Consider the following 230,686-nt stretch of genomic DNA (forward strand, 5'->3'; position numbering starts at 1 on the left):
CCGGATTTTGGTATGGCCTGCTGGGCGGCCTGTTAGCCTGGGTAACGGTCGCACTGCTACTCTGGTGGATGGGCGACAGCATTAGCAAGGTAACACAGCTTTACCAAACCCAGTTCAAGGTAGACGGCCTGCACGGTCAGGCTCTGCTGTTAATGTTGGGATTATCCATTCTATTAGGACTAGCGGGTTCACTGCTGTCTGTGCATAAGCATATTCGGGCTATCGAACCCAAATAAGTATGCAGTTGAGTGGCTCTCAACTGCATACCAACCTAAGACAAATTACTCTCTGAACGCTTCTGGGGATAAATGATGTTTATCCAACAGCTTATAAAACTCAGTGCGGTTGCGACCGGCAATGCGTGCCGCCTGAGTGACATTACCCGTGGTTGCTTTAAGTAAATCAGCCAAATAACGGCGTTCAAACTCATCCCTGGCCCGGGCAAAGGACGGCAGCGTGCTGGGTTTGTCGCGCAGCGCTTTTTGCACCAGCTCAGCGGGTATCAACGGCCCGTTGCACAGAGCCACTGTCTGTTCTACTACGTTTTGTAATTGTCTGACGTTACCTGGCCAGGGGGCGGCGATAAGAAGCTCCATGGCCTCGTCAGAATAGCCTGTTACCTGCTTACGGCTACGTGATAATACCTGGCCGAGAAAGTGATTCACCAACAACGGAATATCGTCACGTCGTTCGGACAGCGGCGGCAATTGCAATTCCACCACATTCAGTCGGTAATAAAGGTCTTCACGGAAATCACCAGCTTGAATAGCCTGTTCAAGATCTCTGTGTGTTGCGCTGATGATCCGCACATCAATGCTGATTGGCTGGGTTGCCCCCACCGGACGCACTTCACGCTCCTGCAGAGCACGCAACAATTTCACCTGAAAATTAAGCGGCATATCGCCAATTTCATCCAGAAACAGCGTTCCACCGTTGGCAGACTGAAACAAACCTACGTGCTCGCGATTTGCGCCGGTAAAGGCCCCCTTGGTATGACCAAACAATTCTGATTCAAAAAGGGACTCAGGAATAGCCGCGCAGTTTACCGCAACAAAAGGGGCATTCGCGCGTTCACTGACCAAATGTATTGCTTTAGCCAGCAACTCTTTACCCGTTCCGCTCTGACTGTTAATAAAAATACTAACGTCACTGTCGGCCACTTGCCTTGCCTGCTGCAACAATTCTTCCATCTTAGCGCTGCGGCTGATAATAGCACTACGCCAGTTAGCATCATCTGACTGCTGGTTCTCATCTGACACCATAGGATGCAACCTTATTGCATCAGCCGCCGCCGTCAGCAATTGCTGACTATCAAAGGGCTTAGTCAGGTAAGAAAAAACCCCTTTTTTAGTGGCTTCGATGGCATCAGGAATCGTGCCGTGTGCCGTCAGTATGATAACCGGCAGACCGGGATACCTTTCTCGCACAGCACCAAACAATGCCATCCCATCCATGCCTTCCATGCGCAAGTCGCTGATAACCAGGTTAGGATTGAAAGTCTCCATAATCCCCAGAGCCTGCTTGCCGCTATCAGCTTGCTCAACTTGGTAACCTGCGCCCTGTAAACGCATACTGATGAGTTTTAACAGCGATGGATCATCATCCACCACCAACACCCGTTTATCTGCTACCTCATTTGCCATTGCTTTCTGCTTCCCTCTTCAGAATATTTCTCTCAATCGCTTTAAGCTGCTGCAATTGTTGTTCCAAAGATTGCTTTTGTTGTTGCAGCCATATCCTATCTTGTTGTTCTTTCTTCAATTCTGTTTGTAAACGCCTGTGCTTGTCGTCTAAATCGTTATACTTGTGCTGCCATTGGATCCGCTGCTCCAGTTGGTGCGATAACAGCTTCAGCAGTCCTTTATCTTCATTTGAGGCCCCTGCCATTGCCTTATCCAGTGATACTTTCGCCAACTCAACATTGCTCGCCGAGGTATTAGGGATACTGAGTAATAAGATAAGGTGCAATGCCGCTTTATGGTCACCTTGCTCGACAGACTGTTGCTGTCGGGCGACTTCAGTATCCATCCCGTCACTATCCAGGCCACTAATGTACAGATAGTAGTCACCAAGATTGTCTACATTAACCACCGGGGTCGACTCTTGGGACGATTGCTGTGACAAACTCTGGCAACCGGACAACATCGTCATCCCCAGTATTAGCCAAAGCGACGGCATACGGCATAAGTTAAACATGAATGATTTTCTCCACCCCGTTTAAGGGCAAACTGATTTCAAAATGGCAGCCTCTGCGGCTGTCTTTTAATAGAATGTGGCCATTGTACTTGCGCACGAGCTCCCGAGTGATGGTCAACCCCAACCCACTCCCCTTTATCTTGGCATCGGCCCGAACGCTTCCTTGATAGAAAGGTTCAAAAACTAATTCGTGCTGCTCAGAGGGAATACCAGGTCCCTCATCTATCACATCAAGCACCAGAATTTGCTCATGCAATGCCGCGCAGACGGTAATCTTGCCTTCAACCGGAGAGAATTTCACTGCGTTTGACAGCAGATTATCCAGAATTACTCGTAAATGTTCCGGGTGCATGGGAATTCGGTAATCCTCAGGTGGCAAACTGAGCAACAATACCTTGCCTTGAATTTCCAATGCCCTGTCCGCCAACACCCTTTCCAGGCTATGAGATAGGTAGCAACTTTGCGGTTTCAATGTTGAGCTGTTGTCCAACACCATATTAAAGTTGAGCAAATCCTCAATTAACTGCTGTAAGCGGCTGACGCTGCTGCGGATAATCCCAGATACTTCCTGCTGTGATGGATTCAGTGAGCCTGCCGTCCCATCATAAAGCAACTCAGCCCCTTCACGAATAGCCGCTAGCGGTGTTTTCAGTTCATGGGAAATATGCCGGATGAAATGACTTTTCTGTTCTTCCAACTCCAACAGTTGAACCCGCATGGCTTCCAATATTTGCGCAACTTCCTGAATCTCCTGCACTCCCGCCACTGACACCTTTTTCTCAAAGTTGCCTTCCTGCAGACGGCTGATTTGCGGTTTAAGTTCATTAATCGGCCGCATTAATAATCTGACAAATAACAACGCAATTAATAATGAGGCAGGAATAACCAAAGCCGACTGTAAAACCGTGGTTCGCAGCTGATCGGCACTTTGCTCAATGGCATGTACCTTAGTGTCTATCGCCTTGCGGCTTAAGCGATAAAGATCATTACCTTGCTCGTTCAGGCTGTCATATTTTTCTTGCAGCAGTGCAATATCAAAGTCGGCTAACTGTTCACTTAAGGCGGCATGTAACAGTGCTTCCTGCCGCAACAATTCAGCGACGCCACTTTGCAATTCAGCCTGGCTTTCCAACTCTTGGGTTAGCACCAACAATTCATGGCGGAGCTCCAGATAGCCACGCCAGATCGCCTGATCTTTCAGCACCAGATATTGGCTGGCACTGCGCTCCATATTGCTGAGCAACTGCCCGACCTGACGCGTGCCATACACTAGACCTGAGACTTCCTGAATAGCCAGGGTGCCCTGATTAGACAACTTATCAATCCTGACTAGCGCCATGGCCAGAGCCAGGATCAAAGGTAAGCTAACCAAGGCAAAGCCAAGCAAAGTCAGAGATTTGAGAGAAGATGGCATGTATTTAGCCAATGACACTGTCCTCAACAAAAAGATGAATGAATTCCCGCGTATTGTGCCTGAAAAGTGCAGGGAAACTAAGCCTACAACACGACAGCATTGCCCTGCGACGACACTGTCTCAAATCGGAGACGATCAAAAAACAATCACAAATAAAACCTAAGCAAATGTTTTTTAAAACCTTTTTCAACATAGGAATAAATTTAACTGTTGCCCCATTCAAAAAACATTGCCACTACGTCACCAATTGGAGACAAAATATCCTCTGGACTGATAAATCATATTTCTAACTCTTTAAAAGCTAGGGATATTTTTTATTGGCACGGTTCTGGCTTAGTAAGATGAAAATAACTATATGTTTGTACAATGCCTCTATTTCAATATCATTCTTTCAGACTTTATCCGGACGTTACCCCTTTAAATCTTTTGGTAGCATCAAAATCAATGATTTATCTAGTTTTCATGCTCTCTTCATTGAATTATTTTCCCGAGAATAGGTCTGGAATGCTATTGTCAAAAAAGACTCACGGCACCTGGTAAGGCCCGCGCCTCGCACAGGTGCCACACATTCCGGACAGGCGAGTCCAGAATACTTGCAGCCATCAAACCTATAGGTGAGAATGGGTTGGCAAGACGCAAGGACAGTCGTCAGTTGCTGGTAGCCACTGAAGTTTTTTACGAAAAATTCAGGAAAGTCGATGTATTCCCCCGGCCGGAGGCCGATAACCCGGTTATGAGTCTGGACTTTTCATTCAGGAAGGAATGAAAAACCTCCAAATGCAGTTACTCCTAACGTTCGTCATTTACAACCTGAAAAAATTTACCCAGGGCTTGGGCCCATATGCTTTTCACAGGGGGAAAAGATGGAAAATAGCGCAAATCGCTATGTAAAAGTTGGGAACTGGATTTTCGAAGTCAAAATGGTCAGGGCCATTCGTGTAGAGGAATACGGCAAACCCTACGATGCAGTTGCACACATGACGTTCAACGGTGATGAAGTCTATGTTGACAGTCAACTGAGTAGTTCAGAACAAACCCTGGATCGCACGGATATGGATGCTTTTCTGGATTTTGCACAAATGATGGAAGTGGATAATTTCCGTTATGACAGATTCCAGAATGGCGAGCGACGTTCCAGAAATATACGCCTAGTTGAAAAGCAGGAAGTGCAGCCCAATATCAGGCTGGTTAAGTAACGGAACTAGGCGCAAAAGTTGTTGTCCATATTGAGCCCGTTATCCAAGATAGACGGGCTGGTGATCACCTAAACTGGGTGCTACACTGGCTCAACTCAATATTCGTGAGGTAAACGATGAGCACAAATATGCGTTCTATGGCGTTAAGCGTACCTCAGACAGGCAGTCTGGAAGCCTATATGCAGGCAGTGAGCTCTATTAATATGCTCACCGCTGAAGAAGAAAAGGCATTAGCTGAACGTCTTCACCATGAAGGGGATCTTGAAGCAGCTCGTAAGCTGATCATGTCGCACCTTCGCTTTGTTGTGCATATTGCCAAGTCTTATTCAGGCTACGGTCTGCCACAAGCCGATTTAATTCAGGAAGGCAATATTGGTCTGATGAAAGCGGTTAAACGCTTTGACCCGAGCGTAGGTGTACGTTTGGTGTCTTTCGCCGTGCATTGGATTAAAGCCGAAATCCACGAGTTCGTACTGCGTAACTGGCGGATCGTCAAAGTCGCTACCACTAAAGCACAGCGCAAGCTGTTCTTTAATCTGCGTAAGGCGAAAAAGCGCTTGGGTTGGTTCACGCACGAAGAAGTTCAAAAGGTAGCAGATGAACTTGGCGTGAGTACCAAGGAAGTGCTGCAGATGGAAGCTCGCATGAGCAGCCAGGACCAGGCCTTTGATTTATCTAACGATGATGATGAAACCGGGAGCTTTGCCCCCGTACAGTATCTGGAAGATAAAAGTGCCGATGTCGAATCAACAGTGTTGAATGCCGATTGGGATGAATCTTCAACCCAGCGTTTGTATTCCGCCATTAAGACATTGGATGAGCGCAGCCAGCACATTATCCAGTGCCGCTGGTTAACTGATGATAAGACCACGTTGCAAGATCTGGCAGATAAATATCAGGTTTCTGCTGAGCGTGTTCGTCAAATTGAGAAAAATGCGTTGAAAAAATTGCAAGCCGCCATGGTTTGATGTTCTGAAATAAAAAATAAAGGCGCCTGTAGGCGCCTTTATTGTTTCTCTTCACTTGGTGGTAATATCCAGTAAACACCATGAAATTCTGCCACGGCACTATGACCGTCATGAATTTCAACCACTAGCTTAAACGGCGACTTACGTCCCTTGGCCAATAAATCACTCTTACCGCTGACAGACTCAATGTTACACAAAGCCCGCGGCTGCATACTGATTGGCTTATGATAATGAATATCTGCATCTCCCAGCACAATTTCACCTTCCAGGCCTTTTTCCTTCAGTTGCAAGTGCAACATCCCCCAGCCCGTCAGTGTGGCCAGAGAGAAAATACTGCCGGCGAACATAGTTCCGTGCAGATTAATATTCTTATTTAACGATGCCCGGACCTCCAACGTGCGGCCGGTATACTGGTAGAGCTTAATACCCATTTGTTCGCTAATGGGGATAGTTTCATACCAAATATCTTGTAACTCTTTGCACCATTTAGGGTGCAACATCACCGCATTAAGCTCGGTTAACTTTTTAACCATTTGCTCACGCTTTAACTGGCCAAGTTCGGTTGTAGCCTCACCAACCACTTCAAAACCACAGCTTTTAAAGAAGGGGGTGGAGATCTCGCGACTGTTCGTCACGATACGTTCAATTCCCTGCCCACGCGCCACGCCTTCTAAGGCCGATACCACCAGTTTACCAAGGCCCTTACCATGATAGTCCGGATGCACAGCGATATGTCGAATCTGTGCCTCTTCGGGCGTATTAAAATGCAACCGGCCAATGGCAATCACTTCCCCTTCAGCATTGGTAACCATGCGGTGGATGCCAACTTGCTCATATTCATCTTTTTCCGAACCTTCAGGATAATTCCAGGGCTTGCGCAACATTATCCAGCGAAAGTGAAAGTACTTGGCAAACTCATCTTCCGTGTTCGGTGTATCAACTTTGTACATTTATCTCACCCAGAATTAATCTTACCGACGACTTAACAAGCACTGGTTAGCACCCTATAGTGAAGATCCCCAATACACAGGTTCAGGGTATCCCGCTGTTTGAACTGAATAAGGAACTCCGGCATGGCGAACTACTTTACTGGCACGAACCAGATGTATTCGTCTACCAAAATCAGGCTTATCGTTGGCTATGTCTGGGTGACACAGTACAGACTGTGATGGATTTGAGCAATCCCCAACACTTGGTATTACCCCATCAGCACGCCATGGCATTATCCCTGTTTTTTTGCCCTCAGCCTCGCCAAGTGCTTGAATTGGGGCTGGGCGGCGGCGCGATGCAACGTTATTTTAGCCAACAATATCCACAAGCAAACATGCATAGCATTGAGCATAGCCTTGCTGTGATTCAATCAGCCCTTGCTTATTTCCACCTCAATGCCAATCAGGTTACGCAGGCCGATGCTGGCCACAGTATCAAGCAGCACAAGCACATAGACTTGCTGCTTGTTGACCTCTTCTCCAGTCAAACGCATCCCGCTTGCTTGTGGCAACCCGCTTTCCATCAAGCCTGTCTGAACACGCTATCCAGCCAGGGGATACTGGTATACAACCTCTTGCCCGAATCACCACAGCAACTAGCTGAGTGGTTTGATTTTTTACAGCAACAGACAGGAAACACGCCACTTTGTATTGATGTACCTCATTACCAGAATAAAGTACTGATCTGCGCTTCTTTCCCACTAGCCATACCCGAAATGGCAAGATTAGCTGTATTCGCCAATGACCATGACATCAACCTTAACTATCTGGCACTACCCACGTCATTTTCAGGGGCTGAACACATAGCGCCAGCTAGGCAATCCGCAACTGGAAAGTCACCGGGCCGTCGTTAACCAGGCCGACCTGCATATCCGCACCAAATTGCCCGGTCTGACACTCAACACCTTTTTCACGAACTAAGCCGATAAAGTATTCATACAGCGTTTTACTCATCTGCGGATCTCCCGCTCTGGAGAAGCTGGGTCTGTTGCCTTTGTCGGTATCAGCCACTAAGGTAAATTGTGATACCACCAGCAACTGCCCCTCCACTTGAGTCAGGTTGAGGTTCATTTTGCCCTGCTCGTCGGTGAAAATGCGATAATTGAGTACCCGCTCACACAGACGTTTTGCCTTGGCTTCATCGTCACCTTGCTCCACACCCAGCAATAGCATAATACCCTTACCAATCTCCCCGACTCTTTCACCCTCCACATCCACGTGTGCCGATGTCACTCTTTGTATTAATGCTATCATCTCAATTCCCCGCTTATGCAAACCGCAGATTGTGGCAAAGTTTGCCTACCGTGCACAATTGAATTAACTTAACCTTAATTAGCTACACCTCAATGGAGATATTCATGGCAGGACAAGGGTCCGGCGGTAATGTGATAGCCGCAATTTGTAATGTGTTTTTTCCTGGCCTTGGTCAGTTAGTACAGGGCAGAATCCTGGCGGCATTGATCTTCGCGATTATTGCGTTCGGTGGATACGCCTTATGGTTTTTAGTGGTCCCGGCAATCATAGGGGGTATTGCCCACCTATGGTCCATTATTGACGCCGCCAAATTTAAGGCCAACGACTGATGTTACGCTGGGCATCACTACTGAGCCTTTGGTTGCTGCTATCCGGTTGCCAATCGGCCTACTATTCAGCAATGGAAAAAGTCGGCTTTGAAAAACGCGATATTCTGGTAGACAGAGTAGAAGACGCCAAAGACGCTCAAGAAGATGCCCAACAGCAATTCAGTTCGGCGCTGGAGCGCTTCAGTACCCTGCTGCAATTCGATGGTGGTGAATTACAAAGCGTCTACGAAGATCTAAAGGATCAATATGAGGCCAGTGAAGCATCCGCCAGCAAGGTATCTAATCGTATAGATAAAGTAGAAGACGTTGCCGAGGCTTTATTTGACGAATGGCAGGATGAGCTCGAGCAATATGAAAGCGAGAAGTTCAGACGCGACAGCACCGTAAAACTTAAGGAAACCCGGCGTCGTTATCAACAATTGATTACTTCTATGCGTCGGGCCGAAAGCAAAATGTCGCCCGTATTAAGCGCTCTGAAAGACAACGTTTTGTATCTGAAACATAATCTTAACGCCAGTGCTATCGGCTCATTACAAGGCGAGTTTGGCAGTATCAAACGTGATATCGACCAGTTGATCAGGGAAATGAACCGCGCTATTTCCCAGTCCAACGATTTTATTCAGAGCATGCAGCAATAAGCACTATTCATCGACTACAACTCTGAGGCCGTTCTTATCAGCCACAATCAAATAAGAGCGGCCATAGTCCTGCTGGCACAAATCGATGGGGTGGTTTGCCAGCGACAGCGAGCCACTGCAATGCTCAAGACTAATGTGGTTTGAGACTACACCAGATTTGGCTCGACTAACTACAATACCATTCAGCGCAATATCCATATCAACACTAGCCAGCACTCTTAAGGTTATCCTGTTGTTCTGGTTACGCGGTGACTTATCAAATACAGAAAGCTCATACTCGGAACCTCTCATCCATGCCACCACCCAGGTGCGCCCCCCATCCTTTACACGCGCATCCAGTTTCCGTTTCTTGGTATTACTATTGTTATCCCGCACCCCAAAGGTCGTATTATCATGATCGTCATTCCACCCGTAACGGTAGTGACTGTAATCATTTTTAAGCAATTCCGTAGCTTGATACTTATCCTGAAAAACATCGCCAATCATAACCTGGGGCTGTAGGTAAAATCTGACATCGTCGTCCAACACATTCACAAAGGTAAGGGCGGTGTATCTGTTCTTCGGCCTGTCCTCAATGGATTTATCTATTTTATCGCTGCATGCCACCATTCCCATAACACCCAGTAGCAACAGCACACTCTGTTTCACACCCATTCTGATCACTCCCTTTCAGCTAATAAACAACGTCTTAGTATCTGCCTGAAGAAGATACCAAGTTGATATTCGCTTAACTGTTAGGAAGTGTGGGGAACTGTAGTGAGCTGTAAGAATTTTTCTTAAACTTGTTCATCCTCAGCGGATTGCTGAGCCAGGTTTTCAACCTGAACGGTAAATTCCGCCCCCAGTAATACCACCATCCAGGACAGGTAAATCCAGACAAACAGAATGGGTACCGCAGCCAGCGCACCGTAGATCATCTGGTAAGACGGAAAGCTGGCCACATACAGGGCAAAGCCCTTCTTTGACAATTCAAACAAACAAGTTGCCAGAAAGGCGCCGGCAAAAGCATGGCGGGTACGTACGGCGCGATTGGGCACCACCATATACAAAATAAAGAATGCGCCCAAGGATGTGATAAAGGGCACCATTTTCAACAATACAGTGGTTATTCCCGGCGTATAGTCTTCGGCAAAAGCCGCCAGCCCGACCAGATAAGAGCTAATGGCCAGACCTGACCCTATCAGTAATGGCCCCAGGGTCAGTACCATCCAATAAATCGCGAAGGTAAAAATCGCCCGCCTGTCACTGCTAGTGCGAAAAATATGGTTGATGGTCTTATCTACGTTGGATATCAGCATCAGCGCCACAACCACCAAAAAGATGATGCTAACCGCCCCCATCTGGGATGCATTACCGACAAACTCAGCCACATACTTCTGCACGACTCCGCCCGCATGAGGAACAAAGTTGCTAAAGATAAAGGCTTCCAGATCGCCACGGGCCGAGCCAAATGCGGGAAACGCCGACAAAATGGTGAAAAACACCATAATAAAAGGGACCAGGGATAACAAAGACACATAGGCAAGATGCCCCGCAGTGACAGTGATCCGGTCTTGCTGGCAGCGAGCGACCATGGATAAGGCGAAATACTTCACCTGACTTGCTGACAGCTGTGTTAAACGAGTGAACTTATCCATGCCCTGACTCCGGCGCTAATACAAGCACAAGTGTAACGCGGCGCACAAAAAAGGGCATCCCCTGATGCCCTTCTCTATGGAATCTGCGTGTTAGTCGGCACGCAATCCCAACATATGGCATATGGCGTAGCTGAGTTCACAACGGTTTAGCGTATAGAAATGAAAATTACGCACACCTTCTTTGGCCAGGATACGGGTGGTATCCATGGCGATGCTGGCACCAAGCAGATTGCGGGTGGTTTGATCATTGTCATCCAGCCCTTCGTACATCTTATGTAACCAGCCCGGCACATGCACATTGGTCATACCGGCAAAACGCACGAGCGTGTTGTAGTTTGTGACCGGCAAAATGCCTGGGATAATTTCCAGATCGATACCTGCCGCCGCGGCTCTGTCTCTAAAGCGCAAGAAGACCTCAGCATCAAAGAAAAATTGGGTGATGGCCGAGGTGGCTCCCGCTTCCGCCTTCCGCTTAAGATTCAACAGATCAAACTGGCCATTGGGTGCTTCAGGGTGAATCTCTGGATACGCTGCCACGGCGATATCAAAGTCTGCCACCTCTTTTAACAACGCCACCAGATCCGCCGCATAAAGCTCGGTTTTATTTACGCCTTTTGGCAGATCGCCACGCAACGCCACAATTTTGCGAATACCAGCCTGCCAATAATCTTTAGCAATCTGCCTGAGTTCTTCACGGCTGGCATCAACACAGGTCAGGTGAGGCGCAGCCGCCACGCCCGTTTCTGTCTGGATGCGCTTAACCACATCATGAGTGCGATCACGCTCACCGCTGTTAGCACCATAAGTCACCGACATATAAGCTGGCTTCAAAGGCGCAAGACGCTGCACCGAATGCCACAGGGTCTGCTCCATCTGCTCGGTCTTGGGCGGAAAAAATTCAAAGGACACATTGATATTACGCAGCTCTGACAACGAATTGTTCAACGCATCAATGCCCTGGGCATAGGAAACCATAGTGACTCCTGAAAATCGGCTCATATATCTAGACGTTTAGACGGCTAAATCTACTTGGATTCCACTCAGACATCAAGATGTTTGGACTTCTAGATTGACTGAATTTTGCCAGCGGTTAGAATTTTGCCATCTAACATAAAATAAAACAGGCAGAAACATGGCTAAATGGAATGGCGAATATATTCATCCCTACGCCGAGCACGGAAAGAAAAGCGAGCAGGTCAAAAAGATTACGGTGTCCATTCCATTGAACGTGCTGAAAGTGCTGACCGATGAGCGGACCCGTCGTCAGGTAAACAACCTGCGACACGCCACCAACTCAGAGTTACTCTGTGAAGCATTCCTGCATGCCTTCACCGGGCAACCCCTTCCCAACGATGCGGACTTACAAAAAGACAATCCACATCGCATTCCTGCTGAAGCGCGCACCATTATGGAAAAAATGGGTATAGATGTGCAGGCAGTGGAGGCGCAGGAAGACTAATTATCAAATTAAGCGCGCCTGGCCGCAGGTTGGGCCGCTTGCAACTCCTCCGCCCTGCCCTGAAGACTGTAAAACTCAGGGTCTTCCGCGCTAATGCGAAAACCAGCACTTACATAAAACTGCAAAGCCTGCTGATTACAGCGAAATACCCTTAGCTCAAGCTGCCGCGCTTGATAGGCTTGTAGTAGCGACAACAGCACTTTGCGGCCAATGCCTTTATTGCGCCATTGGGGAGCAATGATCAGCATAGTGACATACAGCCCCCGCTCCGAATCGCGGCTTACCTGTGCATAGCCTAGGTTCAAACGCCCGGATACCAACAATAAGTTGTCGTTATTCTGCCAGCGTTTGGCGAAATCCTGACGTTGCCAACTGTCATCCCATCCCCACTGGGTCTCAATATGGCCGCGCATCGCCTGCTGATAGAGCCGCCAGAAATAGCCCTTTTCCTCGTTACCGGCCGGGGCTAAACGAATATGTTTCACGATGCATCCTGTGCAGGCATAACATCCAAGCGCCCAACACTCGCCTTAACGACCTGTACTTGCTGGCCGGCCGCTAGCTGTTGCTGACTGTATACCTGCCACGTGATGCCTGAATAGCGATACACAATACTTTGGCCCGGCGACAATGCCTCGGGCAAGCTGAACTGGTGGCCTATCAGGTCGCTTTGTACCTGCTTGGGTTTATCTTTGCTTTGCAGATTCTTAAGTGGCTTCCACAACAGCAAAGCCAACGCAGCACTGATTATTGCCACGCTGGCCAGGGCGCTGTACATATCCTGATCCAGCACCCCCATATACATCATCAATCCTGTGGCCAAAGCAGCAAGTCCAACGAAAAACAGCACAAAGGTAGCAAAACCCAGTATCAGCACTTCAATCGCCAGTAGTGCCAACCCCAGCACCATCAAACTTTCCGCCATATGTTCGGTGAACACTGTCATCAGGCCCCCTTATTACCTTTGATTCCGGTAATAATGGTCATTGCCTGAGCCACCATAGAGGCGGCATCGGTACCACTATCTGGCAACAACACCACTGAGGACTCTTTGGCAATGGCTTGTTTGGCTGCAATGGCCTTGGTTGCCAGATCCAATTGGATGGCTTTTTGTCCTTGCTCGGTATTGGCGGCCTCACCCACTAGACGCAACGCTTCGGCCTGTGCCTCAGCTACCGCCAAAATGGCTTTAGCTTCACCTTCGGCGCGCAGTACCTGCTCAGATTTCTCAGCCTCGGCGGCTAACACCACAGATGCCTTTTCACCCTCGGCACGGTTAATGGCTGCCTGACGGTCACCTTCTGATTCTAGAATTTGCGCCCGCTTGACACGTTCGGCCTTCATTTGCGCCTCCATGGCTTCCATCACAGAATGGGGTGGCACAATGTCTTTGATTTCGTAACGCATGACCTGGATTCCCCAGGGACCAGACGCTTCGTTGATGGCAGACACAATATTGGTATTCAGTTGGTCACGCTCTTCGAAGGTTTTGTCTAACTCCATCTTACCTAGTTCGGAACGCATGGTGGTTTGGGCAAGCTGCGTCACGGCAAAAATATAGTCATCTACGCCGTATGTTGCCTTGTATGGATCCAGCACACGGAAGTACAGCACCCCATCCACCTTCAGGGAGATATTATCTTTGGTGATAGCACTCTGTTCAGGGACATCCACCGCCTGCTCTTTCAACGAGCGGTCGGCAGCAATTCGGTCGATAAAAGGCACAATAAAGTTCAGCCCTGCCTCGCGGGTAGACTGGTATTTTCCAAAGCGCTCAATCAAATAGGCACGATTCTGCGGCACAAAGATGATGGAGGACTTAAGCACCACCACCACAAAAATGAGCAAAAAGGTTTCGATACGTAGTACGTATTCGAATAACAGTTCCATGGCTCTCTCCCAAAACGCCCGAGTATTCGGCCTACGATAAGTCAGTGATGGGCAACTGACAATATTTAAGCCTTTAATTATGCAGGGAAAAGGAAGTTAGTTGCCGGCAAGCGTGAAGAAAACCTGCCGACATACTGCGATTGACCTATCCCCCGAATTCAACTCCATCGCCAGCGACTAACCCTGACTGACAGCCCTTTGGGGTCGGCGTTGCAGGTGGGGGCTTGCCATACCCAACAAAAATATTGTTCCAATCAGATACCAGGCGCGGTAATCAGGTTCGATAGTTGAGGCTTTTTGTACTTCCTCAAGTTGTTGTCCTTGCACCTGCTGGGCGGCGTTAGCTGGACTGGCTGTTGCAGGCGAACTGACCGGCGGTGCCAGACCGAAACCGAGCGACTGCTGACTAACAAAGTCCTTAAATTTCTGATTGTCGGTAAACAGATCATGGCGACTGGCCAGATCCTGGTATTCCTCCAACATCCTTTTTAAGGTTTGCTCATCTGTTTGCCAGTAGCCTTTACGCACGGCTTCCAGCATCCGTTCCAATATCTGCGCCATGGCATCTGCATTATGTGTTTCGAAAAAGGTCTTCATATCGAGTTGATACTTGTCCTCCACATAGACATCAAAAAATTCCTGCCATTGATCGTCTCTTATTGCCTCTGGCGTCATCACCTCCCATCCCCACATATTGTTCATCCGGTCCAGGATAGCCGTCGCACCGGCATAACCAGCCTCTTGCATGGCACCTATCCAGCGTGGATGAAAGTAGCGACTACGCATTTCTTGATTAAGAAAGTCCGCCATAGTCTGACTTTTCACATCGTCGGCACGGCGTAGGTTAGACACATACATTTCTGGCGTTTGACCATCCAGGTGGCGCACAGCCAGCCCCACACCGCCAAAATACTGGAAGGGGTCATCGTTGGTCATTAACGCATAGAGGTTAGTGGAACGGGAGAAAATGACGCCCTCGGTGCCTGACAAGGCTTTGCCGTACAAACCAAAGTCAGCCACATTTTCACTCCAGCGCGCTTCATCTTTGCCGAAAGCAAATCCCATACGGCGTAAGTATGTTTGTGCCATATCAGAGTCATCTTCCCAGGTATCAGACGCCAGCGCTTTACCCGCCAGCCCCGTGCCGTAGGCACCCGATTCATTGGAGAAAATTCTCACCGAAGACAGGTAGTCGGCATCTTCATCCGTTTTACCGCTTTCCAGCAGCTGATTTTTCAGCACACTGGCATGCCTGAATACAAAGTTGTTTTCCTCTTTCAGCCTGGCGACTTTATCTATGGCGTCGGCCAGCCACAGAATCACATTAGGGAACGCATCCCTGTATAATCCCGTTGCCGACACCACCACATCAATACGGGGCCGCTTTAGCTCGCTGTATGGAATAATCTCAGTATCGGTAATCTGCCCTTGCGCATTCCATACCGGCTTCACGCCAAGGGCATAGAGGATCTGCGCTTCCAAGGCCCCCTGATGGCGCATGGTTTCCAGTGACCACAAGGAAAATGCCAGCTTTTGCGGATAACGGCCATGCTTCGCTACGTAATCCGCAATAGTTTGCTCCATTACGGCGACCCCGGCCTGATACGCTTCAGGCGATGGTACTTTAGAGGGATTAAAACCAATCAAATTACGACCAGTGGGCGCAGCTTGCGGATTACGGATGGGATCGCCCCCATAAGAAACCGGAATGTAGCGGCCGTTTAATGCAGCCAACAGGTTTTCTACCTCCGCAATTTTCTGAAAATTATCCCAGTGTTGACGCCCTTCGTTAAGCTTGGTTTGCAGTGACGCTGACAGGTTAGGCAGGGGTTGTCCTAAGAGGTAATTACGTAACAACTGAAAGCCATCAATGGCTTCCAAGGCAAGCACCCCATTTTTATCCTGTCGCAAGCCAGCCTGCAGCGTTAATTCTTGTTGCTGCTCATATTGCGCAGCCTCTTGCATAAAGGGCTCACCAAGAATCTGCAGTATAGTACTGTACAAATGTGCATCCTGAGGCAGTAGCCCAAAGGTATGCACGCCCAGCGGCTGACTTTGTTCACTAAGCGCATTGAGATGGTCCTGTATTTTACTGAGTTGCTCTGCAAAATTGTCCACCAACTGCTGTTTGGTGAGCGCCAGGTCAGCGAGAATATTCAGCTCATCGGCCAGCTCTATGATCTTGTTCCGGGTATTGTCCCGCGTTTGTCCCTGCTCCAACATCAGGTGGTTGTTGATAAGCTCATTGAGTTTCGCCACATCGGCATACAAACCGGCTTTGGCAAACCCTGGAGTTAGGTGACTTAGCATGGTCGCCCGCCCCCGCCGTTTGGCCTGCATTGCTTCCCCAACGTTATCGATAATGTAAGGGTAAAACACTGGCAGATTACCTATGGCCAGATTTGGCGCGTCAAACACAGATAAGCCTCGCTCTTTGCCCATCAGCCATTCTTGCGAGCCATGCGTACCTAGGTGAATCAGCGCGTTGGCACCAAAGACCTCGCGGGTATACAGGTAAATCGCCAGATAGCTGTGATTAATGGGTGTCTTGGTACTATGGTAAGAAGCCGCATGCTCTTTTGCCGTCTCTCCCCTAACACCCTGTGGCAATACAATCAGATTGCCCAATTGCATACGCGGGATAACAAACTGCTGCTGTCCATTATGTTCGGTCAGCATATTACTTTCGGTTGCCTCACCCCAGCGCTCAATAATAGGGGTACGAACAGACTCCGGCAGACGATTGAACCAGTCCTGATAAGTCTGTAGCGGCAAATAATCCGCCAAGCCTTTGTCTATCAAGCTGGCACTGTTCTCGTTACGGTAATAAGGGCGCAGTAGCTGGCCAGCTGCCTCAATTAAATGCTGCGCATCAGGGCTATCAACCTGGTATCCCTGCTCACGCATGGCCCTGGCTATTTCTGCGATAGAAGCGGGTACATCCAAGAAGGCTGCACCAATGTTCTTTTCACCAGGGGGGTAGTTCCAAATGAAAGTAGCTATCTTTTTATCTGCATTGCCGATATGTCTTAGGTTGGCGTGGTTGAAAGCACGCTCTACCAGCGCATCCATCTGTTCCTGCATAACCACCTTACGGCCACCTTTGTTAGCCGCGATAATCTGCGGGTCGGTGCTGCCGGTATCTTCCGGCATCACCAGGAAGAAGGGGGTCAAGCCAGGAGAAATACCGGCATGATCGGCAGCAAAGGCTTCCTCATCACCCTCGGTATAATTCAGCGCATGTAAAACCGGTACGGCGAGCCGCTCAAATTCCTTACGACGCTTTTCCACATAGTGCAACGAGCGATAGTTAATCAACAAATCCGGACGGGTAGCCCCTTGTGCGTCTTGCAGCAACTCGGTGTAATTCAGCGCTTGGTCTTCCCCTTCAAAGAAAAAGCCAAAGGCCTTACCGCCCCTACGCTCAATTCCCCTTATCATGGCATCAACAATTTGCTGCTGCTCGTAATCCACCACAGAGCGATGTATGGCAATACCGACCAGGGGCTGGTTGTTTTTTACTTGCAGTGAGGCAAAAAAGCGCCCTTCATCGTCGGTCACCTGATTGGGGAAGTCTGGGTGATAAAGTCCAACATCAGGTATTAGAACCGGCGGTTCAGGTTGCTTTTCTGTCAACGCAAAAACCTGCGAACTCAGGTACAACATCAGGTTGCGATAATTGTTGCGCCCGGCATTGCTGAAATACTTCGTCACCAAGCTATGTTGTTGGGTAGGCAATCCCTGGTTCATCGTCTGGTTTTGCGGATCGCCAAGACTGACCACCGGCACGGCAGGAAACTGGCTCAGCAAGGGCTGATATTTGCCAAACATAAATCCAGAAAGTGCCGGGTTAATACCATCAAGCAGAATTAGATCGGCATTTCCCCATTCCTCTGCGACTTGCGCTTCGCTTTTGCCTTTGGCACTAAAACGCTCGAGCTTAAAAGGTTGATCCGCCGCCAAGGATTCAAGCAAGTCCCCCTTAGCTTTAGCGGCATGGCCAGACATCATCAGCAACACCGTTTTTGACGCTTCTGTCTTGTCGGCGGTGACCGAGAAACTGAGTAAACTTAACAGAAGAATAAACCACCGATTCATGGTTTAACCTCCGAAGAAGAAGCGGAGGTTTCCTGCCCCTCGGGCACATAGACAAAACTGCCATCGGCCATTCTGTAGGCAACGCCGGCTCGCATCCCTTCGCCTGCGCCTATTTCACCACTGGCTTTGTATTGCTTAATTTCCTTACCTTGCTTAACAATCATTTGCATATCTTCCTGGCCGGGATTTTTGATCACCGTCACATCCTCGGTTGAAAATACGCTAAGGGGATTTTGCGCAATGGAGATAAGCAAAGCCGCAATGATCACCAAAAAGACATCCACCAGGTTGACCGCACTAATGATGGGGTTCAGTTCTTCATCTTCGTTAAGAAACTTCATCAGCTTTCCGCCTTGAGCTTGCGGATATTAATCAGCTCCGACGCAAACCAACGCTTTTTCACCGATGCCGGCCAAAAGGTCAAAGTGGCAATTACAAGCCCCCAAATAACCGCGGCAAAGGCAATGATAAGGTTCTCACTGATCCCTTGAATATTGCCATCAGCCAGGGATTGCAGCGCAGGTCCCATAGGAATCATGGTGGCTATAAGACCGAGCATGGGCGAAACGCGAGTAACGATGCGCAAATTTTCCAGCCTCTTTAACGCATAGACTTCCAGTTCATCTTCAGAGGCGCTGGGATTGGCCGCAAAGTAATTATGAATTGGATAGCCTGACAGCCAGCCAAGCTGCTTGTTTTCGATTTGTCGCAGGTATTGAATAGCGTTTTTCTTACGCACCGAATAAAGCGAGACAAAACGGCCCAAAGCAAATATTGCGTAAACAAACAACGCAATGATCACCAGCAATACGGGGGTCATCAGCATGGCAGAGATATCCGCCATCATGGTCTCAATATGTTGAATATTCATAAAGTTACTGTTGATTCCAAAGGGACAAAATGCATACGACCGGATTCTAGCAAAGTTAACCACCACAGACAATACGAATACAACTGAGAATAATTCTCAACCGTATTGACATCATTTTGTTTGCTCCTTAACATGCCCCGCATCCCCTCCCAGTCATTAAGTAAGGAACCTTATGTTCAAGCCAGCCATGCTTGCCATGTCAATCAGCAGCGCGTTGTTTGTCTCCATCCACATCCACGCCGATGAACAAGTCGGTGAGTCCGCCAATGAACATGAAGTGATAGTCATCAGCGGAAACCGGATTGCCAAGCCGTTGAAAGACGTGGCAGGCACCATCAATGTCGTCACCGCTGAGGATATAGAGAATTTGAGCATCAACGACATGAACCAGTTGTTTAACTACGAACCCGGCGTTTCTGTCACCGGTCGGTCAGGTGGCGCACAAAATGTCATTGTGCGCGGCATGGGAGGCGATCGGGTACTGATGATCAAAGACGGCATGCGTATGAATGAAGGATATGGTGCCAACGGTTTGAACGACATTGTAGGCCGCGGTTTTATCGACACCGACACCTTAAAACAGGTAGAAGTCGCCAAAGGTGCAGCTTCTTCCCTTTATGGTTCAGACGCGCTGGGCGGCATTGTGGTCTTTACCACCAAGGATGCCAGTGACTACCTTGAAGACGGTGAACATGTAGCTGGACGTACTAAGCTCAGTTACAGCGACCTTACCAATCAGTTCGGTCAGGCGGGCACCCTGGCGCTACGCTATGGGGATACCGAACACTTACTCAATGCCAGCTTTCGTCAGGGTGAGGAAGAGCAAAATTATCATGGTAGTGCGACGCCGTTTGATATCGACAGCCGCAGTTTGTTGTACAAGGGAAAGCTCCACTTAACCGAGACCGACAGCCTGACCTTGCTGGCAGATTTCTGGCAACAGGATACCCTGGGTGACAGTGCTGATGGTCTGCTAGCCTATTTCCGGGGTTTGGATAAGTATGGCTATCAGATAGTAAGGGAGAATAACGAGGGAGAAAAAGAAACCCAGTCATTTAAGCTTAACTATCACTCCGATGCCCAGCGTGTATGGCATGATTATCTGGATATCAATCTCTACAGGAATAAGAGCAGCCAGGCAGATACCGAGTACGGCAAACTGGATATTGATGCTCCCATGTTTGGAGTGAAAGAAGTCAGAGACATGTGGCAAACGGCGCTGTTCGAACAAGACACCTGGGGCCTGCTATCAAATGCCAGCAAAAAGCTTAATCACAACCACACCCTGGGTTTCGGGCTTGATATCGAACATACCGAGAGCCTGCGTTCAGTGCACGAATTGCGTATCGCCGACGGTAATACCACCCGGGATCTCAGCACCAGTAAGTTCCCCACCAATGATACCAGGCGCTATGGCCTGTTTATTAACGACGAAATACGCCTGCTTGATGAGCGACTAACGGTGACACCGGGTGTACGCTTTGACAGCTATAAAATGGATCCCAATGGGGCCAAGAAGCTGGATGGCAGTGAGTTTGCGGTTATTGATGAACAGCATTTTTCATTAAACCTAGGCGCACTGTACAGCCTCAATCCTATGCTTAACTTGTATGCCCAGTACGGCCAGGGTTTCAAGGTTCCCGCCTACGATCTGGCCTATATTGAACATGCCTTGCAGCCCACTTCTACCTATGCGTATGAAATAGTACCCAGTGATAAAGACTTGGCACCAGAGCAAAGCGATACCTATGAGTTTGGCCTGCGTGGTCATATTGGTGACGTCACCATTAATGGCGCACTATTTTACAGCAAGTACGACAACTTTTTGTCTACCGTGCTGCTAAGCAGTGAAACCATACTGGACAACAATGGCGACTTCTCCCACCTGTTTGAAAAGTATCAGTATCAAAATCTTGAATCTGTGACCATAAAAGGCGCAGAACTGAGCCTGAACTGGTATATCAATGATGCGTGGTCTGTACAGGCAAATGCAGCCTATCAGGACGGTAAAAACGACGAAAGCGATGAATACCTGCATTCCATTAATCCGCTGTCAGGATTGCTGGGCTTAAGTTATCAGGATGAGGACCTCAGTTCCCATTTAGTACTCAACTGGGCTAAGGCTATGAGCAAAGTTAATCAAGGCGAAACCCGCTCAAGTGGCTATGGTGCACTGGACTGGCTGCTCAGCTACCAGATAACTGACAGTCTGCGCGTAAATCTGGCGGCCAATAACCTGCTCGACAAAGAATACCTTCGCTATAGCAGTATTGCCGGTCGCGCCGAAGGTAGCGATCTGAGTTCACTGGCCGAAACAGGCAGAAATTACACCGCCAGCGTGCAGGTTAGTTTCTGACCTGCTTGTTTCCCCAGGCCCGGGACTGCCGGGCCTTTCGCGACTCTGCGCGTCTTCACACCAGAGGAATGCTTACCTTAACGGTAACTCCATCTCCCTTCTGATTGTCGGTTAATGCTATGCTGCCATGATGGAACTCGGTGATCAGTCTGGCGATATACAAGCCTAATCCCAGGTGCGGCTGCCCAGGCTGCCCGGTTCTGACCGACACCATGGAATCAAATAAGCGGCCACGCATTTCGGTGGGTAACAACGGGCCGGTATTACTGATATGCAGAACCGCCTTACGCCCCTGACGCTGCAAACTGATGTCCACCGGCGTACCAGGCGCAGCAAACTCCACCGCATTAGCCACCAGCTTATCCAGCAACTGCGCAAATAGCTCAGGAGCACCGTCCACCTTAAGCTTGTTATCAAGGATATCAAGCTGCAACAACGTGTCGGAATAAGCCAGTTGATAGCCTTGCACACAACCAGCCAGAACGTCGTCCAGTAAATACTCGTGCCGCTCTACCGTTTGCAAACTTTGCTCTAAACGGGTGGCTTCGCTCATATTGGTCAGTATTAAAGACAACCGGTTTAACCCTTCCTGAGCGCGCTGCAGGTAAACGGAGTCGGCCAGTTTTTCCTCTTCCATCTGCAAAGTTTCCAGAGAGGAACGCACAACAGCAACAGGGGTACGCAGCTCGTGGGATAAACGCGACGACATACTTTCCAGGTAATGGTGATACTGACCTAAGCGCTGCACCATATCAGCCACGGTACGCGACAAATCGCCGATTTCATCCTGAACGTCGGAGGCTTTTAGCTGGCTACGAATACGTCCTTGCTCATCAATGGCCTGATCGGCCTGATCACGTAAACGGCGGATCCGACTGGAAATTCTGGACGCCAGTAAAAACAAGCCCAGGGTACCAAGCAACATCACCGCGAGCATCAGAGTGAATAGTTTCTCCAACGCCAGATTACGTAGGCTGCGTATACCGTTAGTCGTTTCTTCGGCAATCACCGCCCCCATGACCTTTTCATCAATATACACAGGGTACGCCGCCGCCAGAACCACGGCCTTGCTGTCCGGGGTTAAACGCCAACTGGAGCCCGGCTGGCCCGCCAGCGCCTGTTCAATATGGCTGCCCTGCAGATTTGCCACATCATAAAGTTCATCAATAAAATCACTGGGGGGACGGGTCAGAAATTTATAATACAGCGGATACAACCAGCGCTGGGCTACTTGCCCCCACCAGCTGTCATCTTTGCTGGTCGCCGGGCGGCTCCAGATGCCGTCGGAATTTTTAATATCACCAGATTTGGCCAATACCCGTTGATGCTGATCCACCACCCAGATGCGTGAATTGGTATGTCCAAGCCCTTTGATAATCTGTTCAATCTCAGGAGAAGGCACCAACACAGTCCCCAGCTTGTCCTCTTCCCACACACTGGACGTACCAATAGTTGCTACCGGCTGTCCGCCCGGCTTGTCCACATCGGTAATGGCAAAACTCAGCTTGCTACCTAGCAGCTCAAGAGGAATACGCAGTTCAATGTTGTAGCCCTGCTCGGTTTCCAGCCAGGCCCCCTGAATTCGGCTCTCCGGTCTCAGCGCTTTATTGGTTTGCCCGGCGTCTACGCTCATTTCATAGGGCGTCAGCCAACCGGGTTTGTTGGTGGCAATCAGGTAACGACGAAAATCCCCCGCCGGGGTGGTGAAGGCAATCTGCAGGTAGTCATTGTTATCCACGCTCAGACTGTTGGCCGAGCGATAAATCACAACATCATCAGACACCTCAAAATAGGCGTATAAATACTGTCGATACTTGCCAATCATATGCTTAAAACTCAGCGAGGTTGGCTGATAGGCATTACTCTGAAAAATGACATAATCCTGACCGTATTGCAGCGCGTGCTGCTGCTGGCGCCAGTCAGACAAATCCCCGTCAAGACGGATGGGATCAACAATAGGATAGGCATAGAGATCGCGGCCTTTTTCGACGCTTAGGTAACTGGCCTGAGCATCAAACAGCTTAGGCCGTTCGTGCAAAGCGGTCGCTACCGCCCTGACGGTACCCAGTAAGGTTCGCTCCTGACCGGCACGCAGGTACTTCTCCATTTCCCAGACATATTCATAGCCCAACCAGGGAATACTGAACAGGAAGCCGGACAATAGCAGCAGCTTAAAACGCAGGCCAAAGAAATGAAACTTACGCGACACCCGCATTAATCCTTATCGCAGGTCCAGCGATACCCCATGCCATACACGGTATCAATGCAGTCAAACGCTTCATCCATATGCACAAACTTCTTACGGATGCGCTTGATATGTGAAGTGATGGTGCTGTCGTCCACCACCACACGGGCATCCTGCATCAAGTGCTGACGGCTCTTAACATGGCCGGCAAAGCGTGCCAATGCATGCACCATCCAAAACTCTGTCACGGTCAGGTCAACCGGGGTGTCTTTCCAACGTGCCTGCATACGATTGAGATCTAAACTCAAACTACCGCATTGCACCTGCTGTTGTTTGTCATCCGGCTGGCTCAAGGCTTCCATGCGGCGAAACAACGCAGAAATACGGGCCGTCATATGTGGCATACTGATGTCTTTGGTCAGATAATCATCGGCCCCCATACGCAGGCCGGATACCGTATCCAGATCCGAATCCCGGGCGGTCAGAAAAATAATCGGCAAGGTGGGCGACATGCCACGCAATGACTGGCACAACAAAAATCCGCCATCAATCTCATCTTCCAGGCCAATATCAATAATGGCCAAATCCGGCAAACGCTGCTCAAAACCGCCCATTGCCTCACGGCGATTGGAATAGGTGGCAACCTGGTAGCCCTGGCGTCGCAATACCGCCGCATAGTTCTCACGGATAGCAACTTCATCTTCAACAATGGCGATTCTTCTACTCATAGCAATCACGACAATCCTCTTGTATGTGCCGGACTATACCTTAACTGCTCTGGGAAACTAGACGAGCCGGGCAAATGCCATGATTTCGCCACAATTCATCGGTGCATTGCCCTTTTTGCTCCCCTTTTGTGCCAACTGGCCTGTGTTTAATGGAATGGTCGAAACACACATACCCTCGTTAAGGAGAGCAAAGATGAAAAAGTTAGCAATAGTATCTGGATTGATGATGGCCTTATCTGCACCGGCAGCCATGGCCGCGAGCGAGAACATGAAAAAAGCGGAAAATATCGGTTTCGGTTCAGGTCTGGTGGTCGGAGCCATAGCTGGTGGGCCGCTGGGCGCCATTATCGGCGGTATCTCAGGCATCTTTGTCGGCCACTCGGTTGCAGCGGACAAAGAGATCGAAAACATGGAAACCGCGCTGGCACAAAATGAAGATGAAATTAATCAGTTGCTGGCATCTAACCAGCAACTGCTGGGCCGTCTGCGTAGCAGTGAAGAACAGCAGCGCCTGCAACTGGTATCTCTGACCGAGCGTGAAAATGCCGCCATGGATACCAACCTGACCATGCATGTGCAATTCCGTACCGGCTCGAGCAAACTGGAATCCATTTATAGTCAGCAGTTGGCTGAATTAGCCGATGCCATGCAGCAAAACAAACAACTGAAAATTGAATTATCCGGCTTCGCCGACCGTCGTGGCGACGAGAAATACAACCAAAGCCTGTCTGCAGAGCGAGTAGAGTCGGTCAAACAACTCTTGGTTAGCCAGGGCGTCTCAGCAGCAAGAATCACATCCCTGGCCCTGGGTGAAGCCATGCCGCTGGACACAACCCCAAGCCTGGATGGTGACAGCTTTGATCGTCGCGTCAGCCTGCGCTTAAGCGCTGATAGCCTGCAAACTGTCGCGAACCACTAAGGCGCTTTTTAACTGCAACATTCTCCTGTTCCTCAACCCCTTTGGCGCCTGGCAACAGGCGCCTTTTTTATACTCCGCCTATGGCCCCCAGGTAATCCTTTTTACCTATATCTACCCCTATATGACGCAAAATGCCGTAGGCGGTACTGATGTGGAAGTAGAAGTTTGGCAGCACAAACTGCTGAAGATAATCCTGACCCTTGAAGTTCAGCGTGATACCAGGGAAATTCAACTGAATCGCTTTATCTTCGCTGCCAACAAACTGTTCAGGGCTGAGCTGGCTAAGAAATCCCAGGGTTTTCTCTACCCTGTGTTGCAGCTCCTGCAGGGTCTTTTCCTCATCGGCAACGCTGGGATTTTCTACCCCGGCTAACCTGGCACCGCAACCTTTGGCCGTATCACAGGCAATTTGTACCTGCCGGCTTAACGGCACCATATCAATGGCCAGACGACTGGCCGCCATCACATCAGAGGCAACTTTTTTGTTGTCAGCGAACTCAACGGCTTTAGTCAGAATAGTCTGCAGATTTTGTAAACCCTGACGTAATACCGGAACTGATGCACCGTACATTGAAAGAGACATTTTAACCTCCGTAGCTAGTTTAAAGCTTGCAGTTGTTCAACTAACCATTGCTGAAACTGCAGCTTAGGTAAGGCACCGGATAAGCGGGTCACTTCCTTACCTTGGTGAAACAAAATTAAGGTCGGTATGGAGCGAATACCAAAGGCAGCGCCACTTTGGGGATGTGCCTGGGTGTCCAATTTTAGAAAACGCAGTTGTGTCTGCGCCGACTCAGCGACCTCCGCGTAGACAGGGGCAAATCCCACACATGGGCCGCACCAGGGAGCCCAAAAGTCCACCAATACAGGCATGCCACTATGCTGAATATGCCGCTGGAGGCTGTCATCTGAGCATTCTATTGGGTTGGACAGAATGAGGGGGGCCCGACACTTTCCACACAAGGGGTGGTGTGCCACTTTCTCAGCAGGGATACGATTTATCGCACTACATGAAGGGCAAACCAGTTGCACAGCGCCTGACATAAAATACCTCGAAGTAAAACACTAACCTCTGATATTGGCCTGTTTGCGCTACATTCAATATGAGCCTTTAATATTTTTCGCCCCTATAAATTGTACTTGCGACTATTCTTGGAGCTTGATACACAGACAATTGCACCGACATTTTGCTAAGCACAGACAGGGATAAGTAACCTTGACGTCATCACTCATCCAAACAGCCAGCCGCCTTCCACTTGCCCGCCATCTGATGCGTCCCGGCACTGCCCTGATAGTGCTAATATTTGCTTTGTTGCTGGGACTGGCCAGCTATGCCGATCATCTAAATAATCAACGTTTTCAGGAAAACAGCCGGCGTATTGTCAATGATGAGCTAAGCGTACTGCGGGCGCGCCTTGAAGGCACCATCATCAGTAACATTCAAGTCGTTCAGGGGTTAGTCGCGGTGATTCAGAATGACCCTGATATCGACCAATCTCGCTTTTCCGATATCGCCAGATACCTTATCGGCTCGCATACCGAACTACGCAATATTGGCGCCGCCCCCGATATGGTTATCCGCATGATATATCCGCTAGCAGAGAATGAGAGTGCTATCGGCCTGAATTACCTGACCCGCCCAGATCAAATGCGCAGTGCTGAATTAGCCATGACCAGCGGTAAAATGGTTCTCTCCGGCCCCGTTGATTTGGTGCAAGGCGGCCAAGCCTTTATCAGCCGTATTCCCGTGCAGGTAGATACACCAGATGGACAATCTCATTTCTGGGGATTGGTCTCTGCGGTCATAGATATGGAACGGGTATACCGCAGTAGCGGTCTTTTGAATCCTGACCTTGGTTTACAAGTCATTATTCTTCAAGGCGGCAAATCCCAACTTCAGGATTCGGTCTTTTTCGGCTCCCCGGCCGTATTAGATCAACATCCGGTGCAAATGTCGGTGACACTGCCCGAGAGCAGTTGGCAAATTGCTGCCATTCCCCTGAATGGTTGGCCCAAAGTGGCAGAGAACGCCACGGCCTTTCGCATCATTCTGTTGGTCATTGGCTCAGTCCTCTTCGCATCTTTGTGTCTGTTGCTGAATCTTTTCAATAAACGACGGGATCAGGAAAAACGCCTTAAAGGCTTGTTTCGCATGTCTCCTCTTGGTATCAGCCTGAATGAATTTGGCTCAGGTAAATTCCTGGACGCTAACCAGGCCCTGCTGGATATTACCGGCTATAGCAAGGAGGAACTTCAGGCCCTGGACTACTGGCAGATCACCCCTAAATCCTATGAAGAACAAGAACAACAGCAGATCCAACAATTAAAAACCACAGGGCAGTATGGCCCTTACGAAAAAGAGTATATCCACAAACGCGGTCACCGCTTCCCCGTGATGTTGAACGGCATGTTGATTCAGGACAGCCAGGGTCGGCAAATGATTTGGTCTATCGTAGAGGATATCTCGCTGCAGAAGCAGACCAAGAGATTGCTGGAAGAACAACGGGAACAATTGGAGCTGGTGCTGGAAAGCACGGCTGTTGGTATCTGGGACTGGTATATCCCCAGCGGCAAAACCCAATTTAATGAGCGCTGGGCCGAGATGGTCGGCTATACGCTAGAAGAGCTGCAACCCGTCTCTATCAGCACCTGGCTAACCTTGGTTCATCCTGATGATTTAGCCAACTCAGAGACCCAGCTCGATCGTCACTGGCAAGGCCAAAGCAGCCGCTATATTAGTGAAAGCCGCATGCGGCACAAAAACGGCAATTGGATATGGGTGCTGGATACCGGCAAGGTGGTGGAGTGGGATACGCAAGGCAATCCAGTACGTATGGTGGGCACCCATATTGATATCACGGCACAAAAGCTGGCCAGTATGGAACTGGAGCGCTCACAAAAAGAGCTGCAAAGTTTCTTTGATGTGTCCCGCAACCTGCTATGTATTGCCAATCAAAACGGTTATTTTGACCGGGTAAACCGTGCCTTCGAAACCATTTTGGGCTATAGCGAAGCAGAACTGCTGCTCACCCCTTATTTGGAATTTGTTCACCCCGATGACACCCGGGCCACCTTGGAAGAGCTGCAAAGCTTGAACGAAGGTAAGCCAACGACTTCCTTTATCAATAGATTTCGATGTAAAGATGGCCGTTTTGTTTACTTAAGGTGGAATACCACGCCAAACCTGTCAACCGGCAAACTTTATGCGTCTGCCACCGATGTCACACAGGAGAAAGACAGCGAGTTGAAGCTGGCGCGCCAGCGTGAAATGCTGGAGTCGATGAGCCAGCAAGGCCGCATTGGTGCCTGGGAAATAGACCTATGCAGCTCCGTGGTTATCTGGTCCAGTATGATCAAAAACATTCTGGAGTTGGAGCAAGATTTCACCCCGAAACTATCCTCCGCAGCGGATTTCACTAAAGCCGGCGTACATCGTAAACGTCTTGAGCAAGCCATACAGAACGCTATCGAGGAAGGCACCGACTGGGAATTAGAACTCTTGGTGGTCAGCGCCAAAGGTAATGAAATATGGGTATCAGTAACTGGGCGCGCAGAATATAGCCAAGGGCAATGTGTCCGACTGTTTGGTTCATTTCAGGATATAGACTCACGCAAACGTGCCCAAAAGGTCGATGAGGAAATAGCAAGGCATAATGAAATTCTGGCGCGCCTGACCGTCCACCCTGCTATTTTGCAAGGTGAGCTGAAGCTGGCTAAACATACCTTGGTTGAGCAACTCAGTCTGGGCATAAAGGCCGAACACACCAGTTTATGGCTATTTAGTGAAGATCACCGCAGTTTGACCTGCTTGGTTGCGTACCAACACAGTACCGGCAATTTCAGCCAAGGCGATGAACTGCAACAGCAAGATTTCCCCCGCTACTTCTCGGCCTTGTATCTAGACTCCCATATCGCTGCCGCAGATGCCCAGCACGATCCCCGCACATCAGAATTTACTCAGGATTACCTCGCCCCCAATGATGTGAAAGCCCTGCTGTGCACAGTGATCAATGGTGGCGGTGGCATTGTCGGCGTACTTTGCGCACAACACACCGCGAGTAAACGCAGTTGGAGCAAGGCCGAAGAAGCCTTTATTGGCTCCCTGGCCACCCTGACCGGCACCTTGCATGCGGCAGATCAGCGAAAACGCGCTGAGAAAGCACTGCTTAGCGCCAAAGAGAGTGCAGAAAAGGCCGCCAAGGCCAAAAGCGAATTTTTAGCCGTGATGAGCCATGAAATCCGCACCCCTATGAATGGCATTTTGGGCATGCTGGATCTGATGCAAGCCGGCAAGCTGAGTGATGAACAACACCATCGTGCCGGTATTGTCAGAGGCAGCGCCGAGTCCTTACTTAGCTTGCTGAATGACATCTTAGACTTCTCCAAGGTGGATGCTGGAAAACTAGAATTGGACGCGGTGCGTTTCGAGTTAAAACCTTTGCTGGTGGATATCATGCATGCTGTCGCCTATAAGGCACAAAGCAAGGGCCTTGAGCTACTGATTGATATGCGGGAGATTGAGCACCACTGGGTAATTGGCGACCCGGGCAGGCTCAGGCAGGTACTGTTGAATCTGCTGGGTAACGCAATCAAGTTCACACAAAAAGGCCATGTACTCTTGCGCTGTGATACCCAGTTTCTGGATAACACCCTGTTTTTCCATGCCCATGTTATAGATACCGGGATTGGCATTCCCGAACACCGACAGACAGAGCTGTTTACCCCATTTACTCAGGTTGATGCCTCAACAACACGACACTACGGAGGTACTGGGCTGGGACTGGCTATTTGCCGACAGTTATGTGAACTGATGGGCGGGGAAATTACCTTACAAAGTCAGGTCGGCAAAGGCAGCTGCTTTAGTATTGCGGTAAAAATAAAACCATCGGCAGGCCTGGATGCTGTTCATCCGCAATTACGCAAACACAAAGTACTGGTCGCCGCGCCCTATGCCATGACCAGGGAGATATACGCCCAACAGTTAGCCTCTTGGGGAGCCATCGTACAGCAAGCTGCTACTCCGCAGGAGTTGCTCCAACAGATACAGGACGGAAAAACCCATCGTCAACCATGGGATTTGCTGTTACTGGATACAGACATACTTACTCTGCCTGAAGCAGAGAAACTGTTGGTGTTTTTAAGGTCAACCAAACTCCCCTTATTCGCTGTACATCAAGTACAAAACAGCAGTCAGGCTCTGCTTAACCCAATAAGCTTTGCCAATCTGTACAAACCCTTATCACCTATGGAGCTAGCCGCTCACCTGTTGGTTTGGCAAAAAGGTGTATGCGAGCTTCCTGAGCAGAATAACGCTCTACCTGTGCCCCAACTCGCGCAGCAACATGCACCTGTCCTGCTGGTAGAAGACAATGCCATTAATCAGGAAGTGGCCAAGTCCATGCTGGAACGATTGGGCATGCGCGTAGAGTTAGCCAACAACGGTAGTGAGGCACTACAGAAACTGACCGGCTCAACGACCTATCAGCTAGTACTAATGGATTGTCAGATGCCCATTATGGATGGCTATGAGGCGACCCGCCGCATTCGCAAGGGGGAATGCGGCAGGCATAACAGCAATATTCCCATCATCGCCATGACCGCTAATGCCATGCAGGGTGATGAAGAAACCTGCCTGGCTGCAGGTATGGATGTGTATTTAAGCAAACCAATAAATCTGAGCCGCCTGTATCAGGCAATCACTAACTTGTTGCCTACGGTAGAGCTTTCTCAACCCTCAACGGATAAGCAACAAGTGTAAAGCCCAGGCATGTTGTGCTTTTTGGTGCGGCCAGGTTAGTCTGAAAACTGCGTAAACTCGCTAATCAGCGCTGTTGCCGCTTTCTGAATAATGCGCTCGCCATCTTCTACGTTGGCCTGACTCGGATCGGAGCCGATACGGCCATCCGGGAAGCTTTGCCGATAGGCATAGGCATGGCTAATCTCACCCATAGGTGCAATTTTCGGTGTCATTTCCACCTGTTTCTGCGCCTCGGGGTAAGCCGCATAGGTGACCGCCACTTCAGAGGCTGTCGCATGAGCACCATGTCCTACAGGGTAGATTTCATTGCATAACTCGGTGACCCCAGGTAACTGCCACCAATTTTGTAGCTTAAGCTGCAAAGCCTGCTCGGGCGGCGTCTTGGCAAAGCTAAGCTCGGCATACACCTCGGCAAAAGCGGCATTAATTGTCGCAATATTGCCACCATGACCATTGAGCCAGTAGATACGTTCAAAGCCATGTCGACGCAATGACGCTATCCAATCCTGCATGGCGGCAATCATAGTCGAGGGCCTTAAGGTAATAGTCCCAGCAAAGTCCAGATGGTGTTGGGCACAGCCAACATTGAAGGTTGGCCCCACCAAAAGGTTTGCTTGTGCTGCGGCGCGGTGGGCAATGATTTCCGGACACAAGGCATCGGTTCCCAGCAATCCATTGGGCCCATGCTGCTCAACCGAGCCAATGGGGATCACTATTGCCTTGGAAGTTTGCAGATATTCTTCAACTTCCACCCAGCTTGCTTTCATTAATTGCATAACCACATCCAATATAAAACCCGTAAGTCTGAGTATATGATGTCGCCCAGACACTGCCTATTGCCCCAGCCTTATCACAGCGCACGTTCACCGCAGATAAAGCGCAGGCAATGTCAGCAAGATCATCGTAAAGCCCTGTAATTTCCCCTCAATTCCTCTATAATTCGCGCCCTTTTTAATCAAATTGAGTGAGCGGCATGTCGGAAAAGAAATTCATCACCTCACAGGAATTACTGCAGGACGCCTTTCGTTTAGCCTCTATCGTCTATGAAGACGGTTTCAGGCCAGACTATATAGTCGGTATTTGGCGTGGTGGTGCACCCATAGGGATTGCCGTTCAGGAGTTCTTTGATTACAAACATGTAAAAACAGATCATATTGCGGTTCGCACTTCGTCTTACTACGGCATCGGCAAGCAATCTAAAGAAATTAAGGTGCACGGTCTGCACTATCTGATTGAGAACGCCAATGCCGACGATAAATTACTGATCGTGGACGACGTATTTGATTCGGGTCGCAGCATTGAAGCCCTGTTAACCCAGATTCGTAAGCTGTCCCGCCTAAACACGCCGCACGACATACGTGTTGCCTGTCCCTGGTATAAGCCGAAGAACAGCAAGGTCGATATCGTTCCGGACTATTACGTCAACAAAAGCGAAGAGTGGCTGGTGTTCCCTCACGAGCTATCCGGTCTGACGCCTGAAGAGATTGCCCAAGGCAAAACCGAACTGGCGGATATTCTGGATATCCTGACCAAGTAAAATAAAAAAGGGAGCGCTTGCTCCCTTTTTTCTGCTCTGACCTAGTGGTCAAAGAACGCAATTTTCAGTACAAACAACGTCGTTAACACCCATACGCTCATACTGACTTCACGCCACTTACCACATACCGCTTTAGCGAAGGCGTAAGTAATAAACGCCAAGGTAATACCGTGAGCGATAGAAAAGGTCAGCGGGGTAAACAAAAGTACCACAGTCACTGGCGCCGCTTCGGTAATATCTTCCCAGTCAATCTCACGCAGATTAAACAACATCAAAATGGCAACATAAAAAATAGCCCCCGCTGTTGCATAGACAGGGATCATCGCGGCCAATGGCGCGAAGAAGATACTCAGCAAGAACAGGATCCCAACCACCACGGCAGTGAGTCCGGTGCGCCCCCCGGCGGCCACGCCGGCAGCACTTTCTACATAACTGGTGGTCGTGGATGTACCCAATGAGGCACCGGCAATAGTCGCTGCACTGTCACTCATCAGCGCCTTGCCAAGCCCCGGAACGCGGCCGTCTTTATCCGCCAACCCGGCTTTTTGGGTAACTGCAATTAAGGTGCCTGAGGTATCAAACAGATCCACAAACAAAAAGCCGAACACCACACTCAACATGGAAATTTCCAGCGCGGCCTGAATATCCATCTGCATAAAGGTAGGCGCTAAGGAAGGTGGTGCAGAAACAACACCGTTGTATTGCACATCGCCACTCACCAAGCCAATCACTGTCATGGCTAAAATAGCTATCAGCACCGCCCCCGGCAGGTTACGAGCCGTAAAGGCGGCAATCAAAAAGAAGCCCAGAATACTCATCAGCGGCACAAACTGGGTCAAGTCACCTAAGGTCACCAGGGTCACCGGATGCGCAACAATAATCCCCGCGTTCTTTAAGGCGATCATCGCCAGAAAAGCCCCAATGCCCGTGGCAATCCCCAACTTTAAGGTTCGTGGAATGGCGTTAATAATCCATTCCCGCACCTTAAAGGCACTAAGGGCAAAGAACAGAATACCGGATAAAAACACCGCGCCCAACGCCGTTTGCCAGCTGTGCCCCATGGATTGGACCACCCCATAGGTAAAGAACGCATTCAGTCCCATACCCGGCGCCAAAGCCAAAGGGAAATTAGCCACCAGCCCCATAATCAAACAGCCGATAGCGGCCGCCAGACAGGTCGCTACAAACACCGCTCCCCTGTCCATCCCGGCATCGGCCAAAATAGAGGGGTTTACAAAGATGATATAGGCCATCGTCAGAAAGATAGTGAGCCCGGCAAATACTTCGGTTTTTACATCACTGCCTCTGGCAGACAACTTGAAGAGTTTCTCCAGCATTACTTACTGCACCGCATTGAAAAAAGGCGGCGATTCTAAGCTATACAGGCGAAAATTTCAGCTTTTTATCCCACAAGCACAGATAAAAACAAGGCCACAATAAGTGGCCTGATAACGCTCAAAGCTGGTAATGAACTGAGAAATTCAAACTTCTCGGGGCACCATATTGAAACTGGCTGAACTGCCCTAACTGAGCGTAGTAACGCTTATCCAGCAGGTTGTTGACCGTCAGGCGCAACCCCAGCGCTTCTGTCACCTGATAACCCGCCATTAGATTTACAAGGCTGTAGCCACCTTGGCTGACTTCCACTTCACCAGCAGGCCCGGTGGTATTTCTATATGCCTCCCCTTGATAGGTCAGCCCACCACCGAGCTGCCAGGCACCGGCAAAATGATAGCTGCTGAAAAGCTGCAATTGTTTCCCGGGCGTCGCAGTATTAATTGACTGCCCCTTAGTATCCTTGGCCGAGAAATCACTGTAACCAAAGGACAGCCGCCAGTTTTCAGTCAGGGCGCCATTAAGTTCAATTTCGTATCCCTTCGTTTTTGTACCATCCACAGCACGGTAAACCTGTACGTTACCCGGCAGGGTTTGTCCGACTACTATCTCCGCCACATTGTCTTGCTGTATTTCAAATATGGCCACCGACACATCCAGTAAGTCATCAAACAGACTGGCTTTTGCCCCTAACTCATAGTTTTGCCCCACCACAGGGTCCAGGCTCCTCCCCGACGCATCCAGATAATTCTGGGGGGCAAAAATATCAGTGAAACTCGCATAAACAGACAGGCTCTCCAGCAAGTCATAGGTGATACCAGCGTAATGGGTCAGCTGAGATTCGCTGTAATCTTGTATTCTGCCAAAGTTGTCCTGATCCGTTTGCCATTTGTTATGGCGTAAGCCGGCAATCATAGCCAGGTTGTCAGTTATCACTAACCTAGTTAGGGCGTAGCTAGCTTGCTGTTTTGTATTGCCATAAGAACCGTATGCCGGCGTTTGTTGCCAATCTGGCTTGGCATAAGTCCAGCCAGGTGCGGTAAAATCTCCCAATAAAGGGACATTGTCGGCAGGCAGGTAGTACGGATTGCTAAAGGTTTGATCCCGGCTGTTCCAACCAAGGACAAACTGATGCTCTGCACCCAACCAGTCATAGTCACCGCTTAGCCTCAAGCTATAGCTATCTTGTTTGCGCTTACCGTCAATGAAGGCAATCGAACCTGCACGCATGCCTTGATTATCGGTTTTGTCCGGGAATCCAGTTGCCCACAACACATCAAACTCAAGCCGATTATCACCCTGACCATAGTCGGCTTGTAGTTTCCAATTATTAGCGAACAAATGCTCAAGGCTTGCAAAGAAGCTGGCTGAACTGGTCTTTGCCGAGCCCCAGTCGGGAGCTGTGGATGCAGAGATGTCATAGTTAGTGCGACTACCATCACTATAAAACAGCGGCAGGCCGCCAGACATTGTGCCTTGCGGCTTGGTACGCTGGTAATCACCTCCCAGCGTCAAGAGTGTATTTACGCCAAGATCATACTCAGCAATAGCGTAAATCATACGCTTCTGCTGACTGTATCTATCCTGATGAGACTCACGGTCAGAGTAACTCATCACCGCCCGTCCCCGCAGGCTTTGCTGTTGATTCAAGCCACCCGATACATCCAACATGGTTCTATGGCTATGCCAACTACCTATACTCAATTGTCCCTGGGCCTGAAATGCCGCGGTTGGTCGCTTGCGAATAAGGTTTATCGCCGCAGAGGGATCACCCGCCCCTGTCATCAAACCTGTGGCGCCACGTACGACTTCAATACGTTGATAGAGCGCGGTGTCAATCTGGTTATCACCGTAGTTGAATCGCGTGTCATAACTCACCGGCACACCATCGTATAGCATGCCCCGCACAGGCATTCCCCTGGCGGTAATGCTGAATCTGTCATTATCCATAGGACGGCTATACAAACCGGTAACCTGGTTAATGACATCTATCACGCTAGTCAGATCCTGCTCCTGCATACGTGTTGAGGTTACCACCGCTATTGACTGGGGCGTATCTTTTGGCGCCAGCGCCAAGCCAGTGGCCGTTGTGGCGCGTGACACCTTATAACTTTCGGCATCTTCTCTGCTGCCAGTAATGACGAGTTTTTCTACCAACTGTTCGGCATCACGATCCGATTGGGGTTGCGCCTGCGCTTTGCCTGCAAACAGTAGGCAGACACTGAGACAACTAAGAATAAAAGGGGGATGAGACAAAGACATCGAGAGTTCCTGATTGAACACCCAACCAGAAAATCACAACAGAGTGATTTCCCAACGGGCATTGACTTTCCAAACATTAAAACGAGAATGAGAATCTATCTCACTAACTACCGGTCTAAAATTACTTCCGGTTGCACTCTGCTAACATTCGGGTTTGAATATTATGTCGTCAGGTCGTCCTGCCACTCATTGCAAAAAGCATCTTCTGTTAAAGGGATTACAGCTATTTAACCAGCAGGGGTACCACAACACCCGTCTTCAACAACTGCTGCAATGCTGTGGTGTGCCCAAAGGCACCTTTTACAACTTTTTCTCCAGCAAGGATGGTTTTGTATTAGCCATTATCGAAAACTACTTTCAATTAGAAGCCGAGCGTCTATCGATAACCGCGGAACTCCCGCAGGCGAGTCACTTTCAGAAGATTTACAAGTACTGGGAAATTCAGATTGAAACCTATGGTACTGAAACGGATAGAATTGCCACGTTAATTGCCAACTTATCTGCTGAGATGCCGCTGGGCAGCACAAAACTGCGCCTGGCAATACTCAAAACACGCGCAGACATCATTCAGGTCATCACCGAGGACATGCAGATTTGCCAACAGGAAGGGAGTATCCGCAGTGATGTCACTCCCAGAGCTTTAGCTGAATTTATCTGGTGCGGTTGGCAGGGGGCGCTCTTAAGTGTGCGGCTTTGCAAAAACACCGCACCACTACAGGAATTTCTTAAAACCCTACGCTTGCTCGAGCAGGCGCCAGGGAGTTAACCAACGGGGTTTCGGTGCCATCATGATATAGCCCCACCTCCATGTTGTGCCTAGGCAATTTGGGGTCTTTAATTGCTTTCACACTGGAAATGTATCTGATGTGTGCTGCAGGTAGGCTGTTCTCCCTGGCACCGGTCAGCACATGTCTTTTATACCAAGTAAAAGGTTTGAGATCGGTCTGCACTTGTGTGGCTAAATAGGTTTGTACTTCCAGCCGAATATCATCCAAATACACAGCGACAGTGCGTCTGATGTAGCCATCGCCTTCAATGCGATCAAGTAGAGGGAGTGCCGCACTATCTATCTGATATACCACTCCCCAGACACTATCGATGGGATTGCCCGTGCGCAGCAAGTTGCCTTTTGCCGAACCATCCATACCAGGTTTATTGAAGGCCAGCACAAAACCCATCAGCTCCGCTGCAATAAGTTTGCTAGCAGAGGGAATACGGGCTGCCAACCTGGCTTGCGACATATTTGAACCGTATGCAAAGTACAAAGTATGGCCTGACATGGGTAATTCCCTCCCGTAAGTTTACGCTAGCCGATACTCCTTTTGATGCGGATACAACCCGGCGCTCTAAGTGTTAGTCTACTCCATTGACAGATTTGTTCAAAAAACCGTCTTCACTGCCATCCTTACTGGTATTCATAACACAATCTTGCTGCCTTGAACCCACACCTGTTCAAACGGTTTGAAATGGGATAGCGTGACGGGCTACTGTCCTGGAGAACCTTATGAAAACAACAAGATTGGCAATAAGCCTACTCGCACTGGCATTCAGTCAGTCGTTAGTCGCAGACACTGTCACCGAATCATTCAAACAGTTATTAGATAAGCACTGGCAAGCGGCCAATAAGGAACAAATATTCTTCCGTAAAGATCCTGATACTTTCCGCATGAATGGCAAGTTACCGGATATGTCCGAACAAGGCCGCAAAAGGCGCGCTGAATTTAATCAAAACATGCTCAGACAATTGGACAAAATTAACTGGCAGCAACTTTCCGCCGCAGACCAACTGACCTATCGGCTGTTCAAATACGAAAGGCAAAGTGAAGCAGAAAGTTACCAGCAACTTGATCACTTGTACCCTTTTACCATTTATGCGGGTTACCACACCTACTTTGCCGCCGCCCCTGACAATATGTCGTTTCTGGACCGACAAGATTATGAAAACTACCTGATAAGCCTGGCCGACTTTCCCCGCTACAATCAGGATTATCTGACCAATCTGCAGGAAGCCGTTAGCAAAGGGCACACACAATACTGTCAAAGCTTTGCTGGTTATGAGCAAACCATCAGCAAACATCTGGTTAAAGATGTTGAAGAATCAGTGTTCTTTGCACCATTTAAGAATATGCCGGCACGCATTCCTGTCGAACAGCAGCAAGCGCTAACGCATAAAGGGAAACAGCTTATCGCGCAAAGCGTGCTCCCAGAGTACAAAAAGCTGTTCGACTTTTTTACCGGCCAATATATGCCGAATTGTCGCCAAGAGGTGGGCATTAGCGCCTTGCCGGGTGGGAAAGACTATTACCAGTATCTTATCCAATTTTACACCACCACCAATATGCCGGCCGAGCAAATCCACCAGTTGGGTTTAAGTGAAGTGCAGCGTATCCGCAGCGAGATGCAGGCAATTATTGATAAGCTTGGCTTTAAGGGCAGCTTTAAAGAATTTATCCAGCACTTGCGTACCGACCCCAAGTTTTACGCCACCTCAGAGTTACAGCTGTTAGAGAAAGCCGCCTACATCACTCGTAAAATGGCGGGACAGTTGCCGAAGTGGTTTATCACCTTACCCCGTAATACCTTTGATATTAAGGCTAGTCCGGGCGGCGGCGCCTACTATGTGGCTTCAGATGGCAGTGGTACAACCTCAGGCACGTATTTTCTGGGCACAAAAAACCTTAAAGCCGAGCCGCTTTACAACCTGGAAGCACTGACCTTCCACGAAGCCGAACCCGGACACCATTTCCAATCCGCCATTGCTGGTGAAATGGATATGCCGGAATTTCGTAAAACCTTATATCACTCCGCCTATGGCGAAGGATGGGGGCTTTATTCCGAACGTCTGGGTAAAGAAATGGGTTTTTATCAGGATCCATACAGTGACTTTGGTCGGTTAACTTATGAGGCCTGGCGTGCCAGTCGTCTGGTGGTGGATACCGGTATGCATGCCTTGGGTTGGTCCAGACAGCAGGCTATTGATTATCTGGCCGACAATACAGCGCTGTCGATGCCGGACGTGGTTAATCAGATAGATCGCTACGTTAGTTGGCCGGCCCAGGCCCTGTCCTACAAAATCGGGGAGCTGAAAATTCTCGAATTGCGCCAGCGCGCCCAGCAGCAGCTTGGCGACAAGTTTGATATCCGCGCCTTCCACGAGCAAATCCTGCGTACCGGCAGTCTGCCATTGGATTTACTCGAAGAGCTCACCAATGAATGGATAGCAGAGCAAGGCTAACTGGTGCGCCAGCTCCTGCTATCGCTAGGAGCTGGCTACCCTTTATTGATACGCTTTTGCAGGCGTTGACGATAGCTCTGATTGCTAACTTGTTCCAAAAGTAAGGGAACATCATCAAGCTGGCCCGCCGTTAGTTCAGACAAATACCCGCCAATTGCCCTGTCTTTCACATCGCCCGGCGGCAAAGACATGACCCAGCCTCTGGCCGCAGGTAAATCCCTCTCAGCCCATAGCCCGGCAATACGAGAAACAAGCCGTGCATCTGGCTTTTCAAATTGTGTCACATATTCGGCCGCTTGAGCCGGATTACGGTACGCAAACTTATTGAGCAAGTTCGCTTTTCTTTCCTGCGCTTGTTCCACTGGGATGCGGGCCTGTAACCAGGTGCTTGCCTGCTCAAACCCCATTTCCAATTTTGTTTCGGCAATATGCTCGATAAGACTGTCACGAACCTGCTGACTACCACTTTGTTCAAGCATTGCTTCTGCCTGTGGCAGTGACACGCTCACCAACTGTTGCGCCAGGTTCTGCATAATAGACGGCGGTAGCTGTTGCTCTTCGGCCCACTGTAACGCCTCAGCAGGCTGCTGCTGTGCATACCACATCATCATGGTGGACATATGCTTCCTATTTATCCAGCCGCCTTCTTGCTCAACGTAGGCAAGCGCACCACTGACATCGTGCATAGCCCAACTGCCTAAAAGCTCCTGCACTGATGACGAGGGTAGCCTGTCTTTATAAGACAGATACTGCTGCATGGCTGCTCTGCCATCTTGTTCAGCCATACTTCCTAGCACGGCAGAGATAAGCACCCCGTTACCCCGCTCAAGCGTTACCGCACGTTGCAGTGCCTCCATTGGAGACTGAAAGGCCCATTCCCTTAGTATCAGACTCAGGAACTTTCTATGTTGAGCTTGCGGCAAGCTGGTTAGCACTTTGTCCACAGCGGCATTAGGGTCGCTCTCACTCCATTGGTAAAGTGCCGTCATCAGCCCTGCCTCTCGCTCATTGACGGTGAAGTCCCCGGTTAAAAAGCGTTCGAAGGTTTGGGCTGGCTCGTCATCCTGTGACACTCTAAGTTCCATGGCCCGGCGATATTGCAAAGGCAGCCTGGCCAGGATCTGCTGTGAATCAAGCAATGCTTCTGTAGCAGGATCCTCCAAAATGGAAATCAGCAGACGGTTTTGCAACGGTTTATCGGTAATATCATCAATACGCGCAAGTAATGCCTGAGGTGCTTGTAACATCCACTCATGTGCCACGCTGGCGAGAATTGGATGCGCCGTTCGTTGTTTACCATAGAGTTGCAGTGCCAGCTCAAAGGCGCCTGCAGCATTAAAACTGGCCAGACGGCTGAAATAGACTTTGGACAAGCCGTCCCGATAATGTCGTTCAGGATGAAAAGACAACTCCGAGAGCTTAGCCTGTAGTGCATCCGCAGACATGGATGCAGCTTCCTGATAGGCCTGCCAATAAATGTCGAACTGACTTTGAGGTTCAAGCGACCTTGTGCCAGGTTCAGCTAAAACCCGATTAGCGTCAGGGCGCAGAACGGCATTAGCAACCGGGCCTGGCACTTGAGGCTCGGTCATGATGTTTACGGGTGACGCCACTTGCGGTCCGGTTCCCCAATACACGCCCGTCGCAAATGCCAGTATGCTAATCACGCCCCAGACTAAATGACTAAATCGCATCCTTACTCCTGTTTTGTTTATGTCCTGCTTGGCAAATAATCATGTAATTGCTGGCGCTGAGCAGATGAAAAATACAGCCCCAGCTTGGTACGACGCCATAAAATATCCTCTGTGCTTACCGCCCATTCTTGCTCACACAGATAATCCACTTCTTTTTGATACAAACCATGGCCAAAGTGCTGACCTAAATCAGCCATACTCTGGCACCCGGCTAAAAGGGCATTAGTCAGGCTACCGTATTGTTTGGCATAGCGCTCAAGTACCTTTTTATCCAACCAGCTCCACGTGCCGGCTAACGCTTTGATAAGGCTGTCGAGATGCTCGAAATCCCCACCCGGCAACGCCGCAGTAGCCGTCCAGGGTCTGCCCATATCAGGGAAGTAAGTGGCCAGTTTATTTACCGCGGCCTGGGCTAATCGCCTATAGGTGGTGATTTTGCCACCAAATACGGTTAAAAGCGGGGCTCCACTGCTTTCAGCACTTAACTCGAAGCGGTAATCACGGGTCACTTTGCCGGCCGAATCATGATGATCTTCCAGCAACGGCCTGACCCCGGAATAACTATGTACTATCTGCCCAGCGGTCAATTTGACCTTAAAATAGCTGTTTACCACCCCCAGCAAATAATCAATTTCACCCTGACTAATCTGTACCTTTCCCGGATCCCCCTGATAGTCCACTTCGGTGGTGCCAATCAGCGAAAATTGCTGTTCATAGGGGATAACAAAAACTATCCGTCCATCGGTATGCTGCAAAATGTACGCATAAGATTGGTCGTTAACCCGTGGCACAATAATATGACTGCCCTGCACCAGCCGAATGGAGTTCTGTGTGTGCTCCTTCACCCCGTCTTGTAAAAAGCGCCCAACCCAGGGGCCAGCGGCATTCACCAGGGTTTGGGCACACACTTCTCGTATCTGCCCTGATAAATCAGTCAGCTCTGTGCGCCATACGCCATTTTGCCGTCTTGCTGCAGTGCAGCGGGTTCTAGGCAAAATCACGGCGCCACGATTACGCGCCTGTTGGGCAACTAAACTCACCAGCCTGGCGTCGTCCACCCAACCATCGGAATACTCAAAGCAGGTGTCTATATCTGGCAGCAATGGACTTTGCTCATCCATTTTAACTCTGGCAGAGGCCGGCAGACTCACCCTGCTGGCCAGATGGTCATATAAAAACAAGCCGGTGCGAATCATCCAGGCCGGACGTAAATGAGGCCGATGCGGCAGGCGAAAACGCAGCGGCCGGATAATATGCGGGGCATTTTTAAGCAGTACTTCGCGCTCGGCCAGGGCATGATGCACCAGGCGAAATTCGTACTGCTCAAGATAACGTAAACCACCGTGAATTAGTTTGCTGCTGGAGGACGAGGTGGCCCAACCCAGGTCCTGCTGCTCACATAACAAAACCGACAAGCCACGCCCGGCCGCATCGGCAGCAATGCCAACGCCATTAATACCGCCGCCTACCACTAACAGGTCATATTTATCCACCGGCCATTCCTTTTACATTAAGCCCGGTACAGACCCTCAATGTATCCAGATCAATACTCAGTGACAATCCATCAGGGTGCAATTCGCGCCCTACTCGCATATGGTTATGACAACCAGATTGACAGGAAACACAATGAGCCGCTATTTGCTTGCCGTTGATCAAGGCACCACCAGTTCCAGGGCTGTATTGGTAGACACTCAAGGATGCATCAAGGATATGGTGCAAAGGGATTTTACCCAGCATTATCCAAAGCCAAGCTGGGTAGAACATAACCCCAGAGACTTATGGCATACAGTTTTGGACTGTTGCCGCCAGTTGCTAAAGGAAAACCAACTGAAAGCCACGGACATTATTGGCCTGGCTATCACCAATCAGCGGGAAACCACGCTGATTTGGGATAAACAAAGCGGCGAGCCCATCTACCCGGCTATTGTCTGGCAAGACAGACGCACCGCCGACTACTGCCAGAAATTGGCCGAATCCGATCCAACACTGGAAGAAAAACTACAGAAGAAAACCGGACTGCTGCTGGACCCTTATTTTTGCGCCAGTAAAATACGCTGGATCCTCGATAATGTGCCAGACGCCAAACAAAAAGCCGAACAAGGCCAGCTACTGTTTGGCACCGTGGACTGTTACCTGCTTTGGAAGTTAACCGATGGCAAGGTACATGCCACCGATGCCACCAACGCATCCCGTACCTTGTTATTCGAGATCCACCAGCAAAAATGGGACCCGGAGTTACTAGAACTCTTTGATATTCCCACCAGCCTGCTGCCGCAAGTACAGGACTCGGCATACCATTATGGCGAAGTAGACCCACAATGGTTTGGTGGTGCAATTCCTATCCTGGCTATAGCAGGGGACCAGCAAGCCGCATTAGTAGGACAATGCTGTTTTCAAACCGGCATGGCCAAAAGCACCTATGGCACCGGCTGCTTTTTAATGCTCAACACGGGCGAAAAAGCGCTGCATTCAAAGAATCGCCTGCTCACCACCCTAGCCTACCGACTTAACGGCAAACCCACTTATGCCCTTGAAGGCAGTATTTTTATGGCCGGCGCCACCATCCAATGGCTACGGGATGGCTTACATCTGATTGAACAAGCCGGCGAGTCAGAACAACTGGCCCGCGAGGTGGATATTAATCATGGGGTCTTATTAGTGCCGGCCTTTACCGGCCTGGGCGCACCTTATTGGGATCCCGATGCCAGAGGCGCCATTTTGGGCCTGACCCGGGATACCGGCATTAAAGAGATTGTCAGTGCCGGTTTGCAGTCGGTGTGTTATCAAACCAAAGATCTGCAAAAAGCCATGGAGGCAGACGGTGTGCGCCCGGTCAGCCTCAAGGTGGACGGCGGCATGGTAAAAAACGATTGGCTGATGCAGTTTCTAGCCGACATGTTGGGCGGTGAAGTACAGCGCAGTAAGGTAAATGAAACCACAGTATTGGGTGTTGCCTACCTGGCCGGGTTGCAAGCCGGTATTTATGACTCGTTGGAGGATATCGCCAAACGCTGGCAACTGGATAAAGCCTTTAGCCCTAAAATGTCGAAGGATAAAAGAGACGCGCTATATAGCCAATGGCAACAAGGCGTGAAGCGCATTCAAACGCGCTGACATGAGATAAAAAAAGGCCTGTTTTACAGGCCTTTTTAATCAGAAGCGGTAACTCACTCCCACATCCATACTGTTCATTTTCAGATCATCCATAGGAATGTGTTTCAACCCTACATTCATTCCCCAACCACTGTCCCAGCGATATTGCCAGCCCGCCTCAAGGTACAGACCCACACCTGAGTCGTCTGCTAATTTGGTCTTATCACTGCTCAGTTCATAGTCAAAATACTGCAACCCCAACTTACCGTAGATGCTGTTGCGCTCACTTAGTGGGAACTTGGCCGTCCCTGCCATCACCAGGCTCGAATACTCCAGATCGTCGGCACCTATACCAAATATGGGTTTACGGTTGTTGCTGCACTCGACATTATCCCGATCAATTTTCTTGCAATCCCAGTTACTCGCCTCCGCGCCGCCAATAACGCCAGCTTCCACACCAAACTGCTCGTTCAGGTTGTAATGGTAATAAAGGTAAAAATGCCCCACCCCATTCCCATCCTCTTTCGAGCCTTTAAACTTGGCACTGCCGCCACCCAAGGTCAGGCCAATACTGTGAGGGGAGCTTTGGCTTTCCGCCAGCACTGGCGCACTCGCCAATAACATCAGTGAATATAAAACAGGTTTTAACATAGCGTGTCTCCTTATGTGTGGGAGACAGTGTGCAGCCTATTCAATAAAAGGTCTGTGAGCGGCCTGTAGCGAAGATGTCCAAGCGCGTTGGAATTTGTAAAAATCTGCGTCTGATAGTTGAACCGCTTTGTCCAGGCAAGTCACTTACAGGACTTTGCAATCCCGGCCCTTAGCCGGGTGAGAGTCTCTGGCACAGCCATAAAGAAAAAGCCCCGGTTTGTCGCGCTATTGGATGTATGCCAAACAAGGCGGAATGCTCGCCCCATCCCTGGGACTCGGCCTAACTACTGAAGGTTGATCAGATCGCAGATATTAGAGGCGGACAAGATTGCCAGGAGCAATCTTGAACATCCGCAGGATGGCCCGCAGGGCAAAGTGCAGGGAGGCACTTTGCAATCGAACCCGGCCCATAGCCGGGTGAGAGTCTTTGGCGCAGCCATAAAGAAAAAGCCCCGGTCAAAATAGTTAATTGGGCAGTTGAAGGGTTATTGAGGCGGAATGCTCGCCCCATCCCTGGGACTCGGCCTAAAGGCCCGCCCTCCGGGCGTCCAAAAATGCTCCAGGCATTTTTGTATTCCGAGCTCCCTGCTCTCCACCCTGCGGGCCATCGTCGTACCTCCGATGTTCAAACTTGTTCCCGACAAATTTGTCGAACCGCGGTGGTTCTCATCCACCTTATGGAGCGCATAAAACAAAAGGCCCCTTTATAGCTGAAGGTTGATCAGATCGCAGATGTTAGAGGCGGACAAGATTGCCAGGAGCAATCTTGGACATCCGGAGGATGGCCCGCAGGGCAAAGTGCAGGGAGGCACTTTGCAATCGAACTCGGCACTTAGCCGGGTGAGAGTCTCTGGCACAGCCATAAAGAAAAAGCCCCGGTCATAGACCGGGGCTTTTTCTTTACTAGGATGGTGCCCAGAGGCGGAATCGAACCACCGACACGGGGATTTTCAATCCCCTGCTCTACCGACTGAGCTATCTGGGCAAATTCGGTTAACTGACCGGCCTTTCTGGCCGTGCCGTTGTGGGTGCGTATTAAACGGATTCCGGCATACTAAGTCAACTCCTTTTTTGCACTTTTATTGCCTTTCTTGTTCAAATGAATAGAAATCAACCAAAGCGCTGAGTTTATGCTCGTTATCCGTTGTTTATCCTTTAACGCTGTCCCACTTTAGGCGCTGGGAGGCACGTAGCCTTCGATTTCCACGTCTTTGCCTTCAAACAGAAACTGCACCATTTGCTGTTCCAAAAAGCGACGATCATCAGCATTCATCATATTGAGCTTCTTCTCATTAATCAGCATGGTCTGTTTTTTTTGCCACAGCGCCCAGGCTTCTTTGCAAATATTGTCAAAGATGCGCTTGCCCAGTTCCCCGGGATAGAGCTGAAAATCCAGACCATCGGCATCTTTTTTCAGGTACTGACAATAAACCGTGCGACTCATACTATCCTCTCTCGCAAAGCGGCATCGGGCCGCGTGGGTGCTATTTTTGTTGCAGTGTACTAAAAAGCGCTTTGGTTGGCGCGGCCAATCCCACGTTGGCGGGATTATCCAGGTTATACCAAAGCAATGGCTGCTCTTGCACTTCTTGCGCCTGAGGTGCGTTTGTCAATTCCAGCAGCATGGGCCGTATATCCAAATGGAAATGGCTGAAGGTATGGCGAAAGCCCGGTATTTCCGTCAGGCGAAAGTCGGTCAGGCCCAGCGTTCTGGCTTTTTCAGCAATATCACTGTCCTGTTCCACCTCAAAAAATCCCCATAGTCCGCCCCATAAGCCGGCCGGCGGGCGTTTATATATCAGCACCTGTTCCTGCCATTTGGGCAGCAACATAATAGTGTTACGCACAGGGATGGCTTTTTTAGCTTTCTTACCGGGGAAATCCGTCGGTCTGCCCAGAGCGTTGGCGGCACAATCAGCCGCAACCGGGCACTCACCACATTTAGGCTTACTGCGGGTACATAAGGTAGCGCCCATATCCATCATGGCCTGGGTATAATCGCCGGTTCTGCTGACCGGGGTAAGCTGCTCAGCCAATTCCCACAGCTGATTTTCCACTTTTTTCTCCCCCGGCCAGCCGCTGATGGCGGCGTAACGGCCCAACACCCGCTTAACGTTACCGTCCAAAATGGCATGACTCTGCCCACAGGCCAGCGACAAAATAGCCGCCGCTGTGGAGCGACCAATACCCGGCAATGCCATCATGGCATCCAAAGAAGTTGGGAACTGCCCCTGATACTGGTCCCGCACCTGCTGGGCGGCTTTTTGCAGATTGCGCGCCCTGGCGTAATAGCCAAGGCCGGCCCAGTGGTGCAGTACTTCATCCTGAGGTGCATCCGCCAGACTTTGTACATCGGGGAAGCGCGCCATAAAACGCTGGTAAAAAGGGATCACTGTGGTGACCTGGGTTTGCTGCAGCATAATTTCCGACACCCATACCGAATATGGGGTCTTACTCTGCTGCCAGGGCAGATCTTTACGACCATGCACATCAAACCAGGCCAGAATTTTATCGGCAAACTGAATAGGGGTAGAAGACAAGCAAAGATCCTGATTACTGCTCAATTCGTTCAAGCTGCTATGATAGCAAGCAAATCACACCATACCTCAAGCCCATGATGCATTCTTTTCCCGTTGTCTTCTTTCCCGGTACCCAATGTGATGAAAGGTTATGGCTGCCATTATGGCGTGAAATGCATATTCACGAGCGCCGTTACGTGCCCCTGCAATGGGCCGAGACCCTGGAGCAAATGGATGGCCTGAGCCAGCATGCGGTGGGCGAGGACAAGGTGCACCTGGTGGCGTTTTCCATGGGCGGCTATCTGGCCAGTCGCTTCGCCCTGGCTCATCCCCAACAAATCGCCTCACTGACCTTAATAGGCTTTTGCTCGGCAGGGCTTGAAGAGCGCGAACTTAAACAGCGCCAACTTATTATCAACGCTCTGGAAAAAGGCCAATTCCGCCCTATGTCAAACGAACGGCTGAGTATGATGGTACATCCGCACAGCCCTAACCGTCAGATGGCCGAGCAGACCATCAGGGAGATGGAGCAAGACTTGGGCGCGTCGGTGCTGAAGTATCATTTGATGGCCGCATCAAACCGGCCGGATCTCACCCCAGCCCTGGCCAAGGCGCCTTTCCCCATTTATATCATTGCCGCCGAGCAAGACCAGGTGGCACAACTAAGTAAGATGCAGGCCATGCATCAGGGCATCCCTCAGGCCAGCCTGAAGGTATTTGCTGATGCCGGTCATATGTTGCCTTTGGAACAGCCCCAATTGCTGGCCGCAGAACTTGCTCAGCGCCTTGCCTAATACATGGATATTGCTTAACCAACAAGGCATAATACGCGCCCTTTTTTCAGCCAGGCGGCACGCCATTTACAGCAGAGATAAACAGTATGAGTGATCAGCAAAACCCACAACCCGAAAAAGAAGGGGTTTATCTTCGCCAAATTCGCAGCTTCGTTAAACGCGAGGGGCGTTTAACCAAAGGCCAGGCACGCGCTATTGAGGCAAACTGGCCAAGCATGGGGCTGAGTGTCGACAATGGCATGCTGGACTTTAGCCAAGTATTTGGCCGCCAGGCGCCGGTGGTACTGGAAATCGGTTTTGGTATGGGTAAGTCGCTGGTAGAAATGGCCGCCGCCGAGCCGGATAAAGATTTTATCGGTATCGAAGTACACCGCCCTGGCATTGGTGCCTGTCTGGCAGATGCCGAAGCTGCGGGTCTTAAGAATCTGCGCGTTTTTGAACATGACGCGGTGGAAGTACTGGCGCAGTGTATTCCAGATGCCAGCCTGGCCCGTATGCAATTGTACTTCCCGGATCCCTGGCATAAAGCCCGTCACCATAAACGCCGTATCGTACAGCCCGAATTTGCTCAGAAGGTGCGTCAGAAACTCGCCATCGGCGGGGTATGGCATATGGCTACCGATTGGGAAAACTACGCCGAGCATATGCTGGAGGTTATGAGCCAGGCCAAAGGTTATAACAACCAATCTGTCAGCCAGGATTACGTGCCAAGACCGGATTTTCGCCCCCTGACCAAGTTTGAACAACGCGGCCACCGCCTGGGGCATGGAGTGTGGGATTTGATGTTTGAGAGGATCGCCTGATGCTAAGCGCCCCCAGTCAATTATTGCTAAGAAATGCCGAGCACTTTAGTCAGGGCCGCTGGTTGCTGGTTAACCCCGAGGACGCGCAGATTTTCCGCGAACTGGGCGAGGCTGCTTTGTTCGGTTTCCATCAGTATTTCGATATTTACCAGCAGGCCTGCCAAAGTACAGGCGAGCAGCAACACCATTTTGGCCCGGATTACCCTTGTGAAGCCAAATTTGATGGCATTGTAATTTACATGCCCAAGGCCAAGGAACAAGCACAAATGCTCATCGCTAACCTGGCCCATTGCCTGGTGCCGGGCGGTCAGATGCTGCTGGTAGGTGACAACAAAGGCGGCGTTAAAAGTGCGCCCAAGCTATTAGCGGGTTACGCAGAGCATTGCAATAAGCTCGACTCAGCCCGCCACTGCGCTTTGTTTGGGGCGATTTTAGATAAACCTACCAAGGCATTCAGCCTTACGCAGTGGCTGAAAAAAACCGAGCTGAAAGTAGCAAACCAAAGTCTAACCATCAGCTTTCTGCCCGGCGTTTTCAGTCAGGGCAGCCTGGATCCTGCTACCCGTTTATTACTGGAACAGGTCACTAAAGTGCCAGGCGGTCAGGTGCTGGACTTTGGCTGCGGCGCCGGTGTTATTGGCTGTTATCTGGGTAAACTTAATCCAGATACCAAGGTGGTGATGTCTGATGTCAGCGCCCTGGCACTCTACTGCGCCAAGCTAAGTGCCGAGGACAACGGTGTTCAGGCAGACGTTATCGCCAGCCATGGCTTAAACGAACTGAAAGGACCGTTTTCCGCTGTCTACACCAACCCGCCTTTTCACACTGGCCTGCAAACCGACTACCAGGTAAGCGAAGACTTTATCCGTCAGGTTCCAGCCAAAATGAGCCCTAATGCCCGCTTATATATGGTGGCGAACAGCTTCCTGAAGTATCCGCCGCTGCTGGAGAAAAGTTTCGGTCAGGTACAATGGTTAGCCGATACACCTAAATTCAGGGTATACGGCTGCCAACGTTAAATTCACAGGCCGCACCGATTTGGTGCGGCACTGCCCTACCACCGCACAATTCACGCCTTTCACCAGATTTTCATCCGTCATTAATCAAATTGTCATAGCCCTTGGCTAGGCTGCAGGCCTTTGATTGTCTGGCCATTTGCCAAAATGCCAAGCCAGCCATACAGGCTTTGGCATTGAACTTGATTGCAGTAAAAGCGGCACGACACAGATCCTGTCGTTTCTTGGAGGAAATCCACATGTCAGATGCACTTCTTGTCCCTTTCAGGTTCGGTCAGAGCGCCACCGTTAAGGCCATTGAAAACAATATCTGCGAACTGGAGTTAAGGGTGGATCTTTGCAATGAGTTGATTCGCGAAGAACCGGAGTTTCGCTATTTTCATGAATTGGAAAGGGACGCCCTGTTGCAACAGATCAACGAGCAGCGTTTTCGGTTATCCAGACTAAGCAGACCAACGCTTCGTATATCGGCCTGACGTGACGCAGTTTCCAGGGAAGTTTAGCTCAGGGACAGAGCCATCTGCGCACCGTCGTCGGTACCTCTCCATTTCGGGCATTTCTTGCTTGAAATAATGACAGCTGCGCTTTGCCGCTTGGCGACTTTGTCTATACTCCTAATCTGAGTCTGGTCGGCTGCCATGGTGGGTTTTGTAGTTACAGGACGTTTTCTGCCACCTTGGGCTGACATGGGCAAAGTGCAGTTTTATCCAACCGGACGATGGAGATACCATGGCACGAACCCTCGCAATGATCCTCGCTGGCGGCGCCGGCACGCGTTTATTCCCCTTAACCCAGAGCCGGACTAAACCCGCGGTGCCTTTTGCAGGAGGCCTGAGGTTGGTAGATCTGGTTTTAAACAACTTTGTTAATTCTGATCTGCTGAAGATTTATCTGCTCACCCAGTTCAAATCCCAATCACTGAACATTCACTTGCGCCAGGCCTGGTATTTATCAGGCTTGACCGGCAACTTTATTGACGCCATACCGGCACAAATGCGCATGGGAAAACGCTGGTATGAGGGTACCGCTGATGCCATTTATCAGAATATTCGTCTGATTGAACAGCACGACCCGGACAATGTATGTATCTTCGGCAGTGATCACATTTACAAAATGAATGTGCGGCAGATGGTGCGCTATCACGAAAAAAGCGGCGCGGCGCTGACGGTATGCGCCACTCGCGTACCTATTAGTGAAGCGCATAGGTTCGGGGTCATAGAAGTGGATGAGAACTTCCGCATGACAGGTTTTGAGGAGAAACCCGCCACCCCCAAGCCCTTACCCGACAATCCCAATATGGCCCTGGTTTCAATGGGCAACTACGTGTTTGACGCCCAGGTGCTCTACAAAAGCCTGTATGCGGACGCCGAGGACAAGCTCTCCAGCCATGATTTTGGTCACGACATTATTCCTAAGCTTTACAAGGACAAGCAGGTTCAGGTCTATGACTTCACTCAAAATACTATACCCGGCGAAATCCATAGTCATTATTGGCGGGATGTCGGCACCCTGTATTCATTCTGGGAAGCGCATATGGACTTACTGGCCTGCGAGCCCCAATTTGAGCTGAATAACGAAAAGTGGCCGCTGCGCAGCTTCCACCCACCTGTGCCCTCGGCGCGAATATTTGCCGATGAAGGTGGACATCACGCCAGCATCCTTAACTCTATTGTCTCTTCCGGCTGTAAAATCGTCGGCGCAAGAGTTGAACGTTCGGTACTGGGTTTTAATGTGCATCTGGGGGCTGGTTCAAGACTGCATGAATGCGTTATCCTCGGCAAAGCGCATATTGGCGCCGGCAGCTACCTGAATCGCGTTATTGCCGACAAAGGAGTGAGTATTGCGCCCGGCACCGAAATTGGCGTCAATCCCCAGCAGGATAAGGCTCGAGGCCTGACCATTACCGACGAGGGATTGACCGTCATAGCCAAAGGCATGAAGGTTGGATTTGAATGAAAATACTCTTTGTCGTCTCTGAAGTGGAAGATTTGGCGAAAACCGGCGGCTTGGCCGATGTGGCAAAATCACTGCCTATTGCTTTGAAGGCCCTTGGCCATGATGTCCGGATAGTCAAACCTTACTACAAGCAATTAGCCGACAAATTCAAACTGCCCAATCTCACCAATGAGCAACAACTGCAGGCCGGCGACAAAGACTATCGTTTTAATATCAAACGGCTGGAACTGGAAACCGTGCCGGTCTACTGTGTCGACTACCCCGACTATTTCCATCGCGCCGGTCTTTACTCAGATGGCTATGAGGCCTTTGGCGACAATGCAGAACGCTTTGCATTTTTCTCCAAGGCGGCCTTGCATACCGCGCAAGCAGTGGACTTTCAGCCCGATGTAGTACACTGCAATGACTGGCACACAGCGCTTTGTCCCTATTTTATTAAGCGTGACCAAAGCGGCTTTTTTGCCCAAACCCGCACCTTACTGACCATTCACAATGGCGCCTATCAGGGCGTGCATCGCTTTGCGGATATCAGTTTTTTACGCCCTCACGGCGAGCTCGCGGCGCAAATTGACAGCCAGGGCAATCTGAACTTCCTCAAAACCGGGATTCAGTTTGCCGACAAGATTAATGCGGTAAGCCCTAACTACGCCAAAGAGCTGTTAACACCGCTCGGCTCCCACAGTCTCTACCATGAGTTTCAGCAGCGCGCCGAAGACGTCAGCGGCATACTCAATGGCTGCGATTACCAACAGTGGGATCCGGCCACCGACAAACACATTCCCGCCAACTACACCGGTGAGTCTCTGTCGGGGAAAGGCCTGTGCAAACAAGCATTACAAAAGGAAGTCGGCTTACCGGACAAGCCCGGTGTTCCCCTTATCGGTATGCTGTGTCGGCTGACCGAACAAAAGGGGTTTGGCTATTTGCTGCCGGTGCTGAATCAGTTGTTACAACACAATGTGCAAGTACTAGTAATAGGCACCGGCGACCCGGTTATCAGCGATGTGTTGCAGTTTAATGCGGCGCAATTCCCTGACAAACTGGTATTTCGCAATGACTTCAGCACTCGTATGGCCCACTTGCTGGAAGCCGGTAGTGACTTTTTCCTGATGCCGTCGTTATTTGAACCTTGCGGATTAAACCAGATGTACAGCCTGGCCTATGGCACTATTCCGATAGTCCGGGCCGTAGGTGGACTGCGCGATACAGTATTAGATCTACAAACCTTACCCGAGCAGGCGACAGGCTTTATATTTGAAGCCCCTGATAGTTCTGCCCTACTTAACTGTGTCAGGCGCGCCATGCTGTTTTATCATGAATATCCCGAGCACTTTATCCAGATGCAAAAGCGCGCGATGCGCCAGAAATTCACCTGGTATGACGCGGCCCTGAATTACCAGGCGCTGTATCAACATTGTCAGTCGTTGGGTAGGTAAACGGATGTCTCAGGTGAAAAGCCTTCTTTTACTCAGCGTGCTGCTAAGTTCTGCCGTTCATGCCTTGCCCGAACAATGTTTACAGGACCCGGCACGCACCCAGCCTTGCCCCCACCTTATTTACAAACAGGTTAGCCTTAGCGAGCCGCAGGGTAAAGCGGTCAAACAGCTGCTCTGCGTATGCTTAAGTGATTTTGCTGATTTGCAAACACCGGCCACCACGGATGCCCAGCGCATCCACCAGAAAATGCGTTTAAAAAGTCTCTCGGCACAGTTGAATATGAGTGAGCAGGATCTGCTGGAAGCGATTCGCTACTAAGTAAATATTTTCATTTTTCAAAAGATTGTATCAATATGGTGATAAGCTTGATCGAGTAACAACAACTACAAGTCAGAACTGAATCACAAGCGCATGGCTGAACAAAAACGGGTTCTATCCATAAAAAGTCTGTTCATCTGGGTAGTGATGTCAATCACTACGGCAGCATTGCTCCTGGCTTCAAGTATTTCCTTGTACGTTCAAATCAGTAACTACAAGGAAGAGATGATCAATGAAGTGGAAACCTTCGCAGAACTGATCAGCACCAACGCCGCCAGCGGCATCGTTTTTAACGACAACGTTACCGAAGAGCAAAACTTACAGGCGTTATCTGCCGCAGCCTTTATCAATAACGTACATATCTACAAGCTCAACCCGGCCAATGAACTGGAGTTTTTCGCCAGTTATAACAAAACGGGACAGGCCCCGGTGCGGGCCATGTTCGGGCAGACTGAAAAGCTGGCTACGCCGACTTTTGGTGCCGATGCTCTTGAATATATGATGCCGGTTACCCTGGAAGGCGACAGAGTCGGTTATACCTATATCCGCGCCTCTATTGACGCCCTTAACAAGCTGACGTTAAACACCATACTCATCACCTGCTCGGTATTATTACTGGCACTTATGCTCAGTTTTTTGCTGACCCTGCGTTTGCAGCGCTCAGTGACCCACCCCATCGAAGAGCTGGTCTATCTGGTCCAGCAAATTTCTCATCAGAAGGAATATTCCAGTCGTGCAAAAGCCTCCAGCCTCAAAGAGCTGGATATTTTAGGCAGCGCATTCAACGACATGCTGGCAACTATTCAACAGCATATAGAACGACAGGAGCTGGCTGAGGAGGAATATCGGCGGCTTAACCTAAGTCTGGAAGAGAAAGTCGGCCAGCGCACCACAGCGTTAAAAGAGGCCAATAAAGAGCTGATCCAAACCCTAGAGAAATTGCACCAGTTTCAGCGTCAGATTGTACAAAACGAAAAAATGGCGTCCCTGGGTGACATGGTTGCCGGTGTCGCCCACGAGGTGAATACCCCTATAGGTTTAGGAGTAACAGCCTCAACCATGATGCTGGACAGATTAACTCAACTGCAGAAAGACTTTGAGAACAAGAACCTGAAAGCCAGTGCCTTGGCCAAATTCCTCAAGGAAGGGGAAGAGAACCTGAATATTATCTACCGCAATCTGAACCGAGCGGCCGAGTTGATTTCCAGCTTTAAGCAGGTGGCCGTGGATCAAACCAGCGAGAATGCCAGGGCCTTCGCATTTAAGCAGTTGATGGACGAAATTTTGCTTTCCATGCGGCCTAAGCTGAAAAAGCTTCCTCACGATATTCAGTTGCACTGCGATCCCAATCTAACCATAGAAAGTAAAGCCGGCCCCATTAACCAGATCATGATTAACCTGATTATGAACTCGGTGATCCACGGCTTTGAATTTATGGAGAAAGGTCAAATCGACATTTGGGTCGAGATGCAAGGCAATAACAAGCTCTCCATTAGGTATGTAGATAACGGTAAAGGTATACCTGAACATCTGTGTAAACGCATTTTTGACCCCTTTGTCACCACGAAAAGGGGGCAAGGAGGTAGCGGATTAGGTATGCACTTAGTGTACAACCTGGTGACTCAGGCGCTAAATGGCTCTATCACTGTAACCAGTGAAGAAGGCCATGGCGTAGAGTTTCAGATTCTGTTTCCAGTCAGGATGCTGGAACACTCAGATATTGCTAAAAGTTCATGATACGAAAGGGATTGCAGCGCATCTTCACTATCTGTCTGGTAGCCTCGCTCTTCGTGGCAAGCCAGGGCTGGCCGCAGGGTTTTAGCTCAGAGCAGTTACGCGCGCCCTTTTTACTCCATATTGCCAACTTCACCCAGTTCACCGATGAGAGCAGTCAGCAACAGGTAAACTTTTGTTTTCTAGAAGGAAGTGGCTACGCTCATGCTAACGTATTTAAAAGCTCACCCGACCAACAGGTGAAACAAAGATCCATTAAACTTATTGAATTGCAGGACGCAGAACAGATTAGCCAGCAGCGCTGCCAAATCTTGTTTGTCAGCCAGGCGCAAGAAAGCGAAAAGCTGTTTTCCTTGCTGGCTGAGCTTAACCGCCATACCGTCTCTATCGGAGAGTCACTGAACTTCATCCGTAACGGCGGCATGATGGCGATTGTACCGTTGCAGTCCAAGATGAAAATATTCTTCAACCAAGAGGTTTATCAGCAAACTGACCTGAAATTCAGCTCTGCTTTGCTTAAACGGGTGAACTTCCGGTGAACAATTTGGTCGGATGGGCTAAATGGCTGACAGAATCAGCCAAGCGCGCGATCCTATTGGCTCAGACCACTTATGAGAATGGCCATTATCTGGTAAACTTACAAAAATCTAACAAAGCGTGGAACTTTAAAAGATGCAAACCCCAAATATTCTCATTGTCGAAGATGAGGTTGTTACCAGAACAACTCTGAAAAGCCTGTTTGAAGCAGAAGGCTATCAGGTATACGAAGCCGAAAATGGTGAAGAGATGCACAACATCTTTGCCGAGCACACCATCAATTTGGTGATCATGGATATTAACCTGCCAGGTAAAAATGGTCTGATTTTGGCGCGCGAAGTGCGTGACCGCAAAAACGTTGGATTGATTTTCCTGACAGGTCGCGACAATGATGTTGACCGCATTCTTGGCTTGGAAATTGGTGCAGACGACTATCTAACGAAGCCGTTTAACCCTCGTGAGCTAACCATTCGTGCCCGCAACTTGCTGGCCAGAACCCTGAACAGCAACGAAGACGATGATTTGCCAAGCAAAGTGTCGTTCAACGGCTGGACACTGGATGGCGACAGCCGCAGCCTGATTTCACCCAGCAGCCAGGAATTCCGTCTGCCGCGCAGTGAATTCCGTGCCTTGCACCTGTTCCTGCGTCACCCAGGCAAGATCCTGACCCGTGAGCAGCTGATTATGGAAATGACCGGTCGCGAACTGCGCCCCAACGACAGAACGGTAGACGTTACCATTCGCCGTATCCGTAAACACTTTGAGTCTGAGCCCAGTGCAGAAGAGTTGATTGTGACAGTACACGGTGAAGGCTACCGTTTCTGCGGTACGGTTGACGCCTAAATAGCGGGTAATGCGAGGAGATGCCCCTTGGGTACCTCCTCGCCATTCTCATTCTTTCTTAATCGCCAGCAACCTGCATAGGGTTTAACAACACTGAGCCGGTTTGTACCGCACCGCGTGTCTCGGTATCCGTACCAATAGCCTGAATCCCCATCAGCATCTCTTTCAGATTACCGGCAATAGTGACTTCATGTACCGGATATTGGATTTGCCCGTTTTCAACCCAGAAGCCCGCTGCACCCCGTGAATAATCGCCGTTAACAATATTCACCCCTTGCCCCATTAATTCGGTCACCAGCAGCCCTGTTCCCATCTGTGCAAGTAACTGGTCAAAATCCTGTCCCGAAGACTTCACCAACCAGTTATGTATCCCACCAGCGTGGCCATTTGACGGCATACCCAGTTTGCGGCCCGAGTAGCTGGTTAGCAGGTAGTGCTGCAATATCCCATCGGCCACAATATCCATATCAGCAGTGCGCACCCCTTCATGATCAAAGCTTGAACTAGCCAGTCCCTTAAGGATATGCGGGCGTTCTTCGATACGCACCCAGTCCGGCATAACCTGCTTACCTAAATGATCGAGCAGGAAGGAAGAGTTACGATACAAACTGCCACCACTGATGGCAGAGACCAAATGGCCAAACAAGCTGGAGGCAATTTCACGATGAAAAAGCACCGGCACCTTAGCCGTCTTAAGCTTATGAGCACCCAAACGGGCAACAGTGGCTTGAGCGGCTTCAATCCCTATTTGCTCAGGGGTATGCAGTTGTCCCGCTTCGCGATTCACGCTGTAGGCGTAGTCTCGCTGCATATCGCCATCCTTTTCCGCAATCACCACACAGCTCAGACTGTAACGACTGCTTGGATAACCAGCATTAATACCATGGGTATTGCCGTAGACTTTCACCCCCATATTGGCGTTGTAGGAGGCACCATCAGAATTTTTGATCCGCGGATCATGAGCAAAGGCCGCTTCTTCGGCCCTTATGGCCATCGCAATACCGGCCTCGGCATCCAGCTCAATGGGGTGAAACAGATCTAAATCAGGAAACTCGGTGGCAATAAGCTCAGCGTCGGCCAACCCGGCACAAGGATCCTCGCTGGTGTAGCGAGCAATCTCGATGGCTTTTTCTACCGTCAGCTTTAACGCTGCCGGGCTCAGGTCCGCAGTAGAAGCGCTGCCTTTACGCTGTCCCACGTAAACGCTAATGCCCAGTCCACCGTCATTTGTGAACTCCAGGGTTTCGACTTGCTGCATACGTGAAGAGACGGCAATGCCCTGAACTTTACTCATACTGGCTTCAGCCTGACTGGCGCCAAGTTTTTTAGCCAGGGTCAGGACTTCATCAACAACGGTCTGAATTTCAGCAAGGCTTTGTTGTGCATTCATGGGAATTAGGTTTTCCAGCGGGCAAAAGGTTACAATTGGATAGCTAGTTTATCACTAAAGACATCAAGATGACCGAATACGACGATCAGGAATTTGAAGGTAAAAGCAAAACTCAGCTTAAAAACGAGATGCAGGACCTGCAACAACTGGGTTTAAAGCTGGTTGGCCTAGGCCCGGCAGCCTTGGCAAAGATCCCACTGGATGGCGAGCTGAGCGATGCAATCAATCTGGCTAAACGCATCGACAGGAAGAAAGAAGGCTATCGCCGCCAGTTGCAGTTTATCGGCAAATTAATGCGTACCCGGGATGTTGAGCCTATTCAACAAGCCCTTGATTTGCTGGAAAACAAACACCAACAAGCCACAGCACAATTTCATAAATTAGAAAGGCTACGCGACGATATAGTCGAACAAGGTGACAGCGCCATCAACCAGGCCATCGAACTATACCCGGATCTGGAAAGGCAAAAGCTGCGTCAACTCAGTCGCCAGGCCCAAAAGGAAGCACAGCAAAATAAGCCGCCTAAATCCTCCCGAGAGATATTTCAGTATTTACGCCAGATATCTGAGCAGTAATACAGCTTTGGCGTTTAAATGCCAGACAGTAAAAAGGCGGCTAATGCCGCCTTCTTTATGCTGTACCGCCGACGGTAAGCTCATCCACTTTTAAGGTAGGCTGGCCCACACCAACGGGCACGCTTTGCCCGTCTTTGCCACATACGCCAACGCCCGAATCCAGGCTCATATCATTACCTATCATCGACACTTTCTGCATTACCTGCGGTCCATTACCAATCAAAGTGGCGCCCTTCACCGGAGCAGTGATTTTGCCATTCTCAATCAGGTAAGCTTCAGAGGTCGAGAAGACAAACTTACCTGAGGTGATATCCACCTGACCACCACCAAAATTAGGCGCATAAATGCCTTTCTTAATAGTGCTGATAATTTCTTCCGGTTCGTAGTCACCGCCCAACATATAAGTGTTGGTCATTCTCGGCATCGGCAGATGAGCATAGGACTCACGGCGACCGTTACCGGTAACCGGTACCCCCATCAAACGGGCATTTTGTTTATCCTGCATATAGCCTTTGAGGATGCCGTCTTCAATTAACACATTGTACTGACTTGGGTTGCCTTCATCGTCGATGCTCAGCGAGCCACGGCGCTCGGCCATAGTCCCGTCGTCCACCACAGTAACGCCTTTGGCAGCTACCTGCTGGCCAATACGACCACTAAAAGTGGACGAGCCCTTACGATTAAAGTCTCCTTCCAGGCCATGACCTACGGCTTCATGCAACAGCACCCCTGGCCAGCCACTGCCCAGCACTACGGGCATCAGACCAGCGGGAGCATCCACCGCCTGCATATTCACTCTGGCCATATGCAAAGCGTCATCAGCCAATTGCTGGTAACGGGGAATCCCCTGCTCCAACTCTAAGAATCTGGCATAGGCATAACGCCCGCCCATCCCGGCACTACCCCGTTCACGACGGCCATTTTTCTCGATCAGAACCGAGCAATTCAGTCGCACCAAAGGACGAATATCTGTACTCAAAGTCCCATCGGTGGCAGCCACCAACACTTCTTCATATACACCACTGATACTCACCACCACCTGGCTGATATCAGGCTCCTGCTGACGTACATAGCTATCCATACTTTTCAGCAGATTGATTTTGTCCTGATCGGACAGATCCAAAATCGGATTACGCCCTTCATACAGGGCCTTTTGGGACTTAGCAGCCGAAAAGGCTTTGACCTGATGGTTACCGCCTTGACGGGTGATACTGCGCGCCGCCTGACAAGCCTGATTCAAAGCCTGCCGGGAAATTTCGTCTGAATAGGCAAAGCCAGTTTTCTCGCCGCTAACCGCCCGTACCCCAACGCCACGCTCTATGTTGTAGCTGCCATCTTTAATAATGCCATCTTCCAACACCCAGCTCTCATGCTGGCTGGATTGAAAATACAAATCAGCAAAATCATTATCGTGCTGGTAAATCAGGCCCAGGGCCTCTTGCAGATCAGCTTGTGTCAGCTCTGATGCTGACAGCAGGTTCTGCTCAACTATTGAATTCAATCAGTTCGCTCCTGAATTGGTTGTGCTGCCCAACCGGCATATTTCGACGAATCTCGTGCATCTGGTCAAAATCAACCAGCGCTTGTACCAGCCCCGGCCCTTGGGCCAGACTGGTCAACACTTCTCCCCAGGGAGTTATAATAGTGGAATGGCCATAGGTCTCACGCCCGTTGGCATGCTGGCCGCCCTGCCCGGCTGCCACCACAAAGCACTGTTTTTCAATGGCCCTGGCCCTAAGCAGCGGCCACCAATGGGCTTCACCTGTCACCTGAGTAAAGGCCGCCGGTAACACCAAAATATCGATCTCACCCATGGCCTGGAACAGGCCAGCAAAACGAAGATCATAGCATACCGCCATGCCAATGCGGCCAATCTCGGTGTTGGCAACAACAACCTGTTCTCCAGCCTGGGTGTATTTCGACTCAAGATAGGTACGTGTCCCATCCGCCACCTGCACATCAAACAGATGAATTTTGCGATAGTGCGCCACTCTTTGCCCCGATGGTGAAAAAAGCAGGCTGGAAGCGGTAAATTTCTCCTTGTCCGGTACCCGGACTGGTATGGTACCGGCTACCATCCAGATACCATGTTCAGCCGCCAGGGCAGACAAAGCACTCTGAACAGGCCCTTCTCCCAGGGTTTCTGCCAGCTCAAGCTGAGTTTTGTCGCTGCCACCAAAGCAGGCAAAGCACTCTGGCAACACCACCAAAGAAGGCACAGATGGATCCAATCCCTTTAGCTGTGTCGCCAAGGTCTGCAAGTTTTCCTCGGGATTAGGCGTTGATAGCATTTGCACAGCAACAAGATTAACCATTGGAGGTTTCCTCAAGAGGTAATTGCGGCGGTAAAGGGGCTGGCTCTTTAGGCTTAGCCTTGGCGGGCAATTGCACCTCACGACTATCACGCCCCAACTCCTGTAAAACAGGTTCATCCAATGTGCCGGTCAGCGAATACTCAATATTGGAAATGACCTTAGCCGAGGTTAGTACCTCATCCAGGGCAAACGCCGCCAGTGCCGTGGCTGGGTTTACCATCCAGGCCAGAATAACGGGTAAACTTGAGGTTACTTTGGGGGTAAAGCCAATCTTGTAAGCCAGGCTTTTGTCATTCAAATCCGTATAACCGACCAGGGCCATCTTCCCTGCCGCCCCATCAATACTGGTATCTTCGGTGTGAACCCGGCCATCAGTCACCTGGAAGGTGCCATCCATTTTGTCGTAAAAGAAGCCCTTCGCAAACACATCCCTGAAGTCCAGGGTAAGCTTACGCACCAGCGACTCCAGGCTGAGAATAGAGAATAAGCGCGCACCTTTGTCACTCACTTCACTCAAATAACCGTCAGATAAGGCCCATTTCACATCCCCATTCAGGGTGGCGAAATTAAACTGGTAGGGCGCTTGTTGCCAGCTAAGGTCAAAGTCCATTCTGGCCCCCGAATCCCGTATCCCGGCATCAAACTTAAAATGTTTTAACAGCGCACCAAAGTCTTTGCTTTCAAGGTTACCGCTTAGCTTAGTGCTGCTGCCAGCTTCACTGATAAACCAGTTTCCCGAGGCCGCTATACGGCTGTCTGGGAGTTTCATCTCAAGACGGTCTATCTTCATACCGTGCTCGGCGCGACTTAGCTTGATACTTACCTGACCTAGCTCATAATCCAGGTAACTACAGCGCTGACACTCAAACAACAAAGGCGGGAACTGGCTGAAATCAGTCTCTTCTGATTGTTCCGACGTCTGCCAGGCTGGCAGGGCCAGATAGTCGGCTTGAATACTGATGCCTCGCTCCAACCAGTCGTGCCCAATCTCAATCTCAGCACGGCCTTGTTTCGCATTTAGCGTGGCCAACCAGGCGAGATCAGAATGTTTAAAGTTCACCTCTGTCTGATTTAGCACCAAGCCCATCAAATCCAGATTTTGGGCATTAACGAATATACGTTCCGGTATGGGAAATAATCCCTCTCCTTCAGACGGCAGTGACAACAATGCTGCAATTGCACTGTGCCATTGCTCAACGCTGATAAAAGGTAAATTAGCGGAAATACTGAAGCCATTACCCATACCAGCAAAGCTACTTTCACCCAGTGCCAGGTGTGCCCTGGAAAAGCGCATTTCCTGATGCGGCAGAAGGCCATTGAAACGAACCGCATTACCTAGCTGCAACCTAACATTGGAAACCTGTTGGTCACCGCTGACATCAAGAAGCAGTGGCAACTCAGTACCAGCGCCTTTGGCAAAGGGCGCTGGCAAATCGGATACGACGTTAAGCATGTCCGACTGCAAATTAAATTCGTATTGATAACCTTGCTCAGGAAGCGTCAGGGTTAGATCCGCCTGCCAGGGCGATACGCCGGCCACAAAAGGCTCCAATCCCGGGTGCTGAGCCAGCAAGAACTGATGCCAGTTCCACTGACCATTGAGTTGGATCTTGGTTTGATAACCTTCAGTTCGCTGCTGGCCCTGCAACGAAATAGTGGTGGGCTGACCAAGCACCTCGGCCTGTAAACCTTTGGCATTGATCTTGTCATTCACAAAGGTCAGTTCGCCGTGGGTTTTCAACATATCCAGTTGAAGGCTTCGCACACCAACCTTATTACCATTGAAGCCCACCTTCCCACGCGCAACCACATCCCGACCACTAAGGGGAATGGTCAGCTCTAATTCAGCCTGTAGCTCTCCTTCAATCTGCACTTCTTTGAGGGCTGCACCAACAGAATCTGCCAGCTCACTGTTAACCATCAGGTCCGTAACATCTTGGCCTTGCGCTAAATCTTTTAAACTGATGGTCAACACCGAATCATCACGCAATTCTGGGATGACAGCTTGCACATGACCAACCTTCAGATTACGTAATTTGCCTTTGCTGCTGTCCATCCACAGCCCCTGGTTCTCAAACAGCAACTGCATAGATAACTCGGTTAGTGCTGGCCAGTCATCATCAAACAAGAATTCACTGTCCTGTAGCTCGACCTGGGCCTGAAATATGCCGCTGTTATCGGTAAAGGGATAGTTGGCAGGAACGCCATGCCACAGCAGGTTTGCATGTTTGACCCGCCCTGACACTAGGGCATGATCAAGATAATGCTTGGTGTTCTGCCCCATTAATTCGCCAGGAAACAACTTTTTAGCATCGGCGACACTCAGGCCTTCTACCTGCGTCACCAGGGTCAACTCACCATCCTGGCTATTGTATCGAACCGCCTGATTGAAACTCACCACATCAGAACTGAAGGCCAGTTTGGGCACAGTCAGTATGCTGCCCTCAGCATCTTGTTGAATGTAGAGATCCGCGTCCAAACCGTCGAATGCCAAACGACTATCCAGCAAGCCATCGGTTAGCAGGTAGCCATCATGACCAGTCAACGACAGTCGCCCTTGACCATAAGCCCAATCAAAGCGCCCTTGCAGGCCACTGACACCCGGCATTTGTGACGAGGCTGCCAGTTCTAAATCACTGAAAGCCAGTGTGGCGGCCAAGCCCTTGCTATTAACCAGCAGCGCCAGCTGCGTCAGTTTGCCTTGTGGGGACATAGCGGCCAGCCAATCCGCCTGTTGCTCGCTGACAAAACCAGATAACACAGGTGATAACTCAGCCAGTTGCAGGTCGGAGCTGCGCAACAGATAGTCGCCACTGTCGCTGGCATATCCTTGCAGATCCAAGGTTAAACGCTGCTCTTCATTGCTGAGCAATTCGGCCTGCTGCAAAGCAAAGCGCCAGCCAGAGTCATCGGGTTCGGCCCGCAACGTGCCTTTGGCAATCCGCAGGCTGGCAGGCTGTTTTCCCTTAAAACTCAATTGGCTGTCGCTGAAGTTGGCCTGCACGGATACAGCGTTGGAATCCCTAATTTCTGCCCATAAAGAAAAGTTTAAACGGCCGCCGGCCAGCTCACGCTGACTGGGATTGAATTGTGCCAACCAAGGAGAAATATCCAGCTCTTTGGCGTCAGCATGAAAAGTACCACTGAGGTTATCGCGCCCACCGCGTAAATCCAAAATAAAGCGCGCGGAATTGCGTGTAAGTTCGGCCACCCGCATCAACCCGGTTCCCTGGTGACGCTGGTCCTGGTTTAGCCAACTCAGTTGCTGGATCTGAATATGCTGCCGCTCCTTATCGGAGGCCAGAAATAAGTCGCTATTGTTTACCGAGAAGCGTTGTAGCTGCTCCAGAAACAGCGCTTGCAGTGCATCCACGACCGGGTATTCGCTGTCGCCGGATTCCAGTCGTGGAATATCCAGTGACAGGGTCAGCCCGTCCAGATTAAAACGCTGAGATTGAATATTGCCGTTTTTTACCGAGCCCCAAAAATCCAGTTCTATCTCGGTTTCCCGGATATTCAGTTGAATAGGGGAATCGTTTTGTCCGTTCAGGGCCACATCGCGCAGTACAATAGACGGACCCGCTCCCTGCCAGGCAGCACTGATACTGCCGATTTTTAAATCCGTACCGTATTGCTGGTTAATATAATCTTCTAACCAGTGTTTTTTGCTGTCCATATACGGCAGGCTGTAACGCAGCAGACTGAGCAATACCGCCAGGGTAACCAGCAGTACAGCACTGAGCGTCCACAGCTTGCGCAATATATAGGACAGGTAATAAACCGGTTTTTTCACATTCTTTCAATTCAGTTAGCAGCCACGCCCTTAGGTGCTTGCATGGCTTGTAGTCAAGATTACATCATGACTACGTCGTATTTATCCTGGTTGTACAATGGCTCAGTTTGTACCTTAATCTGCCGGGAAACGAAGACTTCCAATTCGGCCAGCATATGCGACTCTTCTCCCAGTAGCGCATCCGCTACTGCCGGCGAGGCATACACCACAAATTTGTCTGCATCATAAGCGCGGTTGACCCGGACAATTTCGCGCATAATCTCAAAACAAATGGTTTCCACGGTTTTAATTGAGCCACGTCCCTTACATACTGGACACTCACCACAGAGGATATGTTCCAAACTTTCGCGTGTTCTTTTGCGTGTCATTTCGATCAAGCCCAGGGCAGTAAAGCCGTGAATGTTGATCTTAGCCCGATCTTTGCCGGTGGCGACTTCCAAACTATGCAGCACCCGACGCTGATGATCCGGGTCCACCATATCAATAAAGTCGATAATAATGATGCCGCCCAGGTTGCGCAGCCGAAGCTGCCGGGCAATGGCCGCCGTTGCTTCAATATTGGTGTTAAAAATAGTTTCTTCGAGATTACGATGCCCCACAAAAGCGCCGGTATTAATGTCGATAGTGGTCATGGCTTCGGTTTGATCAATAATCAGATAACCGCCAGACTTCAGCTCTACCCGTCTCTCCAACGAGCGCTGCGCCTCATTTTCTACATCGTACAAATCAAAAATCGGGCGTTCGCCCTGGTAATATTCCAGCAACTGGTGCAACTCGGGGGCATATTCCCTGGTAAAGCTTTGCAACTCGCTGAATGCCAGCTTGGAATCAATACGAATACGATCGAGCTGAGTACCCACAAAGTCACGCAGTACCCGACGAGCTAAAGGCAAGTCCTCGTACAATACGTTAGATTTACGCTTCTTCATACGCTGCTGCACTTTTGCCCACAGACGCTTAAGAAACTCAGCATCCTGCTGAAGCTCGCTTTCTCCAACCCCTTCGGCCGCGGTACGCAGAATAAAACCACCATCCTCGCTGCACAGCTCCTGCACGAGCAGCTTAAGCCGTTCACGCTCGGACTCATCTTCTATACGTTGTGATACCCCTACATGGGCAACGCTGGGCATAAAGACCAAATAACGGGATGGCAAGGTAATATCCGTGGTCAAACGGGCGCCTTTAGTGCCAATAGGGTCTTTCACCACCTGCACCACAATGTCCTGCCCGTCTCTGACTAATTCACGAATATCCTGCTTGGACATATGACTCTCTGATACTTCCCCCACCAGTTCGCTATGAATAACGATATCTGAGGCATGTAAGAAAGCCGCTTTGTCCAAGCCGATATCCACAAATGCGGCCTGCATCCCAGGTAATACCCGGCTCACCTTACCGCGGTAGATATTACCCACCAGACCCTTCTTGGTATGCCGCTCGACATGAATCTCTTGCAAGATGCCGTTTTCGATCAGGGCAACCCTGGATTCCGAGGGAGTAACGTTGATCAAAAGCTCGGCACTCATAACAGATGTTGCTCCTTTAGCAATTCGGCAGTTTCATACAGCGGCAACCCAACCACGGCGCTGTAACTGCCCTGAATACGCGTGACGAAACGACCAGCCAGGCCCTGAATACCGTAACCACCGGCTTTATCTGCTGGTTCACCAGTTTGCCAGTACCAGTCCATTTCTTGCGGACTAACTACCTTGAAGCTGACATCCGTTAGTACCAACCTATGTTGCAAACCTCGGTCACTGCGCAGTGCCACGGCAGTCATAACCTGATGATGGGCGCCGGAAAGTAAAGCAAACATGCGCTTAAAATCAGCCTGATCCTGGGGTTTACCAAGAATCTTATTTTGGCACACCACGGCCGTATCTGAACCCAATACAGGATCCACGTGGCCTGCCTGCCGCCAACCAGCTTCTGCTTTAGCCCTGGCTAAGCGGACAACGTAGTCACGAGGCTCTTCGCCACTTTTAACCGACTCGTCGAGGTCGACACTGATTTGTTTAAAGGGCACCTGCAATTGCGTTAACAACTCGGCGCGACGGGGAGAGGCGGAAGCTAAAATCAGCATATCAGCTTACCTTCAGTTGTCTGCGCGCCTTGCGCAGAATCATAAAACACCAGGGCCAGAACAGCATGGTGGTCAACACCGGCCACAGGTAGTCAAACAGAAAATAGATATCGGTCAGCATATGCTGCAGCCAGAATATAACCAGGTGATAAAGCGCTGCCAGTAGGCCGATCATAAAGGCCTGTTGCCATACCGAGTAGTTACGCAGACGCTGGTAATTGGCGGCCAGGATAAATATCACCAGACTCAATGCCAGGCTGTGGATGCCCAAAGCTGTGCCCAGCAAAATATCCAATACCAGGCCATTGAGGAAAGCCACCCCCACATTCACCCGTTGAGGCAGAGCCAGGGTCCAATACCCTAAAACCAACAACACCCAATCAGGGCGATAAGGATCCACCATGATGGGCATGGGCATAATCTGCAGCATTTGCGCCACCAGCAAACTAATGGCAATGGCCCAATGTTTAAGACCCAGGTGCATTCACTGCCTCTCCTTGTTCTACCGGCCCCTGCGGCGCGTCTTGCGGCCAGAGCAGCAACAGGTATTTCAATCTGTCCAGCTGTGCCGCCGGCACCGCGCGGATAATGGCAAAGGGGCGGGTTTCGTCGCGGATCACATCAACAATACGTCCGACCGGATAGCCCTCAGGGAAAACCTGTCCCAAACCCGATGACACCAACATATCACCCGGCTCAATATCGGTACTATGGGGTACATGATTGATAACAAGTCGGTTCAACTGGCCAGAGCCGGATGCCACCAAACGCACGTTGTTGCGCAAAATTCTGACCGGCACGGCGTGCGTTACATCGGCGATCAACAACACCCGACTGGTGGTGGTGCCTACCTGCATAACCTGGCCAACCAGACCTTTGTCGTCTAATACCGGTTGTCCTTCAAAGACACCTTGCAAGGTGCCCTTATTAATTACGATTTGGTGACTGTAGGGGTTATTATCAACCGCCATCAACTCTGCCACTATCTTACGCACTTCCGGGCGCACGGGAGAACCCAGCAAAGTACGCAGCCGCTCGTTCTCCTGTTCCAGCACCACAAAACGCTGCAACTCTTCACTCATCAGAATATTCTGGCGGGTCAGTTGGGCATTGTCTTCCAGCAGTTGGCGCTGGGTCGTCAAGGCGCGGGCTGTTTGGTTTAGCACTTCGCCTGGCAGATTCGCCATGTATTGCAGGGGGCTGACCAGGGAGTTGAGATACACCCTGACTGTACTAAAAGTGTCTAATTTGCCGTCCAGGATGATAAGCAACACAGACAACACACTGGCAAGCACCAGTCTGCTGTTCAGTGACGGACCGCGGGAAAAAATAGTATCCAAGACAGACGCCTAAAAACAAGCGGGCGGCTTACGCCGCCTCAGATTAACCGATTATTCGTAGCTGAACAGGTCGCCGCCGTGCATATCGATCATCTCTAATGCTTTACCACCACCTCTGGCGACACAAGTAAGAGGATCATCAGCGATAACCACAGGAATACCGGTCTCTTCCATCAACAGACGATCCAAGTCTTTAAGCAAGGCACCACCGCCGGTCAGCACCATACCGCGTTCGGAGATGTCTGACGCCAGCTCAGGGGGCGACTGTTCTAGTGCCACCATAACGGCCGACACTATACCGGTGAGAGGCTCTTGCAGCGCTTCCAGAATCTCATTGGAATTAAGGGTAAAGCTTCTCGGCACCCCTTCTGCCAGATTACGGCCGCGCACTTCGATTTCGCGCACTTCCTCACCAGGGTAGGCCGCACCAATCTCATGCTTAATACGCTCGGCCGTAGCTTCGCCGATCAGCGAGCCGAAGTTACGACGGATGTAGTTGATAATGGCTTCATCAAACTTATCGCCACCGATACGTACCGAAGAGGAATACACCACACCGTTCAATGAAATAATGGCCACTTCCGTGGTACCACCACCGATATCCACCACCATTGAACCGGTGGCTTCAGATACCGGCAAACCTGAACCAATAGCCGCAGCCATAGGTTCATCAATCAAAAACACCTCACGCGCTCCGGCACCCAATGCGGATTCACGAATAGCGCGACGTTCCACCTGAGTGGAGCCACAAGGCACGCACACCAGTACCCGGGGACTGGGGCGCAAGAAGTTATTGTCATGCACTTGTTTAATAAAGTGCTGCAACATCTTTTCGGTAACATAGAAGTCGGCAATCACACCGTCCTTCATCGGCCGGATGGCCTTGATGTTGCCCGGGGTACGACCCAGCATGCGTTTGGCCTCACTGCCCACCGCTGCTACACTCTTTGGACCTCCGGCACGTTCCTGACGAATGGCGACCACAGAGGGTTCATTCAGCACTATGCCTTGGTTTTTCACATAAATAAGGGTGTTGGCTGTACCCAGGTCGATAGATAAGTCATTGGAAAACATTCCGCGAAGCTTTTTGAACATGTACTGACCCGGTCCTTAACTGCCGCCATTAAACGAAAATGGGGCTAAATTTAGCATTTACGACAAACTGGTTAACTTTACCAATGCCCCCGCCCCTGCACAAGTTGTGTGGGCAAGGCATTAGGTATAAAAAAGCAAGAAAAATTCCCTTTTGGGCTCAGACAGGGCCGCAATGCGGCAAATTAACGATTTTTCTGCCAACAAAAGCCGGTGGCTGGGCTTAGTGAAATACCTCGCGTTGAAAAATCAGTCGGTCATTTCCACGGAACTGGCCAAAGGTCGCTTTGGCTTTAGGGCCTTCCTGCACATTGCTGCCCTGCCAATCATACTTCAACCAGTCTGAAGGTAGCTGCCACTGTATCGTCACATCACCTCGCTGACCCGCGCTGCTTAATACAAAACCCGCACTGGGTAATACAGGTTTACCAGCTATCACTGTGCCTGCGCCCGTTTTTGAGGACACCAGCCCCAATGGGTCTTCTGCCACTAACATCAGCTCGGCAGCGCTGAAAGCCGTACAGTTATCCAACAGATTCGGTTGCCATTGAGTCGTACCTTGCTGGTAATACTCGATTTGCAATGGCAAAGGTAGAGGTTCCGTCTCAGGCCCATAGGCATTCGCCAGCACTGCCCGACCATAGCGCACCTTAGTGGGAGAACCAGCGGCAAAGGCTTGCGCCGCTAAAAAATCCGCATGCACTGTCTGCATTGGCACCGAATCACTGTCATTGACCTGGAGGCCGAGCTGCAGATTATCAAAGGGGCCATCTACAGAAGGCGGGATAACCGGCCGAACGAACGTGATATCTGTATCTAAATTGGCAACGCCCGCCCCCCAGACAAGATTATGGGAAACGGGCGACAACCTACCACTGAGATCTTCATCCTGATACGCAGCCAGCGTCAGGTTGGCTGATTTGGCAAACAACCCCTGATAATTTGCTGTTGTCTGATTATTGGTATTTTGCGCCAGAATTTGCGCTTTAACCCCAAAGGGCTGCCCCATATAGCTAAATCCGTTACACACCGCTTCAACGCTGTCATCGGTCAGGGCAAAGTGGGCCGGAATAAAACGGCCCACAGGATTACTTTCACTAAGCGGTGTTACTTTCCCCGCGCCAAGATAATCCTGGTCAACATCCGCACTAAAGCGCACAACCCCCACCTCGGAAAAACTGACATTGTGATTTTCGAACAATCCGGCAACGGAGGCATGTTTGCTAAATATAGCTTGATTAGCCAAATGCCCCGCTTGTCCCGGTAATGGAGCTAGCAATTGATGCCCCACTATCACTAGCTTTCTGGGCACTGATTCGTTACCGAAATTGTTGGTTGTACCGCCTAGCGCATTCAGGGCACGTAGTTTAACGCTGAATGCCTCTCCTGCTTTGGCAAACACACTGCCATCATGATAGGCACCGCTAAAAGCACTGCTATCCCCACTGGCATTTACCACGTCAATGGCCACAGCTGCTGGTTTTACGGTAAATGCCGATGAGCTACCAATAAGTATCTTGCTACTATTGTTACTGCTTGTCGCCGCATCTAGGCTTATTTTTCCAGCATCGTCATAGCGTACACCCAATACGGCTTGCCCATCACTGCCAAAATCTGCCTGGATATTGCCCGGCGCGTCCCCTAGTGCAACATTATTCACCGTCAACCAGTTGCCATTGCTACATAAGCCTGGATCCTGGCAGTTTAGATCAATGGCAACGGTTTGATTATTTGTCAGTGCGGCATTACAGAGCCCGGTTTCCGCATCGGTGGTAATGGCCTGTAGCTCTAATTCAAACTCCACCCCGGCCACCTGATGATTTAGCCCCGTATCATTACTGCCCTTTCGCACAAAACGCAGCACACTGTCTTTAACAGTAAATTGACAAGCTAGTCCGGATAAGCCTTTTTGACAGGTAAATGGATTGGATGGTGTGATACCGCTGATGGCACCGGTACTCAGTTCGAAGGTCGCGGGGTAGAGTGCTTGTTGACTCACAGTCAACATAACATTGGTCTGGCTACTGCTATTAAAATCTGCATTTACTGCACCTAACCTGCCATTTCTTTCAGTTATCTCTACCGTGCCCGTAATATCTGTCTGGGTCGAACAAGTGGCATCTGCACAGGCAACCACATTCACCGGGTACTGACTTTCGCAAGACGCAATCAACCCGCTATGACTAAGCAAAAAGTGATGTACCTGCGCGGCAGACGCACTGCAACTGGTAGGAGTATAACCATCGGAAGTATCGCAATAGGTTCCGCCCTCAATCGTGCCATTGTTGGTGATATGACTGGCAGTAACATCACCTGTTACCCGCCCCCCCCAGTCCACCACCGTCAGCGAATCAGCCAGAATATTGCCATCCACCAGCGCATTTGAGGACTTTAGAATCGCCTGACCTGTTTGAATATTGCCGTAAACGCTGCCATCGCTGCCGATGGTCAATGATGTAGAGGCAAAGATATCACCATATACACTGGCATTTGAGGGCTCTATTTCGACAACAGGTGCGTTCACCTCACCGGTCAGACTGCTACCACTGGCAAGGATAAAACTGGTGGTCGCATTGACGTCTCCGGTCAGATATACCGCACTGATGGTATCAATACTGTATGCATTCAGATCACCTATCACTGTAGTACCACTGCCGATTTCTAAATGATTGGTAGCAGAAACATTGCCCTCTATCCGACTACTGCTGGAACCAATGGTGATATCTGAGCCTTGAATTGGTCCAGTGATGCTATTAGCCGAGCCTGTATAAATACTTCCTCCATATAACCCACCCTCCAAGGTATTGCTGGAACCAAGTTGAATGATATTGGCGGTCAGATTACCGCTCATTTGATTGTCTGATGCGGTATTAATGGCCGTGGCATTCATATTGCCGCTAAATGTGCTATTAGAACCGGTTTCAATCGTATCGGCAGACAAGTTGCCAACTATTACATTGGCATAGCCAAGATCAACCGCCTTTTCGACAGTGAAGTTTGCATTAGCCCTAAAGTCAGACCCTGTTGATAAACTGCCAGAAATCTGAATAGATAAGCGCGAAGCACTACCACTTTGGTTTATCTTGGCATTAGATAATTTTGCATTACCGTTGATTTTTAAGGTGACGCCGGGGCCGGCGGTGCTAACGGAAATACTGTCATTCCAGCTCAAAGAGAGTCCCGAACAGGTCACTGTCGTCCCTCCTTTTTTACAGCCAGGCGGTAAAGGGCCATTTGGTAAACTATAGTCAGCCGCCCAAACGGAGCCAGCAGCAAGCAATATAATCAAGCCAAACCAGCACCTCATAGTCCCTCCCTAGCATCCACAGACAAGGTGCGACTGATCACCGAATCACCGGCCTGGCAGGCCCCTGTGACAGAGAGTTGATACAGGCGTATATCAGCCGCCGCATACGCTTGCGATTGGCAACGACGCAGATACGCACAATTTGTTAGCCCTGGCACAGCCAAGGGCTGAAAAACGCTATCAGTCTGGCATGATGAGGGGACACCGACAGAAGAGCCTATTGGAAAAATCTCGCTCAACTGAATTTCCAGACCGCTTTTGGCCGCTTGCAGGGCACGTACCCCATAGACTTCATTCACGATAGTATCGCTGGATGTAGAAAGAATGCGGCTCAAGGCAAAACCCAGTCCAGCCAGTATCACCAGAATAAACAGCGCCATCATCAACATGCTGCCTCTTTGTTTATGCATATCAGGGCACATTGGGCACCTGCACTTCATAATGATAGGAGAGGATTTCCTCGTTTAGCATAAAACGCAGCCGAATCTGTACCAGCGCATTACGGGTTAAGGTGGCCGGCAGCACTTTGAAGGGCAGCTCATCATCGGCCGCCACCAGTGAGTATGGGTGTACACTTTTGGCCATTAATGACTCAGTATCGTTCCGAATCTTAGTAATATTGGCATTACTGTTGGTCGGGCTCGATAGATAGCCATAATCTTGATAACGATACAGCCAAGTATCACTTTCGCCACCATCACGCCAGAAGCAATAAGCAACCGGCTGACCACCTATATAAAAACGAGAGGAGGGAGAGTCGGTGGTAAATAGCGCTTGGCTTACCAAATTGATGGTCATCAAATTATCAGTATCCGGGCCGCTGATATTAAGAACAGGATATTGCACTCTGGGCGACGCGGTTGAATTGTAAACCTTCGCTGAAGTAATGGGATAAACCAACAAGCGATCGTCACTTGCCGCGCTGTAGTCATCGCTTTCTGCACTCAGACTTAACACCTTAACTTCTGATGCAGCGAGTTCCGGTGCCACCGGCACATCCAGATAAAAACCGCTCCATTTAATCGGCACAAATTCAATACAATGGCTGTTATTGCTATTGGCCTGGCGGGTACGAATACTGTTGGGCACGGCATTGCGCAGCTCGCGGCTTAAACGCTCCACCACAAAACGCGCTTCACTAAGCAGTTGATCGCGCTCGGTAGCATCCACATAAATACGGGTGCCCATACCAATAAAGCTGAACACCGCTAAAGACACCACGCCTAAAATGGTGATCACCACCACCATTTCCATCAGGGTAAAGCCGCGTTTTCTGGCCAGCATATCAGTAGTTCCCCCGATAGGTGGAAAACACTATAGGCTGTCCCATAGGGGTAGTTACCGTCAGGGTAATCAGCTTTAGGTTACCTATACCAGCGTCCGCTTGACCGTCCATATTCTGGTCATAAAACACCTGTACCCCAAGCATAAAGCCCTGATAAAGCGCGATATCATCCTTGAGTAACGAGGCATCTGCGGTGGCAGCATTAAAAATGGCCGCGGCACTTAGCCCGTCCAGACACAGATAATCATCCACATCATCGTACAGGTCTTTGTTCGTCCCGCCTTCTTCGCAGCCTAAGGCCGCTGGTTGCGTGCACAATTCATCGGCTTGAATACCGTCTTCGGGCCTGTCTGCATCTTCTCCGCAGCGCAGTAACCCGCCGGCACGATCTGAATGCTCGTCAAACGCGCGTCCACTGATTTCATTTAATAATGACTGGCCAAGCTGCGCTGCTCTGGCCTGAAGAATAGGTTCTACACTGCGACTGGCCTGCGGCAAAATCAGGCTGCTAATCAAGGTCAGGGCGACGGCAAAGGCGGTAATACCTATCACCATCTCCATCAGGGTAAAGCCCCTGCTATTGGCAGGCATGGATATAGCCCTCAGCCTCAATACAAACTTCGGTGGTAATAGCACCGCTAATCTGCACCCGACAAGTCGAACCACAAACAGGTTTCGGACTTATAGGGTTGACCGGACGACCAAAACTGTCAAAGCCAATATGCTCAAGACTAGTTGCGTCATCTAAAACCGATAGTTGTATCCCTTCACTACTCAGTTCGCCACTGCTGCTGCGCAGATATTCCGGGGTCAGGGTGCCGACCAAAGTGCTGCAGGTTCTGGCCATCTGGCCGACATCACCATTTAAGGCATAAGCCAGGTCAGCTTGTGTCGCGGAAGTATGAGTAAAGTCAGGCGGACCAAAATCCGTGGCGGTAAAATTAACCTGAAAACAATAACCCGGCCGGGTATCTTGCATGGCGCGGGTTTGCATATTGCGTAGCGAGGCAATAATCCTGGCCTGCACTGTATATTCCACCACACCGTCTTTACCAGCAAAGCGGCTGACAGCAGAAACCGCCAGTACCCCCAGAACAATGATCACAATAATCAATTCCAGTAAGGTAAAACCGGCGGTTTTCATAATACATTTCCCACTCAGCCGAATAGGTAATGAACTAGCATTCGGTGTCAACGACACCAATGGAAGGTTTACTGCCTGTAGTAGTCAGCTCGTTGCTGTAATAAACGAAGCATTGGTCATTACCTGCACTGGACGTATCAGCACTAGGCGCTGTGTAACCAGCAGGATAAATAACCAAAGCACCTTCGGTAGCGCCTATATCTGCAGTCCCGGAATTATTCGTGTCTACGCCAGCGGACAAAAAAATGGTTTTGAATTCATCGATATTCAGTTCCAGTAAGTCAGCCCACTGTGCTGCCGTGCCGGTTGGATAGCCGTAGTTAAGACTAATAGTTTGGCCATTTACTGTAATAGTTGGCGCAGGTGTTGCACCTGATGCACTGCCCTGGTTACCGGCAATCAAGGATTTGCCATACACACCGGAGATGGCCGTTTCAATAGATGCCTTCACACCTTGCAGCGTAGCACCCCGAGCATCAGACTGAATATCAATAAACTTAGGTGCTGCAGTCACCGCCAGAATGCCCAAAATCACGATCACAATGATCAGCTCAATTAATGTAAAACCTCGTTGTTTCATATCACTTACCCCTTTTAAAACAATCTCTTAGTATATCTCTTAGGTTATATTGCCACTTTCTTTTACAAAAGCAGTATCTTATTCGCCGCCCTCTTAAGGGCGACTAAATACAATTACCTGACCAATGCGTGGGTCATAAACAAAGCCGTCGCCTACCGTGTTGTCTGTTGGCGCGGCCTGGCGATTCTTCACCGACTGGGTCAAATAGTAATAACACACGTCATTCCCCCCTGAACCGGCACCGTCACCTGCCCGGGTATAATAGCGATAGTTAGCAAAAGGTTTTTGATTCCAATCATCTGTAATGGTCGGGGCGCTTTGCATAATCAAATTAAAAATGCTCACACAGTCCAAATCCGTGATTGCATCATCTTCCGAGCTATTGTCATTGGCCAGTTCGCCGCTCGGGTAACCGGTATTCTTATCTATGCCAATCTGAATCCCTCCCACCGTCACAAAGGTGGCATTGGTACCACTGTTTTCAGATGGCCGACCTTCCAGCTCCCACTGTGCCCGAATCAGGCCGACGCCGGTAGCAAAGCCACCCGCTACGCCTTCAACCGTGGCATTTTGTGCATCATCTGTGACTTCCAGCATGCGTGGTAAGGCCACCGCGGCCAGCAATCCCAAAACCACCACCACAATAACCAGTTCGATTAAGGTAAAGCCCCGGTGTTGATTGTGCATTCTCATTTTGCTCCCATCCCCTTGTTGGTGGCGTTGATACCCGGTGTGGTTATTGTTTAATAACCTGGCCGGTGTAGATCCTGTATTCAAAATATGGCCCGGTCGACAATCTGAATCTACAGGTGCTATCCAGTGCCTTGCCTGTTAGTTTTACACCGTCAAAGTACTCGCCATACAACTTAAAACTTTGTACTTCCATGGGTACGTTCAGTACAGCCTGCCACAGCCCGGCGCAACCTTCGCTGGTTGGTTCAACCCTCGGCCAGCCAATATGGCTCATGGCGATAGGCCGCCGGTCTACTTCCTTGCCCTGGCTGTTATAGCGAATTTGCAATATCCGGGCTGGGCGACCTTCGGCTTCCCATTGCCATTTAGCCGCCACCACAGCTTCAGCCATCTCATCGGCCAGCATATCCAGGCTAATCTTTTTGACATCGTCTTCACTGTCATTCAGGTACCAGATGAAAAACACCATCAGCAAAGCAAAGATCACCACGATGATGATTTGAATCAGCAGACGTTGCAGATTGTTTTCACTGACAGACTGATCGCTCATCTCATCCCCCCCGGTAAGCCCTGGCCATATCCCACATGGGAGTGAAGATCCCCAGTGCCAGCACAAGTACCATGACCGCCACAATGCCAATCAAAATAGGTTCAATCTTGGCAGTCAGGCTTTTTAGATCGTATTCCACTTCACGTTCATAGAACTCTGCAACATCGGTTAGCAGCTCGTCCACCCGGCCGGTTTCTTCCCCAACGCTGATCATTTGCAATACCAAGGGAGTGAAAAGTTTGCTGCCAGCGCAGACTCGGGACAGGCTCTCACCTTTTTCTATATTGCGGCGCATATCAATGATCTGCTTCGCCATGTATTTATTATCCACCGCATCCGCCACCAGATTTAGCGCATGAGTTAGAGGCACGCCGGCACGGGTCATCATGGCGAAACTGCGGGCAAAGCGCGATAATAACGAACGGCGTAATATACTGCCGACCGCATACAATCTCAGTTTATATCTGTCCCAGTTAAAGGCGCCTTGCGTGCTTTTCAGGTAACGCCGTAACAAAAACCAACCCCCAGTCACGGCTAATAACATCCAGTGCCAGTAGTGCACGAACAAATTCGACATGCCGATAAGTATTTTGGTCATAGTGGGCAAATCTGCACCCAATTTGGCAAACATGCCGGCAAAGGTGGGGATTACCCAGATATTCATAATCACCAGGGCGAGAACAATGGCTATCAGTACAAACATGGGATAGCGGGTTGCCGCTTTGATTTGTTTGCGCGTTTCCTGTTCACGTTCCAGATATTGCGCCAGTAGGCGAAAGGCTTCATCCAAGCGACCGGTGTTTTCCCCCACATGCACCACGCTGACAAACAGACTGTTAAACACCCGGCTATGGCGATGCAAGGCATTAGACAGCGAGTGCCCCCGTTCCAGGTGCTCTACCACATCCTGCAATGCTTCCCGCATGCGTATTGAACTGCTGCTTTCTGCCAGGCCACCTATGGCGCGCAGAATGGGAATACCGGATTTGGTTAACGAATACATCTGCCGGGCAAAGATCACCAGTTCATCCAGCCCCACCCTGGGTTGAAACCAGGCTATCCGTCGCTGGCTTTTTTCCGCGCTGGCCTGAATAACAATAGGTACCAGATCCCGATTCAGCAGCACCTGAGCAGCGCTGGACTGATCCTGGGCATCCACAGTGCCGGTTTGCATAGCACCCTCTCGGGTGCGGGCCTGGTAATCAAACTGGGGCATATTAGCTAATTGCCTCCCCTTGCTGCGCCGGTGTCTGTTCGTCAACCACCATCTCGACCAGTTTCAACACTTCTTCAACTGTTGTCAGGCCTTGCCTGGCATAATCCAGCGCCGCCTTTGAGAGTGGTTGATAACCGCGACAATGTTTGGCCGCCTGGCTGAAACCGTTAGTGTCTGCGACCTTAAGGGCACTCATCATGCTTTCGGTCATTTCCAGTAATTCAAATACCCCGACACGGCCGCGGTAGCCGGTTTGATGGCATTCATCACAGCCTCTGCCACGCTTAAACGTAATACTGCCAACATCATTGGCCAGACTGCCCAGCCAGAATAATTCATCTCTATCCGGCTGGTAAGGTTCGGCGCAGTGCGGACAAACCCGCCTGACCAAACGCTGCGCCACAATAGCCCGTAGCGAACTGGCCACCAGGTAACCGGGCGCGCCCATATCCAATAAGCGCACGGCACTGCTGACGGCGTCATTGGTGTGTAAAGTGGACAACACCAAATGCCCTGTCAGTGCACCACGCAAACCAATCTCGGCGGTTTCATGGTCACGCATCTCACCCACCATGATGACATCCGGATCCTGACGCAAGGTCGTACGCAGCACATTAGAGAAAGTCAGGCCTATCTTATGGTTTATCTGCACCTGATTGATGCGTGGTAAGCGATATTCCACCGGGTCTTCCACGGTAATGATCTTCACCCCTGGCTGATTCAACTCGCTTAAGGCGCCATACAAGGTGGTGGTTTTCCCTGAGCCTGTGGGGCCGGTAACCAGCACCATACCATGTGGGCGCTTAAGCAGTTGGCGGAAACGGTGCAACATGGCTTCTGGCATACCGGTTTCTTCCAGGGCCAGTAAGCCGGCGGACTGATCCAATAAACGCATCACCACAGACTCACCATGCTGAACCGGCATAGTGGAAAGACGCACATCAATATGGTGGCCTTTTACCTTGATATGGGTGCGCCCGTCCTGAGGCAGACGTTTCTCAGAAATATCCAGGCCGGACATCAGCTTTAAGCGCAGTACCAAGGCCGAGGCAATATTGCTTTCTTTAATCAGGTTTTCCTGCAGCACCCCATCCACCCGCAAGCGAATACGCAGCATCTGTTCATCGGGCTCAATATGAATATCCGATGCCTGCATTTGTACGGCATCCTCAAAAATCGACTTGAGCAGCCTGGCCACGGCGGTATCTTCTTCCTCCGCGCCCATGTCGGCAAAATCAAACTCGGTAGCTTCCCTATGCTCGCTGGCCAATTCCTGGGCAAAAGAGGCGATGTCTTCGGTGCGTCGATAATGCCGGTCAAAGGCAGACAACAACTGCGACTCCCGCACAACGGCGACCCGGATTGGCTTTTTCAGTAAGTTAGCCAGGGTGTCCAACGCCGCCAAATCCGCCGGATCGCTCATGCCCACCAGCACGTACTCAGGATTATTATCCAGCACTAGCGCCCGATACCGGCGAGCCTGCACTTCGGGTAACAACTTGATGGCATCTGGCTGCAGTGACCTTGTACTGATATCAATAAAGGGCACATTTAACTGCTGGGATAAGAAGGTCAGCAGTTGAGTCTCGCTGACCAAGCCAAGATCGGTCAGTGTATGGCCCAACTTGCGGCCGGACTGGCGCTGGGCCGTCAGGGCTTGTTGCAGTTGTTCCTCGCTGATCACCCCTTCATGTACCAACAAATCACCTAGGCGCATTTTAAGCTTGGGCTGCATACTTAGTTTCCTCCCAAGGCATTTAGGCGCTGCACAACAAAGCTTTGCAGCGATGCATTGAGCTGAGCACTATGGCGCAGCCACTGATAATGTTCGCGGGCCAGGTCTGCTTCACCACTTTGGTCCAGGCTGACTGCCAGCCCCATACGCCATTCCACTCTTTGCGGCTGGTATTGGCTTAACAGCCTGTAATCCTCAACGGCCAAGGGTAGCTCTGCGGCTTGCTGTGCTAACTGTGCACGCAAGGCGAAATAATCTGCATCAGCCAAAATTGACGGCTGATGCTGCTTCAATAGGGCCAGCGCTTCGGTTTGGCGCTGCTCGGCAACCAACATACGCGCCAACATCAATCTAACAGAAGGGGTCTGTTCAAAGCGCGCCACGCCGTCTTGGAGTAATTGTTTCGCGCTGTCACGTTGCCCAAGCCCATACATGAGTTCCGCCAGACGTAAACGCACCGCATGCTGGTGAGGCCTTATCTGTAACATCTCGGCTAACAGCTTTTGCGCTGACTCAAACTGGTTTTGTGCCAGCGCCTGCCGAGCCCTTTCACGCAGCCCGGCCCATTGCATATCTTGTTCGGATGCAGGCTTGGAAATACTCAATTTACCCTGAGATGCAGGCCGTTCTTGCTCTGCGAATGCAGGTGCAGGTGCAGGTGCAGGTGCAGGTGCAGGCAAAGATTCAAGCGCAGGCAGTGCATTTTGGCTCACCGGCGGTGCGACAGGTTCGGATGGCGGAACAAACTCCGGCAACAACTCTGGCTTAGTTGCCTGAGGCGGTGCAACCGGCACTTCAGCTTGGTTGTTGGTGACCACTGCCGCCGGCCTCTCGACCACTGAAACAGGGGGAGCCTTCACCTCGCGATCTAACCATTGTGGAACCAGCCAATAGCCAAGCACCAACACCAGGCCTAAAGGCAGTACCCCAAACACCCACCATACACTGCGACGTGGTGCCGGGGGCTGGTATTCGGCCTGCACACCACCTGGCGCTGACTGGCGGCTTTCCAGGTCCCTGAGCATTTTATTGACAACGCTCATAGCCACCTCAGCCAAAACCAGTAACCCGCCCCTAGCAACAACACACCAGCCAGTAAAGAAAACAACAAGGGCCAGGCTAGTCTGGTGGAAGATTGAATCGCCGCCTCGGTATCTTGTACCGCCAGTTGCATATGGGTAGGTGTAACCTGCATTTTGCCCTCACCAAATGCCAGCATCAGCGCTTTGTGACAAAGCACATTCACCAGCCTGGGCGTTCCCTGGGAAGCGCGGAATAGCTTTTTGCAGCAAGCGGCACTGAATACGTCGCCGCCACGATAACCGGCAACCTGCATACGATGGCGCACATACTGGGTAAGCTGATCTAAGTCCATGACAGATAGCTGATAACTAAAGCCGATACGCTGCTTGAGTTGGCGCAGCTCCGGCAAGGCCAGTTTCGTATCCAATTCAGGTTGACCAAACAATACCACCTGCAAAAGCTTTTGGGACTCGGTTTCCAGGTTACTGAACAAGCGCAAGGCTTCAATACTCTCAACCGGCAGTGCCTGGGCTTCATCGATGATCAGTACAGCGGCCTGGCCCTGACGATGAATATCGATAAGACGCTGCTGGATACGCTGAGTAAATTCCTGTTGGTCAACAGGGCCATCAAAAATCACCCCCAGCTCCCTGGCCACCGCCAACCTTAACTCAGCAGGTGATAGGTAAGGGTTGGGAATGTAGGCCGAAACAAAGTGATCCGGTAATTCATTCAACAGCTTACGACACAGCAGAGTTTTACCTGTGCCCACTTCGCCGGTCACCTTGATAAAGCCCTCACCGGTTTTCAGTGCCAAGGTCAGTACTTCAATGGCTTGCTTATGACTGGGCAGGCCGAAGTAGTAGCTGGTATTTGGCGTTAGCGTAAAAGGCAGTTCCCGTAAGCCGAAATGGTACAAGTACATACTCAGTTCTCACTGATCCAATCACGCACCTGATCGCGGCTTTGCATCAACTGCTTACGCCAGGTATCCGGTCCGACGACCGTCGGTTTAAGTAAAATAACCAGCTCTTTTTTCTGCTCCACTTCGCGACGATTTTTGAATAGTTCGCCCAACACAGGAATGCTACCCAGCACAGGGGTTTTAGAATGATTTTCACTGATGATGGTCTGCATCAAACCGCCAATCACCACGATTTCACCGGAACGGGCATGAATAATAGTATCGGACTCACGAATATTGCTTTGTGCCAAGGGCAGGACAAAACGTTCTTCGTTTAGGGTAACCACCTTCTCCTGCTCTTCGGTTTCAATCACCGAGGGATGCACATGCAGCAGTACGCCACCTTCCTCATCAATTTGCGGTGTCACATCCAGCGCGATACCCGAGAAAAAGGGCGTGAGTTCAATATTTGGCGTCACTGCCGTGGTGGACGAGCTGATGGTGCTTTGACTGGACACATCGGTAACGAAATACTCATCGTCCCCGACTTTAATCACCGCTTTTTGATTATTGGTGGCCGTGACTCTGGGACTGGACAATACCTGCATATTGCCTTGTGAAGACAACAAACTCAGGACGCTGGAAAAGCTGTTCGTTCCAAATGCAATACTGGTAATGCCACCGAGACTGGCGGACAGGTCATTGCCCACGTCCATACCCGAAAAGCTGATTGGGCCTGTGCGTGTGCTGAAATTCAACTTACTCCAATCAATACCTTGTTGATACTCATCATTCAGCGTGACCTCAATAATCCGTGCTTCAAGCACCACCTGGCGCTGAATGGTCTGCTGGGAACGAGCCAGAAACTCTCCCACAGCGCGAAGCTCATCAGGCATAGCCCTGACAGTAACCAAACCGGCCTGGGGTGAGACGATCACGCTACGCCCCTCCTGCCCACCAACCAGAGTCATTAGGGCCTCTTTCAGATCTTTCCAGAAGTTGGTTTGCGTGCGGGTCAGTATGTTGGTGCCGTTAATGTTATTGCTGGCATTCACATTATTGCTGTATTGGTTTCCGCCGGTTTGGCTGTTGCCACCAAAATTATTCAGACCACCATTGTTTGCGCGGTTATTGTTGTTATCAAACTGAGAAACACCACCGGACATAATGCTCGACTGTGTGCTGCCATCACGGGTCATCAGCAGATAATTCACCGTGAAGGTTTCAGTACGTATACCCGATGGATAAACACGAAATACGTTACCACTGCGCTGAATATCGTAGCCGTACATTTCCTCGCTCAAGTTGAGGGCTTCTTGCAAGGTAACCTGTTTCAAATCCAGTGAAATAGCACCCTGTACCTGGGGATGAATGGCCACACTGAAGGGCGTTCCTTCTACCAGGCCACTGAAAAACACGGCGGCGGCCACCTGCTCGGCTTTCACATCAAACCGTTCTTCACTAAACAGGCTTGGCTGCTGCTCGTTAACGCCCGCACCGCCAGCCAATAACGCAGAAACAGCGTCAGGCACCTGAGTAAGAGGCGCACTAACCGAATGGCTCTGAGCGGCTTGTTCATCAACGGCATCCTGTATATGTGCAGCGGCAGTCTGGCCACCATCGTTGCTTTGACAGGCAACCAGCAAGCTCCACCCAACAAGCAGTAATAAGGGCTTAAAATTCATCTGCTTTGTCCTTTACCTTGGTATTGTTTAGCGTCAACACGCGCGTCTGACCTTGCTCGTCAAAATGTACCGCACCCGCTTCTATCGCTGTCACAACAAAATTTCCCAATTTATCCCCAACATGCACAATACGCTGATTAACAATGGCGTAACGCCGCCCTTCGGCGACAAATATGGCGCTGACCCGCAGCGACGACAAACCTGGCTCAGATAGCGAACCTTGTTCTTGCTGTAGGATCAGCGGCCTCGTCGGATCTCGCAGCACCTTATTATCTGCACTCAACAACAAGGCGATATAAGCAGAAGTCAGAATCACCATTACACTCCCACAAAAGCCTTACCCGTACTCAGGGTATAAAGTTCCAAACGCAATCTGGCCTTAGGATAGTCTGCCACTTCATAGTCAAAGCTTTGCCAGTAAAACTGCCAGGGCAATGATTGCAAATGTTGCAGGTATTCCTGAATGGCGAAGTAACGTCCTTCCACCACCAGCACCAATCCTTGTTGGTAGAGGCTCAATTCTGACGAGGCCATCTTCTGGTTCATAACACTGACTGGGGGCTGTGAGCTTAATTCGATCAACTTCAGTTCGGGATGCTTTGCCAACAATTGTTGCAGCACTTCCTTCATTCGCTTGGCGGGAATAAGCTGGCCGGTCTGCTCTGCCAAAGTCTGACGCAAGGCATCTTGCTCCATCAGCAGGGCATCAATACGCTGATTTAACGGCGCATCCGGATCGATATTGGCCGCCAGCAACTCACTCAACTGTTGCTGTAAGCCGTGACCTTGACTCACCTTGCGCCCATGCTCAGCCTGCAGTGCCTGTAACGCTGTAACGCTTGGACCGAGTAACAGATACCAACCGCCATACAAAAGCAAAAACAATCCTGCCAACATCATCCAAACCCGTTCTCGCACCGAACGAGACAAAAAGGCTTCACTGAGCTTCTGAGCGCTATTCATCTGCCACCTTTTGCTGACCTGGAAACGCGGAACTCAACACAAATTGCAGGTTATCTTGTGTATCGCGGGTCAGCGTTACATTAGAAAACTCTTTGCCTTGAAAGTAAGGAGACTGAGACAACCTGTCCAACCAGGCTGGTAAGGCTTCACTTTGTTGTACGCCACCTTGTAAATACATCTGGGTGCCTCTGACCTGAATCTGATTCAGCCAGATACCGTCCTCGTGGTACTTCGCCAGCTCCAACATAAAGGTCGCATACCCAGGCGCCCCGCTATCCTTCTGTTGCAGTAAATTCTGAATCTGCTTAAGCGTATCAACTTGTTCCTGTAATCCCACCACCCGTCTGGCGAGCTCCTCACTGGGCTCTCTTGCCAGCAACTGCTGTTGTGATGCGATCTGTGTACGCTGATGTTGTAATCGTTGTCCGGCTTGTTGTTCAACCACCTGCCAATAAGCCAGCTGTCGCTCGGCATACCCCCATCCCAGCAACAACAAGATTACGACTAACGCCCAAACCAATAGCATAAAGGGTAACGTTAACAGCACATATCGGGGGCGCATCTCCTCTGAGTAAAGGTTTACACTAAACTTCATTCGCCCGTCCCTCGCTGCTGGCGCATCGCCGCCCCAAGGCTGGTCAAACTGCCAGATGAGAAACTCAGCCCATCGGCATGGGCAAGGTTAGGCTCAATGATTTGCGTGTCCAGCAGGGTTGCTTCCTGAAGTAGTTGAGCCAACTCGGCCATAAAAGGCGTATCGATGCAGAGCAACAGCTTTCTAACCGGTGCCTGGCGTAACTGGCTGTCGAAATAATCCATAGAGCGCTGAATTTCCAGGCTCAGGCTATCTGCCACACCTTGATGGATCTGCTCCAATCCATAACTGCTAAGTTGTTCATAGCCACGTAAGCGACGGGTAAAATACAGTTTGCTGTCTTTAATGATATTAAGTGAAATGGCTTCTCCCGGCTCTTGCAACAAGGTGATTTGCGCATCCTGGTGAGGCTCAAGCAAGTCACATTGGCTAAGCTCTTCTATGCCGATTGTGGCAAGTTGCAGCCCGGCCTTGGCAATGCCCTGAACAACGTCCTCAACCAGGCTCTTGGGTACGGCGACCACGTTAATCTTGTTGGTTCCCGTTGGCTGAGCTGGCATATCAAAATAATCCACCTGCATCTCGTCCTGAGTAGCAAGCAGCTCCCGCACCGACCAGCTCAAAGCTGGCACTATCTCCAATTCAGGTACGGGTGGGCGATCAACCTGTAGTAACTGGTAACGGTTGGTAGAGAAAACCAAATGGCAGGGCGTGTTAGCGGCGCGGTGATTCTCAACCCAGAGGGTCAGGGCGGCAACCCAATCGTGAGAATCCATTTTATGTTGGTCCAGCCAATAAGGCTGACCTTCTTTTAATCCCAATAGCGACAACATGACACCATGCTGGCCAAACTCCAGACCAACCGAAAAATAGGCAGTTGATTTACGCCAACTGCTTGTTAACACATCCTTCCACCCAAGGTGCATCATGTCGCTACTGTATTATTGTAATTTCCGTTAATTAAATCAGACATTTAGCCATTTCACCAGACTTTCCGCGGGTTTGCGGCTCCCCTTTGTCACTTTCTCTGCGCCAAATCAACTTAAGAAAAAGTTTTTACTGATCCGAATCGTTTTGGCGCCTTGCTTCCTCTTTCCCCAGACATTGCACAACTAAATAATAGGAGGAAATATCCTGTTGTATGTAAAGAATGTTCCTAATGTGGAACGATTTGTTCGCATGGTAGTGGGCCTGATGATATGTACCGGTGCATTTATATGGCTGACAACACCCTGGAGCTGGGTCATTGCCTCCACGGGATTTGTGGCCATGCTCTCCGGCCTATTCGGTTTTTGTCCGGCATGCTCGCTACTAGGCAGAAAAGGACAAGGAGCAAATAAAACGAATGAATGAAGCGGATATAAAGCTACTCAATGCAGCACGTCTGGGGCAGCCACAAGCCCTAAGCGGTTTGCTGCAGCGCTATCAACCCGATGTACGTCGCTACGCCAAGCGTCACTGCCTGAGCAGCGATGTAGAGGACGCCATACAAGAGAGCCTGATTATTCTGTCGCGCAATGTCTCTGCCATCCGCATGGTAGCGGCGTTGTCGGGTTGGTTGTTTAAAGTGGTACAAAGAGAGTGCCAGCGGCTGGGACGCAAAGCGTTCCGTCTCACATCTGTAGAGGAGGAAACGCTTGAACGCATGCTCGCCAGCCGGGATGACTTAGCCTTACATCTGGAGCTTCAGCAAGCACTAGAGTCGCTGCCCAATCATTACCGGGAGATGCTATTGTTGCGTGATTTTTATGAATTCAGCCTTAGTGAAATTGCCGAACAAACCGGCTTAACTGTGGCCGCGAGCAAAAGCCGCCTGCACCGTGCACGCAGTCTGGTCCGAGAATATCTGCTTAGCGATAGTCAATAAAAAGGCCTCTGTTGAGGCCTTATTTAGAATACTAATAACCAATATTTGGCACCCCAAAAGCATCAGCTTTTTCGATAAAAAAACACAGCTCACCCAAACACTGCTTGCCACACTGACCAACGAATAGCATTGCTTTTGCAAGATGAATATCAAAAAAATAAATTCGATAGTTTTTTATTGGTGGAATGTGAAGCAATGTTTCAGCATGATGGCAGAATCATCTACTACTGATGGCGCTGTTTTCCTAATGTGTAATAGAACCACCAGTTATATTCTAAATGGGCCGGTCATGGATGGAAGTAAGTAGAAAGGATTTATGATTGCAACCGCAAGCCTAAGGGTAGATTGGCGTCGTTTCGTTGCCATTATTGGCATATTAGCCATGAGTGGCGTTTTGTTTATGATGAAGGCCAGCGCCATACTTAACCAAGTGGATGGAAACGTCTGGCTGGCAAACGATAGTCGCGCTGATCTCATAGTTAAATATCAAAGTGACAACCTGTCGAAGGTATTTAATTGGGATTTTTCAGAAAGCGATACCGATATTTTCTACACCCATCCCAACATAGAACAAGTACAAATAGTTCCTAAGCCTTCCGGTGCAGAGTACCGATTGGTGTCTGGAAGCGTGGCGGAATATGTGCATTTACTCGCTTTCGCCCCACAGCAAAATAGCCTTTCGCTTCCTTATAGTGTCAGCAAATCCGAACGGGCAGCGCTTGAAATGCATAAGACCTTTTTAGCGCCGAAGTCGTTTGTCATAGCCCATGATGCCCAAATAGGTGATGAATTTATCTTCGTTGACAACCAGGATGATAGTGTAGAAGAGGCTTGGACATTAGTTGGTGAATTCAGCACAGAAGTTACCCCTGATTGGACAGTACTTATCACTTCTCCACATTCACTAAGCTCCACCCCTGGCTACAGTTTGATTGCCATTGCACTCAAAGATGACAGTCTCCAAGAACAGACGATGGCAGAGCTAAACACCTTGTTAACTCGGTATGCTAAGCCGTTTACTGTCGTGAAACGTGCCGATTTGAGAGTCGAGGCAAGAAAGAAGGCGCTGCTTTCAAGAACAATGCAGGTCTTTGTGATTAATGCGATTGTACCTCTCGCCATCTTCAATCTCGTTACCATAGTGCTCATCATGCGGGCTAACTTATTTAGTCAGATACGGGAGTTTGGCACCTTACATGCGCTGGGCTTCACCAAGTTTGATTTAGCCAAGATTGCGATGGAGCAAGGCCTCTGGCTTGGGGCTGGGGCGATTGTACTCTCTACTGGCTTATTCTATGTTGTTGCCTTTATCTGGCAGCAATTCTTTGGCTTTTCCGTGCAATTGTCCGCCTTGATCTTCTTTGCCAGCGCTATACAGATTATGTTTCTGGCTATTCTGGGCGGAGCATTGTCAATCGGCATCCTTAAAAAGGTGGAATTGACGAGTCTGTTACGATGAATAAAAAAGCCACACTAATAGTAGAGAAGCTAAATAAATCATATATATCGAGAAATGAGCAGGTCATGGCGATGGACAATATTCACCTTGAATTGACGCCATCCAGCTTCAACATACTGACAGGCCCCTCGGGCGCAGGAAAGTCATCCTTGCTCTCCTCCTTAGGTGGTTTGCTCCCTCCGGATAGCGGCAATGTGTGTTTTGAAGGTAAGAATATTTGGGATTTGTCAGCCAAACAGCTATGCCAGCATCGCTTAAATAACTGCAGCTATATTTTTCAAGATGCCAATTTACATCCTTGTTTAACCGCAATAGAGCAAGTCATTATTTTGTTGAGAAAAAAGGGCGTCAGCAAGCAAGATGCAAAACTAATAGCAGAACAACAGTTGACTGAGATTGGTTTGGGCAACAAGCTAAACTTGCTACCTAATCAGCTTTCTGGCGGTGAAAAGCAGAGGGTGACCATTGCTCGTGCAATAGCTTCGTCGGCGAAGTTGATTTTTGCTGATGAGCCAACATCTAGTCTGGATTCTAAAAACACCGAGCATGTTGTCGAATTATTACTCAACACCGCCCTAAAACATGACGCCATTATTTTTTGTGCCACCCACGACGAAAGAGTATTAGCACACGCACATCGAATTCTTCATATGGAATCGGGAAAAATTCAGTCAGATACCAATACCCTTGAACAGGATAAGTTATGAGCATAAGCCGGCGTTCTGTAAAGCCTTTTATATTCGCTGTAGCCTTAGTGAGCGGCATGGGCACTCTAGTACCAACCACTGCAATATCGGCGCATGCAAGTACAACCGAAGAGGAGCTTAGCAAAAAACTCCTCTATACGGCTGTAGGCTCAGGGGTTATTGATGTTGAAGGAGGTATTCATAACGTGTCTGCCAACCTCTCCGGCATCACAATGGCAGTGCAGGTCAAGATTGGAGAGCGAGTTAAAAAGGGCCAAGCGCTAGCACGACAAAATGATCTGGCCGAACAGGTTACGTTAGCGAAAGAAATTAAAAAGGTGGAGCGGTTAAAACGACAAATTGCGTTAGGAAAGGTACGTATAGAAAGGGCGGAGCAGGAACTGGGACGCTTGAAACCTTTAGTCGACAATGGCGTTATGATTGCCCTGGAATATCAACGAAGTGAAGACCAATTGTTTGCGTTTAAAATCGACAATGAGAATAGGCTTTCAGAGATTGCCTCGGCTAATGATGAAATTGAGTTACTTAAGTTCAATATTGAGCAGCGTATTATCCGCTCCCCGGTTAATGGCGTTATTGCAGATATCACCGCTAAGGTGGGATATGGGTCTTCAACCGAAAATATTTCATCCTTATTCTCGATCATTCCAGATACCGAAAAAATAGTGCATGCACAGATAGATATAGGTGCGCTAAAGGATATTTATCAAGGACAAAACGCTATTGTGTCGTCCAAGCTAAATTCAAATGAATTCTATCAAGCAAAAGTTGATCGGATTGCCAGATATATAGAACTTCCAGGCAAAGAAAAAGATGAAAAGGAGCAGCCCAGCTTCAGTCAAAAAGTGAAGGTTTACTTAACTTTGGTAGATAAAGATATGCCTTTGATGATTGGGCAAAATGTGCAAATACGCTTTTTAAAAAACGCGAGTTAAAAGCGGCCATCATTTTTAATCCCAATTGCGTACTGAGCAATCCAAATAAAAAACCCTGTAAAAACAGGGTTTTTCAACAAAAATACTTTTATATTCTTATATCCATCAGAACGGAATATCGTCATCGAAGTCAAAGTCCGGCTCAGGCATAGAGCTGTTGGACTGTTGCTGAGCTGGCGGGTTTTGCGCTGATGGATTTTGCTGACCACGGCCCTGATTAGCATTTTGCTGATACTGGTTACCCTGGTATTGATTGCCTTGTTGATATTGGTTCTGCTGAGGCTGTGCAAAGCCTTGGCTTTGACCACCGGCTGAAGCCTGCTGCTGTCCCTGAGACTGGCGAGGCTGATATTGACCGCCGCCTTCCTGGCCACCTGAACGGCTGCCCAGCATTTGCATCTGATCGGCAATAATTTCCGTGGTGTAACGATCCTGGCCGCTTTGGTCCTGCCACTTACGAGTTTGCAGTTTGCCTTCCACATACACCTGGCTGCCCTTACGCAGATACTCACCGGCCACTTCGGCCAGGCGACGATACATGGTAATACGGTGCCATTCGGTACGTTCCTGGATTTGACCACTCTGATCTTTCCAGCTCTCTGATGTGGCCAGGGTCAGGTTGGCTACTGCGTTGCCGTTGGGCATGTAACGCACTTCCGGATCTTGGCCCAGATTACCCACCAGAATGACTTTGTTGACGCCTTTGCTCGCCATAATTGCTCCTCTTAATCGCTGTTCCGGCAAATTGGCCGCAGCGTCACTTTAGTATGTAGTTTAACTTATAATGCCCAACTGCTGCCGAGCTTGCTGCAGGTTGAATTCGCGGCTGTCCACTTTGAGATACAGAACCTGCTCATCCTCAACCAAGGTAATGTCTCTGACTCCTGCCATGCGGCTAACCAGCGCCAGACTATCCTGAACAGACATCGCCTCGCTGTTCAGGTTCAATGAATAACGTTTCAGATGGATACTACCACCACCTATGCCACGAATCAGCCCCAGCCAGACCAGGCATAACAAAGCCGCCAGCATATAACTGAATTGCTCGTTGGCATACTGGTTTAACAACCCCGACAAGGCCCCGCCAACAAAAGCCCCGAAGAACTGAAAACTCGCATAGGCGCCCATGGCCGAACCTTTTTTACCTGCCGGCGCCAGGCTCGATACCATAGCCGGCAAATTGGCTTCCAGGTAATTAAAGCCGGTAAAAAATAGCCAGCAAAACAACAATAAAGCCATCAGTGGCGCCTGCAACCAGGCCATGGCTGCCAGACTCAAGCCAAGTAGCACAATGCTCAGATTGATCACAGGACCTTGTTTGCCCTGTTTACCAAAGCGCATCAATACCGCCATAGCCAGCACAGACAACAGCAGTACCGGCAGATACAGCATCCAGTGGTCAGTAAGCGGCCAGTCCAGCCCCACCAGGCGTTTGGGCAGGTTGACAAACATCAGCGTCATCAGCAAGTGCAACAAAGCCACGCTGATATTCAGTCGTAGCAAGGATTTGTCGGCAAGCAAGCTCCCCACATCGGCAAGCTTAGGTAAGGTATCCCCGCTGGGAGAGAGATTCTGCGCACTTGGCACCACAAATAAGACCAGCGGAATACAGGCAATAGCGGCGACCGCGGTAAACCAGAATATCCCTTGCAGGCCAGATTGTTCAGCCAGCAGAGGCCCCAGCAGCAGCGCCAGATAAAAAGAAAAACCGATGGCAATGCCGATAATGGCCATGACTTTAGGGCGCTGATTTTCACGGCTGATATCACCGGCCAGTGCCATTACCGCACCGGCAACTGCACCCGCACCTTGCAAAATTCTACCGATCACCACCCATTGCAAGGTCTCGGCCTGTGCTGCCACCAAACTGCCTAATGCAAAACAGCTTAATCCCAGCACAATCACAGGTTTGCGCCCCAGCCTGTCAGACAGCAGGCCCATAGGTATTTGCAACAGCGCCTGGGTCAGACCATAACCACCGATAGCCAGTCCAACCAATAACGGTGAATAGTCCGGATAACTGACCGCCAATACGGCCAATACCGGCATCACCATAAACAGGCCCAGCATACGCAACACATAAACGGTGGCCAGGGAGAAGGCCCCACGCAATTCGGTATTATTCACAGCAGATCGGTGTTTTCTAACGGGTTTTCATTCCGGAACCGCCAGCGGTTCCAACTCGGCCGCGCAGTGTAGCACAGCCAGCCCTGAGGCTGAACGAAATTACTGAATTCCCCCACAGTTAGCACTGGCTCGCCGGTTTCAGCGCTTCCCAGCCAATTCAGCAATAATTTTGTTCGTTTCCGGTAGGGCTGTTATGCAATACTAGGGGTTTTCTTTTCCCTGCTCAGGTGTGGTTTTTGTGGACAAAATAGAAGTACGTGGCGCGCGCACTCATAACCTTAAGAACATCAGTGTAACCCTGCCCAGGGATAAGCTGATTGTAATCACCGGTTTGTCCGGTTCAGGCAAATCGTCATTGGCATTCGACACCTTGTATGCCGAGGGACAGCGCCGTTACGTAGAATCCCTGTCTGCCTATGCGCGCCAGTTCCTATCCATGATGGAAAAGCCCGATGTAGACCATATTGAAGGGCTGTCGCCAGCCATCTCCATAGAGCAGAAGTCCACCTCGCATAATCCGCGTTCAACCGTGGGCACTATCACCGAAATCTACGATTATCTGCGCTTGCTGTTTGCCCGGGTCGGTGAGCCGCGCTGTCCGGAGCATAATGTGCCCTTGGATGCTCAGACTATCAGCCAGATGGTAGACAAGGTGCTGGCCATGGAAGAAGGCGCCAAGCTGATGTTGCTGGCCCCTGTGGTACAAGAGCGTAAGGGTGAACATATTAAAACCCTGGAAAGTCTGGCCGCGCAGGGCTTTATTCGCGCCCGTATCGACGGTGAAATCTGTGATTTATCTGATCCCCCCGCCCTGGATCTGCATAAAAAACACACCATCGAAGTGGTGGTAGACAGATTCAAGGTGCGTGATGATTTGCAGCTTCGTCTGGCCGAGTCGTTTGAAACGGCTTTGGGTTTATCCGGTGGTACCGCCAAAATCGCCTGGATGGATGCGCCCGACAAACAAGAAATTGTTTTTTCTGCCAACTTTGCCTGCCCCCACTGCGGTTACAGCATGGCAGAGCTGGAACCGCGACTGTTTTCCTTTAACAACCCAGCCGGTGCCTGTCAGACCTGCGACGGCCTGGGTACCCGACAGTTTTTTGATGCCAGCAAGGTAATAGTTAACGAAGAGCTGAGTCTGGCCGGGGGTGCCATTCGTGGCTGGGACAAACGCAGCTACTACTATTTTCAGATGCTGCAGGCGGTCGCCGAGCACTATCAGTTCGACCTAACCAAGCCCTTTAATGAGCTGGACGCCAAGGCCCGTGATGTGGTGCTAAACGGCAGTAAGGGCACATCCATTAAATTTCGCTACATTAACGACCGCGGTGATGTAATGGAGCGTAAGCACCCTTTTGAAGGGATCTTGCCCAACATGGAGCGTCGTTATCGTGAAACCGAGTCCAATGCGGTGCGCGAAGAGCTGGCCAAATACCTCAGCCAGCAACCTTGTGGTAGCTGCGGTGGTACCCGTTTGCGATTAGAAGCGCGAAACGTCTTTATCAACGAAACCCGCCTGCCCACAGTCACCGATATGTCCATCGCCGAAGCGCTGGCGTTTTTCGAAAGTATGGCGCTGACCGGCAAGCGGGCACAGATTGCCGAAAAGATTCTGAAAGAAATCAGTGACCGCCTGAACTTCCTGGTCAATGTGGGCTTAAATTATTTGTCCATGTCACGCAGTGCCGACACCTTATCCGGCGGTGAGGCCCAGCGCATTCGTCTGGCCAGCCAGATTGGCGCTGGCTTGGTCGGCGTAATGTACGTACTGGACGAGCCCAGTATCGGCTTGCACCAACGGGATAATGAGCGTCTGCTCAGTACCCTGATCCACCTGCGCGATCTGGGTAATACCGTGATTGTGGTAGAGCACGATGAAGACGCCATCCGCGAGGCCGATTATATTCTGGATATCGGCCCAGGTGCTGGTGTACACGGCGGCGAAATAGTTGCCGAAGGCAGCCTGGAAGACATAAAACAAAGCGAGCATTCACTTACCGGAAAATACCTGTCAGGAAGGGAAAGAATTGAGGTGCCTGCCACCCGTAACCAGAACCCCGATAACCTGTGGCTTGAACTGGACGGTGCCACGGGCAATAACCTTAAAGAGGTGAACCTACGCCTGCCTATTGGCCTGATGACTTGTGTTACCGGTGTGTCTGGCTCGGGTAAATCCACTCTGATCAACGACACCTTATATGTTATCGCCCACAAAGAGCTGAATGGCGCCACAGTGGGCGAGCCTTCGCCTTACCAGGCCGTGCGCGGTATGGAACATCTGGACAAAGTCGTAGATATCGACCAAAGCCCAATAGGCCGTACACCCCGCTCTAACCCGGCCACCTATGCCGGACTTTTTACCCCTATTCGTGAGCTGTTTTCTGGCACCCAGGAAGCGCGTTCCCGTGGCTATAAACCAGGGCGTTTCAGCTTTAACGTTAAGGGCGGTCGCTGCGAAGCTTGTCAGGGCGACGGCGTAATCAAAGTGGAAATGCACTTCCTGCCGGACATTTATGTGCCTTGCGATGTATGTAAAGGCAAACGCTACAACCGTGAAACCCTGGAAGTGAGATACAAGAACAAGAATATTCAGGAAGTACTGGATATGACGGTGGAAGACGCCCGCGAGTTCTTCGATGCCATTCCGGCGCTGGCCAGAAAACTGCAAACCCTGATGGATGTGGGCTTGTCCTATATCCGCCTGGGGCAAAGTGCCACTACCCTATCCGGTGGTGAAGCACAGCGGGTTAAACTGGCCAGAGAACTGTCCAAGCGGGATACCGGCAAGACTCTGTATATATTGGATGAACCCACCACAGGTTTGCACTTCCACGATATCAAACAACTGTTGCAGGTTCTGCATCGCTTGCGCGACCATGGCAATACTGTGGTGGTTATCGAACATAATCTGGATGTGATTAAAACCGCCGACTGGATTGTGGACCTTGGCCCGGAAGGTGGCAGCGGCGGTGGGCAAATTATCGCCCAAGGCACACCAGAGCAGGTGGCAGATACAGCCGTATCCCATACCGGTCGGTTCCTTAAACCTATGCTGGGGTAGCAGTTAACCCCGGCAACGAATCTGCAGGGTCGGTTTTGACCACAAGTCACCGCCCTGCCATTGGAAGGGAAAGCAGATGTTAAGCCAGGAATTTGAAGTACGCTTTTACGAAACCGACGCTCTGCGCCATGTCAGCAATACCGTTCTGGCCGGGTGGTTTGAAGCCGCCCGCGAACCTATCTTTCGTATCTTTACCCCCAAGCTGGATTTAGCAAACTGGCCGCTGATTCTGGCCAGTTACAAAATCGATTTTCTCAAGCAGATCTTCTACGGCAAAGCCGTGACGGTAAAAACCGGTATCAGCCGCATCGGCAACAGCTCGTTTGTGGTCTACCAGGAAGTTTGGCAGGACGGTCAGCAGTGCGCCTCAGGGCAGACCACTATGGTGCATTTTGACTATGCCAGCCAAGCCTCAGCGGCTATTCCTGACGCTGTCCGAACACAACTGCAGACTCTGTTGGTAGAAGCTGCATGAGTCAGTTTATTGAAGTTATCGACCATGCGCTGCCCGCCGAGCTCTGTCAGGCACTGGTCAGACAAATAGATAGCAGTCCCCATCGCAGTGCCGGGCGCACCGGTGGCGGTGTAGATACCAGCAAGAAAGTCAGTGAAGATGTGTCTATTACCCGCCACTCTGAGTTCTCGGCCCTACTGCCACAGGTGCTTGAGGCTACCAGTAGTCATGTGATGGCTTATTTTGCCAAGTACTTCTTTGCCCTGATTGGCCCTATCGGCCTGACCGTGCGTCACCCGCAAACCGGTGAGCCGGTAACACTGACCGCCGACAATTTTGACGAGGTTGGTCGGCCTAACCTCAGCAATCTGGTGCAGTACCTGTTTCGTTTGGGTGATATCAACGCGCAAAAATACCCAGCCAGACGTGGAGGCTACCCCTACTGGCATTCCGAGGTGTATCCGCAGTCGGGAGATAACGACGCACTGCATCGCATCCTGTTGTTTATGTTTTATCTGAACGATGTGGAGGAAGGTGGCGAAACGGATTTCTATTATCAGGAAATGTCCATACGCCCCAAAGCGGGCAGAATGGTGATTGCACCGGCATATTTTACCCACACCCACCGAGGGCAAATACCACGCAGCAACGACAAATATATTCTGACGTCCTGGGTGCTGTTCAACCGCGCCGAGCTTATTTATACCGGCGGCTGAACAATCTCAACCGCCACTACAAACCAGAAGACTTACTCGTAAGCTTCGACTTTAACGCCCTGCAGGCTATAGCCGACGGTGGCAATATCACCACTCCAGCCTTTAGTGGACAAAGTACCAGTAATCCACACCGCATCGTACAAACTTTCCACTGGTGTGCCTTTTTCAAATTTCACGTACACAATCTGATTCGGCGGCGGTGGCGGTACATGGATACAGGCGCCAAAATAGGGTACCAGCAGGAACTCAGTCAGTTTGTCATCGTCCCCTTCCAGCGGTACCACAAAGCCAGGAATGCGCACCTGTTGACCATCCAGTTCCTGCACCACGGGGGCATCCAGGTTCATCTGTGCCATGCTATCACCGTCATGGCTGACATTCTGATCCGGCGCGATATAGCCCGAGGGCACCATATCTTCCCAATACAGGTCTTTGACCTCTGCCATCGCCAGCATGGGTAGCAAACCAAAGATCACTAACAGTTTTCTCATCACTTCATACCTTCTCTACAACCATGTCCGGCTGATTCGCCCAGCCAAACGGATTCTTACGCACTTCATTTCCCGGCATGGGCAGGGCCGGAATATTTAATGACAATATCAATGAGCAACAGGCAAAACCTGCGCCAACAAAAAACACCATACTGGGAGACACCAACCATACCATACCCAGTACCGCTGGGATCACCACCGCCGCAATATGATTAATGGTAAAGCTCACCCCAGATGTAGAAGCAATATCCCGCGGGTCGGCTATTTTCTGAAAATAGGTCTTCATGGCAATGGCCATGGCAAACAGCAAATGGTCAATAACATACAAGGTGGCCCCCAGCCAGGCCGTTTCCACCAAACCATAGCTGATAAACAACAAAATCAGTCCTACATACTCAACCACCAGCGCACGCCTTTCACCCACTCGCGCGATAAAGCGGCCTATGCTCGGGGCAAACAGCAAATTGAACACGTAATTGAGCATAAACAGCAGGCTGATCTCGCCGACGCTGTAGCCAAATTTTTCCACCATCATAAAAGCGGCAAAGACCACGAAAATCTGTCGTCGTGCACCACTAAAGAAGGTTAGGCAATAATACAGCCAATAACGGCGACGCATCACCAATTGCTTATGTTGGGTTGAAGGCTGGGAAAAACGCGGAAACAGTAACCACAAAGCCAATACGATCAATAAACCCGCTCCACCGGCCAACATATACATGGTGTTGTAGCTAATCCCCCACCATTCCATCAACACCCAGATGGCACCATAGGCCAAAAGCGACGCACAGCTTTTAACCGCCAACTGACGGCCCATAAACTCCGCAGTCTGTTTTTTATCCAGCCATTGCAAGGTCAGAGACTGATTGATGGTTTCAAAGTAGTGGAAGCCGATAGACATCAAAACGGTAGTGGCATACAAACCGTATTCGAATGGAAACCAACCAGTCAGCGCTATGCCGATGGACATCAACGCAAGCGAGATCAGCGCAAAGGTCTGCTCTTTGAGCACCAACAACACAAAGATAGCGGTAAAGGCCAAAAAGCCAGGAACCTCCCGCAGACTTTGTAAAATACCGATTTGCGCGCCGTTAAATTGCGCGGCGTCGATAACAAAGTTATTTAACAGCGCATTCCAGACCGAAAATGTCAGCGGCATAACAAAGGCCATAGCCAACAGCAAAAACTGCGGATTTTGGCGGATCGTTTGTAAGGATGGCATGAATGGCCCAGGGCCGTGACAACAGAAGGCAATTGTAGCCTTGGCGGCATAAAAAAGGCCAGCAAAGCCGGCCTGATTTATCTCCTGATAGCTAGCTTAGAACGCCGGCTTGTCAGGTGTTTCTTCGTAACGTTTTACACTGGCCACGATCTCGGCCTTAGCAGCTTCAGCGTTGTCCCAACCATCGATCTTCACCCATTTGTTAGGCTCCAGATCTTTGTAGTGCTCAAAGAAATGCTCAATTTGCTTACGCAGCAACTCTGGCACATCCTCAATATCCTTCACACCGCGGTAGATGGTGGACAGCTTATCTTTTGGTACTGCCAACACTTTAGCATCAGTACCTGACTCATCAGTCATTTTCAGTACACCAACAGGGCGACATGCAATCACAGCACCGGCCAACAAAGGGAAAGGCGTGATCACCAATACATCAACCGGATCACCGTCTTCGGATAGCGTGTGCGGCACATAACCGTAGTTAGTTGGGTAGTGCATGCAGGTTGCCATAAAGCGGTCAACGAAGATCGCGCCGGATTCTTTGTCCACTTCATATTTAACAGGATCTGCATGGGCAGGAATTTCGACAATTACATTCACTTCTTCTGGCAGGTTTTTTCCTGCCGGCACGGCATTCAAACTCATGGTGGGTCCTTTATTTAAATAAAACGGGGAGTGCCGCGGATTATACGTTTTTTAAGCAGCAAATAAACAGTCTGGCGCTATATTAGCCGCCTGCTGGTTAGTTGCGCATTGCCACCTTGGTCTAACAAAGCCCCATGCTCTGCCACAAGGTAAAACCCCCGTTGTTTGTTTTGGACAGATAGTCTAAGCGGGCAAAAATTATCCAATACTTGCTGACAAGCTATAGACTGAGGTCTATAGTGGTTCCGACTGATGCTAAAAAGCCAAGTAAAAACAAAGGGGTTAGCTACTTTGTTGAGGTTGTAGCCAGGCCCCGCTATTGCATAGCCGACACATTGTGCAGGCTGTGTCCTGTTTAATTTTTGGGGACCTTATGACTGAACTATTCTACCTGCCACCTGTATTGGGCCTGGTTGGCCTGTTGTTCGCTTTTATCATTTATCTGCTGATTAAACGTATTCCTGTAACCAATGAGGCTATTGCCAATATCGCCGATCAAATTCATCTGGGCGCCATGGTGTTTATGCACCGGGAATACAAAATGCTGTTTATGTTCGCCCTGGTGCTGGGCGTTGCCTTGTATCTCTCGCTAGGAGCGAATACCGCACTCGCCTTTACCGTTGGCGCAGTCTGTTCGGCGCTGGCTGGCTACATTGGTATGTTTACCGCCACTAAGGCCAACGTGCGCACCACGCAGGCTGCGCATGACCAAGGTGCCGCCTCGGCACTATCAGTGGCCTTTATGGGTGGCTCTATTATGGGCCTCTGCGTGGCGTCCATGGGGTTATTGGGTCTGGGGATGCTGTATTGGCTGTTTGGCGGCGATCCTGCCACGGCTCATGTAATCCACGGTTTTGGTATGGGCGCTTCCAGTGTTGCACTATTCTCGCGGGTTGGCGGCGGCATTTTCACTAAAAGCGCCGACGTAGGTGCCGACCTGGTGGGTAAAATTGAAGCTGGTATTCCCGAAGATGACCCACGCAACCCCGGTGTGATTGCGGACAATGTGGGAGATAACGTCGGTGATGTGGCCGGTATGGGCTCAGATATTTTTGAGTCTTACTGCGGGGCCATGATTGCCACTATCGCTATCGCCTCCACTATGGTTTTAGGCGATTTGGGCAGCCGTGAGTCGCTGATGTTCCTGCCCCTGGCCCTGGCGTCTACGGGTTTACTTTGCTCGGTACTGGGCATTTTACTGGTCAAGGCCATGTCTGCCAGCAAACCCGATGTTGCCCTGCGCGCAGGTACCATAGGAGCGGCAGTACTTTTTGTGGTCGCTGCCTATTTCGTAGTGCAGCAGGTAGGTATTAGCTACCAGGTCTGGTGCTCAGTGGTAACAGGTGCCGTGGGAGGCATCATCATTGGCCTGGTCACTGAGTATTACACTGCCGCCGCCCCTATCCGAAAAATTGCTAAATCCGGCGAGACCGGTCCGGCTACCGTTATGATTACCGGTTTATCTGTGGGCATGCAGTCTGTCGTGATACCTGTGCTGACCTTAAGTGCCATTATCTTTATCTCTACCAGCCTCTCAGGACTGTATGGCGTGGGCATTGCTGCCGTCGGTATGCTGGCCACCGTAGGTATTACTATGGCCATCGATGCCTATGGGCCGGTTGCCGATAACGCCGGTGGTATTGCAGAAATGGGTGGCCTTGGCAAAGAAACCCGTGAAATTACCGACTCACTGGATGAACTGGGTAACACCACGGCAGCCATAGGTAAGGGCTTCGCCATTGGCGCGGCGGCTTTGGCAGCGCTTGCGATAATTGCGGCTTTTGTGGAAACCATGACCCATCATTATCCTGGCTTTACCTTGCACTTAGGTAATCCCGAAGTGCTGGTCGGCATGTTTATTGGCGGTATTCTGCCTTTCCTGATTGCGTCTATCACCATGACCGCGGTGGGCGATGCAGCCTTTGAGATGATCCATGAAATTCGCCGGCAGTTTCGTGAAATCAAAGGGTTGATGGAAGGCGAAGCCAAACCAGATACCGCTCGTTGCGTAGATATCGCCACCACCGCAGCCCTGAAAAAAATGATCCTACCTGGTGTGCTGGCGGTTGCTGTGCCCCCTCTGGTGGGCTTTGGTATTGGCCCCCATGCTTTGGGCGGTATGTTAGGTGGCGCTTTGCTTGGCTGTGTGCTGTTGGCATTAATGATGGCAAATGCCGGTGGTGCCTGGGACAACGCCAAAAAATACGTGGAAAAAGGCAATCATGGCGGTAAGGGTTCACCGGTGCACGCCGCTGCGGTTGTAGGAGATACGGTAGGCGACCCCTTTAAAGATACATCCGGCCCGGCCATGAACATACTGATCAACGTCATGGCTATCGTGAGTCTGGTTATCGCACCGCTGCTGTAATTTACAACGCAAGGGCCGTTTTTACGGCCCTTGTTACTCATCCCCAACACATCAAGACTTGAGCCTGTTAACAAGGGTTGAAATTTCACCAATAAAATACTGTACATAAATACAGTTAATTGTTAGCCTTATCCCGAATCTAGTTAAAACACTTTCCCAATCAGGAGACAACGATGGCCATAATTATTCGCTACGTGGTTGAACACAAAGGGGTAGAGAAGCTGGTGACAACAGACAAGAAAGAAGCAGATCTCTATGACAAGATGCTGGATGTTGCCGACAACCTGGCCGACTACATGCAAGCCAAAGGCGTTAAGCTCGAAGAGTCGGTAATGGAAGATCTGTCCATTATGCTGTCGCAGAACAAAGATGCAGTGGCAAAACTGCTAAAGGGCAATACAGCAGCCAGTCTGTTGGAAGAAGAAAAAGCCGAGGTGGTCAGACTGGAGAAAAAACAGGCCTAACCACCGGCTTTATGCTGGAGTGGGCAATGCCCACTCAGTCTTTATAGTAGCTAACGCAGGCTTGTACTTCTTCGGCTGAACCTAGCAATACCGGAACACGCTGGTGAATATCCGTTGGCATCACTTCCAAAATACGGCCTCGACCGGTTGAAGCACCGCCACCCGCCTGCTCCATCAGGAAAGCCATGGGATTAGCTTCATACATTAAGCGCAGCTTGCCCGGTTTGTTTGGCTCGCGGTTGTCCCAGGGATAAGCAAAAATACCACCACGACACAGCACCCGGTGAATATCACCCACCATGGCCGCCACCCAGCGCATATTATAGTTTTTGCCTCTTGGGCCCTGATCACCTGCCAACAGATCTGCCACATACTCTTGCATGCAAGGCTCCCAGTGACGCTGGTTAGAGGTATTGATGGCAAATTCCTGAGTTGCTTTGGGTACCTGAACATTATCGCGGGTCAGCAGAAAACCACCGTGTGTTTTATCCAAGGTATAGAGGTGCGTACCGCGCCCCGTGGTCATGGCCAGCATAGTGGATGGACCATATAAGACATAACCCGCCGCCACTTGCTGGGTACCTGGCTGTAGGAAAGCGGAAGGATCATCGGGCTCCATCCACTGCGGTGCGTGCATCACAGAAAAAATCGTACCAATCAGGCTGTTGATATCGGTATTGGAAGAACCATCCAGGGGATCAAAGCTGATCAGGTATTTACCCTCTGGGTTGCATCCAATGACACTGTCTTCTTCTTCAGACGAAATAGCTTTCACATAACCGGATTCACTGAGAATATCCTTGAGAATCTGGTTAGAGATCACATCCAGCTTTTTCTGCCGCTCACCTTGTACGTTGTCACTGAGTGTGGAACCCAGCACCCCGGCCAGTGCACCCTGACTAACCCGGAACGAGATTTCCTTGCATGCCGCCAGCAAGGTGCGGATTAGCAGAATCAACTCGAGGGGACAACCGTCTTCCTGTAATTGCGTGTTGAGTCGTTTCATAAACTTCAGACCTTAGAGAACTATTATTGATGTAGGGACTACCCATGGAGTCAATCCGCAGGGCTTTGTTTTTATTTTTGTTCTTTTATTGTAACCAGTTTGACCACAGATGTCGCCGGGCAGGCTCACAGGTATTATTCAAAGTCGAACTTTCTGATAGGCTTGGCGCAGTTTCGAATTGACCTGTTTATTATGCATATACATATTCTCGGCATTTGCGGCACCTTTATGGGTGGTATCGCGGCCCTGGCCAAAGCATTAGGCCACCACGTAACCGGCTCAGACGCCAATGTCTATCCACCTATGAGCACCCAACTGGAACAATTGGGTATCAATCTTACCCAAGGCTATGATCCCGCTCAGCTGGAACCTGCTCCGGATTTAGTGGTCATCGGCAACGCCATGAGTCGCGGCAATCCCGCGGTGGAATATGTACTGGATCGCAACTTGCCTTATACCAGCGGGCCACAGTGGTTACTGGAAAACCTGCTCAAAGACCGTTGGGTACTGGCGGTGTCCGGTACTCATGGCAAAACCACGACATCCAGTATGCTAGCCTGGATTCTGGAATACACCGGGCTCAATCCTGGCTTTCTGATAGGCGGCGTGCCGGAGAACTTTGGCATTTCCGCCCGTTTGGGTGACTCGCCGTTTTTTGTTATTGAAGCGGACGAATATGACAGTGCTTTTTTCGATAAGCGCTCCAAGTTTGTGCATTACCGTCCCCGCACATTGATCATCAATAATCTGGAATTCGACCACGCCGATATTTTCGACAACCTGGCGACCATTCAGAAGCAGTTTCATCACTTATTGCGTATGGTGCCTGGCAATGGCCTGGTGCTCTCACCAGCCGATGACGACAATGTTGAGCAAACCCTGCAAATGGGTTGTTGGACACCGGTTCAACGCAGCGGTAAAGAATGGCAGCTTGAACAGGTCTCTGCCGACGGTAGCAGCTTCGATATCCTGCTTAGTGGTATCAAACAAGGCCGGGTGGACTGGCAATTACAGGGTGAGCACAACCGCCAAAATGCCTTGATGGCCATTGCCGCCGCCCGTCATGCTGGCGTGCAACCGGCTCTGGCCATAGAAGCGCTAAATAGCTTTAAAAATGTAAAACGCCGTATGGAAATCAAAGGCAAGGTGGCAGATATCACCTTGTACGACGATTTTGCCCACCATCCCACCGCTATCGCACTGACCATTGGCGGATTGCGCGCTAAAGTAGGTGATGGCCGCATTCTGGCGGTGCTGGAGCCTCGTTCCAACACCATGAAACAGGGCATCTTTAAGACGCAATTGGCAGATGCCTGGCACCAGGCAGATACGGCCTTTATATTTGAACCCGAAGGGTTAGGCTGGTCGTTACAGGAAAGTTGCCAATCCAGCGCGGTGCCAAGCCAGATCTACGCCGACCTGGAGCAACTGAAACAGGCCATTGTCAACGAAGCTAAACCCGGCGATAACATTTTGGTGATGAGCAATGGCGGTTTTGGCGGCTTGCACCAGAAAATACTCAAGGCATTGGAGGAACAGCATGGCCTTTAACCGACAAATCACCCTGGCCATTACCGGTGCGTCGGGCGCACCTTATGCGCTGCGCTTGTTGGAAGTGTTAGTAAAAGCGAACTGCCAAGTATTCGTACTGATTTCTTCCGCCGCCAAAGTCGTGCTGGCTACCGAAGAAAACCTGCAAATTCCGGCCAAGCCAGACGCCGCTGCAAACTGGTTTATTGAACGCTACCAAGCCCAGCCAGATCAGATCAGGGTATTCGGGAAGGATGAATGGTTCTCGCCAGTGGCCTCAGGCTCTGCCGCCCCCAAGCAAATGGTGGTATGCCCATGCTCAACCGGCACCTTATCAGCCATAGCGGTAGGCGCCAGTGACAATCTAATTGAACGGGCTGCAGATGTGGTGCTCAAAGAAAGAGGCCAATTAATTTTGGTTCCCAGAGAAATGCCGCTGTCCAGCCTGCATCTTGAAAATATGCTCAAGTTGTCCAACCTTGGGGCCACCATCATGCCGGCCAGCCCTGGGTTTTATCACCAACCACAATCCATCAATGATCTGGTGGATTTTGTGGTCGCGCGAATTCTTGATCACTTAGGTCTGGACCAGCAGTTAATGGCCCGTTGGGGTTATCAGGGCGCAACAGGCAAATAAGCCTTCAGCGCAGGCGCCCGACCTTTTCGAGTAATTTAGACTGTCCGATTGCCTGTGGCGAGGTGAAGTGATTAGGATACAAAATATCCAGGTCCCGCCCCGCCTTGGTGTATATAGCAGAGACGTACTCGGAACAAAAATAAGCACTGGCGATGTCGTGGTCTTCCCAACCTCTGTGCTTATGCAGCTTCTTAAACACCAGCTTGAAGAAGAATGGCACCAACTGCCAGAAGTTGTATTTCTTACCCAACTGCAACAAGGCAAAATCGAGCATTTTCTTGCGCGCCGGTAAATCCAGTGTGTGCTCCGGCTTGAGCCGGAAGTAATCAATATTACCGGGATAATGACAAAGGTTATCTGAAATAGGACTGGCCACCACACCAGGGCCTTTGGCTTCCAGTACCATCAATCGCTCCCCCCACCAGGCAACAATGCCGGCATGGGAATAGTCTGACTTAGACGCCCACCGGATCAGACGGGAAAACGCACTGCTACCGCCAAATAGCAAGATATCACCGTCCTGCATTTGTGCACGTATGGCGGCATACTCCAGCTGATTATTGGCCAGGCACTGTGGCTGCTCAACCGGCATAGCAATCTGTGACATCTAACCTCTCCTTGTTTGAAAGAGCGATAGTCTACTTAGCTATGCCGCCAGCGGCTAGTGTGATATGAGCTCTTTAGGCAAAGACCAAACAGCCTGATAACGCTGGCCCTGCCAGTCTTCAATCGTCAGCCAAATCTTATCACTGGGATTAAAACTGGCCTTAGCAATACCATGCACATGCTGGCCGTGACGACTCCCGTGCAAAATACCGGATTCTCCTTGTTGCAAAACGTCCATCGCCAGCGGTGCATGGCCAATGTTCAGATACGCCTGACGAACCTGCGCCACATCTCCTTTTGAAAACGTCAGCAGAAAGTCTTTCACGTATTCATCATGGTGGGCGTAAGGCGGATTATGATCGAAGGGCATGGGTGCCACCACGAAAGGACCCAGTTGCTGGCTTTCCAAGGCGGGAGGAAATACCGGATACATGCCCTGATACAAATACCAGAAAGGCAGTATCAGCAACAAACCGCTGAGTTTAAATTTGTTACGCTGCCAAAAGGTGTCTCTCACTCTTGCCATCAGGCTGTCTCTCCCTGTTCGCCTATATCCACCGCTTGTTTTACTTTGGTGGCATGTTTGAAGGTGCGGCGTCCCCACATCATAAAGCCGGTAATGGACATTCCCGTCAGCACTAGGCCAAACACAAACCAAATAGCTTTAGTCCATATACCGCCTATGGTGCCGTAATGCAGCGGGTCAGCAATGTAAGTGAGGGTTTGCAGCATGGTCATTTGTTCAGGTGAGCGACTGGAAGCTATCTCCCCCGTCCAGGGATTAATACTGGCTTGATAAGCATATTGGTCATAAAACACATGATCTCCCCCACCGCTCAGTATGTACATGTCTCGGTTATGCTCAGGCAGATGTAAATAGGAGGGACTGAAGTCAGGGTACAATTGCTGAACCTTATCCAGCGCCTGTTGAAAGCTTACCGGCGGTATTGGTATTTCTGTCTGAGGTTGAGGCAATTGTGCCGCGCTGACCAGCGGCGGATGAGGCTCAATATCAATATCGGCATGCCAGAATATAGCCTGAATCAAATACCACAGCCCCGTCAGGCTCATAACAAGCAAAAACCAGATAGACCAGACGCCAGCGAGGCGATGTAGATCGGCTAATAAGGTGCGTTGCCCTTGTCCGGTCCTGACTTTAGGTTGGGTAAAAGCACGCCAAAAGTGTTTATACACCACCAGCCCGGTAACTAACGAGCCCAGCATCAACACCGCCATGCCGCTGACCAGGTAGTAGCCAATACTGTAAGAGCCATGCCAGGGGAACATCAGCCAACCGTGCAGTGCCCGCATAAAGCCAATAAAGGTAATGCCCTGCTCAACGGATTGGATCTCACCGCTGTATTGGTTAACGTAGGCAATGGCCTGAGGTTTATCGTGATCGGTAAAAACAACCGCATTTACCAAATAAGGCTCAAACACCATCACTGTTCCCACGTCAGCTGTTGGGTGAGCCTGTTGAACCTTTTCCACTAAAAGTGATGCGGACATGGCCGGTAAGTTGTCAGGATTATTGGCCCGGGCAGCAGCATTGGTCAGCCATGTCAGTTCGTGGCTAAATACGGCGATAGTGCCGGTCAGGCAAACAAAACAAAACAGCAGCCACACAGGCAAAGACAGCCAGCCATGTAAAACAAACCAGAAGCGGTTGCTAAGCTTCAACATTCCATATTCTCGGGATTCAGTAATACCCATACAATAAAATAAACAAGAATCACTATCAATAACATTCAAATAACAGTAATTATCAAATAGAATGTGTTCGCTTTTCATAATCGGGACAACACATGAAACTGAACACACTCTCAACCGCTGTGCTATTGGCTATGCTTCCTATCTCTTTGTATGCGGCTGGAGAGCCTCAGGCGAGTCAAGAACAAGAGGTCGAAACCATCACCGTAAAAAGTAAACGCGGTTTGATCTCTTATGTGAGCGCAACGGGGGCGAAATCAGATACCCCTATTATTGAAACACCGCTGTCTGTCTCGGTATTAACGCCCGAGCGCCTGGAAGATTTGGGCGCCTTCACCATCCAAGATGCCATAGGCTATGTTGCCGGACTTTACAACGGCCCGTACGGCGTTGATACCCGCGGGGACTGGGCGCAAATTCGTGCAACAGCACCCGTGCAGTATGTTGATGGCTTACGTTCGCTATTCGGCCACTACAATAACGTCAGGCTAAATCCCTTTTCGCTCAGCCAAATTGAAATTTTAAAGGGCCCTTCTTCGGTACTCTATGGTCAAGGCTCCACCGGGGGCATCATCAACCTGGTCAGCAAGCGTCCTCAAGCCGAGACAAAAGGTGAACTCTGGGCACAAATGGGGAATTACAACCGCAAACAAGCCGCCTTGGACTTCACCGGTGCCCTGACCGATGATGAGCAGTTATCAGGCAGAATTGTCGGCCTTTGGCGTGACAGCGAAACCCAAACAGATTATGTGGATGATAACAGCCGCATCTTCGCCCCCTCTATCAGCTGGCAGGCAACCGATAACACCAAGCTAACCTTGCTCGGAAACTGGCAAAAAAACGAATCGGGCTCCAGCACCCAATTTTTCCCCCATCAGGGTACCTTGCTGGACAATGAATTTGGCCAGATCCCTAGTCACCGCTTTGTATCAGAGCCAGGGTTTGACCGTTATGACACTGAACAGCAGTCAGTTACCGCCATTATTGAACATGACTTGAATCAAGACTGGCGGTTGCGTCTGGCCTCCAGATACAGTGACAGTCACGCTGATTACCGCACAATGTATGCCTGGCCACCGGTATTTCAGGACGATAACCGCACCGTCATTCGTTCCATCTCCATGTCGGACAACAGTGCTATTTCGGTGACCAGCGATATGCAACTACACGGCTGGTTCTATACCGGCAATATTGAGCATCAGGTTGTTATGGGGCTAGATTATCAACACGCCAAAACCGATGCAGACCGATTGTACATTGCCGGAGGCGGCGGGCCACTGGACCTTTATGCGCCGGAATACGGCAAGGTAACAGACCTTCCTGGTACGGATCAGCTGATTGACAGCCCCTACAGCAAAAACTATCAGTTGGGTTTGTATGTGCAGGACAATATGAAGATCGAGGATAAGTGGCTGATATCCGCCGCTCTGCGCCGGGACAAAGCCATTACCTCACCACAGTCAGGTGACTCCGACAACCAATACGCGACCACCGGCCGATTGGGGTTGATGTACCTATTTGATAACGGTGTATCCCCTTATGTCAGCTATAGCGAGTCCTTCTCACCGCTGCTGGGCGATGACGCCTATGGCCAGGGGTTTGTGCCACTGCAAGGTACTCAGTGGGAAGCGGGGCTTAAATACCAACCGTCAGGCACAGAGCATCTGCTGACCGCGTCGGTGTATGAAATCACCGAACAAAACCGCACCACCTCACTGACAGAACAACAACGCAATGATCCCAACATCATTGATCCCAACGGACAAGTTCAGCAGGGAGAGGTGAAAGTTAAAGGTCTGGAACTAGAAGCACAGTTGGCTTGGGATGAACTGGATATTTATGCCAGCTATGCGTACACCAATGCTGAGGTATCCAAAAGCCACAGAGTAGGTGAGCTAGGGGCCACCTTGTCAGCAACACCCGATCATCAGGCATCCTTATGGGCCACATGGCGTCCCGCGCAGTGGCAAGGATTTAAACTCGGCGCAGGGGTTCGTTTTGTAGGTAATACCTCCGATGGCAGTGCCTATGTGGAACAAAACGGCGTGGTGCTTAACGATCCCTTGCTAACCCCAAGTTACACCTTGTTTGATGCCATGATTGGTTATGATTTTGAACAATACAGCCTTAGCCTTAACGCCAACAACCTGAGCGATAAAACAGTGTTAACTTCCTGCCTGTCCAGAGGGGACTGTTTTTATGGCGCGCAGCGCAGTATTACCGCCAATTTGAAGTACCGTTTCTGATTGCAACTTGACTCAGGCGGGGGGGCGGCTGCTCCCCCGCAGTGCCTAATCGCTCCGTCCTCAGTTTGTTCTTCACACGCATAAACACCGCCTCTCTTAACACCCGACATTCCGGTGCCCAATGACCCAGCAACTTGTCCTTTTTAAAGCCTGGGGCAACACTGTCTAATGCTCAGTCAATTGCGCCATTTATCAGCCTTTTGTCATTGGTATTGATGCATTTCGCTGGTAGATTGTGGTTTCTAAGTTATATGGGTAAAAACCATGAGTATTTACAATCTGGGTTCCATCAATTGGGATCACTGTTACCGGGTATCACATTTCGTTCGTCCCGGTGAAACCCTGATGTCCAGTTCTTACCAATTACATTTGGGTGGCAAAGGGGCCAACCAATCCGTGGCCGCCGCTAAAGCCGGTGCGTCCATTGTGCATATAGGCAGTGTAGCCCAGGGCGATAACGCGCCCCAAAAACTGCAAAGTCTGGGCGTGACGATCACTGGCATTCGTGAACATGCAGATGAAGCCACAGGTCACGCGCTGATTCAGATTGATGATCAAGGTGAAAACGCCATTATTTTGCATGCAGGGGCAAATCGCGCCCAGAACATGCAATGGGTGGCAGAACAGTTGTGCGAGGCAGGCTCACAAGACTGGTTGCTGATGCAAAACGAAACTAACCTCATTGTTGAAAGCGCTGAGTTAGCCAAGTCAAAAGGCATGCAAGTTGCTTTTAACCCGGCGCCCATGGACAGAGAGTTAACCCTCAGGTTGTTGGATAAGCTCGACCTGCTTATCGTTAACCAAATAGAGGCGCAAGACCTAACCGGCACCGACGATTTGGACGCAGCAATTGCACAAATGCAACATATGGCACCGAATCTGGCCTTGTTGATCACCTTAGGATCAGCCGGAGCATGCCATTGTCAGGGTTCGCAGCGTCACCAAGTTAAGGCATTTAAGGTTGACGCAGTAGACACTACCGCTGCGGGCGATACTTTTATTGGCTACTTCCTGGCCAATATCAGCGCCGGACAGCCAGTTTCCGAAGCATTACGCCAAGCCAGTGCCGCCGCCGCCATTGCAGTAACCAGAGCCGGGGCAATTCCTTCTATACCAGTGCAGCGGGAGGTTGCAGACTTCCTGGCGACACAGTCCTGAAACTGCCGCTTTGCACCCTACTGAACAAATTTAAGGAAATTCCATGAGCAGAAAGATAATCATAGATACCGATCCGGGTGTGGATGACGCCCTCGCTATTATTATGGCCGCCAATTCCCCCGAGCTGGAGGTGCTGGGCCTGACTACCGTATTCGGTAACGTGTCCGTTGAACAAGCCACCACCAACGCTTTAATCCTGAGTGACTTCGCCTCATACGACATTCCGGTTTACAAAGGCGAAGCTGTGCCAATGACACGCACGCCCGCACCTTATGCCGATTTTGTGCATGGCGATGACGGCTTTGGCAATATCAACTGGCCGGTATCCAACAAGCAAGCCCAAAACCAGTCCGCGGTAGATTTCATTATTGAGCAGGTGCGTAAGCACCCAGGTGAGATCACTTTGGTACCCTTAGGTCCGCTTACCAATATTGCCCGGGTTCTGGAAAAAGCGCCTGATATAGCCGGGTTGGTCAAAGAAGTGGTGTTAATGGGCGGCGCCGCTCGCCACTGTGGTAACGTGTCTCCGGTGGCGGAAGCCAATATCATGGGCGACCCCCATGCGGCAGATAAAGTCTTTACCGCTGATTGGCCGGTGGTGATGATTGGCCTGGATGTCACCAGTCAGGTACTGCTTAAGCAGGATGATATGCAGAAGATCGCCGATAAAAATCCACAACAAGGTGAGTTCTTGCGCCAAGCCTGCGACTTTTATATCGATTTTTATCAGCAAACCTTGGGTATTGCTGGCTGCATGGTGCATGACCCATCAACCATCGCCTACCTGCTTGACCCCACGCTTTTTGAAATCGAAGAAGGCCGGATACGAGTTGTGACAGAAGGTTTAGCGGTTGGGCAGACAACCCTGGCCCCAGGCCACAGGCATTTCCCCTATCCTGGCTGGGAAAACCTGCCACAGCAAAAAGTTTGTATGAAGGTGCGCTCACAGGCGCTACTGGATTTAGTCACCAGCAGACTCAGCGCCTGATCCTATTAAAGTAGCGGCAGCACCCGTGCCGCTACTTTTCTCGCATTATTATCTCTAAGCTTTATCACCCTTATCTGTGCAAGACAGATACGCAGTCCAGTGGCTCCCCCAGCTCAATACAGAGCAACTATCCGACTAGCCTGACCACTTAAGCAGAGCGGTTATACAAGTTAGCCGTCGCTGGTCAGCGTAGTTCAATGTGCAAGATTGCTGGCATTTTAACCAAATGGCGAGACCAGCGGCATTGACCGGGTACATTGAGTAACTCTAAAGTGATGAGCACAATCAACAGGAGAATAATAATGAAAACCGCCTTATCCGCCATTGCGCTGCTGTGCATCAGCAGTTTTGCCGCCGCCGACCAGGTCAGTAAGCAGGCTAGCAACATAGAACCCCAGGTCATTGAGTGGCGCCGCCATTTCCATCAGCATCCGGAATTGTCGAACCGGGAGTTTGAAACAGCCAAATATATTGAGAAATATTTGCGCAGTTTAGGTCTTGAGGTGCAAACAGGCGTCGCCCACACAGGTGTTGTCGCCATGCTGGATTCTGGCAAACCCGGGCCGGTTGTTGCCTTGCGTGCGGATATGGATGGCCTGCCGGTAAAAGAACAGAATGATTTACCCTTTCGTTCAAAAGCAACCAGTGAATACAACGGCAACCCGGTTTCGGTCATGCATGCCTGTGGTCATGACACGCACATGGCGATGCTAATGGGTGCGGCTAAAATACTCACCGACATGAAGTCGCAGTTATCCGGCAAGGTAAAATTTGTTTTCCAACCCGCGGAAGAAGGCGCACCAGTGGGTGAAAAAGGCGGTGCCGAGCTGATGGTGGCTGAGGGAGTGATGAAAGACGTCGATGTAGTATTCGGCCTGCACATCAGTTCCAATACCAATGTAGGCACCGTTGAGTATCGCCACGGCGGCATTATGGCTGCAGTTGATCCCTACAAGATTGTGATCAAAGGTAAGCAAGCCCATGGCGCCTACCCTTGGTTAAGTGTCGATCCGGTCGTGACAGCCGCCCAGGTTGTTATGGGTCTGCAGACCATAGTCAGTCGTGAGCTGCCCTTAATCGATGAAGCAGCCGTGATTACTGTTGGTGCTATTCATGGCGGTAACCGCAGCAATATTATTCCCAATGAAGTCGAGCTGCTTGGCACCATACGTACCCTGGATCAGGGCATGCGTGAGACCCTGCATGCCGCCGTGCATCGGAAAGCCACGCATATAGCCCAAAGCATGCGGGCTGAAGCCGAGGTAAGTTTACCCTATGGCGACAGCTACCCCATTACCTATAACGATCCGGCACTTATGGATAAAATGCTGCCTACTTTGCATCGTACAGCTGGTGAAGGAAAGGTCACGGAAGTGAAGGCCGTAACCGGCGCGGAAGATTTTTCATTCTTCCAAAAAGAAGTGCCTGGGCTGTATCTGTTTGTTGGCGGAAAGCCGTTAGATTTGCCAGAAGAACAAGCACCTGCTCACCACACGCCGGAGTTCAAAATTGATGAGTCTGGTATGAAGCTGGGGGTTGAGCTGCTGGCAAACCTCACCCTGGATTACATGCAAAAAACTAAATAGTGCAAAAAATAATAAAGCCGACATATGTCGGCTTTATTCAATATTCAGTGCCCAACCGGCTTTATACTGCAGCCACTTTTCATTGGCCAATTCAGCATCCAGTAGCGGATGTTTCTTCAACCAACCGTCAGGAAAACCAAGACGTAGCCCCTCTGTCTCAACCCCAAGTTGAATGGGCGGCAACAGATGATCTTTGCGACGAATACATAGCACATGGGCAATACGCAGTACCTTACACAAGTCCTGCAGCACCACCTTAACTTCTTGCTGGAATGCGCCAAAAGCGGATTGATCGATGTCCTGGCGATGACTGCCTACCAACGCACAAATGCATTCCTGCTGCAGCTTGGTAAACCCCGGCATACTGATATGCGACAGTATGTAGTTACCATGCTGATGGCTGTGTTTGAAGTCGATATGCAAGCCTATTTCGTGCAACTTCGCTGCGGCCACCAGCACAGCTTCTGCATCTAACTGACAATGAATGTCATTATGGGGAAGCTGTTGGTAGAGCATCAGGGCGGTCTCCACCACTCTGTGGGCCTGTGCCTCCTCAATATGAAAACGCTCAACCAGGGCATCCAGCGTGCGCTGACGAATATCATTGTGATGGATGTTTTCCAGCATGCCATACAGCAGGCCTTCACGCAGCGCGCCACCCGCGATCTGCATTTGCTGTATGCCCAACAACTCAAATAAGACTCTGAGAATCGCCAGACCACTGGCAAACACCGGTTTTCTCGCCTCAGACAAGCCTTCAATTGACAAAGCGTCCAGACTGCCGCAGTCAATACATTGCTGCATGAGCTTATCTAAATAAGACAGACGAATAGTGTCATTGATATCTTGTGCTACCAGAATTTCGGTAATGGCCTGGGGAGTGCCAGATGCCCCTAGACACTGGCGCCACTCAAAACAGGTAAATTGATCCGCCACAGGCGCTAACAGTGCTCGAGCCGCTTGCTGCGCAACAGCAAAATTCTGTTGGCTAAGTACACCGTCCGGGAAGAAACGCTCCATAAAGGTTACGCAGCCCATATTCAGGCTGACTAACTGTTTGGGGGAAAACCCGGTACCCAGGATAACTTCAGTGCTGGCTCCGCCTATATCAATGACCAGGCTGTTGCCTTGATTAGCAGAGGTATAGGCTACACCGAGATAGATCTGTTTAGCTTCTTCCTCACCACTGATCACCCGGATGGGGTGACCCAGAATCCGTTCGGCCTTTTGAATAAATTGCTCGGCATTGCGCGCCAAGCGCAAGGTGGCGGTGGCCACCACCTGAATATTAGCGGCAGGAATATCCTGCAAACGCTCGGCAAAAGCTTCCAGGCACTTCCATCCCCGCTCCATACTGAGGTCATCCAGCTGGAACTCTTCGTCCAAGCCGGCCGCTAAACGAACCTTTTGCTTCACCTTACCAACAATATGAATACAACCATGAACCACACGAACCACCATCAGGTGGAAGCTGTTAGAGCCAAGATCTACCGCAGCGTAATATTGCTGCGGTTGTGGCGTGGTCAAGGGCGCTTCTCTCATCGGTTCCTTGGGCTTCTGCTCCGGGGCTTGCCTTTGCTCAGGTTCTTACCACTTTGCATGCGCTTTTTATATTGCTGGCGGGGCGCTTTTACGTCCTCCAGCAGCGCACTGTGATCATAATCGGTCACAGGGATTATATGACGAATATACTCTTCGATGGCGGGCAAATTCAGCGCATACTTCTCACAAGCAAAGCTGATAGCATGGCCACTTTTTCCTGCCCGACCAGTACGGCCGATACGGTGCACGTAATCTTCGGCGTCATCCGGTAAGTCATAGTTGAAAACATGGGTGACCTTTTCGATGTGTAGCCCACGCGCGGCTACATCGGTCGCCACCAGTACATCCAACTGTCCCTTACTGAAACCATCCAGAATGCGTAAACGCTTATGCTGTGGTACATCACCACTTAACAAGCCAACCCGGTGACCATCGGCCTTCAACCAATCAAAGACATTTTCACAACTGTGCTTGGTATTGGCGAATACGATGGCTTTTTCCGGCCACTCTTCTTCAAGCAAGGTGAGCAACAGCAACATTTTGTCGTCATTGGATGGGTAGAATAGCTCTTCCTTCACCCGGCTGGCGGTCATTTGCTCCGGCTCAACCTGAACATGCACAGGGCTGTTCATATGCTCGTAAGCCAGTTCCTGCACCCGCATAGACAAAGTGGCAGAGAACAGCATGCTTAAACGTTCAGAAGGGGCAGGCATACGACGGAACAGATAACGGATATCTTTGATAAAGCCCAAATCGAACATACGATCCGCTTCATCCAATACCGCAACCTGAATATTCGCCAGGCTGAAAATCCCCTGCTTGTAGTAGTCAATAATCCGGCCGGTGGTGCCAATAATAATATCGACACCTTTTTCCAGTGTTTCACGTTGACTCTGGTAACCCTCGCCCCCATAAATAAGGCCTAGGCTAAGTCCGGTATGCTTACTAAGCAGCTCGGCATCCTTATGAATCTGCACCGCCAACTCGCGGGTTGGTGCCATAATAATGGCCCGAGGTTGTGCTTTTTCAGATTGAGGATGGGTCAATAGATGGTGGAAAGTTGCGGTCAGGAAGGCTATTGTCTTGCCCGTCCCTGTTTGCGCCTGACCTGCAACATCACGCCCCTCCAGCAAAGGAGGCAGGCTCAACGCCTGAATCGGTGTACAATGTTGAAAGTTAGCTGCTGACAATGCGTTCACTACGTCCGCATGCATCGGCAGGTCAGAAAAATGTGTTTCAGTTAGATGAGTTGTTTGCATAGCTTATAGCTTATCAGTGCTTGCATTAAAAAACAGTTTCTATATAAATAGCCACAATCGCCTGCCCGGTGTTTTCTGCCGAGGCAGCCAAGTTTGGAGAAATGAATGAGCGACAAAATTATCCAGTTGACTGATGACAGTTTTGAGGCTGATGTTATCAACGCCGAAGGTCCTGTACTAGTTGACTTCTGGGCGGAATGGTGTGGCCCGTGTAAAATGATCGCGCCAATTCTAGATGAAGTGGCTGGCGAATTCGAAGGCAAATTAACAGTTGCCAAGCTGAATGTCGACCACAATACTGACACTCCGCCTAAATATGGTATCCGTGGCATCCCTACTTTGCTGCTATTTAAAGGCGGTAACGTAGCAGCCACCAAGGTTGGCGCACTATCCAAGACTCAGCTGACCGAATTTTTAAAAGAAAATATCTAATTTGAAAAAGCCCGGTTCAACCGGGCTTTTTTCACATCGTCACAAAATTGCGCAAAAATTCACTGTGAATGAATAAATTAGCAGCGAAAGATTACTAGACGCTGTTGATTTTTGGTGCTAACTTAGATTTCGTTCTCAGCATCGACTCTACTCGATACGAACAAAAGGCTGTTTGGAACAGTGTTTATCGCCTGCAGCCGGCCCGCTCGACGGGTGGCGCATGGAGCGCAGAGCTTAATCCCCGCGTCACGCCGACGCAATCTGACGTTTACGACCCTTTAAAAGTCTGAACACACTTGCACAAAGAGCATATTTTCAATCATTAAGACCCACCGATATGAACCTAACGGAACTCAAAAATAAACCCGTCAGCGAACTGGTAGAACTGGCAGAAAAAATGGGCCTCGAAAACATGGCCCGCGCCCGCAAACAAGATATCATCTTCTCAATCCTCAAAGCCCATGCGAAAAGTGGTGAAGACATTTTTGGTGATGGGGTACTGGAAATATTACAGGATGGTTTTGGCTTTTTGCGGTCGGCAGATTCATCTTATTTAGCTGGCCCAGACGATATTTACGTTTCGCCAAGCCAGATTCGACGTTTTAACCTGCGCACCGGCGATTCAATTTCAGGCAAAATTCGTCCGCCTAAAGACAGCGAGCGTTACTTTGCACTGCTGAAAATCAGCGAAGTTAACTTCGACCGCCCGGAAAACTCGCGCAATAAGATTTTGTTCGAAAACCTTACGCCTCTGCATGCTAAAGAGCGTCTGCGTATGGAACGGGGTAACGGCAGTACCGAAGATATCACCGCCAGGGTGTTGGATTTAGCCTCACCTATTGGTCGCGGTCAGCGTGGTCTGATCGTAGCCCCGCCCAAAGCCGGTAAAACGTTATTACTACAGAACATTGCCCAGAGCATTGCCGCCAACCACCCCGAATGTGTGTTGATGGTACTGCTTATCGACGAGCGCCCGGAAGAAGTCACCGAAATGCAACGTCTGGTGCAAGGTGAAGTGGTAGCGTCTACCTTCGACGAACCGGCTAGCCGTCACGTACAAGTGGCTGAAATGGTGATCGAAAAAGCCAAGCGCCTGGTAGAACACAAAAAAGACGTGGTTATCCTGCTGGACTCCATTACCCGTTTAGCTCGTGCATACAACACCGTAATACCTTCATCAGGTAAAGTCCTGACCGGTGGTGTTGACGCCAACGCCCTGCATAAACCTAAGCGTTTCTTCGGTGCGGCCCGTAATGTAGAAGAAGGCGGCAGCCTGACCATCATTGCTACGGCACTGATCGATACCGGTTCGAAGATGGACGAAGTGATCTACGAAGAGTTTAAAGGCACAGGTAACATGGAATTGCACCTGAACCGTAAGATCGCGGAGAAACGTGTATTCCCGGCCATCGACTTTAACCGCTCTGGTACCCGTCGTGAGGAATTGCTCACTACTCAGGAAGAGCTGCAGAAGATGTGGATCCTGCGTAAAATCGTACATGAAATGTCCGAAATTGACGCCATGGAATTCCTTATCGACAAGCTGTCGATGACTAAGACCAATAATGAGTTCTTTGACGCTATGCGTCGTCAGAAGAGCTAGTTTTGGCAAGCCCTGTGCTCCTCCATGAACACAGGACATAACATAAAGGCGCCGCCATAGGCGCCTTTTTTATTGCTCAAAGATGGTCGTGATACAGCGTTTGAATTAGTTTATCTTCAAGCTCAAAACGCGCTTCCATAGCCTGTCCCAGATCCGATAAATGCTTATCGAAACCCTGCATGTCATGGTCATCTTCAATCTCAGCATAGCAATCGTTGAAATTCAAAGCCTGCTCTGTGGTGTCCGCAATCAGGGGATAAACCTCATCTGCCAGAGATTTCCCTTCACCATTGGCTTGGCTGCCCTCAACAATTTTATCGTAAAACTCGAAGTGGCCCGCCGACACGTAGTCCATCAGCATTTCACAGAAGGTTTCAACCACCTCTTTGCCTGGCAGTGACTGACGGTGAGTATCAAAAGGCGGCAAACCGGCTAGTCGACAGTACTCCACCAGCAATAGCTTGCGCGCATTAATCCAGTTGTCGATGGCTGAATGCGACCCACCCCATTTTTGTTCGGCTTGTTCTACTTTATTTAGCATTGTTATTCTCCCGCTCCGTCCCCATCAACGGTTCAGGTAAATCAATTGTAAATGCAGTATATCAGAATGCCCCAATAGCAAAAGCGCTATACTCTGCTTGTCGGTCCTCTCGCCAACTCGCTACGATATACGCCGAGCATAATGATATCCTCAGAAACTCTGCGGTAAAGACAAGTAGTAGCTATGAAACACCGACCCGGCAATAACGAGCAAGCCTATTGGCTTATCCTGTCTCAGGATAAGTTGGTAAAACTAGACGGCCAAAGCTGTCTGACGGAAAGGAAATGGTCAGAACTTTCCTTTATATCCACCTATGCAGATGAGGTAATTAAGGTCGGTGAATACCGCCAGCGCAATTGCTACGTCATTGATTTAGGGCAGGAAGTACTAGATCAACAAAATATAGAACTGATTAACCTGCGGGCCGCGTTAATGAGCGAAGCGCTCGACGCTTTCAATATTCTGGCCAGAGCCTGGCAAGTGGCGTTATTTTTACGTACCCACAAATTTTGCGGACAATGTGGCAGCCGCATGGAAGCCGTAAACTGGGAATTGGCCATGCATTGCCATCGCTGCCAACATCGTTGTTACCCACGAATATCGCCTTGCATTATTGTTGCCGTACGTAAAGGTGAGCAAATTCTACTTGCTCAGGGCGCCCATCATAAAGAAGGTATGTATTCCACCCTGGCCGGCTTTGTTGAAAGTGGCGAAAGCCTTGAACAGGCTGTGCACAGAGAGATTATGGAAGAAGTGGGCATTAAGGTTAAAAACCTGCGTTATTTCGCCAGCCAACCTTGGCCCTTTCCTCATTCGTTAATGATGGGTTTTCTGGCGGACTGGGACTCGGGAGAAATCCAGGTAGACGGTAAAGAAATACTCGCTGCCGAGTGGTTCGACTTTGACAAGCTGCCACTCACCCCACAACGTTTTTCCATCGCAGGCCAATTAATTGGTGCTACAACAGGCCTTTAAAGCAATTTTATAAATTGACTAAGCAGAAATAAAAAAGCCTTACCGAGAACGGCAAGGCTTAAATATTTTAGCGTGGAGGTCCCGTATCCGGGCTTCTTTTATTTAGATTTCACTAGCGCATAGGTTTTATAGCAAAGAATAACGAAGCAGTGCAAGCTTTCATGCCTCAAATAGGACGAATGGCATTTTACTTAAAGCCTCAAACGTTGATTTAACACAAGGATTGTCTGGTGTATCGATAAGGTTTTAACTGGTAGAATGCGCGGGTTTTTAAGTGCAGTAGACAGGAGCACAGCATGCAATCACTACAAAACGACAGATATTTGAGGGCCTTACTCAAACAGCCCGTGGATGTCACTCCTGTGTGGATGATGCGCCAGGCTGGCCGTTACTTGCCCGAGTACCGTGCAACACGTGCTCAGGCCGGCGATTTTATGTCGCTGTGCAAAAACCCGGAGCTGGCTTGCGAAGTGACCTTACAGCCCCTGCGTCGTTTTGATTTAGATGCCGCCATCTTGTTCTCTGATATTCTGACCATTCCTGATGCCATGGGCTTAGGTCTGTATTTTGAAACCGGAGAAGGACCAAAATTCGAGCGCCCGTTAAGAGACATGGCAGCCATTGAGGCATTACCCATCCCGGACCCCGAGCTTGAACTGGGCTATGTGATGGATGCGGTGCGTACCATACGCAAAGGCCTGAATGGTCAGGTGCCACTGATTGGATTCTCCGGCAGCCCCTGGACCCTGGCCACCTACATGGTCGAAGGCGGCTCTACAAAGAGTTTCAACATCATCAAGAAGATGGCCTTTGCTGAACCTGCCGCGCTGCATCTGCTTTTAGATAAGCTGGCCGACTCGGTGATTTTGTATCTGAATGCACAAATCGCTGCCGGCGCGCAGTCAGTGATGATTTTCGATACCTGGGGCGGCGTGCTGTCACCGCGGGATTATGAAGAGTTTTCGCTACGCTATATGCACAAAATTGTGGATAGCCTCACCCGCGAAAACGAAGGCCGCCGCGTACCTGTTACCCTGTTTACTAAAAATGGTGGTATGTGGCTTGAAGCCATCGCTGCCACAGGCTGTGATGCAGTGGGTCTGGATTGGACCATCAATATTGCCGAAGCCAAAGCCAGAATAGGCGATAAGGTGGCACTGCAGGGGAATATGGATCCATCAATGCTGTATGCGCCCCCCGCAAGAATTGAACAGGAAGTGCAATCTATCCTGGCCGGCTTTGGCACGGGTACCGGACATGTGTTTAACCTGGGACATGGTATTCACCCTGATGTGCCGCCTGAGCACGCCAAAGCCTTTGTCGACGCTGTCCACCGTAACAGCCAGCAATATCATCAAGTCTGAAAAAGCGAACGGGCCGGTGGCAATGGCTGCCGGCCCCCAGGCTTATCAGGCATCTCTGGGAAGACCTTTTTGTACACTGCGAATTAATCGCAAGGTTTGCCTGTCGGGCTGACCGGGCTTTTTCTCTGCCTGCTGAGCCAGAGCCCAATCAATGTGCTCTTTCACCATCTCAGTGCATGCCTCCCGCTGAGCCTGTAATGCCGCAACAATATCGGACGAATAGGGTGCATTTCCCAGTCCTACAGCAATATTACGCAACCAGCGTTCATGGCCGATACGCCGTATAGGTGAACCTTCGGTATTCTTCAAAAAGGTCGCTTCACTCCAGCCAAACAGCTCCAACAGGTCCTTGCCCTGCAACTGTTGACGGGGATGGAAATCGGCTTCGTCGGTAATTTGTGCGTAACGGTTCCAGGGACAAACCAACTGGCAGTCATCACAACCATAGATTCGATTGCCCAATAAGGGCCTGAATTCCTCAGGTATGGCCCCTTTTTGCTCAATAGTCAGATAAGAAATACAGCGCCTGGCGTCCACCACATAAGGTTCAACTATGGCGCCGGTCGGACAAATAGTTAAACAGGCGGTACAACTCCCACAGCCTTCCTCTACGGGTTTGTCCACCGGCAGCGGCAGGTTGATAAACAGTTCTCCCAGAAAAAACCAGGAACCAGCCTGCCGGTTGATAGTTAAGGAATGTTTGCCCGTCCAACCCAGCCCGGCCTTTTCTGCCACTGCATGCTCAAGCACCGGCGCGGAATCCACAAAGGGGCGGTAGCTCAGATCAAACTCAGTGATTCTTTGTTGAATCATCTCACCCAGTTTCTTCAGACGCTGGCGGAGCAATTTATGGTAATCACGGCCCAGGGCATAGCGGCTGATATAGGCTTGCTGGCGGTCTTTCAGATTGCGGGCAAAGCCGGCATCGGGTGGCAGGTAATCCATACGTACACTGATCACTCGGAGGGTTCCGGGTAACAGCTCATCTGGCCTGGCACGCTTCATACCATGCTCTGCCATAAACTGCATTTCACCATGCATTCCTTTGTCCAGCCAATCTTGCAGGCGTGCTTCATGGCGACTCAGATCCACATCGCAGATACCAACTTGCTGAAAGCCTAGCGCTCTTCCCCAGCTCTTGATATGTTCAGTCAGGTCCATCAAGACCTTTTCGCAGAGTTCAGCCATTGAAACCATTCATCTTTACATTGCCCGCCAGTCTAGCACACAAAGTGTTTAGCGCAGATCAGGTGCGCGATCACGAAGCCCAGGCAGCCAAACAGTCCGGACTGAGCTTATATGAATTGATGGAAAGCGCCGGAGCCGCTGGTTTTGATGCACTCAGGCTGCATTATCCGGATGCACAACGTATTTTAGTCCTATGTGGCCAGGGAAATAACGCCGGTGATGGTTTTGTTGTGGCGCGTTTGGCGAAACAAGCCGGACTGCATGTTGAACTGATACTACTAGGGGATCCTGCCCGGTTCAGTCCGGATACCAAAGAAGCCTATCACCGCTGGCAAACACAAGGCGGTAACGTTAGCCCCTGGCCACACGCCATCAATGCAATCGATGTGATTGTAGATGCGCTGCTAGGTACCGGCACCCAGGGACCTCTGCGACCACCTTATCAGCAGGTGATTGAAGCAGTGAAACTAACCCAAATTCCGGTGCTCAGCCTCGACATCCCGTCTGGGTTATACGCCGATACCGGAGCCTCAGGAGGAGAAGCCCTATCTGCTGACCTGACAGTGACCTTTGTGGGTATTAAGAGCGGCTTGGTGACGGGTCAGGGAAAACAGCAAAGCGGCAAGCTTGTTTTTGCCGATTTAGGCATCGCTGCAGCCTTTGACTCCCTAGCCATATCCAGCGCGCGCCTGCTCGACTTCAACGACTTACCCAGCCTACCACCGCGAGCCAGAAACAGTCACAAAGGCAGCTCGGGTAAAGTGCTCTGCATAGGCGGAAACCGCGGCATGCCGGGCGCAATACGCCTTACCAGCGAGGCCGCTTTGCGTGCCGGCGCAGGTCTGGTGAAAACACTTTGCCACCCCGAAAATCGCCCATTGGTTTATCAGGGGCTACCGGAATTGATGCTGGCAGACGCTGACAGCCTGCAAGTGCAGTTGAATTGGGCCAGTTGTATAGTGATAGGCCCAGGCCTCGGCCAGGATAGCTGGTCAAGCGCTCTGCTGAATCAAGTGCTGGATTATGTAACAAAACACCCTAAACCTATACTCTTGGATGCTGATGCATTGAATTTGCTGGCCACTTGCCGCACAACCTTACCCTGCCAATGCATACTCACTCCACACCCAGGCGAAGCAGCCAGATTACTGGGCTGCAAAATACAGGATGTTGAAAATAATCGTTACCAGGCCCTGAGCCAGCTTCAAAAAAAGTATCAGGCCACAGTACTACTCAAAGGTGCTGGCACCCTGATTGCAGCACAACAACAGCATTGGGTATTAACCAATGGTAATCCCGGCATGGCCAGTCCAGGTATGGGTGACCTGTTAAGCGGCACTATTATCAGTTTAGTTGCACAGGGGTTAAGTAACGATGAAGCGACAATGTATGGCGCCAGCCTGCATAGCGCTGCGGCGGACCTGGCTGCACAACAAAATGGAGAACGTGGTATGATGGCCAGTGATTTGTTGCCCTTTATCCGACAACTGGTTAATCGCTGAATGACAATGCAAATAGAAGTAAAAGATGAACAAGCCACCGACGCGTTGGCGGCAAAATTAGCCAAAGCCTGTGACAGTGCCACGGTGATTTATTTGCAAGGCGATTTAGGAGCAGGTAAAACCAGCTTTTGTCGCAGCTTCATTCAGGCTTTGGGTTATACCGGTCGTGTAAAGAGCCCAACTTACACCCTAGTGGAGCCTTATCAGGTTGGCGACTGGCGAATATTTCACTTTGACTTGTATCGTCTGAGCGATCCGGAAGAGCTGGAGTTTATTGGCATTCGTGATTATTTTGAGCGCGATTGCCTGTGTTTGATTGAGTGGCCACAAAAAGGCGGTCAACTCTTGGCCCCGGCGGATTTGCAGATTAACATAGCATTTAGTGACCCTGGCCGAACCTTCGAGCTGCTTGCCTTGTCTGAACGGGGAGAAGCATTGCTTGCAAAACTATAATAGAGCGCATGGCACATAAGAGACTTTATTCCTGGCTAACCTTGTTGCTGACCTTGTTCAGCGCCCTGGCTGTGGCCAAAAATCAGGTAGATGGTGTTCGCATCTGGCCTTCGCCGTCGAATACCCGGGTGGTATTCGATATGCAGGATGCCCCCCAATTTACCTATTTCACGCTTAAGAATCCCCACCGCTTGGTCATCGACCTCTCTGATACCGGCAAGAGTCTGGACTTTGCCAAGATTCAAAACGACAGCAAGCTGATCAAGCGCCTGCGTTACAGTAATGCCAAGGATAAGAATGCCATTCGAGTGGTGTTCGATCTGACCGAAGCAGTCGACACGCAGATATTCGCCCTTCCCCCTACCGCCCCTTATGGCAACCGTTTGGTTATTGATATCGGCGGTAAAAGCGAGAGCGTCGCGGCCACCGTCAAACGCAGTGACCAAAGTGAAAACCGGGATATTGTTATTGCCATTGATGCCGGGCATGGCGGCGAGGATCCAGGGTCCATCGGCTACGCGGGCAGTTATGAAAAAAATGTCACTCTTAGCGTCGCTAAGATGCTGGCGGATAGAATCAACCGAACCCCGGGAATGAAAGCGGCCATGATCCGTACCGGGGACTATTATATTCACCCCAACAAACGGGCCGATATGGCCAGACAACGTAAGGCCGATTTATTTCTCTCCATTCACGCCGATGCTTATACCACGCCACAGCCCAGTGGCGCCTCAGTGTGGGTACTGTCCATGCGCCGTGCTAACTCAGAGTTAGGACGCTGGCTGGAAAACAGCGAAAAACATTCAGAGCTGTTGGGCGGTGCCGCTGAGGTGATTCAGGACACTGCCAATGAGCGTTACCTGACCCAAGCCCTGCTGGATATGTCCATGGACCACTCCATTTCCACTAGCTATGAGGTTAGCCGAGAGGTGCTCAGGGAAATGAAGCAAATTACCAAATTGCATAAATCGGTACCTCAGGCGGCCAGTTTGGCGGTATTAACCTCACCGGATATACCGTCTATTCTGGTGGAAACCGGTTTTATCTCAAACCCTCGGGAAGAAAAGAATCTGAACTGGGCGAAATTCCGCGAAGACCTGGCGGATGCCATGTACAATGCGGTCCAGCGCTACTTTAAGCGTATGCCACCGGATGGCACCTTATGGGCTCAGAACAAACGCGACAATCGCACCCATAAGGTTTCTGCAGGAGAATCGCTTTCTTTGTTGGCACAACGCTACAACGTACCGGTTAGCCGACTTAAAGCCGCCAATAACCTGAACTCGGATATGGTTCGTATCGGACAAGTACTGACCATACCTAACTAGCAGTAGAACACCTTGCCAATACAGATATTGCCTGCCCGCCTCGCCAACCAAATTGCCGCAGGCGAGGTAGTAGAACGCCCAGCATCAGTGATCAAGGAACTGGTTGAGAACAGCCTGGATGCCGGTGCCGATAAAATTGACCTGGAAATTGAGCGTGGTGGGCACAAGCGCATCCTGATCCGAGACAATGGCGGCGGTATAGCGCGTGAAGAATTGGAGCTGGCTCTTAGCCGCCACGCCACAAGTAAAATAAGCTGCCTGGATGATTTGGAACAAATCATGAGCCTGGGCTTTCGTGGTGAAGCGCTGGCCAGTATCAGTTCGGTAGCGCGACTAACCCTGACCTCCAAGCCAGCCGCCCAGGCCGAAGCCTGGCAGGCAAAAGCCGAAGGGCGGGATATGGCTGTGCAACTGCAACCTACGGCACATCCTGACGGCACCAGCGTCGAGGTGCTGGATCTGTTTTTTAATACGCCGGCCAGACGTAAATTTCTACGTAGTGAGAAAACCGAATTTCAGCATATCGATGACACGCTCAAGCGCATTGCACTGTCACGCTTTGATGTCGCCTTCAGCCTCAAACACAATGGTAAATTGCTGCGTCATTACCCAAAAGCCAGTAACGACGCCGCCAAACTCAAAAGGGTCACACTGGTTTGTGGTAATGGCTTTGGGCAACATGCCCTGAATATTCAAAGCCAATACCAAGGACTGCAATTACACGGCTGGCTGGCAGAGCAAAGCAGCAATAGTCCGGATCAACAGTATTTCTACGTTAACGGCAGAATGATGCGTGATAAGCTCATTCATCATGCTATTCGTCAGGCTTTTGAAGGGCTACTGCCCCCAGACGGTCATGCCGCTTATGTTCTGTATCTGCAATTAGATGCCAAAGAAGTGGATGTCAACGTTCATCCTGCCAAGCATGAGGTACGCTTTCATCAGGCACGCCTGGTGCATGATTTTATTTTCCGGGCGCTGCAGGATGCACTGGTTAACCTACCCGAGCCAGCAGCGGGTGATGATGATTCCGCGATACCGGTTCGACATATTCCCGCCGCCGAGCCCAGTCACAACTACATTAAGCCGCTCCAAACCAAGGTAAGCGAACCGGCAACCCGGTATCAGGGACAAGGGGTTTCTAATCGCGGGGCGCAGCACTACCAACAGTTAATGCAAACTCCCGCAGCGGCCCAGCCTCCCCTCAGCACAGATAAGCCCTGGTTATTGGTAAATGAGCGCTATCTGCTGCTTAACCATCAGCAACATTGCTGCATGTTGGCGGTCAGGGAACTGTCCAAACTTAACATCAGACACAGTCTGACTTGTGCCGTTAGCCAACCCTTGCTGATGCCGGTATCTCTAAGTCTGAAAAGCTTGCCCAACCTGGATCTGGATAACAAACAAACCACCTTATCTTCGCTGGGCTTTGTGCTGACGCATGACAATAACAGACTCATGCTCAAGCAAGTGCCAGCTGGACTGCGCCAGTTTAACTGGTCCGAACTGCTACCCTTGGTATTGGAGTGTCCAGAAGGCAGCGAAATAGATTGCCTGCTGGATGCCGTGGCCGATAAACAGCAAAACTATGCCGAAGAGCAGGTAAGACAGCTATGGCAGTGGTGTGAGCAACAAGGTTTGCTTACAGACTTACTGGACGAGAAAGCGCGCCCTTTACCATTGGAACAATGGATACAAACCTATGCAGAGTAATTTGCCCCCCGCCATTTTTTTGATGGGCCCAACCGCATCAGGTAAGACAGACCTGGCCATACAGTTGGTACAAAATTACCCCTGTGAAATCATCAGCGTTGACTCGGCGATGATTTATCGTGATATGGATATCGGCACCGCCAAACCTTCCAGCGAAGAGTTACGCCAGGCACCACACCGGTTAATCGATATATTAGATGCCTCACAGGCTTATTCTGCGGCAGATTTTCGCCAGGATGCGCTGCGTGAAATGGCCGAAATTCAGGCCAAAGGAAAGATTCCCTTATTGGTCGGCGGCACCATGATGTACTTTAAGGTGCTGTTGGAAGGTATCTCCCCGCTGCCTTCGTCAGATGCCACAGTGCGCGCTGAGATTGAGCAAAGAGCCGGCACAGAGGGATGGCAGGCACTGCATGATGAGCTCAAACAGAAAGACCCGGTATCCGCGGCCCGTATTCATCCTAATGATCCGCAGCGCCTGACCCGGGCGCTGGAGGTAATTTATCTGACCGGCCGCAGTTTGACTGACTTGACTCAGGAAAAAACGCCCCCATTACCTTATCAGGTATTCCAATTTGCTATAGCGCCGGATGACCGGGACGTGTTACATAATCGGATAGCGCTGCGCTTTGATCAGATGCTGGCGCAAGGCTTTGAAGACGAAGTAAAAAAATTTTACGCAAGGGCAGATCTACATCTAAACTTGCCTTCTATGCGATGTGTTGGCTATCGTCAAATGTGGGAATATCTGGACAGCAGGTATGACCATCAAGAGATGCGTTATCGGGCTATAGTAGCAACCCGACAATTAGCCAAACGCCAGTTAACCTGGTTGCGTGGCTGGCAAGATATTCACTGGTTGGATACCTTTGCAACGGACAATTTGTCGTTGGTCGTGGAAAAGCTGTAAAGCCCCGATCCTTAACGGCCTGTAGCTATACAGGCAGGACAAAAACTGTATAATCGAAAAGCTGGCGAGGTGTCTCAATCGTAGCGGGCGAGGCACTGAGATAATAAAAATAAAAGGATAATGAAAATGGCGAAAGGCCAATCACTGCAAGATCCCTTTTTAAATGCGCTGAGAAAAGAACGAGTGCCGGTATCTATTTACCTGGTCAATGGTATCAAGTTGCAGGGACAGGTCGAATCTTTCGATCAATTTGTAATTCTGTTGAAGAATACAGTTAGCCAGATGGTATATAAACATGCCATTTCAACTGTAGTGCCAGCTCGTCCGATTCCAATGATTGCTAATCCTCAGTCAAACCAAGATAATGACGAGGACTAATCATTTCTTTTGGAGATGACGCTTGTTTGACCGTTATGAAGCAGGTGAGCAGGCTGTACTTGTACATATAGACTTCCCAGACGAAAGCAGCAGAGAAGATTTGCACGAGTTGCAAATGCTGGTTTCGTCAGCCGGTGTCAATGCTGTAGGTCTAGTGACGGGTTCCCGTACCAGCCCTAGTGCCAAATATTTTGTCGGTAGCGGCAAAGCCGAAGAGATCGCGCAACAGGTACAAATATCTGGTGCGGATGTGGTGATCTTTAATCATGCCTTGTCACCCTCACAAGAACGCAACCTGGAAAAACTGTGTAAATGCCGGGTATTAGACCGTACTGGTCTGATTCTGGATATTTTTGCCCAACGCGCACGCACCCATGAAGGTAAATTACAGGTAGAACTGGCCCAGCTCAGGCATATATCTACCCGACTAATCCGTGGTTGGACTCACCTTGAAAGACAAAAAGGTGGTATCGGTCTGCGTGGTCCAGGTGAAACTCAGTTGGAAACAGACCGTCGTTTACTGCGTGCCAGAATCGATCATATTTTACGGCGCCTGGCAAAAGTGCAGAAACAGCGGGAACAAGGACGCCGGGCCAGAAACCGAGCTGAAATTCCCACCGTGTCACTGGTTGGTTATACCAATGCGGGTAAGTCTACCTTGTTCAACACCCTGACCGCCGCCGGTGTATACGCCGCCGATCAGCTGTTTGCTACGCTAGACCCCACGCTGCGCAAGATACAGTTGCAGGATGTGGGTCCGGCAATATTGGCCGATACGGTTGGTTTTATCCGCCACCTGCCCCATGATCTGGTAGCGGCCTTTAAAGCAACCTTACAAGAGACCCAGGAAGCTGATTTACTGCTGCATGTGGTGGACTACGCAGATGAGCAATATAAAGACAATATTGATCAGGTGAATCAGGTTCTGGATGAAATCGATGCAGGTGAAGTCCCACAATTGACGATTTGTAACAAAATCGACTTGCTGGAAGGCATGACACCCCGCATAGATAGAGATGAAGACGGCCGCCCTATCAGGGTGTGGCTATCTGCCCAGCAGGGAGTGGGAACCGAGCTGTTATTCCAGGCGCTAACAGACTGCCTGGGGCGTAGCATGGTACAGTATCAGCTGCGAATTCCACCCAATGAGGGTAAATTACGTGGTGCCTTATATAACCTGCATTGCATTTCGGCAGAGTCTTATGCCGAAGATGGCGATTGGGTAGTGGATGTCAGGATGCCAGCTAAAGACTGGCACCGGTTGGAAAAGAATGTCAGCCAGGAGCTGACCAGCTTTGTCGTCCACAAACACTGAAGTCTGAATTAATTATTTATCAATACGGAGAAACACATGGCTTGGAATGAGCCTGGAGGCAACAACAACGATCCCTGGAAGAATCGCGGCAGCCGCGATCAGGGTCCTCCTGATCTGGACGAAGTTTTCAAGAAGTTCTTCGACAAACTCGGCGGTTTTGGCGGCGGTGGTAAGTCATCCGGCAAGGGCTTTGGTGGCCTTGGTCTGGGGCTGATTGTTGGTATTCTTATCGCAGTCTGGTTTATCAGCGGCTTCTATACCCTGAAAGAAGCTGAGCGCGGCGTGGTGCTGCGTTTTGGTAAGTTCCATAGCTTCCAGGAACCTGGTCTGCGTTGGAAACCAACCTTTGTCGATACGGTTTACCCGGTGAACGTGCAATCTGTACGCTCCATGCCATCCTCGGGCTTTATGCTGACCGAAGATGAGAACGTGGTACGCGTCGATATGGAAATCCAATACCGGGTTATGGATCCGTTCAAATATACATTCGCCGTAGTCGACCCTGACGAAAGCTTGCGCCATGCTTTGGACGCCGCCATTCGTTATGTAGTCGGCCATTCTAAGATGGACGAAGTACTGACTCGCGGCCGTGAAGTGGCCCGTCAGGAAGTCCGTGACGAATTGAACGGCATTATCGCTCCCTACAGCATGGGTATCGAAATTCTGGATGTGAACTTTAAAGATGCTCGTCCGCCTGAAGAAGTAAAAGCGGCATTTGATGACGCCATTGCCGCTCAGGAAGACGAACAGCGCTATATCCGTGAAGCTGAAGCGTACGCCAGAGAAATTGAACCTAGAGCCCGTGGTCAGGTAAACCGAATGGAGCAGGAAGCCACCGCGTATAAACAACGTGTCACCCTGGAAGCACGCGGTGAAGTCGCTCGCTTTGAAGAGCTGTTGCCACAATACGTAGCGGCCCCTGAAGTGACCCGTCAGCGTCTTTATCTGGAGACACTGGAAGAGGTTTACGGAAACACCAGCAAAATCATGGTGGATAACAAAGGTAGCGGTAACATGATGTACCTGCCACTGGATAAAATTCTGGAGCGCCAGAACAGTGCCACCCCAGCCCCCGTGTCTTCTAACACTCTGGAAGGCCTGCGAACCAACACGCAAAACCAGACTGCTAATGGCAGTACTAGTAGCACAGGTTCCAGATCTGACAGATTCCGCACCGGGAGGGAGTAAGGCATGAAGAATTTTAGTATTGCACTGATTATCGTGCTGGTAATCCTTGGATTCGGTTCGGTATTTGTAATTGAAGAAGGTTACCGCGGTATTGTTATTCAGTTTGGTAAGGTACGCCGTGACGTAGAAACCGGGCAAACTGTTGTGTATGAACCTGGTATTCATTTGAAGCTGCCTTTTATCGACACGGTTAAACAGCTCACCTCCAAGGTGCAAACCCTGGATGACGGCGCAAACCGTTTCGTCACAGCAGAGAAAAAAGACCTGATCGTGGATTCTTATGTGAAATGGCGCATCAAGGACTTTGCGACCTACTATCTGGCTACCGGTGGATTCAAAGACCAAGCCGAGACGCTGTTAAAGCAGAAAGTTAACAACGGTCTGCGTACCGAGTTTGGTAGCCGCACTATTTCTGAGATTGTATCGGGCGAGCGTTCAGAGCTAATGAACAAAGCCATGAAGCAATCGGCTGAAAGCGCCGTTGAACTAGGTATTGAGATAGTCGATGTGCGGGTTAAGCAAATTAACCTGCCATTGGAAATCAGTAACTCTATCTTTGAACGTATGCGTGCCGAGCGTGCTGCCGTTGCCAAGGAACACCGCTCTCAGGGTCGTGAGCAGGCGGAAATTATCCGTGCTGACATTGATGCCCGAGTAACAGTGATGCTGGCGGATGCAGAGCGTAATGCCAGAAAACTACGCGGTGAAGGTGATGCAGAAGCGGCCAAGATTTACGCCGACGCCTACACTAAAAACGCGGAGTTCTACGCCTTCCTGCGCAGCATGGATGCCTACCGTAAGAGCTTCAATAGCAAGCAGGATGTGTTGATTCTTGAGCCGGACAGCGACTTCTTCCGCTACATGAATAACACTAAAGGTAAGCAAAACTGATAAAGGGCCCCCAGGGGCCCTTTTGCTATTAGCAAGAGGCCAACCTTGTACCAACATCTGTACCGCCGCTTTCTCGATGCCAATAAAGGTAAACAGCACTTTGCCTGCCACAGCCATCACTACTGGCCGGATGTGACCCGTGATGCCATGTTGCAATATTGGGATGACACAGCGGCTCTGGTAGACGACAAATGGCAGCATTTGTTTAGCGAAAAACTACCGCAGGTACAGCAATCTATTGCCGACACCCTGAATACCGGTATGCCAGAACAACTGGCCTTTGCCCCCAATACCCATGAACTGCTATACCGTATTCTCAGTTGTCTGGACTGGCAAAAACCGCTGAAAATCCTCACCACAGACAGTGAATTTCACAGCTTCAATCGCCAGATAAGCAGGCTGGACGAACTGGATAACCTCAGTCTCTGCCGTATTGATACCCTGCCCTTTGATAGCTTTGAACAGCGCTTTGCCGAGGCAATACAAAGTGATGACTGGGATGTTATTTTCTTCAGCCAGGTGTTTTTTAATTCAGGCCTTGCGGTCAAAAACTTAAACAGCCTGGTCAATAGCGCACCTGCCAAGACTATTGTGGTGGTTGATGGTTATCATGGGTTTATGGCGATCCCTACAGATTTGTCCGCTATCGCAGAGCGGGCTTTCTATCTTGCCGGCGGGTATAAATATGCCCAGGGAGGCGAAGGCTGTTGCTTTTTGCATGTGCCGCCCAACTGTCAGTTACGTCCCGCTTACACGGGTTGGTTTGCAGAATTCGGTGAACTCGACCAGGCCAAGACCGGCCAGGTAGGCTATGCCACCAACGGTATGCGCTTTGCGGGTGCCACCATGGATTTCTCCCCCTTATACCGTTTAGCCGCGGTGCAACAGTTGTACCGTAAAGAAGGACTGGGTGTCGCCGCTATCCATGCCTATGTGCAAAATTTACAACAGGCATTCTTGCAACACCTGGACGCATTGCAGCATCCCGAACTAAACAGACAAAACCTACTGACAAACGACTTGTCCCACCACGGTCATTTCCTGACCTTTAAATTGCAAAGCGCAGAGAAGGTGCAGCAGTTGCACAAGCAACTGAACAATCATGGGGTGATTACGGATGCCAGAGGTGATCGACTGCGTTTTGGTTTTGCCCTCTACCACAATCAGGCAGATTATGACTTGAGTTGTCTGAGGGAATCCGCATGACGGACACCTTATGGATAGCGCTGGCCTTGGTGTTGATATTAGAAGGCATCGGCCCCCTGCTGTTTCCTAATCGCTGGCAGGGTTTTATGCGGCAATTGGCCAGTCAGGCCCCTCAACAGCTGAGAACCATGGGTGGTGCTATGGTAACCATCGGCCTGGTTGCGCTGTATTTTTTACTGAATTAACTGGAAATTTCCCGTGGTAGCAAGGGATTAGCGCCCCTCTGCAGGGATTTCCCGGAAAACAGATGATCTAACTGCTCGAAATTTGATAGAATCCCCGCCTAATTTTCTGACCTCTTTTTAATCCATGGCAAAAAACGTTGTAGTGCTCGGCACCCAATGGGGTGATGAGGGTAAAGGTAAGGTCGTTGATCTGTTAACAGACAAGGCCAAATTCGTTGTACGTTACCAAGGCGGCCATAATGCCGGTCATACCTTGGTCATCAACGGCGAAAAAACCGTTTTGCACCTGATCCCTTCAGGCGTACTACGTGACAACGTTACCTGTGTAATTGGTAACGGTGTTGTGCTAAGTCCTGAAGCCTTGATGAAAGAAATCAAGATGCTGGAAGAACGCGGTGTACCGGTTAAAGAACGCTTGGTCATCAGCGAAGCCTGCCCACTTATTCTGCCCTACCATATTGCTTTGGATTTGGCGCGCGAGAAAGCCCGTGGTAACAATCCTATCGGCACCACAGGCCGTGGTATTGGCCCCGCTTATGAAGATAAGATCGCTCGTCGCTGCCTGCGTGTGGGCGATCTGTTCTGTGCAGAAACATTTGCAGCACGCCTGAAAGAAATCGTTGAGTTCCATAACTTCGCGCTGACGCAATACTACAAAGTTGAGCCGGTAAGTTACGAAGACGTTTTACAGCAGACCATGGCCATTGCCGATGTCATTAAGGCGATGGTAGTTGATGTACCAGATATGCTCGACAAAGCCCGCCTTAATGGTGATGCCATTATGTTTGAAGGCGCACAAGGCACTCTGCTAGATATCGATCACGGTACCTACCCTTATGTTACCTCTTCCAACACCACCGCCGGTGGCGTTGCAACTGGTGCCGGTTTCGGTCCGTTAAACCTGGACTATGTACTGGGTATTGTTAAAGCCTACACCACTCGTGTTGGCTCAGGCCCTTTCCCAACCGAACTGGACTGTGAAACTGGCCATCACCTTGGAACTAAAGGTCATGAGTTTGGTGCCACTACCGGCCGTAAACGTCGCACCGGTTGGTTTGACGCGGTTGCCATGAAGCGCGCCGTGCAAATCAACAGTATCAGTGGCTTCTGTCTGACCAAACTAGACGTACTGGATGGTTTGGAAACGCTGAAAATCTGCGTAGGCTATAAATTCCCTGACGGTACCGTACGTGACGTACCGCCCATGGCAGCCGACGGTTACGAGAAAGTCACCCCAGTGTACGAAGAAATGCCAGGCTGGAGCGAAAACACCTTTGGTGCTACGACGTTGGAGGCGCTGCCACAAGCCGCCCGCGACTATATCAAACGCATTGAAGAGTTGACCCATGTGCCAGTAGATATCGTTTCCACTGGCCCGGATCGGATGGAGACTATCGTCCTGCGCCATCCATACAGCGCCTGATAAGAAAAAGCCGCATTGCAATGCGGCTTTTTTTGTCTCCGACGTTCAGATAGCATCAATTAATACCCAAGCACCTCGTCATTCTGTCTGGCTACTACCATTTCGGCATTCACTTTTGCCAGCGAATAAAGGGCAATCCCTGTTTCATCAAGATTCCCGTTCAATAATGCATCTCTGACATCCTGTACAGCGGGTGTACCGCTGGCAAAGAGACTGGACGTCACCTCAGGGGTGCGTTGCCACATGGCAATTAAATTACGCAACGAGCGATACAAAGTGACTTTTTTATAGGCATGCTCGTTCTGCATCGTATCCACCCTGCGGGTAAAGAGCACGCCACTAGCGTCACTACCAGGCTGCGCTAGTTTTGACTCCAGCAACATAATGGAGGTCAGTTGCTGTAATACCATCAAGCTGTCTTCACTTAATGGCTGCTGCCGATGTTGGGCCAAGAGCTGCTCCTGCATGGAGGTAACATGTTGAGTTAACAGCCAGGGCTCGGCCAGCAGTTGAAGCAAGGATTCAGCTTGTAGCGAGGTGCTTTCCTCTACCCCAGGTACACCCAGTTCCAGCATTACCGCTTTCCAGCGATGCAGCAGGCTGTTTGGCTCGCCATTCAAGCCAAACAAAGCGAGTTGCTCTGCCAGGTTAGACGCTGGCTGAATTTGAACAGCATTCGGCTCCATAGGTACTTCATTCGCCGCCAAACACTGGACACTCAAAGTAACACTTAAGGCGCCGGCACACAGACCAGACACCAATGCACGATATGCTTTCATCTTCTTTTCTCCTGATAACCTTTCCATAATGGTCATAAAATCGCCTTCACACCTTAAAGCGCTATCGGAAAGAAAATTCAGACATGCATTAACGATATTTTTTATATTTACTTAAAATTACCTGAGCAAACATAAGCATGGCTTGTTGCAAAGCTGCGTAGCTCGGTTATCGTCCTTTTAGTGGTTATAACTAAACCTGACTGGCAGAATAAGGCTTATATGAGTACCTCCGCGACTTTTACACAACAACTAGACCGCTGGCAGTCCGGCGATCCTAATGCCTTCGCTCAGGTCACCGAATTGATTTATCAGGAGCTACATCGCCTGGCATGTAAAGAAATGGCTAAAGAGCGTAAGAGCCACACCCTGCAAGCCACAGCCCTGGTCAATGAAGCCTTTTTGAGACTGGCCGATGCCAATTTGTCCTGCACCGACCGACGGCATTTCTTTTCTCTGGCCGCCCGCACGTTAAGGCGTATTCTGGTTGATCATGCCAGACAGAATGCACGTCAAAAACGTGGGCAAAATGGCCAGCGTCTGACCTTGCATGAATCTATGCTGGCCAATGCCGCATCACAGATGGACGTATTAGAACTGGATGACGCCCTCAGCCAGTTAGCTAGTCAGGATCATCGTAAGGCGGAGATCATTGAGCTGCAGTTTTTTGCTGGAATGACCAATGAAGAAATAGCCGAATTACTGGACCTGTCCAGTAAAACCATAGAGCGCGACAGTAAATTTGCCCGCGCCTGGCTACACCGATTTTTAAGTCAGTAGCATTGCTAACGAAAGCGTCAAACGCCCTTAGCATGGCCTCTATCACCGCTCATAAAAAACGCCGCGAAAGCGGCGTTTTTAAATTAACGATTTGGCTTAGAAAAGCATCACACTCTTTCGAAAACGGTAGCAATACCCTGCCCTAATCCAATACACATGGTCGCCAGGCCGACAGACTTGTCGTTGGCTTCCATCAGATTGATTAAGGTAGTAGAAATACGCGCTCCGGAGCAGCCCAGCGGGTGGCCCAGCGCAATTGCACCGCCATTGAGGTTCACTTTCTCATCGTAGCTTTCCAGCCAGCCTAATTGCTTAATACAAGACAGAGCCTGAGCTGCAAAGGCTTCGTTGAACTCGGCTATCTCAATATCATCCATGCTCATACCTGCAGCTTTTAACGCCTTCTTGGTTGCCGGTACAGGACCGTAACCCATAATAGCCGCATCACAACCCGCCACGCCCATAGAGCGAAGTTTGGCGCGAGGTGTCAGGCCCAACGCTTTGGCTTTGTCAGCAGACATCACCAGCATGGCTGAGGCACCATCAGAAATGGCAGATGCCGTGCCCGCAGTTACCGTGCCGTTTACCGGGTCAAACACCGGCCGCAGACCCGCCAGCGTCTCCACTGTGGTATCCGGACGAACCACCTCGTCATAGTCCACCAAGGTCAACGCGCCATCGGCATCATGACCTTCAATGGCGGCAATTTCTGACGCCCAGCGTCCTTCCAGCGCTGCCTGATGCGCACGTTGGTGTGAACGGGCACCAAATACATCCTGCATTTCACGGCTAATACCATTCTGACGCCCCAGCAATTCGGCGGTCATGCCCATATTGCCAGATGCCTTAGCGGTATGTTTCGCCAGTCCAGGATGAAAATCTATGTTGAAGTTCATGGGCACATGACCCATATGCTCCACACCACCTATGATATACACATCGCCTTTGCCAGCCATGATGCCACAAGCCGCATCGTGCAAAGCCTGCATGGAAGAGCCGCACAAGCGATTCACCGTTACCGCAGGCACAGAACGGGGGATCCCCGTCAGTAACTGGGCATTGCGGGCAATGTTAAAGCCCTGCTCTTTGGTTTGCTGCACACAGCCCCAAATAATGTCATCAATTTCGCTTGGGTCTAAGGCGCTGTTACGCTCAAGCAATTGGGTCATCAGGTGTGCAGACAATGTTTCGGCGCGCACATTGCGAAATACGCCGCCCTTGGAACGCCCCATAGGGGTGCGAATGCAATCGACTATTACCACGTCTTTCATGATGTTCTCCCAACCTTAAGCGAAATAGGACTTGCCGGATGCAGCCATTTCGCGCAGTCCGTCAGTGATCTGATAAATAGGGCCAAGGGCAGCGTATTTGTCAGCCAAAGCCACAAAATTCGCCAGTCCCATGCTTTCCATATAGCGGAAGATACCGCCGCGGAAAGGAGGGAAGCCAAGGCCGTACAACAGTGCCATATCCGCTTCAGCTGCGCTGGCCACAATACCTTCTTCCAGACAACGTACCGCTTCGTTTGCCATTGGAATCATCAAACGGGCCATCACTTCTTCTGCATCAAATTCACGGTGCTCAATATTAATGAGCTTGTAGGCTTCCTCAGCGGCGGTTTTGCTCGGCTTGCCGCGCTTATCGACCGCGAAGTCATAGAAGCCTTTACCGTTCTTCTGACCCAAACGCCCGGCCTGGTACAGGCTCTGAATAGGATCATTGCCGATACGCTGCATACGCTCAGGAATACCCTCGGCCATGACGCCTGCGGCATGATCTGCCGTATCCATACCTACTACGTCCAGCAGGTAAGCCGGGCCCATAGGCCAACCGAAAATTTTCTCCATCACCTTATCAACGGCAACAAAATCCGCCCCATCCAGCAGCAGTTGACTGAAACCGGCGAAGTAAGGGAACAACACACGGTTAACCAGGAATCCGGGGCAGTCATTAACCACTATGGGGGTTTTGCCCATTTTCAGGGAAAAGGCCACCACAGCAGCAATAGTCTCGTCGCTGGTTTTCTCACCACGAATGATTTCCACCAATGGCATCTTATGCACAGGGTTGAAGAAGTGCATACCACAAAAGCGCTCTGGTTTATCCAGACTGGCCGCCAGGCTGTTTATGGAAATTGTTGAGGTATTGGAACAAATAATGGCGTCTGCGCTCACGGCCTGTTCGGTTTCTTTTAGAACCGCCGCTTTCACCTTAGGATTTTCCACCACCGCTTCGATCACAATGTCAGCATCCTTAATGGCGCTGTATTCCAGGCTGGGAACAATATTATTCAGGGTAGCCGCCATGGTTTTGCCATCGACCTTACCGCGCTCCATGCCTTTACCGAGGATTTTAGCGGCTTCGTTCAGGCCAAGTTGCAGGGCATCCTGACGAATGTCTTTCATTACCGTCGGCGTGCCTTTTACAGCCGACTGATAGGCAATGCCGCCGCCCATAATACCGGCACCCAGTACGGCAGCCTGTTTAATATCCTTACTGGCAGACTTAGCTTGTTTCTTCCCTTTACTCTTCACCAGTTGATCGGCCATGAATATACCGATTTGGGCCGTAGCCGCATCGGTTTTGGCCAAGGCCACAAAGCCTTCATTTTCCAGTTTCAATGCGCCTTCACGATCCATTCCCGCGGCTTTAGCCAGGGTATCTACCACCATATGGGGCGCAGGATAATGACGCCCAGCCACTGCGGTAACCATGGCCTTGGCCGTGGCGAAACTCATCATGGATTCGTTGGCGTTGAGACTTAAGGGAGATTTTTTCTGCTGACGGCGCGTCTGCCAATCCAAACGACCTTCAATGGCCTGCTTGAGCATACTCATTGCTGCATCACGCAATTTGTCTGCACCCACTACTGCATCAATGGCACCATCGGCCAGCGCTTGTTCAGGCTTTTTATCGCGTCCACTGGTCATCCATTCCAATGCATTGTCAGCACCAATGATTCGGGGTAAACGCACCGTGCCACCAAAACCCGGCATCAGGCCTAGCTTAACTTCGGGCAAACCAATTCTGGCCGTGTTGTCTGCAACCCGAAAATCACAGGCCAGGGTCATTTCACAGCCGCCACCCAGGGCAAAGCCGTTTACCGCAGCAATGGTTGGGAAGGGCAGGTCTTCAAAACGATCAAACACCTGCGAGGTTTTGGCTACCCAGCTCAATATCTCCTGCTCAGGTAAAGCAAACAAACCATTAAACTCGGTAATATCAGCGCCAACGATAAAAGCCCCTTTATTGGAGCGCACCACGGCACCTTTAATGCCCGCATTGCTTTCTAGCGCTGCGCACAATTCGTTGAGTTCGGACACGGTTTGTTGGTCAAATTTATTCACCGAACCGGCGGCATCAAATACCACCTCGGCAATGCCATCATCCAACAAGGACGCAGACAGGCTGTTACCTTGATATATCATGTTGCTCTCCTTTGGCCATCTATGCTGATGGTGCAGCGCCCAGACAGGTCGGGGCACAAATGTAGGGTGGCTCAATTCTTGTTTATGGCGTATTAAATTTCAACCGAAATTCAAACAATTGTTTAAATAATTTTTCATCCTTGTAAAAAATCAAAGAAACTCAATTAGCTAGCGGCAAGTGCCAGCGCAAAGTACAAAAAACATACAAAACATAAACCTTTTAGTCTTTCTGCATACTTGATTCTCGGGCGACTATCATTAATCTAATGGGTCCCACGCTCGCTCAGGAGGCTGGTTATGGTGGTCGTCTCTACAATGCGAAAATTAGCAGCCATGCTGGCGCTGATTCCCCTCTCTTTACTGGCCAATGACAAGCTGGAGCAGCAGCGTGCCCAGTTTATTGATGCTGAAAAGTGGAGTTACTATCCTGACAGCCAGGCTTTTCAGGACGCGGTCAAACAGCTAGACGGCTATCCCCTGTTACCCTATCTGCAACAAACGGCCTTGTTATCTGGCCTTAACCTCAGCCGCGAGCAGCAAATAGCGTCATTTTTAACCGACTACGCCGACACGCCACTTGACCGCGAGGTACGAGAGAAGTGGCTGCATTATCTGGCTAAGCGTAATGACCAGAAGCGTTTTTTAAAGTACTACCGGGACACCGGGGATAGCACCTTAAGGTGCACTAATGCCGCTTATCGCCTGAATCAACCGGCACAGCGTCAACAGGCCTATGCCTTAGTGCCCGAGTTGTGGTTGGTAGGCAAGTCTCAGGACAAGGCCTGTGACAAAGTATTTAAACAATGGACAGAGGCAGGCTACCGCTCCGCGCCACTGGTATTGGAGCGTTTGGTTTTAGCCGCTGACGGCGGCGACCATACCCTGGTGCCTTATTTGAAATCGCTATTGCCGGCTTCTCAACAGTATCTTGGCGACCTATGGCTGAATGCCAGACGCAATCCAGCCTCTGTCAGCCGGCTGAATAAGTTTCCCAACAAAAACCCCGCCCAGGAGCGTCAGGTTGTTATCTATGCACTGAAACGCCTGATTTGGCGCGACCAGGCATTGGCCATAAAAACCTGGCAACGTGCTGCGGAAAAGTTTCAGTTTGACCCGGTAGAAGAACAGAGCGTCGCCGCAGGTTTTGCCATCGCCCTGGCAGTGGAAGATCACCCTCAGGCTGAATTTTGGCTGGAGAGAGCGAATCGCGGTGACGGCAATGAGGATATTTTCCGCTGGCACCTCACCCATGTATTACGCCATCAAGATTGGCAGCATGTGGCAGATGTAGTGAACTCAGCCCCCACGGCATTGGAAGAGGATTATTCCAGTCGTTATTGGCTGGCCCGCAGTTATGAGCATCTTAATGATCCCATTAATGCCAAGCGCCAATACGACACCTTATCTACTGTTCGCCATTACTATGGTTTTTTAGCTGCGGGTAAACTTGCCAAGTCGCCAAATCTGGCTGATACCCCGTTACAGATATCTGATGTCGAATTACAACAGGTAGAGAATCTTCCGGCAGCAAAACGTGCCAGGGAGTTTTTGGCGCTGAAACGTTACACTTCCGCGCGCCGCGAATGGTTCCAGCTGCAACGTCATCTTACCCACCAGCAGGGACTGGCAGCCGCGGTTCTGGCGGATCGTTGGGGCTGGCATGATCAGGCTATCTTTGCCTTTTCGCGCCTTGGCTACCTGGACGATGTTAAACGCCGCTTCCCGCTGGCCTTTGACCAACCGCTTATTCAAAGCGCCAGCAAACACCATGTTGATCCTGCCTGGGCCTTTGCCATTGCCAGACGAGAAAGCTCGTTTATGGTGGACGCCAATTCTGGGGTGGGTGCCAAGGGGCTGATGCAGATTATGCCACGCACGGCTCGCGACCTGGCCAAGAAGAAAATCTCTAATCAGGTACTCTTCGATCCTGAAAAGAATGTGGAGTACGGCACCCAATACTTGCGTTATCTGATGGATAAAATGCAGGACAATCCGGTGCTGGCAACCGCCGCCTACAACGCAGGTATGAGCCGGGTGAAACGCTGGCTACCGAAAGACGGTGTGCCCATGGATGTATGGGTGGAAACCATCCCTTACAAAGAAACCCGCAATTACGTAAAAGCGGTCATGGCATACAAACAGATTTACAAACAGCGTCTTGGCCAGGAACAGAACTTGTTTGAAGACCTGGCCAATATGAAAATTTCGGCCTCCATGACCGCGCAATAAAAAGACACCAGTAGCGATAATCCGGTGCTGGGTGGGTTAGTAGTTCCGTCTTGGATATGCTAGTGTACGGGCAAAAATAATCCGTCCCGGAGCACCTCAATGCAGTCATTGGCATCCCTTTATCCACAGCATATCGCCGAGCTTCAGTCACGCACGCTGGAAGCCATTCAGCGAGAAGGCATAGACGGTCTTATCATCCATTCCGGCCAGGCAAAACGTCGTTTTCTGGACGATATGGATTACCCCTTTGCCGTCAACCCGCAGTTTAAAGCCTGGTTACCCGTCTTGGATAACCCTAACTGCTGGCTGATCGTTAACGGTGTCGACAAACCCAAATTGATTTTTTATCGTCCCAAGGACTTCTGGCATAAAGTCCCGCCACCACCTAGTGATTTCTGGGCTGAGCAATTTGATATTGTATTGCTGGCACAGGCCAATCAGGTAGAGAAGCATCTGCCTTATGACAAGCGCCGCTACGCTTATATTGGTGAATATATTGAAGTGGCCAAGGCACTGGGGTTTGAATTGGTGAATCCAGACCGGGTGCTGCATTATCTGCACTTTCACCGCGCTTATAAAACCGATTATGAGCTGGCCTGCCTACGGGAAGCTAACCGTATTGCGGTGCAAGGCCACGAAGCCGCCAAGGCCGCATTTTTTGATGAGCAAAGTGAGTTTGATATTAACCAGGCCTATCTGTCTGCGGTACGTCAGGGCATTAACGAGGTGCCCTACGGTAATATCGTCGCCCTAAATGAAAATGCCGCCATCTTGCATAATATGACGGTAGAAGCACACAAACCCAGCGAGCATCGTTCATTTTTAATTGACGCCGGTGCTCAGTTTCATGGCTATGCCGCCGATATCACCCGCACCTACGCCAAACAACAAAACGAGTTTGCCGAACTAGTGGTGGCGATGGATCAGGTCACCCTGGATTTAGTGGATATGCTTAAACCTGGCATCCCCTATCCGGATCTACATCTTGCCGCACACCAGAAAATCGCCGCACTGCTTAAACATTTTGGTCTGGTCAACCTGTCTGCCGAAGATATTCTGCAGCAAGGCATTACCCGTACCTTCTTCCCCCACGGCATAGGTCATCACTTAGGTCTGCAGGTGCATGATATGGGTGGACTGATGGCCGACGACCGCGGTACTCCCGCGCCGCCGCCCGCAGAACATCCGTTTCTGCGCGCAACCCGTCTCGTTGAGGCGCGCCAGGTCTTTACTGTCGAACCCGGACTGTATTTTATAGACAGTCTGCTGGCCGACCTTAAGGGTAGCGAGCAATCCAAGTACATCAACTGGGACCGCGTCGATCTATTCAGGCCGTTTGGCGGTATCCGCATTGAGGATAACGTTATTGTGCACCGGGAAAGGAATGAAAACATGACCCGCGATCTGGGCCTGAACTAAGTTCGCTGCACTGCCACTTATAACAACAGGAATAACAACGTGAAAAGCAAAATTGCCCTGACTATTGCCGCCATTTTGGCATCCACCAGCGCCTTGGCTATTCAGCCTTCTGAACAAGCTAAGCGTCTGGCCAAAGAGACTATCCTGGTCGACGGCCATATCGACGTCCCGTACCGTATCAATGACGAGTGGGAAGATGTTACCTTCGCCACCCCAAAGGGTGATTTTGATTATCCAAGAGCCGTAGAGGGCGGCCTGAACGCGCCCTTTATGTCTATTTATATTCCTGCCAGCTATGAAGAGTCTGGTGGCAGTGTACTGCTGGCCAACCGTTTGATTGACAGCGTAGAAGCCATTGTGGGCCGTGCACCAGAAAAATTTGCCATCGCCCACTCTGTGGCAGACGTAGAAGCCGCGTTTAAAGCCGGTAAAATTGCTCTGCCTATGGGCATGGAGAACGGCACGCCTCTGGAAGGCAGCATGGAAAACCTGCAGCACTTCTATAAGCGCGGCGTGCGATACATCACCCTGGCGCACTCCCAAGCCAACCATATTTCTGACTCTTCCTACGATCTACGCCGTAAATGGCATGGCCTGAGTGATTTCGGCAAGCAGTTAGTTACCGAGATGAACAATATTGGCATGATGATCGATATCTCTCACGTCTCAGACGATGCCTTTTATCAGGTAATTGAACTGACTAAAGCGCCGGTCATTGCCTCACACTCTTCACTGCGTAAATTCACACCAGGTTTTGAGCGCAATATGGACGACAAAATGATCAAAGCCCTGGCTAAGAATGGCGGTGTGGTGATGATCAACTTCGGTTCCAGCTTCGTCTCCAATCAGGCACAAGCCTGGGGCAAGAAACGCAGCGCCGCAATGAAGGATGCACAGGCCAAAGACCGCGCCTCCTTCGACAAGCAGTATCGTCAAAATAACCCCTACCCCTTTGCCACGCTGGAAATCGTGCTGGACCATATCGACCATGTGCGTGATTTAGTGGGTATCGAGCATATTGGTATTGGTTCTGACTATGACGGTGTGGGTGACTCACTGCCGACCGATCTAAAAGATGTATCCACCTACCCCAACCTGGTGCAGGGCCTGTTGGACAGAGGATACAGCGAAGCGGATATCCGTATGATTCTGTCTGAAAACCTATTACGCGTATGGCGTCAGGTGGAAGAGTACGCCGCCAAGCACTAATCGCGCTCTTAGCGACCCCCACAAAAGGCCTTGCTTAACACAAGGCCTTTTTGTTTATTCACGCAGCCATTTCCCGCCTGGGGCTGTACATCATCTGTACGAGTGTTAGGATCGCCGCCCAGGTTGCTTCGGCAAATCTTCTAATCGGCTGAACCTTCAGCCCTGACCAAGGACTTATCATGTCTAAGACCTATAACACTTCCGAGCTGCAAGCCAGCTATGGTATCGGCCTGCAAATGGGCGAGCAGCTAGCCTCTAACCCTTTCGAGGGCCTGGATATTGACGCCGTACAAGATGGTTTGGCAACCGCATTCCATCAGCTGCCCAGCGCCGTGAGCAACGACGACCTGCGTACTGCATTTAATGCTATTCATGAGAAGATGCAGGCAGCCAAGGCAGAACAGTCCAAGGCCGTTATCGCTGAAGGCGAGAATTTCCTGGCAGACAACGCCAAACGTGACGGCGTAACCGTCACTGACTCCGGCCTGCAATATGAAGTACTGAACGAAGGTAATGGCGACAAGCCGGTTGCCTCCTCTACCGTGCGCACCCACTACCACGGTACCCTGATCGACGGTACGGTATTCGACAGCTCTTACGAGCGCGGTCAACCTGCCGAGTTCCCGGTCGGTGGCGTGATTAAAGGCTGGACCGAAGCCCTGCAACTGATGCAGGTTGGTGCCAAATGGCGTTTATATGTACCTTATCAACTTGCCTACGGCGAGCAAGGTGCAGGCGCGGCTATTAAGCCTTTCAGCACCCTGATTTTTGACGTAGAGTTGCTGGATATTCTGTAATATCCCTGGCTGGCAATGTTGCTGGCCATACATATATTTGGCGGCGCGCCATCAGGTGCGCCGCTGCAAGGATGAATAATGCGTAACCTGCTATGGATAATGGCCTGTTTAAGTTGCTTTGCCTTAGGTTACCTCGCCGCTTCTCTCTCTACTGCGCCCATAGATGTAAATACTGCTGCAATCAGCGAAACGCCGCCGCCAACCACCGCAGTGACTTCGGATGCCACGCCAGATGTAACTCACACGCCTCCCCCGGCGCCAATCTTCAGTCAGTCGGAAGAACAAGACCAGCAACCTGCCCTGAACGCTAAATTAGAAAAACAACTGCAGGACAAACAGCGCACCATCGACAAGCAGCGTACTCAACTGCGAAAAATATTAAACAGTAAAGCCTATCAAAAGGCACTGGCGGAAACTATCCAAGTGACTGACGAGGATATTGAACGGGACAAGCTACCGGAACCCTTCAGGTCATTTGTTAATGGGCTGGATGGTCATGTTGCCGAGCAGTATCTGGCGTTGATCAATGAGCCTCAGGATCAAGACGAGGCTTACAGGCTGACACAAAATATTGCAGACTTTCTGCAAATGCATGAACTGTCTCATTTGTACGAGATAGAAAATGTCCGTTGTAGCCAATCGGTCTGCGAGATCCGCGGTTTAAAAGATACAGATTCGCTGCGTATTGCGTTAGATGCGCTGAGTAAGCAGCCTTTCTGGCGACAGAACTTTAATTCCACTTCTTCGTCCAGCTCGAATAGCAAAGAACATGGTAAATACTTATACCTGCTGGCAGGTCGAAAGGTAGTCTCTATCCCCAAATAACAAAAGGCCTGAAGAATCAGGCCTTTTTTATCTGCAACCACAATCAGTTGGCGCGGCTCACCAACAGTGCGTCAACCAGATAGTTGTAAGCCCCTTCACCGATTTGTGCAGCAATAGCCTCGATATCCGGTGAGAAATAGCGGTCGTGGTCATAAAAAGCCACGCGCTCCCGCACCAGGCCATAGCCCTGCTCTACCTTAGCACTGGACAGCAACGGACGACGAAAATCCATGCCCTGAGCGGCAGCCAGTAGCTCTACCGCCAGAATACCGCGGGTATTCTCAGCCATATCCGCCAGACGACGACCGGCAAAGGTGGCCATAGACACATGATCTTCCTGATTAGCTGACGTTGGCAAACTGTCCACCGAAGCCGGATGGGCAAAGGTTTTGTTTTCCGACGCCAGCGCTGCGGCCGTAACCTGTGCCAACATAAAACCGGAGTTTACCCCGCCGTTATTGACCAAAAAGGGCGGCAGCTTAGACAGACCGCTGTCAATCAACAGCGCCATACGACGCTCAGACAAGGCACCGATTTCGGCAATGGCCAGCGCCAGGTTGTCTGCAGCCATGGCCACCGGCTCGGCATGGAAATTACCGCCGGAGATAATGTCATCACCAAATACCAGAGGATTGTCGGTGACGCCATTCGCCTCAATTAACAACACCTCAGCGGCCTGGCGCATCTGAGTTAAACACGCGCCCATCACCTGTGGCTGACAGCGCAGTGAGTAAGGATCCTGCACCTTTTCACAGTCATGATGGGACTCCCCTATGCCCGAGCTGTCGCCGAGTAAATCACGGTACGCCGCCGCCATATCAATCTGGCCGAGCTGACCACGGGCTTCATGAATACGCGCATCAAATGGCGCACGGCTACCCAGCGCCGCTTCCACGCACATAGCCCCGCCAACCGTGGCTGCCGCCAACAAGTCTTCGGCGTAGAACAAGCCTTCCAGAGCAAAAGCGGTGGAGGCTTGGGTACCGTTTAACAGCGCCAGGCCCTCTTTGGGCGCGAAGGTGACAGGTTCAAGCCCGGCGATTTTCAGGCCCTCAGCGCCAGTCAGTTTCTCGCCTTTATGGCGCACATGGCCTTCGCCCATCAACGGCATACTCATATGCGCCAATGGGGCTAAATCGCCGCTGGCCCCTACCGAGCCTTTTTTCGGTACACAGGGGTACACTTCGGCATTTAACAAGGCAATCAGGTTTTCAATCACCTGTAAGCGAATACCAGAGAAACCACGGGCCAAGCTGTTGATCTTCAGCAACATCATCAGCCTTACTGTGCTGTCATCCATCAACTGGCCGGTACCGGCCGCATGGGAAAGTACGATGCTGCGCTGCAGCAGTTCCAGCTCTTCGGGTTTGATTCTGGTGTTGGCCAGCAAGCCGAATCCGGTGTTGATTCCGTAAACCACCCGACCTTCATCGAGGATTTTTTTCACTGTGGCCGCCGAGGCATTAATCACAGGCTTAGCCTGCTCGTCCAGCTCAATGGTCATCGACTCGCGGCTGGCGGCGCGAAGCTGCGCTAAAGTTAGTTTTCCGGGTTGGAGTTTTAGCCTGGCCATTATTTGTTCTCCAGCATAGGTAGATCCAGGCCGTGCTCTTTGGCACAGCGTTTGGCAATGTCGTATCCCGCGTCGGCATGGCGCATGACGCCGGTTGCCGGGTCATTCCACAATACCCGTCCCACCCGCTTGGCAGCCGCGTCGCTGCCGTCACATAAAATCACCACACCGGCATGCTGGGAAAAGCCCATGCCCACGCCACCGCCGTGATGCAAGCTAACCCAGGTAGCGCCACCAGCGGTGGACAGCAGAGCGTTTAGCAATGGCCAGTCAGATACCGCATCCGACCCGTCCAGCATACTTTCGGTTTCACGGTTAGGGCTGGCTACCGAGCCTGAGTCCAGATGGTCACGACCAATCACCACAGGCGCTTTAAGCTCACCGTTTTTCACCATCTCATTAAAGGCCAGAGCCACACGGGCACGGTCTTTCAGGCCAATCCAGCAAATACGGGCGGGCAAACCCTGGAACTGAATGCGCTCACGGGCCATATCCAGCCAGTTATGCAAATGGGCGTTATCGGGGATCAGCTCTTTAACTTTCTGGTCGGTTTTATAGATATCTTCCGGGTCACCAGACAGCGCGGCCCAGCGGAATGGCCCGATGCCCTCACAAAACAACGGGCGGATATACGCCGGTACAAAGCCAGGGAAATCAAAGGCATTGGCCACTCCTTCCTCAAAGGCCATCTGGCGGATATTGTTGCCATAGTCCAAGGTGGCTGCGCCGCGCTCCTGCAAGGTCAGCATAGCGCGCACCTGCACGGCCATAGACTGTTTGGCCGCTTTAACTACCGCGGCTTCATCCTGCTGGCGCATGCTGGCCGCCTGTTCCATGGTCCAGCCTTGCGGCAAATAGCCATTTAACGGGTCATGGGCAGAGGTTTGGTCGGTGACCACATCCGGGGTGATATTGCGCGTAACCAATTCAGCAAACACATCGGCAGCATTGCCCAGCAAACCTACTGATACCGGACTGTCTGAGGCATTAATGATGGCCAGGGCTTCATCCAGGGTTGCGGCCTTTTTATCCAGATAACGGGTACGCAGGCGAAAATCGATACGGGTTTCATCCACATCCACTGCCAGCATTGAAAAACCAGCCATAGTGGCCGCCAGCGGCTGGGCGCCCCCCATACCACCAAGCCCGCCGGTAAGTACCCACTTGCCTTTTGCTTCGCCGTCGAAGTGCTGTCTTGCCACGGCGCCAAAGGTCTCGTAGGTGCCCTGCACAATGCCCTGACTACCGATGTAAATCCAGCTACCAGCGGTCATCTGGCCGTACATCATCAGGCCCTGCTTATCCAGCTCGTTAAAATGCTCCCAAGTGGCCCAGTGTGGCACCAGGTTGGAGTTGGCAATGAGCACTCGCGGGGCATCTTCGTGGGTTTTAAATACCCCAACAGGCTTACCTGACTGCACCAGCAAAGACTCGTCCAGTTCCAGGCGCTGCAATACTTCAACAATTTTATCGAAACACTGCCAGTCACGCGCTGCCCGGCCAATGCCGCCATACACCACCAGATCTTCCGGCCGCTCGGCCACGTCAGGGTCTAAATTGTTCATCAGCATGCGCAAGGCGGCCTCGGCCTGCCAGTGCTTGCAGCTTAGTTGGCTGCCATGGGGCGCGCGGATCACCCGCGATGGATCATGTCGGTTGCTCATGTTATCTCCTGTTGATTCGTTCGCTTGGCACAAAAGTTAAATGGCCGCCAAGCTGATATTTTTCCCCCGGATGCGTCAGCAAAGCGTGGCTGACCACACCATCGCGGCTCCAGGTGGTTCGATGTAAGCGCAGGCAAGGCATTCCAGCCTGCAAATGCAGATATTGGATAGCCAGGGGATCGGCCAGTAGCGCTTCCACCCTATGCTCGGCTTCGGTCAGCGGTGCTGCCGTGCACAGGTATTCATGGGGCGTCAGGGCGCTAAAGTCCTGCTTAAGGTAATCAGGTGCCAGGGCCGGATTAACAAAACGCTGCTCAAGCTGTAATGGCTCATCGTCCTGCCAATGGCAGATCAGGCTGCTGTATAGCTTACTGCCCACCGGCAAAGCAAAGTGGGCAGCCAGGGCGTTATCAGCCTGGATTTCTGCCAGCTCGATAACTTGTGCCCGATGGTGACGCTCGCGCTCACGGATCTCGTCGGCAATATTGCGGATTTGCAGCATAGACGACTGACTTTTAAGTGGTGCCACGCAGGTCGCAGCACCCTGGGTACGTTGCAATACCCCCTGCTCTGCCAGCTCCTGCAAAGCGCGTCTGGCGGTCATACGGCTAACGCCGAATTCACCAGCCAGCTGGTTTTCAGACGGTACGGCATCGCCTTCCTGCCAGCGTCCGGTTTCGATACGCTGCAAAATATGCGACTTAATCTGCTGATACTTGCTGTCAGCCAAACGCTATCCCCTAATATTGGTTAACTGTCGATTAACATCGTTTTATAAATTGACACAAACAACTTGTCTATACAAGATAATAGTCAAGCACAGCCCGTGAAGGAAACTTGCCATGTCGGACACCCATAACGCAGACCTGTTACTTACCAATATCAATCTGGCCACCTTTGATCCTGCTCTTGGCCCCTACGGCATTATTGAGCAAGGCGCACTACTGGTGACGGGCGGCCATATTCAATGGCTGGGCAAACAGCAAGACTTGCCCAAGCTTGGCGACGTTAGTCACGCCGTGGACGGGCAAGGGCAATGGCTGCTACCGGGTTTTATTGATTGTCATACCCATTTGGTATTTGCCGGTAACCGTGCCGATGAATTTGAGCAGCGTCTGCAAGGGGTAAGTTATACCGATATCGCCAAGCAAGGCGGTGGTATACGCCGCACTGTTACCGCCACCCGCGAGGCCAGCGAAGCCCAACTACTGACCCTGGTGCTAAAGCGCGCCGAGGTACTGCTGGCACAGGGTGTTACCTGCATAGAAGTTAAATCCGGCTATGGCCTGGATGCAGACAGCGAGCTCAAGCTACTACGGGTTGCCAGGCAGATTGAAAAACATCTGCCGCTGACCATAAAAACCACCTTCCTCGGCGCCCACGCCCTACCGGCGGAATATCAGGATGACGCTCAGGGCTATATCGACCTGGTGTGTCAGCATATGCTGCCCCAAGTGGCCGAACAGCAACTGGCCGATGCCGTGGATGTATTTTGCGAAAACATTGGTTTTACCCTGGCGCAAACCCGGCAGGTATTCGAAGCTGCCAAACAACTGGGCCTGCCGGTAAAACTGCATGCCGAGCAGCTTTCCAATATGGGTGGCAGTGCGCTGGCTGCCGATTATCAGGCCTTATCGGTTGACCATATTGAGTTTTTGGATGAAGCGGGCGTAAAGGCCATAGCCCAAAGCGGCACGGTGGCCACCCTGCTGCCCGGCGCATTTTACTATTTGAGAGAAACCCAAAAACCACCTATCGACCTGCTACGCCAGTATCAGGTGCCTATGGCCGTGGCCACTGACTTTAACCCCGGCACCTCACCTATTTTGAATCTGCCGCTGATGCTAAATATGGCCTGCACCTTGTTTGCCTTAACGCCGGAAGAAGCCCTGCGAGGGGTAACCCAACATGCCGCCAAAGCACTGGGGCTGCAAAACACACTCGGCATGCTTAAAGTAGGTATGCAGGCGGATATGCAGCTATTGGATATCAGTCACCCCAACCAGCTCGCTTATCAGATTGGCGGCCATCCTCTGACGCGCTTATGGCAGGCCGGAAAACCAGTTAAGGGCGGGCAAAAGTAGCGGGGTTTGCGGAGCTCCCATAGCGCAGAGAGAATATGAACTGACCACAAAGCACACAAAGGTCACGAAGGGCCGGCCGAAAATAAAGTTTAAAATCAGTGGGTTAAGTTCGCGGAATTTGGGCTAGCCAGTATGCTATCTTCTTCGTGCTCTTCTGAGCTTCGTGGTGAGACTGGTATTTGGGTGTTTTTAACTCTGAAAAACTTGGTAAACACAAAAGTCACGAAGGGTTGCACTGGTTTGACGACAGCAATGAAAATAATCATTTTGGCTATATGTCCAAATCTGACAAAGAAAAAGGCAAATCTGTTGGTACTCACTTGGAAGGATGGTGAATACTTATAACAAGGCGCAGCACTCACTCCCTTCGGTCGCTGGGACGTCAAACGCTAACGCGTTTTTCCGCCCGTGTGCTTTGCGTTATACGATTAAATATATGAACGAGAAGCTCCTCAAGATTATTAATGAACGTCAGTTGGTTTCTGTGATGAACAAAACCAAGTGGCGTGAAGTATGCGAGGATTTTGAAGAACTTGATTCTCCACATATCTGTATTCGATATAAGTTAATTACGTCAGATGATATTTTTGGCTTTAGCCCAGTTTGGTGGGATCAATTATTAGAGGATGCTTCAGCAATAGAATGGCTTGATTTTGAGCCAGTTGTGAGTGAGCATCGAGGTCGCCTCGTATCAAATAAAAAGACAGATAGGTCTGCTGAGATACTTAGTATTTTAAGGAGACATAGTATTAGATATTCAAATCAGGAATCATACTTTCGAGTCTGGGGTTACTTAACTCCAGGGGATTGTCCTGAGTTCGTATAACAAGGCCATTCAACATTAGCGCGCTGGGACGCCCAATACTCTGCTTCTTTTGTGTTGTCGCTGCGCTCCAAAGTAACACAAAAGAAGCTACATATTGGCCGCCGTTGATGGCGGCGTTATACATACACAAGGAATGCATAGTGAAAACCCGAATAATGTATATCGAAAATAAAAGCGGTGATGAATTAAATGGCGCAGGCCGGATAGGTCGAGTGCGCTTTTCAAAAACTGGGAAGACAATTTATTACCGTGATGCTGAGCTTCAATCTTTGAAAGGATATGGCTTTAAATCCAACTATTTTGATGTGAATACTGGGGAGCATTATTGGGTATCAGGTCCTAAGAAAAATGGACAAGATACGCTTTACCCAGATCACATTGAAATTGATGAAGATGTGCGAGAAGAATATTGGCGTGATGTTCGTGGTGTTGATTGTGATCTTTCCGTCTTTAAAAGCCAAGGCTCTACGGTTGGTTGGCGTGCAGAGCAGTACCGTAGGTAAGCGTATGTATAACAAGTTAAAGCAGCGGAAAACCACTCGCTGCGTTCCCGTTTTCCGCTGTTCAAAGCGTTAGATTTACGGAGTAACATGCTAGCTTCACTTTTTCTTTTCAGTTCCATTGCAAGTTTCTCCGCTGAGACAATATCGGGTTATTGGTTTGGAAATGATGATGAAGATAATCGTCAGTTTCTTGTATACCGAAGTGATAATGGCGAATACATATCTCTACAACAGTTCTTAGAAGACGATACTGTAGTTAAATGGAGTATTCAGTTTGGTTACTGGGAGTTGCTTGATCAAAAAATTGTTGTTAGCCATGTTGGTACATACGATAAAAATGGTGTAAAGACTACAGGGTCCTGTGAATTAGAAACTTCATCATATCAGGTTTTAGAAGGTAATCATGACACCTTAAAGTATCGTTCCTTAGATTCTAATACTGTGTATGTCACCTATCGCACTTCTCCAGATAAAATAAGTGGTAATGACTTTGTTGACTACATCGAAGTAATCATAAAGGGAATAAATATGCATCGGACTAATTGCGAGTAAACCTAACAAAAAACTATTATCACTCACTGCGCTCGTTGGGACACAAACACGTAGGCTCCCTTCGCTTCGCTCAGTATTATAGCCTACGTATTTGTGCCCCAAAGTTGGGCGTTATGCAATCAAAAGAGCACCCAGCATGAAATACTTACTTTCTCTTCTGTTCATTATCCTGCTTCCAGGCACCGTCTATGGCGAGGATCTTGGATACGCTGGCTATAACAAAGAAGGTCAGAGTGTAGGAGAAAAGTTAAGTGAGCTAAAAGGCGATAAATCTTTTAATGTCTACGAGCAGGGCGGGTGGACTATCGCTAGTTCTCAAGATGGCGTGATGTACAGTTTTACTCCAGAAAATCACCCTGCGCATCCCGCGTATGTAGAGAGGCGAGTGATTGAACGCGAAGGTGCTGTTTATATAGATATGTCGGCACGCTGTGGGGCATCAAAGGCTGCCTGTGATGATCTTGTAAGATCATTTCAAGAGTTAAATAAAAAAATCATCCAGAACATGGGCGGATAAATGCATAACAAGGCCATTAAAATCTGGCCGCAAAATGCGCGGCCTACGACGCTCCTATCGTTACGCGCTTTATGGCGGCTACATGGACTCCCCCGTTTGTCAAACAACAGCTACACTATTTGATGTGTGGTATGGGACTGCCGCTCTACATTCGGCCTGTTAATGGGCTTGCTCGTGCCCTGGCCATGATGACAAATGGGTAAGGAATCCATTTGAACGCCCAAAGGGCGGCCCGCAGGGCGAGCACAAGGATAGAGCGAGTAATTTCGCGTGTGGGATCTCATTCGTCAGAAGGCTTTTTGAAGCCCGCCGCAATTGCCGAAACAACACCCCCCTAAGCGGCCCAAGCCGCTTTAATCCCGCTTAAAATTTCCGGTCAGTTCAGGGCGCTGCTAAAAGGTGGGCAATTTACTGGGAGAAAATTGAGTGGAAGACACGTCTGGGATGGTATCGCCCGGAATTTGCGACAATTTCTTTAGGAATAAAATTGAACAGCTTTAGCTGACCTGACAGGCAACAGGCAACAGGCAGGATGCTTATTGTAAATGGGACTGGCGCACCACAGAAGGTGCGTCATATAAGTCATGGAACGCTTTCCTCAATGGTTGCCATATAAGTTTGGCAAAACCCCGGGAAAGGAGGAGTGCATATCATTCGTTAGCTTTCAGAAGAAGCATGAAGTTTTATCTCCGCTATCTTGATGATTTTAGCTCACAAGGTGCTTATACTAAAACCTTAGCAAAGTACGACTGGATAACACTACGATTTGTTATCCATCTAGCTTTTCAGCGCTTAGTTCATTTATAAACGTATTTCAGCCACCTATCGCTGACAAGCTAGATAGTTCAGGTGGTCATGGCTTGAACTTCCGCCATACAAACCAACTGCCAGTAAAGGCTTTATGTTCACAAGGATGAGTATGAGCACATTAGACTGCCCCACCTGTAAGAAAAAGGCGATGTCAAACTGGGATAAGCTCAACCTGAGCCCTCTAGCGACAAAAAAGTGCGCTAATTGCGGTGCATGTCTTTCAGTTCCTTTTTACACAGCACTTATACCTATAATACCCATAATGGCTTTGATGCTCATTATATTAAGCAAAGGTTTATCTGGTTCTTTTATAAATCAAGCATTTCCTATTTTCGGTTTAGCTATTGTATTTATCTTATTAAACTTTGTACCTTTAAAATCTAAAAAGTAATTTATACATACAAGTCAAGGCAGAGGGACTTTGCATGTTAATAGTTGGTTTTCCTCAGCGTGTAAGGTAGTTTAGTTGCAACGCTCCCTCTAAATGGGAAACGGAATTTTATTAGGGAACTTAAACTCAAGCACCTAAGGCCCATACTCAACACAGCAAAAGAGTGCAAAGAGGCTTGATTTATCCTTTTAAGCACCCTGATACGAAGATGACAACGACAAGAAAAGTTATGATGATCCTTACCGCCCGAAATATTAAATCCACATTAATAATGAGCATTACCATGGCAGTAACACTGTTCTTGATTAGGATTTTTTACCAAGACCTAGATGTTACAGCATTAAATCTCATCCCCTATTTAGGGTCGGCCTTGGCGGGAGTCATTACAGTATTTTTATATTTGTATGCTTTTCCAAGCCAAAGAAAAGATACCTTTCTTACTTTTTTTATTCCCGGCATGGTTTTAATGGCGAGCATAATTGTAAGCGGCTTGGCTGACCTCTGGTTTGTTGATGAGCTGATCTTTGCACTGGCTTTTATATTGGGCGGGAAAGAGATTTCAAAGCCCACCGAAGGCGCTTTATAACGATCACTGTCGCGGGCTAGATTGAGCAAAGCGCGACATAGCCCCAGAAGGGGCAGTCCATATCAGTCGATATGCCACTTAAAGGATTATCATGGAGTCACACATACTTGCATCTCAATTACGCCGGCCCAATGGTGAGGAGGCGTCTGAAGTTGCACAAAAGATGAATGAGGCAAACCGTGCCCTCAACCTTAAATGCATTGAACTTTTGCAGCTAAGGGCATCAGAGTCACTGTTAGAAATTGGCCCGGGTAATGGCGCATTTGTAGCCGATATTCTTAGTATGGCCAGCGACATCTCTTATATGGGGCTTGATTGGTCTCCAGACATGGTCGAAGAGGCAAAGCGTCTCAACGAGCACTTGGTAGAGCAGGGATGCGCGCAGTTTCAACAAGGCAGCTCTGAACAACTTCCCTTTGAAGCAAGCACATTCAATAAAGTGCTGACCGTTCACACCCTGTACTTTTGGAAAAACCCCGGCGATCACCTGGCAGAGATTCGGCGGGTAATGAAACCTAACAGCCTCTTTTGCATTGCATTCGGAGATCGTGCCTTTATGAAGGATCTTCCCTTTGTACCCTATGGTTTTAATCTCTATGACTGCGCAGAAGTCTGTGCACTACTACGCTCTTGCGGCTTTCAAATAGTGGATACCTATCAGCACAAGGAAAGTGGGCTGAGTAACACAGGCGAGCATGTGGATAAGGTCATTAACATTATTACAAGCAAGGTCTAAGGCTGCTGCTCCGGCGAATGCCACAAGCCTAGCCCTGTTGTAAAAGAGCCACTAAGCCGTTTTTATTTGTGCGCCACCAGCCCCAAAACCAGGACGAAATGCAGAAAATAAACCAGACCTATCTGGACGAAGATTTTTCAGGCCAGGACCTAAGCGATTGCTACTTTCAGAACTGCAAATTTTATCGCTGTAACTTCGAGCGCGCGGCTCTGCGGGATGCTCGTTTCGAAAACTGCACTTTTATTGAGCCAGGAGATCCTGAAGGGTGTCAGTTCAACTATTGTGATCTGCGCGATGCTCGCTTTACCCAGTGTCAGTTGGCCTTGGCAAACTGGAGAGGAGCAAACTGCCAAGGTGCTGAATTTAGAGATTGCGACCTGAAAGGCGCTAACTTCGCTCATGCTCAGTTCTGTAACAGGGTCAGCCATCAATTGTACTTCTGCAATGTGATTATTACCGGCTGCAATCTGAGCTATACCAACTTTGAACGGCAGTGCATTGAGAAATGTGACCTTTCTGAAAACAAGTGGTCAGGGGCTAACTTACGCGGTGCCTCATTCAAAGAGTCCGATCTAAGTCGAGGCGTATTCTCAGCCCAAAGCTGGGGAGAGTTCAGTGTAATTGGCTGCAACTTAAGCCATTCGGAATTAGACGGCCTGGATCCACGCCGGGTTGATCTAACTGGTGTCCAAATTTGTGCTTGGCAACAGGAACAGTTACTGGAACAGCTTGGTTTGATTGTCATGCCAGACTAAGGGATATTTCTGGCACCCAATATGGGAAAGCCTAAAATCCTTGCTATCTGAACAGGCAGCCACGCAAACAATAACGCGTTTTATCGTAAAGGAGCAGCCACCGCTTATGAGCCCAAAACAGCTAGTCTCTGCCTGGGTAGACGCCTTCAACCAAGGCAATGCCGATAAGATTACCGAATTCTATGCCAGTGACGCTATTAACCATCAGGTAGCCAATGCGCCGGTCGAAGGCAAAGAGGCTATCCGCGCCATGTTCAGAGCCGAATTTGCCAATGCCAAGATGGTTTGTATCGTCGAAAATATATTTGAAGATGGCGACTGGGCAATCCTGGAGTGGAAAGACCCCATCGGGCTACGAGGCTGTGGCTTTTTCAAGGTGGAAAACAGCTTAATTACTTTTCAGCGCGGGTACTGGGACAAGCTCAGTTTCTTAAAAGCGCATAACTTGCCTATTCCCCAATAAGACGCAGCAATACTCGTCCCCACAAGCTGCAATACCCTATCGGCCCCTATAGATTGAGATACAAAGGGCCTGACCTTGCCCCTTTTATTCTCAGCAGATGACCATTGCGGACAGGCAATAGTTGAGGAAACTGCTACAACTGTTGGTATCAGTTAAGGCATGGTTGGAGGAACTGATGCTGAGAATACTTAAAATCTTACTGGTTCTTTTTATTGGTCTGCACGCGCTGATATACGCAGTGCAAAATATTGCAAATCTGGGCCCGGCTCATGCCGCACTGGGTTATGTGCTATCAAATCAGGGGCATGAGGTTTACCCCGACAGTATGTTTTTCTCTGTAACCCATCCCATGCTGCATTGGTGCGCCCTGTGGCTGGTGATTCTCGGCGAGTCAGCGGTTGGCTTCTTTGGTATCAAAGGGGCGGTGAGCATGCTGGCGGCGCGAAAAGGCTCATCTGCGCAGTTTCATGCCGCTAAAACCAGCGGCGTGATCGCGGCGGCACTTGCATTACTGGTCTGGTTTGGGCTTTTTATGACCTTTGGGGCGGCATTCTTTCAAATGTGGCAAACCCAAGTCGGCACGGGTTCTATGGAGGGTGCCTTTATGTACTCGATGGCATCAGCAATTACTATGATGTTTGTCTATAGCACCGCGGATTGACCACGTCAGATCACATTGCTTTGACTAAATCTGCAGCTTTGGTGGTAAATTGGTAGGTCGATTGAGACTCCCCCAAAGCGAACGCGCGCCTTGTGGTGGTAGATAACCACCCAGAGATTAATTGAAAAATGAGGACAAGCAGTGAATAAGGAATGGAACTTAACTCTTAACGATCAGCTAATCAGGATTACCAATAGTTGGTTTCATGGCATGAAACTCTATATCAATGGCGAGTTAAAAGACCATGACCGCCGACTTTTTGCCCTTGGCAACCTGGTCACCCTATCAGCAAAGCTGGACGATGGTAGTGTTCTAGAGGTTGAACCTAAGGCCATTTTCACGGTTGAAATAAAGGTATACCTAACCAAAGACAGTGAGCGTTCTGCGGTCTTTAGTTCATCAGACAGATTACCATTGTCCCAGCAACGCACATTGCGTCAAAGCAAATAGCAATGCCCCCTAGCCGGTACATCCATTCTCTACACAACGTATTAAGGGTATTGCACTATGAAAATGAATTACTTTGTCTTTGGCACCAACGATATGGTTAAAGCCATTGGCTTTTATGATGCCTTTTTTGAAGATACCGGCGTTAACAAAGGCCAGGCAATGGGGCGCATGACGTTATGGACAAACGGCGATTTTATGTTTGCCGTCGCCGAGCCTTTTAACGCTGAACCAGCCACTAACGGCAATGGCACTATGCTGGGGCTGAATTTAGGCTCTAAGCAGGAGGTGGAGCGGTTATACCAAAAAGGTCTGGCATTGGGTGGCCAAAGTGAAGGTGAACCCGCCGTCAGGTCAGGGCGGTTTTCAGCTTATTTTCGAGATCTTGACCAGAATAAAATTTGCTTGTTTGCGTAATTAAGTCACTTAGCATACTTAGCTGACCTTTATCCGCCCAAGGGGTTTATGTTATCTAGAGAGAAGCCGCAAAGCATTGTGCAGTTTGCCCCTGGTATGGTGGTGGCTTACGGTCAGGCCATTGATGCCATCACCCACCATCACCCGTTATGGCAGCTGTGTCTGCCCAGTGAAGCCAGCTTGCTTAATGATCGGCCCTTATCGTCAGGGGCGGTTATTGCCCCCAACATCCCCCATAGGCTGGCCATGCCTAATGGCTGGGTAATTTTAGCAGAGCCACAAAGTCTGCTGGGTGAAGCTATCAGCCAGCTTCCCACCGTGCTCCCGCAGATAATTGATGCAAGCAACTGGCAAACTCTATTGCAGCAACTACAAGGTTACCCAAAGCTAACAGAGGCTTTGCAATACAATCCCTATCTTTGCCAGGATCCAAGATTACAAAAACTATTGGCCAAACTGGACGCCTGCTTTAGTGGTGATTGCTTAAAACCGGAGCAATGGCGTGCCCATCAGGTAGCCAATTGGCTGGCACTGTCTGAAAGCCGCTTTTTACACCTGGTAAAAGCCGAATTAGGCATGGCCTGGCGCCCCTACCTGCTGTGGCGACGACTGATTTGCGCCATGCAAGCGCTTCGAGGGGGAATGTCGTCTACCCAAGCAGCTCATCTGGCGGGTTTTAGCGACAGTGCCCATTTAAGTCGTACCGTTAAGGCTACTTTTGGCATGACCAGCAAGCAATTGTTGCAAAGCTTCCAACCCTAAGTTAGCCAGTTTATTCAATTTATACGCCGATTTAGGGGCTATTCTGCCTTCCATTCAATAAGGAGGCACAAATGACCACAGCCTATTTGCAGGAAACCACCCTGCTCGATTTCAGCCACAGCAGTATTCAACAACTGATATCCGACAAGCACTGGCGTGCCCTTAGCACTCAGAACGCAATCGCCGCCGTGTACAGCTTTGTGCGCGACGAGATTCTGTTTGGTTACAACGCCGATGACAGTATTCCTGCCAGCCAGGTACTGGCCGACGGTTACGGCCAGTGTAATACCAAAAGCACCTTATTTATGGCGCTCCTGCGGGCCCTTGGCATTCCCTGCCGCCTGCATGGCTTTAGTATTTACAATGCGCTGCAACGTGGGGCGATTCCGGCCTACTTAATGCCGCTGGCGCCCAAACGCATATTGCACAGCTGGGTAGAAGTGCATTTAGCCGACAAGTGGCTGGATATCGAAGGCTTTATTATCGACAGGCCATTTTTACGCCAGGTTCAGCAGGCTTTTGGCGACTGCGGCAAATTCAGCGGCTACGGCATTGCGGTGCCCTGCCTGCAAAAGCCACAAAATGACTTTAACGGCGGCAATACCTATATTCAGGCTGAAGGGATCGCCGATGACTTTGGCCTGTTCACCCAGCCCGATGATTTTTATGCCAAGCATGGCAGCAATTTACGGGGTGTTAAAAAGCTGTTGTACCGCTATGTACTCAGGCATTTAATTAACTATAACGTCAATCGCATTCGCCGCTTGGGCATCCCACCCGCTAGGAGCAAGGTTTAACATACCTGGCCGCCTAAACAGGGTATAGTGGCGCCATTCACTTGCCCAACGGCTCATCTTGCAGATATTTATGTACCAACTTCACGCATTCAATCCACAACAGTTCTTGCAGCAGAATTGGCAAAAACAGCCAACGCTGATTCGTGGCGGCTTCCCCGGCTTTGTTGATTTATTGGATGAACACGATTTGGCTGGGCTGGCTCAGGAGCCAGACATTGATGCCCGGATTGTGTCCAGGCAAGGCAATAACTGGCAGGTTGCACAAGGGCCATTTGACGACTTTACGCCCCATTGCCATGGCCAGTGGAGCTTGCTGGTGCAAGGGGTGGATCTGTATCTGGATGAAGCCACTGAATTGTTGAACGCCTTTAACTTTATTCCGCGCTGGCGCATAGACGACCTGATGGTGAGTTACTCCGTACCTGGGGCCGGGGTTGGCCCGCACTTGGACCAATATGATGTGTTTATTATTCAGGGTAAGGGCCGCCGTCATTGGCAGGTAGGTGATAAGGGCCAGTATACCGAGCATCGCCCACACCCCCTACTCGGGCAGGTAGAGGCTTTCGAACCTATTATTGATGCGGTTTTGGAGCCTGGCGATATTCTCTATATTCCTCCCGGCTTTCCCCACTGTGGCGAGGCGATAGAGCCAAGCCTGAACTATTCGGTTGGCTTTCGCGCCCCCAACCAGCAAGATTTACTCTCGTCGCTGGCTGATTTTGCCTTACAACAGGAAGGGCTGACCCAGCGTTACCAGGATCCAGACCTGAAATCCCGCGCCCTAAGCGGTGAAGTGCTTAGCTGCGAAGTGGAAAAAATTCGAGCGTTGCTGCAAGCCAGCCTGCAAGGGCCGGCCTTTACCCAATGGCTAGGCAGCTTCCTAAGCCGGGGGCCGCAAGAAGAATCTTTTGAGGACGGCGAACTGCCGCTACATGCCTTGTTTGACTACCTGCAAAGCGGCCAGCCTCTACAACGCCGACTGGATTACAAAGGCGTGTGGTTGCAAACTGACAGTCCACAAGTTCAGTTACACCTTGGTGAGCTGAATACCACCTTAGATAAACATCTACTGCCCTATCTTGAGCCTATGTTGTCCCAAGCATGCTGGGAGAAACCGGACAACCTTGCGGACGAGACACTGATGTCGCTGTGCCAGGCTATTCTGCCGCTGGTGAATGCCGGGGTTTGGGAGCCTATCGAAGACTAAGCAAAATGGCGGCCTGGTTGTTCAGGCCGCATCAAACACAGGCGGCAAGCTAATCTATCCCCAACTCCTTGAGCTTACGGGTTAAGGTATTGCGCCCCCACCCTAACTTACGCGCAGCTTCTTGTTTATGGCCATGCGTATGGTGCAAAGCCCGTTCTAGCAAAATACGTTCAAAGCTTATAGCCGCGTCATTAAGAATATTCTGCTGCCCCGCTTGCAGCTGTTTATCAGCCCAGCCTGCCAGCAGACTCTGCCAGTCACCATTGCCTCCCTGCGCCACATCCTGAACAAGTGGCTGTTGATGCAATTCCGGGGGCAAATCCGATGGGATCACTTCCTTGCCGCTGGCCATCACGGTTAGCCACCGACACAGGTTTTCCAGCTGTCGCACATTACCTGGCCAGGGTAAATTCGCCAGGATCTTAGCGGTATCTTTGCCCAGGGTTTTGGCTTCAACTTCCAATTCTTTGGCTGCCTTAAGCAAAAAATGCTCGGCCAGGGGCGCAATATCTTCTCGTCGCTCCGACAGCCTGGGAATATGAATGCGGATCACGTTCAGGCGGTGAAATAAATCTTCCCTAAACTTACCCTGAGCAACGCGCTGCTCCAGATTTTGGTGGGTGGCCGCGATAATACGCACATCTACCGAAACCGGATTATGACCGCCCACCCGGTAAAATTGCCCATCGGCCAGCACCCGCAATAAACGCGTTTGCACGTCCAGTGGCATATCACCAATTTCATCTAGAAACAGCGTACCGCCATCGGCCTGCTCAAAACGCCCTTGTCTGGCATTTTGTGCGCCGGTAAAAGCGCCTTTTTCATGGCCAAAGAGTTCAGATTCGATCAGGTCGGTGGGAATGGCGGCCATGTTCAGGGCAATAAAAGGCGCTTTGGCTCTTGGACTATGGCGATGCAAGGCCTTAGCCACCAACTCCTTGCCGGTACCTGATTCCCCGTTTATCAGCACACTGATGCTGGAGCGGGATAAGCGCCCGATGGCGCGAAAAACTTCCTGCATGGCCGGCGCCTCGCCGATAATTTCGGTTTCCAGGCGTGGCGTTTGCCGTTGTTGCAAACGCAATTGTTCGCGGGAGTGAGCCAAAGCCCGCTTCACCAGATTCACGGCTTCATCGATATCAAAGGGCTTGGGCAGATACTCAAAAGCGCCACCCTGATAGGCATTTACGGCGCTATCCAGGTCCGAATGGGCGGTCATAATAATAACCGGCAAATTCGCGAACTGACGATGTACCTCTTCAAGCAACTGCATCCCATCCATCTGCGGCATACGGATGTCTGATACTATCACTTCGGGCTGCTGCCCGGCTTCCAGTTGACGCAGCAAGTCCTGCGGATTTTCAAAGCAGTAACACTGAATATCTGCCGTTTGCAGGGCTTTTTGCAGCACCCAGCGAATAGAGCTGTCATCGTCTACAATCCAAACCGGGGCAACACTCATAGGCTTGGCTCCTTCTTATCAATAGGCAGATAAATGGTAAATTCGGTATGGCCTGGCCAGCTTTCCACCTCGATTTTGCCCCTATGATGGTCAATCAGGTTCTGGGCGATAGACAGGCCCAGCCCGGTGCCATCCTGCTTGCCAGTGACCATGGGATAAAACAAGGTATCTTTCAGCCTTTCTGGAATGCCCGGACCGTTATCGATAATCTTAATCTGAGCACATAAGGGATAACGCTTACCGTGAATGGTGACCTGTCGCTCAATACGGGTGACAAAACGGATAACTCCCTTCCCTTCCAGCACTTGCACGGCGTTGCGGGCAATATTCAGCACCGCTTGCTGGATTTTTTCTTCATCAATCCACAACTCAGGAATACTGGGGTCGTAGTCCCTCACAAGCTGTACATCGGCAATTTCGTCGAGACTTAGCAAGGTGCGAATTTTTTCCAGCACTTTGTGCAGATTATGCCACTGAAAACTGGGCGGCTTATTGGGACCAAGCAGCCTGTCGACCAAATTGCGTAGGCGGTCGGCCTGTTCAATGATCAAGCCAGTGAACTCGCGCAGCTCGGCGTCTTCAAGCTGCTTTTCTAACAATTGTGCCGCCCCACGCAACCCGCCCAGCGGATTCTTAATTTCATGAGCTAAACCACGCACCAATTCCCTGGCAGCTTGTTGCTGCGCCCACAATTGATTTTCCTGACTAATGCGACGCAGGTGATCGATCTTTTTGATTTCAAGCAGCAGCATGGGTTGCCCCTGATGCTCAATGCTGGATACCGTGATATCTGCTAACGAATGGCGCCCGTCGGCAAAGATGACCTGCACCTCGCTGTCAGAGAAGCTGTCTCTGTCACGTAATGCATTGACCAAACGCTGCGTTTCTATGCTGGACTGCAAAAACAGCTTGCGCAGTTCATGGCCCTGCAGCTGATTTAAGCTTTGTTCAAAAAAGGCTTCTGCCGCCGGATTGGCATACCTGACCTTTAGCTCGCTATCCAGCACCACTAATGCCAGCGACAATTGGCTAATCAAGCCTTGTGGAAATCCTGTTGTCACCCATACCTCGCGATTTTTCTGCCGCCGGTCTGCTATCACCGAGACGCTATGCACCAATATAGTGCAAAAGCTCAGAAGACACGCATTATTTTAATGCGCTAACAGCCGCGGTGTCGTTTGGATGCCTCAACCTGACCGGTTCAAGACAGACGCCTGGTGCAGGTAAAAGATTCTGCTTGGAGACGATGCAAGGATCTTGCCCGATTTGCCCACTAGTTGAACTTCTATTTTGTGTTCGCCTCTGGGCACACCTTGCAGGGAGAATTGCGGAGATGCCTTGGTTGACACCACCTGGCCATCTAACACCAGTTGGAACATACCTGTGCCTTTGGGGTCAATGCTGGCGCTGACATTCACTTCCCCCAAGTTATTGCGGATTGTTTCCTCATGAGCTGGAGACTGAATGCTGATGTTGTAGTGGATACCAGGTTTTGGCGGTGTAGTAGTGGGCTTAGCGTCCTGTTTTGGCGCAAGCGACTGTGAGGTATTGGCACTTGGCAGAGCAACAGGTACGGCACCGGCCACGGGCCGATCCGTGTACACAACAGTGCCATCGGCTTTAACCACTTTATACAATGTGGCGCCTTGTACCGACAGGGCAAACATGGCTAAAAGCCAGCTCAGTCTCATCTGACCCCCAAATTATTGCCTTTCAACCAGACTCTGCTCTGACAGTGTAGCCTGAGCCGGAGCAACAAAAAAGCCCGCACAATGGCGGGCTTGTTATGCAAGATGAGACTTACACGCTGTAGTACATATCGAATTCTACCGGGTGCGTGGTCATGGCCAGTTTTTCCACTTCCAGGCGCTTGATAGCGATATAAGCGTCGAGCATGTCGTCAGACATAACACCGCCTTCCTTCAGGAAGTCGCGGTCTGCATCCAACGCATCCAACGCCATTTCCAGACTGTGCGCAACAGTTGGGATGTCTTTTGCTTCTTCTGGCGGCAGATCGTACAAGTCTTTATCCATGGCATCGCCAGGGTGGATCTTGTTCTTGATACCGTCTAGGCCAGCCATCAGCATAGCGGCGAAAGACAGGTAAGGGTTAGCTGCCGGATCAGGGAAGCGGATTTCAACACGACGCCCTTTCACGCTTGGTACGTGAGGAATACGGATAGAGGCACTGCGGTTACGTGCAGAGTAAGCCAGCATAACCGGTGCTTCAAACCCAGGTACCAGACGCTTATAAGAGTTGGTGGTTGGGTTAGTAAAGGCATTCAGTGCGCGAGCGTGTTTAATGATGCCACCGATATAGAACAGTGCATCTTCTGACAGACCTGCATACTTGTCACCAGCAAAGATGTTCTTGCCATCTTTGGAGATAGACTGGTGCACGTGCATACCAGAACCGTTATCACCTACCAGCGGCTTAGGCATAAAGGTCGCCGTTTTACCGTAGGCATCAGCCACGTTGTGTACAACGTACTTATAAATTTGCACTTCGTCCGCTTTCTTAACCATAGTGTTGAAACGGCAAGCGATCTCGTTCTGACCGGCCGTTGCAACTTCGTGGTGGTGCGCTTCGATAGACAGGCCCATTTCTTCCATTACCAAGCACATAGCGGCACGGATGTCGTGTGCAGAGTCGACGGGAGGAACCGGGAAGTAACCACCTTTCACGCCAGGGCGGTGACCTTTGTTGCCACCTTCAAACTCAACACCTGAGTTCCACTTGGCTTCCATGGAGTCAATTTCATAGAAAGAACCGGCCATGTCAGTATGGAAACGAATGTCATCAAACATAAAGAACTCTGGCTCTGGCCCCATCAGAACGGTGTCACCAATACCAGTAGACTTCAGATATTCTTCTGCGCGACGGGCGATAGAACGCGGGTCACGATCATAGCCTTGCATGGTAGCTGGCTCGTAGATGTCGCAGCGAATATTGATTTGCGTTTCTTCTGCAAAAGGATCCAGTACTGCACTCTCCGCATCAGGCATCAACACCATGTCGGAATCGTTAATACCTTTCCAACCTGCGATGGAAGAACCGTCGAACATCTTACCTTCTTCGAAGAACTCTTCGTCCACCAGGGCAGCAGGAATAGTAACGTGCTGCTCTTTTCCTTTGGAATCGGTAAAACGCAAGTCAACAAACTTGGCTTCACTTTCTTTGATCAGGTCCAGTGCCTTTTCTACTGACATTATGTCCTCCAGGTTGATATTCAAAACGCAGATTTTAGTGCTCTGCGGATAAGTCGAACTTTGTTGATGCTTCAAAAGCCATTTTCATGCCAAGTTGCAGTATCCATTAGCTATGCAGCTTTTAGGGCATCAACCACTATATCGAGCCATTTTGGCGCAAGTAAAAGCACCAAAATAGTGCAGCATCGCACCAACATGGCGCACACTGTGCCAGAAAGATGCACCTAAACGTAAGCCGACTAGCGAAAAATCTCAATGTGTCGTCGCAAAATCCTTGAGAAAACTGTACAATCCGCCGCCTGAAAAAAGGCATTGGGTGAAAAAACCGACAAAACCGGCTTAAAAACCCAGCTTGTGTCGTCTGGATGCAATACACTCAGATCACAATGCCCGTAAATAGTATGACCAGATCCGCTCCACGCCACCAAGAGAGAATCAGATGAGTTCACAAAACACCTCATTAGAGAAATTGAGGAACATAGCCATAATTGCCCACGTTGACCACGGTAAAACCACATTGGTTGACAAACTATTGCAACAATCCGGTACGCTGGACAACCGCAAAGGCACAGACGAACGCGTCATGGATTCCAACGCCCTGGAAAAAGAGCGTGGCATTACTATCCTGGCCAAAAACACTGCTATTAATTGGAAGGACTATCGCATCAACATCCTGGACACACCGGGACACGCCGACTTTGGTGGTGAAGTTGAGCGCGTCCTGTCCATGGCGGATTCTGTTTTATTGCTGGTTGATGCTGTTGACGGCCCAATGCCGCAAACCCGCTTTGTAACCCAGAAGGCATTCGCCCACGGATTGAACCCCATTTTGGTTATCAACAAAATCGACCGTCCTGGTGCCCGTCCTGATTGGGTAATGGATCAGGTGTTCGATCTGTTTGATAACCTGGGCGCTACCGACGAGCAGCTAGACTTCCCTGTGGTGTATGCCTCAGCTCTGCAAGGTTGGGCCAGCCTGGATGAAAACGAACAAGCCAGCGATATGGAAGCCCTTTATCAGGCCATCGTCGATAAAGTATCGCCTCCCAAGGCAGACCCTGAAGGTTCTCTGCAAATGCAGGTATCTCAGTTGGATTACTCCAGCTACCTGGGCATTATCGGCATCGGCCGCATTAAGCGCGGTCAGGTTAAACTTAACCAGCAGGTCACTATTGTGGGTGCCGATGGCAAGAAGCGTAACGGCAAGATTGGTCAGGTATTTGGTTACCTGGGTCTGGACCGCTACGAAGCAGAAACTGCCAGTGCCGGTGACATCGTCGCCATCAGTGGTTTGGGCGAGCTGAAAATTTCCGACACTATCTGCGCCGTAGATAATGTTGAAGCCCTGCCTCCCTTGTCTGTAGATGAGCCAACGGTAACCATGACCTTCCAGGTTAACACCTCGCCGTTTGCCGGTCAGGATGGTAAATTTGTTACTTCACGTCAGATTCTGGAAAGACTGCAAACCGAACTGAAGCACAACGTAGCACTGCGTGTGGAAGAAACCGCAGACCCGGATAAATTCCGCGTCTCTGGTCGTGGTGAACTGCACTTGGGCGTTCTGATCGAAAACATGCGTCGCGAAGGCTACGAACTGGCCGTGTCCCGCCCGGAAGTTATCCTGCGCAGAGAAGGCGAGCAGTTGCTTGAGCCCTACGAAACACTGACCCTGGATATCGAGGAAGAGAACCAGGGTTCTATTATGGAACAGCTGGGTCTGCGCAAAGCAGAAATGCGCGATATGAATCCCGATGGCAAAGGCCGTGTACGTATCGACTTTGTGGTACCCAGCCGCGGTCTTATCGGCTTCCAGACCGACTTTATGACCCTGACCTCAGGTACAGGTCTGATGTATCACACCTTCCTGGAATACGGCCCGCATGCCGGGGGCCGTATCGGTCAGCGTAACAACGGTGTACTGATCTCCAATGGTAAGGGCAAAGCCCTGGCTTACGCCTTGTTCAACCTGCAAGAACGTGGCCGTTTGTTTATTGGTCACGGCGCAGAAGTGTACGAAGGCCAGATTATCGGTATTCACAGCCGAGATAACGACCTGACAGTTAATGCTCTGAAAGGTAAGCAGCTGACTAACGTTCGTGCCGCCGGTACCGACGAAGCGCTGACGCTAACGCCACCAGTGAGAATGACACTGGAAAGAGCCCTGGAGTTTATCGACGATGATGAACTGGTAGAAGTCACGCCTAACCATATCCGTCTGCGTAAAAAACTGCTGACGGAAAATGAACGTAAGCGTGCTTCCAGAAGCGCTGACTAATACCCAAACCCGCCTCGTGCGGGTTTTTTATGTCCAGGGATGGACGGGCAGAAAAATTGCTCCTGCATTTTCTGCACTTCCACCGTCCATGGTGGTCGGCCGAAAAACTGCTCCTGCGTTTTCTGCACTTCCACCATCCATGGTGGTCGGCCAAAATTATAAGCTACCTCCATGTCGCTTACCTGCTATGCAGGCCAGCTAAAGCTGCTCATAGCCTTCCTACGCTATGGTGCTCCTCGGCTTTATCTCCTGAGTCGCCCTACCTCCTCCTAACTTGGCGGTAAAAAAGACTAAATTCCTTACTGACCCGAAATTCATTTAGATTTAGATAAGATTCTTTATCATCTGTCTGCATTCACCTAAAGGACTTTCCTATGTTGCGACGCTATTTTCTGCCACTGGCCCTGGTTTTATTGAGTGCCTGTCAGGACGATACCCCCGACAATAAGCCGTTGATCCGTCCTATCGCCTGGACAGAAGTCTCAGCCTCGCCATTGGAACAAGTACGCAGATTATCCGGTACCATGGCCCCGGTTGAAGCCGCGAATTTAAGCTTTGAAGTGAATGGCAAGGTCGATGCGGTTAAAGTTAATCTGGGGGAAAGTGTTAAACAGGGCCAGGAGCTGGCCAGGTTAAATCAACGTAGCTTTAATCTCAGCCTCCAATCAGCCCAGGCCACTTTGGAACAGGCAAAAGCCAATCTGACCGAAGCTGAAAATGAATATCAACGCTACGCCGAGCTGGTTGAACAGGGCGTGGTGTCCAAGTCCGGTTTTGACAATGCCAAGGCGGCTTTCGAATCAACCCGCAGTGCCGTTGGTGTAGCCCAGGCGCAGTTAGACATTGCGCGGAAAAATCTGCATGACAGCGTATTGTTAGCGCCTTACGACGGCATTATTACCAAGCGCCTGATAGAGCCCTCCCAGCAGATTAGCGCCGGGCAGACGGTGTTTGAGATCGAAGGCGAGCATGGGCTGGAGGTTCGTCTGATGGTGCCGGAAACCATTATCCGCGAATTACATAACGGTATGCCGCTGCCGGTGCGTTTCCCGGTACTACCCAACCTGACGCTGTCTGGCCGGGTCAGCGAAATTGGCACCCGCGCGGAAGCTGCTAATGCCTTTCCCATCGTTATCTTACTCAATGACCACGACCAAAGATTACGCGCTGGCATGACGGCCGAGGTAGACATCACTTTTCAGGGTAGCGGCCGCAGTGGCTTTAGCGGGCGCAGTCTGCGCGTGCCGGTATCCGCCCTGGCTGCCGATACCGGTAAGCAACTTTATCTGTTTGTCTATGACCCAGCGGAGCAAAAAGTTTTTAAACGTCAGGTACAAACAGAAAATATCATCAATAACGAAGTGTATATCAGCCAAGGTGTTGAAGAGGGTGAAATCGTCGCCACGGCTGGCGTCGCGTTCTTGCGCGATGGCCAGCAGGTAACCTTGCTGGACAAGCAAGTTCGACAGTTCAACTGAGGTCTGCACTATGAACCTGACGTCTCTGGCCTTTACGTACCGGAAAAGCGTGCTGATGGTACTGGCACTACTGCTGGTTAACGGCTTGATGGCCTATTTCAGTCTGCCAGCCCAGGAAGACCCTACTATTACCATTCGAGAGGCTATTATCAGCACGGCCTATCCCGGCATGGCACCGGAGCGGGTTGAACAGCTCATCACCAAACGACTGGAAGAAGAAATCCGCAAAATCCCTGAAGTCAAAAAGCTCACGTCATCTTCCTCCACTGGTCTTTCGATTATTCATGTCAAAATTTATGACCGCTATTTCAACCTGGACAATATCTGGCAGGACTTGCGCAATAAGGTGCAGCAGGCCCAGCGCCACTTACCCGACGGCACTTATCCGTCCCAGGTAAATGACGAGTTCGGTGATGTGTCTGTGATAACCCTGGCCCTGACCGCCGACGGTTTCGGTATGGGTGAAATGTACGATGTAGCCAAGCATATCCGCGATACTTTGTATGGTGAGGAAGGCACCAAGAAAGTTGAAATTCTGGGGCATCAGGAAGAGCGGGTTTACTTGCAGGTCTCCAATGCCAGGCTGTCACAACTGGGCATTTCCCCCAAAGCCTTGATCGCAGAGTTACAGAATCAGAACATTATTAGTCCCGGCGGCCAGGTGGACACCGGGCGCAGCAGCTTTGTTATCGAACCCTCAGGAAATTTTCGCTCCCTGACGGATATAGCCAATACCCACCTGAGTATTCCCGGCACAGAAGACTACATAGCGCTGACCGATATTGTTGAGATTCAGCGCGGTTTTATCGACCCGCCCGACAAGCTGGCGTATTTCAACGGCACGCCGGCCATCTTCTTTGCCATTTCCATGTTGCCCGGTTACAACATTCTCGATTACGCCCCCAAGATGCTGACCCGCATTCAAGCGCTGGAAGCCAGTCTTCCCATAGGTTATCAACTGGATATTGCGACCTACCAGGCTGAACAGGTAGAGAAAACCGTCCGCGGAGTATCAGTCAACGTATTACAAACCTTGGCAATCGTACTGGTGGTAGTGGTGCTGTTTTTGGGCGTTCGCACCGGGCTTATCGTCGGCACTATTGTGCCTTTTGTGATGTTGGTCACCCTGTCGATGATGCAGTTTTCCGGTATTAAGCTGGAACGAATGAGCCTGGCGACCCTAATTATAGCCTTAGGCTTACTGGTAGATAACGGTATCGTCATTGCAGAAGACTTCAAACGCAGGTTGGAAGATGGCGTCAACCGCTTTGACGCCATGTGTCAGGGTGGCAAAGAATTGGCTCTGCCACTGCTGAGCTCATCGGCCACCACGGTGTTTTTCTTTCTGCCCTTGATGCTGGCCGAGCATGTGGCCGGAGAATACACCCGCTCCATCTCGCTGGTTATTTTGATTACGCTACTTAGTAGCTGGGTATTGGCACTGTGTGTCACGCCCACCCTTTGCTATTTCTTCGTCAAACTGCCCAGCACTGAAACCGCCACCAGTAAAAGCAAATGGATGATACGCTACGAGCACTTCCTGCATTGGGTAATGGCGCATAAACTGCTTTTTATGGGCGCTATGTTTGCCCTTCTGGTGTTATCGGTTATCAGCATGAAACTGGTACCTAAGCAATTTTTCCCCGACTCAGATCGCACTCAAATTCTGGTCAATATCGATTTACCCAAAGGCACATCATCACGGGAAACCGACCGCCAGATGCGGGACATTTTTCGTTGGTTGGAACAAGACCAATATCAGGCCGTGATTGACAGTTACTCCGGTTACGTGGGCTTCAGCGGGCCAAGATTTGTGCTTTCTTTGAATCCCGAAGATCCGGCAGAAAACAAAGGTTTTATTGTTCTCAATGTGCATGAAGGCGTGGATTTGTCGGCCCTTTCCCTTGAGCTGGATAACGCCTTGGAAATGACCTTCCCCAATGTGTCAGCCAGGGTCAAGAAAATGTTCCTAGGCCCATCAGACTCCAGCATTATTAAGATTCAGGTTAAAGGCCCGGATGAAAATATTATCTACGCCAAGGCCCAGCAAATCATGGCCTTACTGAGTGATATCCCCAACACCATAGATGTGCGCAGTAACTGGGAAAACCGCATTGTTAAAATTGAAGTGCAAGTGGACCAACATCGTGCCCGGCGGGCAGGCTTAACCTCCAGCGATATAGCCACCGCCTTACAGGGGTATTTTTCCGGTGCGGTGATCACTGAATTCCGTGAAGGTGACGACATCATTCCGGTGATGCTGCGGGCTGCCGACGCTGAGCGCAGCAACCTGGACAGACTACGCACCCTGAATGTGTATTCGGAGCAAACCGGTCTGGCCGTTCCCTTGTTTCAGGTCGCTAATTTTGCACCGGTTAATCAATACTCCATTATTCACCGTGAAGACATGTTCCGCACCGTCAGCATTGAAGCCCGCAATGTGCGTATGGCGGCAGAAGATCTCAAGCGCATCGTAGATCCGCAATTGCAGGCATTAGCCGCGGATCTGCCGATGAATCACTATATTGAGTATGACGGCGTAATTACCGAATCGGCTGCCGCGCAAAAGGCCCTGAGCGCCAGCATGCCTATGGTACTGGGCCTAATCCTGATCTTACTGGTTGCTCAGTTTAATTCTTTCCGCCGTCCCTTGGTCATTGTGCTGACCATTCCGCTGGCCTTTATAGGTGCTGTGATAGGTTTGTTTGTCACTCAGGCGCCTTTTGGCTTTATGGTTTCTTTGGGGCTTTACAGCCTGGCGGGCATTATTATCAACAATGCTATTGTACTGATTGATCGAATAGAGATTGAAAAAGCCGAGGGGAAAACCCCTTACCAGGCCATTGTCGATGCCAGCCTGACCCGTCTGCGTCCCATTGCCATGACCACAATAACCACCATAATGGGCTTGTTGCCGCTGATCATCGGCAAGGATCCGTTGTTCCACGGTATGGCCAGTGTAATTGCATTTGGGTTGGGGATTGGCACCATTTTAACCTTGGGGGTGGTGCCAGTGTTGTATGCCGCCTTTTTCAAGGTGCGCCAGCCAGATGCGGCTTAAGCGCGATACCTGGCCTTGATAAACGCACTCACGAGTTCGCTTAGTGCCTGACCAACCACCCGGTTACCAGCCTCTAAGCCTGCTGGGTGGCGCACTGGCGCCCCTTCGGCCAAATGCAGGTACTGCACGCGGGGTAATAACGCCAGTCGGTGAACATAATACAGCGCATCATCCAACGACATGCCAGCAAAGGTTACCGCACTGGTTGGCAATTCACTGACCGCGTCCAGATCCAACTCTAAACCCAGAGGCTGCCCGGACGCTTGCAAGTAGTCACCCGCTCTGGACAGGGCCTGCTCAATACTCAACTCCCGTCGCCAGCGTAATTGCTGAATGCTGAACCAGGGGAATCCGGCCTGCTCCAATGCCTCCAGGGCATCATGGGAGTTTTTCTGTTCATGCAGACCAAGCACGGTGTAATGGGACAGATAGCCTTGTTGATATGCATATCTAAAGGGATTGCCACTGTGCCGGCCTTCCATACTGCGAAAATCACTGTGAGGGTCAAGATTGGCCACCGCCAGAGGCTCGCCACGACATTCGCTGCACGCCCGAATCAGACCGTAAGCGTTATTGTGACCACCACCGATCAGAATAGGAATTAGGCCGGCGGCAAAAATTGGCTTAAGGGCATTCACCAGACGCTGATCCAGTGCTTCACACTGCGCTCTTAATGTTGACAGCTCAGTGCCTGCAGATAAATCGTCACAGTTCAGCTCGCCAACCAACAGGATGTCATCCCCAGGCAGGAAGCTATTGGCCTGGAGATTCAGGAATATGGGTAAAAACGCCTGCCAACCTTGATGGGCACCGCCTTTACCACAATTGGCCAGTGGCCCGACTTGCTCAGGCACGCCCATCACAGCAAAACGACAGCCTGCGGCTTTGGCCTGTGCATAGTCGCTAAACCCATCCATGCTGAGCACCACTTGGCCGAGCTTGGTTTCTGCCGGCCGGGTATTTGTCAGCTGATGCAACTGGGCAGCATTAAGGAAGCGAACCGCATCCATAACGGATTATTCTATGTCCAGCGGCTCGGGAGAAAGGATAATACCGGTGCTATCAGCATAGAGGTGATCTTCGGGTAAGAAAGTCACGCCACCAAAATTCACCGCAATGTCCACTTCACCTATTTGCTCGTATTCGGCAGACACAGGAATAGATGCCAGCGCATGTACACCGATATCCATATCTTCCAGGGTATCAACATCACGCACACTGCCATAACAAACAATGCCTTCCCATTCGTTCTCAATGGCTAACTGGGCGGTATTGGCATCAAGCAAGGCACGGCGCAGCGAACCGCCACCGTCCACCAGCAAGACTTTACCTTTGCCGGGTTGTTGCAGGACTTTTTCAATCAGTCCTTTGTCCTCGAAACACTTAATAGTGGTAATGGCTCCGCCATACGAACGGCGACCACCGTAGTTAACGAACATGGGTTCAACTACGTCGACATTATCGGCGAACAGGTCACATAGCTCTGAAGTGTTATAATCCATGAGGGTTCCATCTGCATTGAGTGGGTTGCAGCCCAGTATACTAAGACTGTTTCGGGGCTGTCCATCCGAAAGCGGCAGGTTGACTAAGCAGATATCAGAAACTTGCTTTGAGGATGATTTACACGCATAAACAGCTGCTTATGTCATCAAGTCTTCTTACAATTGTCACCGTCTATTCACATAGGCTTCTTAGGATTGGCTGGCAACTGAGCAAGGTTTATGGTTATGAACTTATTTGCCCGCGCTGACACACAACTTTTCTACTGGCTGTTCAACAAAACCGCCGGAAGAAACTGTGCACCGATTCGCTGGATATCCCGCACCGGTGACGGGCACCTCTACCTGATATTGGGCTTGATACTGTGGTTTTTTGAGCCAACCCACGGTGATTTATTTTTGTATACAGCCTTACTGGCTTATGCGCTGGAGCTGCCCATTTATGTGGTGCTGAAAAAGTTGTTTAAACGCACCCGTCCTTGCGACTTATTGCGGAACTTTAACGCCCATATTTCACCTTCAGACAAGTTCAGTTTGCCTTCCGGTCACACCGCTGCCGCCTTTCTGATGGCCTCGTTGATTGCCCACTACTACCCGGTATTTGCATTGCCGGTCTATGCCTGGGCAGCGACCATTGGCCTGTCCAGGGTACTGTTGGGGGTGCATTATCCCAGCGACATTCTGGCTGGGATCTGCTTGGGCATGACCATTTCTGTGTTTAGCTTATCTTTGTTAGCCTAACCCCCATTCACGCTGTTTTGCGAATTAGCCTGCTTATGAAATTACTGCTCACCCACAATCTATCCCTTGGTTTACTGCCATCTGGGAAAAGGAAGTTAGCATGAAGATACTCTACGGGGTGCAAGGCACAGGTAACGGACATACCACCAGAGCCAGAGTGATGGCCAAGGCCTTTAATCTGCGAGACGACGTGCAAGTGGATTATCTGTTCTCCGGCCGAGAACAAAGTCGTTATTTTGATATGCAGGTATTTGGACAATATCAGACCCGCGCCGGATTCACCTTTGTGCATCACAATGGTGCGGTTGATATCTGGCGAACCATCAAGGCATTCCGACCTGTCCGTTTTATCCGAGATGTTATGTCATTGGATTTGCAGGGCTACGATTTAGTCATCAACGACTTTGAGCCCATCAGCGCCTGGGCGGCACGACGCCAGAAGGTACCCTGTATTTCTATCAGCCACCAGGACGCCTTTCGCTACAATATTCCCAAACAGGGCGATAACTGGATGAATCGGCAGGTACTCAACTACTTCGCACCCTCTGATGTTCAGCTAGGCGTGCACTGGCATCACTTCGGCCATGCCATTATGCCGCCCTTTATTGAAGACGAATATATCCCTGACTCTGGCGCTGAACATGTGCTGGTCTACCTACCTTTTGAGTCGTTGCAGGATATCGCGCAGCTTCTGGACCCTCTGAGCGAGGTGAATTTTGTGTGTTTTCACCCGGATTTAAAGGAAAACACTGACCAGGGACATATCAAATGGCGGCGCACCAGCAAGGAAGGCTTTCATCAGGCCTTGCGGGTAGCCAGCGGCGTGATCGCGAATGGCGGTTTTGAATTGTCCAGCGAATGCCTGAAACTGGGCAAAAAGTTGTTGCTCAAGCCCTTGCATGGCCAGTTTGAACAGCTATCGAACATTCTCACTCTGGAACAGCTGGGTTTATGCCAAAGCATGTCGAGTCTGGATGTGGAAGAAGTGGAAACCTGGCTGGAATTGCCCCCCGCCGAGCCAATCGCCTTTCCCAGCGATCCACAATTGCTGGTTGATTGGTTACTTGCGGGTCAGTGGCAGGACACACATTCAATCTGTAGCCAGTTGTGGCAACAGGTTAGTTTTCCAGAGCGCCTGCAACAGCGGTTAAATGCTTACCAGGCAGCGCCATCGACAAAAATGTCGAGAACCTTTAGCTGAGGGCTACAACACCCGTGGTTCAAAGTCCTCGATAAAGGCATCAACAATCTCGCCGGCCTGGTCAATCAGAGCCGGGTCGAACTTGGCCACATGGAATAAGGCTTCCCCTTCATTGGCAATAGGGATATTCGACATACCGATAATCACGCCATCATGGGGTGAACGTATTGCCACTTCGTTGTCACCATAAGGGTTAGTGGAATAGGCCAGCACCTGATTTTTACTGACCAGTTCGCCCAGCCTTACCTTGCTGATAATCAGGCCATCCATTTCGTTACGCACCCACTGACTGCTGTTGCCCACCATAGGCTCAAACTTTCTGCGACTGCCCCGGCGAATGGACATCCCCAGATACTTCATCACATTGAGAATGCCATTTAGCCCGGTACGAATAGAGGCTTCATCAAAGCGCAGTGCTTCGCCAGCCTCATACAGAATGGAGTGAACCCCTAAATCCGAGGCACAAGAACGCAGCGAGCCATCTCTTTCCTTGGCATGCAAAATCAAGGGCGCATGGAATTCTTCAGCCATTTCCAATGCTACCGGGTCCTGTATATCGGTTCGCACCTGCGGCAAGTTACTGCGGTGAATGGCACCGGTATGCAAATCAATCAGGTGGGTCGCTCGCTGTAGCAATTGACTGTAAAACAAATGGGCCAGGCGGCTGCCCAGCGCACCGCGCTGAGAGCCGGGAAAACAGCGATTGAGATCCCGCCTGTCGGGCAAATAGCGGGTTTGCTGGATAAACCCAAAGACATTAACAATAGGCACCACCATCAAGGTACCACTGAGACGCTTGGGATTAACCTTTTTAATCAAACGACGGCAGATATCGATGCCATTTAGCTCATCACCGTGAATCGCAGCGCAGACCAACAACGTCGGCCCAGGTTTGACCCCGTGTAACACTTCCACATGCAGATCCATTGGCGTGTCATTGTACAAACGGGCGGCCGGTAGTTTAATCGCGCGCTGTGTTCCGGCAGGAATTCGCTGTTCGGCCAGCTCAAAGGCTGCCTGTCTTGCCATTAACCCTTACCCCGGGTACGGGTGCTGTGCGCCTTGGCGTTCTTTTCGATAAACTCAATAATCTTGTCTGCAACGTTCTTACCCGTTGCACTTTCAATGCCTTCCAGACCCGGTGAGGAGTTCACTTCCATCACCACAGGGCCGTGATTGGAGCGCAAAATATCCACACCCGCCACGTTCAAGCCCATAGTTCGGGCAGCGCGAACCGCAGTACTGCGTTCCTCGGGAGTCAAACGAATAATGGAGGCACTGCCGCCCCGATGCAGATTAGAGCGAAACTCACCCGGCTTAGCCTGGCGCTTCATCGCCGCGATGACCTTGTCGCCAATCACAAAACAGCGAATGTCCGCCCCGCCGGCTTCTTTAATATACTCCTGCACCATAATATCGGCTTTGAGGCCCATAAAGGCTTCAATAACACTCTCGGCCGCTTTGCGGGTCTCGGCCAGCACCACACCAATCCCCTGGGTGCCTTCCAGCAGCTTGATCACTAACGGCGCACCGCCGACCATTTCGATCAGATCCGGAATATTGCTAGCCTGATTGGCAAAGCCGGTAATAGGCAGACCAATGCCTTTACGAGACAACAGCTGCAAAGACCTGAGCTTGTCGCGACTGCGGCTGATAGCGACAGATTCGTTGACTGGGTAAACCCCCATCATTTCAAACTGGCGCAATACGGCCGTACCATAAAAGGTAATCGAGGCACCAATACGAGGGATGATGGCATCAAACTCGGGAAGCTCCTTGCCTTTGATATGCACGGAGGAACTCTGCATATTGATGTTCATATAACATTTCAGGGGGTCAATAACATGCACTTCGTGCCCCCTGGCCTCACCGGCTTCTTTTAAGCGCCTGGTGGAATACAGACTGTTGTTACGCGAAAGAACAGCGATTCTCATGGTACGAAACCTTGTAAAAGTAACTATGATCCGTACCTGCGCATCGTCACAGGTGCGGAACCTTAAATGCTGATTTAATCCCAATCACCAGGAACAGGGGCTGCACCCGACAGAGGCTCAGTGTGGCAGCCGCGAGTTCCTTTTTCAAATGAATGAGATGATGTTCCTTATGATGATCTTCAGCTATCTGGCTGGCCGAGCAGATACGATGCCTGGGGATCAACCAAGAATCGTGCGCACATGGCTTGTCGCCCCAACAGCATGCGAAACCGCATGGAATCGCGGTTAGTCAGCGTCAGCTCAATTGGAAAACGCTGTCCCGCCATTTCCAACTCGGTCTCGACCACAAAGCGCTCTTCTTCATGGCCGCCTGAGTCGCGTACCTTGCGCCTGTCTAGCAGCCTGGCTTCGCAGACATGCTCTATCTCATTATTGTCCTGAACAGGGTGCAAATGGATACGAACCCAGGTTTCGCCATCCCGCTCAAAAGGTTCTAATGCGAAGGCATGCAGACAAGACGTTTTAGCGCCAGTGTCGACTTTCATTTTAATCTGCTCGATGCCCAGTTGGGGTAAACCGCCCCACTCCCTCCAGCCTAGTGTAATCATGTGTTTATCCTGGATTTAAGCCAAAGGCTTTGTGCTTGCTTAAATTGTGCTGCGATATAGCACGATTGGCAAAAGTTTCCAAAAGAAAATACATTTTCAAGACGAATTAAACGGGCCATGAGACCTTTGCGCTGTATTTGCCAAAAAATTGGTCTATCATGCCAGCTAGCAGCCATAGCCGGGGGCGATGGGGCATCAGCCCAAGGGACAAACATCGTCAGAACAAGGATTTTCAGGAGAAGCCTTTGCTGAACTCATTACGCACTAAGTTGACGTTATCCATGCTGATTACCAGCTTGGCAGCTATTAGTGTTATGGCACTTATTACCCCCTGGTTATTAGAACAGCGTTTTATCAGTGAAGCCAAGGATGTGCATTTCAAACGCTTTGTTCGCGCCATTGAAGAGTTTCGCCAGGAACATGGTGAATGGGGCGGCCCGCAATCAGCCCTGTTGATAAATCAATACCTGACTACTCGCCAGCCACATTCGGCCTCTTCCCCCGGACGACGCCCACCTGTCCCCACCACGTCACTGGCAGACAACTTTCGCTTTGTATTAGCCGATCAACAGGGCTATATCTTCCTGCCCTTTTTTGAGTTTGAGCTTGGTCAGCAACTGTCTGCCGAGCAGATAGAGCAAGCGTCACCACTCTTATCCGGCGGTGAATTGGTTGGCTATGCCTTAAGCGGTGGAGAATTACCGCTTACCGAGCAGGATAAATCTTATTTAATGATTCAGAGTCGCAGCATGCTAATTGGTGCGGCGGCGGGTTTAGCGGTCACCTTACTGCTCAGTCTGACCATGGGTAGCCAATTGGTTAAGCACATGCGGGCATTGACACGGGCTGCCATCGAAATGAGTAAAGGCAACCTCAACCAGCGTGTACAGGTCGAGGGTAAGGACGAAGTGGCGCTGCTCGCCAGGGAGTTTAATCGTATGGCGCAAGAGCTGAGCAACACCTATGCTGAGCTTAAAGCCTCTAACGAAACCATTAAGGCCCAGGCGGAAGCCCTGCAGGAACTATCCTTACGGGATGAGCTGACCGGTTTGCATAACCGTCGTTACTTTAACCAGCAGTTTCGTATGCTTCATCACCAGGCTATCCGCTATCAGGATACGCTGGCATTGGCCCTGGGTGATATCGACAACTTCAAACAGATTAATGACAGATTCTCACATCAAATTGGCGATGCCGTACTTAAACAGGTTGCCATCCTAATGCAGGATGAAATTCGTGACGCCGACATTCTGTGCCGTTACGGCGGTGAGGAATTCGTTATCCTAATGGCCCATACCGACAAACATCAGGCAGAAGGCCTGGTTGACCGGGTACGCGCTAAGGTCGAAGCCTGGCCATGGGAAAAATTAGCCAAAGATCTGCAGGTAACTATTAGTTTTGGCATCAGTGACAAGCTCGACAGCGACCTGGGCCATAGCATGTTGGTAGAAGCCGACAATCGTCTCTATCAGGCCAAGGATCTTGGTCGCAATCGTGTGTGTGTCTGACCAGTCAGGCTGTCGACTCTATCCCCTGGGCTTACTGGTCGCCCTGCTGCCACTATTGACGACCCATCTCTGTCTGCTACTCAACTTTAGTCAGGAGACTTTGGCTTGGTGCAACCCTTACTGGCTGGATTGTCACAGCATCAGTGCTACCGGTCGTCAGGGTGTCGCTTATTTCGTTTTTAAGGGCGGTATGCTGCCTGCTATGTTACTGCTGGCTTTGTATTGGTGGTTAAATCAATATTGGCTACGCCACCATTTTACACACAAGGTTTTTGCAATTGGCTGGCTTGGAAGCTTGGCCAGCGTAGCGCTGAGTGTGTATACCCTGAGTCTTGGCCATGATGGCGATATCCCCTATCTGCTCAGACGCACCGGGGTTGTCACTTACCTTGGGTTGACCTTTATCTGCCAGCTTATATTGGCCGCTACGCTCTCTCAATCGCCCTTAACCCGCAGCACTGGACGTCATTTGCTGACGCTCAGCACACTGACCTTATCGCTTGCCCTACTCTCACTTGCACTGGACGCAAGTATGGGCGAGGGGTATGAACGCATAGAAAATGCGGTGGAATGGAGCTTAATTTTACTCCTCAACCTGCATGTATTGCTCAGTGTCAGGTTGTGGAAACGCCTGGGCGTGCGAATGACCTTACAGCACCAATAAAAAAGGGCCCGCAGGCCCATTTTTACAAGATAAAACGACTTAAGTCTTCGTCTTCCACCAGGCTGTCCAGGTGGCCTTTCACATAGTCAGCGTCGATAAGCAGCTTTTCACCCTGCTTCTCCGAGGCGGAGAACGAGATCTCCTCCATCAGTTTTTCCATGACCGTATGCAAACGTCGTGCACCGATATTCTCGGTACGTTCATTCACTTGCCAGGCAGCCTGGGCAATACGCTCGATACCATCCTGGGTAAATGCTACATCGACGCCCTCGGTGCGCATCAGCTCAACATATTGTTCGGTCAGCGAGGCATTGGGCTCAGTCAGAATGCGGATAAAGTCATTGGCTGTCAGTGCACTCAGTTCCACCCGGATGGGTAAACGGCCTTGTAATTCGGGGATCAAATCAGAAGGCTTGGCCATCTGAAATGCGCCGGAAGCAATAAACAAAATATGGTCGGTTTTCACCATACCGTGTTTAGTGCTCACCGTAGAACCTTCCACCAACGGCAGCAAATCACGCTGAACCCCCTCGCGGGACACGTCTGCGCCATTGGTATTTTCACGTTTGCAGATCTTGTCTATCTCATCGATAAACACGATGCCATGCTGCTCAACGTTGAACAGGGCCTTTTCTTTCAGGTCTTCCTGGTTTACCAGACGGGCCGCTTCTTCTTCAATCAACAGCTTAAAGGCTTCTTTCACCTTCAGCTTCTTCTTCTTTTTCTGCGTGCCGGACAGGTTCTGGAACATGCTCTGCAGTTGGTTGGTCATTTCTTCCATACCTGGCGGCGCCATAATTTCCACGCCCATTTGCGGCAAAGCGACATCCACATCAATCTCTTTGTCGTCTAGCTGACCTTCGCGCAATTTCTTACGAAACGCCTGGCGGGTACCTTTGTCCTGGCCTTCTTCGCGCTCTCCCCAGGCATTCTCGGGACGCGGCAACAGGGCGTCCAGAATCCGCTCTTCGGCCGCTTCTTCGGCACGATAACGAACCTTGGTCATTTCCTGTTCTTTGGTCATTTTCACAGAAATATCTGCCAGGTCGCGAATAATCGCTTCCACTTCCTTACCGACGTAGCCCACCTCGGTAAACTTAGTGGCTTCAACCTTAATGAAGGGGGCGTTGGCCAGTTTTGCCAGGCGGCGAGCAATCTCGGTTTTCCCCACACCAGTGGGGCCTATCATCAGGATATTCTTAGGCGTAACTTCATGGCGCAACTCTTCATTAAGCTGCATGCGACGCCAGCGGTTACGCAATGCGATAGCAACTGCACGCTTAGCGCCTTGCTGGCCAATAATATGACGGTCCAATTCATGGACAATTTCTCTGGGGGTCATTTCCGACATGGATAAACCTTTTTCAATCTAAATCGTTTCTTGCGCCACGCTGGCGCGGAAGCATAAAGCCCAGCTATCCAGGCTTTTACGCTGCTATCAGTAATCTAATTGCTCGACGGTGTGATTTTGGTTTGTGAACACACAAATATCACCGGCAATGGTCAAACTGTTCTCTGCTATTTCACGGGCACTTAATTCGGTATTTTGCAGTAAGGCAGTGGCGGCAGCTTGCGCAAAGGGGCCACCCGAACCTATGGCAATCAAATCCATCTCGGGCTGCAATACATCGCCATTACCGGTAATGATCAGAGAAGCCGTTTCATCGGCCACCGCCAATAACGCTTCCAGTTTTCGCAGCATTCGATCGGTGCGCCAGTCTTTCGCCAGCTCCACGGCGGCTCGCATCAAATGCCCTTGATGTATCTCCAATTTGGACTCAAATCGCTCAAACAGGGTAAACGCATCAGCAGTGCCACCGGCAAATCCAGCCAGTACTTTATTCTGATAAAGACGACGCACTTTGCGGGCATTTCCCTTCATTACGGTATTGCCCAGAGACACCTGACCATCCCCGGCGATCACCACTTGGTTGTTGCGTCTTACTGAAACTATCGTAGTCACTCGGACTCCTTAAGAATGTCTATCTGCCTGTCGGCCGATTCTATGAGATTAGTCAGTATTTGGGGGTAAGCCGGAAATTTTCAAGTGAGGTTCGGGTCATGCCGACAATTGCTCCGTCAATTGAATTCCTTGACCCTCCCTGCCCGCTTGCTTATAAATAGCGTTCGGTTTCCAAACCAACAGAACCATGTCTGCAAAGCACCCCATTATCGCCATTACCGGTTCGTCCGGTGCCGGCACCACCACAACCACTAACGCTATACGTCATATTTTTCGCAACCTGGGGCTCAATGCTGCATTGGTTGAGGGGGATAGCTTTCACCGTTATACCCGGCCAGAAATGGAAGTCGAAATCCGTAAAGCCCAGGAACAAGGGCGCCATATCAGCTATTTCGGCCCCCGAGCCAATGACTTTGTGTTACTGGAGAGTTTGTTTAAAGAGTACGGTGAAACCGGCACAGGTAAATATCGTCATTATCTGCATAGCTTTGATGATGCGGTACCCTTTAATCAAATGCCCGGCACTTTTACGCCCTGGCAGGATCTCCCGAGAAGCACTGATTTACTCTTCTATGAAGGCTTGCATGGTGGCGTAGTTACGGAAGAGGCCGATGCCGCCAAACATGTTGATCTGCTGGTTGGCATGGTGCCCATCGTTAACCTGGAATGGATACAAAAAATTGTCAGAGACACGACTGACAGGGGCCACTCCCGTGAAGCGGTCATGAGTAGCATAGTGCGCAGCATGGATGATTATTTCCAGTATATTACCCCGCAGTTTTCCCGCACCCATGTCAATTTCCAACGTGTTCCCACGGTAGATACCTCTAACCCGTTCAGCGCCAGAGAAATTCCATCTCATGATGAAAGCTATGTAGTGGTGCGTTTTCGCCGCGAAATGAAAAACGTTAATTACCCCTACTTATTGCAAATGATCGACGGTGCATTTATGTCCAGAATCAATACCATAGTGGTACCTGGCGGTAAGATGGGGCTGGCCATGGAGCTGATACTCTCACCACTGATTGAGGAATTAATGGATAAGAAACGCCGGGCCAGCTTTCAAATGGATTGGGTCGCGGAGAAATAAACCCAACGGCAGATGCAAAGGCTTTTGCATCTGCCCTGCAACTCAGAATTCGGCTTCCACCACCTCAAAACTGTGACCAACTTCAACAGATTTGCCCAACATAATGGAAACTGAGCAGTATTTTTCTGCTGACAGATTTACCGCCCGTTCCACATGTTTTTCACTCACGCCCTGCCCACTCACAACAAAGTGCAGATGTAGCTTAGTAAATACCGCTGGCACAGCATCGGCACGCTCTGCGCTGAGCTTCACCTCGACACCAGAAACTTTTTGTTTGGCTTTTTTAAGGATACTAACCACATCCACAGATGCGCAGCTACCAGCTGCCATCATCACCATTTCCATCGGTGTGGCGGCAGTCTGCTTATCGCCATCCATCACTACGGCGTGACCGCTGTCAGAAGTACCGATAAAACGGTAACCATCCAGCCATTTTACTGATGCTTGCATGTTTTACTCCCAGTTCGCCGCCTTCGCAGATACGGCTTATATTGTCGTCGCACTATTTTGCCTAAAGCCACCAGCTAACGCCAGTAAGCTGCACTCCACAAACTTTGTAACAACTGCCCTGAAGGACAGGCAAGCTTTTAATTTATTTATGCTTTACCTTATAGTAACAGTTACTACGCTAGGTTGGTTACGCCCTGTTCAAGTGCGCCTTACCAGCCGGGTCGTCTTGTTTAGGTGAAGAGAATAATGGGACAGGAAACACCAAAGGTTCTGGTAGTCGATGATGATATGCGCTTGCGCAGTCTGTTAGAGCGCTATTTGGTAGAACAAAGCTACCAGGTCAGAACTGCCGCCAATGCCGAACAAATGGACCGCCTCCTGGAACGGGAGAACTTCCACTTAATGGTGCTGGATTTGATGCTGCCCGGTGAAGACGGCTTGTCTATTTGCCGGCGCTTAAGGCAGAAGGAAAACGAAATTCCCATTATTATGCTGACCGCCAAAGGCGATGAAGTGGATCGTATTATTGGCCTGGAAATGGGAGCCGATGATTACCTGCCAAAGCCCTTTAATCCGCGTGAACTCTTAGCGCGCATCAAAGCCGTATTACGACGCCGCACCACAGAAGCACCTGGCGCCCCTTCGCAAGAAGAACAAATAGTTATTTTTGGTAAATACCAACTTAATCTGGCAACTCGGGAAATGACCGCCGATGGTCAGCCTATGACCTTAACCAGCGGCGAGTTTGCCGTGCTGAAATCCTTGGTTACCCACCCCAGAACTCCCCTGTCCCGCGACAAGCTGATGAACTTGGCTCGCGGACGTGATTACAGTGCCCTGGAGCGCAGTATTGATGTGCAAGTCTCCCGATTACGTCGCATGCTTGAAGAAGACCCGGCTAACCCACGTTATATACAAACCGTATGGGGCTTGGGCTACGTTTTCGTACCCGATGGCGAGAAGAAGAATAATTAGTCTGACTAATTAGAATCATTATGCGCCTGCTGCCTAAAAGCGCCTTTGGCCAGACAGTCTTATTAATTGGTTTATTGTTACTGATAAACCAGGTGGTCTCGTACCTGTCTGTCACTTATTACTTTATCCGCCCCACTTACCAGCAGATCAATCATTTGCTGGCCAATCAGGTAAATGTGATTTTTCTGGAAGGCCTGGATCACCAGGATCCTAAACTGCATGAGAAATTCTTCGAAGCCACAGGCATTCAAATCCTGTCTGAGGCTGAGGCACGTAAACAAGGTTTAGATCAGGCCAGGCACTATTCGTCATTATCTCGGCAGATGTCGACCCGACTTGGCGGCAGTGCCGATGTACGTATTACCCCTGGTGCCCCTTATCTGTTCTGGGTTAATCCTCCGCAAGACCGCAACTTATGGATAACCATTCCCATGCAAGGGCTGGGAGAAACCGATATCTCGCCACTGACCATTTACTTGATGGTTATTGGGGTACTGAGTGTCGCCGGCGGCTGGCTGTTTGTCAGGCGTTTAAACAAACCCTTGCAAGCGTTGCAGCAGGCAGCGCTAGCCGTGGCCAGAGGTAATTTCCCTCCCCCCTTGAAGGAGGAAGGGTCGAGCGAAATCATGGCGGTAACCCGGGCATTTAACCAAATGTCCAGAGGTATAAAGCAATTGGAAGATGACCGGGCCTTGCTAACCGCCGGTATTTCCCATGATTTACGCACCCCGCTGACCCGCATCAGACTGGCAACCGAGATGCTGCCGGACGAACAAGCCTGGGTGAGAGACGGTATTAACCACGACATTGAAGATATGAACGATATTATCGATCAGTTCATCAACTATGTGCGTCAGGATCGCCAGGAAAAGTTGGAGCGAGTCAATCTGAACAGCTTGATCGATGATGTTGTGCGGGTCAGAAATATCGAGGAAAATCATCAAATTGATCTTAACCTGGCGGAATTGCCCGACCTGCAACTACGTAAGGTTGCGATTAAGCGGGTACTGGACAACCTGATTGAAAATGCCTTTCGCTATGGCAGCCGGCACATTGAAATCAGCTCCGCCTACGATAAAAAACGCAAGACCGTCAGCTTTAGCGTGCGTGACCAGGGGCCGGGCATTCCAGAAGATCAAATCGAAAACCTGTTTCAACCCTTCACGCAAGGGGATAAGGCGCGCGGCAGCCTCGGCTCGGGCCTGGGACTGGCCATTATCAAACGTATCGTTGACATGCACCTTGGCAGTATCAGTCTGACCAATCATCCTCAGGGTGGATTGGTGGCCAGAGTAGTATTGCCCTGTAAACTTGAAAACGCGGCTAAGCACCGCTGATTCATCAGCAAAAAATTTATTTACAATTTTTTCACCACACCAGGCACCGTTAACCCCCTTGTCAATTGCTAGGCCATTTTTAGCTGGTTATAGTGGTTGCGCACCAGCCACATCGGTGTGACAACAACAACTACAGCAAGGAATTACCATGTCATACAAAGTCGTCGCACTGGCTGCGGCATTGACGATGCTCGGCTGCAGCCCCAAGCCGGCCGATACCGGCACCGAGGCGCTGGCAGATAAACTGGCCAAACAAGCTCCTGAAGCGTCCAGCCCGGTCAGTTTCAAGGTGCCGGTTCACTACAGCACGCTAGATAACGGCCTGAAAGTGGTCATCTCACCCGATGATACGGCCCCCATCGCCACCGTCGGGGTGTACTACAACATAGGTTTTCGTATCGAGCCCAAGGACAGAACGGGTTTTGCCCACCTGTTCGAACATATGATGTTTCAGGGTTCTGAAAACCTCGGCAAAATGGAATTTATCAGTCTGGTGCAAAACAACGGCGGTGTATTGAACGGCTCCACCCGCTTTGACTACACCAACTACTTCGAAATCGTGCCAGCGCACAAAGTGGAGACCATGTTGTGGGCGGAGGCCGATCGCATGAAAGGTCTGGCCATCACTCAGGAGAATCTGACCAACCAGCAAGGGGTGGTCAAGAACGAAGTAAAAGTAAATGTACTGAATCAACCTTATGGGGGATTCCCTTGGTTGGATATGCCGCAGTACGCCTTTAATAACTGGTACAACGCCCATAATTTCTACGGTGACCTGGCCGATCTTGATGCCGCCACCCTGGAAGATGTGCAGGCTTTTTTCGATATGTATTACGCGCCCAATAACGCAGTGGTTGTGGTCGTGGGTGACGTGAACGTGGAAGAAACCTTGGCTATGGTCACCAAATACTTTGGTGACTTACCCGCCGCCGAGCTGGCAGCCCAGCCTGACCTGACCGAACTGCGCCAGGAGCAAGAAAAACGCTTTAACAAGTTTGACCGCCTGGCGCCAAAACCCGCCTTTGCCTTTGCTTACAAAATGCCGCCTCGTAATACCCCTGAGTACTATGCGATGGGCATCATTGACCAGCTACTGGTGCAGGGCGATGACAGTTTGTTGCATCAGGAACTGGTTAAAGACAAACAACTGACCGGCGATGTAGGCGGCGGCATCAACTACCTGCTCGGTAATATGTTCAACTACAACGGGCCCATGCTGTGGATGAGCTCCTTTACTCACGACGAGCAGCACAGTGAAAAGGAACTGGTCGCGGCAGTTGACGCTGTTATTGCCAGACTGGCCGAGCAGCCTATCGATGAAAAAGATGTGCAGCGGGCACTGGTGAAACTGCGCTCGGATTTGTTCGACAACATCGACGGTTTTTACGGCTTCGGTAAGCTGGATTTGCTCGCTAGCTTTGCGCTGTTTGACAACAACCCAGCCCGAATCAACGAACTGGAAGCGAATTTCAAAGCTGTCACACCAGAGCTGATCAAGGCGACGGTTAAGGAATATCTACGTCCGGGAAACCGCACCATCCTTACCCTGACTCCGGGTGAAGAGCCAGCCCAAACGCAGCAAGGAGAACAACAATGAAAAATATCGCTATAGCCCTGTGCGCGCTGCTGCTGAGTGGTACCAGCCTGGCAAAAGAGCTGCCACCAGCCGGTGGCCAGCCGAAAGATTTCAAACTGACCCAAACACGGGATATCCAGCTTGAAAACGGCTTGACGGTGACCTTTGTCCATTATGGAAAAACCCCGAAAGTCACACTGCGGCTAATCACCGATACCGGCAACGTCGATGATAATGGCAAAGATGCTGTCTCCGACATCAGCTATCAATTGCTAACCGAAGGTAGCCAAAACCTCAGTGGCAAACAGATTGCTGAAGCCGCCGCTGACATGGGTGGACAGGTTAATACCTCAGTTGGCCCGAACAGCAGCTTCCTGCAAATGGATGTACTTAGTGAGTTCGCTCCCGATGCAGTAAATCTGTTAGCCGGGTTGGCATTACATCCAAAGTTTACAGAGTCAGACCTGCAGCGTGCTGTGACAAACTTTGTCAGAGACCTGAAAGTCAGTAAGTCTCAGGCACAGAGTCAGGCCACAGAGGCATTTTATCAGGCCCTGTATGGCACTCACCCCTATGCCAATGTACTTGCCGACGAAGCTAAGGTACAAGGGTTAACCCTGGCCGACGTGCGAGCTTATGTTGAGACCAACCTGGTGGCTAAACGCAGTCATTTATATGTCTCTGGTCAGTTTGACGAAAAGCAGACCGAGCAGGCGATTCGCCAAGCCTTTGCCACTATGTCCGCAGGACAAAGCAGAACACTGGCCAAACCCGAGATGCAAGATAACGCCAGCCTGGTGTTTATTGACCGTCCTGAAGCGCCCCAGTCAACACTGCGCCTGGGACTGCCGGTGGTAGACCCCTCGCACCCTGACTATATCGGCCTGAACGTCATGAATACCTTGTTGGGCGGCGCATTTTCCAGCCGTATTACCAGCAATATTCGTGAAGACAAGGGCTACACCTATTCCCCAGGCAGCAGCGTTGCGTCAAGGGTGGGAGCAGCCCTGTGGTATGAGGCCGCAGATGTGACCGCCGAGTCCACCGGCGCAGCCATTGCCGAGATCGTCAAAGAAATTAAGCGTCTGCAAACTGAAGCACCGTCGGTGGCAGAACTGGATGGCTTCAAAAACTACCTGTCGGGTATTTACGTGCTGCAAAACTCTTCCCGTACCGCCATTATTAACCAGCTGTGGAATTTAAAGAGCCATGGCTTGCCCTTGTCGCGGTTGGAAACCTACTTGCAAAGCGTTAACGCCCTGACACCGGAGCAGGTGTCTGCATTAGCGGCTAAGTATCTGCCCATGGATAAGATGACCCTGGTGGTTGTCGGCGATCCATCGGTGCGCGAGCAACTAACACAAGTCCCTGAACTAAAAGAGTTATTTAAGCTCTAAGAAAAAACCGATCGGCGCCTAGTGGCGCCGATCCAATAATAATCCCTGGTTCCATCACACCTTTAGCGATGACTATTCCAGCGTAACACTGCAAGTGATATGGATGATCGAAGTACAAGCATTAAGCCGTCATTACGGTAGCGGGGAAAGCCGCGTTGTCGCCCTCGATGAGGTGTCACTGCGCATCGACGAAAATGAATTTGTTGCCATTATGGGGACGTCAGGGTCCGGCAAATCCACCTTGATGAATATTCTCGGTTGTCTGGACTCACCCTCAGGTGGCCACTACCGCCTGTCCGGGCAGGATATCGCCAGCATGGACGATGAATCCTTGTCCACAATCCGCAACCAACAAATCGGCTTCATTTTCCAAACCTTTCATCTGCTGCCCCGGCTCTCGGCCCTGCAGAATGTCATGTTGCCGCTGCGTTATTCGGACATTTCTCTGCCCGCCGCCCAACAGCGCGCCGCCGCCATGTTGGACAAAGTTGGTTTGGGACATCGCAGTCACCACAAACCTTTTGAGATGTCAGGTGGCCAGCGCCAGCGTGTAGCCATTGCCCGAGCCTTGATTAATAACCCCAAGGTAATTTTTGCCGATGAGCCCACTGGTAACCTCGACACCCGTACCTCAGAAGAAATCATGGAGTTGCTATGTGGTTTACATCAACAAGGACAAACCATAGTCATGGTCACCCATGAGGAGGACATTGCCGCTCATGCCCAACGTATTATCCGCATGAAAGACGGCCTGGTGGTGGAGGACAGCAAATGCAATTGAAGTATCTCGCGCTGATTTTGCTCGGCGGCCAACTACAAGCCTCTCCGCTGATTCTCAGTGGTCAGGTGCGGGCAGCCGAAAGCCAGGCATTTTATGCACCACGCACCGACAATTGGCGCGTGCAGGTTGACTGGCTAATGAAAGAGGGTCAGGTCGCCCAGATCGGTGAACCTGTGGTGGTATTTGACGGCAGCAGTATCCAAAACAGTATTGATCAGGAAGAAACCAGCCTGATCACTGCCCGTGAAGAACTGGTTCGTCAGCAGTCAGACGGCGAACTAAAAGTGCTTGAAGCCCAATCTGGGTTGCAACGTGCAGAGCTATTAGTACAAAAAGCACGCTTGGATGCCTCGGTGCCCAAAGGGACACACAGTGCGTTCGATTTTGAAAAATACCAGTTGGAACTGGAAAAAGCCCTGGTTGCCAGAACCAAGGCCGAAGACAAGCTGGAACAGGCCAGGCTCAGCCATCAAACCGCCATTGAAAAGCAGCAACTGAAAATTAGTAATCATGAACGGCAGTTGGCCTATCACCGTCATAAATTATCGCTGATGAGTCAAACCGCCCAGCGCAGCGGCCCGGTGATTTACGCCGACCACCCCTGGACAGGGGAAAAAATGTTTACCGGTATCACCGCCCAGCCGGGCTGGCGCATCGCTGAGATTCCGGCTATCTCCGGCCTGTATGTTGAGGCTTGGGTGCACGAAGCTGACCAGACAAAACTCATCGCAGGTCAAGACGCCACCTTGCGCTTTGACGCCTACCCCGGGCATCAGATAAACGCAACGCTAAAGGAAGTATCACAGCAACCAGAGCAGCGTCGTGAATGGGGCAATGATGCCTATTTTCGCAGTACTTTCACCTTCACAAATCCGCAAGACATTCAGCTACTGCCAGGCATGAGTGCGCAACTGGAATTGAAGGGGGGGCAGTAGCATGAATCGCATCCTGTTGATCACCCTGTTTTCCTTATTGGCGGCATGTAGCCCGGAGTCTAGCTATCAGGTCAAACGCGAAAGCCTGACCAGTCATGTCGAAGCCAGCGGCGAGTTGAAGCCGTTACAGAGCAGTACCTTGGCGCCCCCGGCAGTAGCCCGCATGTGGCAGTTTCAAATTAAGCAGATGGCCACAGAGAACAGCAAGGTTAAAGAGGGCGAACTGGTGCTGGCATTTGATGACAAGCAAGTTCGCGACCGCATGCTGGATAAGCAAGCCGAGCTGGCTACGGCCAAAAAGGAGCTGGAAAACCAAAGCCTGAAACAAGAAGCCGATGAAGAGGAACTGAAACTGGCACTGGCCGAAATGCAAATGAACTTTGATAAGGCCAAACGCCGGGCCGACATTGTCGATAACTCACGCTCTGAGTTAGAGCGTCAGAAAAGTGTGCTGGATTTTAAAATCGCACAAATTGATTTGCATCTGGCCAACGAGAAGCTAAAACACCATCAGGCATCCAAGAAACGCAATATCAAACTGGCCAGTGCCAAAGTGGAGCGTCTGCAAGGCGATGTACGCGAGCTGAAGCAATCTATTGCCAAGCTGCAAGTGCATGCCCCCTTTGACGGAATCGTGCTGTACAAGGCCGACTGGAACGGCGAAAAGCCAGTGGTTGGCGAGTCGGTCAACTTTGGCCAGGCGGTGATGGAAATTGCCAAGCCCGACCAATTGCAAATTGTTGCCCAGATCCGGGAAGCAGACAGCGGCCAGGTGAAAGCCGGCCAGAAAGTTGACATTTTACTGTCCGGTAGCCAGGACATTGCATTAAGCGGCACGGTTGCCTCATTAGGACAAGTGTTCCGTAATATGTCCAGACAGGACAAGCGTCGTATCATTGATGCTGCCATTGTGCTGGTTCATATCGACCTGAATACCATGCGGCCGGGCATGACCGCCAGGGTAAAAATTCAGGTTCAGCAATTTGACCAAGCCCTGACCCTACCCCAGCATCTGGTCAAAACCGATGGCCAGCGTCACTGGGTACGGTTAACCGACGGTAGCGAGCGCGACGTAAAGCTCAGCTCGCTAACACAAGGACGGGCGGTGGTACAAAGCGGCCTGGATGAAGGAGAGAGTGTACTGCCATGAGGAGCCTAATTTGCCTGTCGAGTTTACTGCTGGTTGCCTGTAGCGAAGAAAGTAACCAGATTCCCTTGTATGAAGCACAGCGCCAAACCTTGTCGGTCATAGTGCCCGCCAGTGGTGAATTGTTTGCTGCTAAATCCGAAGCCCTTACCGCTCCCGCCTTTCGTAATGGCCCACAAAGCCTGGCCTGGCTGGCACCCGAATTTAGCCAGGTCAAAGCCGGTGATGTCATCGCCCGTTTTGACGGCGAAAGCCTGTCAGTCAGAGCCCAACAGTTTGAGCACAGAATTGCCCTGAGTAACCTGGATATCCAGGAAAAGGATGCCTCGCTGGCCACCGAAGGAGTGGCCATTACACAGGACATCGAACTGGTCGGCGAAGAGAAGCAGTTTGCCGAGCAATTTGCCATTGACGATGTGCAAATCCGCTCCAAGCTGGAAATTCTGGAATCCTTACAAAACAAAGAATATCTGACCGCGAAACAAGGCTATCTGCACTGGAAAGACGACAGCTTTAAACAAAGTTCAGCAGGAGAGCTAGGGCTGTTGGCCATGCAGAAATCGCAACATCAACAACGGCTCAACTCCTTCACCAGCAGCCTGGAACTGCTGGAAGTGCGTGCTCCTCATGATGGCACGCTGGTCTATTACGCGGACTGGTCCGGGCAAAAGCCCAGCGTTGGCCAAACCATGTGGCCAGGCTCCAAAATTGCCACCTTGCCAGATCTCAGCCTGGTCAAGGCCAAGCTGTTTGTGCTGGAGTCCGAAGCCTTGGATCTGGCTGCCGGTCAGGCCGTGAGCCTATATCTGGTGGCAAAACCACAGCTTGAACTACAAGGCAAGGTAGAGAGCGTAGCCCCTATGCCTTCCAGTATCAGGCGCAATGACCCGCAAAAATACTATGAAGTAACCGTTAGCCTGGCTCAGCAGGATCCGGATTTATTGGTGCCTGGACGTAAAGTGGAAGCGCGGATTAAGGTACTGGAACAACCCGACAGTTTGGTAGTACCGCTGCAAAGCCTGTTTAATCAGCAGAACAACTATCAGGTGTTTCGCAAAGACGGAAGTGATTTTACCACCGTGCCTGTTCAGGTCGGTCGTACCAGCCTGTCTCATGCGCAAATCATCGCGGGCCTTGACGAAGGCGATGAGATTGCCTTGATCAATATCGAGGATAAATTGTGAAGTATCTGTTGTTATTACTCGATACCCTGGACGAATTACGCCAACACACACTGCGTACCTTTTTAACCCTGCTGGGGATGATTTTTGGTGTGGGGGCGGTGATTGCCATGCTGAATATTGGCACCGGCGCAGAGCGTGAAGCTCTGCGTATGATAGACAGCATGGGTCTGCGTAATCTGATTATTAACGCACAAGAGTTTGATCAGGAGACCCTACAAGAACAGCGCAAACATTCCAGGGGGCTGAACCTTCGTGACGGCGAGGTCGCCACCAGCAGCCTGCCTTTTGTTAGCGCTTTTGCTGCCATGAAAACCCTGGATACCTTTGAGCTGTTCAGTCATGCCGGACGTAGTGATGGTGAAGCCGTTGGCGTGAGCGCCAGCTATTTTACCTTGAGCAAACTGGCATTGGCCGAAGGCAGGGTTCTGAATGAGGACGATGAGCGCCATCTTAATCAGGTTGCCTTGCTCGGTGCCAATACTGCCGCTCAGTTGTTTCCCCTTGGAGATGCATTGGGCCAGAACATTAAAATTAACCATCTGTGGTTTAAAGTCGTGGGTGTTCTGCAGGCACCTTATTTGAGCAAAGAAGAGTTTCAGGGCATCAAGCTGGGTGGCGAGCAGAACCAGGTGTTTATCCCTCTGCAAACGGCGCTACGCAAGTTTCCAGCCGAACAACTGGACAGTGAATTGACCAGCCTGAAACTGGAAATCCGCGATGATACCGATCCGTTGGTGGCGGCGAAGGCGATAAACCGTCTGCTGGAACAGCGCCACAATCAGATTGATGATTTTGATATGGTGGTTCCTGCCGCCTTGCTGGCACAGCAAAAGCAAACCCAACAAATATTTAATATAGTGATGTCCTGTGTGGCCGGTATTTCATTGCTGGTCGGTGGCATAGGCATCATGAACATTATGCTGGCCACTGTGCTGGAGCGCACCACGGAAATAGGCTTGCTCAGGGCTATTGGGGCTACCTGTAAAGACATTCGTATTCAGTTTGTGGCGGAAAGTCTGACCATCTCAATTGTCGGTGGCTTGCTGGGTATTCTGTTTGGTATTGGCCTGTCAGAGGTGATCGCCTTATTCAGCGGCTGGGCGGTCAGTTGGTCAGTCACGGCCATATTACTGTCTTTTAGTATATGTACCGCCATTGGCCTGGGTTTTGGTATCTACCCTGCCATCAAAGCGTCGCAGCTGGATCCCATCGAAGCCTTGCAACATCATTAGGTATGAGGCGCTGCTTTGGCAGCAAGCAATAAAAAAGGGTTGCCGTGGCAACCCTTTTTTGTCTTTTTGGCTTACGCCTGAGGACCGGCTTGGCGGATTTCCTCAGAAACTTCGTACTTAGCAAAGTTCTGACTGAATTCCTTGGCCAGGTTAGCCGCATACTCGTCGTACTTAGCTGGATCAGCCCAGGTATTACGTGGATTCAGCAGCTTGCTGTCTACACCAGGGACAGCGACAGGCACATCCAGGTTAAGCTGAGGCAGATGCTCAGTAGCAACACCTTCAAGCTTGTTGTTAACGATGGCATCCACCACTGCACGGGTGGTAGGAATATCAAAACGGCTGCCCACACCGTAAGGACCACCGGTCCAGCCGGTATTGACCAGATAAACCTTGGCACCAAACTCACGCACACGCTTCATCAGCAGCTCGGCATACACGCCGGCAGGACGAGGGAAGAAAGGCGCACCAAAACAGGTTGAGAATGTTGACTCAATGGCAGCGGTCGAACCAATCTCGGTTGAACCAACCTTGGCGGTGTAACCTGACAGGAAGTGGTATGCAGCGGCTTGCTCAGACAACACAGACACCGGCGGCAACACACCGCTGACATCACAAGTCAGAAATACTACGGCACGCGGCTCACCGGCACGGTTTGCCACTTCACGCTTTTCAATATGCTCCAGAGGATAAGCAGCACGGCTATTTTGCGTCAGGCTACTGTCTCTGTAATCAGGGGCGCGTTTGTCATCCAGAACGACGTTTTCCAGCACAGTACCGAAACGAATGGCATCCCAGATAACCGGCTCATTGGCCTGAGACAGGTCAATACATTTCGCGTAGCAACCGCCTTCAATATTGAATACAGAGCCCGGTGCCCAGCCATGTTCATCATCACCAATCAGGAAACGCGACGGGTCTGCCGACAGGGTGGTTTTACCCGTACCAGACAAGCCAAAGAACAAAGTGACATCGCCCTGTTCGCCTACGTTGGCGCTACAGTGCATAGGCAAGACATCTTTTGCTGGCAATAAGAAGTTCTGCACCGAGAACATGGATTTCTTCATTTCCCCTGCATAGCGCATACCCGCCAGCAACACTCTGCGCTTCGCAAAGTTAATGATCACCACGCCATCGGAGTTAGTACCGTCGCGCTCGGGTTCACAAACAAAACCCGGTGCATTCAGGATCTGCCAAGCTTCTTTGCCGGCATGATTCCAGTTTTTGGGACGAATAAATAAGTTACGGGCAAACAGCTGATGCCAAGCGGTTTCGGTACGCACTTGCAGCGGCAGATAATGTTCTGGATCCGCCCCTACTTCCAGATGCGACATAAAGTGATTTTTACCCGCCAGATAAGCGTCCACCTTGTCCCATAGTGCATCAAATTTATCAGCGTCAAACGGACGGTTAACTGCGCCCCATTCGATTTCCTGCTCGGTAGAGGCTTCCTTGACAATAAAACGGTCTTTAGGTGAACGGCCAGTACGGACGCCGGTTTCTACTACCAGGGCACCGTTGGCGGCCAGATGGCCTTCACCACGGGACAAGGCTTGCTCGATCAACTCGGCCGAGGTCAGATCCACTAAAAGATTCGGGGGAACAGAGGTCATTTGCGGGTACTCCAGATGTAAAGCTTTCAGATGTTCTTTCAATATTATTTTTTGGCGCGCATCATACAGGAATTAGGCTGTGTAGGGGTAGGAGAAACGGATATTTTTTCGCCTAATCTGAAAGACTTTCATAAATTTGATCCATAACTTTCAGTTATACCTACAGCTGGCGAAAGAAAAGCGATTTTCTGGAATTTTATGACGATTGAACGTTGGCAGATGGCAGATGGCAGATGGCAGATGGCAGATGGCAGATGTGAACAGTCTTGGCTAAGACCGCCCTCTATCAACCGGGCGGCTGCCATCTGATAACTTGTTTCTTTAACGCCGTTTTCAGCTCAGCGAGGAAGGTTGATCAAACTGCCCTGCATGAATGGCTTCAATGTCGATGGCATCAAAGCGATATTCGGCATGACAATATTGACAGTTGATCGCCACTTCACCGTCTTTAGCGGCAATGTCCAGCAAATCCTGCTTATCTACCGAGGCCAGCGCCATAGCACTGCGTTGACGGCTGCAACTGCATTTAAACAGCACAGGTTGCGGGGCAAACAGCTCAACCTCTTCTTGGTGGTACAAGCGATAAAGAATATCTTGTACCGGTAACTCCAACAGTTCTTCGGCCGTGATGGTGTCGGTAATCTGAGCCAGATGCTCAAACTCTTCATGGGCGGAAGCCGCCACCGGCAGTACCTGCAGCAACATTCCCGCAGCAAGCGGAACGTTAACCTCTGAACGGGTTTTCAAGACCACTCTGGTGGCTAATTGCTCAGACTGGCTGAAATAGCTTTCCAGACACGCCGCCAGACTGTCCTTATCCAACGCCACCATACCCTGATAACGCTCGCCATCTTTAGGGGTTATTGTGATAGCCATCACCCCTTTTACAAACATGCTGGCAAAATCATTGGGTACGTCACCATCCCAACGCGCGACACCGCGCAGTTCTTGCTTGTGGGTACCATTAATCACCGCGTATTTGATGGGTCCTTCACTTTGCAGTTGCACTGCAATATCCCCTTCAAACTTGAGGGTAGCGGTTAATAGCGAAGTGGCGGCCATCAGCTCGCCCATTAAACGGCGAACCGGAGGCGGATAGTCCTGCGCAGCCAGTACCGCCGCATAACTGTTCTGCAAACGAACTAATTCACCCCTGACATGCGCTTTTTCAAACAGGTAGCGGTATAGATTATCATTGTTTTCAGACATGCTTTGCTTCTCTGTATTACACCCCGCCATATATCGGCAGCTGGCAACTATTGATGTTTAAACCTGATAATATCACGACGCTGTTTCTTGTCAGGTTTATGTTCAGGTCGCGGGTTGTACAAGGCCCCCGCTTGCCTGGCTTCAGCATTGGCTTCGCGCGCTGCCACACTCTGCTCCGTCTCTTCATACATGGCTTGTGCCAGAGACGCAGCGCGGCGTTTATCATGCACTTCACGCACAATCACCTCTTTTATATCATGACCCTGCGGAACTTTTAGGGTCGCGCCAAGCTCCACTATCTTGCTGGGTTTGCTCCGCTGCCCGTTATATTGTACTTTTCCCCCCTGCACCATGTCTCTGGCTAAGGCGCGGGTTTTAAAAAAGCGGGCGGCCCACAGCCACTTATCTAAGCGTACTGCAGTGTCGTGATTGTTTTTTTGCGTAACTGTGTTCATATGTGTGGGAATGTAATTTTTTAGTAACTTTACAGGATTAAAGTTGTGGCCCTTTTAGCGACTGGCTATGATGGGCTGGATAGTTTAGCACAGGTCAGGTTTCCCCTTCAGCATGCCACATCTTTGGCTACCGAGCCCCCAAGACTTGACCCGATAATATGGCAGCAACGTGATAACGCTAAAATCTGACAATTTTCAACAAGTCTGGTTGAGCTTGATACGACATCAACATCGTATTGCGCAAGTCCTGGTCATTCTGCTTAGCCTGTATTTACTGGCCTTTGCCGCTGACCTTACCTGGCGTTTGTTACCTAATCCGACCCAGGATGCCCTGCCCGCTCAGGCCGTTATGCTAGACCGCACAAAAAATCAGCGGGCTCAGGTTAACATTAACGACATTCAGCGTCTGGATTTGTTTGGCAGACCGCAGGCCAACGACACTAAGCCGGTAGTGGTAGAAGACGCGCCTCAAACTAATCTTAATCTGACACTGACCGGTGTGGTAGCCAGCGATAATGTTGAGCGTGGGGCCGCCATTATTGAAAATCAGGGCAAACAGAATACGTATGGGATCGGAGAAAAAATTGACGGTACCAATGCAACGGTCAATGAAGTCTATGCCGATCGCATAATCATCAAAAATGGTCCACGCATGGAAACCCTGATGCTGGACGGAATTGAGTTCAACAAAGGCAGGCAACTTAACGACCAGCGTAACACTTCACCTTCGCCGGCCCCTGCCCCCCAGCGCCGTTCATTGAGCCGTGAGGCTGCCCAGGCCACTCAGGCCCTGCAATCGTCTCCGGCTAACTTTACCGACTATATCGCCATCAGCCAGCATATGGTGGATGGTGAACTTAAAGGCTATCGCGTCAGTCCGGGTAAGAAACCCGCTTTGTTCCAGGCCGCCGGCCTGCAAGCTAATGACGTAGTCACCGAAATCAACGGTCTGGATTTGACTGATATCCAGCAGTCCATGGAAGCCATGTCCATGTTGCGTGAAACCGAATCACTGCAACTGACAGTAGACAGAGACGGCGAGTTGCTGACTCTGTATTTGGATCTTCCATCCGACGACAGCGAATTATAAGGATAATCACCATGAGGCTATTCAGCCGTCGCCTGCTTACTCAGCTTAGTGTCGCCGCCAGTGCGGCGTTGTTGTGCACCGCATCAGTTATTAGCGCCGCTGAGTATTCACCGAATTTCAAAGGCACCGACATTGATGAATTTATCAATATTGTCGGCAAAAACCTGAAGAAGACCATCATCGTTGACCCCAACGTGCGAGGCAAGATCACGGTTCGTAGCTACGACTTGCTGACAGAAGAGCAGTATTACCAGTTTTTCCTCAATGTGCTGCAAGTTTATGGTTTTGCGGTAGTAGAAATGCCCAGTGGCATTCTCAAGGTGGTAAGAGACAAAGACGCCAAGTCATCCAACATTCCGGTAATAGAAGGTACTTCCTTTGACGGCGATGAGATGATCACGCGCGTGGTGCCCCTGTATAACGGCTCGGTACGGGAATTAGCCCCCCTGCTTCGCCAGCTTAACGACCAGGCAGGCGGCGGCAATGTGGTCAGTTATGACCAGTCCAATGTGATGCTGTTAACCGGCCGCGCTGCGGTGGTTAACCGATTAGTCGAAATTATCGAGCGGGTGGACAAGGCCGGTGATAAAGAAGTGGATATCATTAAGCTCAGATACGCCTCCGCCTCCGAAATGGTGCGCATCGTCGACAGCATCAATAAAAATCAGGGTGCGAAACAAGGTGGTGTTGACGCCTTAGAACCCCGAGTGGTGGCCGATGACAGAACCAACAGTGTGATTATCAGCGGCGATATTAAAGCCAGACAGCGTTTGATTAATTTGATTGAGCGACTGGATAAGGAACTGGAAACCAGCGGCAATACCCGGGTTATTTACCTGAAGTACGCCAAGGCGGAAGATTTAGTCAAAGTATTACAAGGTGTTAGCGCCAGCATTCAGGCCGAAGAACAAGGTGCAGCTCAGCCCAATGCCAGACGCACCAGCGGTAAACGCGATATCAGTATTGAATCGCACCCGGATTCCAATGCCCTGGTGATCACCGCCGAGCCGGACATGATGCGCTCGCTGGAAGAAGTGATTCGTCAACTCGATATCCGCCGCGCCCAGGTGCAAGTGGAAGCCATTATTGTTGAAGTTTTTGAAGGTGACGGCACCCAACTGGGCGTACAGTGGATCAGTGAGAACGGCGGCGGCCAACAGTTTACCAATGGTACCGTACCTATAGGTGCCCTGGGTGTAGCTCTGCGTCAGGCCGAAGACCGGGAAGTTAATCGCACCACTTACAGTGCCGATGGCACTCCTATCGTGACCACAGAAACCATTGAAGGCGATCTCACCGCCCTGGCCAACATGTTGGGAGGCCTTAACGGTGCCATGTACGGCGTAGTAAAAAATGGCTGGGGAGCCATCGTCCAGGCCGTGAGTACCGATACCAACTCCAATGTGCTGGCAACACCGCATATCACTACCATGGATAACGAAGAAGCCTTCTTTATTGTGGGACAGGAAGTGCCCATCATTACCGGCTCATCCGCCAGCGCCAATAATAACAACCCCTTCACCACCGTAGATCGTAAGGAAGTGGGCATTAAGCTAAAGGTGACTCCGCAGATCAACGAAGGCTCCGGTGTACAGATGACTATTGAGCAGGAAGTCTCCAGCGTCAGTGGTACCACAGGGGTGGATATTTCCATCAATAAACGCGAGTTGAAGACCACAGTATTAGTGGAAGACGGTGGCACAGTGGTGCTGGGCGGTCTGATCGACGAAGACGTGCAGGAAAGTGTGTCTAAGGTGCCGCTACTGGGTGATATCCCGATTCTGGGCAACCTGTTTAAATCCACCTCCACATCCAAACGTAAGCGTAATTTGATGGTGTTTTTACGTCCGACCATTATTAAGGACGGCGTGACCATGAATACCATCAGTCACCGTAAGTACAACTTTATCCGTGCCGAGCAACTTAAGCGCCAGTCCGAAGGTGTGCCGTTGATGCCTTATACGGAAACACCTGTCTTACCCGAATGGAATGACGCCCTGAGCTTACCCCCCACTTTTGATGAGGTAATGGAGCAAAAGCGCAAAGCGGAACAAGCCAAACAAGGCGGTGGGAAAGATTAATGGAAAGGGTGCAAACCACAGAACCAGCGCCAGTCGACGATCTGATGCCAGCCCATAAGCAGTTGGCCTTTGGCTTTGCCAAGCGCAACAAGGTGCTGCTGGATACCGGCCAGGAACCAGCGCTGCTGTACCATACCGCGCAAACCCCCTTTGCCGTGTTTGCCGAAGTCAGGCGCTTTTTGGGACGTGAGTTTCAACTAAACGAAATCGCCCCGGAAAAATTTGAAAACCTGCTGACCAAAGCCTTCCAGCGCGACTCATCTGAAGCCAAGCAATTGATGGAAGATATAGGCAATGAAGGTGACCTGTTTGCACTAGCCGAAGAATTGCCGGAAACAGAAGATCTACTTGAATCCGAAGACGATGCGCCAATCATTAAATTGATCAACGCTATGCTGGGCGAAGCCATCAAAGAAGGCGCCTCGGATATTCATATCGAGACCTTCGAGAAGCAACTGGTGGTGCGTTTTCGGGTTGATGGCGTATTGCGGGAAATATTGCGCCCTAATCGCAAGATGGCATCCATGCTGGTGTCACGTATTAAGGTAATGGCCAAGCTGGATATCGCTGAAAAACGGGTTCCGCAGGATGGCCGCATCACCTTACGTATCGCCGGTCGGGCGGTGGATGTACGAGTCAGCACTATGCCCTCCAGTCACGGCGAGCGAGTGGTATTGCGTTTGCTGGACAAAAATACCGCCCATCTGGATTTGCAGGATCTGGGCATGACGGAGAATATCCGCGTGCACTTCTCCGAGCTTATCCGTAAGCCCCATGGCATCATTCTGGTCACCGGCCCCACAGGTTCAGGTAAAAGTACCACCCTGTATGCCGGGCTGTCCGAAATCAACACCAAAGATCGCAACATCCTGACAGTGGAAGACCCCATTGAATACGATCTGGAAGGGATCGGCCAAACTCAGGTTAATCCCCGTGTGGATATGACCTTTGCCCGGGGCTTGCGCGCCATTTTACGTCAGGATCCGGATGTGGTGATGGTCGGGGAAATTCGCGACCTGGAAACCGCCCAGATTGGCGTTCAGGCCAGTTTGACCGGCCACTTGGTATTATCCACCCTGCACACCAATACCGCTGCCGGTGCCATTACCCGTCTGGAAGACATGGGCATTGAGCCTTTCCTACTCTCGTCCAGCTTGTTGGCGGTGCTATCGCAGCGGCTGGTCAGAACCTTATGCCCGGATTGCAAAGTGCCGCACTCTCCCTCTGAGCGAGAATGTCAGATTCTGGGCATTGCCCCACATCAGGTCAGTGAATATAAGATATTTGCCCCTCAAGGCTGCGCCAGTTGCAATCAGACAGGGTATCGCGGCCGAACCGGTATCCATGAAATGCTGATTGTCGATGAGCAAATTCGCGAGATGATCCACAATGGTCATGGTGAACAAGCTATCGAGAAATATGTGCGCCACTCCGTACCCAGTATCCGCGATGATGGCTGTAGCAAAGTGCTGCTGGGTATGACCTCGCTGGAAGAGGTATTGCGGGTTACCAGGGAAGATTAACGCCATGGCCGGATACAGTTTCACTTTTCTTTCTGATTGCAGGCTCTACTGATGGGTGCTTTTGCGTATAAAGCCCTGGATCAGGGAGGGCGCAATAAGTCCGGCGTAATGGAGGCAGACAATGCCCGCCAGGTACGTGCCCAGCTTCGCGAGCAACAGCTGATCCCCATTGAAGTGCAGCAGGTTTCCGAGCGCACTCGCTCGCAAGGCGGCAAAGTTAGTTTATTCCGTCAGGGTATTTCAGCCGCTGACTTGGCCTTGCTGACCCGCCAAATCGCGACACTGGTGGAATCTGCCTTGCCCATCGAAGAAGCACTGCAAGCCGTTGCCGAGCAATGCGAGAAGCCCCGTCATAAAAATATGATGATGGCGGTTCGCAGTAAGGTTGTGGAAGGGCATAGCCTGGCGGACGCCATGGCCGAGTACCCACAGGTATTTGACCAACTCTACCGTTCTATGGTGGCGGCCGGTGAAAAATCCGGCCATTTGGACACTGTGCTAAACCGCTTGGCTGATTACACGGAAAAACGCAATCAAACCCGCAGTCAAGTTGTTCAGGCTCTGATCTACCCCAGCCTAATGCTGGTGATTGCCATGCTGGTGGTGATCGCCCTGCTGACCCAAGTGGTCCCCAAGATCGTTGGTCAGTTCGACAGCATGGGCCAGGACCTGCCGACCATTACTAAAATTATGATTGGTATCAGTGACTGGCTACGTGACTATGTGCTGATTGCCGGGGTGGTGATTCTGCTGCTGGTCGTCCTGGTTCAGCGTCTGCTACAGCAACCTGCTCTGAAACTGCGCTACCATCAGTTGATTTTACGCCTGCCGGTATTGGGCAAAGTCTCCCGTGGTTTGAACACCGCACGTTTTTCCCGCACCCTGAGTATTCTAACCTCCAGTGCCGTGCCTTTGCTTGAAAGCATGCGCATTGCCGGTGGCGTGCTGGAAAACCTGCATATTCGTAACCAAATCGCCGATGCCGCCGAACGGGTAAAAGAAGGCTCCAGTCTGCGCGCGGCACTGGAAAAAACCCGTATGTTCCCGCCTATGATGATGCATATGATAGCCTCAGGCGAGCGCAGCGGTGAGCTTCAGCAAATGCTGGGACGAGCGGCTGACAATCAGGACAGAGAGTTTGAAGCCCAGGTTAGTGTTGCTCTTAAAGTCTTTGAGCCCCTGCTGATCGTCAGCATGGCGGCTATTGTAATGTTTATTGTCATGGCCATTTTGCAACCCATTCTGGCCCTAAATAATATGGTGAACTTGTAATGAAAACTCTCACTCGCAGACAGTCCGGCTTCAGCCTTATCGAAGTTATGGTGGTATTGCTGATTATCGGCATGATGGCCGCCTTGGTGGCTCCAGCGATTCTGGGCAACCAGGAAAGCGCGCAGCTCAAGAAAGCCGCCATCGATATACAGCAGTTGGAAAGTGCTATTCAAATGTACAAGGTGCGCACCAACCTGCTTCCCACCACAGAACAAGGACTGGAAGCCCTGGTCAGCGCACCGACCATCGAGCCTATTCCACGCAACTTCCCGGCCGAAGGTTTTATCAATCGTCTGCCGCAGGATCCTTGGGGTAACGACTATTACCTGCTCAGCCCTGGAGAAATGGGCACCTTTGATATCTTCAGTGCTGGCCCGGATATGCAGCCAAGTACAGACGATGATATTGGTAACTGGAACCTAAACGACTTCCTGAATTAATCACGGCGGGTTTGTCCCGCCGCCTACCGGATAGATTCATGCCAGGCCAGCACCCACAATTCTCACGCCACGTGCAGGGCTTTACCCTGTTGGAGGTTATGCTGGTGTTGCTGCTGATGGGCTTGATTGTCAGCACAGTAACCTTTACGGCACTGGGTAAAAGTGCGGAACAGAAACTGGAGGAGCAGGCTCAGCGCTTCGCTGTGGTGGTCAACATGGCCTCCGATTTCGCGGTGCTTAACCAGCAAGAGTTAGGGCTGCGTATAGAGGAAGGCAGCTATTACTTTGTGTACCTGGATGAAGAGCAAAAGTGGCAACGCATTGAGCAAGACAAGGTATTCGAGCAACGCGAACTGGAAGAGGACGTGACCCTGGCTCTGGAACTTGATGATCTGCCCTGGCAGGAAGAAGAAAGTTTATTTGATCAGGGCTTGTTTGATGAAACCTTGTCGGTCAGTGAAGACGAGGTGGCAATTGGGGAGGAAGAAGAAAAACTCCCCCCACCACAAGTTTTGCTGCTCTCCAGTGGTGAAATCACCCCTTTTAGTCTGACTTTCCAATTCGAGCCGAGCTTTGGCAATGAAGAGCCCGCTGCATTCAGAGTCGATGCCGTGGATATGCCACCGCTGCAAGTCAGCGAAGCGCTGGATCACCCATGACTAAGACCTGCGCCCGCCCTTTTTATGTTTCCGGCATGACATTGCTGGAAGTCATGGCAGCTTTGCTGATCTTCGCACTGGCAGGCACCGCCATTATGAAAGCCGCCGGCGAACACCTGCACAATATCGGTATGATAGAGGAAGTCACCCTGGCCACCTGGGTGGCCAATAACCGTCTGACCCAAGTGCATCTGGAAGGACGCTGGCCGCCACAAAATAACCAACGGGGTCAGATGGACATGGCTCACCGCACCTGGTATTGGAAGCAGATCGTTAAAGAAACCGCTGACAAGCAACTGCGTCAGATAGAAGTGGAAGTGCGACTCGATGAGCAGGCCCCGCAAGCCATTACTTCGGTTAGTACTTATTTAGCCAAGCCCGAGAGGGCAAATTGATGGCAGTCAGAGGCTTCACCTTACTGGAAATTCTGATCGCCATGGCCATTTTTACCATGATCGGTCTGGCGTCCTATTCGGTGCTAACGACGACTACCGACTCCAACAGTATTTCCAAACAGCGTATTGCCAAACTGGAAGCTCTGCAACGAGCCATGCTTTATATGGAGCGCGATATTCTGCAGGCCGTCCCCCGAGCAGTGCGAATTGCCGGTGAAGCCAACGGCAAAGTAATCAGTGGTGGGCGCGACCAAATAGAAAGTGAAGCCGACGGTTTGGCCTTAGTGCGTACAGGCTGGCAAAACCCGCTGTTAATGTTACCCAGAAGCACCTTACAGGCCGTAGGTTACCGATTGCAGGAAGGTCAGTTACAGCGGCTGTATACCTTACGTCCAGACAACGTTATAGGCGCCGAGCCCAAAGTGGTGGTGTTGCTTGATGATGTACAAGACTTTAGCGTGCAATTTCTTATCGACAGTGAAGATAATAACAACCGCACTCTGGACTGGCAGGATGATTACATCGGCTCAGTATTGCCCAGGGCCATTGCCGTAGAAATTGACAGCCTGGACTTTGGCCTGATTCGCAGAGAGTTTCTGTTAGCATCAGAAGGAGGCAATCCAAATGCGCCAGATTAAACAGCGTGGGGTAGCCTTAGTGCTGGTGCTAATGATAGTGGCGCTCGTCAGTGTGCTTGCCACACAAATGGGCTCACGTTTGCAGCTACAAGCCAAACGAGCCGGCAATATTAAAGACAGCAATCAAGCCTATTGGAATGCCATGGGGGCGGAACAGTACGCCATCAAAGCCGTTGGCGAGCAAATGCAAAATGCCAATGGGGTGATAAATCTCAACCAACCCTGGGCGGCCAGTGATATTCAGTTTCCACTGGAAGGCGGTAGCATTGAAGCCAAGCTCACCGATATGCAAAGCTGCTTTAACGTCAATGCGCTACAAAGCAGCAACAACAAGCGCCCCTTAGCCGACGCATTCAAACGCCTGCTGCAATCAGACGAATTTGATATTCCCTCATATGAGGTAGATGTATTCAGCGACTCGGTGCTGGATTGGCTGGACGAAGATGACAACCTCAGTCCATTTGGGGCAGAAGACAGTGATTATGAAGCCATGCAGCCTCCCTATTTACCCGCCAATGGGCTGATGATTGATATCAGTGAATTACGCATGGTCAATGGTGCTAACCCCAAGTGGCTGAACAAAGTACTGCCCATGTTGTGCGTTATTCCTGGCTCGATGGAACTGAAAATAAACGTCAACACCCTGGATGAATCCAGAGCGCCTCTGCTACATGCACTATTAGGTAACAATATCAGTCTGCAGGATGTAAAAGGCATTATCTCCTCGCGTAAACCCGCGGGCTTTGAGCGCGTTGAGGATTTTCTCAGCATGCCGGAAATCACTAACCTTAATTTGCAGGATGAGCAGAAAGACTGGTTCAATATCACCACTGGGTATTTTCTTTTACAGACCCGAAGCCGCTACAATAACGCCAGTTTCGCCATGTCATCCCTGCTGAAGGTTGGCAACAGCAATGAGGCCAGTGTAATACGCCGGCAATTTGGAGGATTTCAATGACAGAACAGCTGATCGTCAGGCTGGGGGCAACCCCTCAGGAGCCCGTTCAATGGCTGGTTTGGTCTAACACCGAGCAGGATATCATTGCCTCCGGCGAATTTGCCGATGCCAGTCAATTGAGTAGCCTGAAAGACCGGGCGGGTTCACGCCCCGTCACGGCTCTGGTACCAGCCAGTGATGTGCTACTGCATTGGGTAACCATGCCAGCCAAGGCCAGTCGCAAGGCACTGACGGCCATCCCCTATATGCTGGAAGATGAACTATGCAGTGATATCGAAAGCCAGTTTTTTGCCATGGGTCCACGCCAGGGTAACCAACAGGCCGTGGCGGTGGTGAATAAGGAAAGCCTGCAGCAATGGTTAACCACCTTGCAGAGTGCGGAGTTAATCTGTCATAAATTACTGCCAGACGTTCTCGCCCTGCCAGTTCAGCAACAAGGTTGGGCGTTGCTGCAAATCGGCGAACAGTTGCTGATTCGTCAGGATCAGTGGAAAGGCATGCAAGGGGAAGCAAGCTGGATGATGGATGCCCTGCTCCATCACGCCAAGCAGTTAAGCGAGCCGCTCCCTATTGCCAATTACTCTTCCCTGAGTCTGCCGGACTCACCGAATTTGCTGCAACAGGCCGAGCCACTGGAAATGCCCATGAAAGTGCTGGCACAGGGGGCACTGGCCAGCCAGTTCAACTTACTGCAGGGCGAATTCAAGCCTAAGCGTCAGCAACAAGGGCAATGGCAAAAATGGCGCCTGGCAGCCATTCTGGCGGCGGTCGCACTCACCACCAGCCTGATTGATAAAGGCATTCAGGCCAACCAGCTGGCAAATCAGCGCGAGCAGTTGGAAACACAGATAGAAGCTGAGTTTAAACGTGCCTTCCCTGAAGTGAGACGTATCGTGAATGTACGCTCGCAAATGAAACAGAAGCTCAGCGAACTGCAACAAGGGGGAGGCAGCACGTCCATGTTAGTGATGTTGTCACAGCTCAGTCCGGCTTTTGCGCAGAGCAAGGTACTGCCACAAACCCTGAAATTTGATAGCAAGCGGGCCGAACTTCGTATGCAGGCGACGGCCGACAACTTCGAAGCATTAGAGCAGTTTCGACGCTTGGCACAAGGCCAAGGCTTTAGTGTGGAGCAAGGTGCCATTAACAATACCGACAACCAAGTGGTCGGTTCGCTATCGGTAAGGAGCTGATGTGAAGCAGATCATGGAGAAGTTTAAAGCACTATCCGAGCGCGAACAGCGACTGGTACTGATTGCAACCCTGGTGCTTGCCGCCTTGCTGTTTTATCTATTGGTATGGTCCCCCTTAAATCAATCCATTGCTCGAAACAGTGCCACTGTCGCCGATCAACAGGAACTACTGAGCTGGGTACAAAAGAACGCCAATCGTGTACAACAGCTTAAGGGCAGCACCAGCCAGGGAGCCAAGTTTAATGGCTCCTTGCCCCAAGCCGTCAATCAGTCCGCCAGCCGGCTGAATATCAGTATTGCTCGGATGCAGCCACAAGGTGACGAGCTGCAGGTTTGGGTGGATGAAGCGCCCTTCAACCAAGTCATTGCCTGGCTGCACAGCCTGGAACAAATGGGCATCAGCATATTAGATGCCGATTTTGCCGAAACCGCCCGCCCCGGCCAAATCCGCATTCGCAGATTACAGTTAAGCAAAGGATAAGCATGAAGTCGGTTAAGATTGTCGCCCTGGCCGGGCTAGCCTATCTGTTATTCCTGATAGCCAGCCTCCCTGCTGCCCAGGTTGTTCCGCGTTTACCCTTACCGCCTCAACTTCAAGTACAAGGTTTGCAGGGCAGTATCTGGCAAGGTCGAGCAGCACTGGTGCAATACCAGGGCATACCTGTGCGTCAGCTGTCCTGGCAAGTTAACCCCTGGGCCTTGCTAACCGGCAAACTTTCTTTGCAGCTGGATGCGGGAAACAGCCGCGATGCCGAGCAAATCGCCCTGAAGGGGCATATTAGTCTGGGCAGTAGCAGTGCTAACAGTGACGGCTTGGATCTGTATCTACCTACAGATCTGATAATTTCACAATTACCTTTACCCCTGCCGGTTAACGCCGCAGGACGCTTTAAAGTGGCGCTGGATGAACTGGCTTATGACCAAAACGGCTGCCAGGCCATCAAGGGATCGGGCCAATGGTTAAATGCCCAGGTATCGGGCACCCGTGGCTTTATTCCATTGGGCAACTTTAACGCCGAACTAGGCTGCGATCAGCAAAACATGGTGCTGAACATTAAAGAGCCCAACAGCTTTGGCCTAAGCGCGCAGGCAAGAATACCAGCAAACTTTAAGGTGAAAGTGCAAGGCCGCTTTAAGCCGTCCGCCGATTTACCTGAAGAAGTACACCAGGCAGCACGGCTATTCGGCAAACCCGATAACCAGGGTTATTACCAAATTCGGTTCTAACTAACGCCTTGTAAAAGATGAGGCTGTTATGCGTAAGTGACGACCTTACAAGTCGTCACTTGTTAATTTATTGCTGACCACTGACAGAGGCCGGACGGCACTTAGCCAACGTAAGAACAAACTGACGCTCGCTACCGGCCTGCTTTAACCAGCACTCCTCGGCAGAGATGTACAATTCAAAAACCAATGGAGGCTCCCGATGCCGCCCATTCAGTAGTCGTCCCTGCCCATCACGTAACGCTTGCCGCTCCAGCAACAATTTATGACTGGTGGTTAAGGCCGTTTCCAGCAAAGGTATCTGCGGTGTGCCTGTGGCCTGCTCCAACACCTGCTGTAATTCGGCCTTTACCTCAGGCGATGGGTTGATAATCAGCGCAGGAACCATCGACATGGCAGTGCCCTGACAGGCCCCCAGCAAACACAGAGTGCAGAACAATATCAGTTTGTTTTTCATTGATTCATCCCCTGTGGCATGACATTGGACGGGTAAACCTTATTGTTCCATAGCGGATCTATTGCGCTGCTACGCTGAATTGCCGGGCGAGTGGTAGACAGCTGTTTGACTTGCTTAGCCGCTGGCGGCGCCAGCGGACAGCTGCCATCTTGCATATATTGAAGCGCGGCAGCCAGCACCGCCTCCTGGGTATCCCCCAAAGCATGGTTTAAGTCGTCATCCACCCTGCAGCCAGGCACTTCGTCCATAAAATTCAGGTTAGGCCGCAGTTTCGGTTTAAAGCCATCAGCATACTCGCCAAAACCAGCGTAATTCTCGCCTTTAAACTGGATAGTGGAATAAGTGGTACCACAATTATCGGTAGGGAAAAAACCATAAGGTTTGCCGCAGGTAGTGTCACCTATCAACACCACTTCCACATTAATACCTCTGAGTGCGTTAATCAGCGCTTCACTGGCTGAACAGGTACTGTTACTGGACAACACATAGACCCGGGTTAAATCCAAACTTGGCAGCTCGATCCCGGTTGAATAAAAGTCTTCAGTCAGTAATTGGTTGAAAAAGCCAATCTCTTCGTCCCTTTCAAATTTACCGTTGAACACCACTTTTTCAAAGAACCCATCAGCCGGAATAATATCCGGACCAGTGATCATATACCCGAGTTGCGAGGACTGAGCCAGCAACCCTCCGCCGTTGTAACGCAAATCCAGCACCAGTTCAGTGATATTGGCGTCTTTAAGCTGTTGCACAGCATCCTTCAGTGCTTGCTGGGATTTAAAGATATTAAAAGTGTTAAACAGTAAATAACCAACCCGCCCTTGCGCGGTATCCAACACGGACGTTTTAGCTACCGCTTTAATCTCATAATCCGCTGAGGTAACCACTACCTCAAACAAATCACCACCTGAGGTGCTAAAGGTCATAGAGGTTTGCTGCCCTACCGAGTCAGGAAACAACCCCTGATTAATAGCGTCTACACCGGCAGTCGTTTCATCATTAACCACATCCCGGCCATTGATATTGATTAGCTGCATGCCCCGCTGAATACCTGCCAAGTCAGCCGGTGAACCAGGCTCAATGTACACCACGTGCAAACGACGGGGTGCATAGGGACTGTCCAACACCCATTCAAAGCCATAACCACTTGCCACCCCAGACTGGGTGCGTTTATTGCGCTCGGCTGTATCCTGAGCGTAATGAAAGTTGTCCTTCAAACTGCCCGACGCGGTGCGCTGGTCGGTTTTCAGGCGCTCGAAATACTCCAGCACGCTATAACCCGCAGGATTCACATCATCCAGTTCGTCATACCAAAGATAACTTTCATGACTCCAGGAGCGCAGCCAGAGTTTTTCAAGGGTTTCACTGCCTTTTCGATCTGCGTAGGCTTGGTTAGTGACAGGATCCACACCACTGCGTGGCGCCTCACATTGATCTTTGAGGCTGGCAGAAGCGGCATATACACCGGCCTGCCATTGTGCGGCAGAAGCATTATTGATTGGGGAGGTGCCACCCGAGCTACCGCCGCCACCGCAGGCTGCTAAGGTTAAGAGAGTGCTAAGTGTAAGGCCGAGTTTCATGCTCTGTGTTGTGATTTGCATAGATTTCCTGCCCTTGTAGGCTTCTTATAATTTTCAGGAACCAGCTTCATGTCCTAACGAAGCCAGTGCCTGCATCCTTTTAGTGGCACTGCGCACTGACAAATGGAGCCTTCCAAAAGAATGCATAAGTGTTCAATGCCACTAACAGCAGTTAAAGCGATACCGAGCCTGGGGTCAAGATGACAGGATTACAATAACCAAACATCTGTGGATTTTAATTAACTATCACGCACAACCGGATTGCGGCGAATATCTTCCAGCAAATAGCGATAATCCTGAATTGCCGGGAATTCCTCTATCTCTCTGACCGGCTTTTTCGAGTCAGGATTACTGACCGCCAACAGATGACCAATACCAAACTGACGGGCGGCTTCCAGGATAATCAGGCTGTCATCCACAAATAAAGTACGAGCGGGGTCAAAGCCCAAGCGTGCCTGCAATTGCTGCCATAAAGATTGAGATTCTTTGGTTACCCCAAACTCATGGGTAGAAATCAGTTGGTCAATATGTTGATCAAGCTGGGTACGTTCCACCTTCAATGACAAACTACCCGGATGAGCATTGGTCACCAAAACTACCTGCCGGCCGCTATCATGTAGGGCATCTAAGAAAGGAATGGTGTCCTCACGCAAACTAATCAGGTGCTGCACTTCGCGCTTGGCACTGACAATATCCATTTGCAAACGCTCAGCCCAATAATCCAGGCAATACCAGGCAATAGTGCCAGTCACCGCATCATAGTCTTTTTGCATACGTGCCTTGGCAGCGTCCAAGCTGACTCCGTCACGCTCTGCCAACTTGGCGGGAATCAACTCCAGCCAGAAGTGGTTATCAAAATGTAGGTCCAGCAAGGTGCCGTCCATATCAAGCAATACGGTATCAATTTGTGTCCAAGGCAACATAGCCAGTTACTCCGTTATCGCAACAAATTAGCGTTTCCGCGGCAATCCGCTGTTTTATCCGCCATTTATTGGGTTATAGTTAGGGCGAGTTATTCTAACGCGACAGGTAGATGAGTAAAGTCACGTCGGACAAGGCCCTCCCCAAAATTCATGAGGTGCAGTTGGTGGCAAGCAGCCGCCTCTTCCACATCGAAAAGCTGGATCTGGAATTTTCCAACGGCGCACGGCGAGAGTTCGAGCGCATGAAAGGTTCGGGACGCGGTGCGGTCATGCTGGTGCCCTTTTTGGACCCCGAAACCCTGCTGCTGGTCAGAGAGTATGCCGCAGGCACACATTCTTATCAGTTGGGGTTTCCCAAAGGTCTGATCGATCCAGGTGAAGATTGTCTGCAGGCCGGAAACCGTGAGCTGATGGAAGAAGTAGGATATGGTGCCACAAAGCTACACCGCTTACATCGTGTTGGTATGGCACCGGCGTTCTTTAATGCCAGTATGGACATATTGATTGCCGAAGACTTGTATCCTAAACGTCTGGAAGGCGATGAACCTGAACCACTGGAAGTCGTTCCCTGGTCAATACGGGAATTGGACCGCCTGTTGGATCGCGAAGATTTCACCGAAGCCCGCAGTATTGCTGCCTTGCTGTTAACAGAGAGGTGGCTAAGGAATAGGTAATGTCAAACGGCGACACGAGTAAATACCTGGCAATAGCCAAACAAGCTGCCCGCGAAGCCGGGCGAGTCATTCTTAAGATATATGATAGCGGTGATTATCAGCGCTACAGTAAGGACGACGAGTCGCCGGTCACCAGTGCCGACTACCTGGCCAACGATATCATTCAGGCCGCACTTGCCAAACAGACGCCCGATATTCCGGTAATGTCGGAAGAACAAAACAATGGCGACCTGCAATCGCGCCAACATTGGAAGCGCTATTGGCTAATAGACCCTATAGACGGCACCCAGGAGTTTGTTGCCCGCAGCGGCGATTTCGCCGTCAATATCGCTCTGGTTGAAGATAACCAACCTGTCGTTGGGGTGATCTACTGGCCAGCTGGCGATTCAATGTACTACGCCAGTAAAGGTAACGGCGCTTTTAAAGAAACCCCTAAGGAAGACAAACGCATTAGCGTGCGCAAGCTGGATGATCCCGTCCATGGCGTGGTCGTACTGGCCATTAGCCGTAGGCAGTCGCGGGAAAAGGTCATGTCACGTATGAATAGCAGCCGCACCTATCAGGCCTTGCCGTTGGGAAGCTGTTCACTCAAGGCCTGTTTTATTGCCGAGGGTAAAGCCGACGTGTTCCTGCGAATTGGTGTCACCGGCGAATGGGACACAGGCGCATCGCAATGCATAGTTACCGAAGCTGGCGGAAAAATTTTGGCGGCCAATTTTGAACCGCTCACATACAATAAACGCAACAGCCTGACTAATCCGGATTTTGTGGTGCTGGGAGACCCCAGTGTCGACTGGCAGGAAGTCGTAAAATATCAACAAGAGGATAATCATGAAAAGTCTTAGCCTGGCAGCCCTGCTGCTCTGTTCTCAAGCCGCCCTGGCCGATTGGCAATTGGATCAATCGGCATCCAGCCTGAGTTTCCTGTCAACCAAAAACAACCTGGTTACCGAAACGCACCACTTCACGGCATTTAGCGGCACACTGGCCGACGATGGCAGCCTGAAGATCAATATTGAGCTGAATTCGGTAGAAACCAACATTCCTATCCGCAATGAGCGCATGCGCGAGCACATGTTTAAGCTATTCCCTAACGCCACCCTGACCGCCCAGGTACCAAAAACCGTGATGGAGCTGGATGTGGGTGAATCCACGGCGCTGGAGATTAAAGGTCAGTTAGAGCTGAATACCAAATCACAAATCCTGCCCATACCTTTACAAATTACGCGCTTAGCCAATGAGCAGTTGCTGGCCACCACCACGCAACCCATTCTGCTTAACACAGTGCAGTTTGGTTTGACCGATGGTGTGAAAAAACTGCAGGAACTGGCGGGCCTGGCCAGCATTGATCAGACAGTTCCCGTCACTTTCAACGTGATTTTCAGCAGCGCCAACTAATCAGTATTGAACTGCGAAGCCGGCACGATATTGACCGACTCATGTAGTTCAGAATACACCAGCAGTGCATCACCAGACTTAAGCTGTTGATGCACTTGCTGAATCTTCTCTTTTAGCGACACTTCTTCACTACCGTAGTCAGTCCCTTCCCGTAATACAAAAGCTTCAATAATGTTTAGCAAAGTGTCAGTTTCAAGCTCATCAACGGGAATAATCATGCACTGTCTTCCAAATAAGGGCGAACAAAGTCTACCACCCGTTGATGCGTCCAGATAACCGGCCGCCAGGGTGTGCCTTGCATAAAACCGACATGCCCTCCCTGTTGGCTAAGTTCCAGCCGCACAAAGGGAGATATTTCATGGGCCTGAGGCACCACCTGAGGATTCATAAAAGGGTCATCCAACGCATGCAACACCAGAGTGGGGGTTGAAATTTTGTTTAAGTAAGCAACAGCGCTGCATTGCTGATAATAATCATCGGCATCGGCAAAACCATGCAGCGGCGCCGTCACATGCTGGTCAAAATCGCGAAAGCTTTGAAACCCTCTGACTTTCTCTTCATTTAATGCCAGTGCAGAGAAATCCAGCCGGTTCATTTTTTCCAGCAAGCGCTTGCACATGCTACCCAGCAGATAGCGTTGATAAAGTCTGGAAAAGCCCTGATTAATGCTCTGAGCACAATTGGCCAGGCGAAACGGCGGTGAAATAGCAACCGCTGCTTGTAACCAGGATTGATTGATTTTTTCGCCAAGCAGTTTTAGCAGCATGTTGGCGCCAAGAGAAAAGCCCATACCGACCTTAGGCACATGTGGAAAACGGTTAGCTAAGGTTTCAAGAAAAAAGGTCGCATCCAGCGTATCACCGGAATGGTAAGCGCGTGTGGTGCGATTGGGCTGAGTACCGCAACCACGAAAGTGCATCATGACGCCGCGCCAGCCCTGACTGTGCAAAACCGCCAACATATCGTTGGCATAGTGTGAGCGAGCAGAACCTTCCAGGCCGTGAAAACAAGCCACTAACCCCTTCGGCTTGGCAATATTCGGGGTCCAGGCCAATTCCACAAAGTCACCATCGGGTAATTCCAGCGACTCCCAGTGTAATTGGATAGCACGGCGCTTTTGCAACAACCTCGGCCAGATTGTCTGGACATGGGGGCTTCTCGCCCACCAGGGGGGCCTGAACGCGCTTTCTACAATATGACCAAACTCTGTGCCACTCACTTCTCTGCTGCTCCATCTGTCAATCAACGGGATTTGACACCAGAGCAGCGACGAAGACAAGGCTGATCAGTGAGGTTCGCCGTCTATGCTGTTACGAATAAACAGGTAGACATAGTAAAAACAGATGGCCAGGACCACCCCCAAACCGAGCAGAGAACCCCAGGCAACCGGGTCATTCAGAATAAGTTCCCACATGATAGCCTCCTATGGCATTAATTCGGCTATCACTTTACGCGTTGCTGCGGCAACTCACTTTGACCCCGGTCAACTTTTGCGTCGGTTTGTAATTGCGCAATCAGCGCGGTTAACTCACTTGGCATCTGCGGCTGCACAACGGACGCGTACAAAACGAGATTATCTTCACCCAAGTCTGCGACAGGCAGTCGATTCAAACATTGTATAAGGTCAGCTTGCTGGCGCTTTTCTAACTGTAGTTCGGCATCGAGTAAGTGTTGATACGCCAAGCCATCCAACCCTTTAACCTGGCGTCTTACAGCGCGCAAGGGAGTAATAACCTGTTCGGTGCTGGCTAGACTGTTTATCAGCGCTGGTAAGCTGGCTTGTGATATTCCCATTCCATGCTGTTGTAGATACAGACACAACAGCACCAGATTCACGTTCATGGCGTAACTATCCTGCAATTGCAAACATAGCGCTCCCCGCTTCTGGTAGAGCGCCAGGCTGAATTGCCAGAAGTCTTCAGTCTGCCACACTAGCGTCAAACTCCTGTTGCAGGTTTTCCAATTGTTCCTGATTGTCCAGCCAGCTGAGTTCCAGCTCTTCAAGCTCCTGCTTAACGTCCACCTGCTGCTCTAACAACGTTTTAAGCTTCGCCTTGTGTTGTTCCTCATACAAAGAGGTATCCAGCATCTGACTCTCAATATCCGTCAGGCTGGCATTCAGTTTATCCATGCGTTTTTCCTGCGCATCAATGGCTTTGCGCAGCGGTTGGGTGCGCTGGCGGAACTCGGCTTCCAGGCGCTTCACCGCCTTACGGTCAACCTTAGGCTCCTGAGGCTTGGCTTGTTCTGTCTTGGCAGGGTCGGTATTACTTAACCAATTTTTGTAATCGTCCAAATCACCGGTAAAGGGCTGCACCTGCCCACTGTCCACCAGATAAAACTCATCACACACCGAGGTCAGCAGAAAACGGTCGTGCGATACTAAGACCATCGCGCCTTCAAAACCTTGAATGGCCATATTCAGGGCATGGCGCATATCCAGATCCAGGTGGTTGGTGGGTTCGTCCAGCAACAACAGGTTGGGCTTCTGATAGACCAAAAGTGCCAGCACCAGACGCGCTTTCTCCCCGCCAGACATAGGCGCCACCGGGCTCAGGGCTTCGTCGCCGCGAAAACCAAAGCCGCCTAAGAAATCACGCAATGACTGTTCGGTTGCCAGCTTATCGAGGCGCTGCACATGAGTCAGTGCTGATGCCTCGGGATCCAGATACTCCAACTGGTGCTGAGCAAAATAACCAATTTGCAGACCCGCCGAAGTAACATACTGCCCCTGAAGCGGCTTATTCTCTGCGGCCAACAGTTTGATCAGCGTCGACTTTCCGGCGCCATTACGTCCCAACAGGCCAATCCGGCTGCCAGGCACCAGGTTTAACTGCAGTTTCTGTAGGATAACCTTATCCCCATAGCCAACTTGTACCTGTTCCATACTAACCAAAGGGTTAGGTAACTTGGGTGGCGGCATAAATTCGAAGGAAAAACCGCTTTGGTAATGTGCCGGTGCCAGTTGCTCCATTTTTTCCAGTTGCTTAACCCGGCTTTGTGCTTGTTTGGCTTTGCTGGCCTTGGCTTTAAAACGATCAATAAAAGACTGTAAGTGCGCCCGTTGTGCTTGTTGCTTCTGGAACTGCAAGTCTTGCTGGCGCAACTTTTCGGCCCTAAGCCCTTCAAAAGCGCTGTAGTTACCTTTGTAGGCATTCAGGTTCTGCTGCTCTACATGGATGATTTCTTCCACTACCGCGTCCAAAAACGCCTTATCGTGGGATATCAGGATAAGGGTACCGGGATAACGCTGTAAAAAGCGCTCTAGCCAGATGACCGCGTCCAAATCCAGGTGGTTGGTGGGTTCATCTAGCAGCAGTAAGTCAGAATGACATAGCAGCGCCTGTGCCAGGTTAAGACGCATACGCCAGCCCCCGGAAAAGGTTCTGACCGGCAAACCGATTTGCTGCTGAGAAAAGCCTAAACCGGCGAGAATAATCGCCGCCTTGGACTCCACCTGATAGCCGCCCGCTTGCTCTAGTTGCAAATGCAGGGCGGCAATTCGCTCGCCATTATGGGCCGATTCAGCCTCGGCAAGTTGTGCCTGGATAGTCCGAAGCCGATGATCACCGTCAATCACATAGTCCAGGGCACTGCGGTCTGTAGCCGGTGTTTCCTGAGCAACCGAGGCAATTTGCCATTGCCGGGGAAGATCACACTCTCCCTGATCTGGCTGTAACTGGCCTTTAAACAGGGCAAACAAACTCGACTTGCCACAGCCGTTGGCCCCCACCAATCCAACCTTGTGGCCCGGATAAATAGTGGCATTGGCGTCCTGCAGCAGTTCTTTGCTGCCACGCATCAGGCTAAGGTTGGTAATTTGAATCATGGGCTCGGCTACAACTGTGAAATAAACCGCGATATTATACCCGCCCCAATCAGGGAAATGGTATCCATCTCCAACAGTCCAGGGCCAATCCGATGTCAGAAAAAACCCGCAAACGCTTTATCGCCGGCGCCACTTGCCCCAAATGCAAGGCGACAGATACCTTAATGTTGTATATGCAGAACAATCTGGAGCATGTGGAATGCGTGCAATGTGGGCATAAACAAAGCCAACCCGACGATAAGGTGAATGCCGTGACCCGCAGTAACGAGTCGGTTATCGGGGTATTTAAGCCCTGACGGGCCTGCAATCTGTTACTTTTTAGCTTTGTTATCGGCCCGCTGAGAATGGCGGATATGGCCATAGTTGAGCATCGCCACAAACACGCTGCCGCCAACCAGATTTCCCGCCAGGGCGGTGAGGATCACCGGCGGCAATTGCCAGAAAGTTATGCTATCGGATGAAAAATAGCCGACAAATAACTCAATAGAGCCCGCGATGGAGTGATGAAAACCGCCGAGGCCGATCAGAAAAGTCACAATGTAGATACTGACAATCTGGCTCAGAGTGGAATAGGTAGACAAAACAATCCAGGCCCCCAGGGCCATCAGCCAACCCGCCAGAATGGCGCTGACAAAAAGGGTTTGCACCGGATAAGCCAGTAAATGACGAGCCAGTACCAGGTAGCCTTCACTGGCATGAATTACCGGTTCGGCCGCCATCAGTAACGCACTGGATAACAAGCCCCCCAGTAAATTTCCCAGAATAACAATGCCCCATAACCGAAACAGGCCATTAAGTTTGGCCTTGCCATCCAATACCGGATATACCGCCGTGGCGGTGTGTTCAGTAAAAAGCTGGGTACGACTGAGGATACAAAGTACAAACCCCAGCGGATAGCTGGCGGCCAGAATCACCCGGCTGAAAGGATGTTCGCCGCCTGTCATTAACGTTGCCATCACGGCAACAGCAAGCACGGTAAAACACAAGATCATACCGGCTGCAACGGCCGACAACAGCAGAGACAAGGTCGGCCTGGATATTTGTTCCAGGCCCTCGCCTATGGCCTTTTCCAGAATATCATCGGGATGGCGGAAGGTTTCGTCGGTACGTTTAACAATAACAGACACAAACTCGCTGTTTTCCTGACGCCGTTCTTTACTGCGCCCGGTGTCCTGCTCCCGTCCTAGCGGTTCACCACGACTAGATACCAGCTGTTTGTTTTCCTGCATTGTGCACTCCTGCGGTTCCCTTCGCTTAGTAGTGAGGGGGGGGCATTTCTTCCGACTCATTGGCAATGTTTGACACTTGCTGCTGCCTGAGTCTGTCTATTACATGCTTCATTTGGAACTGCAAGGCATCCAATTGCTTTTGTTGGTCCGCCAGGGCCTGACTGAGCTTCTCTATAGTGTCTTCCTGGAACGCCACCTTGGTTTGCAGTAACTCTATATCCTGCAGTAAATCATCTTGCATCTGGGTATTCCTCAGCTAAATCAATAAGACCAGACTTCCGTCAGACCACTGCTACTGTGTGACATGACCTGACGCCCCGGCATAAAGGCCACATCATACACTACTGCGCTTTGTGGTTGACTGCCCCGCCTGGGCGTTACCATCCAACTGCTTACTTCGTCGCCACTTTTCACATCCCACAAACTCAAGCCCCTGGATGGCGAACCTGTTAGCAAGTACTTACCATCTTCAGAGAATTTAGCCGCTGAGAAGATTTTCTGACGCTGCAAATAATGTAACTTGCTGACCTGTTGCCCCGTGCGCAGATCCCAAATCCGCGCATTGTTCTTACTGTCGGCGGTAAAAGCATATCGGCCCTGAACATCCAGAGCCACCTTAGTTACCCGGCTGGGGTGAGAAAAGCTGTATACCACCTGGCCACTGCGGGTATCCCACAGATATGCCATAAAATCATTGCCACCAGTTAATGCATAGAAGCCATTAGGCGACAAATCAACGCTGTTGATTTTCTCCTGATGGCCCAGAAATTCCAAACGACGTCCGCTTTGGGGCTCAAAAAACATCACCTTGCCGTTGCCCCGTCCCACCAGAATCCCCCTGCCTTGATCAGCAACAGCAATATCGCGAATGGAAGACTCATCAATGCGCCAGAATCCTTCAGGCTCGCCGGTGCTTAGGCTCCACAAGGCAAACGCCTCACGGTCCGAGGTCACAACATAACTATTATCAAAAGCGATTCTGGTACTGGCCACCAGATTGTTGCCTTCTCCTTGATGACGCCACTGATAGCGTTGTTTCTGAGTCTGCATGTCCCACACGGCAATACCGTTTTCCACCGAGGAAACCACAACCAGGCCACTGTCCACCGAAATAGCCGCCGCCAGCGCGCCGCCAGGAGCATGCTCATAAGCAGCATCCGGCGTGCTACCGGGTATGCTGCACGCCGTTATCGCTGTTATCAGTAGTAACAAAAACACTTTTTGAAGCATGACATCCTTAGGTTTCGCTTTTACCACTAAGGGTTTAGTATAAGCCCATTGTCCCGTTGACTGTCCATAGCAGCAGGGAAAGCGCAAAGATTCTGAGCACAAATATCACTTCTTTTCGCCTGACAGGAAACTTTCCTGTTCCTTGCATCTCAAAGTTCGGACATTCGCCGTGGTGCTACAAGTATAAGCACCTGGGGTTGCTGATATCAGCAAGCCAACCAGAGCGATATTAGATAACACATACTCACTGGAGAAGTTGATGAAAAAAACCGCTATCGCCGCCCTCGTATTGTCGGCCCTTACCCTGACAGCCTGTCAGCAGGAACAAGCCAAGCCTACCGCGCAAGAAGTCAAGCTGGAGAGTCAGGAACAACAACAAGCTTACGGCCTGGGGGTCTCTGTTGGTCAATTCATCGGCCAGAAACTGGATATGCAGGAAGATGTCAGCATCATGCTGGATCGCGAGTTGGTGATTCAAGGCTTTAAAGACGCCCTGGGCGGTGAATCTAAACTTGAGCAACAGGAAATCCAAACGGTGCTGACCGCTTTGGATGCACTGGTCAATGAAAAGCAACAAGCCAGACAAGATGAAATGGCCGCCAGCAATATCGAAGCGGGTAAAGCCTTCCTGGCCGAAAATGCCAAACGCGAAGGTGTAACCGTGACCGAGTCTGGTTTGCAGTATGAAGTGCTGACCCAAGGTGAAGGCGCATCACCCAAAGCAGAAGATACTGTTCGTGTTCACTATCAGGGCACCCTGTTAGACGGCACCGAGTTTGATTCTTCCTACAAGCGTGGTGAACCTGCGGTATTCCCGCTGAACCGTGTTATTTCCGGCTGGACCGAAGGTGTACAGTTGATGAAAGTGGGCTCTAAATTCAAATTCTTTATCCCCTCTGAACTGGCTTACGGTACACGTTCAACTGGTGCGATCACCCCTAACTCTACCTTGGTATTTGAAGTAGAGCTGCTGGGTATCGAAGGTGAAGGCGACGCCGAATAAAGAAAAAGCCGGGTACTTTCGTACCCGGCATTTCTTGTCTTCACCAGCTATTTCCCTGCTGAACCTTGGGTCCCTCGTCGCAATACCCGTTATACGGGTGACATGGGCCGGCTTTCGCCGGTTACGTTCTTTCCAGTTTGTTTGCTACCCAGCTCAGTTTCAATGACAAGATGGTTAGGCATTTCACCTGGTAGCATAGGCTTCATGCGTGGCAGGTAACTCAAGCAGTATGGGATGCTTTACTCGCAATTCCCCTGCCGTTACCTAACTTTTAGTGTAGAAGATTTAGGGTAAATTGCGCCGACCTTTTGAAACGTTTTTGTCATAACAACAGCCTGATGTGCCTCGCCATGTTATAGCGCACCTTTCTGCACTGAGCAGAGAGAAATAACGGGGCACCATCAAGCTATGCAGACTACACAACCTATGAAAACAGACCTTATAACCCGGGAAGGATTTAACAGCCTCAAGCAGGAACTTGATCATCTGTGGCGTGAAAAGCGTCCTGAGGTAACCAAGAAGGTAGCCTGGGCTGCCAGCCTTGGCGATCGCAGCGAAAACGCAGATTATCAATATAATAAGAAGCTATTGCGCGAGATAGACCGGCGTGTCAGGTATCTGCGAAAGCGTTTGGAAATCATTAAAGTGGTGGACTATTCACCACAGCAAAAGGGCAAAGTATTTTTTGGGGCCTGGGTGGAGGTGGAGAATGAACAAGGCGAATTACGCAAATTTCGTATTGTCGGGCCAGATGAAATCTATGCCCGAAAAGACTACATTTCCATTGATTCCCCCATGGCTCGCGCTCTGCTCAAAAAGGAAGTGGATGACGAAGTGTGGGTACAAACTCCAACGGGCCGAAAACAGTGGTTTGTTATTGAAATTCACTATCCTGGCCAGGACTGACGAGGTTTTTGTAAGCAATTACCGGTTCTGGGCTGGAATTTTGCCTGCATAGCCCTTATAAAGGCCCTGTTTAACATTATCATCAGCCACCAAGGCACCTCATGATCATAGAAAAAATTGCATCAGAACTCTCCGTCTCTCCCCAACAAGTCCAAGCCGCTGTTACCCTGCTGGACGACGGAGCCACAGTTCCCTTTATTGCCCGTTACCGCAAAGAAGCCACCAACGGGTTGGATGACACGCAACTGCGTGCCCTCGAACAACGTTTAGGCTACTTACGTGACCTTGAAGATCGTCGCCAGGTAATTCTTAAATCCATTGGCGAGCAGGAAAAGCTAACTCCCCAATTACAGGCTCAAATACTGGCCGCCGACAACAAAACCGAGCTTGAAGATCTTTACCTGCCTTACAAACCCAAGCGCCGTACTAAGGGCCAGATTGCCATTGAAGCCGGTCTGGAACCCCTGGCTAATAGCTTGTTTGAAGACCCAAGTCAGGAGCCTGAAAGCCTGGCCACTGAATACCTCAATGCCGATGTAGCCGATACCAAGTCTGCCTTGGAAGGGGCCCGCTATATTTTAATGGAGCGCTTTGCCGAAGATGCCGCCCTGCTGCAAAAGGTTCGTCTGCACCTCACCAGGGAAGCCCACATCCAGAGCAAAGTCGTGGCCGGTAAAGAAAAAGAAGCGGCGAAATATTCAGATTATTTCGCGCACAGCGAACAGCTCAGTAAAACCCCATCGCATCGCGCCCTGGCCATGTTCCGTGGACGCAATGAAGGGGTATTGCAAGTCTCCATGAATGCTGACCCCGCCAATGAAGAAGGTGACCGCAGCTCGCAGTGTGAAGGCATTATTGCTCAGCATTTTGATATTCGTGACAACGGTCGCGCAGCCGACAAATGGCTGCAATCTGTGGTGCAATGGACCTGGCGGGTAAAAATCCTGCTACACATGGAAAATGAATTGTTTGGCAGCTTGCGTGAAAAGGCCGAGTTGGAGGCCATCACCGTATTTGCCAAAAACCTGCAGGACTTGCTGATGGCTGCTCCCGCTGGTGCCAAGGTTACCATGGGCCTAGATCCAGGCTTACGTACCGGCGTTAAAGTCGCGGTGGTTGATGCCACAGGTAAGGTTGTTGCGACTAATACAATCTACCCGCATGCTCCCCAGAACCAGTGGGATAAATCGGTACGTACCCTGGCCTTGATGTGCCAGCAACACAAAGTCCAACTGATCAGTATTGGTAACGGTACCGCCTCACGGGAAACAGACAAGCTGGCCAGCGAAGTGGTTAAGGCTTTGCCTGATCTGAAAATCAATAAAATCGTAGTAAGCGAAGCAGGTGCCTCGGTTTATTCTGCCTCAGAACTGGCGTCCAACGAGTTACCGGATCTGGATGTTTCAATTCGTGGAGCAGTATCTATTGCCCGACGTTTGCAAGATCCATTGGCCGAACTGGTAAAAATCGAGCCTAAAGCCATAGGCGTCGGTCAATATCAGCACGATGTCAGCCAAAGCCAGTTAGGCAAGTCCCTGGATACCGTCGTAGAAGACTGTGTTAACGCGGTAGGAGTAGATCTGAACATGGCCTCTCCGGCACTGCTTAGCTATGTATCCGGTTTAAACCGCACCCTGGCGCACAACATCGTCAGCTATCGCGACCAACACGGCGCTTTTGCAGACCGAAAGCAACTGCTGAAAGTTGAAAGGCTGGGCCCCAAAGCGTTCGAGCAAGCGGCTGGCTTTTTGCGTGTAATGGGTGGCAAGAATCCACTGGATGCTTCGGCAGTGCATCCGGAAGCTTATGAGCTGGTTAAGCACATTAGTGAAAGTGCAGGTGCGGATATCGCTACACTGATGGGCAATAAGGATCTATTAAAGTCTTTGAAGCCCCAGGATTTCGCGAACCAGAGCTTTGGTATTCCCACCATCACCGATATCCTGGCGGAACTGGACAAACCCGGACGCGATCCACGCCCGGAGTTTAAAACCGCAACCTTCAAAGAAGGTATCGAACAGGTAAGCGACCTGAAGCCTGGCATGATCCTCGAAGGCGTAGTCAGTAACGTGGCTAACTTTGGTGCCTTTGTGGATGTTGGCGTGCATCAGGATGGCCTGGTACATATCTCTGCCATGACAGATAAGTTTATCTCCGATCCCCGTGAAGTGGTAAAAGCCGGGGATATCGTCAAGGTCAAGGTAATGGAAGTGGATGTGGCGCGAAATCGCATTTCTTTCAGTATGCGACTCAATGACGAGCCCGCTCCAAAACAGGCACAGGCTAAGCAGGAAAGAAGCGCCAGGCCACAAGGCCAACGCAATCATCAGGCTAAACCACAGCGCCAGGCACAACCTGCCAACAGCGCCATGGGCAATGCCTTAGCAGAAGCCTTAGCTAAAGCGAAAAAATCCTGATCCAAACAACAACGCCCCATTGTGGGGCGTTGTCTTTTCAATCATTGCTCTTTTACGCGCTGTGCTGCAACGAATAGGCTCTGGGTTGTGATACCTGTTGATAGAAACTGTCGATACGCAAACTTCGGGCGCTAATCTCAACATCCAAACTAGCCTGTCCATGACGAAACTCCGTGCCAGGGGACTCAAGCCCCACCGCTTCTGCTACCGGATCGGTTTCCTGCAAAGTACGTCGCGGTGGGCTCACACCACCACCCTCGACAATATCGCTAAGCTCCGCCGTTGAAGTAGCACTGTCTTGCTGCCCAGATTGCCCATCGGCCACAGATTGCACCGCCTGCTGGGCATTCTGCGCCGAGTCTCGGGCAATCTCCTGCCGTGCTTCTGCAGCGCGCTGTTGCGCCTCAGATGCAACCCGTAAATCCTGAGGAGAAGGTTCCGCTGGCGCTAAGGCTGCCGCCCGGACTTGCTGCATCTTACGCAGCGTCTCATCGGGGGACTTACCTTCAGAAATATCAATACTGACTTCGCCACCTACCGCATAACGCTTCCCATCAGGACCGGTTTCAAACTCATAACTGGGAGCGCCTGCATGTTGTCCGCCCACAGCAGCATGGGCCTGTTCATGCGCCCTTACTTCTTGATCGCGCTGTTTTAGTTCCTGAATTTTCTTCTGTTCGCTAGCGCTTTCTTGCTGGTCCTGAGCATCCTGCTTACCTGCACTGGGATCCTCAGCATTATCCTTCTGCTGCCCCCCCTCTCCTTGCAATGCAGACTGCGGATTCAGACTGGGCTTTTCGTAGGTGACAGGTTGAGGCGCCTGGCCGGGTGTTTTAACACGATCAGACTCGGAACCTAATCCAGATTCCGCTGCCGAGTTTTCAGTATTGGTAAGCTGGGGAACGGTTTCTCTGGCTACATTGTCGCGACGCGCCGCCTCGGTATTCAGGTTGGCGGTATTCAGCGGGAAGGCTGTCAATGCGGGCGCAGCAATGTTCATCATAATCAGGCTAACTCGTCGATTAAACGACCAACGGTGTCTTTAGCGACTTCTAACACTTTACCGTTAGCTTGCGCATTACGCAGGTTGAGGGTCAGTCCGACTAAATCATTAGTCATAGTATCGCCCCCAGAAGGCAAAAGCTTACTCTGCAAGCCAATTTGCTGCATGGCAGCATCAGCCAACACTTCCTGAGGATCGCGAAGCTGGGCCTGTTCTTGTGCCAAGCTGACAGAATGCTGAGTAATACCATCCGATGCACGCTGCAAACCGAGCGTACCCGACAGAATGGCCGAATTGATATTGCTATCGACATTCATCGACATAAACTACCCCTATTACCTCGTGGATAATTATTAACCAATTTGGGCAAAAATAGAAGCCTTTCGCTCAATTCAGCTTTAAGCCATCAGGCACTTAGCCAAATAATCTCTGATAGCATTGGCAAATTCATCAGCATGGGAAATAAAAGGCGCGTGCGAGGCAGCGGGAAACAGCATGGACGATGCCTTAGGTTGCAGGTGCTCAACCAACTCTAATGTCGCCTTGGGCACCAAACTGTCATTGCGACCGTAGATTCTCAAGGTTGGGCAACCGATAGTGCAAATTTTTTCACACAAATCTGCTTGTTCCAGAATCGCCAGACCGCTAGCTAAAGCCACTTTCGAAGGACTAGGGCGCTTGACCAGCAAGGTCTTCAGATTTTGTATGTCCGCTTTCGCTCGCTCACTGCCGAGCGCCTGAATAGCCAAAAAGCGCTCTATGGTTTTGTGCGGATCGGAGCGTAACTGCATGGCAAAGGCTTTAAGCACTTCGGCCTTTATGCCGGGCCACTGGTCAGTAGCCAGAAACTTGGGGGTGCTGGTCACACAGATTAAGGCTCGCACTAAAGCCGGATAGTTAAGAGCCAGTTGTTGAGCCACCAGCCCACCCAATGACCATCCCATTATTATCATTGGTTCCTTTAACTGTTGTGCAACCAGCGCGGTTAAGGCATCCAGATCATAGCTATCCGGTACAGACTGATGATTATGGCCAAAGCCCGGCAAATCCATTAGCACAAACTGGAATGAACCCTGCAAACGCTCAATCAGCGGCTGCCACACCTCACTGTTTAATCCCCAACCATGTAACAACAGAATTTTTGGACCGGTACCCACAACATCGGAATGTAACAGCAAAATCATCTACTCTTTGCACAAAGGAGGTCAGTGTAATGGCAAGATGGCTAAAAACAATAGGATGCCGCGTTCCGCAGAGCTGCTTGCTGTGCCAACAAGCGGCTACAGCACTTATTTGTCAATATTGTCAGGCAGACCTCCCCGTATTGGCACTATCGCAATGTAATTACAACCTGCTTAACTGGCCCAAGATAAAGAGTGGACTGCATCAGGTCAGCTATGACAGGTTATTGGTCAGCGCAGAGTATAGCTGGCCCTGGGACAGGCTGCTGACCGCACTGAAGTTCAATCAACGTACCTTAAATGCCAAAGCGCTGGCTGAGCAGTTTTATCGGGTTGCACTCGTAAACGGCGCCAAGGTACCAGAGGTAATATTGCCTATGCCTTTGCACTTCAGACGCTACACAGAGCGTAAATACAATCAAGCGATAGAAATAGCCAAACATCTATCTTGCCTGAGCGGTATTGCCCTCGATACCCAGCTTTGTCGGCGTATCAAGGCAACGCAGGCGCAAAGCCGGCTTAGCGGCGCCAAACGACGCACTAACCTGCAAGATGCTTTTAGCTTGTGCCATCAACCATGCTACGACCATGTCGCAATATTTGATGACATAGTAACCACAGGAAGCACAGTTAATAGCCTGTGTAAGGTGTTGAAAAAAGCGCGACCCAGCCTGCATATTGAGGTCTGGGCCATTGCCATTAGCCTGTCACCTGGCTCAAACTGAACGCGCTACATTAGAGGAGATAAATATATCGCGTTACTCAGGAAGCGACTGGTTCCGTACCAATAACCACGGAAGGTCAGATTGTCCGTCGTGCCAATCACTATCCCCTTACCCAGTTTATTGGCCACCAGATTCGTTCGTCCCGACAGCAGCCTTTGCATCTCCTCGCTGGCATAGCCTGCCTGCAAGGCTTTAGCTTTGTATTTTGAAACGGTAATAAAAGGCTTGTCAGCGGCCTGCATCACCATATTACTGTTACGCAGGAAGGCAACGTTGGCGTCAGAGTAACCAAATGCCAGGGGGTGACTCAGATCAACCTGACCGGCAAATACCGCACCAGCGATGCGTTGTTTGCCCTGCAAGGCTTCCTGGTCGGAGAAGCTCAGCGTTTTAGTGTCAAACACATCCTGAATCTCTTTGTCAGAGACAAAACTGGCCTGTAACCACTCCTGCTGGGCGGCCAGCTTGGCGGCACTTTTCTGCGCAATCAATACCCCACCTTGCCGGATCCAGGCTTCAAGCTTATCCGTGAGCGCTTCGCTAAGTTTTCCATAGTTACCCTCAACCATCACAATATGGCTGTATGCTGCTAACTCAACACGATGCAAACGCTCCAGCTCAATGATGGAAGCAGGCAGACCGACATGCTGATCAAGATAATGCCAGACTTCACCAACTTCATATTGTGATGTGCCCTCTCCCCCAACTAGCAGGGTCTTGGGCGGATTCAGCATGGCCATTTGACGACTTCCCAGGTCACTGCCCTGCGCCGTCAGACCTGAGGTTACAGACCACACTCTAACACCCGCTTGGTGACTGGCCTGTTCAATCAACCTTTGCCAGCCGTCAGGCTGAGCTAAGGCCCGGGGAATAATCACACTACCGGCCTCAAAAGCGATATCTCCCTGATTTGTGTTCGCCGTAAAAGCCCCACCGGCCACCTTGACTTTAAGTCCTTTGGCAAGCAAAGACTGCAGTAGTTTAGGCGCGTTCGAATCCTGCCAGGAGAACGCATAGGCATAAGCACCTGCGTCTAATTCAGAAGGCTGTGCAGTCAGGGTTGGCAAACTGTCACTCAAGGGTAATTTGCGCCATCTCCCTTTCTCCACTGCCACAAAGTCAATATCAAAGGCCAGCGGTAAGTTCCAGTTAGATACATCGTAGAACGTATTGTCATTAAAACTGGTCCGGGTTGAAAAAATGGACTTAATCAGACGGTACTGCGGCTGGTCCAGGGGAACAAAGACGGTGTTGTCACTGGCATAATTACGCCCTTCCAGTTCCAGATCTTTGCTTAGGCCATGCATACGAATTTGATGCTGACTTAAAATAGACAGCAACGCCTTAAAACGGCTTTTATCTTTTGCTTCACTGAGCAAATAGCCGGATACATCGTCTTTGGACGCCAACCTGGCGGTTTGTGCAGCAAATCCCCGCTGATAATCCTTCAGCTTTTGAGCATTAGCCAAGGCACCATCAAAGGTCGATATTGAGGTCGTTACCTGGTTTTGAATAGTCGCTGGGAAGGACAGCGGCCCGTGTATAGAGTCCTGTAAATGACCTCTGCTGCTGGCCTGTTCAAATAAGATGCCCACGCTCCCCATGGAATCGGGATAGGTTGAGCCCTTGCCGTAATAGAAGTCGTCAAAGTCTTCCTGTGTGTAGTACAGCTGTCCCGCCGCGTCTAAAGCAGATGCATGGAATTTCCCCAACTCATGGGTCAGTTCAACATTCTCATCTGGCGTCCAGGGGTTTTTGCGGGTTGGGATACCCGGCTGAAAGAAGAAGGTACTATTGGTACCCATTTCATGAAAATCCGTCAGTACATGGGGCCGCCACTGGTGAAACTGGCTTATTCTGGCACGTGATTCAGGGTGAGTAAGCAGTAACCAATCACGATTCAGATCGAACCAGTAATGGTTAGTGCGCCCACTGGGCCAACCTTCCTTGTGTTCCCTATGATTAGGATCGGACACCAGATTCAACCCTTTGTGCATATTCGCCCACTGGGCAAATCTGGACAGCCCGTCTGGATTTAAGGCCGGCTCCAACAGAATGACAGTGTCGTTAAGCAGTTTTTCGATCTTAGGGCCTTGAGCGGCAGCCAGGTAGTACGCAACCAACAGTCCGGCATTAGCACCCGAGGGCTCATTGCCGTGGACG

General features: G+C 50.5%; 218 protein-coding genes and 1 tRNA gene (2 of these 219 only partly in view). 116 read left to right on the top strand and 103 right to left on the bottom strand.

Features of this window, described 5'->3' with window-relative positions; translation table 11 throughout:
• Positions 1–236, top strand: the 3' portion of a protein-coding gene (gene ftsX, locus IEX02_RS13070) for a permease-like cell division protein FtsX (protein ID WP_188695886.1). It extends 745 nt beyond the left edge of the window; 236 of the gene's 981 nt are visible here — the last part of the coding sequence; its start codon lies off the left edge, out of view; the stop codon is at positions 234–236.
• Positions 237–281: 45 nt separating this feature from the next.
• Here ftsX and IEX02_RS13075 read toward each other — a convergent pair whose 3' ends face one another.
• From IEX02_RS13075 to IEX02_RS13085, 3 genes are read right to left on the bottom strand one after another with little or no spacing between them, the layout of a single operon-like run.
• The gene (locus tag IEX02_RS13075; protein WP_188695889.1) at positions 282–1,643 is read right to left on the bottom strand and encodes a sigma 54-interacting transcriptional regulator; all 1,362 of its coding nucleotides are present in this window, start codon (positions 1,641–1,643) and stop codon (positions 282–284) included.
• A complete protein-coding gene (locus IEX02_RS13080) occupies positions 1,633–2,196 on the bottom strand; it encodes a hypothetical protein (protein ID WP_188695894.1) in 564 nt (187 codons plus the stop codon). Before IEX02_RS13080 ends, IEX02_RS13075 begins: the two co-directional genes overlap by 11 nt.
• Complete coding sequence (locus tag IEX02_RS13085) at positions 2,189–3,610, bottom strand: HAMP domain-containing sensor histidine kinase (RefSeq protein WP_188695897.1); 1,422 nt, start codon at positions 3,608–3,610, stop codon at positions 2,189–2,191. The genes IEX02_RS13080 and IEX02_RS13085 overlap by 8 nt, the downstream gene beginning before the upstream one ends.
• Positions 3,611–4,473: 863 nt before the next feature.
• Between IEX02_RS13085 and IEX02_RS13090 the strand changes: the two genes are divergently transcribed.
• Together IEX02_RS13090 and rpoH are read left to right on the top strand one after the other, a co-directional pair.
• Complete coding sequence (locus IEX02_RS13090; RefSeq protein WP_188695900.1) at positions 4,474–4,806, top strand: hypothetical protein; 333 nt, start codon at positions 4,474–4,476, stop codon at positions 4,804–4,806.
• A 116-nt stretch (positions 4,807–4,922) separates the two neighbouring features.
• Positions 4,923–5,774 carry an RNA polymerase sigma factor RpoH gene (gene rpoH, locus IEX02_RS13095; protein WP_188695902.1) on the top strand — a complete coding sequence of 284 codons (852 nt, stop codon included), beginning with the start codon at positions 4,923–4,925 and terminating at the stop codon, positions 5,772–5,774.
• Positions 5,775–5,812: 38 nt separating this feature from the next.
• On the opposite strand, the gene IEX02_RS13100 is transcribed toward rpoH, so the two are convergent.
• Entirely contained in the window at positions 5,813–6,724 is a 912-nt protein-coding gene (locus IEX02_RS13100) for a bifunctional GNAT family N-acetyltransferase/hotdog fold thioesterase (protein ID WP_188695905.1), read from the bottom strand.
• Between the two features lie 59 nt (positions 6,725–6,783).
• On the opposite strand from IEX02_RS13100, the gene IEX02_RS13105 reads away from it, so the two are divergent.
• Positions 6,784–7,617 carry a class I SAM-dependent methyltransferase gene (locus tag IEX02_RS13105; RefSeq protein ID WP_188695907.1) on the top strand — a complete coding sequence of 278 codons (834 nt, stop codon included), beginning with the start codon at positions 6,784–6,786 and terminating at the stop codon, positions 7,615–7,617.
• On the opposite strand, the gene dtd is transcribed toward IEX02_RS13105, so the two are convergent.
• A complete protein-coding gene (gene dtd, locus IEX02_RS13110) occupies positions 7,577–8,017 on the bottom strand; it encodes a D-aminoacyl-tRNA deacylase (protein ID WP_188695910.1) in 441 nt (146 codons plus the stop codon). The two genes, IEX02_RS13105 and dtd, sit on opposite strands and share 41 nt — an antisense overlap.
• 104 nt (positions 8,018–8,121) lie before the next feature.
• On the opposite strand from dtd, the gene IEX02_RS13115 reads away from it, so the two are divergent.
• Entirely contained in the window at positions 8,122–8,346 is a 225-nt protein-coding gene (locus IEX02_RS13115) for a hypothetical protein (protein WP_188695913.1), read from the top strand.
• The gene (locus tag IEX02_RS13120) at positions 8,346–8,984 is read left to right on the top strand and encodes a DUF2959 domain-containing protein (protein ID WP_188695916.1); all 639 of its coding nucleotides are present in this window, start codon (positions 8,346–8,348) and stop codon (positions 8,982–8,984) included. The genes IEX02_RS13115 and IEX02_RS13120 overlap by 1 nt, the downstream gene beginning before the upstream one ends.
• Before the next feature lie 3 nt (positions 8,985–8,987).
• Here the strand turns inward: IEX02_RS13120 and IEX02_RS13125 are convergent, their stop codons facing one another.
• The 3 genes from IEX02_RS13125 to metF all read right to left on the bottom strand — a co-directional run bounded on the left by IEX02_RS13125 (position 8,988) and on the right by metF (position 11,596).
• A complete protein-coding gene (locus IEX02_RS13125; protein WP_188695921.1) occupies positions 8,988–9,638 on the bottom strand; it encodes a hypothetical protein in 651 nt (216 codons plus the stop codon).
• Between the two features lie 122 nt (positions 9,639–9,760).
• Positions 9,761–10,621, bottom strand: coding sequence for a virulence factor BrkB family protein (locus tag IEX02_RS13130; RefSeq protein WP_188695923.1), 861 nt, complete (start codon positions 10,619–10,621; stop codon positions 9,761–9,763).
• A gap of 90 nt (positions 10,622–10,711) precedes the next feature.
• On the bottom strand, positions 10,712–11,596 hold the full coding sequence (gene metF, locus IEX02_RS13135; protein ID WP_188695927.1) for a methylenetetrahydrofolate reductase: 885 nt from the start codon (positions 11,594–11,596) through the stop codon (positions 10,712–10,714).
• A 157-nt stretch (positions 11,597–11,753) separates the two neighbouring features.
• Here metF and metJ point away from each other — a divergent pair, with 157 nt between their 5' ends.
• Positions 11,754–12,080 carry a met regulon transcriptional regulator MetJ gene (gene metJ, locus IEX02_RS13140; protein ID WP_188695930.1) on the top strand — a complete coding sequence of 109 codons (327 nt, stop codon included), beginning with the start codon at positions 11,754–11,756 and terminating at the stop codon, positions 12,078–12,080.
• A gap of 8 nt (positions 12,081–12,088) precedes the next feature.
• Here the strand turns inward: metJ and IEX02_RS13145 are convergent, their stop codons facing one another.
• The 6 genes from IEX02_RS13145 to IEX02_RS13170 form a co-directional block, all read right to left on the bottom strand.
• A complete protein-coding gene (locus IEX02_RS13145; protein WP_188695933.1) occupies positions 12,089–12,565 on the bottom strand; it encodes a GNAT family N-acetyltransferase in 477 nt (158 codons plus the stop codon).
• On the bottom strand, positions 12,562–13,026 hold the full coding sequence (locus tag IEX02_RS13150; protein WP_188695936.1) for an NfeD family protein: 465 nt from the start codon (positions 13,024–13,026) through the stop codon (positions 12,562–12,564). Before IEX02_RS13150 ends, IEX02_RS13145 begins: the two co-directional genes overlap by 4 nt.
• A complete protein-coding gene (locus IEX02_RS13155) occupies positions 13,026–13,970 on the bottom strand; it encodes an SPFH domain-containing protein (protein WP_188695939.1) in 945 nt (314 codons plus the stop codon). The genes IEX02_RS13150 and IEX02_RS13155 overlap by 1 nt, the downstream gene beginning before the upstream one ends.
• 177 nt (positions 13,971–14,147) lie before the next feature.
• Entirely contained in the window at positions 14,148–18,068 is a 3,921-nt protein-coding gene (cobN, locus tag IEX02_RS13160; RefSeq protein WP_188695942.1) for a cobaltochelatase subunit CobN, read from the bottom strand.
• Positions 18,065–18,409, bottom strand: a complete 345-nt coding sequence (locus IEX02_RS13165; protein ID WP_188695944.1) for a DUF2149 domain-containing protein — start codon at positions 18,407–18,409, stop codon at positions 18,065–18,067. Before IEX02_RS13165 ends, cobN begins: the two co-directional genes overlap by 4 nt.
• Complete coding sequence (locus IEX02_RS13170; RefSeq protein WP_188695947.1) at positions 18,409–18,939, bottom strand: MotA/TolQ/ExbB proton channel family protein; 531 nt, start codon at positions 18,937–18,939, stop codon at positions 18,409–18,411. Before IEX02_RS13170 ends, IEX02_RS13165 begins: the two co-directional genes overlap by 1 nt.
• A gap of 172 nt (positions 18,940–19,111) precedes the next feature.
• Between IEX02_RS13170 and IEX02_RS13175 the strand changes: the two genes are divergently transcribed.
• On the top strand, positions 19,112–21,295 hold the full coding sequence (locus IEX02_RS13175) for a TonB-dependent hemoglobin/transferrin/lactoferrin family receptor (protein WP_188695950.1): 2,184 nt from the start codon (positions 19,112–19,114) through the stop codon (positions 21,293–21,295).
• 55 nt (positions 21,296–21,350) lie between these two features.
• Here the strand turns inward: IEX02_RS13175 and pdsS are convergent, their stop codons facing one another.
• Together pdsS and pdsR are read right to left on the bottom strand one after the other, a co-directional pair.
• Positions 21,351–23,504, bottom strand: a complete 2,154-nt coding sequence (gene pdsS, locus IEX02_RS13180) for a proteobacterial dedicated sortase system histidine kinase (protein WP_229702221.1) — start codon at positions 23,502–23,504, stop codon at positions 21,351–21,353.
• Between the two features lie 5 nt (positions 23,505–23,509).
• Positions 23,510–24,208: a proteobacterial dedicated sortase system response regulator gene (gene pdsR, locus IEX02_RS13185; protein WP_188695957.1), complete on the bottom strand. Its 699-nt coding sequence runs from the start codon at positions 24,206–24,208 to the stop codon at positions 23,510–23,512.
• A 193-nt stretch (positions 24,209–24,401) separates the two neighbouring features.
• On the opposite strand from pdsR, the gene pdsO reads away from it, so the two are divergent.
• Positions 24,402–25,127 carry a sortase-associated OmpA-like protein PdsO gene (gene pdsO / locus IEX02_RS13190; protein ID WP_188695961.1) on the top strand — a complete coding sequence of 242 codons (726 nt, stop codon included), beginning with the start codon at positions 24,402–24,404 and terminating at the stop codon, positions 25,125–25,127.
• Positions 25,128–25,194: 67 nt separating this feature from the next.
• On the opposite strand, the gene IEX02_RS13195 is transcribed toward pdsO, so the two are convergent.
• Both IEX02_RS13195 and trxC read right to left on the bottom strand, forming a co-directional pair.
• The gene (locus IEX02_RS13195) at positions 25,195–25,710 is read right to left on the bottom strand and encodes a DUF1993 domain-containing protein (RefSeq protein WP_188695964.1); all 516 of its coding nucleotides are present in this window, start codon (positions 25,708–25,710) and stop codon (positions 25,195–25,197) included.
• A gap of 14 nt (positions 25,711–25,724) precedes the next feature.
• A complete protein-coding gene (gene trxC, locus IEX02_RS13200) occupies positions 25,725–26,171 on the bottom strand; it encodes a thioredoxin TrxC (RefSeq protein WP_188695968.1) in 447 nt (148 codons plus the stop codon).
• A gap of 172 nt (positions 26,172–26,343) precedes the next feature.
• Between trxC and IEX02_RS13205 the strand changes: the two genes are divergently transcribed.
• Entirely contained in the window at positions 26,344–30,885 is a 4,542-nt protein-coding gene (locus tag IEX02_RS13205; protein WP_188695971.1) for a PAS domain S-box protein, read from the top strand.
• A gap of 35 nt (positions 30,886–30,920) precedes the next feature.
• Here IEX02_RS13205 and IEX02_RS13210 read toward each other — a convergent pair whose 3' ends face one another.
• Positions 30,921–31,661 carry a creatininase family protein gene (locus IEX02_RS13210; RefSeq protein WP_188695974.1) on the bottom strand — a complete coding sequence of 247 codons (741 nt, stop codon included), beginning with the start codon at positions 31,659–31,661 and terminating at the stop codon, positions 30,921–30,923.
• 197 nt (positions 31,662–31,858) lie between these two features.
• Between IEX02_RS13210 and IEX02_RS13215 the strand changes: the two genes are divergently transcribed.
• On the top strand, positions 31,859–32,422 hold the full coding sequence (locus IEX02_RS13215) for a phosphoribosyltransferase (protein ID WP_188695978.1): 564 nt from the start codon (positions 31,859–31,861) through the stop codon (positions 32,420–32,422).
• A 41-nt stretch (positions 32,423–32,463) separates the two neighbouring features.
• Here IEX02_RS13215 and IEX02_RS13220 read toward each other — a convergent pair whose 3' ends face one another.
• Together IEX02_RS13220 and IEX02_RS13225 are read right to left on the bottom strand one after the other, a co-directional pair.
• Positions 32,464–33,759: an NCS2 family permease gene (locus tag IEX02_RS13220; protein ID WP_188695980.1), complete on the bottom strand. Its 1,296-nt coding sequence runs from the start codon at positions 33,757–33,759 to the stop codon at positions 32,464–32,466.
• 118 nt (positions 33,760–33,877) lie between these two features.
• Positions 33,878–36,019 (bottom strand): TonB-dependent siderophore receptor, encoded by a 2,142-nt coding sequence (locus IEX02_RS13225; protein WP_188695982.1) that lies wholly within the window; start codon positions 36,017–36,019, stop codon positions 33,878–33,880.
• A 163-nt stretch (positions 36,020–36,182) separates the two neighbouring features.
• On the opposite strand from IEX02_RS13225, the gene IEX02_RS13230 reads away from it, so the two are divergent.
• Entirely contained in the window at positions 36,183–36,785 is a 603-nt protein-coding gene (locus tag IEX02_RS13230; protein WP_188695985.1) for a TetR/AcrR family transcriptional regulator, read from the top strand.
• Here the strand turns inward: IEX02_RS13230 and IEX02_RS13235 are convergent.
• Positions 36,745–37,299: a gamma-glutamylcyclotransferase family protein gene (locus IEX02_RS13235; RefSeq protein ID WP_188695988.1), complete on the bottom strand. Its 555-nt coding sequence runs from the start codon at positions 37,297–37,299 to the stop codon at positions 36,745–36,747. The two genes, IEX02_RS13230 and IEX02_RS13235, sit on opposite strands and share 41 nt — an antisense overlap.
• A 224-nt stretch (positions 37,300–37,523) precedes the next feature.
• On the opposite strand from IEX02_RS13235, the gene IEX02_RS13240 reads away from it, so the two are divergent.
• Positions 37,524–39,254 carry a DUF885 domain-containing protein gene (locus IEX02_RS13240; RefSeq protein ID WP_188695991.1) on the top strand — a complete coding sequence of 577 codons (1,731 nt, stop codon included), beginning with the start codon at positions 37,524–37,526 and terminating at the stop codon, positions 39,252–39,254.
• A 35-nt stretch (positions 39,255–39,289) separates the two neighbouring features.
• On the opposite strand, the gene IEX02_RS13245 is transcribed toward IEX02_RS13240, so the two are convergent.
• Both IEX02_RS13245 and glpD read right to left on the bottom strand, forming a co-directional pair.
• The gene (locus IEX02_RS13245) at positions 39,290–40,948 is read right to left on the bottom strand and encodes a hypothetical protein (protein WP_188695993.1); all 1,659 of its coding nucleotides are present in this window, start codon (positions 40,946–40,948) and stop codon (positions 39,290–39,292) included.
• 17 nt (positions 40,949–40,965) lie between these two features.
• Positions 40,966–42,441 carry a glycerol-3-phosphate dehydrogenase gene (glpD, locus tag IEX02_RS13250; RefSeq protein WP_188695996.1) on the bottom strand — a complete coding sequence of 492 codons (1,476 nt, stop codon included), beginning with the start codon at positions 42,439–42,441 and terminating at the stop codon, positions 40,966–40,968.
• A gap of 133 nt (positions 42,442–42,574) precedes the next feature.
• Here glpD and glpK point away from each other — a divergent pair, with 133 nt between their 5' ends.
• Entirely contained in the window at positions 42,575–44,062 is a 1,488-nt protein-coding gene (gene glpK, locus IEX02_RS13255) for a glycerol kinase GlpK (RefSeq protein WP_188695999.1), read from the top strand.
• Positions 44,063–44,101: 39 nt separating this feature from the next.
• Here the strand turns inward: glpK and IEX02_RS13260 are convergent, their stop codons facing one another.
• The 4 genes from IEX02_RS13260 to mutY form a co-directional block, all read right to left on the bottom strand.
• Positions 44,102–44,692, bottom strand: a complete 591-nt coding sequence (locus tag IEX02_RS13260) for a porin family protein (protein ID WP_188696002.1) — start codon at positions 44,690–44,692, stop codon at positions 44,102–44,104.
• 909 nt (positions 44,693–45,601) lie between these two features.
• Positions 45,602–45,677 (bottom strand) — tRNA-Phe (locus IEX02_RS13265).
• 186 nt (positions 45,678–45,863) lie between these two features.
• Positions 45,864–46,136: an oxidative damage protection protein gene (locus tag IEX02_RS13270; protein ID WP_188696005.1), complete on the bottom strand. Its 273-nt coding sequence runs from the start codon at positions 46,134–46,136 to the stop codon at positions 45,864–45,866.
• A 40-nt stretch (positions 46,137–46,176) separates the two neighbouring features.
• Positions 46,177–47,232 carry an A/G-specific adenine glycosylase gene (mutY, locus tag IEX02_RS13275; protein ID WP_188696008.1) on the bottom strand — a complete coding sequence of 352 codons (1,056 nt, stop codon included), beginning with the start codon at positions 47,230–47,232 and terminating at the stop codon, positions 46,177–46,179.
• Positions 47,233–47,306: 74 nt separating this feature from the next.
• Between mutY and IEX02_RS13280 the strand changes: the two genes are divergently transcribed.
• The 10 genes from IEX02_RS13280 to arcA all read left to right on the top strand — a co-directional run bounded on the left by IEX02_RS13280 (position 47,307) and on the right by arcA (position 56,649).
• Complete coding sequence (locus tag IEX02_RS13280) at positions 47,307–48,005, top strand: alpha/beta fold hydrolase (protein ID WP_188696011.1); 699 nt, start codon at positions 47,307–47,309, stop codon at positions 48,003–48,005.
• A gap of 86 nt (positions 48,006–48,091) precedes the next feature.
• A complete protein-coding gene (gene trmB, locus IEX02_RS13285) occupies positions 48,092–48,808 on the top strand; it encodes a tRNA (guanosine(46)-N7)-methyltransferase TrmB (protein ID WP_188696013.1) in 717 nt (238 codons plus the stop codon).
• Positions 48,808–49,827 (top strand): methyltransferase, encoded by a 1,020-nt coding sequence (locus tag IEX02_RS13290; protein WP_188696016.1) that lies wholly within the window; start codon positions 48,808–48,810, stop codon positions 49,825–49,827. Before trmB ends, IEX02_RS13290 begins: the two co-directional genes overlap by 1 nt.
• 236 nt (positions 49,828–50,063) lie before the next feature.
• Positions 50,064–50,300: a hypothetical protein gene (locus IEX02_RS13295; RefSeq protein WP_188696018.1), complete on the top strand. Its 237-nt coding sequence runs from the start codon at positions 50,064–50,066 to the stop codon at positions 50,298–50,300.
• A 253-nt stretch (positions 50,301–50,553) separates the two neighbouring features.
• Positions 50,554–51,780 carry a glucose-1-phosphate adenylyltransferase gene (gene glgC / locus IEX02_RS13300; RefSeq protein ID WP_188696021.1) on the top strand — a complete coding sequence of 409 codons (1,227 nt, stop codon included), beginning with the start codon at positions 50,554–50,556 and terminating at the stop codon, positions 51,778–51,780.
• Positions 51,777–53,216 (top strand): glycogen synthase GlgA, encoded by a 1,440-nt coding sequence (gene glgA / locus IEX02_RS13305; RefSeq protein ID WP_188696023.1) that lies wholly within the window; start codon positions 51,777–51,779, stop codon positions 53,214–53,216. The genes glgC and glgA overlap by 4 nt, the downstream gene beginning before the upstream one ends.
• 13 nt (positions 53,217–53,229) lie before the next feature.
• The gene (locus IEX02_RS13310) at positions 53,230–53,535 is read left to right on the top strand and encodes a hypothetical protein (protein WP_188696026.1); all 306 of its coding nucleotides are present in this window, start codon (positions 53,230–53,232) and stop codon (positions 53,533–53,535) included.
• A 93-nt stretch (positions 53,536–53,628) separates the two neighbouring features.
• The gene (locus IEX02_RS13315) at positions 53,629–55,272 is read left to right on the top strand and encodes an ATP-binding protein (RefSeq protein WP_188696029.1); all 1,644 of its coding nucleotides are present in this window, start codon (positions 53,629–53,631) and stop codon (positions 55,270–55,272) included.
• Positions 55,269–55,808: a YfiR family protein gene (locus IEX02_RS13320; RefSeq protein WP_188696032.1), complete on the top strand. Its 540-nt coding sequence runs from the start codon at positions 55,269–55,271 to the stop codon at positions 55,806–55,808. Before IEX02_RS13315 ends, IEX02_RS13320 begins: the two co-directional genes overlap by 4 nt.
• 133 nt (positions 55,809–55,941) lie before the next feature.
• On the top strand, positions 55,942–56,649 hold the full coding sequence (arcA, locus tag IEX02_RS13325; protein ID WP_188696035.1) for a two-component system response regulator ArcA: 708 nt from the start codon (positions 55,942–55,944) through the stop codon (positions 56,647–56,649).
• 58 nt (positions 56,650–56,707) lie between these two features.
• Here the strand turns inward: arcA and pmbA are convergent, their stop codons facing one another.
• Positions 56,708–58,039, bottom strand: coding sequence for a metalloprotease PmbA (gene pmbA, locus IEX02_RS13330; protein WP_188696037.1), 1,332 nt, complete (start codon positions 58,037–58,039; stop codon positions 56,708–56,710).
• Between the two features lie 68 nt (positions 58,040–58,107).
• Here pmbA and yjgA point away from each other — a divergent pair, with 68 nt between their 5' ends.
• Positions 58,108–58,614, top strand: coding sequence for a ribosome biogenesis factor YjgA (gene yjgA / locus IEX02_RS13335; RefSeq protein ID WP_188696040.1), 507 nt, complete (start codon positions 58,108–58,110; stop codon positions 58,612–58,614).
• A 55-nt stretch (positions 58,615–58,669) separates the two neighbouring features.
• On the opposite strand, the gene tldD is transcribed toward yjgA, so the two are convergent.
• The 25 genes from tldD to pilM form a co-directional block, all read right to left on the bottom strand.
• Complete coding sequence (gene tldD / locus IEX02_RS13340) at positions 58,670–60,115, bottom strand: metalloprotease TldD (RefSeq protein WP_188696045.1); 1,446 nt, start codon at positions 60,113–60,115, stop codon at positions 58,670–58,672.
• The gene (locus IEX02_RS13345) at positions 60,099–60,929 is read right to left on the bottom strand and encodes a carbon-nitrogen hydrolase family protein (RefSeq protein WP_188696050.1); all 831 of its coding nucleotides are present in this window, start codon (positions 60,927–60,929) and stop codon (positions 60,099–60,101) included. The genes tldD and IEX02_RS13345 overlap by 17 nt, the downstream gene beginning before the upstream one ends.
• Positions 60,922–64,722: a YhdP family protein gene (locus tag IEX02_RS13350; RefSeq protein WP_188696053.1), complete on the bottom strand. Its 3,801-nt coding sequence runs from the start codon at positions 64,720–64,722 to the stop codon at positions 60,922–60,924. The genes IEX02_RS13345 and IEX02_RS13350 overlap by 8 nt, the downstream gene beginning before the upstream one ends.
• Before the next feature lie 59 nt (positions 64,723–64,781).
• Entirely contained in the window at positions 64,782–66,248 is a 1,467-nt protein-coding gene (rng, locus tag IEX02_RS13355; protein WP_188696056.1) for a ribonuclease G, read from the bottom strand.
• Entirely contained in the window at positions 66,245–66,805 is a 561-nt protein-coding gene (locus IEX02_RS13360) for a Maf family protein (RefSeq protein WP_188696059.1), read from the bottom strand. Before IEX02_RS13360 ends, rng begins: the two co-directional genes overlap by 4 nt.
• A gap of 1 nt (position 66,806) precedes the next feature.
• Positions 66,807–67,289, bottom strand: a complete 483-nt coding sequence (gene mreD, locus IEX02_RS13365; RefSeq protein ID WP_373285008.1) for a rod shape-determining protein MreD — start codon at positions 67,287–67,289, stop codon at positions 66,807–66,809.
• Complete coding sequence (mreC, locus tag IEX02_RS13370) at positions 67,273–68,145, bottom strand: rod shape-determining protein MreC (protein WP_188696062.1); 873 nt, start codon at positions 68,143–68,145, stop codon at positions 67,273–67,275. Before mreC ends, mreD begins: the two co-directional genes overlap by 17 nt.
• A gap of 51 nt (positions 68,146–68,196) precedes the next feature.
• Positions 68,197–69,240 carry a rod shape-determining protein gene (locus IEX02_RS13375; protein ID WP_102794482.1) on the bottom strand — a complete coding sequence of 348 codons (1,044 nt, stop codon included), beginning with the start codon at positions 69,238–69,240 and terminating at the stop codon, positions 68,197–68,199.
• Positions 69,241–69,460: 220 nt separating this feature from the next.
• Positions 69,461–72,409 carry a polymer-forming cytoskeletal protein gene (locus IEX02_RS13380; RefSeq protein WP_188696065.1) on the bottom strand — a complete coding sequence of 983 codons (2,949 nt, stop codon included), beginning with the start codon at positions 72,407–72,409 and terminating at the stop codon, positions 69,461–69,463.
• Positions 72,410–72,540: 131 nt separating this feature from the next.
• Complete coding sequence (locus IEX02_RS13385) at positions 72,541–72,954, bottom strand: type II secretory pathway protein (RefSeq protein ID WP_188696067.1); 414 nt, start codon at positions 72,952–72,954, stop codon at positions 72,541–72,543.
• 1 nt (position 72,955) lies between these two features.
• Positions 72,956–73,828, bottom strand: a complete 873-nt coding sequence (locus IEX02_RS13390; protein WP_188696071.1) for a PulJ/GspJ family protein — start codon at positions 73,826–73,828, stop codon at positions 72,956–72,958.
• A gap of 1 nt (position 73,829) precedes the next feature.
• Positions 73,830–74,420: a type IV pilus modification PilV family protein gene (locus IEX02_RS13395; protein ID WP_188696073.1), complete on the bottom strand. Its 591-nt coding sequence runs from the start codon at positions 74,418–74,420 to the stop codon at positions 73,830–73,832.
• Positions 74,407–74,973, bottom strand: a complete 567-nt coding sequence (locus IEX02_RS20525; RefSeq protein ID WP_308422500.1) for a type II secretion system protein — start codon at positions 74,971–74,973, stop codon at positions 74,407–74,409. Before IEX02_RS20525 ends, IEX02_RS13395 begins: the two co-directional genes overlap by 14 nt.
• A gap of 34 nt (positions 74,974–75,007) precedes the next feature.
• Positions 75,008–75,553, bottom strand: a complete 546-nt coding sequence (locus tag IEX02_RS20530; RefSeq protein WP_188696077.1) for a prepilin-type N-terminal cleavage/methylation domain-containing protein — start codon at positions 75,551–75,553, stop codon at positions 75,008–75,010.
• Between the two features lie 93 nt (positions 75,554–75,646).
• Positions 75,647–76,240, bottom strand: coding sequence for a prepilin-type N-terminal cleavage/methylation domain-containing protein (locus IEX02_RS13410; RefSeq protein ID WP_229702222.1), 594 nt, complete (start codon positions 76,238–76,240; stop codon positions 75,647–75,649).
• A 49-nt stretch (positions 76,241–76,289) separates the two neighbouring features.
• Entirely contained in the window at positions 76,290–76,796 is a 507-nt protein-coding gene (locus tag IEX02_RS13415) for a hypothetical protein (protein ID WP_188696082.1), read from the bottom strand.
• Position 76,797: 1 nt separating this feature from the next.
• A complete protein-coding gene (locus IEX02_RS13420; protein ID WP_188696085.1) occupies positions 76,798–78,012 on the bottom strand; it encodes a type II secretion system F family protein in 1,215 nt (404 codons plus the stop codon).
• Between the two features lies 1 nt (position 78,013).
• Positions 78,014–79,747: a GspE/PulE family protein gene (locus IEX02_RS13425; RefSeq protein WP_188696088.1), complete on the bottom strand. Its 1,734-nt coding sequence runs from the start codon at positions 79,745–79,747 to the stop codon at positions 78,014–78,016.
• 2 nt (positions 79,748–79,749) lie between these two features.
• On the bottom strand, positions 79,750–80,790 hold the full coding sequence (locus IEX02_RS13430; RefSeq protein ID WP_188696092.1) for a tetratricopeptide repeat protein: 1,041 nt from the start codon (positions 80,788–80,790) through the stop codon (positions 79,750–79,752).
• Positions 80,787–81,695, bottom strand: coding sequence for an ExeA family protein (locus IEX02_RS13435; protein WP_188696095.1), 909 nt, complete (start codon positions 81,693–81,695; stop codon positions 80,787–80,789). Before IEX02_RS13435 ends, IEX02_RS13430 begins: the two co-directional genes overlap by 4 nt.
• 2 nt (positions 81,696–81,697) lie before the next feature.
• Entirely contained in the window at positions 81,698–83,359 is a 1,662-nt protein-coding gene (mshL, locus tag IEX02_RS13440; RefSeq protein WP_188696098.1) for a pilus (MSHA type) biogenesis protein MshL, read from the bottom strand.
• Positions 83,349–83,678 carry a hypothetical protein gene (locus IEX02_RS13445; protein WP_188696101.1) on the bottom strand — a complete coding sequence of 110 codons (330 nt, stop codon included), beginning with the start codon at positions 83,676–83,678 and terminating at the stop codon, positions 83,349–83,351. Before IEX02_RS13445 ends, mshL begins: the two co-directional genes overlap by 11 nt.
• A complete protein-coding gene (locus IEX02_RS13450) occupies positions 83,678–84,322 on the bottom strand; it encodes a type II secretion system protein GspM (RefSeq protein WP_188696104.1) in 645 nt (214 codons plus the stop codon). The genes IEX02_RS13445 and IEX02_RS13450 overlap by 1 nt, the downstream gene beginning before the upstream one ends.
• Positions 84,315–84,917 (bottom strand): PilN domain-containing protein, encoded by a 603-nt coding sequence (locus IEX02_RS13455; RefSeq protein ID WP_188696107.1) that lies wholly within the window; start codon positions 84,915–84,917, stop codon positions 84,315–84,317. The genes IEX02_RS13450 and IEX02_RS13455 overlap by 8 nt, the downstream gene beginning before the upstream one ends.
• Positions 84,914–85,822, bottom strand: a complete 909-nt coding sequence (gene pilM, locus IEX02_RS13460; protein WP_188696110.1) for a type IV pilus biogenesis protein PilM — start codon at positions 85,820–85,822, stop codon at positions 84,914–84,916. Before pilM ends, IEX02_RS13455 begins: the two co-directional genes overlap by 4 nt.
• A 232-nt stretch (positions 85,823–86,054) precedes the next feature.
• Here pilM and IEX02_RS20600 point away from each other — a divergent pair, with 232 nt between their 5' ends.
• From IEX02_RS20600 to IEX02_RS13485, 5 genes are all read left to right on the top strand, one after another.
• The gene (locus tag IEX02_RS20600; protein WP_373285009.1) at positions 86,055–86,270 is read left to right on the top strand and encodes a YgaP family membrane protein; all 216 of its coding nucleotides are present in this window, start codon (positions 86,055–86,057) and stop codon (positions 86,268–86,270) included.
• Positions 86,263–86,784, top strand: a complete 522-nt coding sequence (locus tag IEX02_RS13470) for an RNA polymerase sigma factor (RefSeq protein WP_188696116.1) — start codon at positions 86,263–86,265, stop codon at positions 86,782–86,784. Before IEX02_RS20600 ends, IEX02_RS13470 begins: the two co-directional genes overlap by 8 nt.
• Positions 86,785–87,100: 316 nt before the next feature.
• On the top strand, positions 87,101–88,243 hold the full coding sequence (locus tag IEX02_RS13475; RefSeq protein WP_188696118.1) for an FtsX-like permease family protein: 1,143 nt from the start codon (positions 87,101–87,103) through the stop codon (positions 88,241–88,243).
• Positions 88,240–88,950, top strand: coding sequence for an ABC transporter ATP-binding protein (locus tag IEX02_RS13480; protein WP_188696121.1), 711 nt, complete (start codon positions 88,240–88,242; stop codon positions 88,948–88,950). The genes IEX02_RS13475 and IEX02_RS13480 overlap by 4 nt, the downstream gene beginning before the upstream one ends.
• A complete protein-coding gene (locus IEX02_RS13485) occupies positions 88,947–89,885 on the top strand; it encodes an HlyD family secretion protein (protein ID WP_188696124.1) in 939 nt (312 codons plus the stop codon). Before IEX02_RS13480 ends, IEX02_RS13485 begins: the two co-directional genes overlap by 4 nt.
• A gap of 105 nt (positions 89,886–89,990) precedes the next feature.
• On the opposite strand, the gene IEX02_RS13490 is transcribed toward IEX02_RS13485, so the two are convergent.
• Both IEX02_RS13490 and IEX02_RS13495 read right to left on the bottom strand, forming a co-directional pair.
• Positions 89,991–90,599: a single-stranded DNA-binding protein gene (locus IEX02_RS13490; protein ID WP_188696126.1), complete on the bottom strand. Its 609-nt coding sequence runs from the start codon at positions 90,597–90,599 to the stop codon at positions 89,991–89,993.
• Positions 90,600–90,659: 60 nt separating this feature from the next.
• Positions 90,660–92,012, bottom strand: a complete 1,353-nt coding sequence (locus tag IEX02_RS13495) for an MFS transporter (RefSeq protein ID WP_188696129.1) — start codon at positions 92,010–92,012, stop codon at positions 90,660–90,662.
• 238 nt (positions 92,013–92,250) lie between these two features.
• On the opposite strand from IEX02_RS13495, the gene uvrA reads away from it, so the two are divergent.
• The 3 genes from uvrA to IEX02_RS13510 all read left to right on the top strand — a co-directional run bounded on the left by uvrA (position 92,251) and on the right by IEX02_RS13510 (position 96,246).
• On the top strand, positions 92,251–95,076 hold the full coding sequence (gene uvrA, locus IEX02_RS13500; RefSeq protein ID WP_188696132.1) for an excinuclease ABC subunit UvrA: 2,826 nt from the start codon (positions 92,251–92,253) through the stop codon (positions 95,074–95,076).
• 76 nt (positions 95,077–95,152) lie between these two features.
• Positions 95,153–95,551, top strand: coding sequence for an acyl-CoA thioesterase (locus tag IEX02_RS13505; RefSeq protein ID WP_188696135.1), 399 nt, complete (start codon positions 95,153–95,155; stop codon positions 95,549–95,551).
• Positions 95,548–96,246 carry a 2OG-Fe(II) oxygenase gene (locus IEX02_RS13510; protein WP_188696138.1) on the top strand — a complete coding sequence of 233 codons (699 nt, stop codon included), beginning with the start codon at positions 95,548–95,550 and terminating at the stop codon, positions 96,244–96,246. Before IEX02_RS13505 ends, IEX02_RS13510 begins: the two co-directional genes overlap by 4 nt.
• Before the next feature lie 32 nt (positions 96,247–96,278).
• Here the strand turns inward: IEX02_RS13510 and IEX02_RS13515 are convergent, their stop codons facing one another.
• The 3 genes from IEX02_RS13515 to ppa form a co-directional block, all read right to left on the bottom strand.
• Positions 96,279–96,737: a DUF3299 domain-containing protein gene (locus IEX02_RS13515; protein ID WP_188696140.1), complete on the bottom strand. Its 459-nt coding sequence runs from the start codon at positions 96,735–96,737 to the stop codon at positions 96,279–96,281.
• Positions 96,738–96,741: 4 nt separating this feature from the next.
• A complete protein-coding gene (locus IEX02_RS13520; protein ID WP_188696143.1) occupies positions 96,742–97,959 on the bottom strand; it encodes an MFS transporter in 1,218 nt (405 codons plus the stop codon).
• A gap of 96 nt (positions 97,960–98,055) precedes the next feature.
• The gene (ppa, locus tag IEX02_RS13525) at positions 98,056–98,604 is read right to left on the bottom strand and encodes an inorganic diphosphatase (protein ID WP_188696146.1); all 549 of its coding nucleotides are present in this window, start codon (positions 98,602–98,604) and stop codon (positions 98,056–98,058) included.
• Between the two features lie 373 nt (positions 98,605–98,977).
• Between ppa and IEX02_RS13530 the strand changes: the two genes are divergently transcribed.
• Positions 98,978–100,972 carry a sodium-translocating pyrophosphatase gene (locus IEX02_RS13530; RefSeq protein ID WP_188696149.1) on the top strand — a complete coding sequence of 665 codons (1,995 nt, stop codon included), beginning with the start codon at positions 98,978–98,980 and terminating at the stop codon, positions 100,970–100,972.
• Between the two features lie 173 nt (positions 100,973–101,145).
• Positions 101,146–101,436 carry a YebG family protein gene (locus IEX02_RS13535; protein WP_188696152.1) on the top strand — a complete coding sequence of 97 codons (291 nt, stop codon included), beginning with the start codon at positions 101,146–101,148 and terminating at the stop codon, positions 101,434–101,436.
• Positions 101,437–101,470: 34 nt separating this feature from the next.
• Here IEX02_RS13535 and IEX02_RS13540 read toward each other — a convergent pair whose 3' ends face one another.
• Positions 101,471–102,442 (bottom strand): class 1 fructose-bisphosphatase, encoded by a 972-nt coding sequence (locus tag IEX02_RS13540; protein WP_188696154.1) that lies wholly within the window; start codon positions 102,440–102,442, stop codon positions 101,471–101,473.
• 192 nt (positions 102,443–102,634) lie between these two features.
• Between IEX02_RS13540 and mpl the strand changes: the two genes are divergently transcribed.
• Both mpl and IEX02_RS13550 read left to right on the top strand, forming a co-directional pair.
• Positions 102,635–103,993 (top strand): UDP-N-acetylmuramate:L-alanyl-gamma-D-glutamyl-meso-diaminopimelate ligase, encoded by a 1,359-nt coding sequence (gene mpl / locus IEX02_RS13545; RefSeq protein ID WP_188696158.1) that lies wholly within the window; start codon positions 102,635–102,637, stop codon positions 103,991–103,993.
• Positions 103,983–104,609 carry a flavin prenyltransferase UbiX gene (locus IEX02_RS13550; RefSeq protein WP_188696160.1) on the top strand — a complete coding sequence of 209 codons (627 nt, stop codon included), beginning with the start codon at positions 103,983–103,985 and terminating at the stop codon, positions 104,607–104,609. Before mpl ends, IEX02_RS13550 begins: the two co-directional genes overlap by 11 nt.
• Before the next feature lie 4 nt (positions 104,610–104,613).
• On the opposite strand, the gene IEX02_RS13555 is transcribed toward IEX02_RS13550, so the two are convergent.
• From IEX02_RS13555 to IEX02_RS13565, 3 genes are read right to left on the bottom strand one after another with little or no spacing between them, the layout of a single operon-like run.
• Positions 104,614–105,216, bottom strand: a complete 603-nt coding sequence (locus tag IEX02_RS13555) for a YiiX/YebB-like N1pC/P60 family cysteine hydrolase (protein WP_188696161.1) — start codon at positions 105,214–105,216, stop codon at positions 104,614–104,616.
• 54 nt (positions 105,217–105,270) lie between these two features.
• Positions 105,271–105,741 (bottom strand): PA2404 family protein, encoded by a 471-nt coding sequence (locus IEX02_RS13560; protein WP_188696164.1) that lies wholly within the window; start codon positions 105,739–105,741, stop codon positions 105,271–105,273.
• Positions 105,741–106,898, bottom strand: a complete 1,158-nt coding sequence (locus tag IEX02_RS13565; protein ID WP_188696167.1) for a PepSY-associated TM helix domain-containing protein — start codon at positions 106,896–106,898, stop codon at positions 105,741–105,743. The genes IEX02_RS13560 and IEX02_RS13565 overlap by 1 nt, the downstream gene beginning before the upstream one ends.
• A gap of 122 nt (positions 106,899–107,020) precedes the next feature.
• On the opposite strand from IEX02_RS13565, the gene IEX02_RS13570 reads away from it, so the two are divergent.
• The 4 genes from IEX02_RS13570 to IEX02_RS13585 all read left to right on the top strand — a co-directional run bounded on the left by IEX02_RS13570 (position 107,021) and on the right by IEX02_RS13585 (position 112,903).
• The gene (locus IEX02_RS13570; protein ID WP_188696170.1) at positions 107,021–109,171 is read left to right on the top strand and encodes a TonB-dependent siderophore receptor; all 2,151 of its coding nucleotides are present in this window, start codon (positions 107,021–107,023) and stop codon (positions 109,169–109,171) included.
• Between the two features lie 264 nt (positions 109,172–109,435).
• Entirely contained in the window at positions 109,436–110,329 is an 894-nt protein-coding gene (locus tag IEX02_RS13575; RefSeq protein WP_188696173.1) for a ribokinase, read from the top strand.
• 43 nt (positions 110,330–110,372) lie between these two features.
• Positions 110,373–111,317 (top strand): nucleoside hydrolase, encoded by a 945-nt coding sequence (locus tag IEX02_RS13580; RefSeq protein ID WP_188696175.1) that lies wholly within the window; start codon positions 110,373–110,375, stop codon positions 111,315–111,317.
• A gap of 302 nt (positions 111,318–111,619) precedes the next feature.
• Complete coding sequence (locus IEX02_RS13585; RefSeq protein WP_188696178.1) at positions 111,620–112,903, top strand: amidohydrolase; 1,284 nt, start codon at positions 111,620–111,622, stop codon at positions 112,901–112,903.
• Positions 112,904–112,936: 33 nt separating this feature from the next.
• On the opposite strand, the gene IEX02_RS13590 is transcribed toward IEX02_RS13585, so the two are convergent.
• Both IEX02_RS13590 and rhlB read right to left on the bottom strand, forming a co-directional pair.
• Complete coding sequence (locus tag IEX02_RS13590; protein ID WP_188696182.1) at positions 112,937–114,445, bottom strand: Ppx/GppA phosphatase family protein; 1,509 nt, start codon at positions 114,443–114,445, stop codon at positions 112,937–112,939.
• Complete coding sequence (gene rhlB, locus IEX02_RS13595; protein ID WP_188696183.1) at positions 114,442–115,704, bottom strand: ATP-dependent RNA helicase RhlB; 1,263 nt, start codon at positions 115,702–115,704, stop codon at positions 114,442–114,444. The genes IEX02_RS13590 and rhlB overlap by 4 nt, the downstream gene beginning before the upstream one ends.
• A 105-nt stretch (positions 115,705–115,809) precedes the next feature.
• Here rhlB and trxA point away from each other — a divergent pair, with 105 nt between their 5' ends.
• Together trxA and rho are read left to right on the top strand one after the other, a co-directional pair.
• Positions 115,810–116,136, top strand: a complete 327-nt coding sequence (trxA, locus tag IEX02_RS13600) for a thioredoxin TrxA (RefSeq protein ID WP_188696186.1) — start codon at positions 115,810–115,812, stop codon at positions 116,134–116,136.
• Positions 116,137–116,473: 337 nt separating this feature from the next.
• Positions 116,474–117,739 carry a transcription termination factor Rho gene (rho, locus tag IEX02_RS13605; protein WP_188696188.1) on the top strand — a complete coding sequence of 422 codons (1,266 nt, stop codon included), beginning with the start codon at positions 116,474–116,476 and terminating at the stop codon, positions 117,737–117,739.
• 76 nt (positions 117,740–117,815) lie between these two features.
• Here the strand turns inward: rho and rsd are convergent, their stop codons facing one another.
• Positions 117,816–118,280, bottom strand: a complete 465-nt coding sequence (gene rsd / locus IEX02_RS13610) for a sigma D regulator (RefSeq protein WP_188696191.1) — start codon at positions 118,278–118,280, stop codon at positions 117,816–117,818.
• 183 nt (positions 118,281–118,463) lie between these two features.
• Here rsd and nudC point away from each other — a divergent pair, with 183 nt between their 5' ends.
• Together nudC and hemE are read left to right on the top strand one after the other, a co-directional pair.
• The gene (gene nudC, locus IEX02_RS13615) at positions 118,464–119,255 is read left to right on the top strand and encodes an NAD(+) diphosphatase (protein ID WP_188696195.1); all 792 of its coding nucleotides are present in this window, start codon (positions 118,464–118,466) and stop codon (positions 119,253–119,255) included.
• Positions 119,256–119,551: 296 nt separating this feature from the next.
• On the top strand, positions 119,552–120,619 hold the full coding sequence (gene hemE / locus IEX02_RS13620) for a uroporphyrinogen decarboxylase (RefSeq protein WP_188696198.1): 1,068 nt from the start codon (positions 119,552–119,554) through the stop codon (positions 120,617–120,619).
• A gap of 45 nt (positions 120,620–120,664) precedes the next feature.
• On the opposite strand, the gene queG is transcribed toward hemE, so the two are convergent.
• On the bottom strand, positions 120,665–121,807 hold the full coding sequence (queG, locus tag IEX02_RS13625; RefSeq protein ID WP_188696201.1) for a tRNA epoxyqueuosine(34) reductase QueG: 1,143 nt from the start codon (positions 121,805–121,807) through the stop codon (positions 120,665–120,667).
• Between the two features lie 44 nt (positions 121,808–121,851).
• Here queG and IEX02_RS13630 point away from each other — a divergent pair, with 44 nt between their 5' ends.
• The 12 genes from IEX02_RS13630 (at position 121,852) to IEX02_RS13685 (ending at position 134,299) form a co-directional block, all read left to right on the top strand.
• Positions 121,852–123,309, top strand: coding sequence for an NAD(P)H-hydrate dehydratase (locus IEX02_RS13630; protein WP_229702223.1), 1,458 nt, complete (start codon positions 121,852–121,854; stop codon positions 123,307–123,309).
• Positions 123,310–123,762 (top strand): tRNA (adenosine(37)-N6)-threonylcarbamoyltransferase complex ATPase subunit type 1 TsaE, encoded by a 453-nt coding sequence (gene tsaE / locus IEX02_RS13635; protein ID WP_188696206.1) that lies wholly within the window; start codon positions 123,310–123,312, stop codon positions 123,760–123,762.
• An 8-nt stretch (positions 123,763–123,770) separates the two neighbouring features.
• Positions 123,771–125,090: an N-acetylmuramoyl-L-alanine amidase gene (locus IEX02_RS13640; protein ID WP_188696209.1), complete on the top strand. Its 1,320-nt coding sequence runs from the start codon at positions 123,771–123,773 to the stop codon at positions 125,088–125,090.
• A 12-nt stretch (positions 125,091–125,102) separates the two neighbouring features.
• Positions 125,103–126,803 carry a DNA mismatch repair endonuclease MutL gene (gene mutL / locus IEX02_RS13645; RefSeq protein WP_188696212.1) on the top strand — a complete coding sequence of 567 codons (1,701 nt, stop codon included), beginning with the start codon at positions 125,103–125,105 and terminating at the stop codon, positions 126,801–126,803.
• A complete protein-coding gene (gene miaA, locus IEX02_RS13650) occupies positions 126,793–127,713 on the top strand; it encodes a tRNA (adenosine(37)-N6)-dimethylallyltransferase MiaA (RefSeq protein WP_188696215.1) in 921 nt (306 codons plus the stop codon). The genes mutL and miaA overlap by 11 nt, the downstream gene beginning before the upstream one ends.
• 126 nt (positions 127,714–127,839) lie before the next feature.
• Positions 127,840–128,091, top strand: a complete 252-nt coding sequence (gene hfq, locus IEX02_RS13655) for an RNA chaperone Hfq (RefSeq protein WP_102794540.1) — start codon at positions 127,840–127,842, stop codon at positions 128,089–128,091.
• Positions 128,092–128,113: 22 nt separating this feature from the next.
• Positions 128,114–129,406: a ribosome rescue GTPase HflX gene (gene hflX, locus IEX02_RS13660; protein ID WP_188696218.1), complete on the top strand. Its 1,293-nt coding sequence runs from the start codon at positions 128,114–128,116 to the stop codon at positions 129,404–129,406.
• 36 nt (positions 129,407–129,442) lie between these two features.
• Positions 129,443–130,594, top strand: a complete 1,152-nt coding sequence (hflK, locus tag IEX02_RS13665; RefSeq protein WP_188696220.1) for an FtsH protease activity modulator HflK — start codon at positions 129,443–129,445, stop codon at positions 130,592–130,594.
• Positions 130,595–130,597: 3 nt separating this feature from the next.
• Positions 130,598–131,485 carry a protease modulator HflC gene (hflC, locus tag IEX02_RS13670; RefSeq protein WP_188696223.1) on the top strand — a complete coding sequence of 296 codons (888 nt, stop codon included), beginning with the start codon at positions 130,598–130,600 and terminating at the stop codon, positions 131,483–131,485.
• Positions 131,486–131,530: 45 nt separating this feature from the next.
• Positions 131,531–132,691, top strand: coding sequence for an aminotransferase class V-fold PLP-dependent enzyme (locus IEX02_RS13675; RefSeq protein WP_188696224.1), 1,161 nt, complete (start codon positions 131,531–131,533; stop codon positions 132,689–132,691).
• On the top strand, positions 132,688–132,876 hold the full coding sequence (locus IEX02_RS13680) for a DUF2065 domain-containing protein (RefSeq protein ID WP_188696227.1): 189 nt from the start codon (positions 132,688–132,690) through the stop codon (positions 132,874–132,876). Before IEX02_RS13675 ends, IEX02_RS13680 begins: the two co-directional genes overlap by 4 nt.
• A gap of 124 nt (positions 132,877–133,000) precedes the next feature.
• Positions 133,001–134,299 (top strand): adenylosuccinate synthase, encoded by a 1,299-nt coding sequence (locus tag IEX02_RS13685; RefSeq protein WP_188696230.1) that lies wholly within the window; start codon positions 133,001–133,003, stop codon positions 134,297–134,299.
• 59 nt (positions 134,300–134,358) lie between these two features.
• Here the strand turns inward: IEX02_RS13685 and IEX02_RS13690 are convergent, their stop codons facing one another.
• Positions 134,359–135,078 (bottom strand): hypothetical protein, encoded by a 720-nt coding sequence (locus tag IEX02_RS13690; RefSeq protein WP_188696233.1) that lies wholly within the window; start codon positions 135,076–135,078, stop codon positions 134,359–134,361.
• 219 nt (positions 135,079–135,297) lie between these two features.
• Between IEX02_RS13690 and IEX02_RS13695 the strand changes: the two genes are divergently transcribed.
• A complete protein-coding gene (locus IEX02_RS13695; protein WP_188696236.1) occupies positions 135,298–135,855 on the top strand; it encodes an ECF-type sigma factor in 558 nt (185 codons plus the stop codon).
• A gap of 107 nt (positions 135,856–135,962) precedes the next feature.
• Here the strand turns inward: IEX02_RS13695 and fadA are convergent, their stop codons facing one another.
• Positions 135,963–137,126, bottom strand: coding sequence for an acetyl-CoA C-acyltransferase FadA (gene fadA / locus IEX02_RS13700; protein ID WP_188696238.1), 1,164 nt, complete (start codon positions 137,124–137,126; stop codon positions 135,963–135,965).
• A gap of 15 nt (positions 137,127–137,141) precedes the next feature.
• Positions 137,142–139,283 (bottom strand): fatty acid oxidation complex subunit alpha FadB, encoded by a 2,142-nt coding sequence (gene fadB, locus IEX02_RS13705; protein WP_188696241.1) that lies wholly within the window; start codon positions 139,281–139,283, stop codon positions 137,142–137,144.
• A 315-nt stretch (positions 139,284–139,598) separates the two neighbouring features.
• Between fadB and IEX02_RS13710 the strand changes: the two genes are divergently transcribed.
• From IEX02_RS13710 to IEX02_RS13730, 5 genes are all read left to right on the top strand, one after another.
• Complete coding sequence (locus IEX02_RS13710; protein WP_188696243.1) at positions 139,599–141,512, top strand: transglycosylase SLT domain-containing protein; 1,914 nt, start codon at positions 139,599–139,601, stop codon at positions 141,510–141,512.
• 99 nt (positions 141,513–141,611) lie between these two features.
• Positions 141,612–142,931: a Xaa-Pro dipeptidase gene (gene pepQ / locus IEX02_RS13715; RefSeq protein WP_188696246.1), complete on the top strand. Its 1,320-nt coding sequence runs from the start codon at positions 141,612–141,614 to the stop codon at positions 142,929–142,931.
• 39 nt (positions 142,932–142,970) lie between these two features.
• A complete protein-coding gene (locus IEX02_RS13720; RefSeq protein ID WP_188696249.1) occupies positions 142,971–144,140 on the top strand; it encodes a dipeptidase in 1,170 nt (389 codons plus the stop codon).
• A gap of 179 nt (positions 144,141–144,319) precedes the next feature.
• Positions 144,320–144,937 carry a BamJ family beta-barrel-assembly machinery protein gene (gene bamJ, locus IEX02_RS13725; protein WP_188696252.1) on the top strand — a complete coding sequence of 206 codons (618 nt, stop codon included), beginning with the start codon at positions 144,320–144,322 and terminating at the stop codon, positions 144,935–144,937.
• A 78-nt stretch (positions 144,938–145,015) separates the two neighbouring features.
• The gene (locus IEX02_RS13730) at positions 145,016–145,762 is read left to right on the top strand and encodes a hypothetical protein (protein WP_188696255.1); all 747 of its coding nucleotides are present in this window, start codon (positions 145,016–145,018) and stop codon (positions 145,760–145,762) included.
• A gap of 43 nt (positions 145,763–145,805) precedes the next feature.
• Here IEX02_RS13730 and hutH read toward each other — a convergent pair whose 3' ends face one another.
• Genes hutH through hutC form a run of 3 tightly spaced genes read right to left on the bottom strand, consistent with a single transcriptional unit; the run spans position 145,806 to position 149,729 of the window.
• Positions 145,806–147,335, bottom strand: a complete 1,530-nt coding sequence (gene hutH / locus IEX02_RS13735) for a histidine ammonia-lyase (RefSeq protein ID WP_188696258.1) — start codon at positions 147,333–147,335, stop codon at positions 145,806–145,808.
• On the bottom strand, positions 147,335–148,999 hold the full coding sequence (gene hutU, locus IEX02_RS13740; protein WP_188696260.1) for a urocanate hydratase: 1,665 nt from the start codon (positions 148,997–148,999) through the stop codon (positions 147,335–147,337). The genes hutH and hutU overlap by 1 nt, the downstream gene beginning before the upstream one ends.
• 1 nt (position 149,000) lies before the next feature.
• Positions 149,001–149,729 carry a histidine utilization transcriptional repressor HutC gene (hutC, locus tag IEX02_RS13745; protein ID WP_188696262.1) on the bottom strand — a complete coding sequence of 243 codons (729 nt, stop codon included), beginning with the start codon at positions 149,727–149,729 and terminating at the stop codon, positions 149,001–149,003.
• A gap of 112 nt (positions 149,730–149,841) precedes the next feature.
• On the opposite strand from hutC, the gene hutI reads away from it, so the two are divergent.
• The 16 genes from hutI (at position 149,842) to IEX02_RS13825 (ending at position 161,513) form a co-directional block, all read left to right on the top strand.
• Positions 149,842–151,083 (top strand): imidazolonepropionase, encoded by a 1,242-nt coding sequence (hutI, locus tag IEX02_RS13750; RefSeq protein WP_188696265.1) that lies wholly within the window; start codon positions 149,842–149,844, stop codon positions 151,081–151,083.
• 436 nt (positions 151,084–151,519) lie between these two features.
• Positions 151,520–151,909, top strand: coding sequence for a DUF6678 family protein (locus IEX02_RS13755; RefSeq protein ID WP_188696268.1), 390 nt, complete (start codon positions 151,520–151,522; stop codon positions 151,907–151,909).
• A 140-nt stretch (positions 151,910–152,049) separates the two neighbouring features.
• On the top strand, positions 152,050–152,412 hold the full coding sequence (locus IEX02_RS13760; RefSeq protein WP_229702224.1) for a hypothetical protein: 363 nt from the start codon (positions 152,050–152,052) through the stop codon (positions 152,410–152,412).
• 87 nt (positions 152,413–152,499) lie between these two features.
• Positions 152,500–152,964, top strand: a complete 465-nt coding sequence (locus tag IEX02_RS13765) for a hypothetical protein (protein ID WP_188696271.1) — start codon at positions 152,500–152,502, stop codon at positions 152,962–152,964.
• A gap of 136 nt (positions 152,965–153,100) precedes the next feature.
• Positions 153,101–153,481, top strand: a complete 381-nt coding sequence (locus tag IEX02_RS13770) for a molecular chaperone DnaJ (protein WP_188696274.1) — start codon at positions 153,101–153,103, stop codon at positions 153,479–153,481.
• A gap of 919 nt (positions 153,482–154,400) precedes the next feature.
• Positions 154,401–154,682 (top strand): hypothetical protein, encoded by a 282-nt coding sequence (locus IEX02_RS13775; RefSeq protein WP_188696276.1) that lies wholly within the window; start codon positions 154,401–154,403, stop codon positions 154,680–154,682.
• 229 nt (positions 154,683–154,911) lie between these two features.
• Positions 154,912–155,268 (top strand): hypothetical protein, encoded by a 357-nt coding sequence (locus tag IEX02_RS13780; protein WP_188696278.1) that lies wholly within the window; start codon positions 154,912–154,914, stop codon positions 155,266–155,268.
• Between the two features lie 91 nt (positions 155,269–155,359).
• The gene (locus IEX02_RS13785) at positions 155,360–156,004 is read left to right on the top strand and encodes a class I SAM-dependent methyltransferase (RefSeq protein WP_188696281.1); all 645 of its coding nucleotides are present in this window, start codon (positions 155,360–155,362) and stop codon (positions 156,002–156,004) included.
• Positions 156,005–156,102: 98 nt separating this feature from the next.
• Entirely contained in the window at positions 156,103–156,759 is a 657-nt protein-coding gene (locus IEX02_RS13790) for a Qnr family pentapeptide repeat protein (protein WP_188696283.1), read from the top strand.
• 106 nt (positions 156,760–156,865) lie between these two features.
• On the top strand, positions 156,866–157,222 hold the full coding sequence (locus tag IEX02_RS13795) for a nuclear transport factor 2 family protein (RefSeq protein WP_188696287.1): 357 nt from the start codon (positions 156,866–156,868) through the stop codon (positions 157,220–157,222).
• Between the two features lie 175 nt (positions 157,223–157,397).
• Positions 157,398–157,883, top strand: a complete 486-nt coding sequence (locus IEX02_RS13800) for a DUF2165 family protein (RefSeq protein WP_188696290.1) — start codon at positions 157,398–157,400, stop codon at positions 157,881–157,883.
• Between the two features lie 141 nt (positions 157,884–158,024).
• Entirely contained in the window at positions 158,025–158,333 is a 309-nt protein-coding gene (locus IEX02_RS13805) for a hypothetical protein (RefSeq protein ID WP_188696293.1), read from the top strand.
• A gap of 57 nt (positions 158,334–158,390) precedes the next feature.
• On the top strand, positions 158,391–158,747 hold the full coding sequence (locus tag IEX02_RS13810) for a VOC family protein (protein WP_188696297.1): 357 nt from the start codon (positions 158,391–158,393) through the stop codon (positions 158,745–158,747).
• Positions 158,748–158,795: 48 nt separating this feature from the next.
• The gene (locus IEX02_RS13815) at positions 158,796–159,509 is read left to right on the top strand and encodes an AraC family transcriptional regulator (RefSeq protein ID WP_188696300.1); all 714 of its coding nucleotides are present in this window, start codon (positions 158,796–158,798) and stop codon (positions 159,507–159,509) included.
• Positions 159,510–159,580: 71 nt separating this feature from the next.
• Entirely contained in the window at positions 159,581–160,306 is a 726-nt protein-coding gene (locus IEX02_RS13820; RefSeq protein WP_188696302.1) for a transglutaminase-like domain-containing protein, read from the top strand.
• A 70-nt stretch (positions 160,307–160,376) separates the two neighbouring features.
• Positions 160,377–161,513, top strand: a complete 1,137-nt coding sequence (locus IEX02_RS13825) for a cupin domain-containing protein (protein ID WP_188696305.1) — start codon at positions 160,377–160,379, stop codon at positions 161,511–161,513.
• Positions 161,514–161,562: 49 nt separating this feature from the next.
• Here the strand turns inward: IEX02_RS13825 and glnG are convergent, their stop codons facing one another.
• The 4 genes from glnG to glnA all read right to left on the bottom strand — a co-directional run bounded on the left by glnG (position 161,563) and on the right by glnA (position 166,185).
• On the bottom strand, positions 161,563–162,975 hold the full coding sequence (glnG, locus tag IEX02_RS13830; protein ID WP_188696308.1) for a nitrogen regulation protein NR(I): 1,413 nt from the start codon (positions 162,973–162,975) through the stop codon (positions 161,563–161,565).
• A complete protein-coding gene (gene glnL, locus IEX02_RS13835) occupies positions 162,972–164,036 on the bottom strand; it encodes a nitrogen regulation protein NR(II) (protein WP_188696311.1) in 1,065 nt (354 codons plus the stop codon). The genes glnG and glnL overlap by 4 nt, the downstream gene beginning before the upstream one ends.
• Positions 164,037–164,162: 126 nt before the next feature.
• Complete coding sequence (locus IEX02_RS13840; protein WP_188696313.1) at positions 164,163–164,666, bottom strand: DUF4124 domain-containing protein; 504 nt, start codon at positions 164,664–164,666, stop codon at positions 164,163–164,165.
• A 109-nt stretch (positions 164,667–164,775) separates the two neighbouring features.
• Entirely contained in the window at positions 164,776–166,185 is a 1,410-nt protein-coding gene (gene glnA / locus IEX02_RS13845) for a glutamate--ammonia ligase (RefSeq protein WP_188696316.1), read from the bottom strand.
• 439 nt (positions 166,186–166,624) lie between these two features.
• Between glnA and typA the strand changes: the two genes are divergently transcribed.
• From typA to IEX02_RS13860, 3 genes are all read left to right on the top strand, one after another.
• A complete protein-coding gene (gene typA / locus IEX02_RS13850) occupies positions 166,625–168,460 on the top strand; it encodes a translational GTPase TypA (RefSeq protein WP_188696318.1) in 1,836 nt (611 codons plus the stop codon).
• Between the two features lie 374 nt (positions 168,461–168,834).
• Entirely contained in the window at positions 168,835–169,938 is a 1,104-nt protein-coding gene (locus IEX02_RS13855) for an efflux RND transporter periplasmic adaptor subunit (protein ID WP_188696320.1), read from the top strand.
• Positions 169,939–169,948: 10 nt separating this feature from the next.
• Positions 169,949–172,999, top strand: a complete 3,051-nt coding sequence (locus IEX02_RS13860) for an efflux RND transporter permease subunit (protein ID WP_188696323.1) — start codon at positions 169,949–169,951, stop codon at positions 172,997–172,999.
• Here IEX02_RS13860 and IEX02_RS13865 read toward each other — a convergent pair.
• Positions 172,996–174,009 (bottom strand): formimidoylglutamase, encoded by a 1,014-nt coding sequence (locus tag IEX02_RS13865; protein WP_188696326.1) that lies wholly within the window; start codon positions 174,007–174,009, stop codon positions 172,996–172,998. The two genes, IEX02_RS13860 and IEX02_RS13865, sit on opposite strands and share 4 nt — an antisense overlap.
• 6 nt (positions 174,010–174,015) lie before the next feature.
• Positions 174,016–174,501, bottom strand: coding sequence for a ribonuclease E activity regulator RraA (rraA, locus tag IEX02_RS13870; protein WP_188696330.1), 486 nt, complete (start codon positions 174,499–174,501; stop codon positions 174,016–174,018).
• Between the two features lie 225 nt (positions 174,502–174,726).
• Here rraA and IEX02_RS13875 point away from each other — a divergent pair, with 225 nt between their 5' ends.
• Both IEX02_RS13875 and IEX02_RS13880 read left to right on the top strand, forming a co-directional pair.
• Positions 174,727–175,239: a phosphatase PAP2 family protein gene (locus IEX02_RS13875; RefSeq protein ID WP_373285010.1), complete on the top strand. Its 513-nt coding sequence runs from the start codon at positions 174,727–174,729 to the stop codon at positions 175,237–175,239.
• A 100-nt stretch (positions 175,240–175,339) separates the two neighbouring features.
• Complete coding sequence (locus IEX02_RS13880; protein ID WP_188696335.1) at positions 175,340–176,440, top strand: MJ1255/VC2487 family glycosyltransferase; 1,101 nt, start codon at positions 175,340–175,342, stop codon at positions 176,438–176,440.
• A gap of 3 nt (positions 176,441–176,443) precedes the next feature.
• Here the strand turns inward: IEX02_RS13880 and IEX02_RS13885 are convergent, their stop codons facing one another.
• From IEX02_RS13885 to IEX02_RS13895, 3 genes are all read right to left on the bottom strand, one after another.
• Positions 176,444–177,469, bottom strand: coding sequence for a succinylglutamate desuccinylase/aspartoacylase family protein (locus IEX02_RS13885; protein ID WP_188696337.1), 1,026 nt, complete (start codon positions 177,467–177,469; stop codon positions 176,444–176,446).
• Positions 177,469–178,374, bottom strand: a complete 906-nt coding sequence (rimK, locus tag IEX02_RS13890) for a 30S ribosomal protein S6--L-glutamate ligase (RefSeq protein ID WP_188696340.1) — start codon at positions 178,372–178,374, stop codon at positions 177,469–177,471. The genes IEX02_RS13885 and rimK overlap by 1 nt, the downstream gene beginning before the upstream one ends.
• Before the next feature lie 179 nt (positions 178,375–178,553).
• Positions 178,554–178,982, bottom strand: coding sequence for an ATP-dependent zinc protease family protein (locus IEX02_RS13895; RefSeq protein WP_188696343.1), 429 nt, complete (start codon positions 178,980–178,982; stop codon positions 178,554–178,556).
• A 245-nt stretch (positions 178,983–179,227) separates the two neighbouring features.
• On the opposite strand from IEX02_RS13895, the gene IEX02_RS13900 reads away from it, so the two are divergent.
• Together IEX02_RS13900 and IEX02_RS13905 are read left to right on the top strand one after the other, a co-directional pair.
• On the top strand, positions 179,228–180,490 hold the full coding sequence (locus IEX02_RS13900) for a GGDEF domain-containing protein (RefSeq protein WP_188696345.1): 1,263 nt from the start codon (positions 179,228–179,230) through the stop codon (positions 180,488–180,490).
• Positions 180,483–181,154 carry a hypothetical protein gene (locus tag IEX02_RS13905; protein WP_188696348.1) on the top strand — a complete coding sequence of 224 codons (672 nt, stop codon included), beginning with the start codon at positions 180,483–180,485 and terminating at the stop codon, positions 181,152–181,154. The genes IEX02_RS13900 and IEX02_RS13905 overlap by 8 nt, the downstream gene beginning before the upstream one ends.
• Positions 181,155–181,176: 22 nt before the next feature.
• Here the strand turns inward: IEX02_RS13905 and hslU are convergent, their stop codons facing one another.
• The gene (hslU, locus tag IEX02_RS13910; protein WP_188696351.1) at positions 181,177–182,505 is read right to left on the bottom strand and encodes an ATP-dependent protease ATPase subunit HslU; all 1,329 of its coding nucleotides are present in this window, start codon (positions 182,503–182,505) and stop codon (positions 181,177–181,179) included.
• Between the two features lie 87 nt (positions 182,506–182,592).
• Positions 182,593–183,117, bottom strand: a complete 525-nt coding sequence (hslV, locus tag IEX02_RS13915) for an ATP-dependent protease subunit HslV (protein ID WP_188696353.1) — start codon at positions 183,115–183,117, stop codon at positions 182,593–182,595.
• A gap of 187 nt (positions 183,118–183,304) precedes the next feature.
• Here hslV and IEX02_RS13920 point away from each other — a divergent pair, with 187 nt between their 5' ends.
• Positions 183,305–184,207 (top strand): phosphoribulokinase, encoded by a 903-nt coding sequence (locus IEX02_RS13920; RefSeq protein ID WP_188696357.1) that lies wholly within the window; start codon positions 183,305–183,307, stop codon positions 184,205–184,207.
• A 42-nt stretch (positions 184,208–184,249) separates the two neighbouring features.
• Here IEX02_RS13920 and IEX02_RS13925 read toward each other — a convergent pair whose 3' ends face one another.
• On the bottom strand, positions 184,250–184,657 hold the full coding sequence (locus IEX02_RS13925; RefSeq protein ID WP_188696361.1) for an OsmC family protein: 408 nt from the start codon (positions 184,655–184,657) through the stop codon (positions 184,250–184,252).
• Between the two features lie 246 nt (positions 184,658–184,903).
• Here IEX02_RS13925 and ompR point away from each other — a divergent pair, with 246 nt between their 5' ends.
• From ompR to IEX02_RS13970, 9 genes are all read left to right on the top strand, one after another.
• On the top strand, positions 184,904–185,632 hold the full coding sequence (gene ompR, locus IEX02_RS13930) for an osmolarity response regulator transcription factor OmpR (RefSeq protein ID WP_188696365.1): 729 nt from the start codon (positions 184,904–184,906) through the stop codon (positions 185,630–185,632).
• Between the two features lie 20 nt (positions 185,633–185,652).
• On the top strand, positions 185,653–186,969 hold the full coding sequence (envZ, locus tag IEX02_RS13935; RefSeq protein ID WP_188696368.1) for a two-component system sensor histidine kinase EnvZ: 1,317 nt from the start codon (positions 185,653–185,655) through the stop codon (positions 186,967–186,969).
• Positions 186,970–187,117: 148 nt separating this feature from the next.
• The gene (locus tag IEX02_RS13940; RefSeq protein ID WP_229702225.1) at positions 187,118–188,566 is read left to right on the top strand and encodes a M16 family metallopeptidase; all 1,449 of its coding nucleotides are present in this window, start codon (positions 187,118–187,120) and stop codon (positions 188,564–188,566) included.
• A complete protein-coding gene (locus tag IEX02_RS13945) occupies positions 188,563–189,942 on the top strand; it encodes a M16 family metallopeptidase (RefSeq protein WP_188696371.1) in 1,380 nt (459 codons plus the stop codon). The genes IEX02_RS13940 and IEX02_RS13945 overlap by 4 nt, the downstream gene beginning before the upstream one ends.
• A gap of 103 nt (positions 189,943–190,045) precedes the next feature.
• The gene (locus tag IEX02_RS13950; RefSeq protein ID WP_188696374.1) at positions 190,046–190,723 is read left to right on the top strand and encodes an ABC transporter ATP-binding protein; all 678 of its coding nucleotides are present in this window, start codon (positions 190,046–190,048) and stop codon (positions 190,721–190,723) included.
• Complete coding sequence (locus IEX02_RS13955; protein ID WP_188696378.1) at positions 190,714–191,658, top strand: HlyD family secretion protein; 945 nt, start codon at positions 190,714–190,716, stop codon at positions 191,656–191,658. The genes IEX02_RS13950 and IEX02_RS13955 overlap by 10 nt, the downstream gene beginning before the upstream one ends.
• 1 nt (position 191,659) lies before the next feature.
• Positions 191,660–192,808, top strand: a complete 1,149-nt coding sequence (locus IEX02_RS13960; protein WP_188696382.1) for an efflux RND transporter periplasmic adaptor subunit — start codon at positions 191,660–191,662, stop codon at positions 192,806–192,808.
• Positions 192,805–193,989, top strand: a complete 1,185-nt coding sequence (locus IEX02_RS13965; RefSeq protein ID WP_188696384.1) for an efflux RND transporter periplasmic adaptor subunit — start codon at positions 192,805–192,807, stop codon at positions 193,987–193,989. The genes IEX02_RS13960 and IEX02_RS13965 overlap by 4 nt, the downstream gene beginning before the upstream one ends.
• Positions 193,986–195,221 carry an ABC transporter permease gene (locus IEX02_RS13970; protein WP_188696389.1) on the top strand — a complete coding sequence of 412 codons (1,236 nt, stop codon included), beginning with the start codon at positions 193,986–193,988 and terminating at the stop codon, positions 195,219–195,221. Before IEX02_RS13965 ends, IEX02_RS13970 begins: the two co-directional genes overlap by 4 nt.
• A gap of 71 nt (positions 195,222–195,292) precedes the next feature.
• Here the strand turns inward: IEX02_RS13970 and IEX02_RS13975 are convergent, their stop codons facing one another.
• The 3 genes from IEX02_RS13975 to hslR all read right to left on the bottom strand — a co-directional run bounded on the left by IEX02_RS13975 (position 195,293) and on the right by hslR (position 198,498).
• Positions 195,293–196,834, bottom strand: a complete 1,542-nt coding sequence (locus tag IEX02_RS13975) for a phosphoenolpyruvate carboxykinase (RefSeq protein ID WP_188696393.1) — start codon at positions 196,832–196,834, stop codon at positions 195,293–195,295.
• Positions 196,835–197,167: 333 nt separating this feature from the next.
• On the bottom strand, positions 197,168–198,043 hold the full coding sequence (hslO, locus tag IEX02_RS13980; RefSeq protein WP_188696396.1) for an Hsp33 family molecular chaperone HslO: 876 nt from the start codon (positions 198,041–198,043) through the stop codon (positions 197,168–197,170).
• 47 nt (positions 198,044–198,090) lie between these two features.
• The gene (hslR, locus tag IEX02_RS13985; protein ID WP_188696399.1) at positions 198,091–198,498 is read right to left on the bottom strand and encodes a ribosome-associated heat shock protein Hsp15; all 408 of its coding nucleotides are present in this window, start codon (positions 198,496–198,498) and stop codon (positions 198,091–198,093) included.
• 208 nt (positions 198,499–198,706) lie between these two features.
• On the opposite strand from hslR, the gene gspC reads away from it, so the two are divergent.
• The 12 genes from gspC to IEX02_RS14045 are packed head-to-tail and all read left to right on the top strand — an operon-like array spanning position 198,707 to position 209,974.
• Complete coding sequence (gene gspC / locus IEX02_RS13990; protein ID WP_229702226.1) at positions 198,707–199,588, top strand: type II secretion system protein GspC; 882 nt, start codon at positions 198,707–198,709, stop codon at positions 199,586–199,588.
• A gap of 11 nt (positions 199,589–199,599) precedes the next feature.
• Entirely contained in the window at positions 199,600–201,669 is a 2,070-nt protein-coding gene (gene gspD / locus IEX02_RS13995) for a type II secretion system secretin GspD (RefSeq protein ID WP_188696402.1), read from the top strand.
• On the top strand, positions 201,669–203,192 hold the full coding sequence (gene gspE, locus IEX02_RS14000; protein ID WP_308422501.1) for a type II secretion system ATPase GspE: 1,524 nt from the start codon (positions 201,669–201,671) through the stop codon (positions 203,190–203,192). The genes gspD and gspE overlap by 1 nt, the downstream gene beginning before the upstream one ends.
• Before the next feature lie 51 nt (positions 203,193–203,243).
• Positions 203,244–204,464, top strand: a complete 1,221-nt coding sequence (gene gspF, locus IEX02_RS14005; protein ID WP_188696405.1) for a type II secretion system inner membrane protein GspF — start codon at positions 203,244–203,246, stop codon at positions 204,462–204,464.
• Positions 204,464–204,904, top strand: a complete 441-nt coding sequence (gspG, locus tag IEX02_RS14010) for a type II secretion system major pseudopilin GspG (RefSeq protein ID WP_188696409.1) — start codon at positions 204,464–204,466, stop codon at positions 204,902–204,904. The genes gspF and gspG overlap by 1 nt, the downstream gene beginning before the upstream one ends.
• Positions 204,905–204,942: 38 nt before the next feature.
• Positions 204,943–205,563, top strand: a complete 621-nt coding sequence (gene gspH, locus IEX02_RS14015; RefSeq protein WP_188696412.1) for a type II secretion system minor pseudopilin GspH — start codon at positions 204,943–204,945, stop codon at positions 205,561–205,563.
• A complete protein-coding gene (gene gspI / locus IEX02_RS14020; RefSeq protein WP_229702227.1) occupies positions 205,560–205,958 on the top strand; it encodes a type II secretion system minor pseudopilin GspI in 399 nt (132 codons plus the stop codon). Before gspH ends, gspI begins: the two co-directional genes overlap by 4 nt.
• Positions 205,958–206,596, top strand: a complete 639-nt coding sequence (gene gspJ / locus IEX02_RS14025; protein ID WP_188696415.1) for a type II secretion system minor pseudopilin GspJ — start codon at positions 205,958–205,960, stop codon at positions 206,594–206,596. The genes gspI and gspJ overlap by 1 nt, the downstream gene beginning before the upstream one ends.
• Positions 206,583–207,554 (top strand): type II secretion system minor pseudopilin GspK, encoded by a 972-nt coding sequence (gspK, locus tag IEX02_RS14030; RefSeq protein WP_188696418.1) that lies wholly within the window; start codon positions 206,583–206,585, stop codon positions 207,552–207,554. The genes gspJ and gspK overlap by 14 nt, the downstream gene beginning before the upstream one ends.
• Positions 207,551–208,747, top strand: coding sequence for a type II secretion system protein GspL (gene gspL, locus IEX02_RS14035; protein ID WP_188696421.1), 1,197 nt, complete (start codon positions 207,551–207,553; stop codon positions 208,745–208,747). The genes gspK and gspL overlap by 4 nt, the downstream gene beginning before the upstream one ends.
• A gap of 1 nt (position 208,748) precedes the next feature.
• On the top strand, positions 208,749–209,228 hold the full coding sequence (locus IEX02_RS14040; RefSeq protein WP_188696424.1) for a type II secretion system protein M: 480 nt from the start codon (positions 208,749–208,751) through the stop codon (positions 209,226–209,228).
• A 2-nt stretch (positions 209,229–209,230) separates the two neighbouring features.
• The gene (locus tag IEX02_RS14045) at positions 209,231–209,974 is read left to right on the top strand and encodes a type II secretion system protein N (RefSeq protein ID WP_188696427.1); all 744 of its coding nucleotides are present in this window, start codon (positions 209,231–209,233) and stop codon (positions 209,972–209,974) included.
• A 67-nt stretch (positions 209,975–210,041) separates the two neighbouring features.
• Here IEX02_RS14045 and IEX02_RS14050 read toward each other — a convergent pair whose 3' ends face one another.
• The 3 genes from IEX02_RS14050 to yrfG all read right to left on the bottom strand — a co-directional run bounded on the left by IEX02_RS14050 (position 210,042) and on the right by yrfG (position 212,934).
• Positions 210,042–210,428, bottom strand: coding sequence for a hypothetical protein (locus IEX02_RS14050; RefSeq protein ID WP_188696428.1), 387 nt, complete (start codon positions 210,426–210,428; stop codon positions 210,042–210,044).
• Positions 210,425–212,026, bottom strand: a complete 1,602-nt coding sequence (locus tag IEX02_RS14055; RefSeq protein ID WP_188696431.1) for a S41 family peptidase — start codon at positions 212,024–212,026, stop codon at positions 210,425–210,427. Before IEX02_RS14055 ends, IEX02_RS14050 begins: the two co-directional genes overlap by 4 nt.
• Positions 212,027–212,244: 218 nt before the next feature.
• Positions 212,245–212,934 (bottom strand): GMP/IMP nucleotidase, encoded by a 690-nt coding sequence (yrfG, locus tag IEX02_RS14060; RefSeq protein ID WP_188696610.1) that lies wholly within the window; start codon positions 212,932–212,934, stop codon positions 212,245–212,247.
• A 104-nt stretch (positions 212,935–213,038) separates the two neighbouring features.
• Between yrfG and nudE the strand changes: the two genes are divergently transcribed.
• The 3 genes from nudE to IEX02_RS14075 are packed head-to-tail and all read left to right on the top strand — an operon-like array spanning position 213,039 to position 215,000.
• Positions 213,039–213,602, top strand: a complete 564-nt coding sequence (gene nudE / locus IEX02_RS14065) for an ADP compounds hydrolase NudE (RefSeq protein WP_188696434.1) — start codon at positions 213,039–213,041, stop codon at positions 213,600–213,602.
• Positions 213,602–214,447 (top strand): 3'(2'),5'-bisphosphate nucleotidase CysQ, encoded by an 846-nt coding sequence (cysQ, locus tag IEX02_RS14070; protein ID WP_188696435.1) that lies wholly within the window; start codon positions 213,602–213,604, stop codon positions 214,445–214,447. Before nudE ends, cysQ begins: the two co-directional genes overlap by 1 nt.
• A complete protein-coding gene (locus tag IEX02_RS14075) occupies positions 214,434–215,000 on the top strand; it encodes a YceI family protein (protein WP_188696437.1) in 567 nt (188 codons plus the stop codon). The genes cysQ and IEX02_RS14075 overlap by 14 nt, the downstream gene beginning before the upstream one ends.
• On the opposite strand, the gene IEX02_RS14080 is transcribed toward IEX02_RS14075, so the two are convergent.
• From IEX02_RS14080 to IEX02_RS14095, 5 genes are all read right to left on the bottom strand, one after another.
• Positions 214,997–215,218, bottom strand: coding sequence for a YheU family protein (locus IEX02_RS14080; RefSeq protein ID WP_188696441.1), 222 nt, complete (start codon positions 215,216–215,218; stop codon positions 214,997–214,999). The genes IEX02_RS14075 and IEX02_RS14080 overlap by 4 nt on opposite strands.
• On the bottom strand, positions 215,215–216,219 hold the full coding sequence (locus tag IEX02_RS14085; protein ID WP_373285012.1) for a hydrolase: 1,005 nt from the start codon (positions 216,217–216,219) through the stop codon (positions 215,215–215,217). The genes IEX02_RS14080 and IEX02_RS14085 overlap by 4 nt, the downstream gene beginning before the upstream one ends.
• A gap of 66 nt (positions 216,220–216,285) precedes the next feature.
• Positions 216,286–216,414, bottom strand: coding sequence for a hypothetical protein (locus IEX02_RS20480; protein ID WP_268237425.1), 129 nt, complete (start codon positions 216,412–216,414; stop codon positions 216,286–216,288).
• Between the two features lie 29 nt (positions 216,415–216,443).
• Positions 216,444–216,932 carry a TIGR02444 family protein gene (locus IEX02_RS14090; protein WP_188696444.1) on the bottom strand — a complete coding sequence of 163 codons (489 nt, stop codon included), beginning with the start codon at positions 216,930–216,932 and terminating at the stop codon, positions 216,444–216,446.
• Positions 216,919–218,829 (bottom strand): ATP-binding cassette domain-containing protein, encoded by a 1,911-nt coding sequence (locus IEX02_RS14095; RefSeq protein WP_188696448.1) that lies wholly within the window; start codon positions 218,827–218,829, stop codon positions 216,919–216,921. The genes IEX02_RS14090 and IEX02_RS14095 overlap by 14 nt, the downstream gene beginning before the upstream one ends.
• Before the next feature lie 92 nt (positions 218,830–218,921).
• On the opposite strand from IEX02_RS14095, the gene IEX02_RS14100 reads away from it, so the two are divergent.
• Positions 218,922–219,125, top strand: a complete 204-nt coding sequence (locus IEX02_RS14100) for a YheV family putative zinc ribbon protein (protein WP_188696451.1) — start codon at positions 218,922–218,924, stop codon at positions 219,123–219,125.
• 15 nt (positions 219,126–219,140) lie between these two features.
• Here the strand turns inward: IEX02_RS14100 and IEX02_RS14105 are convergent, their stop codons facing one another.
• Genes IEX02_RS14105 through IEX02_RS14115 form a run of 3 tightly spaced genes read right to left on the bottom strand, consistent with a single transcriptional unit; the run spans position 219,141 to position 221,288 of the window.
• Positions 219,141–220,058, bottom strand: a complete 918-nt coding sequence (locus tag IEX02_RS14105; RefSeq protein WP_188696454.1) for a formate/nitrite transporter family protein — start codon at positions 220,056–220,058, stop codon at positions 219,141–219,143.
• A 25-nt stretch (positions 220,059–220,083) separates the two neighbouring features.
• On the bottom strand, positions 220,084–220,299 hold the full coding sequence (locus tag IEX02_RS14110) for a SlyX family protein (RefSeq protein ID WP_188696455.1): 216 nt from the start codon (positions 220,297–220,299) through the stop codon (positions 220,084–220,086).
• A gap of 20 nt (positions 220,300–220,319) precedes the next feature.
• On the bottom strand, positions 220,320–221,288 hold the full coding sequence (locus IEX02_RS14115) for a WD40 repeat domain-containing protein (protein ID WP_188696458.1): 969 nt from the start codon (positions 221,286–221,288) through the stop codon (positions 220,320–220,322).
• A 259-nt stretch (positions 221,289–221,547) separates the two neighbouring features.
• Between IEX02_RS14115 and fkpA the strand changes: the two genes are divergently transcribed.
• The 3 genes from fkpA to IEX02_RS14130 all read left to right on the top strand — a co-directional run bounded on the left by fkpA (position 221,548) and on the right by IEX02_RS14130 (position 225,614).
• On the top strand, positions 221,548–222,291 hold the full coding sequence (gene fkpA, locus IEX02_RS14120; RefSeq protein WP_188696461.1) for an FKBP-type peptidyl-prolyl cis-trans isomerase: 744 nt from the start codon (positions 221,548–221,550) through the stop codon (positions 222,289–222,291).
• Between the two features lie 426 nt (positions 222,292–222,717).
• Positions 222,718–223,197 carry a transcription elongation factor GreB gene (gene greB, locus IEX02_RS14125; RefSeq protein ID WP_229702228.1) on the top strand — a complete coding sequence of 160 codons (480 nt, stop codon included), beginning with the start codon at positions 222,718–222,720 and terminating at the stop codon, positions 223,195–223,197.
• A 101-nt stretch (positions 223,198–223,298) separates the two neighbouring features.
• Positions 223,299–225,614: a Tex family protein gene (locus IEX02_RS14130; RefSeq protein WP_188696467.1), complete on the top strand. Its 2,316-nt coding sequence runs from the start codon at positions 223,299–223,301 to the stop codon at positions 225,612–225,614.
• A 52-nt stretch (positions 225,615–225,666) separates the two neighbouring features.
• Here IEX02_RS14130 and IEX02_RS14135 read toward each other — a convergent pair whose 3' ends face one another.
• From IEX02_RS14135 to bioH, 3 genes are all read right to left on the bottom strand, one after another.
• The gene (locus IEX02_RS14135) at positions 225,667–226,614 is read right to left on the bottom strand and encodes a putative metalloprotease CJM1_0395 family protein (protein ID WP_188696616.1); all 948 of its coding nucleotides are present in this window, start codon (positions 226,612–226,614) and stop codon (positions 225,667–225,669) included.
• Between the two features lie 5 nt (positions 226,615–226,619).
• Positions 226,620–226,940, bottom strand: coding sequence for a hypothetical protein (locus tag IEX02_RS14140; RefSeq protein ID WP_188696469.1), 321 nt, complete (start codon positions 226,938–226,940; stop codon positions 226,620–226,622).
• 75 nt (positions 226,941–227,015) lie between these two features.
• The gene (gene bioH, locus IEX02_RS14145; RefSeq protein ID WP_188696472.1) at positions 227,016–227,801 is read right to left on the bottom strand and encodes a pimeloyl-ACP methyl ester esterase BioH; all 786 of its coding nucleotides are present in this window, start codon (positions 227,799–227,801) and stop codon (positions 227,016–227,018) included.
• A gap of 140 nt (positions 227,802–227,941) precedes the next feature.
• Here bioH and IEX02_RS14150 point away from each other — a divergent pair, with 140 nt between their 5' ends.
• Positions 227,942–228,523 carry a ComF family protein gene (locus tag IEX02_RS14150; RefSeq protein WP_188696474.1) on the top strand — a complete coding sequence of 194 codons (582 nt, stop codon included), beginning with the start codon at positions 227,942–227,944 and terminating at the stop codon, positions 228,521–228,523.
• Positions 228,524–228,528: 5 nt separating this feature from the next.
• Here the strand turns inward: IEX02_RS14150 and IEX02_RS14155 are convergent, their stop codons facing one another.
• Positions 228,529–230,686, bottom strand: partial view of a M14 metallopeptidase family protein gene (locus IEX02_RS14155; protein ID WP_188696477.1) — the 3' portion only. 395 nt of this gene lie beyond the right edge of the window; the window shows 2,158 of its 2,553 coding nt (coding positions 396–2,553); its start codon lies off the right edge, out of view; the stop codon is at positions 228,529–228,531.

Origin of the sequence: Bowmanella pacifica (genome assembly GCF_014645355.1) — a bacterium.
In the GTDB taxonomy this organism is placed as follows: Bacteria; Pseudomonadota; Gammaproteobacteria; order Enterobacterales; family Alteromonadaceae; genus Bowmanella; species Bowmanella pacifica.

Bases quoted from the DNA above. Each gene is read 5' to 3' on its own strand.
- IEX02_RS14045 (WP_188696427.1), top strand. From the start codon at position 209,231: ATGAAGTCGGTTAAGATTGTCGCCCTGGCCGGGCTAGCCTATCTGTTA.
- typA (WP_188696318.1), top strand. From the start codon at position 166,625: ATGAGTTCACAAAACACCTCATTAGAGAAATTGAGGAACATAGCCATA.
- IEX02_RS14050 (WP_188696428.1), bottom strand. From the start codon at position 210,428: ATGAAAAACAAACTGATATTGTTCTGCACTCTGTGTTTGCTGGGGGCC.
- IEX02_RS13260 (WP_188696002.1), bottom strand. From the start codon at position 44,692: ATGTTAAAACCTGTTTTATATTCACTGATGTTATTGGCGAGTGCGCCA.
- hemE (WP_188696198.1), top strand. From the start codon at position 119,552: ATGCAATCACTACAAAACGACAGATATTTGAGGGCCTTACTCAAACAG.
- rho (WP_188696188.1), top strand. From the start codon at position 116,474: ATGAACCTAACGGAACTCAAAAATAAACCCGTCAGCGAACTGGTAGAA.
- metJ (WP_188695930.1), top strand. From the start codon at position 11,754: ATGGCTAAATGGAATGGCGAATATATTCATCCCTACGCCGAGCACGGA.
- IEX02_RS13860 (WP_188696323.1), top strand. From the start codon at position 169,949: ATGAACCTGACGTCTCTGGCCTTTACGTACCGGAAAAGCGTGCTGATG.
- IEX02_RS13510 (WP_188696138.1), top strand. From the start codon at position 95,548: ATGAGTCAGTTTATTGAAGTTATCGACCATGCGCTGCCCGCCGAGCTC.
- IEX02_RS20480 (WP_268237425.1), bottom strand. From the start codon at position 216,414: ATGTGGGAACTTATTCTGAATGACCCGGTTGCCTGGGGTTCTCTGCTC.
- IEX02_RS14100 (WP_188696451.1), top strand. From the start codon at position 218,922: ATGTCAGAAAAAACCCGCAAACGCTTTATCGCCGGCGCCACTTGCCCC.
- mreD (WP_373285008.1), bottom strand. From the start codon at position 67,289: ATGCACCTGGGTCTTAAACATTGGGCCATTGCCATTAGTTTGCTGGTG.
- mshL (WP_188696098.1), bottom strand. From the start codon at position 83,359: ATGAATTTTAAGCCCTTATTACTGCTTGTTGGGTGGAGCTTGCTGGTT.
- IEX02_RS13270 (WP_188696005.1), bottom strand. From the start codon at position 46,136: ATGAGTCGCACGGTTTATTGTCAGTACCTGAAAAAAGATGCCGATGGT.
- IEX02_RS13825 (WP_188696305.1), top strand. From the start codon at position 160,377: ATGTACCAACTTCACGCATTCAATCCACAACAGTTCTTGCAGCAGAAT.
- hutH (WP_188696258.1), bottom strand. From the start codon at position 147,335: ATGGCCAGGCTAAAACTCCAACCCGGAAAACTAACTTTAGCGCAGCTT.
- IEX02_RS13360 (WP_188696059.1), bottom strand. From the start codon at position 66,805: ATGCTGATTTTAGCTTCCGCCTCTCCCCGTCGCGCCGAGTTGTTAACG.
- IEX02_RS13565 (WP_188696167.1), bottom strand. From the start codon at position 106,898: ATGTTGAAGCTTAGCAACCGCTTCTGGTTTGTTTTACATGGCTGGCTG.
- IEX02_RS13100 (WP_188695905.1), bottom strand. From the start codon at position 6,724: ATGTACAAAGTTGATACACCGAACACGGAAGATGAGTTTGCCAAGTAC.
- IEX02_RS13280 (WP_188696011.1), top strand. From the start codon at position 47,307: ATGATGCATTCTTTTCCCGTTGTCTTCTTTCCCGGTACCCAATGTGAT.
- IEX02_RS13840 (WP_188696313.1), bottom strand. From the start codon at position 164,666: ATGAGACTGAGCTGGCTTTTAGCCATGTTTGCCCTGTCGGTACAAGGC.
- miaA (WP_188696215.1), top strand. From the start codon at position 126,793: ATGCAGAGTAATTTGCCCCCCGCCATTTTTTTGATGGGCCCAACCGCA.
- hfq (WP_102794540.1), top strand. From the start codon at position 127,840: ATGGCGAAAGGCCAATCACTGCAAGATCCCTTTTTAAATGCGCTGAGA.
- trxC (WP_188695968.1), bottom strand. From the start codon at position 26,171: ATGTCAGGCGCTGTGCAACTGGTTTGCCCTTCATGTAGTGCGATAAAT.
- IEX02_RS13960 (WP_188696382.1), top strand. From the start codon at position 191,660: ATGAATCGCATCCTGTTGATCACCCTGTTTTCCTTATTGGCGGCATGT.
- IEX02_RS13535 (WP_188696152.1), top strand. From the start codon at position 101,146: ATGGCCATAATTATTCGCTACGTGGTTGAACACAAAGGGGTAGAGAAG.
- IEX02_RS13410 (WP_229702222.1), bottom strand. From the start codon at position 76,240: ATGCACAATCAACACCGGGGCTTTACCTTAATCGAACTGGTTATTGTG.
- hslO (WP_188696396.1), bottom strand. From the start codon at position 198,043: ATGTCTGAAAACAATGATAATCTATACCGCTACCTGTTTGAAAAAGCG.
- IEX02_RS13895 (WP_188696343.1), bottom strand. From the start codon at position 178,982: ATGATTACACTAGGCTGGAGGGAGTGGGGCGGTTTACCCCAACTGGGC.
- IEX02_RS13150 (WP_188695936.1), bottom strand. From the start codon at position 13,026: ATGACAGTGTTCACCGAACATATGGCGGAAAGTTTGATGGTGCTGGGG.
- IEX02_RS13885 (WP_188696337.1), bottom strand. From the start codon at position 177,469: ATGGCAAGACAGGCAGCCTTTGAGCTGGCCGAACAGCGAATTCCTGCC.
- IEX02_RS13925 (WP_188696361.1), bottom strand. From the start codon at position 184,657: ATGCAAGCATCAGTAAAATGGCTGGATGGTTACCGTTTTATCGGTACT.
- ppa (WP_188696146.1), bottom strand. From the start codon at position 98,604: ATGAGTTTGAATGCCGTGCCGGCAGGAAAAAACCTGCCAGAAGAAGTG.
- IEX02_RS13125 (WP_188695921.1), bottom strand. From the start codon at position 9,638: ATGGGTGTGAAACAGAGTGTGCTGTTGCTACTGGGTGTTATGGGAATG.
- IEX02_RS13555 (WP_188696161.1), bottom strand. From the start codon at position 105,216: ATGTCACAGATTGCTATGCCGGTTGAGCAGCCACAGTGCCTGGCCAAT.
- gspL (WP_188696421.1), top strand. From the start codon at position 207,551: ATGACAGAACAGCTGATCGTCAGGCTGGGGGCAACCCCTCAGGAGCCC.
- IEX02_RS14140 (WP_188696469.1), bottom strand. From the start codon at position 226,940: ATGTCGATGAATGTCGATAGCAATATCAATTCGGCCATTCTGTCGGGT.
- IEX02_RS13975 (WP_188696393.1), bottom strand. From the start codon at position 196,834: ATGACCTCTGTTCCCCCGAATCTTTTAGTGGATCTGACCTCGGCCGAG.
- IEX02_RS13475 (WP_188696118.1), top strand. From the start codon at position 87,101: ATGATTGCAACCGCAAGCCTAAGGGTAGATTGGCGTCGTTTCGTTGCC.
- IEX02_RS13940 (WP_229702225.1), top strand. From the start codon at position 187,118: ATGTCATACAAAGTCGTCGCACTGGCTGCGGCATTGACGATGCTCGGC.
- IEX02_RS13165 (WP_188695944.1), bottom strand. From the start codon at position 18,409: ATGAAGTTTCTTAACGAAGATGAAGAACTGAACCCCATCATTAGTGCG.
- pdsO (WP_188695961.1), top strand. From the start codon at position 24,402: ATGAAAAAGTTAGCAATAGTATCTGGATTGATGATGGCCTTATCTGCA.
- IEX02_RS13345 (WP_188696050.1), bottom strand. From the start codon at position 60,929: ATGGTTAATCTTGTTGCTGTGCAAATGCTATCAACGCCTAATCCCGAG.
- IEX02_RS13880 (WP_188696335.1), top strand. From the start codon at position 175,340: ATGAAGATACTCTACGGGGTGCAAGGCACAGGTAACGGACATACCACC.
- IEX02_RS13680 (WP_188696227.1), top strand. From the start codon at position 132,688: ATGACGGACACCTTATGGATAGCGCTGGCCTTGGTGTTGATATTAGAA.
- metF (WP_188695927.1), bottom strand. From the start codon at position 11,596: ATGGTTTCCTATGCCCAGGGCATTGATGCGTTGAACAATTCGTTGTCA.
- IEX02_RS13855 (WP_188696320.1), top strand. From the start codon at position 168,835: ATGTTGCGACGCTATTTTCTGCCACTGGCCCTGGTTTTATTGAGTGCC.
- IEX02_RS13220 (WP_188695980.1), bottom strand. From the start codon at position 33,759: ATGCTGGAGAAACTCTTCAAGTTGTCTGCCAGAGGCAGTGATGTAAAA.
- IEX02_RS13950 (WP_188696374.1), top strand. From the start codon at position 190,046: ATGATCGAAGTACAAGCATTAAGCCGTCATTACGGTAGCGGGGAAAGC.
- gspH (WP_188696412.1), top strand. From the start codon at position 204,943: ATGCCAGGCCAGCACCCACAATTCTCACGCCACGTGCAGGGCTTTACC.
- mpl (WP_188696158.1), top strand. From the start codon at position 102,635: ATGCATATACATATTCTCGGCATTTGCGGCACCTTTATGGGTGGTATC.
- rng (WP_188696056.1), bottom strand. From the start codon at position 66,248: ATGAGTGCCGAGCTTTTGATCAACGTTACTCCCTCGGAATCCAGGGTT.
- hutU (WP_188696260.1), bottom strand. From the start codon at position 148,999: ATGAGCAACCGACATGATCCATCGCGGGTGATCCGCGCGCCCCATGGC.
- gspK (WP_188696418.1), top strand. From the start codon at position 206,583: ATGCGCCAGATTAAACAGCGTGGGGTAGCCTTAGTGCTGGTGCTAATG.
- IEX02_RS13230 (WP_188695985.1), top strand. From the start codon at position 36,183: ATGTCGTCAGGTCGTCCTGCCACTCATTGCAAAAAGCATCTTCTGTTA.
- glnA (WP_188696316.1), bottom strand. From the start codon at position 166,185: ATGTCAGTAGAAAAGGCACTGGACCTGATCAAAGAAAGTGAAGCCAAG.
- pmbA (WP_188696037.1), bottom strand. From the start codon at position 58,039: ATGAATGCACAACAAAGCCTTGCTGAAATTCAGACCGTTGTTGATGAA.
- IEX02_RS13175 (WP_188695950.1), top strand. From the start codon at position 19,112: ATGTTCAAGCCAGCCATGCTTGCCATGTCAATCAGCAGCGCGTTGTTT.
- IEX02_RS13690 (WP_188696233.1), bottom strand. From the start codon at position 135,078: ATGAAAGCATATCGTGCATTGGTGTCTGGTCTGTGTGCCGGCGCCTTA.
- IEX02_RS13480 (WP_188696121.1), top strand. From the start codon at position 88,240: ATGAATAAAAAAGCCACACTAATAGTAGAGAAGCTAAATAAATCATAT.
- IEX02_RS13920 (WP_188696357.1), top strand. From the start codon at position 183,305: ATGTCTGCAAAGCACCCCATTATCGCCATTACCGGTTCGTCCGGTGCC.
- IEX02_RS13290 (WP_188696016.1), top strand. From the start codon at position 48,808: ATGCTAAGCGCCCCCAGTCAATTATTGCTAAGAAATGCCGAGCACTTT.
- IEX02_RS13245 (WP_188695993.1), bottom strand. From the start codon at position 40,948: ATGCGATTTAGTCATTTAGTCTGGGGCGTGATTAGCATACTGGCATTT.
- nudE (WP_188696434.1), top strand. From the start codon at position 213,039: ATGAGTAAAGTCACGTCGGACAAGGCCCTCCCCAAAATTCATGAGGTG.
- IEX02_RS13955 (WP_188696378.1), top strand. From the start codon at position 190,714: ATGCAATTGAAGTATCTCGCGCTGATTTTGCTCGGCGGCCAACTACAA.
- IEX02_RS13585 (WP_188696178.1), top strand. From the start codon at position 111,620: ATGAAAACCGCCTTATCCGCCATTGCGCTGCTGTGCATCAGCAGTTTT.
- dtd (WP_188695910.1), bottom strand. From the start codon at position 8,017: ATGATAGCATTAATACAAAGAGTGACATCGGCACACGTGGATGTGGAG.
- IEX02_RS14135 (WP_188696616.1), bottom strand. From the start codon at position 226,614: ATGAACATTGCTGCGCCCGCATTGACAGCCTTCCCGCTGAATACCGCC.
- IEX02_RS13240 (WP_188695991.1), top strand. From the start codon at position 37,524: ATGAAAACAACAAGATTGGCAATAAGCCTACTCGCACTGGCATTCAGT.
- glpK (WP_188695999.1), top strand. From the start codon at position 42,575: ATGAGCCGCTATTTGCTTGCCGTTGATCAAGGCACCACCAGTTCCAGG.
- hslR (WP_188696399.1), bottom strand. From the start codon at position 198,498: ATGAACACAGTTACGCAAAAAAACAATCACGACACTGCAGTACGCTTA.
- IEX02_RS13755 (WP_188696268.1), top strand. From the start codon at position 151,520: ATGAACGAGAAGCTCCTCAAGATTATTAATGAACGTCAGTTGGTTTCT.
- IEX02_RS13815 (WP_188696300.1), top strand. From the start codon at position 158,796: ATGTTATCTAGAGAGAAGCCGCAAAGCATTGTGCAGTTTGCCCCTGGT.
- queG (WP_188696201.1), bottom strand. From the start codon at position 121,807: ATGGCTGAACTCTGCGAAAAGGTCTTGATGGACCTGACTGAACATATC.
- gspG (WP_188696409.1), top strand. From the start codon at position 204,464: ATGAAAACTCTCACTCGCAGACAGTCCGGCTTCAGCCTTATCGAAGTT.
- IEX02_RS13385 (WP_188696067.1), bottom strand. From the start codon at position 72,954: ATGCATAAACAAAGAGGCAGCATGTTGATGATGGCGCTGTTTATTCTG.
- IEX02_RS13490 (WP_188696126.1), bottom strand. From the start codon at position 90,599: ATGGCGAGCAAAGGCGTCAACAAAGTCATTCTGGTGGGTAATCTGGGC.
- IEX02_RS13445 (WP_188696101.1), bottom strand. From the start codon at position 83,678: ATGGTGATTCTGACTTCTGCTTATATCGCCTTGTTGTTGAGTGCAGAT.
- IEX02_RS13570 (WP_188696170.1), top strand. From the start codon at position 107,021: ATGAAACTGAACACACTCTCAACCGCTGTGCTATTGGCTATGCTTCCT.
- gspF (WP_188696405.1), top strand. From the start codon at position 203,244: ATGGGTGCTTTTGCGTATAAAGCCCTGGATCAGGGAGGGCGCAATAAG.
- IEX02_RS13120 (WP_188695916.1), top strand. From the start codon at position 8,346: ATGTTACGCTGGGCATCACTACTGAGCCTTTGGTTGCTGCTATCCGGT.
- IEX02_RS13800 (WP_188696290.1), top strand. From the start codon at position 157,398: ATGCTGAGAATACTTAAAATCTTACTGGTTCTTTTTATTGGTCTGCAC.
- rimK (WP_188696340.1), bottom strand. From the start codon at position 178,374: ATGAGAATCGCTGTTCTTTCGCGTAACAACAGTCTGTATTCCACCAGG.
- rhlB (WP_188696183.1), bottom strand. From the start codon at position 115,704: ATGCAAACAACTCATCTAACTGAAACACATTTTTCTGACCTGCCGATG.
- IEX02_RS13215 (WP_188695978.1), top strand. From the start codon at position 31,859: ATGTCGGAAAAGAAATTCATCACCTCACAGGAATTACTGCAGGACGCC.
- IEX02_RS13540 (WP_188696154.1), bottom strand. From the start codon at position 102,442: ATGAAACGACTCAACACGCAATTACAGGAAGACGGTTGTCCCCTCGAG.
- IEX02_RS13945 (WP_188696371.1), top strand. From the start codon at position 188,563: ATGAAAAATATCGCTATAGCCCTGTGCGCGCTGCTGCTGAGTGGTACC.
- IEX02_RS13575 (WP_188696173.1), top strand. From the start codon at position 109,436: ATGAGTATTTACAATCTGGGTTCCATCAATTGGGATCACTGTTACCGG.
- glnG (WP_188696308.1), bottom strand. From the start codon at position 162,975: ATGAGTGTTGCCCCGGTTTGGATTGTAGACGATGACAGCTCTATTCGC.
- IEX02_RS13470 (WP_188696116.1), top strand. From the start codon at position 86,263: ATGAATGAAGCGGATATAAAGCTACTCAATGCAGCACGTCTGGGGCAG.
- IEX02_RS13425 (WP_188696088.1), bottom strand. From the start codon at position 79,747: ATGCAGCCCAAGCTTAAAATGCGCCTAGGTGATTTGTTGGTACATGAA.
- IEX02_RS13115 (WP_188695913.1), top strand. From the start codon at position 8,122: ATGGCAGGACAAGGGTCCGGCGGTAATGTGATAGCCGCAATTTGTAAT.
- bioH (WP_188696472.1), bottom strand. From the start codon at position 227,801: ATGATTTTGCTGTTACATTCCGATGTTGTGGGTACCGGTCCAAAAATT.
- IEX02_RS13795 (WP_188696287.1), top strand. From the start codon at position 156,866: ATGAGCCCAAAACAGCTAGTCTCTGCCTGGGTAGACGCCTTCAACCAA.
- pdsR (WP_188695957.1), bottom strand. From the start codon at position 24,208: ATGAGTAGAAGAATCGCCATTGTTGAAGATGAAGTTGCTATCCGTGAG.
- IEX02_RS13195 (WP_188695964.1), bottom strand. From the start codon at position 25,710: ATGTCTCTTTCAATGTACGGTGCATCAGTTCCGGTATTACGTCAGGGT.
- IEX02_RS13875 (WP_373285010.1), top strand. From the start codon at position 174,727: ATGAACTTATTTGCCCGCGCTGACACACAACTTTTCTACTGGCTGTTC.
- IEX02_RS13170 (WP_188695947.1), bottom strand. From the start codon at position 18,939: ATGAATATTCAACATATTGAGACCATGATGGCGGATATCTCTGCCATG.
- pepQ (WP_188696246.1), top strand. From the start codon at position 141,612: ATGCAGTCATTGGCATCCCTTTATCCACAGCATATCGCCGAGCTTCAG.
- trxA (WP_188696186.1), top strand. From the start codon at position 115,810: ATGAGCGACAAAATTATCCAGTTGACTGATGACAGTTTTGAGGCTGAT.
- IEX02_RS13530 (WP_188696149.1), top strand. From the start codon at position 98,978: ATGACTGAACTATTCTACCTGCCACCTGTATTGGGCCTGGTTGGCCTG.
- IEX02_RS13225 (WP_188695982.1), bottom strand. From the start codon at position 36,019: ATGTCTTTGTCTCATCCCCCTTTTATTCTTAGTTGTCTCAGTGTCTGC.
- IEX02_RS14055 (WP_188696431.1), bottom strand. From the start codon at position 212,026: ATGCAAATCACAACACAGAGCATGAAACTCGGCCTTACACTTAGCACT.
- IEX02_RS13820 (WP_188696302.1), top strand. From the start codon at position 159,581: ATGACCACAGCCTATTTGCAGGAAACCACCCTGCTCGATTTCAGCCAC.
- IEX02_RS13505 (WP_188696135.1), top strand. From the start codon at position 95,153: ATGTTAAGCCAGGAATTTGAAGTACGCTTTTACGAAACCGACGCTCTG.
- envZ (WP_188696368.1), top strand. From the start codon at position 185,653: ATGCGCCTGCTGCCTAAAAGCGCCTTTGGCCAGACAGTCTTATTAATT.
- IEX02_RS13210 (WP_188695974.1), bottom strand. From the start codon at position 31,661: ATGCAATTAATGAAAGCAAGCTGGGTGGAAGTTGAAGAATATCTGCAA.
- glgC (WP_188696021.1), top strand. From the start codon at position 50,554: ATGGCACGAACCCTCGCAATGATCCTCGCTGGCGGCGCCGGCACGCGT.
- IEX02_RS14110 (WP_188696455.1), bottom strand. From the start codon at position 220,299: ATGCAAGATGATTTACTGCAGGATATAGAGTTACTGCAAACCAAGGTG.
- arcA (WP_188696035.1), top strand. From the start codon at position 55,942: ATGCAAACCCCAAATATTCTCATTGTCGAAGATGAGGTTGTTACCAGA.
- IEX02_RS13775 (WP_188696276.1), top strand. From the start codon at position 154,401: ATGAGCACATTAGACTGCCCCACCTGTAAGAAAAAGGCGATGTCAAAC.
- bamJ (WP_188696252.1), top strand. From the start codon at position 144,320: ATGTCTAAGACCTATAACACTTCCGAGCTGCAAGCCAGCTATGGTATC.
- IEX02_RS13785 (WP_188696281.1), top strand. From the start codon at position 155,360: ATGGAGTCACACATACTTGCATCTCAATTACGCCGGCCCAATGGTGAG.
- IEX02_RS13590 (WP_188696182.1), bottom strand. From the start codon at position 114,445: ATGAGAGAAGCGCCCTTGACCACGCCACAACCGCAGCAATATTACGCT.
- IEX02_RS14130 (WP_188696467.1), top strand. From the start codon at position 223,299: ATGATCATAGAAAAAATTGCATCAGAACTCTCCGTCTCTCCCCAACAA.
- IEX02_RS13390 (WP_188696071.1), bottom strand. From the start codon at position 73,828: ATGCTGGCCAGAAAACGCGGCTTTACCCTGATGGAAATGGTGGTGGTG.
- gspI (WP_229702227.1), top strand. From the start codon at position 205,560: ATGACTAAGACCTGCGCCCGCCCTTTTTATGTTTCCGGCATGACATTG.
- IEX02_RS13695 (WP_188696236.1), top strand. From the start codon at position 135,298: ATGAGTACCTCCGCGACTTTTACACAACAACTAGACCGCTGGCAGTCC.
- trmB (WP_188696013.1), top strand. From the start codon at position 48,092: ATGAGTGATCAGCAAAACCCACAACCCGAAAAAGAAGGGGTTTATCTT.
- rsd (WP_188696191.1), bottom strand. From the start codon at position 118,280: ATGCTAAATAAAGTAGAACAAGCCGAACAAAAATGGGGTGGGTCGCAT.
- IEX02_RS13085 (WP_188695897.1), bottom strand. From the start codon at position 3,610: ATGCCATCTTCTCTCAAATCTCTGACTTTGCTTGGCTTTGCCTTGGTT.
- IEX02_RS14105 (WP_188696454.1), bottom strand. From the start codon at position 220,058: ATGCAGGAAAACAAACAGCTGGTATCTAGTCGTGGTGAACCGCTAGGA.
- IEX02_RS20530 (WP_188696077.1), bottom strand. From the start codon at position 75,553: ATGAAACAACGAGGTTTTACATTAATTGAGCTGATCATTGTGATCGTG.
- glgA (WP_188696023.1), top strand. From the start codon at position 51,777: ATGAAAATACTCTTTGTCGTCTCTGAAGTGGAAGATTTGGCGAAAACC.
- IEX02_RS13080 (WP_188695894.1), bottom strand. From the start codon at position 2,196: ATGTTTAACTTATGCCGTATGCCGTCGCTTTGGCTAATACTGGGGATG.
- gspJ (WP_188696415.1), top strand. From the start codon at position 205,958: ATGGCAGTCAGAGGCTTCACCTTACTGGAAATTCTGATCGCCATGGCC.
- IEX02_RS13765 (WP_188696271.1), top strand. From the start codon at position 152,500: ATGCTAGCTTCACTTTTTCTTTTCAGTTCCATTGCAAGTTTCTCCGCT.
- IEX02_RS13710 (WP_188696243.1), top strand. From the start codon at position 139,599: ATGCGAAAATTAGCAGCCATGCTGGCGCTGATTCCCCTCTCTTTACTG.
- fadB (WP_188696241.1), bottom strand. From the start codon at position 139,283: ATGATATATCAAGGTAACAGCCTGTCTGCGTCCTTGTTGGATGATGGC.
- IEX02_RS20525 (WP_308422500.1), bottom strand. From the start codon at position 74,973: ATGAAAACCGCCGGTTTTACCTTACTGGAATTGATTATTGTGATCATT.
- cobN (WP_188695942.1), bottom strand. From the start codon at position 18,068: ATGAATCGGTGGTTTATTCTTCTGTTAAGTTTACTCAGTTTCTCGGTC.
- IEX02_RS13375 (WP_102794482.1), bottom strand. From the start codon at position 69,240: ATGTTCAAAAAGCTTCGCGGAATGTTTTCCAATGACTTATCTATCGAC.
- IEX02_RS13235 (WP_188695988.1), bottom strand. From the start codon at position 37,299: ATGTCAGGCCATACTTTGTACTTTGCATACGGTTCAAATATGTCGCAA.
- IEX02_RS13415 (WP_188696082.1), bottom strand. From the start codon at position 76,796: ATGAGCGATCAGTCTGTCAGTGAAAACAATCTGCAACGTCTGCTGATT.
- IEX02_RS13455 (WP_188696107.1), bottom strand. From the start codon at position 84,917: ATGAAGTTTAGTGTAAACCTTTACTCAGAGGAGATGCGCCCCCGATAT.
- IEX02_RS13315 (WP_188696029.1), top strand. From the start codon at position 53,629: ATGGCTGAACAAAAACGGGTTCTATCCATAAAAAGTCTGTTCATCTGG.
- IEX02_RS13450 (WP_188696104.1), bottom strand. From the start codon at position 84,322: ATGAATAGCGCTCAGAAGCTCAGTGAAGCCTTTTTGTCTCGTTCGGTG.
- tsaE (WP_188696206.1), top strand. From the start codon at position 123,310: ATGACAATGCAAATAGAAGTAAAAGATGAACAAGCCACCGACGCGTTG.
- IEX02_RS13685 (WP_188696230.1), top strand. From the start codon at position 133,001: ATGGCAAAAAACGTTGTAGTGCTCGGCACCCAATGGGGTGATGAGGGT.
- IEX02_RS13560 (WP_188696164.1), bottom strand. From the start codon at position 105,741: ATGGCAAGAGTGAGAGACACCTTTTGGCAGCGTAACAAATTTAAACTC.
- greB (WP_229702228.1), top strand. From the start codon at position 222,718: ATGAAAACAGACCTTATAACCCGGGAAGGATTTAACAGCCTCAAGCAG.
- IEX02_RS13965 (WP_188696384.1), top strand. From the start codon at position 192,805: ATGAGGAGCCTAATTTGCCTGTCGAGTTTACTGCTGGTTGCCTGTAGC.
- IEX02_RS13515 (WP_188696140.1), bottom strand. From the start codon at position 96,737: ATGAGAAAACTGTTAGTGATCTTTGGTTTGCTACCCATGCTGGCGATG.
- IEX02_RS13810 (WP_188696297.1), top strand. From the start codon at position 158,391: ATGAAAATGAATTACTTTGTCTTTGGCACCAACGATATGGTTAAAGCC.
- hslU (WP_188696351.1), bottom strand. From the start codon at position 182,505: ATGTCGGAAATGACCCCCAGAGAAATTGTCCATGAATTGGACCGTCAT.
- ompR (WP_188696365.1), top strand. From the start codon at position 184,904: ATGGGACAGGAAACACCAAAGGTTCTGGTAGTCGATGATGATATGCGC.
- rraA (WP_188696330.1), bottom strand. From the start codon at position 174,501: ATGGATTATAACACTTCAGAGCTATGTGACCTGTTCGCCGATAATGTC.
- hflK (WP_188696220.1), top strand. From the start codon at position 129,443: ATGGCTTGGAATGAGCCTGGAGGCAACAACAACGATCCCTGGAAGAAT.
- IEX02_RS13075 (WP_188695889.1), bottom strand. From the start codon at position 1,643: ATGGCAAATGAGGTAGCAGATAAACGGGTGTTGGTGGTGGATGATGAT.
- gspD (WP_188696402.1), top strand. From the start codon at position 199,600: ATGAGGCTATTCAGCCGTCGCCTGCTTACTCAGCTTAGTGTCGCCGCC.
- rpoH (WP_188695902.1), top strand. From the start codon at position 4,923: ATGAGCACAAATATGCGTTCTATGGCGTTAAGCGTACCTCAGACAGGC.
- fadA (WP_188696238.1), bottom strand. From the start codon at position 137,126: ATGAAAGACGTGGTAATAGTCGATTGCATTCGCACCCCTATGGGGCGT.
- IEX02_RS13420 (WP_188696085.1), bottom strand. From the start codon at position 78,012: ATGCCCCAGTTTGATTACCAGGCCCGCACCCGAGAGGGTGCTATGCAA.
- hflC (WP_188696223.1), top strand. From the start codon at position 130,598: ATGAAGAATTTTAGTATTGCACTGATTATCGTGCTGGTAATCCTTGGA.
- IEX02_RS13430 (WP_188696092.1), bottom strand. From the start codon at position 80,790: ATGAGCGTTGTCAATAAAATGCTCAGGGACCTGGAAAGCCGCCAGTCA.
- IEX02_RS13485 (WP_188696124.1), top strand. From the start codon at position 88,947: ATGAGCATAAGCCGGCGTTCTGTAAAGCCTTTTATATTCGCTGTAGCC.
- yjgA (WP_188696040.1), top strand. From the start codon at position 58,108: ATGACCGAATACGACGATCAGGAATTTGAAGGTAAAAGCAAAACTCAG.
- IEX02_RS13770 (WP_188696274.1), top strand. From the start codon at position 153,101: ATGAAATACTTACTTTCTCTTCTGTTCATTATCCTGCTTCCAGGCACC.
- hutI (WP_188696265.1), top strand. From the start codon at position 149,842: ATGTCGGACACCCATAACGCAGACCTGTTACTTACCAATATCAATCTG.
- IEX02_RS14115 (WP_188696458.1), bottom strand. From the start codon at position 221,288: ATGCTTCAAAAAGTGTTTTTGTTACTACTGATAACAGCGATAACGGCG.
- IEX02_RS13550 (WP_188696160.1), top strand. From the start codon at position 103,983: ATGGCCTTTAACCGACAAATCACCCTGGCCATTACCGGTGCGTCGGGC.
- IEX02_RS13295 (WP_188696018.1), top strand. From the start codon at position 50,064: ATGTCAGATGCACTTCTTGTCCCTTTCAGGTTCGGTCAGAGCGCCACC.
- IEX02_RS13780 (WP_188696278.1), top strand. From the start codon at position 154,912: ATGATGATCCTTACCGCCCGAAATATTAAATCCACATTAATAATGAGC.
- IEX02_RS13320 (WP_188696032.1), top strand. From the start codon at position 55,269: ATGATACGAAAGGGATTGCAGCGCATCTTCACTATCTGTCTGGTAGCC.
- IEX02_RS13865 (WP_188696326.1), bottom strand. From the start codon at position 174,009: ATGGATGCGGTTCGCTTCCTTAATGCTGCCCAGTTGCATCAGCTGACA.
- IEX02_RS13640 (WP_188696209.1), top strand. From the start codon at position 123,771: ATGGCACATAAGAGACTTTATTCCTGGCTAACCTTGTTGCTGACCTTG.
- gspE (WP_308422501.1), top strand. From the start codon at position 201,669: ATGGAAAGGGTGCAAACCACAGAACCAGCGCCAGTCGACGATCTGATG.
- fkpA (WP_188696461.1), top strand. From the start codon at position 221,548: ATGAAAAAAACCGCTATCGCCGCCCTCGTATTGTCGGCCCTTACCCTG.
- IEX02_RS13520 (WP_188696143.1), bottom strand. From the start codon at position 97,959: ATGCCATCCTTACAAACGATCCGCCAAAATCCGCAGTTTTTGCTGTTG.
- IEX02_RS13730 (WP_188696255.1), top strand. From the start codon at position 145,016: ATGCGTAACCTGCTATGGATAATGGCCTGTTTAAGTTGCTTTGCCTTA.
- IEX02_RS13130 (WP_188695923.1), bottom strand. From the start codon at position 10,621: ATGGATAAGTTCACTCGTTTAACACAGCTGTCAGCAAGTCAGGTGAAG.
- IEX02_RS13435 (WP_188696095.1), bottom strand. From the start codon at position 81,695: ATGTACTTGTACCATTTCGGCTTACGGGAACTGCCTTTTACGCTAACG.
- IEX02_RS13790 (WP_188696283.1), top strand. From the start codon at position 156,103: ATGCAGAAAATAAACCAGACCTATCTGGACGAAGATTTTTCAGGCCAG.
- IEX02_RS14095 (WP_188696448.1), bottom strand. From the start codon at position 218,829: ATGATTCAAATTACCAACCTTAGCCTGATGCGTGGCAGCAAAGAACTG.
- IEX02_RS13090 (WP_188695900.1), top strand. From the start codon at position 4,474: ATGGAAAATAGCGCAAATCGCTATGTAAAAGTTGGGAACTGGATTTTC.
- IEX02_RS13155 (WP_188695939.1), bottom strand. From the start codon at position 13,970: ATGGAACTGTTATTCGAATACGTACTACGTATCGAAACCTTTTTGCTC.
- IEX02_RS14075 (WP_188696437.1), top strand. From the start codon at position 214,434: ATGAAAAGTCTTAGCCTGGCAGCCCTGCTGCTCTGTTCTCAAGCCGCC.
- nudC (WP_188696195.1), top strand. From the start codon at position 118,464: ATGAAACACCGACCCGGCAATAACGAGCAAGCCTATTGGCTTATCCTG.
- IEX02_RS13395 (WP_188696073.1), bottom strand. From the start codon at position 74,420: ATGCCTGCCAATAGCAGGGGCTTTACCCTGATGGAGATGGTGATAGGT.
- IEX02_RS14080 (WP_188696441.1), bottom strand. From the start codon at position 215,218: ATGATTATTCCCGTTGATGAGCTTGAAACTGACACTTTGCTAAACATT.
- cysQ (WP_188696435.1), top strand. From the start codon at position 213,602: ATGTCAAACGGCGACACGAGTAAATACCTGGCAATAGCCAAACAAGCT.
- IEX02_RS13580 (WP_188696175.1), top strand. From the start codon at position 110,373: ATGAGCAGAAAGATAATCATAGATACCGATCCGGGTGTGGATGACGCC.